Source organism: Pseudomaricurvus sp. ABR4_320, from assembly GCF_056159445.1.
This window is the reverse complement of the sequence record NZ_JBSWVF010000003.1, coordinates 230,687-461,372: the sequence shown is the minus strand read 5'-3', so window position 1 is coordinate 461,372 and position 230,686 is coordinate 230,687. Positions and strand designations below refer to the sequence as shown.

Genomic DNA, 230,686 nt, shown 5'->3' with positions numbered 1-230,686 from the left:
CGACCGGGGACAAACGTATTGATGACCTTATCTGCCATCAATGCACTGCCAGTGCGAGCACCGGCAATTGAAATGTTCAGGCTGCGAAGAAATGGATTGCGTTTCATGGTTTTGGAAAATCGTGCCATTCTATGTCTCTGCCTCGTTGAGGGGCATCATACGCGCTTGCGTACAACGCCCCAACTGCTTTGCAGTAGATACGCAGCCGGGGCTTAAAAGATGACTTCACATTTTGGTTGAGTGAAAAACTAACCTTCTTTCGGAATGTGTTTTTCCGTTTGCCGCGAGATCTCTTTTTCGCGGGCCTCGGCAGCTTTTAGCAGGCCTTTTGTTAGTCGATTTTTAGCCTGACGAATCGATGGCGCGAGTTTCCCTTCTTTTAGGTAGCGATGAATCATTTCCTGGGAGCGTATCTTGGCGTTGATTTTCATCGGACGCAGCGCATTGCTTTGAGCTTTGTCCAGCTGTCTCGCTTTGATGTTGTCACACCATTGAATCTCCAGGATGTCACGAATCATACGCTGATGATCCGGATCTAAAATCGGCACGGATACTTCGACGCGATAGTCCAGGTTTCGGGTCATCAGATCTGCGGATGAGAGGTAATAGCGAGGTTCGCCAGCGTTATGAAATGCGTAGACCCTTGGGTGTTCCAGAAAACGGTCGATAATGCTGATCGCTTCGATATTTTCCGAGCGACCTTTAACGCCTGGGATTAGCGACATCATGCCCCGGCAGATAATTCTAACTCTGACGCCGGCACTGGAGGCGTCGTAGAGCGCCTGCACAATTTTTTGATCGACCAGATTATTACACTTGATAAAGATCTCTGCGGGCAGACCGCGATTGGCATTATGGATTTCATTACGAATCAAGCGCGTGAGCCCAGGCCGATTTGTCAGTGGGCTGACCAACAGATGGTTGTAGCTGTGGCGGCGATACGTGTAGGAAATAAAATCAAAGACTTTGTAGACGTCTTCACCGATTTCCTGGTCATAAGTCAGCAAGCTGAAATCCGTGTAGATCTCTGCGGTTTTCTCGTTGAAGTTTCCTGTGCCCACATGGCTGTAGTATCGCAGGCGTCCTTTCTCCATACGGCTGATATGGATCAGTTTCGCGTGCACTTTCAGGCCAGGTACACCGAAAATGACGTTGACGCCGCCGTCGGTTAACTGATTTGCCCAGCCAATATTGGCTGCTTCGTCAAAGCGGGCTTGAAGCTCTACGACGACCGTGACGGCTTTGTTGTTGCGTCGTGCTGACAGCAGGGCGTCAACAACACGAGAGTTTTTGGCCGCGCGATAGAGGCAGATTTTTATCTCGGTGACCGCGGGATCAATCGCGGCTGTTTTCAGAAGATCTATAACGGTCGAGAAGGAGTGATAGGGATAGTAGAGCAGTATGTCCCTCTCCTGGATGACTTCAAACAGGTTTTGGTGCGCGGAGGAAAATGGCTGCGGTAATTTTGCTAGGGGTTTGTTCTCAAGATAAGCCGGGCCGATACTGGGGAAGGACATAAAATCCTTGGCGTTATGATAGCGCCCTCCAGGCATTAAACTGTCGTATTTGGTGAGCTTCAACCGTTTGATTAAAAGATCGAGCAAATCCTGCGGCATTTCGCTGTCGTAGAGAAAGCGCTCTGGCTCGCCAGATTGGCGCTTTTTAATGGAGTGAGCCACTTTATCAATCAAACTTTGATTAATGCCCTCACCCAGTTCCAGTTCGGCGTCTCGAGTCAGTTTAAAAACGTAGCCTTCCGCCGCTTTGATGGGAATGACGCCGCGAAAAACCAAGGGTATGTTGGCAATGATGATGTCTTCAAGCACGGTGAAAACACGGCCGGTCTTGCCTTTGAGTTGCGGGATCTCGACAAAACGATCCAGACGACTGGATGGAATTTCAACCAGCCCATAGCGCACGGCGTCGTCCAGGTCGACCATTTTGATCGCTAGGTAGATCTTTCCGTCGGCGACGGCAGGGAAGTTCTTCGCGGAATCGAGCAGAACGGGATCCAGCTCCGGCAAAATATGGCGGTTGAAGATCTCGTTGGCGACGCGCAGCTGTTTCTCGTCGAACTGGCGGTCTGTAATCAGATAGATTTTGCGTTTACGCAGTGCTTCCAGTATCTGTAAATGAATCTCATCAAACTGGATTTGTAAATCGCGGGAGATCTCCTGAATCTCTTGCAGCAGGTCATTATAGGCTTCTTTTTCTGCCGGCGAAGAGGAAAACGCCGCCAGACGGCTTACGTCGGCAACGCGTACTCGGTAGAACTCATCGAGATTGTTGGAAAAGATGCCCAGGTATCTCAGTCGTTGAATTGGGGGAACCTGGGGGTTACCGGCCTCTTGTAAAACGCGCTCGTTAAAGGAAAGCCAGCTGAGTTCTTTAGCGATCAAAGGGGTATTTTTCTTACTCATTACGTACAGTTGTGACAGATTTATGAAAAAACGCCGGGTAGCATAGCGTTCTAAAGTTACGGTTTTCCTTCTGCGCCGTTGTCGCGCAGAAGTTGCTGCCTAATTGTGTCAATGGCATCGACCAGCAGCGTCGCTGAAAGGGCGCTGCCGTTATGTATCAGATTGAATGGTTTCACCTCGAAAGAAGGATCTGGGAAGGTGGCCGACGGCGCCCGTTCGCGGTGTTGGCGAATGGCCCCTCAGCCTGGAGAAACCGAGAATTCATGGCACTGAATATACCCAATGCCAGCCACTATTGATACACTAGCCGACGGTTTTCGTTGCGTCGAACAGCGGGTTTGTTGAAAGCCTCTGGATTATCAGGGAGTCTCTGATAGACGCAGCATAACGGAAGGCGGACTTTTCTATCCGATAGCCGGTTATCCCACAGAAGAGAAACGGTTTTGACTGATCAACAGCCCTCGCCGGTGTTCGCGGCACTCGATCTCGGCTCGAACAGCTTTCACCTTTTGGTTGCTCGTTGTCAGGACGGCAAATTAGAAGTTATCGACCGCCACAAAGAAATGGTTCGGTTGGCATCAGGGCTTAATGACGATGGCACCTTGTCGGAAGACGCGGCGAATCGTGCATTGCGAAGCCTCGAAAGATTCGCAGAGCGATTGCGCTCGACTCCCAATGCCCATGTCCACATCGTGGGGACCAACACCCTTCGGGCGGCTTCTCGAACCGATAACTTTCTGCACGAAGCTGAGCAGATACTCGGCAATCCGATTAACATCATTAGCGGGATCGAAGAGGCGCGACTGATCTACCGGGGTGTGGTTCACGATTTGGCGCCAACCGATCATCAACGGTTGGTGGTTGATATCGGCGGAGGTTCCACCGAGCTGATCATCGGTAATTTAAAGCCGCGCCTGCTGGAAAGCCTCTATATGGGGTGTGTGAGCTATACGAAGCGATTTTTCGAAAACGGTGTTGTCAGCGCCAAGAATTACCGCAAGGCTCTGCTGTCGGCGAGAGATGAAGTACAAACGGTTGCCGAAGATTTTCATGTCGGTCATTGGTCCGAGGCCGTCGGCACTTCGGGTAGTATCCGTGCCATTCTCTCGATGCTTGAAGCTATGGGCATCAGCCCCGAGCATACGATTTCGCTTGCGGGTCTTGAAACCCTGGCGTCGAAGATCGTTCAATTTCCCCATGTCGATAAAATTGATCTGCCTGGTTTAAGCGATGATCGGCGTCCAGTCATCATTGGTGGGCTTGCCGTTTTGCATGGTGCGTTTATTGAGCTCGGCATTGAGCAGATGCAGGTTTCCAGTTATGCCCTGCGCGAGGGTATTGTTTTAGATTTGGCTGGCTTGCTTGAGGACAAGGATATTCGCATTGATACTGTCAATCGTATGATGGAACAGTATCGTGTCGATGTGGAGCACGCGAACCGGGTCGAAGAGCTGGCCATGAGCTTGCTGGCACAGGTACGTGACGACTTTGGTGTTGATTATTTTCGCGCGCGTAAAGCATTGCAGTGGGCTGCTTGTTTGCACGAAGTCGGTCTGTCGGTCTCTCATGCTAGTTACAATAAGCACAGTGCCTATTTATTGGAGCACAGCGAGATGCCGGGGTTTTCCCGCCAGGAGCAAAAGCTGTTGAGCTTTTTGGTTCTGAATCATCGTCGGAAGTTGCGTCCGATGAACACGTCTTATGGTTTTGTGCCCGATTGGCGTTTGGTGCAGATCCTAAGGCTTTCCTGTCTGTTGTGTCGGCGTCGCATTGATGATGCTCTTCCGCCAGAGTTGTCCATAAGTTTTGGAGAGGGCATCTGTCAGGTGAGTTTTGATGGCGAATGGTTGAACCAACACCCTCTGACATTTGAATCCCTTCTCGAAGAACAGAGCTATCAGGCTAATCAGAATCTACAATTGGATGTGGTCAGTCGCTAGTTGCTTGCGATTGGTCATTTCCTTATTTTCACTTACTTTTATTGTTCAGGAGCGTTTTAGTGCCGGAATTGGTTGAACTCCCGGAAAAGCATATTTTTCAGGCTTACGGGGTGCAGGTGTTAGACAATCGCCATCGTTTGGTAAGAAAACTCAAAAAAGCGTATACACCGTCGATACATGGGCACAAAACCTGGTCCAGCAGCTTCTTGCTGATGGATTATTTTCTACATAAGCAGATGCTGAAGCCGGAGTCGTCGGTGCTTGAGGTCGGTTGTGGTTGGGGACCAGCGTCAATATTCTGTGCAAAGCATCAGCAGTGTGATGTCACGGGATTGGATCGAGATGAAGAAGTCTTTCCTTTTCTCGAAGTTCAAGCGGCATTGAACGGCGTAGAAATCGCCAGTATGACCAACAGCTTCGAAAAGGTGACGAAAAAGCAGTTGGCAACTTTTGAGTTGGTCATGGCTGCCGACGTTTGTTTTTGGGACGAACTGACCGACATTCATTTCAAGCTGATTAAACGGGCTTTGAAGGCCGGTGTGAAAAATATTGTTTATGCCGACCCCGGTCGTGAACCCTTTTTCAACTTGGCGAAAAAATGCAAAGGGGAATTTTCAGCATCTTGTGTTGAATGGTATAGCAGTGAACCCGAATATTTCGAAGGTTATATTCTGCACATAAAAAACGATTAGGGCAGGGGGCAGTCTAGTCAATTTCGGTTAAATGCTGCATTGCTTTCTCAATAGTGGGAAAGTCGAAAATGAAGTTGTGTGACATTGCGGCATCCGGATAGACAAACTGTCCGTTTAGAAGAAGCTCTTCGGCCATTTGTCCAAAGAGCACTTTAAGTGCGACCGCCGGTGTTTTTAAAAAGGCTGGGCGATGTAAACTGTCCGCAAGGGTTTTGGAAAAAACGGCGTTGCTGACGGGGTTTGGTGCAACTGCGTTGACGGGGCCATTTAGCTTCGGGCTATCGACAACATACATCAGTAATCGCAACATATCTTCCAGGTGGATCCAGCTCATTCCCTGGCGACCGCTGCCCATTGGCCCACCTATCCCCATCCGAAAAATCGGTCGTAACTTGTCGAGTAAGCCGCCTGGGCCAAGTACGAGTCCAGTCCTCACAATCACTTTCCGCCGAGCCGCTCCCGTCATCGCATCTTCCCATGCTGCGCAGAGTTCTGCTGCATAGCCATCGCCCTGTGGGCAGCTTTCGTTGAGCATGGATCCCTCACCAAATTCCTTTCCGTCATAGTAACCGTAGTAGCCAACTGCCGAGCCGGTGATGATGAGTTCTGGTGGTTGAGGCATCTGGTTGATGTAGTGAGAGAGCTCTTTGGTAATCTCCACTCGACTGTTCCAGATCTTTTGACGCTGGGTTTCCGTCCAGCGCTTTTCCGCAATGGGCTCTCCGCAGAGATTAAGGATGTAGGAAACATCCATGGGGAATTTGGAGAGTGTGCTTATCCACTCGATGCGCTCTTCCGTTTGTTGGTCCGGGGTGCGTGTCAGCGCGGTTATGCGGTGACCTCGGTCGAGCAATCGCTGGCAAAAATGAGATCCAATAAATCCTGTGGCGCCGGTAACCAGCCAGTGCGGTTGCGTCATGATGTCGTTCTGTCCCTTGGATGAGAAAGCTCAGGCTTTGGGTCGTGCAGGTCGTTGGAAATGACCTCGTGGCATGAATACGGACCGTAAAGATGCTCGGATTTATCCTAAGACCAGTTAGTTTAAATTGGAATAGGAGGGAGAGCCTTTTAAAAAAGTTCGACATCGCTGGTGGCGTCTGCGACTTCTTTAGCCGTATCATCGGTCGAGCGTGACGTGAAGTCATTGAGCAGTCTTTGCTGTTTTTCTGCCAAATGCTCCAGCAGTTGGCATACTGTATCGAATGCTTCGCTGGCGTTGCTGCCTTGTTCAATAATTGAGTGGGTGGCGTGTATGGCGCCGTCAAGGGTATTGATCAGATAGCGTTCTTGATCCTCTTCCAGTGCCAGCTTGGGGATTTCTTTTTCCAATTCTTCGATGGTTGACCGCAATAGCAACAGAACCTGCCGTTGCGATTCTTTGAGTGTTTTGCCCACATCGTGGAGGGTGCCTTTAACGGCGTCAAAAGAATGGTTTAGGTTGTGGCCGTGGGCGACCAGGGCGTGCTCTGTAATCATGACCTTTATTTTGGCATCGGTCGCGCCAAGCATGGTAGGAAGGAAATCTTTCAGGCGACCATAGGCCTCGGAGTTATCCAGTGGCATGTTTTTGATTAGCAGTGCGACGCGCTCATAATTGATTTGTGTGCGACAGCCAAAATCATTGAAGCGTTTGCCGCTGTCAAAGAGAGTGAGCATCAGTTCTTTTTCGAGGGGGGAAACGGCCCCTTTGGAGGAATGAAAATCATCACCTTTGTAGGTGCGAAACATCAGCGTGCAGGAAAGGTTGAGTCCACTAGTAACATCGAGAAAACGATTGGCCGTTTCTTTCAGGTCGTTAATTTGATAGGTCGACTCTACAAATTGTATGGCCATGCCCAGCTCGCTAGAGCCTCTCATGGCTGCGAATGCGGTTTTCGATGCTGCTTCAGCGTCGATATTGAGCCGATCTTTATCCTGCAAATAATTCCATATCAGATTGAGTTTTACTTTGAGTTCTTCTTTTTCAAAGGGCTTAACAATGAAGTCATTGGCGCCGACTTCATAGCCCAGCATGCGCTCGCGTAGATTTCCGTGGGATGATAAAAAAAGTACCGGGATGTGCCTGGTCGATGGATTTTGCTTGATCTGATCGCAGACTTCATAACCGTTAATGCCAGGCATCTCGACATCTAGCAGTATGATGTCAGGTTTGCAGTCGGGAATTTTTGCGAGTCCCTCGGCACCATCGCAGGCAGTTTCGACGCGATAATCCTGGTCGAGTATTCGGCCAATCAGATTGCGAATAAATTTATCGTCATCGATTACCAGCAGTGTGCCAGCCACGAATAACCTCGCTCTTGAAGAATTCGATCAACCGTGCTTCACGTGTTTTGCAGATTCAAGTAGACGTGCATAGGGCTCAATAAAGATGCTGGAGAATTGGCACGATAATTTTCTTTCCGTTGTTTTTGTGAGAAAAGGTAGCGGCCATTCCCTTGTCGATCTTGAGTGTTTCCTCAATGCTGGTCGTGTTCTGCCCGAAGCGCTTATTGCTTAAGTGTAGAAGTCGTCGGATTCAAGGCAATGTTCCTATAAAAAAATACCCTCGAAATTAAAAAAAATTTGAGGGTATGTTTAATTAGACGCCAGGAGTTGTCTTGTAGAATTGTTGCCTGGTGATCGAACTGTTTTGAGTGGTCAATGAATCCAGTGGGCAAGTAGCAGCGTTAAGCCGTAGCCTGCACTGTAGGCTACCAGCAGAAGTGGAAAAAATTTTAAATAGGAAATAAACGTCATTTCCTGCATTTTGCTCATCGCAATAATTCCTGCTGCCGACCCGATGGAGAGCAATGATCCGCCCACGCCAACCGCGTAAGTTAAGCCCAGCCAGTTTGCTGTTGAGAGCTCAGGAGCAGCTTTTAGCAGGGCTGCTGTCAGGGGAACGTTGTCGAGCAACGCTGAGAAAGCGCCAGCGACATAGTTGGCGATTTGCGGATTAATTTCGGTGTACCAATGAGCAACGGTCGTTAAGACTCCGATTTGTTGCAGCATTCCAACCAGCAGTAGTATGCCGAGAAAAAACAGTAGAGTGTCGTATTCAATTTCACGTATGTATTCAAGTATTTGAGTCTGTTCTGCATCGGTAGACACGAGTCGTCCCAATAGGAACATCACGGAAAGCCCTGTTAAGAAGGTTAATACCGGAGGCACGCCAAACAAGACATTGAAAACCATGGTGCAAATAATGGTCGAGAAGAACGTGGCCGCGATCGCGATATCAACCCCGTAGATTTGGCGCTCGACTGTCTCTGTGTATACCTTATCCTTGAGGCCAAAGCTCAAGAGAAACGCCAATAGAGAAACGCTGACGGCAGAGGGAATCATTAACAATAATAGTTGCCCCATGCTGACATGACCCGCGAGAAAAATCATGAGGGTCGTCACGTCACCAGTAATAAGAGAAACGCCACCTGAATTGACGGCAAAAACCACCAGGGCAGACATTTTTAAATTGGTGGAAGGCGGAAGACGGAAAGATTGAATCAGGCCAAGGCTGACCAGTGTCGCCGTAACGTTGTCGCAAATGGACGATAGAATAAGAGCGAAGAGCGCCAGCATCCACATTAGGGACCGCTGCGACAAGCTTTCAGGAAACCAGCGCTGAACGACGACTTGAATCATCCCCTTGGCATTCAAGTAGGCAACAAACGTCATTGTCGACATCAGAAAAAGCCAGAGGGTAGCAATTTCCAAGAGGTTTTCATTCAGAGCATGCTGTACTGAGTGCTGCGCATCAGGGGTGTCTGCAGCAATAAATAATAGCAGCCAGGACAGGCAGCCAAGCAGTAATGTAGTTTTGGCTTTGTTTACGTGAATGACTTCTTCAAACACGATGCTCAGTAGAGCGAGGGCCGCGAGAAGCAGTAAAACGATATTCAACATGCCTGCGTTTCCATTTGTCGTTGTTTTCGTTCTCTGTCAGAGGCTGAAGCCTCTCCAGGGAATTATGAGGAGGTGCTGCAAGGCGACTTATTCGTCGTTATTGGGATGACGCCGGCGACGCGGACTTTGCCTGAAGCCAGTTTATCCGTCAATTTCGACAATGGTAGGAGGTGGCTGGGACTTCAGCAGGTCTCGGTGGGTTGGGATAGAGGGGTTTAGCCTTGGTTATAGAACATTTTGGCGAGTGCTTGTAAGCCTTTTCCTCGTCGGGCTGCTTTCCAGGCGACCAGGGTTTCGCTGGTTTCTGTTGTGGATCCTTCCAGCTCCCGAGTCACCATCAAACCTTCCTCCAGCAGCGAGCGAATGCGATGGGCGGGAAGATAACCGACACCCAAACCAGAGGCTTGAGCGGCGATTTTTTGCGCCATCGTCTGCACGTAAATTCGATGCCCGCTAGCGATTCGTCGGGTGGTTCGTGGTGCTGAGAACTTCGAGGTATCGCGGACGACAATCCAGGGTAGGTCGGTCACTTCAGTGATGGGAATCTCCTTGGGAAAGCGGGTGAGGGGGTGGTTGGCAGCCAGGGCGAAGACCATGGTTAGCTCACCAAAGGGCTCGGCGCGGATTCCTTGTTTGGGGGGCACGGGTGGACCTGCTCCAACCACCAAATCGACACGATCATCGGCAAGTGCTTCCCAGCTGCCTCCCAACACCTCTTCATAGATCTCCAATGACGTTTGTGGGTGTTGGTCAACGAATTTCTGCAGTACTGGAAAAATCTCGTCTTCCCCAACGATCGTATCGACGGCGATGCGCAGTTTGGGCTCCCAGCCGGTAGCGACTTCACGGGTGCGATCTGCCAGGCGCGCAGCCTCCAGGAGCAGCTCATTTCCTTCTGCGAGCAATAATTTCCCCGCGGGGGTTAAGAGGGATCGTCGGCCGCTGCGTTGGAAGAGGGCAACGCCGAGTTGCTCTTCCAGCTTTTGTACCGAATAAGAAAGGGCTGAAGGCACCTTCCCCAGGTGTTCCGCCGCGCTGGCGAAGCTTCCACGTCGGTCAATTTCAACCAGTATTTCTAAGGCTTCTAGGGTTATCGGATGCGATGCCATGGTGTTTATATCCCGCGTCGGATGGGGTTTCGCATTTTATTCAAATAATCTGAATAAATAAATCACGAATTGCCTATCAATTTCTCTGATCTTACTGAATTACACTTGCGTAACCGCTTAACGCTGAGGCTCACTTAAAATGAGCTCTAAAAAATTATTTTCTAATTTATTGAAGTTAAATATTAATTTTTCAAATCAATACGCAAGGAGTATAGGGTATGAGTGACGACAGACTGCTCGTAAGAGTTGATTCCTCCGCTCGAGGTAGTGAATCTGTTACCGAGCAACTCACCGGATATCTGTTCGACAAGTTGTCCGCAAAAGGTGAATTCACCAGTACTGTGAGCCACCATTTTGGCAAGCAGCCTCTCCCATTAATCACGGCTGATGTCCTGGTTGGAGTGCATGGATCTGCAGAGGATCCCAGTCCCGAAATTGCCCGTCAGCTGGAGTTGTCGGATCAGTTGATTGGTGAGTTGAAACAGGCGAAGGCGATTATTATTGGCGCGCCTGTATACAACTTCAATGTGCCGGTGACGTTGAAACAATACATCGACTACATCTGTCGCGCTCGCGTGACGTTTCGCTACACAGAAAATGGGCCTGTTGGCCTGACGGACATTGATGACGCTTATATTGTCGTCGCCTCTGGCGGTACGCCCATCGGTAGTGATTTTGACTTCGTCAGTGGATACGTCACGTTAATCATGAATTTTATTGGTGTGAAAAACGTTCATGTTATCAAAGCCGACGCGATGGACCCGGACGAAAAACTGGCAAGCGCGAAAGCACAAATTGATGCCTTGGTAAAGGCATAAACCAACGAGGCGGGTAAGACAATGGGACTTTTGCAAAATGGTAAATGGGTCGATCAGTGGTACGACACCAAAGACAGTGGCGGCTCATTTGAGCGTCAGGCGAGCGTCTTTCGTAACTGGCTGACGCCTGACGGTTCGCCCGGTTCGGATGGACAAAAAGGCTATCAGGCAGAGGCGGGGCGTTACCGGTTGCTGGTCTCGCTTGCCTGCCCTTGGGCGCATCGCACATTGATTGTCAGGGCGTTATTAGGTCTTGAAGAGCAGTTGCCAGTGACGATTGTTCGCCCCGAAATGTTGGATAACGGTTGGGAGCTGTCCGAGCCGCAGGTTTTTGCGGGGCAAGAGATAAGCTATCTCTACCAACTGTATTTGTTGGCGGACGACTCGTACGAAGGAAGGGTGACGGTTCCTGTTCTCTGGGATGAAAAAACCAACAGTATTGTCAGTAATGAATCTGCGGATATTATTCGAATGCTTGTTTCTGGTTTTGGTCAGTCAGCCGCACGATCGTTAGATTTATATCCAGAGTCCTTGCGCGGGGAGATCGATGTAATCAATCAACGCATTTACGATACGGTAAATAATGGTGTTTATAAGGCCGGCTTCGCTACTGCCCAGGACAAATACGAAGATGCAGTGGTTGCTCTGTTCGAGACGTTGGATTGGTTAGACGCTCGCCTTGAGCAACAAAGGTATTTGTGTGGTACGAAGTTTACTGAAGCCGACATTCGGCTCTTTACCACTCTGGTGAGGTTTGATGCGGTTTATCATGGACACTTCAAGTGTAATCTTCGTCCGTTGAGTAGTTATTCGAATATTTCTGCCTATGTGCGTGAGTTGTATCAGCTGCCGGGCGTCGCGGAAACTGTCAATATTGATCACATAAAGACGCATTATTATGTCAGTCATAAAACAATTAATCCGACCGAGATTGTTCCCCTGGGACCGCAGTTGCAATTCACGAAACCTCATGATCGTGATGCATTAATGGGTGAGACTTTTTAAGGCGCCGTTATGTCTACGTCTACTAGGAATTTTGTGAAAGCTCGAACGTTAGTGCAGGTTATTCCTGCTCAGGAAACCCGTGACGGCGATGGCGTTTTGATTTATCGAATTGCCGGGCGTCAGTTCAATGTGCGCTTGGACCCATTTTTATTGATTGATGAATTGCGGTCTGAACATGTCGATGATTACGGCGGAGGTTTTCCCAATCACCCTCACCGAGGTTTTGAAACCCTGACCTATATGTTGAAAGGGCAGTTGGAGCACGGTGATCATATGGGAAATTCTGGCGTCGTCAGTCCAGGCGGTGCTCAATGGATGACAGCGGGTAAAGGCATTATTCATTCGGAAATGCCTAGGCAGAAGGACGGAGAAATGCATGCGTTTCAGCTCTGGTTGAATTTGCCCGCAGAACAGAAAATGATTGCACCTGGATATCGCGACGTTGATGCTGAGTCGATGGGGCGATTTATTAGTCGTGGTGACGATGTTGATGTCACAGCGGTAGCAGGTAGCTGTCAGTTGGACTGCTTGGGTGAATCGACAGAAATCAGCGGGCCGGTGCAAACGGTAACTGACGCTACGATTTTGGATATCCGCTTGCAATCACAGGCAGAACTTCAGGTAACGCTCCCTGACGCTAACAATCTGCTGGTTTATGTGATGCATGGCGCGACCGATGAGTTGGTTGAGCAGCAGCTTGGCGTCTATGAAGGCCTGGGCGCAGTTACATTGAATGCCGCCAGCTCAGGAGCCAGAATTTTGTTGTTGTCTGGAAGGCCATTGCAAGAGCCTGTTGTGCAGTACGGTCCCTTTGTTATGAACACAATGGAGGAAATTCAGCAGGCGGTTAGAGAGTTTCAAGAGGGGCGCTTGGTTTCGTCGTCAAGTTCATCTTGAGGTGGTAAAGAAGTATTAAACCGAGAGATTTTTGGGTATAGAATATTTAGCATTGGCTTCGTTGATCTTGATTTTGGATCCTGGTTTGGTTTGATGATTCCAGCCTAACCGGAAGCCCATGATACATGCTAGAAAGTGGACTCTTCAGTCAGTCTGAATTCAGGTTTAGCTGTCATTATTTGTACCGCTGTTCTTCATTGTTTTATCCCCACGATTAAGCCGCGTTATTTCTCGCGGCTTTTTTTTGCCTGTTCGTTTGGCTTGCGATCCTATCGATTATTGTTACGACGTAAATTAATGCGTTAGCTGACATCTTTTTGTAGGTAGTTCTGCGTATAAGTTGCCAGTGACACAGATCTGAGCGTCTGGTGTTGCGAGTTCAGCAGCGCTCCTACGTTAACTGGGAGTTTCAATTATTTTTTAATGACGTCTCCCAGTACAATGATGAATTATTTCGCCGTCGGCACGCATCTATTTTCATTTCTATTGGTTTTTGCCACTTTGCTACCGCTGGCACACATCGATCATTGGGCAATTCGAGGTTTGGATTTTCCACGATTACAAATTGCCATCGGACTGTTTCTCGTCGCTTGTGCAGAGGCGTTGCTTTGGGGAATGGGAATTACGGATCACGGTTGGTGGCTAGTTCCAGTTCTGGCAGCGTTTGCCTGGCAGCTGCGTTGGATCATTGAGTATCTGCCATTGTTTCCCGTCGAGGTGTCTGCGCAAGAAGAAAGGCCTGGCTCGCAAACGATTAAAATCATGACGTCAAATGTGCTGATGGACAATAAAGAGTCGGACGCATTATTGTCCCTAGTTGATCAGTATCAACCCAATGTTTTGGTTACGCTGGAAACGAACGCATGGTGGCAGGAACGGTTGTCCGTGCTGCACGAAGCTTATCCATATCGGTTGGCTTGTCCGCTTGAAAATCTCTATGGCATGCATCTCTACTCGCAGTGGCCATTGCATGATGCGCAGATCAATTATTTGGTTGAAGACGACAAACCATCAATGTTCGCTTGGTTGGAAACGCCTGGCGGTGAACGGATTCGTTGTCATTTTCTCCATCCTGCACCTCCCAGTCCGACAGAAAATGAGGCGTCTACGGAGCGAGACGCCGAGTTGCTGGTTGTCGCCCGAGATCTGGCGGATAAGAAAGTGCCTATACTTGTGACAGGAGATTTGAATGATGTCGCCTGGTCTCGCACGACAAGGCATTTTCGCAAGATCAGTAGGCTGTTAGATCCTCGAATTGGGCGTGGTATGTTCAATACGTTTCACGTAGACTACTGGTTCCTGCGTTGGCCTCTTGACCATATATTTCACAGCAGGCATTTTCATTTCAAACGTATGATTCGATTGCCCGGGATCGGCTCGGATCACTTTCCCCTATACACTGAGTTGGCGTTTCATCCCTCTGCGGATTCTGCAGAAGCCCGTTTAGATGTTGATTCTAGCGACAAGGCTTGGGCGAAAGCGAAAACTCGAGAGGCGAAAGTGCATACAGATGACGTGCCCGGTTAATTGAAGAAATGGGATTTCGCGACGAGAGTGAATTCACTCAACCAAAACGCGACAAAAGGGGTTTTTATGCAGATAAAAGATGCTGTTGTTGCAATTACCGGAGGCGCTGGAGGCCTTGGGTTTGCCGCCGCAGAGCGCCTCGGTAGCCTAGGGGCTAAGATTGCACTGATTGACCTCAGTGAAGAGGGACTTCAGAAAGCTGCTGAAACCCTGAAAGCGGAGGGCATTGAGGTCGGTATTTATGCCGGCGATATTGCTAGCGAAGACGATGTGGTCGGAATCTTTGAAAAAATCGTCGACGATTTTGGCAGTTTGCAAGGGTTGATCAACAGCGCGGGGATTATCCGCGATGGCAGTCTTCTCAAAATTAGAGATGGCGATGTGGTAGACCGAATGTCTTTGGCGCAGTTTAACTCTGTAATTGCAGTCAATCTCACGGGCACTTTTCTCTGTGGGCGCGAAGCCGCAGCGCATATGGTGAAATCGGGGAAAGGCGGATGCATTGTTAATATCTCTAGCATTGCCGCTGCTGGGAACCGAGGCCAGAGTAACTATTCTGCGGCTAAAGCCGGGGTCGAAGCGCTCGCGGTTACCTGGTCTAAAGAATTGGCTCATCACGGAATTCGTACTGCCTGTGTCGCTCCTGGCTTTGTTGATACCGGCATGCTTGGGGATATGAAGCAGGAGGTTTTGGATAAATTTACCAAAACGATCCCTGTCGGGCGTCTCGCCAAACCCATTGAGATGGCAAAAACCATTGAATTTATCTTCGACAATGATTCTGTGAGTGGTCGTACCTTTGCGATTGATGGCGGGCTAAGGCTGTAATCGCGCCCTAATTCATGGCGGGTAACGCGGCTCTTGTCTATAACCTCTGTAAAGGTAATTAGACAGGGGCACTGCCAGCATGAGTATCGACATCAATCGGCTTCTTATGGAAGTCGAGCATGATCGCAAATCCATAAATCGTGAAATTCTCAATCCTGCGATCGATGTGCTTAGCATATCCGACTTGCGTCCGTTGATGCATCTGATTGCAAGAGCCCGCAGTGATTATCTTCAATATCTATTGTCCGTCTGTCATGACACTCCCGATGGAGTGCCCGACAGTGAGCAAGTTGCCGGTTTGAAGCAGCGTCGTCGCGTTTATGAGGAGTTAGTCAGCGCCTCACAAGCGCTTACGGGGGCGATTGAAAAAGGCTATTTGGATATCGCGGGTAAAGGCTGAAGTTAATCATCTGGCGTCCTGTCAGATCGAGCGGTTGGTCGGGATTGGGTTAATGACTGAGGCTTTTCTATTGGCTGAGGCTCCTCTAATAGCTGAGGCTCCTCTAATAGCTGAGGTGCCTCTTTATTGCGACTGTTGTTCAAGGTGGCGCTGATGGCTCTGGCGACTAAGGGGTGCTCACTGTTGGATGAGGTCTGCTCCAGCAGTCGGTGCAGTGTTTTTCGTTCTGTATCTGGATGAGTCCAGAGTTCCAGTTGATCTTCTTTGAGCAGAGCGGGCATGCGGCTGTGAATGGCGGCAAAGCCACTGTGGCTGGCTTTGGTAATGATGCTGCAAGATACCAGCTCTTCTTGCCACAAGTCCCAGAGCCCTGCAAAAAGCATAGGCCGTTGCTCGCAAAAGATTTCATAGGCTTGTTTTTCTGAAGCCCCTCGCTTTTGCCACTCAATAAATGACGTTGCCGGTATTACACAGCGCCGATAGCGGAAAGGCCCCCGGTAGGCGGGGCTCTTTTCGAGATTTTCACTGCGTGCATTGAACATCGCATAGCGTGTGTCTGGTCCGTCGGACCAAGAAGGTGTTAGCCACCAGCGCGCTTGTTTCATCTGTAAGCGGCCGTCGGCATAAATCAAAATGGGCACAGGTTCAGTTGGCGCGATATTGTATTGTGGCAGAGGGGGTAAAGGCAGGCCGAGGTCAAGGAAAAGCTGGTGTAGGCCAGGGTGATCAATCAGATTGTAGCGTCCGCACATGATCGCTGAGACTCCAAAGGCATTCTCGACCAATTTACTGTAGGGGCGATGAAATGTGGAGTAAAACGCGCATGTGCGGATGGGAAGGACCTCCCGCCAAATGGCAGGAGGTTAGAGCCAGAGTTATTCGATTTCTGACAGTAAGGCAGGATTGGTGACCAGGTTGCGAACACCGTGAGCATGATCTTCTTCAAACTCGTTGCCTTCGCACCACTTGCCAACCGTTTTAATGTTGACCTTTTTAACTTTCGGGCGAACTCCCCAGGTGACCTGGAAAGGTGATCCGGTCTCGTTGTAGCCAGGACCGGTTGTGGAGCCGTTGTATTCCACAACTTTACCCATGTGCTTTGGAATATTGAGCGCTTGGAAAAAACCATCCACTTGGCCGACGGCAGTAAGCTCTTGAAAATCGAGCGCTGAATCGTCGTTTACGAGGGTAAATACCGCCGCTTCTACCCGCAGTTGTGGGTTTTGAATGGAGTCGCCAAGGCAGGCATTTAAGGTTTTGCCTGGCTTGACGTGTTCGGTCGAATAGACGTAGTGCAGCTCTATGGTGTCTCCGGGTTTCAGGCTGCCGTGTTCGCTCGGGCAGACTTCTTTTTTGATTCCCGTGAGCTCGGCTTTGCTGAGCTTGCCTGAGTATTTGTAGCCACTCATATTTCCTAGGCCGTCGCCGTTGCCGGCATAGGTGCTAAATTCACCTCCCGCGTGCTCTGCGTTTTTGTGGAAGTGGATGTTACACAGGTTCATGTGTTCGAATTTCGGCGCTGCGCCAAAATAGATCCGATTGTCCCCGTCTTTCTTATCGATGTTTCTAGGCGATTGGGGACCAAAGCCCTTTCCATCCGTATTTTTAGCAAGATTTAGGCGCTGTTGGGCAAGCGCTTCATTGCTAATACTGGTTCCGTGATCTTGGTCCGCTGACGTACTTTTTGCTGAATCCGCCATGGAGAGTGGCGCGATAGAAGCTAAAAGTACCGCACATAAATACCTCATATGTGTACTCCGTACTACGCTGCAATAAAATAGATTTTGCTTGGGCCAGAAGCTCAAAAAGCGTTCTTTGGACAAAATAATTCGAAAATTTATCGTAAATATACGTTAAGTCAGCAAAAGGATGGTTTGGATTCAGGAAGAATTAATAATTGGCGGAACTGATAGGGCAGGTCGTCTAGGCTTTTCGCGGGTACGCGTGGTGTGTGCTTATTTCGTTATTTTGAAAAAACAAACTCTGGTTTTTGCAAAACAATCAGCAGCCAAAGATACCCAAGAGCAGGAAGGTGGAATCAATGCTGGCAAACAGGCCGGGCTCATTTCGTCGGATTTTAAAATTAAGGAGCGTCTCCCGCGCTGGGCGGGAGACGCCAATTTATTTAGTCAATTTCTGATAGCAGTGCAGGGTTGGTGATCAGATTGCGAACGCCGTGAGCGTGATCTTCTTCAAACTCGTTGCCTTCACACCATTTGCCCACGGTAGAGATGTTAACCTTGGCAACTTTCGGGCGTACTGACCAGGTGACCTGGAAGGGTGAACCCGATTCGTTATAGCCCGGACCAGTGGTTGAGCCGCTGTACTGAACAGGGCGCCCCATACGCTTAGGTATGTTGACCGCCTGGAAATAGCCTTTAACCTGACCCACTTTCGTCAAATCCTGAAAATCCAGTGCTTTCTCGTCGTTGACCAAAGCAAATACGGCGGCTTCTACGCGCAGCTGTGGGTTCTGAATGGAATCGCCAAGGCAGGCATTCAGTGTTGAACCGGGTTCCACTTTCTCTGTTGAATACACGTAGTGGACTTCGATGGTGTCTCCGGGTTGCAGACTACCATGATCGCTCGGGCAGATTTCTTTGTTAACGCGGGTCAATTCATTCTTTTTGAATTTACCTGAGTACTTGTATCCACTCATATAGCCATGGCCATCGCCATTGCCGGCGTACTTGGTGAATTGACCTCCAGCGTGCTCTGCATTTTTATGGAAATGAATGTTGCAGAGGTTCATGTATTTTGACTTTGGTGCATGTCCAAAATAAATCCGATTGTCGCCAGATTTTTCGTCGATGTTACGAGGTGACTGTGGGCCGAACCCTTTGCCCTCAGTGTTTTTCGCCAAATTATAGCGTTGTTGAGCAAGTTTCTCGTTGCTTACACTGGTTCCATGGTCATGATCTGACGCCGTGCTGTTGGCTGACTCTGCCACCGCAAGTGGTGTTATCGAAGCTAAAAGCAACGCACATAGAAGTTTCATCGATTGTCTCCGCAAAAAAAATCTAGTAAATCAGTTATTTTGGAACTAAGTGCATAGGGCCAATAAGAATGGGATGCGCTTAGAGCTGTGAATTTTAGATCAATTTGTTTTTATTTTTAAAGTTTTGAAAAGTGATTTTGTGATTCAGTTACAAATAATTAAAAAGTAGTGGAAGGAGGGGGGAGGTCAAGGTTTCCCGAAATATTGTGCGGTTTTGGCGGGCGATTGATTAAAAATATGCCGTTAATGGCAATTCTTCCAGTTTTAACGGCAAAAATTTATGAGAAAGTTTGTTGACTAAACACCAGTTTCTCGTGAACACCCATTTTTGCAGCATTCGGTAATGCTTCGACAGCGCGTAAGCGCGGTAGCAGACCACAATTGTTGGCTGTTTGAATGCTAAGTCCTGGGCGGGCATTCAGTTCCAGTAGCATTGGTCCAAGGGTGCGATCGAGTACGATATCGACACCCAAGTAGCCGAGACCCGACATCGGGTGACAGCTCGCCGCCAATTTAAGCAAGGTGTTCCAATCGGGAACGTGGATGTCACTCAATGCAAAACCGGTGTCTGGGTGATGGCTGATACTCTGATCAAATTGCACGGCGCCACTGGCTTTACCCGTAGCGATATTGATACCGACGCCGAGGGCGCCTTGATGCAAATTCGCTTTACCGTTTGATTCCGAGGTCGGAAGGCGAATCATAGCCATGACGGTAAATCCCTGGAACACAACAACACGAATGTCCGGGACGCCTTGGTAAGAAAAGTTAGCGAAAATTGGGTCTGGCTCGATGAGTGTTTCAATAAAAGCGACGTCTGGTTTGCCGCCAAGACTGTAGAGGCCACTCAGAATATTGGACGCGTGGGTCTCTACCAGGTTTTCTGCTACTGGAGTGCCGTTGAGCTTCTCAAACTTGCCATCCTCACCCAAGCGGAGCAGCAGGATACCTTTGCCGCCGCTACCTTTCGACGGTTTGACGGCGAAGCCAGGTAAGCCCTGAACCATTTTGCGCAGGCTTTGAATATCGTGCTGAGTTTCAATAACGCCAATCAGCTTTGGCGTCGTGACCTTGTGGGCAGCGGCCAGTCGCTTGGTCTTTAACTTGTCATCCACGTTGGGAAAGAGTTGGCGACGATTGTAGCGGCCGATGTAGTGGATGTTGCGGCGGTTAATGCCCAGCAATCCGAGGCGCGCGATTTCACGATAACGTGTGATCGGGTTGAACAGCATTCACGATTTCCCTAAAAACGGTGAAAACCGGCGCAATTCGAACAGGCGATAACCTGTGTAGTTCCCCATCAGTAAAACCAGCGCCATGATGATGAACTGCAAGCCGAGGAAGTTGAATGCCCAGTGGCGCACCAATTCATTCGACATCAGCAGATAGGCAAGAACCGCAACGGCGAGGCTGCCCCCACCTTGCACGAAAACATCTTTCGGGCCTTCTTCTTCCCACAGAATCGACATGCGTTCGATCGTCCAGGCGAGAATAATCATTGGGAAGAAGGTCACTTTCAAGCCTTCTGTCAGTCCTAGTTGATAGGCCAGTATGCTAAACAATGCGATGATCGCGATCACCGTGATAATGACCGCTGAAATCCTCGCAACCAACAACAGATTCAAATGGGTTAGGTAGGATCTCAACCACAGGCCGACCCCGACGATCAGGATAAAGCCGACCAATCCGGTGACCAGCGTCGTTTCCATAAAAGCCAGAGCGATCAACACCGGCATAAACGTTCCCGATGTTTTCACCCCAACCAATACTCGCAGAAAAACCACGACCAGGGCGCCGATTGGAATCAGCAGAATCGTTTTAAAGAGTGCTTGCTCTGCCAGAGGCAAAGCGCCGATCGAGAAGTTCAAGACATTGGCATCGCGATACTGATTAACCAACGAGGCCGATTCAACTCGCCGTATGATAGAGAAATCCACCGACGAATTACTGCCGCCATCAACTTGCAGAATTGGGCGGCCGCGGCTCTCCCATAGAAGGTTGTCTTCCGGCAGGCCTCTCTCTCCTGTTTGTGGATTAAACAGCTCGGATTCTTCGCCATCCCATACACGAATCAGAGGGCGCAAGGATTGGCGGCGACGGCCGTCTTCGAGATGCAGTGCTGACACCAATCGCGCGGGCACCTTGGCATGATTTAACAGCTGCACGGCAAGTTCGCCAGAGCCGATACCGGAATTCAGCAGCAGGCGCACATTCTGATCGGCGTCGGAGGCGTTAATCAACTTCAGGAGTTCATCGGTAAAGCTATAGTTGTCCGCCGAAAGGTCCCAGGCTTTGGAAATCACCTGGCGTGCAGCGGTCAGATTGGGTTCGCTCCAGATGCGCCCGGCCTGAGCGTCGGGAATGGGGGCTGGTTCTGGACTGACATGGTGTTTTTTTCGCACCAAAATTCGATAGTAGAGCCGCTGGTCTCCCGAAGCCTGGCGCTTGGTCCACTGGGCACGTGGCCAGCCGCTATCATCGGTGAGATTGAGGCCATATCCCGGCGAGGCAGCAATTTCGTCAATGACTTCAAATTCAGTTTGATTCAATGGGCGGCTGAGGGTGACCTGTATCGGTTCATCGCCGTTGGCCGTAAAACTGGTCGTCGCTTCAACATCCCAAAACACATCGGTTGCACCTGGCAGCAGGGGAATATTGTCCTGAGTGGTGCGGTAGGCGATGAGTAAAATACCTACCACAAACAGAGTTGTAATAATCAGGTAGAACGGCAGGCGCGATGTCATAGATCAATGGTTCCTGGAGCTGCATGGGGCGTAGCATCGTTAGCGGGTTGCAGCGCAGCTGGCGCTTCCGAGTAGGGAGGCGTTGAGGGTAACGGTTTGGGCGGATTGGCCTGTGTCTGTTTGGCTACTTGGGTTGCTGGCCGGCTCAACGGTTGATGATTCTGGCCGGGCAAGATAAAGCTCTGTTCTTTGCTGGGATCAAATTTGGGTTGCAGGAATTCTGCGCTGACATCAACAACGACAAGATCTTTCAAAAAATCTCTGCCGAGCAAAACCGGGTATCCCAGGTTGATTCCATTGGCCAGGGCGAACTCAGCCACTTGTTTCATGTCTCCCAGCTGCACGGGTAGCTTCACAATCGCCATTCGCTTGGGCTCATCAGACCCCAGGTAATTGACTTTGGCAAAGCGCTCGATCGGAACGTCGACGGTAAACCGCTCGGCAACCGCATCGTCGCTACCAGCGTCTTCACGGGCGGCTTTGGCCGTGGCTTCGGTCGGCAGAATTCTAAACCTTACCCAGCGCTTGCCATCTTTTTCGTAGACTTTCTGGTCGCTGGTCTGTAGAGCGGAAATTTCCAGACCGGTGTCGACGCGCGCCGTCAGGTTGTCCGTGAGGTTTTGCAGCCAGATCCACTCTAGTTGCCCGACTACCAGTTTATCCAGCAATTTTGCCGATGGGGCCGCCACAATTTTAGGCGCCGCTTCTGAGGCTTTAGGTGGATGCGCGATCGTGGCCAGATTGGCCGAACGTTCGTTCAGGGCTTGGACAGACATTTGTAAGCTGGCCAGTTGTTCCGTAATGGTAGCCAGCTGTTGAGACTGGTCCTCAAGTGTCACCGATGATGACGGAGTTTCAGTGGCTATTGCCGCCGTCGGTGTTTCGGTGTCCGGGGACCGCTGCAATTGCGAGCAGCCCAGCATGCCAAGAGTCGGCGCGAGAACACAGATGAATTTGAGGCTGGAAAAACGTTTTTTCGAGGTCTTCAGGCACATAGATTTCATAATTTTGTTGTGTTCCAGCAGCGACATCCAGGTCGCACTGGTGCTCTGCACTGAAGCGGTGAAGATCCATTGATCCATCCGCCGCTCGCAGGAGCGAGGATCGCCATGTTACACCAATCAATCGACAATTTCGTGTCGGTAATCGGTGGGAGCTGGGCCGAAAAGTGCGGTTGCGGATTATATCGAACCTGATTAGAAAAAGTTACTGGACAGCCGAATCCAGAAGTTGTGGTGGTCACTTTTCTGACGAGGTTCGTATCCTCGAAAGTTCGTCCAAGTCCGCAGAAGATAGATCGAGGTTATATGAATAAGTTTCTTGTCATTGGTGCCAACGGCAAAATCGGGCGCCAGCTGGTGGCTCTGAGTCATCGCCAAGGTTTGCCCGTTCGGGCGATGGTCAGGTCTGAATCGCAGGCCGAAGACCTGCAGCGGCGAGGTATTGATGCTGTTGTCGCCGATTTGGAGGGTGATTTCAGCTCGGCGGTAAGGGGCTGTGATCAGGTGATCTTTACAGCTGGATCGGGTGCGGCGACAGGGCCTGACAAGACCTTGCTGATCGATCTTTATGGTGCCATGAGAGCTGTAGATGTCGCACGGGAGCAGGGTGTGAGGCGATTTATTATGGTCAGTGCATTGCGTGCCGACGATCCTGAGCGAGCACCGGCGGCTCTGCGACCCTACCTCGCTGCCAAGATCGCTGCGGATCACTATCTTCGTACGTCGAGTTTGCCCTATCTAATTCTCCGACCGGGGTTGTTGACCGATGAGGAGCCCTCAGGGCGGATTTCTCTCGCCTACAGCAATCCCGATGAGGCGGTTACCGCTCGGGCGCACTGTGCGGAGATGTTGCTGAAGTTGGTGACTGAACCCGACATCGTGAATTTGGATATCTCTCTGATCGATGGCGACGAAACGTTTGAATCTGCTCTGATGGATCTTCGGCGCAAAATCTGAAGAGCGCGTTTCCCCGCCATTTTTTTCTGAATCGTTGGTGTGGACGACAAAAAGCGTTGTTTCGCCATACGGGTGTGTGAAAATAGGCTTCCGCCGTAAAGATTGGGCGCCGATGCAAATTCGAGCGCGATGTCCAAGCCTACGCTGCCCCGACTGGGCAACTCGACTGGATGCTGGCGTCATGTAGAATAGCGCCCCGATTTTTTTGATCCCGCAATTCACCAGTGATGTGACAATCATGATTTTCAAAGCCAACATCTTCGCGCAAAGCCCCTTCGTTATTGATCTCCTGCACTTGATTCTCTTGGTGCTGTTGATCGGGGTTACGGTACTTTGGTTGCAGGCTCGTAAGTCTGCGACAACCGATACCCGTTCGACCCAGCCTGCGCCTCCTGTGGAGGAGCCGGCACCTGCGGTTGCCACTCCCGTCGAGCCCGTCGTCGAGGAGCCACCGCAAGCGCCTGATACCTCCGCTCTCCAGCTGTTGACGCTACTGCAGCAAGACGCGCGATTTGTCGATTTTATTAACGAAGATCTCGCCGGTTTTGGTGATGCTGATATCGGAGCGGTAGCTCGCACCGTTCACGCTGGCAGTCGCAAGACGTTGCAGACCTACTTTGCCATGCAGCCCCTGCGCAGCGAATCTGAGGAGTCGCGGGTAACCGTTGAAGAAGGCTTTGATGCTGCGCGGGTTCGCCTGACGGGCAACTTGGTCGGACAGGCGCCGTTTTCTGGCACCTTGGTTCATCGCGGTTGGGAAGTCACGGAAGTGCGCCTGCCGAAGGTGACTGAGGGCCATGACAGTCATGTGATTGCCCCCGCAGAGGTGGAGCTGTAATGAACGATGACGTGAATTCAGAGCAAGGCGGGCGCTTTGCCGTTGGTATCGATTTGGGGACCACCAATTCCGTATTGTCCTACATCGATTTGGTCGCCAGCGAAGAAATTCCCGGAACACAGCCAGATATCAACGTTTTGCCGATTCCCCAGCTGACAGCGCCGGGCAGTCTGGAGAGCTTAAATCAGTTGCCGTCATTTATTTATATGGCGCACGAACAAGAGTTGAATCCAGATGAAATAACCTTGCCCTGGAGCTCTGAACCGCGCGCACTCGTCGGGGCGATTGCGCGTCAACTCGGCCAGAAAACACCATTGAGATTGGTGGCCAGTGCCAAGAGCTGGTTGTGCCACAGTGGCGTCGACCGGCAGCAGGCGTTTTTGCCGGTTGGCAGTCCAGAAGAGGTTGCCAAGACCAGTCCCTTCCAAGCTACCTGTGAATACCTCTGTCATTTGCGAGATACCTGGAATCACGCCTTTCCCGAGGATCCACTCGATCGCCAAACGGTCACCGTCACTATCCCTGCATCATTTGACCCTGTCGCAAGGGAATTGACTGCGGCAGCGGCTCGCGAAGCAGGGATTGCCAATCTGACATTACTTGAAGAGCCAATGTCAGCCGTTTACAGCTGGGTGCAGGCCAGTGGCGAAGACTGGCGCAAGCAAGTTAGCGTTGGCGATATGCTGCTGGTGGTGGACATTGGCGGTGGTACAACGGATTTGTCTCTGGTGAGCGTCGGAGAAGACGACGGCAGTTTGTCATTGGAGCGCGTGGCCGTAGGTGAGCATATTCTGCTCGGCGGTGACAATATGGATCTGGCCCTGGCGTATCGGATCAAAGCCAAGTTGGCTCAAGAAGGCAAGGAGCTTGCTGGTTGGCAGATTCAGGCGATCACGCAGGCGTGTCGCGATGCCAAAGAGGCGTTGCTGGCGGATACCGATGTCGATTCGGTTCCGATTGTAGTTCCCGGACGAGGTTCGTCGCTGCTCGGTGGCACCTTGCGCTCTGAATTGACCCGTGACGAAGTTGGCCAAACTTTGATCGAGGGCTTTTTTCCTGCGGTTGGTATCGATGCTTTGCCGCAGCAGTCCCGGCGCAGTGCCTTGACTCAGCGAGGGCTGCCCTACGCCCAGGATGCTGGCGTTACCCGACATCTCGCGGCGTTTTTAACCAGCCAGCAGTCCATTCAATCCGGCGGGGATTCCGTCGATGATGATCCCTTCGGTGGCGACCCCTTGGGAGGAATGTCAGAAGACGCCCCTCGTTTTATCCAGCCCACCGCCATTCTTCTCAACGGGGGTGTATTAAAAGCCCCGCACATTGCCGGACGTCTGGTTGAGGTTATCAATCAGTGGTTGACGACGTCCGGAGCACCCGAGGCGCGACAGCTTGCGGGTGCTGATCTCGATCTGGCCGTTGCCCGCGGCGCCAGTTATCTCAGCTGGGCAAAGCGAGGTCGTGGTGTGAGAATTCGCGGCGGTTTGGGGCACACCTATTATGTCGGTATAGAAAGCAGCATGCCGGCCGTGCCTGGTATGGCTCCGCCTCTGGAAGCCCTTTGTATCGCACCCTTCGGAATGGAAGAGGGGACGTCTGCGGAACAGGAGCGTGGCGAATTTGGGCTGCTGGTTGGCGAGCCAGCACACTTTCGTTTTTTCCGGTCCAGCACCCGCCATGATGATGCCGTTGGCAGTCGACTGGAGCAATGGCAGCCAGAAGAGCTGACCGAGCTACCGGAAATACAAGTGAATCTGCAAGCGGAAGGCTATAACCCTGGCGATCAAGTCATGGTGAGGCTGGCATCAAGAGTGACCGAAGTTGGCACCTTGGAGCTAGAGGCTGTGGATGTCAAAAACCTCGAGCGTCGCTGGCAAGTTGAGCTTAATGTGCGAGAGGCAGAGTAGCGGATTCGTTTATGCCTCAACACGCTGCTCGCCGATATCTGGTCGGCATTGACTTGGGCACCACACACACTGTGGTTGCCTACGCGGACACTCAGGCCGATGATCCAGGGGCTGCCATTGCGATATTCGACATTGAGCAATTGGTGGCCGCTGGTGAGGTGGCACGCCTACCGCTTTTACCCTCGTTTCGTTATCACCCCGCACCAGAAGAGTTGGCGACAGTAGACTGCCGACTTCCCTGGAGTGAGAGTGGCGCCTCTTTGGAAGGCGATCACGAACGTCTGATTGTTGGGGATTGGGCGCGAACTCTTGGCGCGAAATCTGAGGGGCGGCTCGTGGCTAGTGCAAAGAGCTGGTTGTCTCATGGTCAGGTGGATCGACGTGCAGGAATATTGCCGTGGGGCGCAGGAGAAGAGGTATCCAAGGTTTCTCCCTTGAATGCTAGTGCCAGCTACCTTGCTCATGTTCGTGCAGCCTGGAATCGCGAATTCCCTGATGACCTGCTGGAACGGCAGCAAATTGTCATTACGGTACCTGCGTCTTTCAATGAAGATGCCCGCGCACTGACTCTGGCGGCAGCTAAGCTTGCTGGGCTGCCTGATGTCCGTTTGCTGGAAGAGCCGCAAGCGGTGTGCTACGACTGGTATGCGCGCCAGGGCGATCAGGTTTCCGAAACCTTGGCTCAGACGCAATTACTGATGGTCTGTGATGTGGGGGGCGGTACCACAGATCTGAGTTTGATTCGTATTGATCGCGATGCCGCGGGGGCTCTGCAATTGAGTCGCATCGGTGTGGGCGATCATCTGATGCTCGGCGGAGATAATATCGATCTCGCTCTGGCGCGATTGGCAGAGCAGCGCTTGAATTTGGGGCAACCTCTCAAGAATGCTCAACTGTCTCAGCTGGTTCAGCAAGCCCGCCAGGCCAAAGAGCGTCTGCTGGCCGATGATGCCCCTGATTCCGCAACCGTAACCTTGGTGGGGGGGGGCAGTCGTCTGATTGGCGGCGCAAAACGCTGCGAATTACGGCAAGCAGATATCGATGAATTGGTTCTTGAGGGGTTTTTGCCCATAACGGATTTGTCGGCGATGCCACAAAAACGCCGGAGCGCTGTGGTTGATTTTGGATTGCCCTATGCCAGTGATGCGGCCATCAGTCGCCACTTGGCGGCTTTTCTGCAAGCTCATCAACCTGGGGCACGGGAAGCCCTGGGGACAGAAGGCGTCGCTCTACCCGATGCATTGTTACTCAACGGCGGTGTCTTTCGCAGTCCACGTTTATCGCAGCGGGTCACACAATTGCTGGGTAATTGGCGCGGCGATGATGCTTTGCAGTTGCTGGATAATCCCCATCCAGATCTCGCCGTGGCTCGTGGGGCTGTGGCGTATGGCGTGGCTCGCAGTGGTGGCCAGCCTCGTATTGGTGGTGGCTCCGCGCGAACCTACTTTCTCGCGATTGATGGTGAAGACGACAGTAAACAGGCGGTCTGCCTGTTGCCGCGAGGAACGGAAGAAGGCGTCGAGGTGGAACTGGCAGACAGGGAATTCCAGTTGATGCTGGATCAGCCAGTCCAGTTTTCGTTGTATACCAGCACTCAGGATCAACATTGGGAAGCGGGGGCGTTGGTTGCCGTCGACGACCAGTTCACGCTCTTACCTCCTCTGATCGCCGCCTTGCCGCCGGGAACACAGATTAGCTCGTCGGATAAACGGGTCAAGGTGGGGCTCGTCACCCAATTGACTGAAGTGGGAACCTTACAGTTGGATTGCCTAAGCCGACAGTCTGAGCTGGCAGGTCAGCGCTGGCAGGTAGAATTTGAGTTGCGGCGCAATCCACAACAGAATCTGACTTCTCACGTGGCTTTACCTCCAAAATGGGAGCAGGCAAAAGCTGAGGTCGAGTTGATCTTCGGTAGCAGTAAACAGAAGGTTGATCCCAAGCGAGTCAAAAGTCTGCGCAATGTTTTGGAAAAATTGTTGGGCAAACGTGCAGATTGGGATATCTCTCTGTTGCGGGCTCTGGCGGATGTTTTGCTTGAAGGCCGTGAGCGCCGTCACCGCAGCCAAGCACACGAGCGCGTCTGGTTGAATCTCGCGGGTTTTTGTTTGCGGCCTGGGTTTGGGGATCCTGCCGACGATTGGCGTATCGAGCAGGTCTGGCCCCTGTTCAATGCAGGCTTACACTATGATCGCGAAGTTCAGAGCTGGATAGATTGGTGGACGTTCTGGCGCCGCCTGTCCGGCGGTCTCACCGGTGATCGCCAGCAGCAGATCTATGCAGCCATTGCCGCTTATATCGATCCGGCCAATCTGCGCAGTCGCAAACTGCAAGCGGAAGTGAAAGTGCGATCTTACGAAGACATCGTTCGATTGGCCGGCACGCTTGAGCGTCTACCGGCCGAGGACAAAAAATCTCTCGGCGGCCATTTGCTAACACGCTTGGAAAAATCGTCGGAAACCCTGACCAGCTGGTGGGCCTTGGGGCGTATCGGTTCAAGGGTGCCGTTTTACGGAAGCGGTCACGCCATTGTCGATGCAGACACAGCCGCAAACTGGCTGCAGACGTTGATGCGCCGGAATTGGTCGAATTCGCGAGAGGTGGCATTTGCCGCAGTGATGATCGCCCGTTTGAGCAGTGATCGCAGCAGTAATATCGGCGATGCATTGCGTTCTGACATCTGCGAACGGTTACAGGTCATCAAAGCACCAGAAGGTTGGCTAACAATGTTACAGGATGTGCAGGCGCTTGATGAGCAATCCACCCGCCAGATATTCGGTGAGGCGTTGCCACAGGGTTTGCAGTTATTACAGTAATACGGATGCGTCGAGCGCGTTAGCGGGCGACGCATCTTTTGTTGCCTGCTGCCTGTATTGGCCTTGGGGCAGGTCATGCCTCTCGTCGACGCCTTATCGAATAGCGCCCTTTCCCGGAGCGCGCTCTTATCGACATTCTTCCCGCCGCCTTGAAAAATTGCTAAGCCCATAGTGAGGTCCGTATCATGCGATGCTGAATGAGGACGCTGTTAAGAACTGACCGAGACACATGGGAGATGCCGTTGCCTACCACTGACATTTCTGGAATTCCAGCTTTGGACGCGCTGGTTCGCGATATCGCAGAATCTATCGCTGCATTACCCGCCAATTTCAGTGTTCCGCCGAGAGTGCTGCTCGTAGGCGGGGCGGTAAGAGATCGTCTTTTGGGGTACAGCAGTAAGGACATCGATATCGAAGTTCACGGTGTTACCGAAGCTCAGTTACATCATCATCTTGAATTTCGTTATCCGGGCCAAGTGGTTGCCTGTGGCCGCAGTTTCCCCGTCTTTAAATTGGTTGGCGCAGAAGGTGCGGCGGCTGAAATTGATCTCTCACTTCCAAGAATTGAAGTCAGTACTGGGCCCGGGCATACAGATTTCGAAACCCGCGTCGTGCCAGATCTGGGCGTGATTGAGGCGGCCCGGCGACGCGACTTTACGGTGAATGCCATTATGCAGGACCCCCTCACTGGAGAGTTGGTGGATCCATTTTGCGGTTCTGCAGATCTGCAAAAAAAACTTTTGCGTGTCACTGACGAGCAACGCTTTCCTGAAGACCCGTTACGGGTATTGCGTGCTTGTCAATTTGCCGCCCGTTTTGAGCTCAGTTTAGAGTCTGAAAGTTCTGAATTGATGGCTCGGATGGTGGCTGCCGGAGACCTATCCAATCTGTCGCGGGAACGAATCACCGTCGAGTTAAACAAGTTGCTACTGTTGGCGCCGCAGCCGTCCGTCGGTCTGGTGCTGCTGCATGATTTGGGGATTGATGCCAGTCTGCTCCCAGAGCTGGAAGTGCTTGCTGCCTCAGACACCGGTGGTGACGCGCCCGGCTGGCAGTGGATGTCTTCTGCCGTGGATCGAGCAGCCAGTATCCTGCGCCAGCGATTCTTGCAGGCCGATTTAAATCGTCAGCAAATTTTGATGCTCAGTGCATTGTGTTACGGATGGGTTGTTCAGTCAGAGAATGACTGGCAGCAGCCTGTCCTCCGTTTTTTTAATCGGCTCTCTTTTGCTCAAGAGGTTCAGGCTGCCGTCGTAAAATTACTTTCGCGGCGATTAGTTTTGCTTGGTGATATTGATGCTGAAAATCAATCAGAACCCAGTGATGCTGTGTGTCTCAGGTTATTGCGGCGCGAGGCTCGGGCACTTCAACCTCTGCCCCTCAGCTACATGTTGAGTCATCTGGAAGCCTGCCCTGTTGTTACACAGGATGGACGGCATTCTGCAGATCTTGTTTCAAGACTCGAAAGCCTGCTGGCAGATAATCCCATAACTACAATGGATATAGAGCCCCTGTTAAGCGGGAAAGATCTCATTGCCTCTGGGGTCAAGCCTGGTCCTCAAATGGGGCGGTATCTAAAAGCTGTTGCCCAAATGCGTGATGAAGGAAAATTGGAAAACCGTCACGACGCAATTGAGTGGCTTCAGCGAGCAATACTTGAAACAAAATAGACATTATTGATGTTTATTGTTGCGCCAGAATCTTTGCGTTTTCTCGATTGCGCGACATTCATTTTTCACGCAGAGGCTAGGGCTATAAAAAGTCAGCTATGATTGTGATCATTTACAGTGCAGAAAGTTGTTTGCTTTGTAGACGATCTGCGTGAAATTGCTGGGGTTTAGTGCACGCAACATACAGTAAATGTAAATCTGGCGCTTCTTTCTTTACTTCCGTTCCTGTAAATTTTACCTTGCAGTATCCTGTCATTCGGTGAACAAGAATAATGGCCATGGAAACTAACACTTCCCGCTATTAGGACGTCTACCTCGAACGCTGCGTGCGGATGGCACCTGCATGCGGCGTTTATGAGTCGTCTGCTGTTTTCGTGATCTCTGCGGTAAAGCGATGGTATCCCATGTTGGCACTTGAACATTACATGGATGAGGTTCGACGACGCAGGCGCGAAGATCTGTCAGGACATACCGTAATTTTAAACTGGGGTTTGGCACTGCCGCTAAGCGGATGGAACATCTGATCATTGTTGGCGATGGTATCGCTGATCAAGACTCAGACGTTTTGAAAGTAATATCGCACAATCAAAGCGGTGCCCGTAAAAAAGATGGTGGGAGGGACACGTGAGTAGCAAGAAGGAAGAATTGGCTGACAACAGGAATCTGAAATTGGCGGCAGTGGACGGTGAGGTAAGTCGTGATAGCCTCGAAACCGTACGCGATATTCTATTTGGCTCGCAAATGCGAGAGTCGAATCGACGCGCCGATGACATGGAGAAAACCTTTCGTTCGGCGCTTGAGCAGTCACGAAAGGAGTTTACCCGCCAGCTAAGCCAGCTGGAATCAACCGTACAGTCTTTGGAAGCACGTTTGACTGAGTCGGCATCTGCGGAATCATCCCGCATCGACAGCCGGCTGCAAGCGGTCGACGAATCTATTGCTGCCATGGGGGCCAGTGAGAAACAGGCAAGAGACGACCTGTTCGACCTGATGACCAACGAAAAAGAAGCGTTGGAAGCCAGCGTGCGGCAATGGAACGAAGATCTTGCCAAGCAGCTTGACACCATTAACTATCAGCTGCAAAACAGTAAAACAGATCGCGTACAACTCGCCAGTTTGCTGGAACAAATGGCGGATTCGTTAAAAACTGCGCCTTCTCCTGAAAAAAATCTACAATAACAGCGAGATTGTCAGAAGTTTGCGTAGTAATCAGTTGCGAAAATGGTCAGTCCGGGCTGCCAGTGCCCGGCATTTGAAAAGTTGCCTTGATCCCTCAGGTTCGGGTATTAATGATGCTTCGAAAAGTGCAGAGTCAGTTTCCTGTCTCTGCTGCCGCTATTGGCCTGTCTGCTGCGTAAGCCCCCACCGCTGGGAGCTAAGGTATGGATAAGGATCTGGAAAATTTACGTCGCATCTTGTTAGGGGATGAATACGAAGAGTTGCTCAAGTTTCGTATTCGATTAAATGATGATGAGCTTTTTGCTCAACATGTCGCCCGAATTATTTCTGAGGCTCTGCAAAGCCGGGCAGAGAGTGACGATAGCCTGGCGATAGCACTCGCGCCCACAATTGACCAGGCGATTGCCGGCTCTATTGAAAGGGACCCGCATCGTCTGGCTCATGCGCTTTATCCCATTATGGGGCCTGCCATTCGAAAATCGATTGCGCAGACTCTGCAGCAAATGCTGGAGGGGTTTAATCGCGCACTGGAAAGCACGCTGTCGATACAGGCACTGCGTTGGCGCTATCAGGCCTGGCGAACGGGTAAGAGCTACAGCGAAGTCGTGCTTCTCAATACTCTGGATTTTCGCGTTGAGCAGGTTTTCCTGATCCACAGCGAAACCGGTCTACTGTTGCGACATCGAACGGCATTAAACGCACCCAATCGAGACCCGGAAATTGTCTCGGGGATGTTTTCTGCGATTCGCGACTGGATTAAAGACAGTTTCCACGACACGGAAACGGGCGAACTGCATACATTGACCCTGGGCGATCTTCATGTGCTTGTGCAAAGTGGGCCTCAGGCGCTGGTAGCTGTTGTAATTCGGGGGCGTGTGGCCCACGAACTGCGGGCTGACATGGATCTTTTGTTGGAAAAAATTCATGGAGAGCACGGTGATACCATGCGGGAGTGGCGGGGAGAAACCGAACCTTTCGCGGTATACGACGACGATCTTGGAGATCTGTTGCAGGTGTCTTTCCAGGAGTTGCCGAAGGCTAAGTCCTCGGGCAAACCCTGGCCGGCCATAATCGCCGGTGCACTGGTTTTTGTGGTCTTGCTGAGCGTGATGACCACCAGCTATTTTTCCAATATGCGCCGCGATGCAGTATTGCAGGCGTTGCGTGATGAGCCAGGTATCGTGGTCCTGCCTGCGGGTGAGGGGATGGGATATGATCTCAATTTACTGGTGGATCCTCTGGCGAGACCCTTGAATGAAATCGTCGACATCGACAGTATGGATGAGTTCTTTCAGTATCGAACCTATTCCTTTATTTCCAGTGAAGACGCGATTGTTACCTTGCGAGCAAAAAATCTACTGGAGCCAGATAGCGAAGTGGATTTGCAGGTGAAGGATGGGATTTTGCACCTCGATGGCCATGCCACGGCGGAGTGGGTTGAGTCATTTCTCAGTAAATGGCCCTCAATCAACGGTATAACCGGGGTTGATTCATCCAATCTCCAGCTCTACAGCAGTCAAAAGGAGAAGGTGGATGCACTTAAGAGCGCGATTGAAAAAACAGTGTTTCGCTTTAACCAAGGGCAAGTCCGTATAAGTAACAATGCGCCGGGACTGGAGACGTTGGCATATCAGATTCTGCAGTTGAATCGTTTGTCTCATCGGCAGTTTCAGCGACCGGTCACTATTGATATTGTCGGTTATACGGATGAGTCCGGTAGTTCGAGAGTCAATGAGCGCGTCGGGCTTGAGCGGGCGGAGTCTTTGCGACAGCTGTTGCTGACGCGCGGTGTTGAAGACGCGGATCTGCGCACATTCAGTGGTCAAACCTACGGTGGTGGTCGCGTGAGAGAACGTAAAACCCAGTTGTTTGTACAGTATCAATGAGCGGATATGACGTGAGTAAACGGGCCAGCTTGCAGAAAAAAATCTGTCTCGTGGGCGCCTTTTCTGCGGGCAAATCGAGTTTGATTCGCCGTTTCTCTCACAGTCTGTTCGATGAGCGCTATCTCACTACTGTGGGAGTGAGAATCAGTAAAAAAATGGTTGCAACAGAGCAGGACTCTGTCACCTTAATGATTTGGGATATCGCAGGCGAAGACGACTACGACAGTTTTAATATCTCGTTTATGCGTGGTGCTTCTGGGTACATATTGGTTGTGGATCTGTCCCGGCCCCGCACTTTGGAAGTCGCACTCGCTTTAGAGGAGCGTCTGCGCTATCAGTATGGTTCATTGCCAATCGCCGTTGCCGTTAATAAAACGGACCTCTGCTCAGATGACTCCTTACCTGAGGAGGGACGTCGCGCCCTAGAACGTATTGGGCCGGTATTTTATACCAGCGCTAAAACTGGCCAGAATGTTGAGACCTTGTTTATGTCGCTCGCTGAGCGAATGTGTAGTCACTCGAATCAACCATAGTCGTTATTTTTAACCGCTGTACAGGGATGTCGCATGCTTACAGTCTTTGATGAAAACCGATGTGTTTCAGGCCTCGGTGGCAGAGTCGCAAAATTATGACGTCCATACTAGAAGCTGTGAATACCCATCTTGGTAACGTTGTCCTGCAATACGATGGCGGTGGTGGATTTCAGGTTTTGAATTGCGCGCCGCCCTGGTTTCGCGACATCTTTGCACTCCACAGTGACACCTATTGCGCCAATTTGCAGGGACACTCACTGTTTCTGGACAATTTCTTTGTCGATGCCTTTGAAGCCTGGGAAGGGGCTTTGATTGATCCGGTGCTTTCCGGTCCATTCATTGAGGTTTTGGGCAGTGGTAAGGAAGTTGCGCTGGAGGCGACTGCGCTGACGGTTGAGCATCAGCGAATCTTGGTGTTGAGTCGCCTCGGGCAGAGTTACTGGGAAGCTGAACGGGTGTTGCAGCGCGCCAGAGAAAACCTTTTGCACCAAGAGCGGTTGGAGCAGGAGGTGCATCAGCGAGCCAGGGCCTTGCGAGAAGGGCAAACAGAGCTTGCTAGCCGATTAATTCACGCTGCCGGGGTTAGGGATGAAGAAACCGGTGGTCACATTCAGCGTATAGGGCTTTACTCGGCGGAAATGTCTTCAGCCATTGGTTGGGATGCGTATCGTATCGATGAGATCAAAGCCGCTGCTCCTATGCATGATATCGGCAAAATCGGTATTCCCGACAGCATATTAAAAAAGCCCGGACGCTTAACGCCGGAAGAATTCGAAGTCATGAAACGCCACGCCCAAATTGGCGCGGACATCCTCGAGGACAGCAACAACACCATGATTCAGTTGGCCGCAGATATTGCACGCTGTCATCATGAACGCTGGGATGGCCGAGGTTACCCCCGTCGCCTCGCTGGCGAGAAGATTCCGCTTGCCGCTCGTATTGTCTCCATTGTGGATGTTTACGATGCCCTGCTGCAGGATCGCATTTACAAACCACCACTGGAAGAGTCCGTCGCTCTGGGCATGATGGATAAGTTGGTCGGGCGTCAGTTTGATCCGGATCTCTACCAGATTTTTCGTGAGCGTCTCCCGATACTTCGCAGCATTCGAGAAGCCGTTCCTGATTAAGTGGTTTTCTTTGTGCTGTGATTTTTGTTCAACATTCCTCTCGGTTTCTCTCTGTCGTTTGCGCTTGCCTGGCGGTGTTGGTCCTGACTGGGTGTCAGGAAACCGCTGAGTCTCGGCTCGAAAACTACACCGGCAGACTTCTTAACAGTGTCGACGCACGACTCGAGAGCATGTCTCTCAAAGCCCCTGTAACCTATCCATCCCGCCGGGATCTGTTACAGCCTTTACAGGGAACGCAAATCAATCTATTGGATTTCTTACGGCTTAGTGACTGTGACTTACAAAGGCTGGTTGGTGAGCGCAACAGCGTGTTGGGTAAAGTCATGCCCATGTCGCAACGGCTGATCTACGAGCGGCAATTCGTTCAGTTGGGTGAGTTGTGTCTGGACTCTCTCTCTGAATCAGAGAGTCGGCAGGGGCTTGTCGAGGCGTTAAAGGTTGCAATCGTCGCCAAGCGCACGGATATGCCCAGCTTAGAATGGAACGCCACGGCTGCAGGTGAAGAGTTTCAACAACTGTTTTCTGAGGGAGCCTTACCCCTGTCGCTTGAGGAGGCGCGGGTGCCAACAACAGAGCTGTTCGCGGCATTACAGCAGTTGCATCAGGAAATAATACGGCCTCTACCGAATTCCGCGGCTCTGGAAAACCTGCTTGGTATCATCGGTAGTGCCAAGACTGGCGGGCAGCTCCTGCTAAGTGAGCGACTGTTAATACGGCGGCTCAATGAGTTGACTGCTGCCGTGTCAGCGCGACGGGCACGTCGCCCGCTGTGTTTTCAAGGGCGACCTTCACCTGAGGCCAAAATCGCTGAAACGGTGATGCTCAAATACTATATTGCTGAAATCCAGCCATACATCAGTGATGTTTTTCGGCAGAGTCGAGATCTCCGCACCTCTCTGCTGGAATTGTTGGAGCCCTATCACCCCTGGCCGGAGGCGTTTCAGGATTATTGGCAGGCGAATTGGTCTGAAGACAATGCCGAATCAACCTGGATGGCTTATCAAGATGCCGTCCAGTCTCACACTCAGATGTGGCGTGATCTGCTGGATGAGTGCGGTTTGGCACCGGGTGATACATCCCCGTAGTCGTTTATGAGCCAATTGAATAGCGGTAATTTTATCCATAAGTTTTCCTCTGGCGGCCAGACAATCACCTGAATTCTCAAGTACAATAGCGGCCGTTTGTTCAGTTGATCCGCACAAGTCACAGAGCTAAATCACGTTGCATTTGTACATGGGGTGTAGCGCGAAAATTCTTTAGTTTGTGTTGGGATCGGCCTCCATCAGGACAGAGGTGATGGGAGGTGTGCAGTTGTCGTTCTCTGGCTCTTGCTAGCGCCCTTTGTCACCTTTCCATGAGCCGCTATCGTCCTGGAATCCGCTGAATGTTGCCTGCGAATTCGCGCAAGGCATGCCGTTGTAAAATCGTGATCACCATGAAATGCAGAATATTGAATCGAGTCTTTGGCTATTTTGAAGGCCTGACCGACCCTTTCCCCCCGGAACATCCTCAGCAACCTCCGCAATCCCTGTTTGCATTCTGTCGTCATTATGTCCGCGGCATGGAGCCGTTTTTAATTTTGATGGCCATAGGCACTGCATTATTGGCCATCGGTGAAGCGTTGCTTTACGGCGTCCTCGGGCAGATCGTCGACTGGCTGGCAAACAGTAACCCAGAGCATTTTCTGGAAGAGGAGTGGCCCAAGCTTGTCGGCATGAGCGTTTTTGTGCTGGTGATTATTCCCATCGTCGTGATTTTCCATTCGCTACTGGTGCACCAGACGTTGATGCCAAATTTCCCGATGGCCGTGCGTTGGTTAGCCCATCGTTATCTGCTCGATCAAAGCTACAGTTTTTTCCAGAACGAATTCAGCGGTCGGATCGCCACTAAAGTCATGCAAACTGCGCTGGCCGTGCGCGAGTCAGTTATGAAAGTGCTGGATGTCATGCTGTTCGTGTGCGTGTATGTCGGCACGGTCTTGTTTTTGGTGGCAGATGCGGATTGGCGGCTTACCGCTCCAGTATTGATTTGGCTCTGCGCCTATGTTGGCATTTTGAAGTTGCTGTTGCCGCGTTTACGACGTACGTCCGAGCGCCAGGCGGATGCTCGTTCATTAATGACGGGCCGCATTGTCGACAGTTACACCAACATCATGACGTTAAAGCTCTTCTCACACAGTCAACGTGAAGCGGACTATGTACGCGAGGGGATGACGGAATTTATCAACACCGTTTATCCTCAGATGCGTCTGGTGACGCTGCTGAATATTTTGGTCTGGTCCATCAATATGCTGTTGGTGTTTGTGACCGGAGGGTTGGGCATTTTTCTTTGGATGCATGATGCTGTGTCGCCGGGCGCGATTGCCATCGCCATCAGTCTGGCGATTCGATTGACGGGCATGTCCCACTGGATTATGTGGGAAGTCAGTAATCTCTTTGAAAACTTGGGTACTGTCAGCGACGGAATCAGCACCATCAGTAAGCCCCAGGCCATTGTTGATCAGTCGAATGCCCCTGCCTTAAAAGTAGGGAAGGGTGCTATCGAGTTCGATCATGTCAATTTCTCGTATGGTAAAGGCGAAACCGTCTTTGACGGCTTGAATTTGAGTATTCGACCGGGGGAAAAGGTTGGCGTGGTTGGTCGCTCTGGCGCCGGGAAATCCACGCTCGTCAATCTGTTGCTCAGGTTCTACGATTTGCAGCAGGGGATCATCCGGATTGATCAGCAGGATGTGCGCTCAGTCAGCCAGGAATCGCTGCGTTCGGCCATCGCCATGGTGACTCAGGACACATCACTGTTACACCGGTCAGTGCGGGAAAACATTATGTTTGGCCGACCGGATGCGACCGAAGAAGAGATGATTGCCGCCGCTCGTCGGGCCAAAGCCCATGACTTTATTCTCGGGTTGAGCGATGTGCACGGTCGCCACGGTTACGACACCCACGTGGGTGAGCGCGGGGTAACCCTCTCTGGCGGTCAGCGACAGCGTATTGCTATCGCGCGGGTGCTTTTGAAAAACGCACCGATTCTTGTCTTGGATGAGGCGACCTCCGCCCTGGATTCTGAGGCGGAAATCAGTATTCAACAAAGTTTGAATGACTTGATGGAAGGCAAAACGGTTATAGCAATTGCTCATCGCCTCTCGACCATCGCCGCTATGGACCGGCTTATCGTGCTCGATCAGGGCAAGATTATTGAAGAGGGCAGCCATGACGAGTTGATTGCTAATGGCGGCCTCTATGCGCAGCTGTGGTCACACCAGTCCGGTGGCTTTCTCGGCGAGGACTAGCCGCGTCTCTAGGTTAGAGTACCGAATCGGGCTTCGCCCTCTTTGGTGAAGGTCGGCGTGCCGATGATCATCAATCGCATTTGATCGGCGCGCAAACCGGGCGCATAGCGCAGTTCAATTTCTCCCGCGAGCATTGGCGACAACGCTGACAGGTACTGTTGTGCAATCACCCCGTCTTCTGGCGCGCACAGCAGTATCAAACCGTGGCGATTCGACAGGAATTGAGGCCCCAGATCTATCGGCTTGAGCTGTTTATCTTCCAGCTGAGCGCCGGTATTGGTTTGCGTCAAAGCGCCGATCAGTTCACGACTGAACTGGGTTCTGGAGTCCGAGCCTGGTCGCGTCCAAACCAGCAATTCCGGTTGCAATTGTTGGTAGTTGACGCGCAGCTGGGTGAGTTGATTCAGCGTTTCTGAACGTCGGTAGCGGCTGATCGGTGCATAATCCTCCGTCAACTCGACACCTGTATCGGTTGGAATGCCAGACAGGGGCAGGGTCAATTCCATGCCGGCGTTATTGCTGGTGAGTACTGTAGGGATCTCTGTTTTCATCGGCTTGCGAGCGAAGCAAATGATCAAAACGGCGATCAAGATCAAAATCGGTGGTAGTGCCGCGGCGAGCCGTCGATTGGAACGGCTGCGGCCGCACGTCATTCTTGTGCTAGCGAAATTCATTGCCTGGATCTCTCTGATGCTTGCCAGGCTTCCTGCCGGTCGTGCCTCTCCATCTCATTGAATTTGTTTTGTCCCGATTCGTCTGAATTGCCGCCAATAACGGTGTATCGATAGCGCTTGTTTGTCGGGAGCTTGAATGCAACTTTGACCACGATTATGCGAAGAGTTCAGCGGCTGTCTATGAAATGCCAGTAACGCTTGGACGGGGAATTTAACGTTACTGATCACCGATATGCTGTCTCTCTGCCATATAGTCATCATAGTCAGGACAGAGGCGGCTGGATGCCTGTTGAAACAGGGGCGAGGTGATGATCATATCGGCACTGCTTTCATTACATGCCACGGGAATATTCCAAACCGCGGCGAGTCTTAGCAGGGCGCGTACGTCCGGATCGTGTGGCTGGGCTTCAAGGGGGTCCCAGAAAAAAATGAGCACATCGATTTTACCCTCCGTGATCAGCGCCCCGATTTGTTGATCACCACCCATTGGCCCACTGATAAGTTTGCGGATGGGTAAGCCGGTCGCTTCCACGATCACCTTGCCCGTCGTGCCCGTTGCGTAAAACGTGTGGGGCTGTAAGGCCTTCAGATGAGTTTGGCACCACTGAATCAGCGCCGGTTTCTTATGGTCATGTGCCACAAGGGCGACACTTTTCGTTGCGGGTACTTCGATCGATCGGTAATCCATAGCCAATATCTGTTCTGTTTTTTCGGTATTGTACCGCAATCGAACCCTTTGCGATGAATTTGTGTGCCGCCTTAAAAGGGGTTCTTTAGAAAGGTCATTGACAGTGGGTGTTCAGTGTGAAGAATTTGGTGACAGCGATGTCATTACCTGCGGAGGCTCCTTTGCTGTCGGGTAGGCAAAATCGTTCATTAAGCCCATTCATCAAGGATGTAAAAGAGAGAATAACGTGAAGCAAATACTCGGTTGTTTGGCATTGGTAGCAGGTCTTTCGGCGTGCTCCTCTGCTGTCGATAAAACACCACAGGCATCTGCCGAGCCTCAGGCCTCAACCGCAAGCGGGCAGGTCAGCGGTGTTCGTGAAGGCGACGTGGTTGCCTACAAAGGTATTCCCTATGCTGCGGCACCTGTAGGTGATCTACGCTGGCAACCGCCTGCGGAAGTAGCACCCTGGCAGGGTGTCCGAGCGGCGACGGGCTACGGTCCGGACTGCATGCAGAATCCGTTTCCGGGAGATGCCGCGCCTCTGGGGACGGCCAGCGCGGAAGATTGTCTCTATTTAAATGTTTGGACCCCGGCAGAAGCGGCCGCCAAGCGTCCGGTGATGGTATGGATTCACGGCGGTGGCTTTGTCAACGGCGGCGCGTCGCCTGCGGTTTACGATGGTTCCGCGTTTGCCCGCAGTGGCGTGGTGCTGGTGAGCTTCAACTACCGCCTGGGCCGTTTTGGCTTTTTCGCACATCCCGCTCTGTCGGAAGTGCAACAGGGGCAGGCGCTGGGTAATTATGGATTTATGGATCAGCTCGCCGCTCTGGAGTGGGTGAAGAAGAACATCGCCGCCTTCGGTGGAGATCCGGAAAACATCACGGTATTTGGTGAGTCTGCTGGCGGACGCTCCGTGAACACGCTCTTGGTGATGGATGAGTCGCTCACCGAAGGCTTATTTCACAAGGCGATCTCTGAGTCCGGCGGTGGGCGCAGCCGTGGCTGGAGTGATTCCTGGTTGAACCGGTCGGTCGCGCCAGCCGGTTATGACGGTGAAACCGCTGAAGATAAAGGGGTTGCCTTTGCCCAATCTGCGGGCATCGACAGTTCAGGGGCGGAGGCTCTCGAGCAGCTCCGTGCATTGCCAGCCGATGCCATAGTGAACGGGATGAATATGGCGGACACCCAGCCGGCAACTTACAGTGGGCCGATGATTGACGGGCAGCTGATAAAAGAGCCTATGGGAACGTCATTCCGTGAGGGGCGTTACCGTCACTTGCCGTATATGGTTGGCGCTAACACCCATGAATTTGACATGATGTCTCAGTTTAATCCGGAGGGAATGGCATCCAGCGCAAGGGAATTTATCCAGGCAACATCTGCAGATGACGCTACGATCGCCAGCGCCTTTGCACTACCGAATACCGAAGAAGAGCAGTTGCCATTGTTAGGCGGGCGCATTCTAAGCTCGGTTTTGTTTATTGAATCGGCGCGGTTTCTGGCTGACACACTGGCGGAGGATGGCACGCCCGTGTGGCTTTATCGCTTTGGCTATGTCGCCGATGCTCTGCGTCCGCAAACCGAGGAGGCCTATCATGCAACAGAGATTCCCTTTATCTTTGAAACTCTGGCAGACCGCTATGATGATGTCTCGTCTCGGGATACTAAGGTCGCGAGCGATATGCACGCCGCTTGGGTCGCTTTTGCCCGCTCAGGGAATCCAGCGGATGGAGGTATCGACTGGCCGGCGTACGTTGCTGGCTCTGACAAGTTGCTGTTCATCGGCGATGATGATCCTGCCTATATCCTCGATCCGTACCAGAAACGTCTGGATATGATCGAAGATTACTTGACGCGCTGATACGCTAACACCTTTTGTTGGCGAGTGTGTCGAACATCGCCAACAAAAGGTAAGTATTTTCGGTGAAAGGAACGGTTGCCCACCTAAAACGCGGTTTCGCGTCTCTGTTTGAATTCAAGGACGTTAAGCGTCCTGTCGCTCTCTACGGCGTATGTGCTTTTGCTATCGCGCTACCGATTCTTATCGGACAACTCACGGGTTATTCCGCCTACGGCTCCATCGCGTCAATGGGGGCCGTTGTCTGTCTGTACACCCCTTCTGCGACACTTTGGCGGCGAGCCAAGACTCTAGCGTTCGTCCTCCTGGGGTTGACCTTGGCGTTTGCTATAGGCTTAGCGGGGGATCGAGGATTGATAGAGAGCACTGTGTCGTTGATGTTAGTCGCCTTCATTGCAGTAGCCTGCTGTCAAAAAATTCGATTAGCACCACCGGGAAGTTTCTTTTTCATTTTAGCGTGCTGCCTCAGTAAAGCTGTACCCTATGATCCCTCTGAATTTTATTTACGAGTGGGGTTGGTTTTTGTTGGTGGTTTGTCTGCGGCCATTTTCCTGATGTTGTTTTCTTTTCTGATGTATTGGCGAGGAACGCTCTGGCAGGTGCCGTCGCCACCGGTAAGTGATGAACCTTGGACGACGCTTCTGTCACGGGCTGGGATTGTTGGCGTCGCTGTGGGTGGAGGCTATTGGTTTTCGTCCGTGATTGGCTTTGAAAATCCCTATTGGGTATCCATTACCTGTGCGGCCATCTTTCAGGGGCAAACGATGGAGGACTTTTGGGGGCGGACGATTCACCGCGCATTTGGCACAGCAGTGGGTATGGGGTTGGCCTGGCTGATTTTTTGGCCTGAACCTCCGGCGCTTGTGCTTGTGTTAATCCTGTTTTCGCTCAGTTGGACGATCGAAGTTCTGGTCGCAAAGAACTATGCCGTGGCCTGCTTTTTTATTACACCATTTACCATCATGCTGGCGTATTTCGCGAATACCAAAGCGCCGGCGATGTTGATCCAGGCGCGGATGATCGACGTCCTGATTGGCAGTGCCATCGCCCTATTGTTTGGCGCCCTGTTACTAAGACTAAAATTGATGCCCAGCCATCGCCATTGATGGCCGGTAAAAGGGTGTTGCGATCAGGTGTTGGTGGTGACAACTCGCACGGGGTCATCATTGCGGACGCCATCGGGCGGGTTGGTAATCACCTGCTCGCTGCCTGTGAGTCCATCGCGAATCTCTACCACCCGGCCCAGATCTCGTGCGATGATCACCGGTTTACGGGTGACGTGATTGTTCTCATTAACGGTAGCCACGCTGAGTCCAGACGCATCAAAAATGATGGCGCTGGCGGGAATGGTGTAGACGTTTTGCGGCTGAGGTAAATCCAAATTCACCATCGCATAGGCTCCAGGTAGTAGTTCCCCGGTTGGATTGTCGACAATTATTTGCATCAGCGTAGTGCCACTGCTTTCATCAACGGCCCCAGCGGAAGCGTAGACGGTCGCCTCATAGGTATCTTCCGGTCTCTCAGGAACGCTGACCTTAGCCGCGGTCCCGACCTTGATTTGCCCCATAAAATTTTGCGGTACCCGGACATAGACTCGAATTTTGCTGACATCGGCAACTTCAAACAATGCATCGCCACCATTGCTGCCTGCGCTGATGAGATCTCCCTCATCGGTGGCTCGATGAGTGACCACGCCTGAGAAAGGGGCCAGTATTCTGGCATATTTTTTCTGTACTTCCAGAAAGCTGACCTCCGCTTTTGCAGATTCTACGGTGGCGAGACTGGCCTGCCAGGCGCTGACGTTTTCCTCCGCTTCCTGCACGGAAACGGCTTTGGTTTTTGCCAGAGTTTGCCAGCGTTTTGCGGTAGATTCTGCGAGTGTGGCGTTGGCCTCGGCAACGTTAAGGTCGGCGCGAGCCTGCATGAGTTGTTGATCGATATCCGGAGTATCAATGACGGCGATCAGGTCGCCAGCATTCACGTGACTGCCAATATCGAAGTGCCACTGCGCCAGATACCCGTCAACTCGCGCATACAAAGGCGCCTGACGAAAGGCTTCCATACGGCCGGGCAACTGCAGATGTTGGGCGTTGTTTTGTTGAACCGGTTTGGTTACGGCGACGGTGGGTACGGCGACTTTGTCAGTAAAATCCTGCAGGTCGGCGGCGTCCTTGGCTCTAACGGTATAGCCGTAACCGGCGATAAGGGCGGCGGCGATGACAGTGACGAATCCGACGGATCGCATGCGTACGCCTTTGGGAGTCGCTTCAGGCATAAACCTCTCCTTCGGTTGGCGATTGAGACTCTGGCGTAGGCGCGGATTGTTGGTGGCCGCGATGACAGAGGCTGAATAAAACGGGAACGAAAAACAAGGTGGCAAAGGTAGCGAACATTAAGCCGCCAATAACGGCTCTGCCGAGGGGAGCGTTTTGCTCGCCGCCTTCACCCAGGCCCAGAGCCATGGGCAACATACCAATCATCATCGCCAGAGCGGTCATGATCACTGGCCGCAGGCGGGCAAAGCCGGCTTCGACCGCCGCCAGAATCGGATCTCCGTGTTGTGCCAGGGCTTCTCGGGCAAAGCTGATGACCAGTACGCTGTTAGCGGTCGCAACCCCCATGCACATAATGGCGCCGGTGAGTGCTGGAACACTAAAGGTGGTGCGCGTTGCAAACAGCATCCAGACAATGCCAGCGAGTGCCGCCGGCAACGCGGCGACAATGACAAATGGATCTCGCCAAGACTGAAAGTTGATCACAATCAGTAAGTAGACCAGTACGATGGCTCCCAACAGTCCAAAGAGTAAGCCCACAAACGCATCGTTCATGGTTTTAACCTGGCCGCCGAGATCGACACTGGAACCTTTTGGCAATGTCTCTGCGTGCGTATCGATGACCTTGCGTAAATCACTGGCGACGGCGCCCATATCTCTTCCCTGAACACTGGCGTAAATTTGGATAATGGGCTGAATATTGTATTCACTAACAACGCCCGGCGTATTGCTGCGACTGAAGCTGGCAACCCCGCCGAGAATCAGAGGATTCTCTGAGCCGCTGCCGTTGACTGGGATGCTTTTCAAATCTTCCAAAGAGTCAATGGCGTACTGAGGGGTTTGCATCACAATCGGATAGGACACCATATTTTGCGGATTTAGCCACCAGGTGGGTGCCACTTGCGACGACCCAGCCAGGTTAACCACCATGCTGTCGGTAACATCGCTTTGCGTGACATTCGTAAACATGGCCTGGCTGCGATCTACATTGACATTGATAGCGGGGGCGTTGAGTGTTTGTTGAATGCGCGCATCAGCAATGCCGGGAATCTTGCGAATCTCCGCCAGCAGGCTGTTCGCATATTCAAAGTTGGCCTGGGTGTCGTAACCCCGTATTTGTAAATCGATAGGGGAGGGGGCGCCGAAGTTAAGAATCTGGCTGACAATGTCTGCCGGCAAGAAGGAAAAGGTCATACCCGGAAAGCGCTCTGGAAGAATTTCTCTGAGCTTTTGTACGTACTCTTCTGTTGGTGCGTGACCTGGCGACAATGAAATTTGAATATCACCATCTTGGGTACCAATGGTGCCGTTGTTACTGTAAATGGTATTGATGCTGGAAATATAGGTTCCTATATTGTCCGCCAACGCTTCCAGATCGTCTGGTGGAATCACCTCACGAACAACCTTGGTAATTTCTGCGAAACGGGCGGCAGTTTCTTCGACCCGTGTACCGGCCGGTGCTCTCGCGTGCAGAATAATCTGGCCGCCGTCGACAGAGGGAAAGAAATTTCTGCCCACCTGAGGGACCAAGATAAACGACAGACCAATAAAGGCGATAAACCCAATCAGAAAGGGGCCGCGACTGACCATCACGTTTTCCAATGTGGCTCGGTAGCCGCCGCGCATGTTATTGAATCCGCGATTGAAGCGTTGCTGAAAACGTCCGAGTGGGCCTTTGGGTGAATCGCTGTGATGTACGCCGGCTCGCAGAAGATACTTGGCCAAGGTGGGGACCAAGGTAAACGACAATAGAAACGAAAAGATCATTGCCAAAATGACGGCTTCGGCAAGGGGAACAAACAAATATCTCGGTAATCCCTCGAGGAAGTACATAGGGACGAATACGATACAAATGCAAAGTAGAGAGGCGAATGCGGGGGTGATAATTTGTTGGGTGCCTTTGAAAATGGCCTCTTCAACGGGCAGTCCATTTTCCAGTTGCACTTCAATATTTTCGATGGTTACTGTAGCCAGGTCGACCAAAATTCCGACGGCGAGAGCAAGGCCTCCAAGGGTCATGATATTGAGTGTGTGCCCCATGGCCGACAGGCCAACAATGGCTCCGAGAATCGATAGTGGAATAGATGTGGCGACGATAAGTGTCGGGCGCCAGCTGCCAAGGAACAGCAGAATCATAAAGCTGGTTAATGCGGCGGCAATGCACCCCTCTACCATAACACCGTGAATGGCGCCGCCAACAAACACGGACTGGTCGCCAAGAACCTTGATATCAAGATTGTCAGGCAGTTGGTCGCGCACCTCTTCCACTCGACGCTTTACGCCAGAGATAACATCGAGTGTCGACGTACTTCCGGTTTTATAAACGCTCATCAATACCGAACGATTTCCGTCAACATGCACAATATTTTTCTGCACGGCGCTGCCATCGCGGACATTGGCAACATCTCGAATGTAAACCATGGCGCCATCGACCCGCTTAATGGGGAAGTTTCCGATCGCATCGATGGTCTGCGGTGAGTTGTTCAGCTTGATGGCGTATTCTAATTCGCCGATCTTCTGGGTACCTGCGGGGATGGTAAGGTTCTGTGCTGCCAGGGCATTAGCGACGTCCTGGCCGGTCAGTCCGCGCGCGCGCAGTTGATCCGGATCCAGGTCGATTTGAACCTGTCGGCTCTTGCCGCCAAATGGCCAGGGTATCGACGCGCCGGGCACGGTCACCAGTGCCGTACGCAAGCGATTCATCGCGAGATCGGCCAGTTGTTGTTCCGTCATGCCTTCGCCGGAAAGCGCCAACTGCATAACAGGAACAGATGCCGCGCTGTAGTTCAAAATCAATGGCGGTTGAGCCCCGTCAGGCATACGGCGAATAATCGTCTGGGCAATACTGGTGACCTGCGCGTTGGCAAGGTTGATATCGACACTGGGGTGAAAAAAGATTTTTACGATACCAAAACCGGTGTAGGAATTGGCCTCAATATGCTCAATATTATTCACCGTCGTGGTCAGCGTGCGTTCAAACGGGGTGGTTATTCGGCCCGCCATTTCATCTGGTGGTAAGCCGGTGTACTGCCAGGCAACCGCGATGATGGGGATGTCTACATCTGGGAAGATATCTGTGGGCGTGCGTAGGATCGACAACACACCAAGGATCAAGACAATCAGTGCGGCAACAATAAACGTATAGGGACGGTGCAGTGCGATTCTGACCAGGGACTGCATGGATACTCCAGCGGGGCAAAACGTCGTTTAAAATACCCCGACGACGGCGGGAAAGACAGGCGAACGCTGTTCATCGCACCTATGAATCCTTTTTATTAATCAGGGCTGTCGTTTTACCTTATCGGGTGAAAAGTCCTATGGGCAGTTAAGAATTGTTGTGTGCCACCTTCATGCACACTGCTGAAGAATTTCAAGTGAGGTTGGGCTATTTAAATGAATAGCTTGATTATCATTCGTATGTAATATATCGAAGGCTAACGGTCTGGGTGGAAAGGGACAGCCGCAGTAATAAGTCCAATTACCCAAGAATTTTGGCCAGATGCAGCATCCCTGCTGCATTGGTTTTACCTTCAGTGTGTTCGTTTATTTCAAGGGATCATCAACGAGTCGCTGGCAGAATATGCTCTCCGGTCGAATCCGTTGAAATGCAGAGCGAGCATACTGCCGCACCGGATTTTACTGGGGTGGCGATCATATCCGGACGCTCGTAATCCTGACCACAGGCATGGCAAGTCATCATTTCTCCGGAAGGGTTACCATGCTCATCGAACATAGGAGCCTCGATACCATCGTGATCACGACGCAAGTAGTAGCGACCTTTGGTGGCAATGGCCATTGCGGGTGTTGCTATAAATGCAATTACGACGGCGACAAGTGGGGAATAGGGCTGAATCCATTCGCCTAAAGCTCCAAAGAAAACCAAAATGGAAATGCCTGCCGATAACAGAACAGAGGTAAATCCCACAGGGTTGATGGCATACAGCATTCCGCGCCTATATTCCGGGACTTTCGGCGAGAGCTTCAGAACATACTTGTTGATCGCAATATCTGTGGCAACGGTGACAATCCAGGCAATACCACAATTTGCGTAAAAGCCAAGAATGCGATTGAGGAAGTCAAACATGTTGAGCTCCATCAGCAATAACGCGATGGCAAGGTTAAACAACACAAACACCATTCTGCCGGGATAATGTTTGGTGATTCGCGTATACGAATTGGTCCAGGCAAGAGAGCCGCAGTAAGCGTTGGTGACATTGATTTTGATCTGAGAAATAACCACAAGAATGACCGCGAGCGCCATTGCTAGCCAGCCCGGCATCATTTGTTCATAGACGCCTAGGAACTGGTGTACAGGTTCGCTGGCCAGCATAATTTCCTCAGGGGCTAATTTTGCAATGAGGTAGATCGCAATAAAAAGCCCGGTGATCTGCTTAATTGCGCCCAGTACCACCCAGCCTGGACCCGCACATATGACCGCTGTCCACCAGACCTTTTTATTCGCTTCGGTGCGCGGTGGCATAAACCTTAGATAATCAATCTGTTCTGCAATTTGAACGATCAATGCGAGGCACACGCCTGCGGCCAGCATCACATAACCAAAAGAAACGCCTTCGCCACCATGCTCCCCTTTGTAGGCAAGAAACGCGGAGACGGTTTCAGGCTGCGAAGCCACCAGATAGATCATCGGTAGCACCATCAGGACCAACCACAAAGGTGTTGTCCAGACCTGTAATTTGGCCAGGGCTTTCATCCCGTAAATCACCAGGGGAATGACCATCAAGGTCGAAATGGCATAACCCAGCCACAGGGGAATACCGAGTCCGATTTTCAAGCCCTGGGCCATAATCGACCCTTCCAGCGCAAAGAAGATAAAGGTAAAACTGGCGAAAATAATGTTCGTGAGAACCGAGCCGTAATAACCAAAGCCACTGCCGCGGGTAATCAGATCCAGGTCTTGATTGTAGCGAGCGGCGTAGTAGGCCAGTGGAAATCCGGTAGTGAAAATAAGCACGGCGGCGACGAGAATACCAAGTACCGCATTGCTGGTACCGAAAGAAATACCAATGGTTGCACCGATGGCGAAATCCGCAAGATAGGCGATGCCACCAAGTGCCGATGTGGCCACAACTGCGGGTGTCCAGCGGCGATAGTGGCGCGGCGCAAACCGCAATGTGTAGTCTTCAAGAGTTTCTGAGACGGCAGAGTTTTTAGTGGTGGAATCTGGTGCTAGGGTCGCGTCTATTGTATCTGGAGGGGTCATGATTTCCTCATTCTGGCAGGCGTTGAAGTAGGTTTACTTCCGAGGGGGTGGGTGCAAGTGTCCTGCCAAAGGCAGAGGAATCTGACGAGATGTTATTTTTCGTGACGAGTGTATGGTGAAAAAGGGGGATCTCTCCATGTGACAGAGTAAAAAAGACACAATAAATCCACACATGTAGGCCTGATGCCGCATCCCCCCGCTGCATACGGTTTGCCTCACCTTGTATTTCGCTATTTCAACGGAATAGAAAATTTCAGATCAGATCATTAAGGATCTATCCAAGCGTTAGCAATGATGCACTTTAAGCTGCGTAGATTGAGTGCAACGGAATAGATGATCTATCTTATGCGCACTGTTGTGGTGCGGTGCACAACGAATCAGGCGTTCACTTCTTCCGAATTTTTAAAGATTGGTGTTGTTATCCGTGTTTTAGGCCATTGCCACTGCAAAAATAAGCCAATCATTCAGAATGTGGGTGGCTGTCGCGACCCAGAGATTCTTCGTAATAATGTACGCCAGCAAGAGAATGATTCTGGCGGTACCGATGACCAAAAAACACTGAACAAGATTCCAGTCATAGGTTGGTAGGTGCATGGCGGAAAAAAGTAAGGCGGTGACAAAAGTCGCAATGACAATGGCGTGCTTTCGGCTCATGTGTAGGCGATGATGACAGAAACTCAGAACGCCAAGAAAAGGAATGATTGAAACCAGCTCTTCTCCGAACAATTGGATAATCGTACAAATTAAAAAGGTCAGTTGATCTGAGTTACTGAGGGAGGCCAACTGCTTGACCGCAGGATTGACATTGGCTTCAGCGAAGGTCATCAGCAGTAAAGCGATCAAGGTCGTAACAAAAAGGTTGGACAAAGCTACCACGATCACAATGGCAATATCCGATAACTGAGGTTTCCTGAAAAGTGCGCGCCACTGGTGTCCCCCGAATACCAGCATTGAGAAAAGCGGAATCGCCACAAAGAGAATCGCAGGTAGGAAACTGTCTAAAGAGCTATTAAAAATAGGAAACGACAGGCTCAAGCAGGCGAAGCCAACAAGTGTGCTCACCCACAAGATCCACCAGTTCACTGGAAGGTTAGTGGCCGTTAGATCGTGCTCTGTGTCGTCGGGTTCTGGATTGGACTGGGAAATGAGGCTACTGGCTTCGGCCTGATAGAGTGGGAAGTCCCCGGCCGTCGAGCGTTCAAAGAAAAAGGTATTTGAGTCGAGAGTAGCGCTCATGTGCCCTTCCTGAGGATGGCTAACGAATAGCGTGCAAATGGCTATTCCAGAGCAATGACTGTTCCAAAGCTTGCTACAGGCCGATACGTTAAACGCTAAATAAATGCAACATCTGAGATGGCATCAACAAATTGCTTGGTTGCCGCTTCGGTATCGATAGTGCCGATTTGCAGTAACGTCTGTAAACCTTCCAGCTTGGCGTCGCAGGCTTGGGCTTTTACAACTTTGGCAGAGATGTCCTGCGACTTGGACATATTGGTTGCGACCGTCGCCGCAATAGAGCAGAAGGTGGCCAAAAAACACAGTAGCTGCCAAATGGGCAGTGACGTATTCATAAATTGGCCGAACCACTCGGATAACGTTTGACCTCCAAGCGCAGGTGCGGCCGTCAGAGCGGCAGAGATCGCGCCGCAGATAATGGCAATGTTTGCGAGTTTGCGGTGGCGGGGTTCCATCTCATCCAGATATTGTGCCAGCTCTTGGCGTTTTTCATCAATTTTGGTTTGCAAAATGGAATCTGACGTCGGTTTATCCTGAACCATCGAACCTCCCATATAGCGATGTTTATTGTGTTTTTATACGGTATTCGGCGTAAGTACACCAGTAATGAGTTGGTCTACGATTGAGAGGATACAATACTTTGCAGATGAGTGATTATTGAAATGAACGAACGCCAGGAACTCTGGCGTGTATTTCTTTGAAATTAGAAAGGGCGTAAAGAGCCCATATCTCAGAAGGGCTTGTCACCGGCCATTGTCACTCGAAAGCCGGATCGGGTCTGTGGAAAATAATCCCAGACCGCAAAGTGTTGTGTGCAGCGATTATCCCAAATGGCAATGGAGTGGGGTTGCCACTGAAATCGCACTTGAAAATTAGGGTCTTTTACATGCTCATACAGCATCGCCAGTATGCCGTCACTCTCATTCTTCGATAGCCCCATGATTCGAGTCGTATAAGAGGCATTCACAAATATGGCTTTACGTCCGGTAACGGGATGAGTGCGCACGACAGGATGTGTATTGCAGGGGTAGGCTTTACCATAGTCACCGTAGATTGAGTGATAAACATGGTTGGCGTCGTGTTCCGCTACCAGACCTTCCAGATAGGTTTGTAGTGCGGGCGATAGAGACTCATACACGGCATACATTGAAGAAAATAACGTATCGCCACCAACCTCTGGCAATGTATGTAGATACAACATGGATCCCATTGGCGGCTCTTCATTGCAGCTGAGGTCCGAATGCCAGTTGTCACCTGCGATATATTTCGAGTCTTTGTCTGCATGAATCGCGACTATGTCTTTGTAGCCGTCGATACCTTTCGCGCCAGGGTGAATAATTAAGTCACTGAAAATCTGACCGGCTTCGCGATGTTGGTCGTGACTGATAGGTTGATCACGCAGAAAAATGACCTGGTACTGCATCAGCGCATCGTAGAGTTGCTTCTTCTCGTCTTCTGTCAAAGGCTTCGTCAGATCGACATTTCCAATCTCTGCACCGATATTATGGGTGAGAGGTTTGATCGTTATTTGGTTGCTGGCCATGGTGATACCTGTTGCAAATTTCAATGGAAGTTTACATCCCGTACGGATAACGCTGGTAGTTTGCGACACCGCTCTGTCGCACGTATGTCAGAGCTTTAGCGTATTCGGTAAGAAGGTCGAGAGAATGCTGCAATCTTTCTTGAATGTAACGGTCATCTTTTTCGTCGCTGGGCGTTACGGAATTTAGGCAGTGTTTCACGTTGCGAATGATCAGATGATCGGGTATCCAGCAAATGCGATTATTCTTCGCGCTACTAATGCGAAGTTCGGCAATCGGCAAGTGACCGCCGGATGTCACTGATACGCCGACGAGCAGTCCGGGCTTGTTTGCTGTCTCTTCTGTGCCGCAGTAGAGAAAGAAATTTTTCAACACACTTGGCGCCATACCGTGCCAGTCCGGTGTTATAACGATCAATGCATCACAGTCTCGTAATTGATCGCCAATAGGTTGCCATTGCTGTTGGTGCAGTCCATCGGGCTGTTTCCAAAAGCGGTCGTCAAACGGGACCAATTCCAGGCTCGCTAAATCGAAGAGCACCGTGCAGTGCTTCTGATTGTGCAAATGTTGCTGAATGGTTTTGCCAACCTTTAACGACTGAGATTGCTGTCGTTGGCTACCGCAGATAATGGCCAGGTTCATAAGACACTCAAAGAGAATAATCGGTGGCTCCAGGTCGCAGGGGCCATAGATGAAAAACATTAGAGAGTCAGCTTATGGGGCTGGCGAACAGTCTTCTTGTCGAATTACGCCCCATTTCTTGTTTTCGATTCGCGAATAATGTCGTATTTGGGCAACAAGTCCGGCGGCTATCGTCAAGAATCCGGGCGAGGGGGCTCGCTATAGTGTTGGTCGATGTTAACAACTTGACCCGCGTGATAAAGGCGAGATTATGAGTAAACCCCAATCAAACCCGATGCCAGCCATTTTTATCGGTCATGGCAGCCCTGGCAATGTGCTGGAAGACAATGCCGCAACGCAAATGTGGGAGCAGTTGGGGCTAGAGCTGAGCAAGCCGAAGGGCATTGTATGTGTCTCTGCGCATTGGTACACGGCCGGTACGGCGGTTACTGGGATGACGGCACCTAAGACGATCCACGATTTTGGGGGCTTTCCCAAGGTGATGTACGAGATGCAGTATCCTGCACCGGGTGATCCTCAGTTGGCGGCGAAGCTGGTCGATATGCTGGCGGAAGAGGGCGCACGCCTGGATGAGAGCTGGGGCTTTGATCACGGCAGCTGGGCTGTTTTGATCAAGATCTTTCCCGAGGCGGACATTCCCGTCGTTCAGCTCTCGATTGATCGTACCCGAGACAACGACTACCACTTTCGCATTGGGCAGAAGCTCGCAGCCTTGCGGGACGAGGGTTATCTGATTTTGGGCAGCGGTAATATTGTCCATAACCTGTCCGTGATGGATTGGGGCGCAAGGCGTACGACCTATCCATGGGCGCAACGGTTTGGTGACCATATTCGCAATTCGATCCGCAAAGATGCCCCCGAGGGGGTGATTCACTACCGGGAGTTTGGTTCAGATGCCGACCGTTCAGTCCCTGGGCCAGATCATTTCCTCCCGCTACTCTATGTGCTGGGTGCACGCCGGGCGGAGGATGAGGTCGAATTTCGTACTAATTTTGTGGAATACGGCTCTTTAGATATGACCTCGGTGATCTTTCGGCAGGGGGAATCAGCACAACTTTCGGGGCGTTAATTAACAAGAATGCACCCAGGCGTGGCGTTACTCTTCTTTCTAAAGGCCAATCTGAGCAGACCCTGCCAGATGACCGTGACTGCCATAGATAGGAGTAACATATGTCACTGCTGAAAACCGACGACCTGACAGAAGCCGACCGCCGGCAGCCGAGCGAATTCCATAGTCTGAAGGCCACAGTCGAAAACTGTCACTGGGGGTATTTTTCGGCGACCAAAGCGCCTGCGATCACGGTGAAGAGTGGTGACATTGTTCATGCGGAGGCGATTACTCATCACGCGGGCGATGCCCCAGATCTAATGATGGATGACGGGCTAAAAGCACTATGGGCGGGCATTCCTGAGGAAGACCGCAATCCAGGCGTCCATTTGATGACAGGGCCCATCTACGTCGAGGGGGCAGAGCCCGGAGATATGCTCGAGGTTCGCTATCTATCAATGCGTCCGCGCTTCTCTTACGGGTCCAATCTGGCGGCAAATTGGGGGCATTTGTACAAAGAGTTTGGCGAGAAAGAACGCGTTACTATTTACCGGCTCGATATGGCCAGTATGCAGGCTCGCGGTCACTATGCTTACGATTTTGACGGCAAGTACGAGACACCGGGAACCGTTACTCACTGCCCGGAATGCGATCGTCAAACCACATTGAACGGCGTGCGCGTGCCCGTACGTCCTCACTTGGGCACAGCAGGGGTAGCCCCGGATGTCAGTGGTCGCGTCAGTACCATTCCCCCCGGCAAGCATGGTGGTAATATCGATAACTGGCGCATTGGCGCGGGTGCCACCATGTATTATCCGGTGCAGGTTGCCGGGGGGCTTTTCTCCATCGGTGATCCGCACGTCTCCCAGGGGGATGGTGAAATCAGCGGTACGGCGATTGAAGCCTCTCTGGATGTCACCATGCAGATTATTCTGCGCAAGGATTTCGCCTTTCACTCACCCCTGTTGGAAACGCCAGACTACTTTATCGTGCATGGGTTTGATGAGGACCTCAATGCCGCCATGAAGAACGCCTCGTTGGAGATGCTGACGCTTCTCAATGAACACCGTGGGCTCAGTAAAGACGATGCCTATTCACTGATGAGTGTCAGTAGTGATTTTACAGTCACCCAGGTGGTTGATACGGTCCAGGGTGTGCATGCAAAAATCCCCCGCAGTGTTATGGATACTGGTGAACCTGACGACGCATAATCCGTTCCGATGTGGTTGATCGGCAGGGAGGAGAAGCGGTCACCGTTTTAGATGTAATAATGCGCTGTCACAACGCTCGTGATAGTGCCTGAGGAATAAAGATATGCCTAAGATCAGCGCAGGAAAACAAGCCCTTTTTATCTTGTTGACCTTTAGCTTGTGCTTCTTCGTGATCACGGCCGCGACCTTTACGTCGCTGGGTGTGGTTATTCCGTTTATGGTCGAAGAACTTAACTGGGACTGGACCACTGCCGGTGTCGGCTTTACGTTTATGGCGTTATCTTGCGGTCTCAGTGGTTACCTGCCATCGATTACCATCGAGCGTTGGGGCGTCGTGAAAACTCTGCTGCTCGGTTTATTGATGCTGGCCGTCGGCTTTTACATTTTGTTTACCACGACGACATCAATCACTTATTGCCTCGGATGTATTTTACTCGGCTCCGGTTATGTTTTTGTTGGTCCGATTCCCGGAACCTACATCATTACCCATTTTTTTGTGAAGCGAGCTGCTGCGTTTGGTTTTTACTATACCGTCGGTGGCTTGGGCGGCGTAGCAGGTCCTCTGATTGTCTGGTTTGCGGATGCCGGTTTTGGCAATTGGCGCTTCCATTGGGTCGTGACCTTCGTGATGATTTTCGTTTCCGTATTGTCGACCTTACTCGCTTTAGCGTTTACCGATGCTGAGCGGTTGAGAATACCTCCGACAGAAGAGGACGATAAAAAAAGTGCTGCCAGTGGTCGGGTGTATCAAACCACCGAGGTTTGGACTTATAAACAAGCGCTCTTATCACCTCAATACTGGATTATTTGTGCGGCCTACACGAGTGTTCTGTTGGTGGGAACAACCGTCAACAGTTTTTCAGTGTCACATCTGACACAAATGGGCGTTACCTTTGTTCTCGCAAGCGCACTTCTTTCCTCTGAAGCACTTTGTAATGCGTTTTCGCGGGTTATCGGCGGCGTTATCGCAGAATATTTTGATCCCAAATCCATGTTGCAAACCGCGTTACTGTTGTTGACGCTTGGAATGTTAGCGCTGAGCTTTGGCGGCTCCCTTTTCATACTGTTTGGTTACGCGCTGGCAATTGGATTTGGGTTTGGTATGACCTTGTTGACCACAACCGTTTTGTTGATTCGCTACTATGGTTCAGGTCCCTACCTCAAACTCTTTGCAACCATGAATATGTTCGCCACCGTGGCCGCTTCAGCGCCGTTTATTTGTGGTGCCTTGGGAGACCTGACAGGTTCATTTGTTACACCGTTTCTTTTAATTGGCGCCGCGCCGGCCATTGTGTTGGTGTTGGTTGTGTTTATGCGCCCGCCGCAACTCAACGCACGCGAAGGCGAATCAACTTTGGCTACGGTTGCTAAAGAAGAGGCAACAGTTACTGATAATGATGTCCAGATACACGCAGTGAGGGAAGTCTAACTATGAGTACTCCACACAAAAAAGAATTTGGTGTGTTTCTTCCGATTGCCAATGGTGGTTGGATTGTTTCAAAGAATACGCCGACACTCGACGGCTCTTATCAACAAAACAAGCAGGCTGCCGTTCTGGCAGATGAGATCGGCATGGATATGATTATGTCTATGGCGAAGTGGCGTGGCTATGGCGGCGAGACCAACCATTGGGGCAGCTCGATGGAATCAATGACCATGATGGCCGGCATTGCTGAAGCGACGAAACATGCGAAGATCATCGCCACGGTTCACACATCACTTATGAATCCTGGCGCTGTGGCCAAAATGGTGACGACTCTGGATCAAATCTCTGAAGGGCGTGCCGGGTTAAACATTGTTTCAGGTTCGTTTCGCGATGAACTCAATCAGATGGGCGCCTGGAATGACGAGATCAATCATGACGAGCGCTATGTTTATACTCAGGAATGGACAACGTTGGTTCATCGTCTTTGGTCTGAAGAGCATGTCGACTTTGATGGAAAGTACTTTCACTTTAAAGATTGTGTGTCAGAGCCTAAGCCGCCGAAAAAACCCTTTACCGTTTGTGCCGGGCAGTCTGAACGCGGGTTGCGCTTTTCTGTCCGCAATACAGATGCCTGTTTTGTCGGTGGCAAAGACGACGAAGAAACACTGAAAATCACGCGTATGGCCCGCGAGATTGCTGCGGAATATGATGAGCCAGTGCGCTGTTATTGTATGGCGACTTTGGTCATTGATGAGACGGATGAAAAAGCCCAGGCGAGTGCCGATTTGTATCGCGAAGGAAAGGATGCAGGTGCGGTTGAAGGCATGATGCGATCCTACGGCATTGACCCGGCGTTAAAAGATAATGCGATGGTCATCCGCGCTCAGGGTGCGTTTATGGCGCGGGAGATGGTGGGCTCCCCCGAGTCCGTGAAAAACCAGTTGATCGAAATGATCGACAACACGGAAATGGACGGTGTAATGATTAACTTTGACGACTACCAAAAAGGTTTGACTTATTTTGGTAACGACATACTGCCAGCACTTAGAGTCTACTATGAGTGAGTGGGAGTCGGCGATGGTAACAACGCCGGTACCGGCAGATTGGGTGGCATCGGGGCGGACAGCTCTTTGCGTCGTTGATGTGCAAGTCGATTTCGCCAGTCCGGACGGAGTGTTAGCGCAATACGATATCGATATGTCGGTTCTGGTTCCAACGTTGCAGAATATTAACCGTCTGCTGGTATCAGCCCGGGCGGCGGGTGTGCCGGTTATTTTTATCGCACTGAGAACTTCGGCAGAAACGGATTCCAGTGCCTGGAAATTATGGATGCAGCGTCAGGGGCGTGATCCAGAGGCCGAGAGCGCAATCTGTCGCGATGGTGAAGCGGGTTCCGACTTTTACTATTGCCTGCCTCAGCCTGAAGACCTTTGTATTGAAAAATCCCGTTACAGTGCCTTTTGGAATACGGAGCTGGACCGACAACTTCGCGAACACAATCTGGATACCCTGGTGGTGACGGGCCTAACGACGGAGTGCTGCGTTGAATCCACTGTCCGAGATGCTTTTCATCACGACTATCAAATAATTGTACCGGCAGATGCCTGCGCGGCTTATGAAACAGATATGCATCTTGCCAGCCTCAAAGCCATGTCGATGAACTGCGCCATTATCAGTGAGACGTCTGCCTTAACGGACGCTTGGGAGGTGTTATGAGCTCGGCGTTATATCCGGCAGATACCGAAACACCTTACACCGTTACTGAGGATGATCGTGAGCGGCTCCAGGCCGCCATCGACATTGACGAAATTACCGAGTTGGCATTGACCCTTGGCAATATTCGCAGCACCTCTGGTGAAGAGGCGGAAGCTGCGAACTTCGTACACAACTGGTTGCAGCAAGAAGGTTTTAAAACCCGCAAAGCGGGGGCTGTGCCACACCGGGAAAATATTGTCGGTGAGTACGGCGGTCGCGGGCTGGGGTCGAACTTACTGTTTACGGCGCACCTCGATACCGAAAGCCCAAGTGCCGATGACGATATTAACCGTCACAAGTACAGCGCGAAAAACCTGGCGAATCCAGAGTGGCATCATTGCTGGCTGGAAGAGGGTCAGTTTCACGGTTTTCCCATTAGTAATGACCGTGGGCCCATGAGCTGTTTCTTGATGGCAGCAAAGGCGCTTAAAAAGGCGAACATTGAGCTTGCTGGAAAGCTCTATCTGACGGCTTGTCCCGGTGAAATTGGACCTGAGCCTATGGAAGAGTGGCGCGGTGTGGATTTTATGGGTAAGGACATCGGCGCCCACTATCTGTTTCACCACGGTGGTATTGCTGCCGATTATGCGATTGCCGCCGAAGGCTGTGATTGGGGCGTCACTTGGCAGGGTAACGGATACGCCTTGTTTCGAATACAGATCATTGGCGAAGGTGTCTTTACGCCGATATATGATGCTCCAGAAAATCCTCTGGAGCACCCCAACCCCATTTACCAGCTGGGACGTGTGATCAATGCCTTGCACGAGTGGGGGCTGTCGTACGAGAAGGCCAATATCTATCAGGGAGCTGGCGGTACATCGATGCCTAAGGTGCAGCTCGATTCCATCAAGGCAGGCTCGCCCCTAACCTTCGGTGCAGGCACCGATGTCTGTTCTGTTTACGTTGAAGTTGGGCTAACCGCACAGCAAACGGCAAATCAGGCATATCATCAACTGAATGCGCTACTCCATCGTCTGGAACTGACAGACTTTGATTTGGAGCCGGTCGTGGTTCGACATGGGTTTGAAGCCGATTCCGGCCAGATTGCACCACTGGTGAAGTCTCTCTGTCAGGCAACGCAATCCGTTCGGGGAGAAGCCATCGAGCTGGCTCATCCGGCTTATTCAAGCATGTGGCGCGACCATAACGTGTTCAATATGCAACGTATTCCCGCTGTCACCACCGGTATGCCAAGGTGGCGACCGAAACCGCAGGATCTGGTCGACAGCGCGCTGATCTATGCTCTGACGGCTCTTTCGATTTGCGGGCGCGTGGCTTGAGTCCACGTTCCCTTCACAACATGATTTAAGAGGTTTTCTATGTCTGATACACCATCTTCCTCTGCTGATACTTTAGCGATTGAGCCATTAAAACCCGGATTTGGTGCGCGCATTTTTGATGTGGATTTACAGAGTGCAGACGAAGAGACTTTAGCGAAAGTGGTCGCTGCTTTTCATGCTCACGGGGCCATATTGTTGCGAAATCAGACCATGGAGCCAGATGATCTGATGCGGTTTATCTACGCCTTCGGAGAGCCGGAATTACACACGCAAAAGAAATTCTGCCTGCCGGGCTACCCTCACATCTTTAAAATTTCTAATATGCTGGATGAAAAGGGCGAGCCAATCGGTGCGCATAACGACGGTTTGGGCTGGCATACGGATTACTCCTACAAAGAAGAGCCGGTGATGTGCACGATGCTGTACGCAGTAACGGTGCCTGAAGAGGGCGGCGAAACCCTGCTGGCGGATCAGGTGAGTGCTTATAACGATCTTCCCGAAGAAGAAAAAGCCTTTTTAGATCCCTTGAAAATACACCACTCCCTGGTGCACTTTATTGAGAATCGGGATTTTAACAGCTACGAAATTACCGATGAAATTCGTAATGAAAATCCCGATGTGATTCATCCTCTGATCCGTGTTCACCCTGCCGATGGGCGCAAGGCATTGTGGGTCAGTACCGGAACTGTGAAACACATTCTTGGCATGGAGGACGGCGAAGCGTTCAAGTTGATTGATCGGCTGGTGGAATACACCACTCAGGACAAATACGTCTTTTCCCATAAGTGGCAGAAGGGCGATCTGCTGATGTGGGACAATCGTTGTACGCTGCATACAGGGACTCGTTACGATGATAAAAAATACCAGCGGATGGCCCATCGTCTATGGGTTAAGGGGGAAAAACCGATTTCCGTGACCGTGTAGTCTTGTCGGGATAGAGCGCCAAATAACACGCTTTAAACAGGCCCGCAGCGCGTCTTTCGTAACGCCTGCGGGTTTTTTATTTTCTAATGTATATAAATCTTTTCGTTTTCACGGTTGGCGGAAAATACGTCGCCAAACCAGAAATTGTACGCAATTGCACAATCATCGAAGGAAGGGCTGCTTTAGCATAACTCTTGAAACAATCGCTGCGAAACCGGTAGTTAGGTGCCCATACCATTGCCCGGTGTCATCACGATTGGCAGCTGTGCGAGTCTTTTTTTAGGAGTGTATATGAGTCAGTCATTTTTAAATGATGCTTTTTTTGATGAATTGAAATCATCGGTACTGTCAATCGATCACGCGGAGACACTCCCCCCGTTGTGTTACACCGACGCGTCATTTTTTGAATTTGAAAAAAGAGCGATCTTTGATCACGAATGGCTGTGTGTTGGTCGGGTAGATTGGATTCCAAATCCCGGAGACTACTACACCACAGAAATCATTGATGAGCCGATTGTCGTGGTCCATGATCGCGATGGCGAAATTCGTGCGATGTCTTCGGTGTGCCAGCATCGCGCGATGCTGGTCGCCGAAGGCAAAGGCAATACTCGTACATTTACCTGTCCTTACCATCACTGGATTTACAATCTGAAAGGCGAGTTGATAAACGCCCCAGCGATGGAAAAAACCTGTAATTTTCATAAAGAAGAGTCCAGTCTGCCGGTGTTTAAGGTCGAACTATGGCACGGCTTTATATTTATCAATTTCAGTGATGACGCCGCACCATTAACACCAAGACTTGCGGCCTTAGAGCCAGTTTTAGCAAATTACGATATTGAGAATGGCGAAGGACCTGCCCCCGATCGCAGTATCAAATACGACTTTAGCTGGAAGGTCATGTTTGAAAATAACAACGATGGCTATCACGCCAACAAACTGCACCAGGGTGAATTTCACGATTACATACCCAGTGATTTGGCGGTGTTTCCTGAGGAGCTTCCTGAAAACACGGCGGGATTCTTTCGTACCAATGGCACCTTGCACAAGGATGCCAGTTTCAATCCTACTCAAAAGGCGCTTATGCCGGTATTTCCAAAACTGACAGAAGAAGAGCGCAATCGCATGGCTTTTGCCAATTTGCCGCCGACGCTCTCACTGGTGTTAACCAGCGATGCTGTCATTTATTTGATTCTGCGAGCGGATGGGCCGGAAAGCCACAAGCTGGATCTTGGTGTCTTGTTTGCTAAGGGAGCTATGTCAGATCCCGAGTTCGACAGTAAAATGGAGCTGGTATTGGAGCGAGCGCTCGATATAAACGCTCAGGATGTCCACGTCGATGAGCTGGTTCAGATCGGGCTGAGATCACGTTTTGCCCGTCGGGGACGCTACTCTTGGCAGGAAGGTGCTCAGAGACAGTTTAACACCTGGCTGGTGCCTCGCTATCAATCCCACTGGGAAGCCATGAAAAACAATCGCGGATAAAGTGAGTAGTAAGGTGTTGCAGACGTTTAATGTGGTTGTACATGAGGTGTGGGAAGATGGTCGCGATGTGCGGTTGTTGGATCTGCGCAGTGACGATGGTGCCGAACTGCCAGCCTTTACCGCAGGGGCACACATTGATATCTATACGGATGGTGCAATCCGACAATACTCTTTGTGCAACAGCACCTCTGAGCGTCACCGGTATTTGGTTGCCGTCGCGCTCGATCCTGACAGTCGTGGTGGATCTCGCTTTCTGCATCAGCAGGTAAATTGCGGCGATATCCTTAAAGTGAGCCCACCACGTAACCATTTTGCCTTGAGTTGCGATGATTCGACCTCGGTACTCATTGCCGGTGGTATTGGAATCACGCCGCTACTGGCGATGATTCAAGCTCTGGAAATCGCACAGCGACCTTGGATACTGCACTATGCGGTTAAGTCTGAATGCGATGCCCCAGCTGGCGGGTTGCTGAATGAAATTGCGGCTCGTAGCCTGTTCGGAAAGGTCCATACCTACGCTTCGGTTGAGCATGGTGACAGGATGAGCCTACAGGCTATTCGTGATGCAGCGCCAGAACACAGTCATTTTTATTGCTGCGGCCCTTCACGCCTTTTGGATGACTTTGATCAGACCTTTCAAGATGTGGAATCCGGGCGCAGGCACAGTGAAAGATTTACGGCAGAAGATCTTCAGGTTGCCAAGGGAGGCTTTCAGCTGATTCTGGCGCGCACGGGATTGGAAGTGACGGTTCCTGAAGATAAAACCATATTGCAGGTCTTAAAAGAACACAAAATTAATGTGGCTTACGCCTGCGAAGAAGGGTTGTGCGGAAGTTGTGAGGTGGCGGTTCTCGATGGCGAACCGGATCATCGGGACGGCGTCTTGTCCGATGCGGAAAAACAGAGTAACCGTACAATGATGACGTGCTGTTCTGGCGCTAAATCAAAATCACTGACGCTGGATATTTAGTAATACAGATTTTGATTCGGAATAATCACGGAAAGAGATTAAGCGTCTCTCTCCGTTTTTTTCAGTTTACATGAACCGTTTGACAGTGCTGCCGACGGTAATTTCTCGGTGTTGTATCAAACTCACTGCGGAACACGCGGCTAAAGTGCCCTGCGTCGTTAAAGCCCCATCGAAAACAAATATCTGAAACGGACAGGTGTTGGTATTCCGGATGGCTTAGCTCAAAGCGGCAGCGCTCAAGTCTGCGCGAACGCACGTAGCTAACAAAGCTGGTGCCACTGGATTCAAACAGTTTTTGTATATAACGGGCCGACACTTTGTTTTTGAGCGCGACCAGGTTTAATGAAAGGTCTGGATCTGAAAGATTGGAGTCGATGAGTTGGCAGATTCGTTTGAACTGGTCAATCTTTGCCGTACTCCCAAAATCTAAAACACCACTTTGATGAATCAGGTTACTAATTAAAAATTCCGAAAGCGCTATTTCTACTGGACGCAGAGCTTCTGATTCGAGTTCATCAATATTGTCGCTCAAGGCGCGCAACATGCTGGCAAAAACGTTATTGAGCCCCGACTCACAAGGGAGATAGCCGACGCTGATCGTGTCCAGATTGATCAGTCGTTTATGAATGAGGCCATGAGGCACATTCATATATAGAATCTTAAAATCGGATTTGACCGACAAGGTCATATCCAGTCCTGTCGGCGCATAAATAATGGAGTTCTCTCGGGCGGGGTATTCCATCCCTTTGTATTTAAGTGAGAACTCGCCTTCTAGAAGTAGCGCCAGCCAAAATGAATAGGGTAGATCACTGCACTTGCCGGAGATCTCCATTGGGGAGCCGGTGAGAATAGAAAATTCAATACCCTGCGGGGTATTAATGCTGCTGACATTGCCTCTGAAGTCCTCGTCGCAGTCAGAGAAACTGCACTTGGGTAAACAGAGTCGACTGAGTGCATTTTGCCAGATAACGGAGCGTTCAATCTCCGGGCAGCTATCAGTAGATAATTTCCACGAACTCATACAGGCACCTCCCAACCGATCTTCAGGCTAACGGATAACCATTGAGCATAAAGCGTACCAAAGGTGTGGATATTATCGGCGCCCTCTACCGTGAACTCGGTACCGCTTGGAGAGCTTTCTGGTGATGCGGCCGGGGTTTATGACGAAATCTCCAGGCTTTCCTTGAAGCAAATCAATAGATGCTCATTTGACGATTAATAATGTAGCGCGATGAGAATATCGCACCAACGCTGACCACGAAATTCACAGTTTTCGTGGTGGCGCTCTATGGTAGGGCAAAAATACGGATATATGCCGGTTGCCTTGATGGTCAAGGATGTAATAGGCGTTCTTTTTTCTCGGTTATATGGCTGGCATTCTCTTGGCGCGCTAGCACGGCTCAATACGCTGATTCCACAAAACTCATACATATTTTATCAATTTTAACCCCGCCCTATGCAGTAGTATGAATTGGAAGCAAAGGTTTTTGTCGCTGTGTCATCGCACAAAACCCGCTTGCAGACAGGAAAAGAACCGTACAGGAGCCAATATCCCATACCGTGTTTTTACCGCGAGTATGTGACAGAATAATGCTAATAAACTGCTGTCGCTTCTGCACTTTTAAAAACAGATGTTATCGATAATTTCGATCGTTAGTGGTTGCCAAAACTGAGGTAAGACAATGCAGAACCTGCCGTTTAAGAGAAGACCGTTACAAGCTACCTTGTTGTCATTGTTGTGTACTTTGCCAAAAGTGTATGCGGCAGAGACTGCTTCAAAAATAGATCAAAGCACCTCGGGTAATGAGGGCGAATACTTAGAAACCATTACCGTAACTGTGGATCAGCGCCAGGTTAATCTGCAAAATGTTGCGGCGTCTGTTACCGCTGTTGGGTCTGAACTTATTAAGCAGGCAAACATTACGGATGCGACTGACCTTAATGGTTACGTGCCGGGTCTACAGATTAATAAAAGCGGCGGCTCCGAACGAATGGTTAGCATTCGCGGTGTTGGATCTCAAACACCGCAGAACTTCTTCAGTCAGCCAGGTGTTTCCTTCCACGTGGACGGCGCCTATATCACCAATAACATTGCGCTGAATATGGGTTTCTTGGATGTCGAGCATATTGAAGTCCTGCGTGGTCCTCAGGGCACCGCGTTTGGTGCGGCCTCGACCGGCGGCACATTGAATGTTGTCAGTAAAAAGCCGGTCGTTGGTGAATTCACCGGTGAGATTCAAGCGGGTATCGGCAGTTATGATTATCGTCAAGGGCAGGCTGCAGTAAACCTTCCCATCGGTGAGACGATGGCGATTCGCGCGGTTACCAACTCGACCAGTCACGATGGATACTCGAAATCCAATGGCATTGAAGGTGGTTACGATCTCGATGATGCCGACAATCAAAACTCAAGGGTTTCTTTTCTTTGGGAGCCGACGGAAGACCTTTCCGTTTTGTTGATGGGGCAGAGGTATAAAGATCATCACAATGCGGCCGCCTTGAAGGCGATTGATGATCCCAACAGTGACGATCGCGTTGTCTCGCAAGATTTTCCGGGTAAGTTCGACATGGATATGGATATTGCCACTGCGATTATTACTTGGGATTTGCCTTTTGCAACGTTGAAATCGACCAGTAGCTACCAGGATATGGATCACGCTCAGTCTTTTGATTCGGATCGCAGTACGGCGGAAGCGTTTGGCGGTTACGATCATGTTGCTATTTGGTCCACGACTGCTGAAACCTTTATGCAGGAGATCTCGCTTAGCTCCAATTCCGGCGGTTTCTTTGAGTGGGTTGCAGGTGCGTTTTATTTGCACAGTGACAGCGGTCAATACGTAAATGAATATAAAGGTACGGACATTAGCGATCCTACAGATGTGCTGCCGGAAAGCACTCCGGCTAGTGCTCTTCCTTTTAATATGTCCTACGCTGAGAACTCTTCGGTAGAACGAACATCTTGGGCACCATTTCTCCAAGGAACGCTAAATGTTTCGGATAATTTAAGTGTTATTGCTGGTGTTCGTTACAACGATGACAGTTTTGACAGCATGAGTTCTACGTATTTTGCCGAACCATCCCCCAATAGTTTTGGCGCAGAAGAAGTTACTGGAAAGTTGGGAATTAATTATCAATTAACCGATGATAATTTGATATACGGTGTTGTCTCTCGCGGTTATAAGGTTGGTGGTATAAACGCATCTTCAACTGATGCCATGGCCGCCAGTACTACGATACAGCCTGAAACTGTAACGACCTATGAGTTAGGTACAAAAAATCGCCTTCTTGATAGAGCGCTGACATTGAATGCGTCGTTGTTTTATTCCGAATATGAGGACATGCAATATATTCAGGAAGATCCGATTCCCTATTCTGGCGGCTTGGGAAATATTCCTGAAGCCAATATCTGGGGGCTGGAGCTAGAAGCGAATTACGCTCTGTTTGATGGCATGTTAGAGCTCGGTCTTAATGCAACATCGTTAGAAGGTGAATTCCCTAAAGATTATTATGCGCTGGATCGTCGTGATGCCGATGCCGCAGGCGCAGCGGCAATTGCCAGTGGCGCAGCACCCTATGAGTGGAGTTATGAGTGGTTTCTCGCCCGGGGTTCAGCAAATGTCAATGTGAATGGGAATACTCCGGCGAATCTACCCAGTTTAAGCGGGGGGTTAAATGCAACCTTGTTTAATGATCTTGGGGATCTTGGAACCGTAACTACGCGAGTGGAATACCTCTATAAAAGTGATTACGAAGCGAGAATCTTTAACTCTGCGGTCGATCACGTCGATGGCTACGATCAAATCAATTTGTTCCTGCAGTACGAGCCTTATGATGCCAACTGGCGCGTTTGGTTAACGGCAACCAACTTAATGGACGATGCAAATATCTCTGGCCGATTTGTTGATCCCTATGGGAGCGGCGTTGTCAGTGATGAGTATGTTGCACCTCGTCAGGTTATCGCTAATTTCAGTTTTGATTTTTAGTGTGACATCGGGCTGTCGTTAGTCTGCGCGAATAGACGCGCGATTAACGTCAGCTGCTTTTCTCTCAACTTTTCCCAAAATGTGTGCAGACGGAGCCGATAACGGTATTCCGTCGATGTGTGCACGCCCTAATGTAGCAAAAGGAAATAACATGACGAAACCCAATACACTGATATTTGTTGATATTTCAGCGGATGATCCGGCGGCGGCGGGTGAATTTTATGCCACCGTTTTCGGTTGGGAAAACGATCCCAGACCTTACGGCGAATATCATCGTATGGTTCCCGGCGGCAATATGTTCGACAGCGATGGCAACGAAACACCCATCGGCAATTTCCATATTGGAATCCATAAAGTGAGCAATGTACGCCCACATCCAGATGCAGACGGTGTTGAGCCAAGAGCCTTGTCAGAATCCGGTCGGAAACCGCGTGTCTGGATTCTGGTCAGTGACGAGGATACCACGGAAGCCATTTTGGCACGTGCGATCGAAAATGGCGCGAGCTTGCTTTGGAAAAATCATTTCTGGAAAGAGTTCAACGGCTTTAATGCGGCGTTTCAAGATCCATGGGGCAATGAAATTATTCTTTGGGAAAAGGGCGGTGCTAATCCGGTCGTTCCTGAGGGTTTCACTCAGGAGTAAACGCGGCGCGAAGAACTCTTCGCACGATACTCAGGAACAGAGCTTTCCATGCAGGATCAAGCAATCCATACCGATATACCAGTGGTACCTAAGCGAGCGCAGGCGGAGATTGTCTTCGCCTGTACCGTGGGAAATTTCGTATCCAACACGCCAGCGATCAGCGCAACCTTTAGTTTATTCCTGGTGCCCATCTCTGAGGAATTCGGCTGGCCGCGCGCGACTGTGTCCGGGGTGCTGGCGTTGATCGCGGTTGTAGCCGCGATCACTTATCCACTTGCCGGTCGTGTTTCCGATATGATCGGCTCACGTAAGGTCATCCTGACGGGGAATTTACTGTTTGCACCCGCCATCGCCGCTATTGCGCTGGCCAGTGGTGAAGTGTGGCAGTTTTACTTGTTGTTCGCACTGGTAGGTCTCGCGGGAACGATACCGAGCACCGCCGCATTACAGAAAGTCATCGGTGAATGGTTTGATGAAGGCCGTGGTTCCGCGATGGGGGTTTCGGCTGGCTTCGGCAATGGTCTCGGATCGGTTTTTATGCCGATTGTCGGTGGGATCTTGTTGATGCACGTGGGATGGCGCGGAGCTTATGTCGGGATTGGTGCGCTGGTTTTTCTGATCGGATTCCCGATCATGTATCTGTTTCTCAAAGATGCTCGCACGCAGAATAGGGAAAATGTTCGGAGCAGTGCCAGAGAATCTGAGCTTAGGGAGTCCGGCAGCGGGCACCTGCCAGGCCTGACGGTTCGCGAGGCACTGCACACATCGACTTTCTGGCTGGTGCTGGTGGCGGTGGCTGTGGGCGCCGGTTGCGTAACGGCGGTTTTTACCCATATCGTGCCAATGGTGATGGATCGTGGCTACAGCTTAACGATTGCCACGACGGTCATTTCTGTCTTCGCACTCGTGACAGCAGGGTGGCAGGTAGTCGCCGGGTTGTTGCTGGACAGGTTTCAATCACCCAAGATCGTTGCGCCAATGTTTTTGGCAGCGGTCGTCGGGTTGCTGTTGCTTGAGTATGGGCAGGGGACGCAGATGTTGATGCTCGGTGGTGTGATGTTGGGCATCGGCCTGGGTTCAGAATTTGGTTGCCTGCCTTATTTTCTGTCCCGCTATTTCGGACAGAAAGCCTTCGGAACGATGATTGGCATTTGCTATTCGGTCGTGCTGATCGCGCAAGGATTTACGCCTTTCTTTATGGCGCTGATGTACGACAGTACGGGCGGTTACAAAGAAGTGGTGACCCTTCTATCTACCGGTCTTTGCATCGGCGCAGCGCTTATAATGATCCTGCCAGCCTTTAAAGACCCTGCCCGAGATGAGCGTGGGTAATCGCGAACCTTGCGTCAGTTTTCATGCCGAAAGGCACAAAAGACTAGGACAACGTTTAAGAGGAGTGTGGACGCGCTCCGCTTACCGTCCTTGTCCACAGTTAACAGAGATGCAAAAAATGCGGTACTGGCGATCCAGGCCGCCTCAAAGGAGATGTTATGGCCAATTGGTTAATCAGTGGTGCGGCCAAGGGCCTTGGATTGCATTTGTCGAAAGCCCTTTTGTCGCGTGGCGACACGGTGGTCGGATTAATTCGAGGCGCGGATGATTGCGCTGAGTTTGAGGGGCTTGCGCCGGGTGCGAGTTTCGCGCTTCAGTACGATGTATCGAATACTGGCAGAGCGACACGCGTTGTGGCGACGGCGGAGCAATTGGTCGGCCCGCTCGATGTGTTAGTGAATAATGCGGGCTATGGCTATACGGGCGCAATCGAGGAAACCCCGATCGAGGATATGCGCGCATTGTTTGATGTTAACGTCTTCGGCGCAATTGCCCTGATTCAAGCGGTGTTGCCCTCTATGCGATCGCGCCGTGCGGGCATGATTATCAATGTGTCATCGGTCAGCGGGCTGGCGCCCTGGGCGGGATCGGCCATTTACGGTGCGTCCAAATTCGCCATGGAATGCATTGGTCGGACATTGCGTGATGAAGTGCGTCCGCTCGGAATTCGAGTGGTTAACGTCGCGCCTGGGGGGATGCGTACCCATTTTGGTGGTGGATCGCTCAAGGGGGCAGAGCCTTCGATCGACGACTATGCTGAGACGGCACACCTGGCACGCCCGACGCTTGAAGGTCACCAGGGTGAGGAGCCGAATGATCCCGTAAAGGTCGCCAATGAGATCATCGCGGTCACAGCTCTTGAAGAGCCGCCTGCCTTACTGTTGCTAGGTCCTGACGCCTACAAATACGCAACCTACCATTTTGCTGAATTGTCCAGCCAGATCGACACCTGGAAAGACGTCACCTTATCGACCAGCGCATAGATTCCGGCATAGTCCAATCACGTTTTCGAGTCGAAAACAGTCAGAAAGCCCGGAAGTGTTGTGGGTAGATTACGGTCCAAAACAGGCGCTGCGGCGCCATCAATCTGTTGTTAGAGAAAATACGTGAAGAAGTCAGTTTTGCACGGAGTGCTACAGACTAGAATTATTTCGAGTTTCTTTGTTGTCTTGGTGGCGGTCGGTTTGTTTCTTTCTGCATTCCCCCGCTCGCTATCCACAGGACAAGATGATCAATGGCGGTCTGGACTTGAACGTCTCAGTGAAACGCTTGAAAAGAGAGTTGAGCAGGGAAGCATTCCCGGTGCCGTGATCATGGCGTCTATTCAGGGCAAGCGGCATTTTAGTGATGTTTTAGGCTATCAGGATATTGCCTCGCAATCACCCATGACCGAAAAGACACTGTTTCGCCTCTATTCCATGTCGAAGCCTATTACCAGCGTCGCAATTATGATGCTTGCCGAGCAAGGCAAGTTACGATTGAGTGATCCGATCAGCCGGTACATTCCAGAGTTCTCTCAGACACGGGTATATGAGTCTGGGCCGCTAGAGGACATGAAAACATCAGTACCACACCGGCCTATCACGATCGAAGATCTACTGGCACACCGATCCGGAATAACTTACCACTTCATGGGGAGTACACCTGTCCATCAATATTATCGAAAATACGGCGTAAAGCGCAAAACGCCTGTGGGGTCTTTACCGAGCGATGGACCTGCTGCAGAATCTTTACCAGAGCTGGTGAGTCGAATTGCCAAGGCACCTCTCTTGTCTCAGCCTGGTGAGCAATTTCATTACAGCTATTCGACGACCGTTCTTGGCTATCTTGTAGAAATCGTTTCGGGGCTGTCGCTGCCGGCGTTTTTGAAGCAGGAAATCTTCGAGCCTCTAGGCATGGATGATACGGGGTTTTTCGTTAACGAGACGACGCGCAAGCGGCTGGCAACAATCTACCAATTAGCTGAACAGGGGCTGGAGGTTTTGGAGACAAACGATGATACCGAATACTCCGACAAGGACCGTTTGATCGACGGTGGTGGCGCCATGGTGGGGACGGCTGACGATTATCTGCGCTTCGCCACAATGCTGGCCAATCGTGGGGTATTGGACGGTGTGCGTATTCTATCCACTGCGAGCGTATACCGAATGCTCTATCCGGAAGTGACGGTGCAAGGCCTTGGGGACTTAAGCGGCTATGAATTTGGCCTTGGGTTCGCAATTGGCACTGCTGCCTCTGAGGCGGAGCACATCATGCCGGAAGGCATGTATGGATGGGCTGGGTCAGGTAATACACATTTTTGGATCGACCCAGAACGACAACAGGCGTATGTGGTTATGACTCAGGTAATGACGCCTCCGGGCGACGAAGCGCGTTTTGGCCTTCGTAGAGATTGTGTTCAAGCGCTTGCTGCTCTCGCCAAAGAGTAAGTTAAAAGAAATACATACAATATTTATTGCATTCAATGGGCTAGCCCTTAAAGCCGTGCCGTCTTTCTGACGGCGCATAGCAACACTGAAATTATGCAATTCCTTCCTGTACATCTCCTTGAATACAGAAACATGAAAGGCTGTTTGCCGACAAGTTACAGTCTGGTTTCTCTCCCGGATACCGCTGGTGGAGTTCATTCATTGGCGGCATAGCGACGGAGACAACTACGCAAAATAACGTAGTTAAAAAGGACATTTATCCAATATTTCTGCGTCCCTAAAGAGCAGATACTTAGGTGAGTAGCAAGTTCATCAAAAGGGATTTCTGGTGTCGATGCTGGAGATTCTTTCCTGGTAATCCAGAAGCCACCTAAGCACGCAGGATTAGAGGATCGGTTCAGTCATGGAAAAATCGAAGTACATCTCTCCCAATCGCCTTTTAATGGCTATAAAAATGGCCGCAATACCGTTTTCTGGCGGTTTGATTTCCGAAGCCATTTCTGCGCAGGAATTAGCTCAAGAATCTCACCGACAGCAAATGCTGGAAACGATCGAAGTTACTGCCACGAGGCGATCCGGATCCGTCCAGGACGTGCCAATCAATATCTCCGCGGTTTCAGAAGATCTGATGGAGCAGCAGGGTGTTGAAAAAATTGAAGATATTGCACGTTGGGTTCCCGGTCTAACGATCACCGATCAAGGTGGTAGGGATAATGCGCCGATTATCGTTCGAGGATTAAATACCAACAGTTCAGGTACCAGCTCAGATGGCGAGACTGTGGCAACCTACCTGGGTGAAATTCCCATATTAACCAATATGCGAATTTTAGATGTGGAGCGGGTAGAGGTCCTGATTGGCCCGCAAGGAACACTCTATGGCGCCGGCACGCTTGGAGGTGCCATCCGCTACATCCCAAAGAAAGTCGATCTCTACGAATATTCAGGAGAGATATCAGGAAATCTCTATGATCTCGCTGAAAGCAGTGGACAGGGGAAAGAGGTGGGCGCCGTTTTTAATGCGCCCATAATCGAAGACAAGCTGGGGGTTCGGTTCGCTGTCAACTACCTGGATGATCCCGGCTATGTCGATTACGACTATCTCGTCAGAGAGCCAGGTGTTTCACTGCCGGATCCAGATTGGGATGATGAAGACGCCGTGCGGGAAAATCTGTATTCCGTCGAGGACGGCAATGATCTACAACAAACGTCAGCTAAGCTTCAAGTGAGATGGACACCTTCGGAGCGATTCGATAGCACCCTGTCTTACTTCTATCAGAAAGACGAAGCCGGATCGCGTGGCTTTGTTCACTACAACTCTCTAGGGGCAGACAATCCCCTCGATGACCAGGTTGGAGAATACGACTCCGCGTCTCGCTATCTTGAACCAATGACGCGAGAAAACGAACTCTTCAGTTTAGAAATGTCGGCTGATTTAGGTTTCGCTGAGCTGGTGTCGGCGACCGGATTCTCCAAAATTGATCGTGATTACAGCAACGACGTTACCGACTTATTGATTCGACTGAATTTTGGATACGAAGAGTTTCCCGCGTTTTCGGGCTACACCGATATCGAAAACGAGGAGAAGAACCTGACGCAAGAGATCCGTTTGGTCTCGTCCAATGATGGACCAATATCCTGGATCGTTGGTGGCTACTACAGCAAAAATGAATATGATAGGACTTACACAGAACTGACCGAAGGGTTTGATGAGTTTGCCATCGATGTTTGGGGTGCTGGCGGATCCCTTCGGCCTGATAGTGTCGAATATACATCGATAAATGCAGATGAAATCGAAGAGAGTGCCCTCTTTGGTGAGCTGACCTACGAGATCACGGATCGATTGAATGTTACGTTGGGGGCGCGAAAATACAGTTATGAAGTAACAACAGAATCTGCCGTTGATCTTCCTCTCTATTACACCGTCTTCGAAGGTCGCGATCCGGATTCGATCCTCTTCGATCCGCAATTGGCAGAAGGCGACGATGACGGAACACTGTATAAGTTCAACGTCAGCTACAACTTCACGGAAAGTTTAATGGGCTACGCGACGATTAGTGACGGCTTTCGAATCGGTGGAGTGAATACTGTAGCGGCTTGCCCCGACAATATCGATCAAATCAGCACGCAAGTTATCTGCGCTCTGCCGAATGAGCAGGTATATGCCGCCGATAAAACCAATAATTATGAGCTTGGTTTAAAAAGCAGTTGGTTGGATGAAAAGCTCACATTGAACATGGCGATTTTCAATATTGATTGGGAAGACCCTCAAGTTGATGGCATTACTGAAAACGGCAGTGTTGGAATCACCGCAAATGCTGAAGGGGCTAACGCCAAAGGCTTTGAGTTGAGCAGTCGTATTCTCCTAACCGAAAATCTTACTCTCTATTCGACCTATTCCTACGCGAAGACAGAAATGACCGATGACGCATTTGGTATCTTCGGCAGTGATGGTGATACCGTTTACGATGGTGATCGTCTGCCCGGAGCTCCCGAGCATCAATTCTCTTTAGGGGTTAACTACTACACAAACCTTGGCAGTAAAGATCTTGAATTTAACTACGGTTTAACCGCTCAGAGTGACGTTTACAGCACCTTGGGATTGAAAAATTATGGTGAAGTACTGCCAGGCTATTCCTTAAGTAATCTTTCGGCCAAGTTGTCCGACGGTGCATGGGATGCCACTTTCTATATCGATAATCTATTCAATAAATATGCGTTTATCTCCTCCGTTCAAAACTGGGGTGATATCGATTTCGGTAATCGCGGAGATTTGCAAAGAAGCCACTCGCATTTTGTACTCACGCCAAGAACGATGGGATTGAAATTTTCCTATCGATTTGGAAATTGATCCTGGCTTCGGTGGTCAATTTTATACGGTGAAAACATGATCAAAAAAATACTTCAAGACCCGCTCTTTCTATTTCTTAGTGGTGGGCTGACCATTTTTACGCTTTACGGTTACGTTGCCCAGAATACCGCGACAACGATCTCAATGTCACCACAGAACCGGGAAGCGCAATTTGAAGAATTTGAAGCGCTCACGGGGCGGCCGGTGAGCGAGAAAGATGCCAGCAACATTGAACGATCGTTTGTCGAGGAGGAAATTCTATTTCGAGAGGCGCTGGATTCGGGCATGCACCTCACCAATCCTGAAGTGAGATCCGCATTGGTTGAAGATATGCGCTACAGGATATCTGGCATTTTACCAGAGCCGGATGAGGCCGCCATGGTCTCGTATTATCTAGAGAATATGGATCGTTACTACGTCGAGCAGTCCTACGATTTTCAGCATGTCTTTTTTAAAGACAAACCACAGAATGCTGACCCGCTGCTTGTCGAGCTTAGGCAGGGAAAAACAGTAACGGGGGATGAATTTTGGAGAGGCCTAACGCTACCAGATTACGGCGCAAGTATGATTCGGACGATGTTTGGTCAGGAATTCCTCAAGCAACTATCCAGTGTCGATGAAAATGTGTGGTTTGGACCCATTGAATCAAAGCTTGGCTGGCACTATGTGATTGTGACTGGCCAAAAGGAGCCAAGACCATTGAGTTTCGACGCCGTAAAAATGCAAGTCAAAAACGACTATTTGGCAGACGTGCTCTCAGATCGATCTCGCCAGTATATGGAAGAAATTGCCAATAAATACACGATTGAATGGGCGTTTAACGATGTTAAAAAAGATTAGCGCCTTATTGATCGTTGCATCTCTGTTTTTTTCCAGTATGTCTTCAGCGGATGTGTTTTCAACCGCATCCATTTTGGTTCAGCACACAGGAGAAAAAAGTCTTCGGGTAATCGGTCAGCTACCGCTTAAAGCGATCAAGGAAAAGGCGTATCAGTTAGACGCCGCGTGTGATGAGACACAAAGGCACACCAGTAGAATGGGGGATATTGCTCAGGTCACTTCAGAGATCGACTGTCAAATTCCGGTATCTGATGTAGAGCGCATTGTTGTTCCTTGGGCGGTCGCTGAGGCGAGGCTCGAAATATCAACAATGGATGGGCGGACGTTCAGATCGTTGAATGGTTCAGGCGACAGCTTGAGCATCCCTTTGACGACCGGCAGTCCTATAGTAATGTCCTATAGAGACGTCGTTATTAATTTTCTCTATCAAGGCGTTTTACATATCTGGTTTGGTTGGGACCATCTTATCTTCGTTCTGTGTATTTGCTTAATAGCCTCTAGAAAGCAAATCATCTGGCTTATCAGTGCGTTTACCATTGGTCATACCTTAACGCTTTCCCTGTCCTATTTGGATATCGTTTATCTGCCCATTGCTCCGGTAGAGGCATTGATCGCCTTTTCAATTGTGTTGTTAGCGCGTGAAGCGCTTCTAAAAGGTCGTGATAGCCATTCCTCTCACTCACGCACAAGTCTATTTGTCATCGCGATTTTCGGATTGGTGCATGGGCTTGGTTTCGCCAGCGCGCTTGGTGCCCTAGGCGTGCCTCAAGATAAAATTATTTCGTCGTTACTTTTCTTCAATCTTGGTGTTGAAATCGGGCAAATAATATCTGTTGCGTTTCTACTGGCTCTATTCAGCATGCTCAAGCGACTATCGGTAGACGGATACTTGCGATTTGTCGGCGCTTGTTTTTCCGGCTTGATAGGCTCTTTTTGGTTATTTGAAAGAATGTACGGCTTCTCAGGCTAAATCTGGTTTTCAGTTATATGAAGGGAATTCAATAAAGGGTAAGAATATGTTCAAGCGAGTACTAACAACCTTGGTTCTTTGCGCATTAAGCTCTAGCTACACTTATGCAGAGGACTCAGGTGGAGAGAAGCCATTGCCGAAGTGGTTTACCGATAAAATTGAGGGAAAGGTCTCCGAAGAAGATCTTGAAGTACTTAACACATCATTGGTTGAGTCTCTTCTCGGCACCCGAGAGAGGTTTTTCAATGCAATGATGAAAAAATCTGGGGATGAAATCGCCGATTATATTGAAGGAATGAATACGGTTCAGGAGCAGAAGAAATTCAACCCTGAGACCGACACGGCGGCAGTACCCTTGAATACAGAATCGGAAGGGTTTAATGCGTGGAAAGTCATGCGCCCCAAGAGCTTGAATCCTAAGCGCGAGCCTGGTCCATTTTCGCTTAGCCGTTACGCCTCTGACGGTCGAGGTCAACACGGTGTGCAAACCTTTGTCGGCGCTCCTCTGGCCATATACCCTGACGATTTAATCGCTGGCGATGTAGATGTTGCTATCGTCGGAGCGCCTCTGGATATGGGCTCTTACTATCGCGGACAGCGCTTTGGCCCGCAAGCGATTCGAACGGGGCGATATCGAGGTGGCGTTGATATGAATACCATGGTGGATCCCAATAAGGTTCTAAGTATTGTGGATTATGGTGATATTGCCATCGACAATATGAGTACGGAATTATCCATCGAGCATGTCCGTGAGCGAGTTAGAGAAATTGCCGAAACCGATACCATCCCCTTTATTGTTGGCGGTGATCACAGTTTGGAATATCCGGACGTCGCGGCGTTGGCCGACGTTCACGGCAAAGGTAGCTTTGGCGTGGTTCATTTTGATGCCCACTATGATGCTGGAAAGGGAAGTGTTCACTGGATGACCCACGGGCAACCTGTGTACCGGATCGTCAAGGAAGGTCACGTTAATCCCGAAAACTATATTCAAGTGGGTTTGAGGGGGCCATGGCCTGGTGCCGAGGGTTTTGAATGGATGCGTAATAACGGCATGCGCTATCACACCATGGCTGAAATAGATAAAAAAGGTTGGAGCAAAATCGTCGATTTAGCGTTAAGTGAAGCGAAAAGCGGACCGGAAAAATTGTATATTTCCTTCGATGTAGATGTTCTTGATCCGGCATTTGTCCCCGGAACGGGTACCCCGGTGCCCGGCGGATTGACCATGCGCGAGGCGATACCGTTGGTTAGGGGGCTGTGTGCCCAGAATGAGATTGTGGGTTTTGAATTGGTTGAATTGGATCCACTAATGGACCCAACCTATAGATCAGCACTCAATGCAGGGCATATCCTTCACGCTTGTCTTGTCGGTGTCGCTATGCGAAAAGAGGGAATCACTGATCCAAAATATCTCTCTGATTTAACAACCGAACATCGACAGCCTTACGCAGGGATTGAAGGCAGAGAGAATGGTAAGCGAGAGGAAGTAGATCCAGAGTACGCTCGTTAGAGTAAGATATTTGAATAATAAGTAAGTCCATTGACCCCAGCCAGACTGGGGTCGGGCCAAGGGCCGAGACCTATTGGCTATCATTGGTTGCCATTTTCTGGACGTTCATCATCAAGCCGAAGCCCTTATAGAGAGGTTTCGATAATGAGTGTTTCTAGCCGATTAATGATTTTTTTGAATTGAGATTCTTTGGCTAGATTGTAGAGCTCATCTAGCTCATTATTAGGCAACCGATTAATCTCTTTTATCTCATCAATTTTCTGCAAAAATCCGACCCGATAGCCGATTGTCGCTATGTACTTTAACGACTGTAATTGTGCCTCGGTGAGGATAGGTTTACTGGCGATGAGTGATGAGTCATCCGGTTCTGAAGGGATGCGTGTCCAGGTGATTCCCATCCATTTTTCAAGTTTATCGAGGACTTCCTCGATACTGAACGGCTTCACCAAATAGTCGTTATGGTGCATTCTGGATGTTGTCTTCACTTCCAGATCTCTAACGTTCGCGGAGGCAATAATAATCGGGATCTTATAGCCTCGTCGACGAATCTCTTCGGCAACCTGCCATCCGTTCGTGTTGGGCATTTTAAGGTCCAGTAGAACCAAATCAATCTGGTTTTGACTTAACAGGGAAAGGCCTGAGAATCCAGAGTCGGCAAGTAACACCGTAAATTTCAGCGGGTTTAAAATGTCGTAGCATAGCTTTCTTTGAAACTCATCATCATCAATGACGAGTATCGTTTTAGCTGGACCCTCGTAGCCGACGACGGTGGTATTTTCCGTGGATACGCCTTCCGAAATATCTTGTAAGGCAGGTAGCATGAGTTTTAGGTCAAACTGCGAACCTTTTCCTACTTCACTGGATAGCGTGATGTCACCACCCATTAGCACAGCCATGGCGCGAGATATGGTAAGCCCTAAACCTGTTCCCGAAATGTCACTGGTGCTTTCGTCATCGATCCTTTCAAACGGTAAAAAGATAGTGTCATAGTGTTGCTGGGGAATGCCTGGTCCCGTATCCTTTATCGAAAAGCAGCAGACTTCGCTGCGATAGCTCACTTCAAAAGTCACCTTTCCCTTATCGGTGAATTTTACCGCGTTAGAAAGTAAGTTGATCAATATTTGCCGTAATCGTTGCTTGTCTCCGTAGACGTAAACGGGAAGGTTTCTGGCGATAGACGTATTGAAACTAAGCCCTTTTGCGATCGACTGCTGATGGAACATTGAGATGAGCTGGTCGATAAGCTGCCGAATATGAATTTCGTCGCGCTGAAGCGACAGTCGACCGGCTTCGATTTTAGAAAATTCGAGGACATCTTCGATTAAGCCCGCGAGATGGTCACCATTCCTTTTCATCGTCAGCAGAGATTCTTTTGCTCTGGCTGGAACCTCTCTGTCTTGGCTAAGAAGTTGCGTATAGCCCAACAGAATATTTAACGGGGTTCGTAGTTCGTGGCTCAAGCCAGCGAGGTACTTACTTTTAGCAAGGCTGGCCGATTCTGCCGACTCCTTGGCGGCTTTGTACGCGAGATTCGTTTTCTCGTGTTCTTCGACTTCATTGGCCAGGGCGATGGTTTGTTCTTTGAGTTCTTCCAGAACCGATTGGTTTCTGTCTCTTGCCAGTGATAAAAGCCAACTAATAACGCTGATAATGATAAGGAAGAAGAAAAAGACCTTTATAAGAATAGGCGCGACAATTTCGCTGAGGGTAAGCTCATCAACATCCAGTTGCAGGTAGATTAATATTAATGTCGCTCCGCAAACAAGGGCAAGAATCGAAGTCACTACCAGTGTTTGTAACACCGGCGCCGAAACGATTGTTTTCGGCCGGTCTTTAAAAAAAGTTGTGAGGAAGAGACGAAATTGCTCAGAGAGAGTCGCGCCATCTCGGCATTGATCTCCACATCGTATCTCCAGGCTGCAGCAAAGGGAGCATATCGGATTGTTATAGGCCGGACAAAAGGTCATATCTTCCTGTTCAAATGTATTTTCGCAAATGACACATTGCTCGTTTTCACTTGATATTGCCGTGGCTGCCATATTGTTAACCAAATAAAACTGACCCTTTGTTAGCCTTGCTATGGTAGGTACCGCTATAAAGGGAATTAAAAGAGCGATATAGGAGCCCAGCGCCTTTATGGTTTCTCCAAATAGACCGGAATAGGCAACGAAACCGAAAAAGGATGCGGTAATCATCGATCCTAATCCGACCGGATTTATGTCATGGAGGCGTGAGCGTTTAAATTCAATTTGTCGGGGGCTTAGACCAATTGATTTGTTAATCAACAGGTCAGCGCAGACAGAACCTAGCCAGGAAAGCACCAAAACAGAATATACCTGCAGCATGCTTTCAATGGTTTTATAGATACCCATTTCCATTAAAAGAAGCGCAATCATGATGTTGAAAATCATCCACACCACGCGGCCGGGATGATTATGTGTGATTCTGCTAAAGAAATTAGACCATGCTAGTGAGCCAGCGTAGGCGTTGGCCACATTGATTTTTAGTTGGGAAATAATAATAAATATGGCAGCGACCAAAACACCCATCGTTTCATTGCGAAAGAGGTAGGCATAGGTGGCTTGATAAGCGTGGGCGGGATCACTCGCATACGCCCATTCAACACCTTGTTTGATGGCTATATACGCGAGAAAAGAGCCTAAAAACAGTTTGGCAGCGCCAAAGAATATCCAACCTGGCCCGGCAAGAATCATGGCGCACCACCACTTAAAGGGGGGCGCCTTTTTTTTGTCGGGACCGGCGGGTAGAAACCTGAGAAAATCGACCTGCTCTCCAATCTGCGCGACAAGCGACAGCAAGACTGCGGACGCAGAACCAAACAGAAGCAGATTGAAGCTTTGAGCGTCTTCGTTTCCTTTGCCAGGAAAAGCGATCCATTCCTGAATCTTGGAGTCGGGATGTGTGAAAACGTAGATTAGCGGCAGCAGTTGCAAGGCGAGCCATATCGGCTGTGTAACCAGTTGAAATTGACTGATATAGGTTATGCCATGGGTGGTCAGCGGTATAACAACTAACGCACTCAGCGCGTAACATATTTCAATGGGAATACCAAAGAGGAGCTCCAATGCCATGCTCATAATGGAGGCTTCAAGCGCAAAGAAGATAAAGGTGAAGGAGGCGTAGATGAGAGACGTAATGGTAGAGCCGATGTACCCGAACCCTGCCCCGCGTGTTAAAAGGTCCATATCCAACCCATAACGAGCGGCGTAATAGCCGATGGGAACGCCTAAGATCATGACAACAATGGTTAAAGCGAGTATCGCCCAGGCAGAATTAGCAAACCCGTAGTTGAGGGTTATTGCGCCACCAATCGCCTCTAATACTAAAAAGGATACAAATCCCAGAGCGGTATTTGCGATTCGAGAATAGGACCATTTTCGAGCTCGGTGAGGCGTAAACCGTAGAGCGAAATCCTCCATTAATTCGTTGTTAACGAATTTATTGTATTCTCTACGACTGTCGGAAATGCGAGTTTGACCTTTGCTGCCTTGCTTTTCGGAGATCTGCATAATGATGGATATGCTTGGTTGCTAAAAATAAACCTTTCGGATCTCCAAGGGTTTTCATAAAACGCTAATGTGGAGATGATGTTATATCGGCGATTAGGCGATCGAGATCTTTTACGATACTGGTGCTGCCGATAAAGGGCTCATAGGGTTTCCAGTGGCCGATATAATTGGTATGAATCGCGTCTCTTACTTGTAAATTGCTTGCTGTCGATACGGATGCTGTATTTTGAGAAATCGCAACGCAACTTTCTTCCCACGGTAGATTACAAAACTCTAGTAGGCGCTGAATATTTTCTCTGGGTCTCGTGACCAGGCTTTCGTAGCGTTGGATATAAAAGTTGCCTGTGGAATCAATCCTCTGCCAGTGTTGAATCCATTCAAGAAACGACCAGTATATGTCGAAGATATGTGGCATTGTCTGTGTGTACTGGTAGTTTTGGTTGTAGATATTAAACAGCTGGCGATAGTTGCTGGCACACAGATCCAGCGGATCCCTGAGGAGGCAAATTATTTTTGCTTGGGGAAATGCGTTTCGAATAGCGGGCAGTAAATAGAAGTTGAAGGGCAGCTTGTCTGTGAAGTATTCCGTGCTGCCCAGGTGCTCGACTCGACGGATATAGGCCTTTGCTAGGGCGTTCGGGTTAACTTCGTTCGCCGCCTCCAGGTCTTTGGCGTCAATAGCGCCATGCCTATTGATGCCCGATAGCTGGCGGACTGAGTCAATCATTGCCTCAAGCTCTCCCCCTGCGGTTACGCTGCTATGGGAGCCCATTATCCTTTCCACCAGAGTCGTACCGGATCTTGGAAGTCCGACAATAAAGATGGGAGCTGCTTCCGCAATGGGCGCTGTAGATTTTTCTGGCGGAGCGTATCCTTTTAACCGTTGAAACAGTTCTCTGTGTTGAGATGGTTGATATTGTTTTTCCTGAATTAGCGCTCTTTTCGCTATGTTTAGAGCGTCAAAAGCGCGCTGAAATTCTCCCTGTCTTTCGAGCAATCTTGAAAGCGCATGGCTGCAATGCTGGATTGCTTCAGTGGACAGGGAATGTGCTGATAAGGCTTCTTCCAGAAGTGAACGATGCCAGTCGATGGCGCTATCATGAATGATCTCTGAGAGAGAGTAATGCGCTGCGTAGTGATCTGGCTTGCGCTTAATGATGTCGATAAGGTGACTTCTGGCTTCATCTAGGTGACCACAAAACTTACAGCACACGGCAAGGTTGTACCGGTAGCTGCAGTCGTCTGAAAAAGACACCGCACGCCTGAAGTAAGTAAGCGCTTGTTTATGTAGTCCACTCTTTGATAGCGCGACACCCATCGTATCGGCTTGCAGTGGGGTTTTTATTCGGTCTGCCTGTAACAGATTCGATAGGCTGGATACGCCGCTAGTCTCGCCCTGTAGCGCATAAATTTTGCAAAGGCTGACGATGTATTTATCGCGCTTTTGCCGTTTTATGGCATGTTTGCACAGTTCGCGAGCCTTATCGAGCTGATTGATGGACAGATTCAGTAGAGCGAGTAAATGGAGTGCCTCTGAATCGCCGGGTGATTGATTGAGTCTTTGAACGCACAGGCGATGAGCCAACGAAATATTCCCGGTTTCAAATGCGCGTTCTGCGGAGGTAATCGATTCTGAATGCGACATTGAAACGAGTTTCCGCGTTAGATGGCCAGTTTAAAGAATTCGGAAGGCAATAGAAGCTGCTAAGGTTCGGTTATCAACCTCAAGCTTAAAGAAAACCTGCTCCAAATGCTTATTGACGGTGCGAACGCCTATGTCGAGAATCTGCGCGATCTCTTTATTTGTTTTGCCCATAGAGAGCCAGTACAAAACCTCAGATTCACGATTGGTGAGATCAAGCGCGTCTCTGAGCTTCTTTTCTCCTGAAATTCTAGGTTCCTGGAATACCAGCCGAAAAGTGCTTTCTCCATTGGTTCTCTTCGAAATCAGCGTTAACTCAAAATTGCCTTCTGGGGTGTTTACGGTACGTGTTGATTCCTCTGAAGGTGTAGACATGATGCCTTTTGCAGTCTCAATAACGATCCTGTAATTGCTGTCTGAGTCGCTGCATTCGCCTTTTAGAAGTGCATCCGTATGGCTGGTCGACCAGAGCAAGTCGCCATCCTCATTGATGGCAAACAAGTTCTGACCGATGGAATCAAGAGCTTGTCGAGCACTTGTCGTTATCTGAGCGTTGTTCGCATGGACCTTTATGCGAGCGATAAGCTCATCGGGGTTGACGGGTTTGGTGATGTAATCAACACCTCCGGCATTGAGACCTTTCAAAATACTTTCCGAATCTTTCAGGCCGGTCATAAAAATGATGGGAATATGTTTAAGGTTTGCGTCGCTTTTCAACTGCTTGCACGTCTCGAAGCCATCCAATTTAGGCATGATGGCGTCTAACAAGATAATATCGGGTTGAATTTTGTTGGCGATAGCGATTGCCTGTATGCCCTCTAATGCAACCAAGGTGCTGATTCCTTGGCTTTCCAAAATATCGTTTATCAGGCTTAGAGAATCTGAAGAATCATCAACAACCAAAACAGTGTACATAGGTTTTTTCTCAAAAAAGCGGGTGAGAACTCCCGGCTACTGGACTATTTCTAGCTTAAATATCAGTAAGCACATCTTTAAAAACGCGCCTTTCGAATCGCAATGGCATCAGTGCCTTACTCGCTTAGTCTCCTAATTCCATTTATATTCCTTCGCTGTGCATAGTCCTTCTTTACTAGATTCAATAATCACTCGTTTTAAAGGAGCCTTTTTTAAGAATGCCTTAAAAAATCTGTCTTAACTTTCAGTAAATTCGCTAAACAATAGCGCGATAGAAAATCCATTTCTAGTCTATCAGCAGAAATAATTACCTGGTCAAGTACGGACTACGCAATTTTCCCCCTTGTGAAATTCCACCTTCCCGGATTAAATTAATCGTAAATGGAATGAAAGAAGTTGAGGGAAGTGACATGCCGTTACCGGGTAGGTTCTCTGTTCTAATACCTTTGATTTTTAGCGTGATTGGAATGGCGCACCCAGTGGATGCAGACATCAAACCCGAGGTTGTTGGGAAGGTAGAAAGCATTGGTGACGGGCCTTTTTTGCTCGCGTCGGAATATGATAAATCCCACGTTATTTCGCCGGAAGGATTTCGTTATTTGGGAATGATTTCAGAGGCGACTCAACGTGTGATATCTAAGGACCATAAGCAGCTTTATACCACCCGAACTTTCTACGACCGTGGTCGAGAAGGTGCAAAACACGATACGGTACGAGTGTGGAATATCGATACACTGACACCGGATAGTGAAGTGGATATCGAAAACAAGGTGGCGATGTCTGGGCCTCAATCATCCTATATGGCAGCATCCAGCACCGATAAATGGTTGTTTATTCTCAATGCAACGCCTGCAGTATCTGTCACCGTTTTTGATACTCAAAAGGGTGCCCAGGTGGCAGAAATTCCCATACCTGGGTGTTGGGGAATCTATCCTATTGCTGATCAGGAAGATCGATTTACAACTCTGTGTGGTGATGGCCGCATGACCACCGTCACCTTAACGCCGGAGGGGAAGCTTCAGCAATCGGACCGTAGTGATAAAATTTTTGATGTCGATACGGATCCTCTGTTTATGCATGCAGAGAGAGACGGAAACACCCTTTATTTAATATCCTTTCATGGAAATCTCTACAGTATTGATGTCTCGGGTGATCAAGCTGTTCTGTTATCCAAACACAAGGTAGAAGATAAAGAAGATCCGGACATCTATAAGCCAAGCGGCTATCAGTTGATGAGCTTTATTCCGAACGAAAAGTCCCTATACATCTTGATGCAGGAAAAGCCCTGGGAAGGATCTCATGTTGAGCCAGCGAATGAGCTTTGGGTTTATGATGTGACCACCAACAAGCTGCGTTCTAGGAGTACAGTTCAAGACGCCTTGTCGATTATGTTTGTTCCCGGTGCCAAAAATGCCGTTTTTGTCGGCACAAAAGACAATGGGCTGATCAAATATGTGGCAGATGAGGCGTCTAATTATACTGTTCGCCGCGACAAGTCTATGAAAATGGATCGAATCACATCGTTATTGCTGGTTCAATAGAGAGGGGTAGGGGATGGCCATATTCGTTTCGATCACTAGCAGTATTGCGTTCGGCTTGGTCGCGTTGACATTGGCAAAGTCACTCATTCATAAGCTGGCGCAGTTTGGTGAATTTCAAACTGTGCTGGCAAGCTATCAAATTCTGCCAGTTAGAATGCTTGGTTTCTTTTCTCCTATGGTTGTCTTGGTTGAGCTATTGATACTAGTAGCATTTTTAACGCCATCGACGACGATTGCGGCAGGCTACGGGGCCTGTCTTCTCTTTTTGGCCTATGGTCTGGCCATCTCTTTAAATCTTCTTAAAGGGCGCAATGACATTGATTGCGGCTGTGGTGGTCGTGGACATGGCATAACCTGGATGCATGTTCTACGGGCGGGCGTATGCTCCATTTTGTCTCTGTATTCGACGCTGTCGCTTGGCGAGGTACAAAATCAGCTTCTGTATCCTTGGATCAGCATGTTTGGCATCTTGGTCCTGTGGTTGGTGATGATCATCTTCGACAATGTGCTAAACACGCATACCCATATCCGGCTGCTGATGGCATCAGAGCCTTAAAGGGATGTTGAATCTCTGACTATTGAATTCCGTTTTCGATGTAGGTTTTGCGCTGCGGAGGCAGAGTAGATCGAAAATTAGAAGGCTGAAAGGTAAAGCGGTCTTTCTGTTTTATTTAGAGGGGTAACTCAATGCTCATATTAACGGTCTTGGTTGTTATTTTATCTATAGTCGTCGCCGCGCTCTGCCTTGCCCTTTGGGCGTTATCCCGGCAGGTGGGCTTATTGTTCGAGAGAGTTCTTCCGTTGGGGGCACTGGTGACTGACAGTGGTCCAACCGTAGGAAGCTCAGCGCCAGAGTTTGATCTCAACTCGATCAGCTCGTCAGAGTATTTTCACATTGGTGGTGCTAAAACCAAATCCACGCTGTTGTTCTTCCTGTCGCCAAGCTGTCCCGTTTGCAAAAAACTGATTCCAATTCTTGGGAGTATCGAAAAGGCCGAGGCAAGTTGGTTGAGTATTGTTTTGGCCAGTGATGGCGATTTAGAACAACATCAACAGTTTTTAGCGAAATACAAATTGGACAGATACCCGTATCTCTTGTCGTCGGAATTAGGGATGTCTTTTCGGGTTAGTCGGCTTCCATTCGCGGTATTAATCGATGAATCCGGAAAAATTGCCTCGAAAGGGTTGGTAAACAACCGCGAGCAGATTGAAAGTCTTTTCAATGCGAAGGAACTGGATGTTCCTTCCGTACAGGTTTATCTCGACAACGCATAACCTTTTAATAACGGATTATTCATGAAAGATCTCTTGAAGACTGTCTCAGCAAAATTTGATGCCGTTGCAGAGGCGTCTATCCGTCGAAGCGCTTTTCGGACATCTCGGCGTGGCTTTGTCGCCAGGTTGGGGCAGGCTGTCGTCGGCACCGCGTTACTGCCCACCCTGCCTTATGATCGCTTTGGCGAAGCGCAAGCTGCGACATTAGATGATCAGCGTCAATCTGGAGATGAGGCGTTTGATCAGCCTGACCAGCAGTGTGACTACTGGCGATACTGCGCGCTGTCGGGGACGCTCTGTACGTGTTGCGGAGGTTCGACGAGTCAATGTCCTCCCGGTACTGAAATTTCGAAGGTATCTTGGGTTGGAACTTGCGAAAACCCTGACGATAATAAATCGTATCTGATCACTTACAATGATTGTTGCGGAAAAATGGCTTGTACTGGATGCCGCTGCTCCAATCATGAACGGGAGAGGCCGGGTTACCGACTTGGACTGCACAATGGTATTAACTGGTGTATGGCAAATAATAAAAATGCCTACCATTGTACGGTAGCCGCTGTGGTTGGCACCGCTTAACCGTTTGGCGATGAAAAATTCGATCCGTCAATGGCTTTTTTACTCGGTAATGGTCGGCGTAAGTCTGCAGGGCGTTGAGGCAAGCGAGAATTCGTCAATCAATAAGCTGTCCGCAGGGGCGCCAGTCGAGAGCAAGTATATGCTGTTTTGCGGTGGGTGCCATGGTGTCGACGGGAAAGGCGAGGTAGAAGCTGATGTGCCTCGGTTATCGCCGTTTGTCGGCAGTTTTTTGCACGACACTCAAGGTGCTTACTATTTGGTCAATGTCGGAGGTATGATGAGCGCTGGTATCAACGCTCAAGATGCCGCAGATATCACGAACTACATTCTACAAACGTTTGGCCGAGAGACTCTTCCTGATTCATTTTCACCTCTCTCTGCGGAAGATATCGCGATGTTGCGCTCGAGCCCACCGGATGATCTGGTCGCTCTGCGCAGGGATATTGCGGCTAGGCTTGCCGAAGACAATATTGCTATTCCAAGCCATTATCCTTGGAAGTAGATAAACGAGCCGCCGCCTTTGTGCAGCTCGTTCATATCCTTAGTCTCTGCCGATGTTGCGAGTCATAAACATTAAAACACCGAGGATGAGCAGTAGCAGAACAGTGCCTGACAATAACGCCGAATCCTCCAGTTTTAGCACGCGGTAAAGCAGGGTGTAGAGTAGGGTGAGCAGCAGGGTCACCAGTCCGGTTCGCGCAAAATGTCGAATGGCTGCGAAGCTATACAGGCTGATCATGACAATAATGATTGCGGCTGCAGCGACGTATGCCAGATAGAATCCAATATGTTCAGCAAGCGACAGTAGCGTCAGGTAAAAGAGCGACAGGGCCAGTCCGATTACTCCGTATTGGACTAGATGCAGGCGTCTCTTGATGCCGAGTTCAAAGATGAGAAATACGATATACGTCAAGATGAAAAATAGTGCACTGTACTTGATAGCACGCGTAATTTTTGAATAGAGCGAAATGGGTTCAAAGACGCTGACACCGGCGTAAAACTCATTTACATCGAATTCATTGGAGCCCAGTTGCCAGAGTTGCGGGTAGTTTCTTGCGAGATTCGGAATGGACCAAGTAGCGGTGAATCCTTTATCAGAAATGTCATGCTGATTTGGCAAAACGCTCCCTTGAAAGCTTGGGTGGGGCCAATCAGACGTCAATGTGACATTCGTGACCTTACCAAATGGTGCGAAAAAGAAACCCTGGCTTCCGTTGGCATTAATGTCGAATGAGAATGTGTAATCCGACCCGGCATTGTCTTTACTGAGGTCAATCGGCGCGTGGAAGCCGTTACTGATGGTGTTGACCACTTTCGTTCCCGGTTCGAAATCGATGGGTTCAAGTGTTTGATCGGCTTTCTGCCAGTTTAAACCAGAGACATGATTAATGGCCTGAGTGTCGGTGATGCCAAGGGATAGCCAGGCGCGATCCCAATGAATCTGGTCGATGTTTGTCGACAGTTTACTCAGGTCCGGGCGTTTGAATGAACCTGTAAGACTAATGTCAACGGTGTAAACCTGGGCGGTGTACAGACTGCGTTTGCGGGTTTCAGTAACCAGCTCGGCGTTGATGTTCAGATCTTCAGGCAGCACCACCGCTGTTCGTTGATACCGATTAACCTGATTTTCTTTTCGTTCAACGCCGTCTTTGTCGGTGACTGTTTTGACACTCACCACTTTTTCGGTATAGGGGACAAGAAGGGCTGGGCCAGACAGAGATTGCCTTTCTCCCCAGGTTTCAGAAATTTCCCCAATCACCGAGTCGTAGAGAAAGTTTCTCTCACGAACAACATCGCTCACCATGCTGGTTGGAATGTTCATCAATGCGACTAAGATGGCGATTAAAATAAATCGAAACAGCAGCGTTTGCGTAAACGCTTTTGCATTTAGTGAAGGTATGGCGTTTTCGCTGTCACCATCCTGGTTAGACAGGCGTACCAGTCCTACTTTCTGAGCGATAAATATGGCAAAGAATACGATACAGGCGAGTACCGCGATGACGATTAAAAGCCCCGCCAATGCAAACACCACATCCATTGAATTTTCCTTTAAATCCGTGAATACAGCGGCCTAGTTTACGATAAAAAGGCGTTTATACCGGGATCAAAAAGGCTGATGATAAGGTGAAATGTGGCGAAATTGTGTCAGATTTAATGCTGTTCGGTTAATTCATGGGGCGTAAAGCGCTGATGTGTCAGCGAAAATCAGATAGTCGCTGGCTTGACCGTTGACGAGGGTAAATATATTGGAGAAAGGAATTTGAAGTTGAGAATTGTCCTTTCGAGTGTAAGTTACTTTTCCGTGGCAAATTACTTTGTCTTCAAGCGACCAGGATTCAATGATCTCGTGAGACAGTCCGGAGATAGATTTAAAGAAGCCATCAAGATAATCGCGAATGGCAGCTTTACCCTGGACGATAGGTGCGTTGCCGAATCGAAATCGACACTCTTCAGTGATGAGTTCACAAAAGGTGTCTGTATCACTGTGATCGATGGCGTGAAACAGAGTGATTAAATCGAATGGTTTGGCCATGCTTGGCTCCTGTTGCGCTCGAGGTTGTAAGGAAGCCGCTGATATTTCATGGGTTAGGCCTGGTCTAGAGCGGTGCCCTTAAAAGTCGTGGAGGTAAGATAATGGGGCTGGCCCATTAAAGTAAAGGCCTAAGGTTCAATGAGTTTATGTTCAAAAGCCGATGGTTACTCGCTTTTCGTTGTGATCTAAGGCGGCGTGTTTGATGGCGTAAATATTACTGGATGCTGATTAGTAGAGCGTTGTCTCAGGGAAATCAGTATAAAAAGGGTGGCCGATTGTTCGGCCACCAAGAGGAAAATAGAGTATCGCTTTGATGGGGCGTTCTATCGACTGAGTCGTTCTACGTCCCCGACGTCTCTCGCATGCTGGTTGCGGCTGATCACATACATGCGGACATCTTCAATATCGTCTTCAGACAGTTCGCTGGCAAAGCTGATCATGCCGCGTTCAGAAAGAGCACCATCATGGACAACGGCTTTGAAGGCGCCTTGGTCGAGAGGAATTGCCGAATAGCGAAGATCCGGTAACACGCCCCCGCCGACGGCACCTGCGCCATGGCAATGTACACAGTAGCGATCATAGGTTGCGAAGCCTTTGGCAACTTGTTCCGGTTGGGGCGAAATCGCGCTGCTGTCGGGCAGGTGACGAAAGGCATCGGTCGGCTTGGGTAGACTCGCCTTTCCGTTGAGTTTAAACGTGAGTAAGCGGCTGCGATTGATCGGTTCACCGTCGGCAGAATCACGGGTAAGTGGACCTGTCATGTTCGGGTAGACCCCACCCCAGCCCGCGCTAACCGTGATGTATTGTTCGCCGTCTACGGTGTAGGTGACTGGCGGTGCAACGACGCCGGTCTGAGTGGGGTTCTGCCAGAGTTGTTCGCCACTGGCGGCATCGTAGGCAGCGAGAAAGCCCGTTGCTGTTCCCTGAAAAACAAGATTACCTGCGGTACTGAGAATGCCGCCATTCCAAACGCCAGGATACTGCACCCGCCAGGCTTCTTTGCCTGCGACTGGGTCCCACGCAAGCAGCATACCGTAGGTGGCGTCTTTCACTTGTGCTAACGCATCCGGATCATCGGGGAATGCAGCGACCGTGGTATCAACACCCATATTCACCGTGAGCTTTGAGGGCTTTTGCTGGTTATCGGCCATATAGGGATAGGCACTGATATGAGCCGGAATATAGACAAGACCCGTTTGTTGGCTGAATGACATGGGGTGCCAGTTATGGCCGCCCATCCACGACGGTGTGATTAAAGAGGGTTTGTCGTGTAGCCAGTATTTGGCGGAATCCAAAATTTCTGGGCGTCCGGTTTCCAGGTCAACATGGCTCGCCCAGTTGACCGGTACGTAAGGTTCTGCGGAAAGCAGTTCTCCGGTGCTGCGGTCCAAAACATAGAAGAAGCCGTTTTTTGGCGCCTGCATAAGAACTTTGCGGCGTTCGCCGTCGATCTCCAGCTCCGCCAGAATAATGTGCTGAGTCGCAGTGAAATCCCAGGCATCCATGGGCGTGGTTTGATAGTGCCAGCGATATGCGCCGGTATCAGCGTCGACGGCGACAATTGACGATAAGAACCAGTTGTCACCTTCGCCATTGGAACGTAGGTAAGGATTCCAAGGCGATCCGTTGCCAACACCGAAAAAAAGCAGATTTGATTCTGGATCAAAGGCCATGGAATCCCAAACGGTACCGCCGCCGCCCAGTTTCCACCACTCGCCATTCCAGGTTGCGGTTTGTGCTGCAACGGGTTCTGTTCCCGTTGGATCTCCCGGGCCGCCAGGCACAGTATAAAATCGCCAGACCAGTTCACCCGAGCCAGCGTCGTAGGCAGAGATGTATCCACGTACGCCGTATTCCGCCCCTCCGTTACCAATAAACACTTTGCCATTCGCGATACGAGGTGCACCGGTTATGCTGTATTGCTTGGATTTATCAAACGTTTGAGTGCTCCAGAGTTCGCTGCCATCGCTCGCGTCGAGGGCAATTAATCGACCATCGATGGTTCCCATATACAGTCGACCTTTATCATAAGCGAGGCCCCGGTTGATGGCGTCACAGCAGGCGCGGCCTGCGTTGGTTTTTGGAACCTGAGCATCGTATTCCCAGAGAACTTCGCCGGTAGCAGCATTCAGTGCATGAACGTGATTCCATGCGGATGAGGTATAAAGTCGGCCGTCAACAATGAGCGGCGTTGCTTCTTGAGCGCGTTGTTCTGGTAAATCGAAGTACCAAGCGAGAGAAAGCTGATCCACATTTTCTGCACTAATTTGGTTTAGCGGACTGTAGCGTTGCTCGCTGGTGGTGCGTCCGTGAAGATTCCAATCGCCGTCCATTGAGGATGCTTGAGCGACGGCGGAATCTATTTCTTTTTCATTTTTTGGCGGTGAGTCGGAACAGCTGGCGAGAAGGCTGGCAAGGCCCAATACAATAAGCTGAAACTTTAGTAAGCAAGTAATTTTCTTGCAGTTTTTTGTGATTTCTAAGGCTTCAGAGAGTTTCATTAATCGGTAATCCACGGTTGCTTCTGAACGATATTTGCACATCATCATGATAAATAATAGTTGATAATTCAATTAAGATTTATCATGGTGGTCTGGTTGTTGCAATACTCCAGCCAGACTTGAAAAAGCGTTTTTCTTCGATTGTAGAGGTAGTTCATATGGAAAAGAGCAAGACCAGGAAGCGTTTCTCGACGAAATTCTTACAGGATAAAAACGTGATTTATGCCGTAAGTCTTCCGGCGTTAATATCCTGCGGGAGTGTCTACGCCCAGTCATCCGAGCGGTCTGGTGTTGCTGCTATGATGGAAGAGGTAACCGTTACTGCTCGAAAAGTAGAGGAGGGGCTGCAGGAGGCTCCTCTCTCGGTTACTGCATTTACCGGAGAAGGGCTAGAGGCTCGAGGAATCGAAAATATTGCCGATGTCGGCGCGGTTACTCCTAATTTGAATTATCAAAACAATGCGGGCGCCGGAGGTTCTTCGTCGGTAGCGACGGTCTATATTCGCGGCGTTGGCCAGCGCGATTTCCTTGGGACCATTGATAATGGAGTCGGCTTCTATATCGATGACGTTTATATTGCTCGCACAGTTGGTGCCAACGTTGATTTGATCGACGTTGAACGAATCGAGATTTTGCGCGGTCCTCAAGGCACCTTGTTTGGTCGCAACAATGTCGGTGGGGCCATGGCGATTTACAGCAAGCGCCCCGCGGATGAGTTTGAAGCCTATGCAGATATTACCTACGGAACCGACAACCTGCAGCGCTATAAAGTCGCGGTTAGTGGTCCTTTGGCAGAAGGGTTAAAAGCGAATTTTTCTGCTGTAGACGCATCGCAAGATGGTTATGTGGATCGCCCTTATGGCGGTGATACAGGGGATGATAACCAAACCGCCATGCGTGGGGGTATTTTGTGGGATGGTAATGAAAAATTCGAAGTTCACCTGACCGCTGATTACAGTACCGAAGAGGAAAATGGCCCTGGCTTTGTCTTGGCCGATTCCGGTGCGGATCTTGCGAGCGGTTTCGGGGCTTTCTATAACAACGCGGTGCCTGGCGCTTGTCCTTATCCTGGCGGGCTGACTTCAACAGATCCATCCTGTTTTAACAACCAATGGACATCGAGCGATAGTAACTACGGGACCGCGCAGAATTTTTCAAACACCGATGTATGGAGCACGACGCTGCGCGCCAAGTGGTTCATCAATGACGACCTGACCTTAAAGTCGGTCTCTGCTTATCGTGATTTGGATGCGGAGTTTGCGCGAGACGCCGATAGCTCTCCGCTGTTGGTCACACATTTCTGGGATTCTTTTGAAACTGAGCAGTATTCTCAGGAGTTGCAGTTACAGGGCGCTTCTTTTGGCGGCTCTCTGGAGTGGATCGCAGGTCTTTATTACTTCAAGGAGGAAGGTAATAACATCAATATCCTGGATTTTGCTATCGCCAACTTCTTTAGTGATAACGACTTTTCGACGGAAAGCGAAGCAGTCTATTCTCAGGCGACCTGGCATGCGACTGACAAGTTGGATTTCACATTAGGTCTGCGTTACACGGATGAAGAGAAAACCTTCGACCCCGATCAATATGTGTTGTCCAGTAATATCGGTTATGCGCCGGGAGACTTGATTGTGCCTCCTGGGCTCTACAAAACGTCGGCAACCGAAACCACGCCGATGTTAAACGCGGCCTATCATCTCACCAGCGAATTGATGGTTTATGGAACTTACTCAGAAGGCTTCCGTTCTGGTGGGTTTGCGCAGCGAATTTTTCCGCCGCTGGGATATGTGCCTTCGTTTGAGCCAGAATATGTTGATTCTTATGAGGTAGGTTTCAAATACGACAGTGAATCTATGCCGCTGGTCGTTAATGTCGCCGCGTTTATGATGGATTATACGGATATCCAGGTGGCATCCCAAAGTGAAGGCTATGTTGGTCTCTTTGAGGACAATATCGGCAACGCTGAAATCTCCGGTTTTGAGTTGGAAGTAAAGTGGTCGCTGACCGATACCTTGTTTATGGAATTGGGTGCGGGCTATACCGATGCAAAGTACACGCGCATCGATATTCAACCACCTTTGGTTGCTGCAATTACCACGAACAGCGAGTTTGATCACGTCCCTGAATGGACAGCAAATCTCAGCCTCGCTCAGGATTTCTCTTTCAGTAATGGAAGTTTCATGACGGCGCGCTTTAGTGGCAATTACAACACCTCTTATTACAACGATGTTGCCAATACAGAGTCGATCAAAACGCCAGAAGTTAGTGTTTGGGATTTGACCTTGGGTTGGACATCGCCGGGTGATACTTACAATGTGGATCTTGGATTGAAAAACCTTACCGATGAAGAGTATGTCGTTTCCGGTTATGCAAGCAGTTCGATTGGGCTTCAGTCTCAGGTTTATGATCGTGGTCGCGAGTGGTACGCATCGGTTCGTTACAACTTCTAGGGACCTCTGATTAATTACCTGCGTTGCTAACGCTTTCGTTGAAAAAATACGCATCAGCGCCGATGGCTGCAAGCCGCTGTTGGCGTTGATTGAGATGTAAGAGAGATATTATGAAGCAATACTCACTGACCATTGCCGGTGAATCTGTTGATACCACAGAGAAATTAGAGGTAGTGAACCCGGCAAATGCTCAACCATTTGCCGCTTGTGGAAAGGCAGATGTTGCCCTTGCCGAAAAAGCCATCGTGGCAGCGGCTGATGCATTTCACGGTTGGCAGTCGATCCCCTTTGCTGAGCGGCAGGCATACTGTCATCAGTTGGGGCAGTTGTTGGACGATAATATCGAAGAGCTAATGGGATTGGTTGCTCTTGAAACGGGTAAGCCGCTGCAGGGGTTAAATGGTGTGGGAGCCGGCATGGAAGTTGGCGGTGCGGCCTTTTGGGCGCATTTTACGGCTGATTTAACCTTGCCGGTCGAAGTGTTGCAGGATGATGATGCTGCGCGTGTCGAATTGCGACGTAAACCTTTGGGGGTTGTCGCATCGATCACGCCCTGGAATTGGCCGTTGCTGATTGCGATATGGCACATTATGCCGGCGTTGTTGGCGGGTAATACCGTGGTGATTAAGCCGTCGCCTTATACGCCGATTGCCACGCTGCGCTTTGTTGAGTTGGCAAATCAGGTGCTTCCGGCTGGCGTGCTCAATTCGGTTACAGGCGATGGTGATGTTGGGTCTTTGTTGACCTCGCATCCATTGGTCGCGAAGGTGGTCTTTACGGGATCTACCAAAACCGGGCGCGCCATTATGTCTTCGGCGGCGTCTTCTTTGAAGCGTTTGACACTTGAGTTGGGTGGAAATGATGCGGGAATTGTTCTGCCCGATGCAGATATTGATCAACTTTTGCCTTCGCTGTTTGGTTGTTGTTTTCACAACAACGGTCAGACCTGTGCTGCACTAAAGCGTTTGTACGTTCACGAATCTCGCTATGAAAAAGTGTGTTCAGGATTGGCGGCGTTGGCACGAGACGTTGTGGTGGGCGATGGTTTGGAGTCGGGAACAGAATTGGGTCCCGTACAAAATGCGGTGCAGCTAAAGATTGTTGAGGATCTCGTTGCAGCTGCTGTTGCAGATGGTGGTGAAGTTCTTTGTGGTGGTCAGCGGCTCGATCGCAATGGCTATTTTTACCCGCCGACAATTGTTGCAGGTCTCACCAATGGTTCTCGCCTTGTAGATGAGGAGCCTTTTGGCCCTGTTCTGCCAGTTGTTAAATACACATCAATTGATCAGGTTATTGCGCTGGCTAACGCAAGCGATGCTGGGTTGGGTGGGTCGTTGTGGACATCCAATCCTGATTCGGCAGTACAGTTGGCTGAAAAGCTGCAATGCGGCACCGTGTGGATAAATGATCATGGTGCGGTACAGCCCAATATGCCGTTTGGTGGCGTTAAGCAGTCAGGGATGGGGGTTGAGTTTGGCCTTGAGGGCTTAAAGGAAATGACGTCCTGTCAGTCGGTGTGTATCCGCAAGGGAAATTCTTGACGGTTGAATGCCTCAGCCATTACTGGGAGGCATGTTTTCAAATAATTTTTCAAGTATTTCATTGAGTAGGTGAAGTTGACCGTCGGTCAGGTCTTCATAGATGCCTTCAAACATCGGACGCGTGGTTTCGAGAATGGTTTGAGTGGCTTCAACGCCTTCAGGAGTGATAGTGACAATGGTTACTCGTGCATCATCTTCCTGTTGGCTAATGTCGACCATGCCCTGGTCTTTAAGTTTGTAAACGGTGCGGGTAATCGTAGGTAGTCGACTAGCAGCGTGATGGGCGATCTCGGAGACGCTTTGTGGCCCCAATTCTTTTAGGACCGCTAATGTCCGCCAGGAGGTGATGGTCATGCCGATTTTTTTCAGTTGCACTTCCATGTTGTGGGTGTAGCGATTGGCCACGCGGGTGATCCAATAAAAGGGAAAATTGTTGGAGCGAAATGGTTTTGCGCTGGGACGATACTTATCGAGTGAATTGTTTTTTTCTCTGACCATATGACTTCTTTCCGGTGGGAGATTACGCATTTTACTGTTGCTGAAGGGAATATCTAACGGTTTCCGCCGGAAGTCCAGTAGAGATTGTGATAACGATAAAGGGTGGTCGATTTGTGATCGTTATTACTTGACTTTTCAAGTAATAAAATTGAATATGAATCTGTGCTCAGGAGGTGTTTATGGGGATGGAAGTTTGGACAGCACGCTGTTCATTAGGTGGCAGCGGAAAGACGGTGGGAATAAAAGATTCCATCGACATTGCAGGAATTCCTACAAGGTGCGGAAGTGCAGCCGTCGCTCCAATTGCTGCTGATCATCATGCAAATGTCGTTGAGCTTTTGTTGCATGCAGGTTTTTCAGTTGTAGGAAAAACAAACCTTCATGAACTCGCCTTTGGTATGACCGGCGTCAATGGATTTACCGGCACGCCGGTAAATCCAAAGTTTCCAGAGCTTATTGTCGGGGGATCTTCGAGCGGTTCAGCCGTCGCCGTGGCAGCAGGTGATGTCGATATTGCTATTGGCACGGATACAGGAGGCTCTGTGCGCCTACCCGCAGCTTGCTGTGGCATCTTCGGATTTAAGCCCAGTTTTGGGCGGGTGAGCCGCAAAGGTGTTTTACCGCAACAGTCTTCATTGGATTGCGTGGGCATATTCGCCCGCACAATGGAGGATCTCATCGCAGTGGCGAGCGTCATAGATCCCGACTACTCGAAGACACATGACGGTGCTGCCCTTGCAGCGACATCGATCGCATTTTACGGAAATAGTGTCGACCGCTGGATTCTAGATGATATTCATCACGCGCTTGACGCGATAGGTATGGCTCCGAAGTTAGTTGAATTAAATAGTTTTGACGCAGCTTATCAGGCAGGTATGACAATTATCTCTGCCGAGACTGCCAAGGCTTATGAAGATTTAATTGATAAATCCGCACTCGGTATGGATGTGCGCGATCGGTTAAAAAAAGGCCGCGATATCTCTTCGGTTGAGATTGATGCGGCAGAGCGTGTCCGTTGTGATTTTGGTGGAGAGCTCGATCATTTTTTTAAAAAATTCGATCTTTTGATGACGCCTGCTTTGGTTAGTCTGCCGCTGAGCCGACAAGCTGCCCTTGATGGTGCTCAAGATTTGAATTTAAGTCGTATGTTGCGCCCGTTTAATCTCAGCGGTCATCCCGCGCTTATCATTCCTGTGAAAAGTTCATCGGGAAAACCTGTAGGTTTACAGTTGGTTGCGGATCGGGGAAGGGATGCGTGGTTGTGCAATTTGGCCAAACAACTTGTTGAAAATAACAGTGAATATCTGGGAGTGCAAAATGTCCTTGCGTGAATTAGATAAATCCCTTTGGGGAGGCGAGGCAGAATTTGATCGTCTGCTGTTAGATATCCGGGAGCGTCGTCAGGAGTTCGAAAAACAACGTTACTTGTCCCAAGATATTGTGGAACGATTTCGTACGATGGGCGTTTATCGCGCCTTTGTTCCAAAAGCCTTTGGTGGTGATGAACGCTCTCCTGCGGAATTTTTGCAAATGGTTGAGGCTGTAGCCGCGGCGGATGGTTCTGCCGGATGGGTTGCCAGCTTTGGTATGAATCCCGCCTATCTTGGCGCATTGCCCGTCGAGACGATTGACAGAGTTTGGGCCAATGGCCCCGATGTCATTTTTGCGGGCGGTATTTTTCCGCCTAAGCGGGCGGTGCGCACTGATGAAGGCTTTCTTGTGAATGGTCGCTGGCAGTTTGGCAGCGGCTGCATGGGCGCGTCGTTGATTGGTGTTGGTATTCAGCCGGAAGTAAAAGGTGCGTTGCCGCGCATGGCTGTCTTGCCGAAAGATAAGGTAACCATTGACCAGGATAGCTGGGACGTGCACGGCATGACCGGTACAGGCAGTTTTGATCTCGTCGTGGATAATGTGATTGTTCCCGAAGAGTGGACGTTTATTCGGGGCTCATCCCCCAATTTGGATGGGCCTTTTTTCCTTTATCCCACCTTGTCATTTGCAGCACAGGTGTTGTCGGTGACGACGGCGGGAATCGCCAGAGAAGCCTTGGATCTCATCTACGCCATGAGTGGCAATCGAGTCTCTGTGACCGGTGCGCCAGACATTGGTGATCGGCAGTATGTGCAAAGTTCAGTCGCGAAGGCGGAGGCGAGACTGCAGTCTGCTCGAGCATTCTTTTATGACTCAACAGACGCCGCATGGGAGAGTATTCTCCGGCAGGGAGAGGTTCCGCCCCATCAGGTCAATATGTTGCGGCTTTCGACCAGTCATCTCACTCATGAGTGTGCCGAGGTGACTCGCATCGCTTATAAGCTGGCAGGTATGACCAGCGCCTACTATGGGCACCCACTTTCACGGTGTTTCCGCGATGTTCATCTCGCAACTCAGCATGCGTTTATGGGTGAAATTACCTTTCAAAACGCTGGTGCCATGTTATTCGGCAAACAGCCGCTTCCTGGATATCTCTAATATCGTTAAAGCTTAATTTACGGAGACAGCATTATGTCATCAACGTTACGAGTCTTGTTTTGTATCGGAATCAATCAAAATTTTATGGATGCTCCCGCTGAGGAGATGAAAGATGTGTGGCAGGCGTTCAGCGCCATGATGAAAGGGATTGATGAATTACCAGGAGTGACCGTGCTGGGAATTATGGATGACGATCGTATTCAGGTCGGCCCCTCTCCAACCGCGCCCTGGACCTGCTACATCATGGCGGATGTCCCCAACTACGAAACCGTTGTAGAAGCCTGTAATTTTTTCCGCACGATTCCCGTTGGTAGTGGTGAATATAAACTGTGGAAATATGCCCGTGTTGAAGCACGTATTGGACGCGAGCTACAGGTTCCTGAGTAAGCACTATGTCGACGGATGAACTGCAGGCGGTGTTAAAGCGATTGCAAGCTCTCGAAGATGGGCGGCAAGTCAGCGTGTGTATGCATACCTACATGCGACTGTGTGACGACCTCAACGAACAGACGAACCTGCAATCTTTGCTTGCGTTATTTACTGATGGTGCGATTTGGGAAGGCGTCGGTGAATACTATCGCAAGCGTCTAGGGCGTTACTGCGGTATCTCCGAGATCGAGGCAATGTTTGCTCGTTACACGCGCCCGCCAGCACACTTTAGCTTTAATTTACACATTCTCGGTAATGAAAAGATTGTCGTTAAAGGTGATCGTGCTGAAGGGGAGTGGGTTCTGGTGCAGCCGTCGGATTTTACCGAAGGTGGGTCGCATCTTAATGCAGCGTTAATCACTGCCGATTTTTGCAAAGAGCAGCAAGATTGGAAAATCAGTCATTTTAGAACAAGAAATTTATTTAGCCGAACGGTTGCTCGCCGTTGGCAAGAGGGAGAGGCGGTTCCCGTACCGTCTCAAGACCCGTGACAGGAGTAAATTATGAGTGATGTCATCGCACGATCCGGCAGCAGCGTAGGTGATCTTGTTCAGGAAGATCGAGTTCATAAGTCTCTGTACAGCGATCCGGAAATTTTCAACGAAGAGTTGGACAAGGTATTTAACAACACTTGGGTGTGGGTCGCTCATGAAAGTGAGGTTCCCGAAAAAGGCAGTTATAAAACCGCCATGATTGGTCGGCAGCCGGTCATCGTTGTGCGTGACCGTAAAAATACTATCCACGTACTGCAAAACCGTTGTCGCCATCGTGGTGCCACCGTCTGTGAAGGCAAGCGTGGAAAAACGAAAGCGTTTACCTGTCCCTATCACGGCTGGGGCTATGCGCTTGATGGTGAATTGCGAGCGCTGCCAAAACCTGAAGAGTATGACGGCATTCTGGATAAATCAGAATTCGGTCTGGAGCATCTGCGCCACGACAGTTATCAAGGGATGATTTTCGCAACCCTGCGAGACGACATTGAGCCGTTGTCCGATTTCCTGGGTGGTGCTAAAAAATGGATCGACCTGTTTATGAAGCAGGGCGGCGGCTATCCCGTCAAAGTACTTGGGGATCACCGCTTTCGTTTTCCCGGCAATTGGAAAATACAGCTAGAGAATACTACCGACGCTTATCACTTTCCGATCGTTCACAAATCCTTTATTTCATCCATTGATGAAGAAGCCCAGGACGTCTTTGATTTCTTAGATGGCGATGGCTTTGTCGAAGACCTTGGCAATGGACACAGCGTCATGGTGATGATTCCAGACCTGGTGGATCTGGAAGAGAATTTAGAGGCTCCGATTCCCGAGCGTTTCGCCGATCTGGCGCAGCAGCTGAGGGATGAAGGTCAGTCAGAGGATGCCGTACGCAAGCTCGTGCGCGCCGTTGGTGGTACTGGATTTAATCTGAATCTGTTTCCCAACGTGGCTTGTTCCATGGCCTTTTTTCGGGTGCTAACGCCGGTCACCGTAGATTCTACCGAAATTCATCACGTCGCCATTGGCGGTGATGGCGCGCCAGAGCGCTTTAATCAGCAGCGTTTACGCTTGCATGAACATTTCCAGGGGCCAATGGGTTTCGGGACTCCGGACGATGGCGAAGCCTGGGAACGTGTGCAAAAAGGCGCGATGGCGGGCACCGATGGGTGGATTATGGTCAATCGCGGAATGAGTAAATTAAGTACATCTGTCGATGGCAATGTAAAAGGTGCGGTGTGCTCCGAAACCGGTATGCGCGCCGCTTACCGTGAGTATTTGAAGTGCATGACAGAACAGGAGGTCTGCGAATGAGTCTGGTCGAGTTGACGGCGGAGGTCACCACCTTTCTTGCCATGGAAGCAGACATGCTGGATTTCAAGGAATATAACGCCTGGTTGGATCTGTGGGATCCCGAGGGAATCTATATCGTGCCCGTTGATCACGATGCCGACGATTTTTCAAAAGTGTTAAACGTTGCCTTCGATGACGCCGAAATGCGCAAAATGCGGGTACAGCGGTTGACCAGTGGAGAAGCGGTGTCGACCAGTTTGGTGCGTCCTACGGTGCGTACGCTGTCGCGAGTTCGTGTCCTAGACAGTGATGGTGATCAAATTCATGTGCGAGCAGCGTGTTGTTTGTTTGAAGACAATAAAAACGGTATTCGTCAGTTTCCTGTTAATTTGGAGTATCGCTTAAAGCGGCACGGCGCAAGTTTTCTGATACTTGAAAAAATCGCTCGGGTTATGAAGTCCGACCAGCATCTTACCACCATCAGTTATTTGTTCTAAGGAGCCGCCATGAACCGAGTCGCCGTTATTACTGGGGCAGCTAAAGGAATAGGTCTCACTCTCGCAGAGGCGCTTTTTCAGGCTGGGTATCGAGTACTTTTGACGGATGTTGACGCCGTTGCTCTTGGCGCCGCAGTGGATCACTTGGGCGGTGCCGATGAGAGATTGGCGACCTGCGTTCTTGACGTTCAGAAAAAGCAGGATTTTGTCGATGCGCTGCAACACTGTCTTCAGTCATTCGGCACTTGTCATGTGTTGATTAACAACGCAGCAATGACACCAACGACACCTTTGCTAGAAATATCTCCGGAAGAATTCAGTCAGGTGGTGGACGTTAATCTCCGGGGTACTTTTTTAGGTTGCCAGGTTTTTGGTGAGCATTTCGCAAAGGCGGGTTTTGGTCGAGTGATCAACATGGCGTCTCTTGCTGGGCAAATGGGGGGAACAGCATCTGGGGCTCACTACGCGTCGTCGAAAGCGGGAATCATCACATTGACGAAAATTTTCGCACGTCAGTTTGCCAGTGAGGGCGTGACTGTCAACGCGATTGCGCCGGGGCCGGTGGATGTCGACTCAATTACCGAAAAAGTCTCTGCGGAAAAGTTAAATCAGATTATTGAGACCATGATTCCGGTGAAAAAGCTCAGCGACCCACAGATGATTGCATCGATGGCGCTGTTGTTGGCCAGTGACGCCGCTGCGACCGTTACGGGGGCGACCTGGGACGTCAATGGCGGCATCTACATGCGCTAGGCGGAGAGGATTTATATGAACGAATTGACACACTTAACCGTAGAAGTTGCCGCGCGATCCGACATTGACGGGCGTATTGCCGTTTTGGATTTAGTGCCCTTGTCTGGTCAGACATTGCCGCCATTTACAGCCGGTGCACATATCGATGTTCATATTGATACTGATCTAATTCGCCAATATTCACTATGCAATGCGCCGTCAGATCGCAATCTCTATCGGCTCGCCGTGATGGAAGAGCCTGCTTCACGAGGAGGTTCACGGGCGATCTTTCACGATTTTCACATTGGAAAGCGCATTACCATCAGTGAGCCACGAAATCTCTTCGAGCTAAACCAATCATCTGGGCGGGTGGTTTTACTTGCCGCTGGAATAGGGATTACGCCGATCTATTCGATGGCACAGCAGTTGTTGGCTGAGCGGCTGGATTTTGAGCTTCACTACTGTTTGAAGGAACCCGGCACGGGTGCGTTTGAAGACGAGATTAAATCGTTGCTCGGCGAGCGTGCAAACTTTCATTACAGTCGTGTGGCTGGCGGCGGTCGTTTGGATTTGAAGCAGCAGTTGATGCCTATGGATCCGGAGCTGGCGCTCTATATTTGTGGGCCTGCAGGGTTTCTGGAATGGGCTAAAGAGACAGCGCTTGCTGCTGACTATCGCCCTGAACAGATTCACTACGAGTACTTTAATGTTGAGGTGGAATTGTCGGGCGGTGCCTTCGAAGTCTACTGCAGCGACAGCGATATAACGGTACAGGTGGGCGAAACAGACACCATTGCGGGCGCCTTAAAAGCCGTCGGTATCAAAGTAGCCGTGTCTTGCGAGGAGGGCGTCTGCGGCACCTGCATTACTGATGTTCTTGAAGGTGAACCAGAGCATCGTGATCACTTTCTATCGGAAGACGAAAAAGAAGATAACGACCAGATTGCCGTGTGCTGTTCTCGCGCCAAGAGTAAGCGTCTGGTTCTGGATATTTAACTCAGCTGTGGGATAACAAGATGCCGATCGTTCGTATTGAAATGATGGAGGGTCGCACTGGCGACCAGAAAGAAGCTCTGATTCGAGAGGTGGCCGTGGCGGTTATGCGTTCGATCTCAGCGCCAGAAGAAAACATTACGGTGACCATCCAAGAATTTCCAAAGCAGCACTGGGGTTTGGGTCGCCTGCCGGCCGATAAAGCAGGCCGCTGACAGTTGTTTAACCAGGAACAAGGGAAAAGATTATGACGGCAAGCGTGTTTGATGCTCGGGATTTTCGCCGTACTCTGGGGCAGTTTCCAACCGGTGTTACGGTTGTAACAACATTGACCGAAACCGGTGAGCCAGTCGGCGTTACGGCGAGCAGCTTTAACTCCGTTTCTGTGGATCCACCACTGATTCTTTGGAGCATCGATAAGCGCTCGTTCAGCTGTCCGATATTTTCCAAGGCGACCTATTTCGCGGTAAATGTTCTGTCACGCGATCAGTTGGATTTATCCAATAAGTTTGCGGGACGAGGCGAAGATAAGTTCAATGGGGTCGAATACCAATCTGGAGTCGGAGGCGCGCCCATTTTTGCTGACAGTGCCGCCCGCTTTGAATGTCGCACCTGGCAGGTCTACGAGGGTGGCGATCATCTGATTATCGTTGGGGAGGTTGAGCATTACTGGCGCAATGAGGGTAACTTACCGCTGGTCTTTGCTCGCGGTGGTTATGCCGTGTCGATGCAACACCCAGCGGGAATGTCCCGAGAGATACAATCTGATCGCAGTGAGTTTCTGTCCAGCTATTTGTTGTATCTGTTGCGCAGTGCTTATGCCTGCTATTCCTCCAAGCTCTATCCTCTATTATCGGAACACTATCAGGTGTCTCCCGAAGAATGGCGAACATTGACGTTAATGGCCGTTACACCGGAAATATCATTGGAAGTACTTGCCGACGATACTGCGCAGCCGCTGGCCGAATGTCAGGAAACCATCAGCTGGATGGTGTCCAAAGGGTGGGTAGAATTTGATCCAGCATCCACCCAGGTTGCAATCACGCCGCTAGGGAAGGAATTGTGCGGAAAACTGTTGGATTTGGCTGAGCAGCATGAGCAGGAAATTCTCAATCACATTCCCGTGAGTAATGCTCTTGAACTCAAAGGAAATCTGAAAGCCATCGTCGATGCTCTGGTGTAGCATTTAATCAACGTCTCAGGATGTGCCCATGTCTGCAGTTACAGGCGGTTCAACGCTTGATGGTAATGCCATTGCCCATGTCATCGACAGCAAACCGTTATCGATAAACCAGTGGGCTATTTTAACGGTGGCATTGCTGCTTAATATGCTTGATGGCTTTGATGTTGCTGCCATGGCCTTTGCCGCACACGGTCTTGGTGAGGAGTATGGTATTGCTCCCCAGGCGATGGGTTTACTGTTCAGCGCCGCTCTTGCGGGAATGATGCTCGGCGCAATGTTTCTCGCGCCCCTGGCGGATACCGTCGGGCGTCGCCCTCTATTGCTGAGTTGTGTGTTGGGGATAGGGATTAGCATGCTGGCGGTGACCCTGACCCAATCATTCGCGATACTGGTTTTACTGCGGTTTATCACCGGGTTGGGTGTTGGTGGCATGCTCGCGGGGCTGACGGCCTTGGCATCTGAATATACCCCTGCAAGGCTTCGCAGCTTGGCCATCGTGACCATGACAGCAGGCTACCCGCTCGGCGTCAGCATCGGTGGTTTGTTTGCCGCACCTTTGATTCCTGAGCAGGGCTGGAGAATTGTTTTTCAAATTGGTGGTCTTGCCACCTTGGCTATGGCAGTGGTGATGTTTTTTATGTTGCCAGAATCGTTGCAGTTTCTGGCGAACCGCGGCACAAAAGCTGCGAGACAGAAAATGACTAAGATAATGGCCAGCCTCAATATCCACGAACTGGCGGCCGTCAATATACAGCCCAGCACGACGGCGGCGCCTACCGGTGGTATTTCGCGCATAGGACGATTATTTGAAGCCGATCTCCGTTGGAAAACGTTGAATCTCTGGCTGACATTTTTTCTGTGTTTTGTCAGTCTCTATTTCCTATTGAGTTGGATTCCAAAACTGTTAGTGAATGCGGGTTTGTCCGAATCATCCGGCGTTCTTGCGTCAACGGCCTTCACCGGTGGAGGTACGCTGGGCATTATTATCCTTGGATGGCTCGCGACCTATTTTTCTTTATCGAAAGTGATCAGCTTCTTTCTTGTGCTTGCTGGGATCGGACTGGCGCTGTTCGCCTGGTTTGATGGGTTGTCCATCTTATTTTTCTCGCTCGCTATCATCGGCTTTTTTCATGCAGGTGGCTTTACCGGACTCTATGCGGTGGCAGCAAAAATGTATCCCGCCGAAGCTCGAGCGACAGGTATCGGATGGGCGATTGGTTTAGGCAGGTTTGGGGCGGTGGTCGGCCCCTACGTGGGTGGTGTGATGATTGCTGCGGGAATCAGCCTCGAAAATATTCTGCTGCTTTTTTCAATCCCTATGGTGGTAAGCGGCCTGTTAGCTTTGCCCTTGAAGATCCGGTAAATATTCACCGGATAGAGCGCAGTTATATTGATTTTTCTCAGGTCAAACCTGCGTTGCCAATGCTGTTGTTTTAAAAAAGCGATTTATAGCGGTGCGCGTCATTCAGAGGATCCCAGTTCTAACGTACGCGCCTCGATTTTATCCAGCAGTTTTAGAAAGGTGTCCTGCTCTCGCTCGGAGAGAGCTTCGCTGATTAGGTGCCCAGTATCCAGTCGTTTTTCAGCAATGCGATCGTGAACGCGCGCGCCTTCTTTTGTAATAAACAATTTGACGATGCGTTTATCAGAGGCCGATCTTTGTGTTCCCAGCAACTTTTGGTCGAGCAATGTTTTTACTGCCCGAGAGATGGTGGATGGATCAATTCGTGTTGTTTCTACCAGTTCTTTATGTGTCATGTCTCCGCAGGAGCCCATGGTCGAAATCACTCGCCACTCTCGCTCTCCGAGAGGATAACCAGAATCTTCCAACAGCTTGTGTAGATGATCGCCGACAGCGGCAATGTGTAAACCAGCCCGCATTAACCGAAATGGCAGGAAGGTTTGGAGATTCAACGGAAATTTAACGGGTTCGCTCAGTGTCTCGCTGTTTTCGTTTTGAGTATTCGTTGCTCTGAGATTTTTCTGTGGTCGTTTTGGGTGCATAAGTGGCCCCTCATCTGGTTTTAATCCCTAGAATACACTCAGTTTCTGCAAGAAAAAAAGCCACTCTTAAAAAAATAGTTTCAATTGCAACAAAGTTGTTGATTTGTAAAATGTGGCCGGTATATTCGTAACCTACCGTGTGTCCTTTTCAGCAGCAGGTCATTTATGAGTACTTCAGAATCCGATGTCGCCAATTTGGCAAGTCAGGCGACAACTGAGTCGGCTGTTAAGGCAAACTTATTTTCCATTTTTGGGCCTGGGGTGATGTTTGCCGTTGCGGCAATCGGTACGTCACACATTGTTCAATCCACACGTGCCGGTGCAGATTACGGTCTGTACATGTGGCTGATTATTGTTGGCGCCTGTGTGATTCGTTACCCGGCATTCCGGGCGGGTGCAGATTACGCCTCTATTAGCGGGCGCACGCTTATCGATAATTATTTTGATCAGGGAAAGTGGGCTGTCGCCATTTTTTTGCTCGACCTAATGGTCAATATGTTTTTGGCAACCGCGGCTGTGTCATTGGTGACTGGCGGTATTTTACGTCAGGCATTAGGTTTGTCGTTCAGTGATACCAGTGTTGGTGTTGCAGTGGTTCTCTTAGTGGCGGCGTTGTTGATGGTCGGTCGCTATCGTTTGGTTGAACGTATTTGCAAAATGATGCTGTTGCTTCTGTCCATTGTTGTCATTGTCGCAACGGTTATGTCGCTTCCAAAATTGCAGGTAACGGCCGCCGATCTTTGGCCAAGCTTAGCAGCCTTCGATCGCGATGGTATTTTTTTCACGGTGGCTTTAGCTGGATGGATGCCAACAGCATTAATTGCCGGTACGTTTCAATCATTGTGGGTGAAAGCACGTACCGATGTTGGTATGTCTATGTCTCCGTCGCAGGTGGCCGCAGATTTTAATATGGGCTATGGCATCACGCTGTTTCTCGCCCTATGTTTTCTGTTGTTGGGCAACAATATTGTTGGTGGCAATACCCAGATGGCACCGTCCTCAGGAGCCTTCTCTTTACAGTTAGTTGATGTGATCGCGTCATTCTTGGGTGCTTGGTCAGCGCCGCTCCTTATGTTCGCTATCAGTGCCATCATGCTATCAACAGTGATTGCTTTGATGGATGCCTGTCCTCGCGCCGTGGCGTTGGTTGTGAATCATAAATCCCGACAGCAGAGTTCAAAACCCGACGTGTTGGGATTGTCGGTGTATCGTAAATCTCTAGCTTTTCAAGGTGCGGTTGTCATTCTTTTGCTGTTATTTGTTGCCGGGTCTTTTCGTCAGCTTCTCGATTTTGCAACCACATTGGCGTTTTTGTTAGCGCCGCTGTTGGCGTTTATCAATCATCGCGCCTTGTATCACTCTGATATCGTCAAGGAGCAGCAGCCAGGTTTTGTGTTGCGCTGGTGGAGTCTGGCCGGGCTGTCATTGATGGCGATTTTCAGTGTGATGTATTTGTATATTCGTTTTTTCTATTAATCAGACAGTATTGGGTCGGAGAGACATAATGGAAGAGCATTCGTCGGTGATGCCAGAATTTATAGCGGCATTGCGCAGAGAGCTACCCGCAATCAATGCCCTTATTGATGAAGAGGTTGGCGACAGTTATTCCGTTGACACCAGCGGTGAGTATCCCTGTCGCCCGGCATTGTTGCTGCGCCCTGAGAATACAGAAGAGCTCTCCCGTGTGTTGGCTCTGTGTTCCCGCTTACAGCAACCCTTTGTGATTCAAGGGGGAATGACAGGTGTGTCTGGAGGGGCAACACCGAAACCTGGAGAGGTGGTCATTTCTCTCCTTAGAATGCGCGGCATCGAAGAGGTGGACGAGAATTCATTCACCATGACGGTGTGGGCCGGCACACCATTGGAAGAAGTACAAGGTGCCGCAGCAGCGGTCGGGCTGCAGTTTCCATTAGATATCGGTGCCAGAGGCAGCTGTACTATGGGAGGTATTGCGGCGACCAATGCCGGTGGCAATCAAGTCATTCGCTATGGCGTCGCCCGGAATTTGATTCTCGGATTAGAGGTGGTTTTAGCGGATGGTACTATCCTCAGTTCTCTAACAAAGCTCCTGAAGAACAATACGGGTTATGATCTTAAGCAGTTGTTTATCGGCTCTGAAGGAACGCTCGGGGTTATTACACGGTTGGTCGTAAGGTTGCAGCCGCAATGTGAAACCCATACAGCATTTTGTGCATTGCACTCCTTTGATGATGTCTTGAGATTCTTTCGCTTGGCAAATCGGCGACTGTCCGGAGCGATCAGTGCTTTTGAGGTTATGTGGTCAGACTATATGAATACGGTTCTGGCAACGGCGGAGGATTTAACCTCGCCATTTTCAGAGGAATACCCTTTTTATGTGTTACTCGAGATGGACGCGGATAGGCCAGAGGGTGCAGCAGCCTGGTTTGAAGAATGTCTGGGACAGGCGCTCGAAGAAGAGCTCATCTTCGACGCGGTAATCGCCAAAAGTATATCAGAGCGCGAAAAAATCTGGCGCGTACGTGAAGGCATCGGTGAGGTCGTACCGCATTTGGGCCCGGCTGTTCACTGTGATGTGGCCGTTAGTGCATCGGCATTGGAGGCGTATGTCGAGGATGTAGAGACGCGTATTCACCGGGATTTTCCCGCCAGTAAGGTGCTGATGTTTGGCCACTTGGGTGATGGCAATCTGCATATTACGGTGAGTGCTGCCTCAGAATCTGAAAAGTCTGCCCTCTATGACGTGATCTTTTCCGCGGCATCCCGGCACGGCGGGATGGTGTCGGGTGAGCATGGCCTGGGCGCACTGAAAACGTCTTATCTCAGCTATACGCGCTCACCGGAAGAGGTGGCCTGGATGAGTCATTTGAAAAAATTGTTTGATCCGCAGGGATGTTTGAACCCCGGAAGGGTGATCGGCTAGGAAATCTCTGAATACTTACCTGCGTTGCCATCGCAGCGTTAAAGATGACCTCAAAATGCTCAGTTACTTCAAGTAAGTTCCGCTTTTTCGGTCATTTTTGCCTTGCGCTGACGGCCTCGCCAACAGCACTCAGAGCTTTCCAAGTGCCGGTAGATATCAATTAATACCAACTCAGAATTTTAAAGGTAATTGCTATGACTGCATTGACCAGTGCCGATTTGATGGTCGAGAGTTTGATCGCCCAAGGAGTCGATACCATCTTTGGGATCCCCGGCGCGCAGACCTATCATCTGTTTGATTCGCTGTATCGCTATCGGGATAAAATTCGTCTCGTGGTCGCTCGCCACGAACAGGCAGCGGGTTATATGGCGTATGGCTACGCGCGCTCAACAGGGAAAATCGGCGTCTTCTGTGTTGTGCCTGGTCCCGGCGTTCTCAATGCCACCGCAGCCCTATGTACGGCTCACAACGCTCGAGTGCTCTGCCTGACCGGGCAAATCCCCAGCCAGCACATCGGTATTGGTCACGGCATGCTGCACGAGTTATCTGATCAGCTGGGCATTCTGCGGCGCCTGTCTAAATGGGCGGAACGCATCGATACGCCGGAAGACGTTCCCTGGGTGATGAATACTGCGTTTAAGAAATTGCGCGAAGGGCGCGCAGGTCCGGTGTCTATTGAAGTCCCTCTGGATGTGCTGGGAATGCCTTCGCAAAACGGGTTGGTGGCCTCAAATCAAGAGTCGTATAACCATCCGCTCTCGTCAGCGGCAATCGCCAATGCCGTTGAGAGAATTGCAGCAGCGGATAAGCCCATGATTATGGTGGGAAGTGGTGCCATCGACGCTGCGGTAGAAATTCGTCAGCTCGCCGAGCGGTTACAGTGTCCTGTCGCTTCTTTTCGAGGTGGGCGTGGTATTGTGCCCGACGATTCGCCCTATGGATTTACCTGTGCAGAGGGTTATGAGTTATTCGACGAATGTGACCTGTTGATCGGTATCGGCACCCGGTTAGAGTTACCAATGTTTCGATGGCAGCAGGGGCGGCCGGACAAACCGTTGATTCGCATTGATATTGATCCCCGCCAGCACTCCCGCCTGTTGGCGGATGTTGCCATCCAGGCCGATGCCAAACAGGCGATGCAGGCGATACTTGGTGCTTTGTCGAATTCCTTGCCGGAGCGTGGCAATACGGTTCCTCTGCGGTTGGTGAAAGCTAAGCGGGATACCGCGGCAGCCATTCAGAAGGTTCAGCCACAGATGGGCTATCTTGAATCTCTGCGCGACTGTTTACCGCGAGATTCAATTCTGGTGGAAGAGATTTCTCAGATGGGCTTTGCCTCCTGGTTTGGTTTTCCTGTGTATGGTCCGCGCCAGCTGATTTCCTGTGGCTTCCAGGGGAATCTTGGCCATGGTTTGCAAACCGCATTAGGCACCAAGGTCGCCAATCCAGATAAGGTGGTCGTGTCCATCGTCGGCGATGGTGGTTTGATGTTTGGCATTCAGGAATTGGCGACGGCGGCGCAGTTTAACATCCGCGTTATCGTGGTATTGTTCAACAACAACTGCTTTGGAAATGTGCGTCGGGATCAACAGCAAATGTTTGATGAGCGGGTCTACGGATCTGAGCTGGAAAATCCTGATTTTGTTGCGGTCGCCAAAGGCTTCGGTATTGAAACCCTGAAAGTTGGAGCGGGGCTCAGCTTTACCTCTGCTCTGACGCAAGCGCTTGAGATCAGTCAGAAAGCGCCGGTATTTATCGAGGTGCCAGTGGCAACCGGCAGTGAAGTCTCTGCCTGGGAGTTTTTACAGCCTGCTGGTTATGGTAAATAGCGTTATCGCAACGCCTGAACCCCGGCCAATATAAAACGCATCATTTGTTCCGTCAGTTGATCTGCCTGCATCTGACGGACGTCCTGAACGTGGCCGGGGACTTTCTCATTGATCACAAGCATCATCAGGCAGGGACCGATAAGTTGTACAATCAACAATGACAGGCGGGTGTCGTTATTTTTGAACCCCGTCAACTCCGCCAGAATATGCTTTACGATGGCGACCTTGGGTAACAGCTCGCCATCAATCATGCCTTGAATATCGCCACTGGGGGCCACGATTTCCCGCGCCAGCAAGCGAATATTCCAGCCTCTCTCAGCGACCACCAAATTAGCGATAAAGCCGAGTAGTTGCTGCAACTTTTCCTCAGCGGTCAGCTCGCTGCGATCCAATGTTTGTAAATAATCGATGCTTACCAGGCGTCGGTGCGCTTCCACCAGCACGGCGTTGTAGAGTCCGGCGCGATTGCCAAAATGGTAGTTGATCGAAGCCAGGTCAACAGCAGCCATTTCCGCAACGCGTTTATTGGTTATTGCTGATACGCCAAGATCGGCGAAGAGCTGCCCGGCGACCTCCAGAATACGCATCCGGGTCTGATCTCCATCCGATCGGGTGGTGGGTTTTGTTGGCGGTGAGGTTGGCGTCATAATTTGCGCTCGATCATGTTTAGGGCATTCTTTGCTAGACAGATTAAATGAGTTTTAGTTTAAATGGAATTTAATCTAGGCGGTGTGTTCATAGCAATATGATGCCACCATTGGCTGAGGATCCCATGAAGAAGCCTGTCGTCGTTATTCTACTCATTGCCGTCGCATTGATGGCCTTTTTTGTCTATCAGCATCGTCAACAGAATCAGGACGATAGCTCGGTCACTCTGTTTGGTAATGTCGATATTCGGCAGGTCTCTCTGGCCTTTGATGGCAGTGGGCGGGTGTTGAGCGTCAATGCCGAGGAGGGCGACAAGGTCGCCAAAGGTCAGGTGTTGGCGCAACTGGATACGCGACTGCTGGAGTTGCAAGCGGATCAGGTTCGCGGCCAGTTGGCGGCAGCCAAGCAGGCGTTGCTCAAATTGCAAAACGGTGCGCGTCCCGAAGAGATCGCGCAGGCACGCAGTCAGCTGGCTGCCGCTAAAGCTTCGGCTGAGCAAGCTCAGAAAGATTACCAGCGTACGGAAGGCGTGTTTAAGGTGTCCAAAGGCAGTGTCAGTGAGTCTGATGTTGATCGGGCTAAGAGCGCTTTGGATGTCGCCGTCGCCGAACAACAAGAATCACAACACGCATTGGACCTACTGCTGGCGGGTGCGAGAGAGGAGGATATTGCCAGTGCCAAAGCTGAGGTTCAGATTGCAGAGGCGAATCTGGCTTTACTGCAAATTCAGATTGAGCGAGGCACGCTCACGGCGCCGACCGATGCCCAGATTCGCTCACGTTTGCTCGAACCCGGTGACATGGCGACCTCGGCAACTCCGGTATTCACGCTGGCATTAATCGATCCCAAATGGGTTCGGGTTTACCTCAGTGAAACCCAGCTCAGCCGTGTGAAAGAGGGCATGCAGGCGAGCATTACCAGTGACAGCTATCCAGACTCACCGATCACGGGCCGAGTCAGATATATCTCTTCCGTTGCCGAATTTACCCCCAAGGCGATACAAACCGAGGAGTTGCGGTCGAGCTTGGTGTACGAGGTGCGAATTTACGTGGACGATCCCGACGATCATCTCCGCTTGGGGCAGCCGGTAACCGTCTCTCTTGATCTCGCCCAGCCTCAGCCAGTGAGTGAGGCCCATGGATCGACTCGTTGAGGCTTCAGCACTCAGTAAAACATTTCCGGATGCTTCCGGAGAGGTTTTTGCCGCCGTGGACGACTTGTCGATCACCGTTCGTAGCGGAGAGCTGACCGCGCTTGTCGGGCCAGATGGTGCCGGCAAGACAACTCTGATGCGGATGTTGGCGGGGCTGCTCAGGCCCACAAAGGGTAGTCTGACCGTACTGGGCATTGATGTCACCAAAGACCCTCAGTCGGTGCAGGATCGCATTAGCTATATGCCCCAGCGATTTGGCCTGTACGAAGATCTCAGTGTGCTGGAAAATCTCACTCTCTACGCCGATCTGCACAATGTTGCGACGAGCATACGACAGCAGCGTTTCGACTCTCTGCTGTCGTTAACTGATCTGCACAGGTTTGTTGCTAGACCTGCGGGTAAGCTCTCCGGTGGGATGAAGCAAAAATTGGGGCTTGCCTGTACCTTGGTGCGATCCCCAGACCTCTTGCTGCTGGATGAACCCAGTGTTGGTGTCGATCCGCTGTCCCGGCGGGAGCTTTGGAAAATCATCGGTCAACTGCGAGAAACAGAAGCGCTCAGTGTAATTGTCAGTACGTCCTATATGGATGAGGCGGAGCGTTGTCAGCAGATTTATATACTGCATCAAGGGCGTTCGCTTGGTCAGGGCAGTGCCGAAGACATCTGTCACCATGCCGATGGGCTAACTTACGGGATTTCGCTGTCTTCCCATGAGCCCGCCAGAGTCACTCAGGCCCGCTTGCTGGATGCACGAGACAAGGTTATCGATGCGGTTCCCGCTGGCAGTGGTGTGCGGTTTAGTGTCTTTCCCGAGACCTCTCCCGAACAGATGCAGCAGCTTTGCCAGAGCGGGGATATCACACCGCGGCCAGCACAATTTGAAGATGCGTTTATGCGGATGTTACGGGAGAAAGACAGCGACAACAGTCGAGATCTCGCCTCCGTGACCAACGCCGACGATTTGGTCTCGATTGGGGGTTCACAATCTGGTCAGCAGGCTGGCGATGTGATCCGCGTGCAGGAATTGGTGCGAACCTTTGGGGATTTTACGGCGGTCGCCAGTACCAGTTTTAGTGTTCGCCGTGGTGAAATTTTTGGTTTGCTGGGCCCCAATGGCGCTGGCAAGACCACCACCTTTCGAATGTTGTGTGGTCTCTTGCCAGCGTCCGGTGGCAGCCTCGAGGTGGCCGGTGTCAATCTGCGTACTGCCCGTGCCGAAGCCAGATCACGGATTGGTTATGTCGCGCAAAAATTCTCGCTGTACGGCAATCTGACGGTGCGGGAAAACCTGACCTTTTTCGGCGGAGCCTATGGGCTTAGGGGCAAGCGATTGCGCCAACGAATTGATGCGGTGCTGGCTCAATTTCAATTGCAAGCGGGCGCCAACAGCGGGCAGCTTCCGGCGGGTTACAAGCAGCGCTTGGCCATGGCCGCCGGCCTTATTCATGAGCCGGATATCTTATTTCTCGACGAACCGACCAGCGGCATTGATCCTCAGGCACGACGAGCATTTTGGCGAACCATTACCGCGTTGGCGCAGGCGGGGGTCACCATCATCATTACAACCCATTTTATGGAAGAGGCGGAATACTGCGATCGCATCGCTATTCAGGATGCCGGTAAACTGCTGGCGCTGGGCACGCCGCAGGCGGTGCGCTCGCTCGCCGGGCTTTCCCATGATGTGTCTATGAACACGGCATTTATTGCCATTGTCGAACAGAGTCGCGCGCAACGTCAGTCTGCTGACGGTTCGCCAGAGTCACGTGTCGCTGGAGCAGCCTCATGAGAGCATCGGTATCCATGGGCGCATTTCAGCGACGGCTATGGGCATTGACCAAAAAAGAATCCCGACAGCTGTGGCGAGACAAGAGCAATCTGGCCGTGGGTATTCTATTGCCAATCATCCTGATTCTGCTGTTTGGCTATGGTATTTCCTTCGACGTAAAAAATACCCGAATTGCTGTTGTGGTTGAAGATCACGCACCGATCGTTGCCGATGTACTCGCTGGTTTAGAGGGAAGCCGTTACCTGGAGCCTGTGCGTGTTAACCATCTGCAAGAGGCTGAGCGACTGATACGCGCGAGCGAGGTAAAAGCGATACTGGTGGTGCCCACAGATTTCTCCCGTCAGCTGCAAGCCGGGCAGGCGGAAGTGGAATTGCTTACCGACGGCATAGATACCACCACGGCCAACAGCGTGCAGAGTTATGTATCGGGCGCGCTGGCGACCTATGGGGAGCTGTACCGAGAGCGACAGGGTACTAAGTCTACCGACGCGGGTGTTACTGTGCTGTCACGTATCTGGTACAACGAGGCCGCCAACAGTCACTGGTTTGTCGTGCCGGGATTGGTGGTGATGGTGGTCACCCTGATTGGTGCCTTTTTAACGGCCCTGTTGATCGCCCGTGAATGGGAGCGCGGCACGCTCGAGTCGCTATTTATCACTCCAGTACGACCGATGGAGATCATTTTTGCAAAGCTGATTCCCTACGCGGCGATCGGTGTTTTTGATGTGGTGATGTGTCTACTGGCGGCTCGTTATTTGTTTGAAGTGCCAATCCGTGGGTCTGTTGGTTTAATCATGATCGCATCGCTGTTGTACCTATGGGTATCACTGCTGATTGGGCTGGTAATTTCCGCCAAAACTCGCAATCAGTTTCTAGCCAGTCAGATGTCGTTGTTGATCAGTTTTCTTCCGGCACTCATGTTGTCGGGGTTTGTTTTCGATCTCAACAATGTCCCGTGGATTGTGCAGGTAATCAGTCAGTTGTTACCGGCAACCCACTTTGTCAGTCTCTTGAAGACCCTGTTTCTGGCCGGTAATGACTGGACACTGTTCTGGCAGGTATGTGGCACACTCGCCGTGTACATCTTGGTGTTGACGGTCGTCGCCTGGCGGTTATTACCGAAATCACTGGAACAGAATTGAGGGAAGGTTGAGGGAAAATGCTGATCTATCTTCAACAAATTTTGGTGCTGGTACGCAAAGAGCTGCTGGCGCTGTTAAAAGACCCTTCAAGCCGGGTGGTTCTGATTGCGCCGGTGCTGGCGCAATCCCTGTTGTTCGGATACGCGGCGACCTATGACCTAAACCACATTGATTATGCCGTTTTGGATCAAAGCCACAGCGAGCTGTCTGCGAAACTGTTGCAGCGCCTCGATGGCAGTGGCGTGTTTGAGCGCACGGCGACACTCTCTAATGCCCGCCAACTACCCCAAGCGGTTGATCGATTGGGGGCTATGCTGGTGTTGAGTATTCCGGCAGATTTTGCCGATAGGTTGGCAGCGGGTGATGCGGCGCCGGTTCAGGTTATTCTCGATGGTCGAAATTCCGCCACGGCTGGCAGTGCTCTGTCGCACATATCCCGTGTGATCACCCAATTTAATCAACAGGAAGGACTGAATACTGCCGCTGTTCAGATCACCCACAGAGCATGGTACAACCCCAATGTTGAATCACGCTGGAGCATGATGACGGCGATGGTCGCCACCTTGAGTATGATTCAAACCTTATTGCTGGCTGCATTGTCAGTCGCAAGAGAGCGGGAGCAGGGCACGTTTGATCAACTCTTGGTGACGCCTCTGTCGCCCTTGCAGATTTTAACCGGCAAGGCATTGCCTTCTATTTTCATTGGGCTCTGCCAATCGTCAGTGATTTTATTGATCAGCGTATTCTGGTTTGGCATACCGGTACAGGGCAGTCTTTGGCTAATGTATCTGGGATTGCTGGCGTTCACCGGGGCAGGCGTCGGTTTGGGGCTCGCAATTTCCGCCTTGTCTCTAACGATGCAGCAGGCGATGCTCTACACCTTCTTGTTAATCATGCCGTTAATGCTGCTGTCTGGCTTAATTACCCCAATCGATAACATGCCTGAGTTTTTGCAGCAGATTACCTGGGCGAATCCGCTTCGTTTTGGTATCGATTTGGTGCGTCGGGTGTATCTGGAGGGAGCTGTATTTGCCGATGTCGCTCACGACTTTATTCCGTTGCTTGGGATGATGACGTTAACCTTGCCGCTCGCCGGATGGATGTTTCGGCATCGCCTATCATAGTCGGTCGTTAAGGCGGTACTGAAATTATTCAAACTCCATGCAGCGTTTCAAGTCGCTATCTAGAGAGAACCAATCCGCTTTTTGAGCGAGCCAGATATGCGCTGTTTCTTCGGCGTTAATGGGTGTATCCAATGAGCCGAGACGGAGAATAATATGTTTGGTGTTCTCTCGTTTGGCATACACCTGTGTACCACAGTCTCTGCAAAAATATCGTGACTTTCCAGGTGAGGATTCAAAGCGATTCAAGTTCTCGAAGCCATAAAGATGAAAGTCTTTATCCGACACTGCCGCAACGCTAGAAAACGCAGCGCCGTGGGCTTTGCGACAAGTTTGGCAATGGCAGTGAACAATATCGCCAATATTTCCGTCGATCTGATAGGTGACCCTGCCGCAGAGACAGCTTCCTTGATACATAAAATTTCTCTTGCAGTTTGTCGATTTTTCAGTTGAGTGGTCGCGTTAAAAACAAACTCAATTTGGCCATTCATCACGCATAAGCTACCTTATTTAGCCGGTTTTTACTTTGCAGATCATGCTTCGAAATCAAAGGTCAACTGTTTGCAAGTACAAAATTAGTGATCTATTTGCATTACCAACTGATCTTTAAATCATACTGTTCTTTCATCGCAAGTAGTGCTTCAGTGTTACCTTTGGCGTCATCCAACGCATTGTGGGTATGTGCGGTTTTACGAAGGTGTTTAAAGTTGGTAAACATGCTCTTTTCCAGGCCTTTGTATAGGGAGCCGAGATTGGATGAGCTAAAGCCAAAGGGATTATAGCCGGTAAAATGATGAAAGTACCAATTGATAAACTGCCAATCGAAACCATTGTTGTCAGAGACGAACATCGGTCTTCCTTTGGTTTCCTGTGCGATCTAATCACCAAAGCGTGACATGACGGTTGCGGGATCTTCGAACGTTAGGGTCTTTTCCCGAGTAAAACCACTGACAGACAGAGCTGAATCCTGGTAACGATCAGAAATTGGCCGCATCTCCCCGTAAAACGTTTTATTCAATGCCGGTGTAACAACGACAGCTCCCAGGCTAATCATGGAATAGTCTCCGGGAATCGGCCCGTCGGCTTCTATATCAACGCTTATCCAGCTCATTTTTCGCTCTTTGATGTTTTATCAATCTGTTTTACTTCGCGGATCACGTGCCGGGGATCCACTTATCGATGGGTGGCGTTGTTTTATACTTATCAATGTTGTCTGTATTCCAAAGGTCGGAAAACTTTAACGCGCGTGGACATTGGCTGTAAGATTCATCCACGGTCAACAATAGCGCCTGCAGTACCCTGGCTTTCTCATCCGGTCTAAAAACGTCAAGGCTCAGGGTTTCAAACTGCGGGTCACCTTTTCTTATAACATCGACACGTCCGTTAACCCGTACCGTCGCATCAACGCCAGGAATAAAAAAACACAGGCCAACGTGCGGATTGGTTTCAATGTTTTCGTAGGATTGAAAAAGGTGATTGCCTGCAACATCGGGAATCAGCAGTCGTGATTCCGATAAGACTTTTATAAACCCTGGAAGACCGCCCTTGGGGGATGCATCACAGTTACCCTTGTGGTCGCTGCTGGACATAACCAGAAACGGTGAGTGGCGGATAAAGTCTTGTACCCACGCCACCATAGTGGGGCGTACCTTGCTAGCGGCCCTGTCGCTAGGTTCTCCGAACAGTTGCTGGCTCTGATTCATCTCTATGATCCCTCGGGAAAGGCCTGCTCGGGATCATAGGAGATTTGATCTGGTGGCGCAAAAGCTTCAGGGCACTCCAAAAATCAGAGATTTTTAGAGATGCCCAAATGCCTATTGGCACTAGGATTAGGTTAATGAAACGACGACCTTGCCAAAAGCCCCAGAGTTTAACCGTTCAAAGGCAGATTCGACCTCGTCGAAAGGGAAGACGGTATCAATCACCGGCCGAAGATCATGGTTGCTCATAAAGGTGGTGACCACCTCGTGATCTGCTTGAGATCCTACCATAATTGCGCTGATTTTCAGTGCTGAAAAGATTAATGGGACGGCTTGAATTTGGCCGCCAAAGCCATCGAGCGCGCCGATCATTGCCAAATGTCCATTGAGCCCGAGACTGGCGACAGACTGTTCCAGTGTTCCGGCGCCGCCGAGTTCAAGAACCTGGGCCACACCGGCGCCATGAGTGAGTTCGCGAACGGTCTCTGACCTCTGAGGTGTCGTTTTGTAATTTATCGTGGCTTTGGCGCCCAGTGACTTAGCGCGCTCCATTTTCACATCACTGGAGGAGAGCACTATGGGGTTGGCTCCGGCTGCAGCGGCGATTTGTATGCCGAATAATGCGACGCCTCCAGTACCAATAATGAGAACATCGTCACCTGCTTGTAACTGACCTTGTGTCATCAGTCCATTCCAAGCAGTTGTCGCAGCACAGGGCATACAAGCGCCTTCGGCATAACTCCAATCATCTGGCAGCTTAACCAGTCCCTGTTCTGAGAGAATCGCATACTCGGAGAGAACACCTGGCCCTCCGCCACCCAGTGCCGACATGGCGCCACTGAGGTTTAGACGACCGTCGCGCCAGTTTTGAAAGAACGCAGACATAACTCGGTCGCCAACTCGCCATTCTTGAACGTCTGCGCCGACGGCGACGACTTCTCCTGCCGCATCTGAAAAGGGAATAAAGGCATCAGCAGAAACGGGATAAGACAGATCACGGATCGAGGCGTCGCGGCGATTGAGTGAGACCGCGTGAACTTTTACCAGAACTTCACCCGGTCCGGGTTCTGGGCGAGCGCCCGTTTTAAGTATGAGAGAAAATTGGCTTGGCGTGCGTTCATAGTGATAGAAGCGATTGCTCATGGAGGCATCTTCCAGTGTGTTGGCTGAGTGGGTTGCTGTTGCTACGGTGGTGAGAAGCTCGCGGGCGAATTGACCAGGCTGTCTTTCCGGGACGGCTAAAAAGCCAGGTCCAAGGGTGCACACTTGAATATCGGGGAAATCCCCCTTAAAGGCGTCGAGAAAACCCATCAGGCTGAGAGGGTCATCACTGGCTTGCGCGATGGTTACTGGGCATTTAACGCCACGGAAAACAGAAGCAAAATCCTGCTCGAATATGGCATCAAATGCCTGATTGCGCCCTGCAGCAGAGGCTAAAGCGCCGAGGGTTTCCTGCTGTACCAGCTGAGCATCGTAGTCCGGATAAAGCCTCTTCATTAAATCCCAGGTGTCTAACAGATGTGATCCGCCGACATCAATTGAGGGCGCATTGCCAATGTCATCTCGAATTTCTTGCCGTTTGGCTTGGTCAGCATAGAGAACGCCGGAAAGTGTCAAACTGAGAATTCGCTCTGGAGCCAACGCGGCCATTTCTGCGGCGAAATGCGTTCCTGTGTGGTGGGCGGCCAAATGACATTCGTCGATAGTCAAGGCATCGAGTGCGGCCAATAACCACTTCGCATAGTCAGTGGTGGAAGGGGATCCGGCAGGTAGAAAAGACTGTCCGAAACCTGGAGTATCTAACGCGATGGCTCTGTGTTTTCCTGAAAGGTAACTCAATACGCCATTAAAAGACGCGGAGCAGACGCGGAGCAGACGGGGGTGCGATGGAGAAGCACGATGGGGGCTCCGGGGCCTTCCACCGCACGGTAGTGTATTTGCCCTGCGGGGGTATCCGCATAAGCTTTTAAAGGAATCTCTCTCATGGATGTTTTGACAAGGTTTTTATGGAGCAAGAACCTTAGACAAATATGAAGCGCCAAGCGTTGATAATTATCATGAGTGGCGAACGCTTATCTATGCGTGAATGCCCTTGCCCAGGTGGGCAAATGCCTCGTTTTGTGCGCGCGGTTAAGCGGAAAGATATTTATCGATAATAAATGAGGTCATCGTAGAGGTTGCCGCCAATCTGACAGGCTTCTGGCTCAATCTGGTGTAAGACAAAGCCGCACCGTTCCAGCAGCGTTGAAGAGGCGGTATTACCATCGGTTACGACAGCTTTATATCTGAAGCCTGGGTAGTGCTCATCAAACCATGCAAGAAGGGCAATCACTGATTCTTTGGCAATCCCTCTCCCCTGAAAAGGCGGATGAAGCATAAAGCCAATTTCAGCAATTTGCGCCTCTGTGCGTAGGCTGACGACACCGGCGGGGTTGCCGCTTTCCAAAATAATAAAGGTCAGCCACTGATCATCACCGGGTTTCCAGGGGGTGAGCTGAGCGTCGAATCGCTCTTTAAGCGCTGACTCAGTTGGGGGATCAAAACAAAGAGCGATAACGTCCGGGTTTAGGGAAAGACCACGATAAAACGCCCAGTCTGATGATTCCGGTGGGAGTAGAAGGAGTCTCTGGGATTTGATCATTCGCATCTTGGTCAACTTGCTTTAAAAATCCATGCTATCAGCTTTCGGTATAGGCGAGAGACTTTATTGATAGGCTGGTCGATATTCTCGCCAGTCGATCAGTTCTTCGTCCAGATCGCGTAGTTCACCCCAGAGGTTTGTAAGCTCCAATCTTCGCCCGGTGTCCAATCATTTTCGCCGATTTTCATGGCGACCTGTTCATCGATTATCGCCGCGTAGAGTCCGGTTTCCGCTTTTTCAATCGCAACGCTGGATGTTGACGAAATGCCGAGGGAAACACGAAGATCGGTAAGGTTTTTTATTTCATTGTAATTTCCCCATTCAAAAATGTGGGGCCAATACAATGTGGGTATGCCAGGGTGGGTAAGAATGTAGGCATAGCCTTGCATGATTTTATCGCAGGGTGTCGGCCAATGTTGCTGACCGGAATCGCAGGTTTCGCTGGGGCCAGTGTCGTGGTTGTCGACAAAGGTCACCATTTTTTGTGGCCACCAACCAATGCCTCCCGCGGGCGTTCCGTTGTTGTTTAAAACGGAGTAGTCGTTTTCGCTGAGGGCATGGTTTAATAATCCCTTTGTGGTGAAATCGAAGGCTCCGCAAACATCGCCAGTGCCATTAATGTAATCCATCAGTTCCTGTCGGTGGGCGTCGACATCGTTTAAGTCCAGCCCATTCCACAGCTCGCCTACGCAAAAGTCTGTGTCGGCGGCTTGAGCATACATCCCCGCATAATAGGGATCATAGCCTTTCGCGTAGTCGTATCGAATACCGGAAAAGCCGATATCGTTAAACAAGAAGTCTCTCATCCATGCGATAAGATCCTTCTGCACGATACTGTTGGTGTGGTCGAGGTCGCGTCCGGATTCATAGCCTTCTCCGGTATCTGCGTTTCCTTCTCCCTGGCCCCACTCATCGTCGCTGGTGGTTGCCCAAGCGCCCCAGGTCGGATTGGTAAAATCTCCCCAATCGGTAGTGCCAACGCGGTGGTTGATAACAATGTCTGCGACGGCGTTGATTCCTTCTGCCTGTAACGTGGCAACTGCCGTTCGTAAACTGCTCTCGGTGCCGTAATAGGAAAATAGGTTATAGAGCTCTCGGGGTAAGTAGCCATTGTCTGATGTGGAATCACTCACTGGCGGAAACCAGACGTGACTTACGGATAGGCTCTTGATTAATACACTGTTGCTGCCGATCTGGCTGTACCAGCCCTGGTCGTTATTTTTAGAACCCCAGTGAAACCCTTGCAATAAGATGGCGTTAGATGATTTCGCCTGCTCAAGTTTTTCAGTTTCAGTTTGAGTTTCTGGCTCTGGAATAGGTTCGGGAACAGCAACTGGCTCTGGGGTATTTGTCGGTTCGCTTTCAGAGGAAGGTTCTGTGGCTGTGGTGGGCGTTTCTGTACCTTCCGCTTCAGAATCATCCACGGATATTGGCACGACCGTCGAGGCGTTTCCTGAAGCGGGCTCTGAAAATTCGTTGGGTTCTTTACTCGAATCGTCCTGACAGGCTGTTAAAAAAGTCACAGCAGCGAATATGACAATACATTCAAAAGGTGTTTTCATACTTTTTTCTAAGAATTAAAATTGTCTAAAAATCAACAGGTTAATCCGATGGTGTTAGTAGAAAGCCGACCTTCTTCGGTGTGTGCTCCCTCACAAATTTAGGGTGGATGCCATCGTCTATCAATCGAGAATTCTTGACGATGTTTTTCGGTGTACTTCTCGTCAGTGGTGATTGTTATCCATTCAATCCTTGGCTGATCACAATGACATGCACGTAATTTGGAACTCGTGCTCTGTGCAGAATCCCTTTTGCTACGACATATTGGTGACCCTCAACAAGGTGGACTGAGCGGTCTTCGAAGTCGATGTACATATCCCCAGAAAGAACAATAAACGCTTCGTCTGTATCTTCATGACGGTGAAAGTTGGCCTCAAAGTTTGCCATGTGCCGTTGATAGATTTGGTTGCCGTTAATCTCACCAGAGAGGGTAGAGCGCCAGTCAGAGTTCATTGTCAGATGCTAGACGTTGACCTTGTACTTTAGATCTTTCGCTTCATCACCGGTCATACCTCGAAATCCCCACTGGTAAGGCTGTTGTTCTTTAATGGTAATCTCAACATCAATCGGTGAAATATCCAGTTGTTGTTCTATCTCTTTAAAGAGCCGTTTAATCAGCGCTTTTTGGGTATCCGGTTGGCGGCCTGCCATCATGTTGATCTCAATCACGGTGTAAGCGTCGCTACGACCTACTGGGTAATAGAAATCGTCTTTGGCCAGGGGAATAAACCGATGGGCGCGCTTGTCTTCGGGTAGGCCCAGTTCTTCTGTCATACAGAATTGAATAACGTCTGATAGCTTAGCTTTAATTGGGTTAAGTTGTTCTTTGATGCCGTAGATAACAATCATTATTTGTCCTCCAATAGCGAGTCCTTGTCGTTACTCAGGTTTTAAACATTGCATTGGCAGAGTTTATTTAACGGTTGGCTGTATAGACATCCGGCTCCCAGATTTCCATCATATTTTCTGGCGTTGCGATCTGAGTAAAGCCAAGTTTTTGATAGAGGCTGTGGGCGTCTCTCGTTGCCAATACGAAACGCCTGAGTCCCTGTAGGTCAGGATGCTGTAGAATCGTCTTAATCAACCACTGACCAATACCTTGGCCACTATGGGCTTCAAGGATAAAAACATCCGCAAGATAGGCGAAAGTGGCTTTATCTGTGGTGACGCGGGCGAATCCAATTTGGTGAGCCTGGTCATCGTATACGCCAAAGCAAAGAGAATTTTTTATGGATTTTTCGACTGTTGCGAGGGGTATTCCCTTTGCCCAATAAGATTGGGAAAGATAGGTATGAATCAGCGGGAGATCCAACCGGTTTTTGTCAGTGTTAATGGTGTAGCCGTCCATGGGGAAAAGTTGCCTCTGTTGGAAACCCTCTCAGGGTTCCTGTCGGTTTGTCAGTCTCCGTTGTAACGCAGTGCCTGCAGCAATAGCGTGAACGCTTCGGAGTGCTGGCGTCGATTCGGGTAGTAAAGGTACATGCCTTCAAAGGGGGGCGTCCAGTCGGATAGAATCTCGACCAAAGCTCCGCTGGTGAGATACGGCCTCAGGTTTTCTTCCAGCGTAAAAGCGATACCAAAGCCATCCAGGCAAGCCTGAATAGACAGTTCGCTGTCATCAAATGCGCATTGGCCGTTAACCCGAACGGTCATTTCCTGGCCATCCTTTTCGAATTCCCAGGCATAGAAGCCGCCATAGGTTGGCAGGCGAATGTTTATGCACTGGTGATTGGCCAAATCTTTCGGAGTTTGTGGTGTGCCGTTAGCGGCGAGGTAATCTGGACTGGCGACGGCCAACATGCGCAGGCGACCTGTTAATGGCATTGCGATCATATCTTTGGCCAGACTCTCTCCCAGGCGAACGCCCAGATCAAAACGTTCGGCAACAATATCGGAAAGCCGGTTGTCAGCAGAAATTTCTATATGAATGTCGGGATATTCCCGCAGAAATGTCTTTAATTTGGGCCACAAATGATGAATCACACCTTGTTTGGGAGCATTGATGCGGATCGTCCCCGAAGGCTTCCCTTGTAGCTCACCCAGAATAGAGGTCAATTCTGACTGCATTTCCTCCAGGCGGGGTGCGAGAGACGCAAGGATCTTCTCGCCCGCTTCTGTCGGGGCCACACTGCGACTGCTGCGGGACAGCAGCCGAATCTGCAGTCGTTCCTCCAAGCGTCGAATGGAATGGCTGAGGGCTGATTGTGTGATGCCAATTTGCGACGCCGCCCGGGTAAAGCTGCCTTCTCTGGCGATAATCATCAGCGCCATAAGATCGCTCAGGTTTTCTCTTAGCATATTTTGCTCCGGGCGGGCGTTGGAGTTGGGTCACATTCACGGTCTATTACCACTAATTATAAATGGATGTTTTGGATCTATTAAATATATTCATGGCATTGTTCAATTAGAAGGGGTTAATAGAGACCGCCTTGGCTTGCTAATCTGGTGTCATTGATGGGGTCCTCTGATGGTTAGGCGCCTCTTTCACGCAGGTTAAGATTTTAGGAGTCAATGATGAAAAAACGTCAGCTAGGTAAGTCTGGGCTTGAAGTCTCTGAATTGGGTTACGGTTGTATGGGGCTAAGTTATGGCTATGGCCCGGCAACAAGCCGAACAGACGCGATTAACCTTATCCGCGCTGCAGTTGATCTTGGCGTGACCTTCTTTGACACGGCGGAAACCTACGGTCCCTTTGTCAACGAAGAGGTGGTTGGTGAAGCTCTGGCACCTGTGCGCGATCAGGTGGTCATCGCCACCAAGTTTGGGTTTAAGAATGGCAATGTGGCTGAAGGCTTGGATAGCAGCCCGGCGCGCATTCGCGTGGCAGTAGAAGGGTGCCTGCAGCGGTTACGGACCGATTACATCGATTTGTTATATCAACATCGGGTTGACCCCAATGTGCCGGTGGAAGAGGTCGCAGGAGAGGTCAAACGCTTGATCGAAGAAGGCAAGGTCAAGCATTTTGGCTTGTCGGAAGCGGGTCCCGAGACTATGCGCCGTGCCCACGGCGTGCAGCCTGTGACAGCTCTTCAAAGTGAGTATTCACTTTGGTGGCGGGAGCCGGAAGCAGAGGTCTTTCCGCTGTTAGAGGAGCTGGGTATCGGTTTTGTACCTTTTAGCCCTTTGGGCAAAGGATTTCTGACGGGTGCGATAAATCAGGATACCGAGTTCGACAGCAGCGATTTTCGCAATACAGTACCTCGCTTCAGCAGTGATTCTAGGGCAGCTAATCAAGCCTTGGTGGGGCTGCTAAAGGATATCGCGGGAACGAAAGGTGTTACTCCCGCGCAATTGGCGTTGGCATGGGTTCAAGTTCAGGCCCCTTGGATAGTACCAATTCCCGGCACCACCAAAATCCACCGTCTGAAAGAAAACCTAGGTGCTGCAGAGGTCGTGCTGACCGACACGGAATTACAGCAGATTGATGTGATCCTGGCGCAAGTGCCAGTACAGGGAGAGCGCTATTCTCAGGCGGCGCAAAGTATGGTTAATCGGTAGGTCAATAGGGGCTAAGTTAAGGTAGATTGGCCGAGTAATCGGCACGAAAGCGTGTACAGAGTTGATCAGGACCGGACGATTTTCTCAAAACTGATTTCGCTAAATTAATCGCCGCTCTGTAAATTGAAGTCATGATCATCGTTAAGTGATGAGTTTAAAGTGGCTAGAGGTTAAAGGTTTTGCATTTTCATTTGTTTTCAATCGCGACTTTCTTTTCGCTTGCGGTGAGTTTTTTTATCGTAAGCAGTCAAGCCCGAGCGACAGTCATCTGTTCCTGGGATAAATCGGATCGGAAGGATGCGGACAAGACTGCTATCGTGTACGTCACCAGAACAGGTAATACGAAAACAGTCGCTCGAATAATAAAACAGCAAGTTGGTGGTGATCTCATAGAGTTGCGATTAGAAGAACCCTATCCAGAAAATTATCAGGGTCACGTCGATCAAGTCAGTAGAGAAAATAAAGAGGATTATCTGCCGCGTTTGGCCAATGATCTAAGCGTGTTCTCTCTATACGATCGAATTTTTCTGGGCTACCCAACCTGGAATATGACGTTACCGCCTCCTGTGAAGACTTTTTTGACTGAGGTGGATCTGCAAGGCAAGTCTTTGATCCCATTTAATACCAATGCTGGGTTTGGTACAGGTGATAGTTTGCGAGTAATCTCCAAACTTTGTCGACAATGTGAAGTACACCAAAGCCTAGTACTGGAAGGAGGTTATGAGCGTGAAGGAATATTTTTCGCGATAAAAGGACGCCGTTTGACGGAGACTAAGAAAGTTGTTTCCGCCTGGCTAGATCGTTTGGGATATCTAAAAGTGTCAAAAGTCGTCGGTTAAAGCAACTCAAATAGTTAAAAAGAAGGTTACAGATCAGCTGGTCCTTTTTCTTATTCCTTTCTTTAGAGTAAATTGCATTGAAAGCGCGGTGTAACACACGCACGCCAATCATCCATACAGGCTTAATGCCGCATTCTTACTGCACACAGATCGCGACACCCTCTTTATTGGTTCCAATCGGTGAGCTCTTCGATTTTTCTTTCGGAGCCTGAGTAGAAGTCAGTCTATCCATTTGTATGAGTTGCAGCTGCAAATTTTATATTGTACAAATGTTCTAAATAAAGATCGCCTCTAGCAATAGGTGGCACGCTTCCCGTCATATACCAGAGGCTCGTCGGTTTCTTTCCGTAATAGAGGCCTGAGTTGTGGTCTTATTGCGCCAATAGTCAGATGTTCAAAAACAATAATCGATAAGGTGATGAACTATGAGTGATATTCCAAAGTGGGATCTGGATGTAGACGTCGTTGTTCTCGGCTCAGGCGGGGCGGCGTTAACTGCCGCCATTGCGGCTCGTGATTTTGGAGCCAAAGACGTCGTGATATTGGAAAAATCCGGCATGGTCGGAGGAACCACGGCCATGTCTGGCGGTATGCTCTGGGTTCCAAACAATCACTATCAGGTCGAGGCGGGTATTGAAGATTCGGATGAGGAGATCGTCTCTTATCTGGATGCTTTGGCGCCGGAAGCGTTAGACCCGGAAACCCTTGGCGCGTTTATGGAAGGTGGCCCGGAGATGATTCGTTATCTTGCCGACAAAACGCCAGTTCGCTTTCATGTCTTTGCCGATTTCCCCGATTATCAGCCCTATGTCCCCGGCGCCAAGGCGGACGGTGGGCGCTCCCTTGATAATGAGGCCTTTTCTTTTGCTGAGTTGGGCAAGTGGGCCGGACGGGTAAATCCAACGAAAATGGCCTATCCCGTTCGCGGCAGTTTGATGGAAGCGATCAACGGATCACTCGATGACGAGACTCTGGCAAAACGTGAGGAGCTGGATTATCGGGGGTTGGGTCAAGCGCTGATTGGTGCATTATTCAAAGCGGTTTTAGATCGTGATATCCCCGTCGAATTTGAAAAGCGCGCTCGCAAGTTGGTCAAAGATGGCGACAGAGTGATCGGCGTTATTGCTGAAGATGCGGATGGTCGTGATTTCTGTGTTCGGGCTCAACGGGGCGTGGTTATCGCCACCGGCGGGTTCGAATGGAATGAGAAACTGGTGAAAACATTTCTGCGCGGTCCGCTTACCGGTCCCGTCAGCGTGCCTGAAAATGAAGGCGATGGTCTGTTAATGGCCATAGACGCGGGTGCTCAGTTGGGCAATATGCAGCACGCTTTCTGGCAGCAGAGTGTCTTGGAATTCAAACCTCAACATCGTGATGCCAAACCAAATTATCTGTTAGGGTCGGACGAACGCGCCCGTCCCGGAGCCATTCTGGTCAATCGCGAAGGCAAACGGTTTGTGAACGAAGCTGCGAATTACAACGCGATGGGCAAGGCGCTCCACGCCTTTGATGCCGGCACTCATACATACGCAAATCTGCCCTATTGGCTGATCATCGATCAGCGTTATAAAGACAAATACCCGACCTTTAATTCGATGCCTGGTGGCGACATACCATCCTTTATGATCCAGGCCGATACTCTGGATGCACTCGCAGAAAAGGCGGGAATCGATGCGGCGGGCTTGGTTGCAACCGTTGAACATTTTAACGGGATGGTTCGCAACGGGTGTGATGAAGATTTTCATCGGGGCGAAAACACCTACGACAATTTCTATATGTGGGGTGATACCGAATTCGAAGCGCCTTATCGCACCCTGGGTGTGATTGATCAGGGACCCTACTATGCGGTGAAAATGGAATCTGGTGCGTTGGGAACCGCTGGCGGGCCGAAGACCGATGGCAATGCTCAGGTGTTGAATTGGGCGGGGGATCCGATACCGGGACTTTACGCAGCGGGCAATGTGATGGCGGCAGTCTTAAGTGAAGCCTACGGCGGTGCCGGTGGTACTTTGGGGCCGGGCATGACGTTCGGGTATCTCGCTGGGCGCCACCTGGGAGGTGGGGCCGAGGATTGATTACGCTGGTGTCTTTTTTCCGAGACTGCCCACGATCGCCATCAGTAGACTGGCGATCGCTGCGGCAAACATGATCCACGCCATCGCGCGTGGATCGCCATTATCGGTTATGGCCAGTAGAAACGAGGAAAGTATGCCGCTGCCGTATTGCAGAGCGCCGATCAGCGCCGCTGCCGAACCGGCGATCTTTGGTACAAGATCCAAGGCCGCGGTTGTGGCGCAGGCGGCAATCACGCCGTTGGTTGAGAAGAAAACAAAAACCAACAGCGCAACTGTCAAGAGAGTCACATCAGCGCTTTGTGCGAACATAAGCAAAAACACAGCTGCGAGAAAGGCGATGCCTGTTGTGACCACCAACAGTGTTTCCAGTGACACGCGCTTCACCAAAAGGCGGTTTAGATAACTGACGCCCATGACACCCACAATGTTCACGGCGAACAGCCAGCCATAGTGTTGTGGTGCGACGGAGAAATGCTCGATATACACCTTGGGCGAGCCGACAATAAATCCGTAAGCGCCAACATAATAGCTGGTGACACACAGAGTAAACGCCATAAATTGGCGGTTCGTCAGCAGTGCGGCGTAATGTTTGAACGCGCCAGACAGGGGCGAGGTCACTCGCAGCACCTGGGGTAGAGTCTCCGGTAAAAAGCGAAGGCTATACAGCATAAAAACGCCAATGACAGCGAGCATCCAGAAAATGCTGTGCCAACTGCTGAACAGCAGCAGTTGGCCGCCGAGCAGAGGTCCAATAATCGGCGCCGCCGCCATCACCATAATCAGCGTTGACATCATATGGGCGGCTTCTGTCCGCTCGAATCTGTCTCTGACCATTGCGCGGGCAATCATCGGTCCGGTGCAAGCGCCAAACGCCTGAATCACGCGCCAGAAAATCATATGGCTCAATGTTTGTGACAGGGCGCAGCCGATGGAGCCGATGATAAATAGGATCAGCCCAATTTGAAGCGGGCGTTTGCGACCAATGCGATCACTGATCGGTCCCCATACCAATTGCGCGAGCATAAACCCCACCAGAAAACTGGTGATGGTCAGCTCAATGCTACCTTTGAGGTCCGCTTCCATTTTCGGCATGGCTGGCAGATAGACATCAATCGATAGTGACGTAAATGCCATCAGGGCTGCGAGAATGGCAATGAAGCTCCAGTTCGATGTGCCGAGATTTTTTTGTGTATAGGTCAGTTCGGTGTTCATGATTACGCGTTGGTCATAGCCCTGTGGCATCGGCTTTTGTTGGAAGCGACATTATCTGACGCTCTTTCAATGTTGCTTTACAGAGTAAGGGCAGTTTGATTCATAAAAATAGCGATGATTTGATTGTACATATGAGCGCCATTAATGCGGTGCCGGCATCATTGGTTTGAGAGTTCGCCGTACCAGTAAGAAGCGGTAACCCCGCCATCCATCAGGAAATCACTGCCAGTAATAAATGTACCTTCTGGCCCCATAATCAGGGCTGCGAGTGGTGCAGAATTTCAAGTTCGAGCCGTCGACAGATGCAGCCGAAACTGCGCGCGTTCATCGATCTTATTAAGAATGAATTTCGATGATGCCGTTTTATAAATTAATCTTCGTTTAATCATTAGCGTCATTCATAGGTCTATTCGTAAAACAACGGTTACGACCTCATTCTGGCGCTGCTACTCTGGTGACAGCGCTGACGATGAATACTTGTATCGTCACCCATTCTTTTGATCAGCGCCCCTTCTGTTCCTCGTCTCAATGCCTCTGTCAGCAAGGAGCCACCAATGGTTAAAGTTAATGTAAATGGTCAAGTGCGCGACATAGACGCGCCGGCGGATACGCCGTTGCTCTATGTATTGCGTAACGAACTTGATGTTATGAGCCCACAATTTGGGTGTGGTATGGCCCAGTGTGGCGCTTGCTCGGTGTTGCTGGATGGCGAAGAAATTCGGTCGTGTATTACACCAGTGGCGGTCTGTGCAGATCGAGAGGTCACAACACTAGAAGGGCTGCCAGCACGCTGGCAGAAAGAGGCGGCTCAACCCGAATCTGCAGAAGGTGAGAGCCTGCATCCGGTACAGCAGGCATGGATTGATGAGCAGGTGCCTCAGTGTGGCATCTGTCAGAGTGGCATGATGATCAAAACGGTTGAGTTGTTGGAGGTCAATCCAACCCCGACCGACGATGAAATTAAAGCGGCCCTAACGACGTCTGGACCCTCGGCGCATTTGTGTCGGTGTGGCAGTTACGCGGCAATCCTCGATGGCGTACGTCAAGCGTCAAAATTGATGACGTCTAAGGAGGGGTAAGATGGCAGATCAACACACTAAAGCGCTGTCTATTCACGGTGCGCGTTTGAGTCGACGCGGGTTTTTGGTTGGCAGTGGCGCGCTGTTTGTCAGTCTCGCCGCGCTGCCAGGGGCTCAGGCTCTAGCGGCTGGAAGTTCTACGGCGAAGCAATTGGATGCCTCCGCTGCTACCGCCTGGATCGAAATTCACGCTGATAATTCTGTGGTTATTCGCACGGGCAAATGTGATTTTGGGCAGGGGTCTGTGTTTACCGCCTATCCACAAATTGTTGCCGATGAGTTGGGCGTCTCATTTTCGGCGATCACACAGGTGGTCGCTGGCGATACGGATCGCACACCGGACGGTGGCGGTACTTTTGGCTTGTTGCGAACCAATGTTCTCAATTTGCGCAAAGTCGCAGCTTACACGCGGGAAGCGATTCTGGCGATGGCAGCTGAGTCCTGGTCGCTTCCCCGTGAGCAATTGAGTGTCAAAAACGGCATTGTGACAGCAGGCGATCGATCGCAGAGTTACGGTGAATTAATCGCAGGGAAGACACTGGATTTAACCATTCCCGTCAGTGGTGAATTGACCAGTTTCCGAGGTTTAGTGGTTGACGGCGAGCCACCTTTGAAGTCTGTCAAAGAGTACCAGGTTGTCGGTCAGTCGTTACCGAACCCGATAATTACCGAAAAAGTCGCCGCTCGCGCCACCTGGGTGGGCAATGTCAAATTGCCGAATATGCTACACGCCAGAGTCGTACTGCCGCCGACCTTGGGGTCGACATTAAAAGCCGTCGGCAGTATCGATGCCGAACAGTATCCAACGGCTCAGGTTGTTCGGGTTGGTAATCTACTGGCGGTTGTGGCTGACTCCGAATGGGAGGCGATTCAGGCGTCGCGAGTATTGGCGACCACGACCCAATGGAGCGATTGGAAAGGGTTGCCCGGTAGTGATCAGCTGTTTGAATATTTACGCACAAAGGCCAATTGGGATGTGGTGCCTGCCAACGCGGGTCAAAGCAATCACGGTGAGGTTTCTGCGAGTATCGATGCTTCTGAACGTGTGCTGTCAGTAAGTTGTGAGCTGCCTTATCAAAAACACGTGCCGATCGGCCCGAGTTTGACGTTGGCGGATGTTCAGTCTGACGGTGCGGTCACCATTCACACCCATTCCCAGAACCCTCAGTTTCTCCGACATCAGCTGGCGTTGATGTTAGGCGTTCCAACAGACAAGGTTGTGGTTCGCACTTATCCAGGACCCGGTCATTATGGGCGGTCCAACGGTGGTACCGCAGGATCGGAATGCCAGGCGGTTCTCCTGTCTCGAGCAGTGGGCCGCCCCGTGCGCTTACAGTGGATGCGGCCGGATGATTTGCAGTGGTCGACCCAATCTTCAGCGGGCTATGCGGATATCCGCATTGCGCTCGATGATCAGGGGAAAATCAGTGCCTATCAAGCCGACCATTTCGGCCCCCCAATGCAGGACGACCGATTGCTTGGCGCAATGTTGGCCGGATTGCCGACAATCAAAGGTCCCGTACCGGACAACGACTCTCCCGTACAGGGCATGGGTGGCCGTATCGCTGATGGTTGGATGTACGGGCAGGTGCCCAATGTTTTAGAAACAGCGCACAGTACCTGGCAGGTTGGTCAACAGGAATCTCCGTTAGATACAGGGCTTAGAGATCACAGTATGCGAACGCCGGTACAGTTTCAGCAGAACTTCCCCCGCGAGGTGGCCATCAGCGAGGCCGCATCACTTGCGGGTGTTGATGCGCTGCAGTTTCGTATTGATAACGCCAGTGATCGCCGCTTAATCAGAATTTTGGAAATCCTGCGGCGTGAATCCAACTGGGAAAGCCGTCCCTCGCCACGACCTGATGCCAGCGCAACAGGCAGTCAACCGCTGAAGGGACAGGGCGTTTCAATCATGTACCGTGGCAATGGTTACTGGGCCTGTGCCTGCCAAGTGACTGTCGTTCCTGAATCCGGTGAAGTCACGGTTGATGAGCTGATCACGGTTGTTGATACCGGGGTGGTGGTCAATCCCAAGCAGCACGAGCGTCAGGTGCAGGCGGGATCTCTGATGGGGGTTAGTCAGGCGCTGTTCGAAGAAGTGACTTTTGACGAAGGTGCAGTGACGATTGCGGATTGGATTTCCTATCCCATTTTGAAAATGGAAGATATGCCCAACGTCAAAGTGGTGTTGGCGCCAGATCCTGAAACCGATGTTTACGGTCAGGGATCTGAAGGTGCCAATGCCATTGCACCATCGGCAATAGCATCGGCGGTATTCGACGCGACGGGTAAACCGATCCGTCGACTGCCTATCAAGCCTGACTATGTGAAAGCAGCCCTTACGGTGTAAGAGCTGCAAACCGGTTAGACCCTCTGTTCGTCGTGAGTGTTGACGTACGCATAGGGGGTCACACCAAAGGCGCGTTTAAACGCGGCGATAAAATTGCTCGGGTGATTGTACCCGGCGCCGAAAGCCGCTTCGGTCAGACTGACGTCATCGCAGAGCATCGCTGATCTGGCTAACTCCAGACGCCGTCTCCGCAAGTATTCAATGACGGTGGTGCCCGTCTCTGCTTTAAAGCGACGCTGCAACGTGCTGATACTCATCCCCAGAGTGCGAGAAATGGTATCCAGATCGCATACGCCCTGAACCAGCTGACGCTCGATCTCCCGCTGCAACTTACCGACGATATACCGTGTTGGCGCCTCTAACTGAGCATCCGAGATGGTCGGCTGATTGGTGCAGGCTTCCACCATTAATCTCACTAGATGCGTGGCTGTCGTATCCATTGCTAATTGGCAGGACCGACCCTGGCCATGGGTCAGCGCCATTAATCTCTGTACGGTGCGGCGAATTTTACGATCACCTTTCCAGTGCCGCACATATGGCGTACATTCAAAAAATGATTGCATCATTTGACCATCGGTTGGGGTGGCGCATCTTTGTCGCAACCAATCATGACTGACGAATAACGACAGTTTGTTGACGGGATTGTCTGATTTGAAATACCGAGTAAAGGTTTGAGGCTCTGTCACAGCGAGGGTCTGGCAGGTAAGTTCGCCTCCGGAATCTGCTGCTAGAGAGTATTCTTGGCCCGCCAATGCAAAGCGCAGTGAGCCGGCAAACATAAACGTAAAACAGATTTGATGGTCCACTGACCCCACTATGAATGCATCCTGTCGTTCCACTACGTCCACACGATGCATCTGTAATCCTCCGGCTAAATTTCCATTTGATAGCCGGCCTTGCATCATGCGAACGTTAGGGTCTGCAATAATTTGGCGCTCTATTCCGGGGGGGGGATCAATTTTCAAAATATCTTCAACGGAGACATCGCTAGTATTTGCGATATCGCTTCCCTGCTTTTCGCTTTCTCTACTGTGTGATTGTCCCGGCCGGTCGGCGGGTACATTTTGCCGATTTCTCATAGTCATTTGACGACCTCTCAGACTGCTATGACGGGGGTACCACTGTATCATAGACGAGAATCATTCGTGCATAGAATATACGTATCATTCTAATGCGAAATGTGCATAAATTAGCGCGATTTTGTTTTTTCTTCTTTCACAATTCCTCCGAGAAATATTAGGAGTTGATGATCTAGCTCAATATTTATTGCTTTGTTTTATGAGAGATCGTTACAGCTATTGGTGTGACTGATTTTTTCTCAATGTTTTTGGAATTCGCAGACAGGGAGTTCGCTGCGGTCGCAGGGATGCGAAATATGCACTTCGAGTTTTCAATGGAAGATTTTCTCGAAGTGCAAATGTCTTACCAAGCTACAAAGGCAAGACTTCAAACGTCGTTACGTAATTCCCCTGACGAATCGTTGCTGGCGCACGGCCTTTATCATCTTCATAGTCTGCTTCAAGCCAGTACATACCAGGTTCATTCAGTGTTACTGAGAAGCGGCCGTCTTCATCGGTGGTGATTTCCAGAGATTTTTCCGTATCGCGATAACGCTCGCCTTCGCGGACGATAACAACGCTTGCCCCGACTGCGGGTTTGCCGTCAATCATCAACTGGTAATTGAGTGCCTCACCGGTGTAGAGATCATTTGGGTGCGTTTCCCCCATAAGTTCTAACCCTTCGCCAGTAGCCTGTAAAAGGTTGTCTGTGGGGGCTCCGGCGGTGACAAAAACGTTGACCCGGCGAGCAACATCGATCACCTTGAGATCATCAGCATCTTTGGGGACGACTTTTTCAAAGTCTTCTTTGGTACCAATTTCGCCGCGTCCCGGCCAGCGCTGACGCTCACCCTCGGCGTCTGTCCAGGATGCCATCAATGAGCGACTGCTGTTATAAATTTTGTAAGTGCCTGTCTTGTTAAGCTGTAGATCAAATACGCTGCGGTAGGCGAGCTTGTGCGCATTTTCCATAGGCACCTCATCGCCATTCGGTGCCATTATGGAAAGTCGGTCAAGAGGCATCGCAACGTGATCAGGGAAAAAAATACCGTTGGCGATGGCACCATCAAAACTGATCCACTCGCCAGTTTTGGCAACGGTTGTGGTGGTTGGTTTTACCCAGAAACGGTGCGCCGATGCATAGGGGGCGGTTAAGGTGGCGGCCAGCAAACTGGCAACGACAAAAGGTTTCATTTTCATTAACGGGACTCCATGGTTAAAGTGATTTCTCCGAGCTCGTGTTCTCCCGCTTGACGCAGGTTGGTCTCTTTTTCCAGCGGTAGAGTGATAGGCAGGGTGACGACTTCACGGCCACCCAATTCACGAGCCGCCTCAACATTGATTTGATAGTTGCCGGGGGCGAGAGGTTCGAGAAATGAGGCTAGACTGACAGTGTGCTGTCCTGGACGTCGGGTGGCGCCAGAGACGCCATCAATCGACAGTTCCTGACTGCGACCGGCGCGTCGCCACCACAGGCGCATGTCCTTCAACCATTTCTTACCTTCGTCGTCCTCGAGTTTTTCCGCATACCAAACCGCGATGTTGGCAAGTGCCTTGCCTTTTTCGTCTGCGAGCCAGACGGCAACGTAAGGCGCGTGATACTCGGCCACGTTCAGTCGTGGAATGGTGATGTCCAGACTCGCGGCGTTTTCGTCGGCATGGGCATGAGCGGGAAGCATGATAAAGAAAACAGGTATCAAGAAACCGGCCAGGATCAGTGGCCAGGTAATGCCTCGGCTTTTACTGTAGCGTTTCAGAAGCAGCAGGCCGGTGATGCTAAAGATCAGTGACGCGACGGCAAACAGGTCTAGAAAAAGTGACCAGGCCGGTCCGGTATTGCGTCCTTTGTGCAGGTCGTTCATATAGGCGATAACTCCTCGGTGCGTGGATTCTTGATAAAACTCTCCGGTTTCCAGATCGACACTAAACCAGCGATCTCCCCCGGGGCGGGGCATGGCAACGTATAACTCCATATCGCTCCACTGAGGGGTAACGCCGTTGGGCAAGGTGTCGCCGGTGGTGTCGGCATACCAATGGGAAAACTCTGTGGTTAGCCGCTGCCGATTGAGGTCGGGTAATATTTCGTCCGGCACTTGGGCATCCATTTCCTCAATACTCGGTGAGCTTTCAATGCTGGCGGCGTGATTGAGGGTGATGCCGGTTAAAGAGAACAGCAGCATGCCGATGAGGCAGATGGCAGAACTGACCCAGTGCCAGTTGCGCAAATTCCAGAAGCGTCGTTTAAACGGTAGCGCCATAAATCGTTGTATCCTGAAATATCAATGACTTACCCTATGGGGTAGAAAGAGTTGAGATCCGTGAGGCGTTCGAGAGAATGAGGCGCAGAGGTAGGCAGCGGCTTATCCATCAGCGCTGGTTCACATTGGCAGAATGCTACCGGGCGTAGATTACACGGACCTTAACGAGAATGTTTATCATTTATGCTAAGGTCAGGGGCGACGGATTGCAACGAAAGCGGGTGACTTACGGCGAAAATTTACAGTTCTTCAGTGCCTGTGCTTAATCTGGTTATGAGTGTATCGGACTTGCGACAATCAGCTGGGGCGGCAGCAATGTTCACGCCCCGATGGCCCCAGAATCAAATGAGTAAAGGAGCGACCTTTGAACAGATTTCTTGATGTCAGCGCGGAAGTGGCACAGGCGCTGGTCGACGGTCGGCCGGTCGTCGCCCTGGAAAGTACGATCATTTCCCACGGCATGCCCTGGCCGCGTAATGCCGAAACCGCTCGGCGGGTGGAGGCGGCGGTTAGAGATCGGGGAGCCATTCCGGCGACCATCGCGGTTGTCGATGGGCGATTAAAAGCGGGGATTTCTAATGACGAGATCGATGTGTTGGCGCGCACTGGTCAAGCGGTCATCAAGTGTTCCCGGCGGGATCTGCCCTGGGTGATCAGCCAGAAGCAAATGGGCGCGACCACCGTCGCGGCGACGATGATTATTGCGGCTATGGCAGGGATTCGGGTGTTTGCAACCGGCGGGATCGGCAGGGTCCACCGTGGTGCCGCGACCAGTTTTGATATCTCCGCCGACCTGCAGGAGCTGGCCAAAACCAGTGTTGCCGTAGTCTGCGCTGGCGCAAAATCTATCCTTGACCTGAAATTGACGCGGGAGTATCTCGAAACTTGCGGCGTTCCCGTACTGGGTTATCAAACCGATCGGCTGCCGGCATTTTACAGTCGGGATAGTGACGAAAGTGTCGATTACCGCTTTGATTCCAGCGCAGACATTGCGACCTTTTTGTCCGCAAAGTGGGATTGCGACTTAGAGGGTGGGGTGGTCGTTGCCAATCCAGTGCCTGAAGACTATGCAATGCCTGCGGCAGAAATTGAACGGGTGATTGCTAATGCACTGGAAGAGGCGACGAAGTGCCAGATTACCGGCAAGGCCATTACCCCGTTTCTGTTGGAAAAAATTTCGCAGATGACCGGTCAATCAAGTCTTGATACCAATATTCAACTGGTGCTGAATAACGCTCGGCTGGGGGCGGAAATTGCTGCGCATGTAGCGTCTTCTAGCGCACCTGATCATTCTTCAAGACCGTGATGAGGAAGGATCAATATTTCTTAGCTTTGTTGTAGATTCTTTGTCTGCTGGCGTGTAGACAAACATCGATAATTCTGGATTGTTCGATACGCTGAAAGAATTGTAAGAAAGAGAGAGGCGCCCAATCTTAGGCTTGTTCAAAATTTTTATGCCCGAGCCAAAGTCTATGACTTCTTGAGAAGCCCATAGTTTTTTGAAATCCTCACTTTGTGTGGAAAGTTCGCTTACCAGTGCAAGAACATGCTCTTTTTCTCCTAGCCTGGCGACATCTGCTCGGAATGCGCTAACCAGTAGCCTAGCCGTCGATTGCCAATCCTTATTGTGGCGTTTCGATTCTTTCCGAACAAAAAACAATTTGAGGATGTTTCTCTTTTGAATAGAGAGTTTTGAATAATCTGTAAAAATTTTGCAAGCTGGAATATTCCATCCCAAAATATCCCACGTCAAATTTCTTATCAGAGCGGGATTGGGGGATAAAGAATCTAATACATATTGCAAGTCATGGGAAATGTTATCCCTGCTGGCGTAGTTTGTTTGTGGCGAATGCCCAAGTGTTGTTAAAAAGAGGTACTCTGTTTCATCACTGCTCAACAGCAGCGCTTTTGCAATTCGATCCAAAACTTCTTTAGATGGAAGTCCGCTACGACCCTGTTCTAACCATGTATACCAGGTCGGACTTATATTTGCTCTTTGCGCCACCTCTTCACGTCTTAAGCCAGGCGTTCTACGTCTTAGGTTTGAATACCCAAAGGTCTCAGGTGAAAGGCTTTCACGCTTTTTTTTGAGAAACTTGCCCAAGTGTAGCGCCGTTTCTTGCATGGCAGTTATCCTATTAGTGTTTATACCATGATAATTTCACTACTTCAGTTCAGCAACCATCAAATTACAATTCTAAAAACTCGATTTGGAGGTGCAACTATGAAGCAGGTGTTTATAACTGGAGCAACTGGATTTGTCGGTCAAGCCATATGTCGAGAACTGCTCGACATGGGATACCGGGTTATTGGCTTGGCTCGCAGAGAGGCGGCGGCCGATAAGTTGCGAGATATGGGTATTAACGCGGTTGTTGGTGATGTAAAAAAGCCTCTTTCATTAGCGGAGTCTATCGATGCTTCTGATGCGGTTATACACACGGCGTTTAATCATGATTTCTCTACGTTTTTAAAAAATTGCGAAAGTGACCACCAAACCATTTTACATCTGGGGGAGATGCTTATAGGTACTGCTAAGCCACTGATTATCACTTCTGGAGCCTTCTATACGGGTAATGAAAAAAATACGCTTGATGATGTTAGTACCATAAGCCGAATTCACAACCCAAGAGCCGCTTCAGATGAGGCCGCTCTTCTGTGCGCAAAGAAAGGCGTGAACGCAATGGTTGTTGGTTTGACTCAAGTTCACAATCGACATAAGTTTGGATTGATTTCACACTTAATTGATATTGCGAAAGAAAAAGAAAAAGTGTGCTTTGTAAGTGACGGTGAAAATAAATGGGCTGGGGTTCACTTATCTGATGTCGCTAGCCTATTTAGATTGGTTATGGAAAAAGGCCAGTGTGGTATGAAATATATGGCTTCGGCAGATGAAGCTGTCCCCTTTAAAACCATCGCTTCTGTGGTCGGCCAAAAACTCAATTTGCCTGTAGCGTCAATTTCAGAAGAAGAGGGGAAGGTCTACTTTGGCCACTTTTTTGAATTGGCACGTAGTGATCTTAGCGTTTCGTCTATTGTTTCTCGTACTGAGCTGAATTGGACTCCAACAGGTCCAACATTATTCGAAGACTTGCTCGAAACGGGCTTGGCTGGTTGATCTCAAAAGAGATCTTCTGGTGCGATTTATGGCGCTTCAAGGTTGTTATTGGCATCATCGAATAAAGCGGATCAGGACGATTGTGTTGGCTGCAATTGCAGTTTTACCCACAATCGATAGGCTCGACGTGCGATGCCACTGACAAAACTGTGTCGAAACACCAGAGATCGATAGTAGGGAATGGATTCGGGCCAAAGCCGATCGACAAGATCGTTGCGGTAAGAACAGGAGTCCGCCAGTGTGAACTTACGGTTCAGTATATCTTCGATTGTTAAAATTTCGAGAACTGCACCTGGGTAGATCTTACGGTATTCGTCCCGATAGGATGTTTTCACTTCGTAGACATGGTTTTGGGTTTTAAATCGAATGGCCATGGCAGCAGCCTGCTGGTTATCAAACAAGCCGTGAAACTCGATTTTTCCCAGGGGGCTGCCCAGGCGAATGGCGTCCGTGAAATAGCAGCGACGTGCATCAGATGCCGCAATCGGATTGCCATCCTCGGCCTTCCAGCTGTTGTTTTCCACGTCAATATAGCGTTGCAGCCATTGATTTTCATCATCGTCGGGCGCGCTTTCTCGAAAGACCAGGCCTTCTTTCTGTAGCGCGCGATTGACGATGCGCCGGTTTTCATTGCGGGCCTTGCGGGGTAAATGTGACTGCCACGACTCAAAGGTGGTTTCCGACGAAATAATTTTTCGCTCTTGCCGTAGTTTGTGCAGACGGTACTTGTGTCCCAGTGGAAAGCCCGGTGGTGAATGGTGTGGTGACGTTATCGACAGCGCGCCCAGTTTTTTCATGGTCTTCCGCAGCAAAGCCAGTACGGGCAGCTGTCCCACTCGCAAAATGTCCGTAAGATGGCAGTCTTTATAGTTCCAGATTGACAGAAATTTAGCGGATGGTAGAGGTTGGATGACATGCACAGGAAAAAGTGCGACCAATCGCTGGCCAAAGTAAATAGTAACCACAACAATGCGCCGGTCGTCGCGAAGGTGTTTCAGCGCCGGGATTAAACTCCAGCGCTCGTAGAATGGATTTGGAGTTACTGAGTGGTCAGCAAGATACTCCCACGCCTGACGGTCGATCTTCCAGGCGTGGTCATGACGATAGAGCCGTATGTCGTAGGCTTCGAGCGGGCGTTTCATGGTCAAATCGTCGCCTTACGAATACCCGTCACGTCGTCCTTTGCGGGCTTGATACGTCTGACGACTTTGCGCAACAGTTTTAGTGCGATCACATACAGAGTGGTTGCTGACAAACGATAGACAAACACTTTTTGGCTGGCTTGCAGTTTGTCAGCCCAGGGCACAATATAACTGGCATATCCTGCCAGATAATCACCGCTGGTGTAGCGACCACAATGGAAATATTCCAATAACAGGCAAGTGCTAACCATGCCTGGGGAATACTTGGCAAAGCTTTCATCAAAGGTGCCGTGGGAGAAGTACACCTTGCTGCCTTCCAGATAGGCGATTTCGATGGATACGGGTTTATCTCCGCAGAAAAGCACACCAAACACCAGCGCATTGCGGTGGGCGAGGTCAGAAAAAAGATCCCGGTAGAAGGCGAGCGTTTTCTCATTTTTACCGATGCCGACTTTGCCCGCCTTCCAGCCGCGGGATTCAATATCGACGTACGCCGCTAACCAGGTTTCCCAATCGGTGCCATCTGAAATCACCTGAAAGCGAAAGTCATCGCCCAGGTCTTTCTGCATCTTGTTGACTTTTTTTCGCATCTTACGATGGGAGGACCAACGTTCTTCCCAGTCGGCTCGCAGATTCACCAAAGGAGATTTACGGTCTGGGCGAATTTGAAAGAAGTAACCGGGGCGAGTCATAACATCGTTAAGTGGCTGAATGCCCGTCATGCCTTCAGGAATTTCCATCAAATGGATCTGGTGCCAGTCGCGTCGTTGCTGCTTCAGAAACTGCGCAAAAGCCTGCCAGGCGTGTTCTTCCGTATCTTCTCGCAGTAGCGGGTAGGGCTTGTCGATTTCCCATTGCGCAGCATAGGCCAGCACTCGGTATTTAAAACCGTAAAGCGAATAGATAGAGATCTGCATCGGGAATATCGCCTGTAAAACACCCTTTTGGTAGCCGGCAACAATGTAGAGCTCGATATCCGGTTGGCTGAAATGCGACAGCGACCGATAAATAAAGTCAAATCCGTTGTAAGTCGATGCGTAGGCCGCATGCTGATGCAGTTCATTCCACGCATCTTCAAGAGCCTTCACCGATTCCAGGGTGGTGTGCTTCTCAAATGTCCAGCCGTTCATGGATGTTGCTCTCTGATCGTCACCAAATGATCTGCCATTTCCCAGATTGCTTTTTTGTGGGTGGCGAAGATCATGGTCAGGTTAGGAATTTTCTGTAATTGCAGTAAGATGTCGCGTTCGGTTGGGTCGTCCAGCTCGTTGGTGGCTTCGTCCATAAATAAAATGTTAGGGTTTCGATACAGTGCCCTGGCAATGCCAATACGCTGCCGTTCGCCACTGCTGAGGTTGTGGCCACCTTCACCAATGGGTGTGTCAAAACCCTGGCTTAATTTCTTGTTGATGAGTTTTTCAAGTCCTGCGAGACGGGCGGCTTCCGTCAGCCTGGTCGAATCAATCTGTTCTTCTGCCAGGGCGATATTGGCGGCAACACTGGCGTTAAGCAGTTGCACTTGCTGAGGTATATAAGCAATGCGCTCTAGCCATTGGTCGTGTTTAAGTTTACTTAGCGGAATATCATCCAGTGTCCAGCGGCCCTCGTCCGGTTCGAGCAGTCCCATTAGAATATCCAGCAGGGTGGATTTTCCGGAGCCGGAGGGGCCGGTAATACACGTCAGTTTATTGGCCGGGATACGGGCATTCAGATGGCGAAAAGTGGCTTCGTTTGAATCCGGATAGGTAAAACCGAGGTTTTCTATCGTCAGTTCCCGCTTAAACACCAGATCCTGCTGTTCAGAGAGGTTTGTCTCTGTTGAGTTGGCCTTCTCTGAACTTTCTTTCAGCTCCTGAACGAATTTATCCACGACGCTGGCGCCATAGCGGAAGGTCTCGACACCGCTCAATAACGATTTAATGACGGGCATTAACCGATAAGCCGCGAAGGCATAAAAGGCGATGATGGTAATGCTCTCCGAAGGAGTTTGCGATTGGCTGCTAAAATAAATAGCAACCACCACCATCAGCACGAAGGTGAGCACTTCTAGCAATTGCGCGGGCACAAAGGTGAGGATTTCAAAGCGCTGGGTCAGTCGCATGACATTCCGTGCGGGGGCTCGAAATCCTTCGAGGAACCAGCGCTCACTGGCAGTGAGTCGGCTCTCTTTGTGCATCATCAGTGCTTGCTGTAAGCCGCTGAACATGCCGGCTTCCGCCTCCGCGTGACGTGACCCGAGAGATTCAATTTCTTTCGCCGTGACAAAGTGCAAAACCAAATAGCCGCCGCCAAGAATAAGTACCGTCAGTAGTGTGGCGACAGGATTGATCATCAACATGAGCGCGGAAACACAGATAATCACCAGCAGATCGGCTATCAAGCCAACCGTCGCCATCAGCGTATCGATCACCACTCGCTCAATTTCCGAAAGAATGGTGGTGCTCATATCACTGACTTTCTGGCGATTAAATTCGAGTATGCCTTTACTGAGATAGCGCCCCAGCATTTGTGTCGAAAGCCGATACTGGTGACGACAGAAAACGTTTAGTGATAGCCAGTAATCGAGAATGCTAATGGCGTTGCTCAGAATTAGAATAAAAAGCGCCAATAGCCCGGTTGCCAAAATCAAGTTATCACTGAGGCTGGTGGGGAGCAGTGGTTGCAAATAGTCGAAGTAGCGACTGTTCGTGGCGGTTTCCGGATCCGCCAACAAAGAAATAAAGGGCATGATGGACGCAACCCCTAAGGCCTGGAATAAACCATCCAGTGCGGAAACCGCAATCACCAGTAATAACTGAGTTGGCGGCAGGCCATGTAAAAGTGTTCGGAGTCGATTCATGTCAGACTTACTGCACTAAAACGTCTATGTACGCTGACTTAGACGAGGATAAAACATTCGATATGTTTAAATTGCTGTAAATTCTTGGCGAAATTGAGTTGGTGGATAGGAAGAATAGTGAGCGGATTTGCATATTCTAAAAATGCCCCATACTCGCTATTTTTCTTCCGCCTAAATCCGGTCAAGGTAGTTGAAGTCTAGAACAAAAAACGTGAGCCAAAAGGCCATTACTGTCGCTTCGCTACGGGGATGAAAGGAAAGTGTGCGCCACGTTTGCTTTTGTATGAGATCAACGTCTAAACCTTCTAACCGAGTCGAATTGTGAGCGCAGGCAGAAAGCTCTGTTGGAGGGAAATTGCAAAAGAGAGGGGGTGCGGTTGCAGTCTTCGCCCGTATTAATGAGGGCTTGTGCGACAGACAGAGAACCGATTTCAGGTTCCCTGTCTGTCAATTTTAATGAGTGTTAAAGCGTTACGGCAATGACAAGTTTTCAGCTAAAAATTGATCTAGCTTTCGAAAAAATGCATGACGATTTTCCTGTACGGACAGAAAGTGATCTCCGTCGGCTAGCTCCAAATACTCAACGGATTTCTTATGGTCTTGTAGCTCTTTCACCATGCGGCGACTTTGCTCAACATCGACGACTCGATCCATCTCGCCATGGGCGATAAAGAGCGGAATCTGAATGTTTTCCACCTGATAATAGGGCGAGCGGCTTTTTAAATCCGCGGACTTTGAGCCAATCTGCTGTTTGACAAACTTGCTGGACACATAGTCATGGCTTTCGTCCACAAGCTGTTTCAGGTTACTAACACCCGCGAACGACACGGCGCACTTAAAGAGGTCAGGGGTTTTCGTCGCTGCCATCAACGCCGCATAGCCACCATAGCTGCCACCGATAATGCACATGCGATCCTTCTGCGCGATGCCTTCGCTCACCAGCCAGTGCGCGGCGTCGGTTAAATCATCCTGCATTTGTAAGCCCCAACCCTGCATCTGCGCTTCGGCAAAGGCTCGGCCATAGCCAGAAGAGCCGCGGAAATTCGGTCGCAGAACAGCATAGCCACGACTGGTTAAGTAGGCGGTCCAGTAATCGAATCCGCCGTATTCACGAGCGTGGGGGCCACCGTGAGGGAAAACCAAAGTTGGGACTGGGCCTTCTGTATCGCGCGGCAGGCTCAAATAGGCTTCAATCTCGACTCCGTCGCGGGTTTTGTAAGTGATCAGTTCGTGCTGAACCAGTGGCTGTGACTGAAGCTCCGGATAGGTTCTACCAATGACGCGAAGCTTGCCGAGTTTCTTGTCGCCTAAATAGTAGGTGCCTGGCACATCGTCATTTTCGCTGTAGAGCAGATACACATTCTCGTCACGACTAAAATCCACCAGGGTGTTGCTCATCTTTGGAAACGTCACCTCGACGACCTTTTGCAAGTCTGCCTGATCCGATTTCCAATACTGGTAACCTTTTTCAAAGCCGATGTGGTAAAGGCCAACCACATCCTGACTTTTGGGGGAGCGAATCAGGTAGCCTTCGACATCTCGCTCCGGGTCGGCGAAGACCAGTGTTTTTTCCTGACTGGTCAGATCCATTTTAAACAGCGCTTTTTTGTCGTCCTGGTAAGCGATATAGAAAAGAACGTTTGGGTCCGCCCCAAAGCCCAGGGGAGTAATGTCCGGATCTTCAAAGGCGTTGTATTTAAAGATGGGTTCCCACTTATCTTTCTTGCCCAAACCTTTGTGATAAATCGCCGCATCGCCTCGGTTATAGCTCAGTGCCTGGCCAATGCGAACCCGCCCCTGTTGGTCGGTGATCCAGTCGCGAATCGACAGCCGCTCTTTCTCTACCCGAGACTTGCGTCCGTTGTGGATGTTGACCTTATAAACCGATGGCATGTTCGCGCTTTCTGCATCCAGAGCCATCAAAATATGGTCCGGCTCATTGGGTAAGGTGTGAATCACCGTATCCTGAATTTGGGAGAGGTGCTCCCTGCCACCGAAGGTCGCCCGTGGTTTGACCAGCAGTTTTAGTTCTTCACTGCCATCTGCCTTAATGGAATACAAGCGGGTCTCTGTCGTGTCAGTCCCATGGCGTTTGGCGGCATAGCGAACGCTGACCAGTAGATAGTCGTTGTTTGCCCACTTCAGCCAGTTGACCCTGGCCTGGGTATTCTCCAGCCTCAGCAGATAATTTGCCTTGTTGGTTTGCAAGTTCATGGTCGCCAGCATGCTTAATTCCGGATCCAGCGAATTAATTACGTAGGCCATTTGATCCCCGGCTGGCGACAAATCCGGCATTTGTAAGCTCGGCAAGCGACTAAAATGCTCCACCGGTGGCGGGTTCGCCAGGCTGTATGGGGATAGTGTGGCAAGTAGGCAGGCACTGGCCAGCAGCGAACGAGACCGACGAGGCAGAGGGATATTTTTGACGTTCATAAAAGACAATCGAATTGCGAGTGAATCGGGAAAGGGCTAAGGCGTCGAATCGCTAGTGTGATTCGCGGAAAGGAAAATCGCCGAATCGTAAAGCGTATTGAGGCACTTCTTTAAGAAGAGTAGCAGAACCTCTCAAGAGAGCCGTGGGATGGCTCACAAATTGATAGGAGTGATTATATAAGTACTGACTGAATTTATAAAAAAGACGGCTTTGACTTTGGAGCTTGATGATTAGAGCGGATGATCAATGTTTGGTTAATGTCGCTCTACTCTCAGCCATGGTTTCAATGAATGGGCTAGCTATATCTTTAGTCTTTCTTATTGCTTGGAGGTGAAATCATACCGATATATTGATCTAGTGAATATTTCTAATAACTTTTGCAGATATCCAATAATATTTTGGCGTGAATAAAATCTTTTTATTTGTTGCTTAAGGCGTCGAGGCTTGGTTTTTGGCGCGATCTACTTCTTTATAGGGGGAGGTGGAGTTCGAATCTCTGGCAGTTATGCAAAAAAAATTTTTTAGTATCTTCTGATTTATCATGGCCGTAGGCTGCCATGTAAGCCAGTATGGTGTTATATTTTATTTCGAAAATTTAAATCTGCTACATTCATATCTCGCTAAAACACTAAGTGATTTCAGTGACGTTTTCTCATGGTATTTTTTAATGGACCATATTTGGAGATTAAATTTCTATAAGCAATACAGCGTCTTGGTGTATAAATAAAAATTTGATATGACATTCAGATAAGGAACGTTGGATGTGTCTATACCATTTGTAAATACGTTGGCTGCCATTTCTGCTGACAGTTCAAATCGTCGAAATTATGGGCTTATTGCAGCTTTGTTTATTATGGCTGTGTGGCTTGTTTGGCTTTTTACCGTTCCTGTTGCCCTCTACAGTACAAGTGAAAATGCGCGGATTGAAGTACGCGCAAATATATTGCCGATCTATTCCCCAATAAACGGTCGCGTTGAATCGATTTACGCAAGCCTGGGCGAGTCTGTCGTTAAAGGGCAGTTGTTAGTTGAGCTCGATTCAGAAGATTTTAAAATTCAACTTGAGCAAGCGCTGGCAGAATTGGCAGCAATAGAAAATGAACACAGAAGTCTGTGGGATGAAATACGTGCGATAGAGATTGGCAAAGAGTTCGAATATGAACAGGGGCAAGCTGAATACCTTACAGCAACTGCACGATTGTCTGAACTCCAAGTTGAAGCGGAGCATGCAAAAGATAATTTATACAGGTTAGATAATCTTTACGGCCGAGGTGGTGTTTCTGAAATTGAATTGCGAGATGCGAAGTCAAATTTCAAACGCTTAGAAGCTGCCATTAAAGCCCAAAACAGTCATATCGTATACGTTGAAAAGTCTAACGAAGATAACAAAAATGATCGAGATATTCGAATTCAGCGTTTAAAAACAGAGCTGGCGGATATCGATCGTAATAGATCATTCGTCGCGGCACGTGTGCGGCGATCTAAACATGCGATATCGCAGAGTAAGATACTGGCGCCAACCACGGGCGTCATTGGCGAAGTAGATGATTTGTTTCCGGGAATGTACCTGAATGAGGGCGATAGATTAGGGGCATTTGTTCCGAAAGGGCCCTACGAAGTTGAGGCTAATTTTTCGTCTGAAGAGGCGATGGGAAAAATATTCATCGGACAAGAGGGGCGCCTAACGTTTTCCGGATTCCCGTTGACGCAGTATCGAAGTGCTAGTGTGAAAGTAAAAAAAATCGCCAAGGATTTAAGAAATGGTGTTGTACAAGTCCGTTTGGATATAGACGTAAAAAACGTATCAAGCATTCCTCTTCAGCATGGAATGCCTGTTATGGTGGAAGTGAAGTTGGAAGAGGTCTCGCCATTTGAACTCCTTATGCGGATAGCCGGGAAGCTGATAGAAAAATAGTCTATGTAGTGAAAGTTATAAGGATTTAAATGCGATATTTAATCCCGGAAGTGATTCAGACATCGGGTATGGACTGCGGTCCTGCTGCATTGAAAAGTATAATGGATGGTTTAGGCGTGCCCGTTAATTACGGCCGCTTAAGAGAAGCTTGCCACACAGATGTAGACGGCACATCAATCAATACTATAGAGGCTCTTGCGAAAGATCTGGGTATGATTGCGGAGCAAATCATGATCCCTGTTGATCATGTCTTTTTGAAGTCTGCGAATGTTCTGCCCGCAATTGCTGTAGTCCAACTGCCAAATCGTTCCACTCACTTCGTCGTTCTATGGCGAAGACAGGGGCAATTTATCCAAATTATGGATCCTGCCGTCGGAAGAAGTTGGATTCATATCGATAACTTACGAGAACGTCTCTATGCCCATAAAATGGCAGTGCCTGCAGCTGCTTGGCGAGGGTGGGCCGGATCATCAGACTTTACCGATCCTTTGAGGGAGCGGATGCGGCAAATGAAAATTCAATCCTCTGCTGCTGAATCTCTGATCGCCGCTGCCAGTGTTGATAATGGTTGGCAGGCGATTGCCGCGCTGGATGCAGCGACGCGGACCACGATGGCGTTAGCAAAAGCACGGGGTGTCTCGAAAGGCAAAGACGCTGAAAATCTACTGAAGGCGCTTTTTGAGGAAAACCTCAGTCATCGAAAAGCCGTTGCGGCACAGGATTGGAGCGTAGAAGCCGTAGATCCGGACTCAAGTGATTCTGCACTACAAATGACCGGGGCTGTCGTTGTTAAAGTTCGAGTTCCCGATGATGGCGAGCCGGTTGTGGCCCCTACCAGTGATGATGATCTCCAGCGGGTACTTAATGAGCCTGAGACGAGAGCTTACGCAGGATTATTTAGATCGCTTAAACAGCTAGGGCTATTAACACCAATCGTTTTAATTGTAGCAATTATAAGTTCCGCAATTTTTGTCATGGTTGAAGCGTTGTTGCTACGTGGTCTGATGGAGATAAGCCAAGAGTTACATTTAACCGGCCAAAGGATTGGTGGAATTGCGGCGCTATTGATTTTTATCCTGGTTACCGCATTGCTGTGTTTTTTTCTTAAATCCATCGTCTTGCGCGCAGGTCGTTCAATAGAAATGCTTATAAGGGTAGCCTTTCTAGAAAAAATTCCAAAGCTTAATGATCGGTATTTTCAAAGTCGGCTCATATCTGACATGGCAGAGCGCGCTCAAAGTTTGCACTCTCTCAGTCAGTTTTCTCTGCTATTCGAAAACGTTGTCGGCTTGTTCTTTCGGTTGCTGTTTACCTTTTTAGGCATCATATGGTTGGATAGTAGTTCAGCGCCGCTTGCGCTAACCATAACGCTCTCATCTGTAATTTTACCGCTGTTTTTCTGCTTTTTCTTATATGATCGCGATATGAAAGTAAGGACCCATGAGGGGGCGCTGGGTAGGTTTTATTTGGACGCCTTGCTGGGCTGTCTGGCGATAAAATCCCACTCTGCGCAGCGACCCATGGCGACTGAGCACGAAGGGCTTACAGTGAGTTGGGCACAAGCTGCTGCAGGTTTCCACAAGTTTTCTATCCTGGGGGAAGGTGTGCAGCTGCTTGTGGGCTTTGGCTTGTCTGCCTGGTTAGTGATGAATCATGTTCATCAGTCTGCGGGGGCCGGTTCGGTGCTGTTGTTGGCATACTGGACTTTGAGTCTGCCTACGTTGGGTCAACAACTTGCGGCCTCATTGCGGCAAGTACCTGAGATACGGAGCCGCACGTTAAGAGTATTAGAGCCGCTTTCCGCGCCGGAGATTCAGTCCCCGATATCCGAAGATCATTCTAATGACCGTGCTCCTGGGGCTGGCGTAGACATTTCATTCACCGATATTTCAGTCAAAGCATCCGGCGTAACGATACTAAACGACATAAATTTAGCGATTAAGGCTGGTGAGCATGTAGCGATCATTGGACCCTCAGGCTCAGGAAAATCAACTTTGGTCGGAATGCTTTTAGGGTGGTTCAAGCCGCATCAAGGGCAGCTCTCTGTAGATGGAGTGCCCCATAGTGACGCTAACGTTGCACGAATTCGTCGACATTTAACTTGGGTCGATCCCACGGTACAGGTATGGAACCAGTCGTTTTATTCCAACATTTGCTATGGAACTACAGACAGTGATCGTGCGAATGGTATGAGTTATGCCCTCGAAAAAACAGATCTGCAAGATCTTATTGGCGAATTGCCTGAAGGCATGCAGACGCCTTTGGGAGAAGGGGGGCGACTACTCTCTGGAGGAGAAGGCCAGAGAGTTAGATTGGCCAGAGCGCTTTTAAGAGAGGATTCAAGGCTGGTTATTTTGGATGAGGCGTTTCGCGGATTACAACGTTCCAGTAGAGAAGCAATGTTGGGTTGTTTTAGGCAGAAATTTGAGAGCGCGACCTTACTGCATGTCACCCATGATATCGCGGAAGCGTTACAGTTTGATCGAGTCATTATTGTTGAAAATGGTTGTATATCGGAGCAAGGAACGCCACAAAGTTTACTGGCGGTAGAAAATTCACGGCTTTCTCATTTTTACGCTGCTGATACAAAGTTACAAAGTGATTTGTGGCATGCCGATCGATGGCAGAACTACATGCTCAGAGATGGCAGATTACGAACACCCTCTGATTTAAACACTGATGTTTGTTGAATTACCTCGATTGGCTTGGAAAGAGTCACAATTGCATGAAGCCTTATCTGCATTGGTCGAGCAGGGGGGGTATGCTGGTCCAACACAGCGGCCGAAATCGTGGACAAGTTGCGCTTCTCTCGATCGAATTGAAGACGTTTCAAGCGACTATGGATTTGACGCGCTAAGGCTGACTGCAGAATACACGGGTATTAAAGATGCCTTAAGAGGGCTGGCGCCAGGTTTAGTTGCAATAAACGATAATAGTGAATGCTTGCTGTTGGTAATTATCGGAGCGAATAGTAAGAAGGTTAGGCTCATAACGCCTTCTGCGGAAGTGTTGAGCATCTCTATCCAATATTTGGCGTCTGCCCTTCGAGCACCTCTAGAGCAAGAAATTGCTGACTCCGTTGCGGAAACGGTAGCGATGGCGAAGATTAAACCGAAGCGCCGTAAACGCGTTGTTCAAGGATTGTATGACCAAGCCCTGGCGACCAAAGCGATCGGTGGTTTATGGCATCTGCGTCCGCAACCCGGTGCCTGTTTATGGGCGCATATGCGCCATGGCCGTTTGTTCACGCCATTGGTATTGTCCATAGCGAGCTATATCACGTTCTACATATTTTGGTTGTTATCCTGGTCTATTTTAGGTGCTGGCGCCATTGACGGTAAGGTTGACCAGGGATGGATGGCCGCATGGGGCTTGTGTCTAGTGACGACGGTACCGTTGATGCTGTTGCATATGCACTATCGCGCGTCTTTCACGATTGGCCTGGGTTGCATATTGAAACGGTATTTGCTTACCGGTGCGATGTATATCAATACAGACGCCATTAAAAAACAGGGCGTTGGGCAGCTGCTTGGGCGTGTCATTGAATCGAATGAATTTGAAACTCTTGCCCTTAGCGGTGGTGTGCAAGCTGCACTAGCACTCGTTGAAATCGTCATTGCAGCCATCGTGATACTGACGGGTGTTGATGGCGTTATGTTGTTTTTGGCGTTAGCAATTTGGATGTTTATTAGCATCTTGCTTATCGCCATTCTATGCGGTCGCATAGATCGGTGGGCGAAAGAACGAATTCAGATTACCAACAGTCTAGTTGAAAGTATGGTGGGGCATCGCACTCGCCTAGCTCAGGAAAATCCTGCGTATCGCCATGATGATGAAGACAAAGACCTCTTGGGCTATTTGAAGTGTGCGAAAGAAAAAGATGCTATTGCTGTATGGATATCTCTTTTACCCTACGGCTGGCTGTTTTTAGCGCTGGGGATTATTTCTGCGGGAATTTTAAAAGACGAGCCGACCACTTATGGTCTGGCAATAGGTATTGGCGCAACAATCTTGGTATATCGTTCGTTGACCAGTCTGGCGCAGGGTGCGCCTGATATCGCACGGGCAATTGCCGCGTGGCGCAAAATAAAACCGCTGGTGGCTGCAGCCGTCGATGCTAAGCATTCACCAGCCCAAGTGGATTTTGCCGAAAATGGCAAGGTGGATCTTGCGGTAAAAAATATTCGTTTCAGCTATCCGGATCGACAGCGGACAGTTTTAGAAGATTGTAATTTCACCTGTCATGAGCAGAGTCGTATTTTACTCCAGGGAGCATCTGGCAGTGGTAAATCGACGTTAGCGATGATTTTAACAGGCTCGGTTAGACCAAGTAGTGGTGTCCTGCTATTGAGTGGAATGGACGTCGCGTCTTTGGGGCTTCCGTTATGGCGAAAGAAAGTCGTTGTTGCACCGCAGTTTCAAGAAAATCACATCTTTATGGGGCCGTTTTGTTTTAACTTACTAATGGGGAGAGAGTGGCCACCCGGTGAGGACGCCATAAGAGACGCCTTTTACGTCTGCCAAGCTTTGGGGCTTGGCGATTTACTCTCACGAATGCCCGGTGGAATGATGCAGTTAGTCGGTGATACTGGATGGCAACTGTCTCACGGAGAAAAAAGCCGGGTTTTTATTGCAAGGACGCTGCTACAAAGTGCTGATTTGACCATTTTGGATGAAAGTATCGCCGCGTTGGATCCTGAAAACGCCAAGCTGGCGCTAACCTGTGTCAGAGAAAATGCAAAAGCACTGATGGTAATTGCGCACCCGTAATATGATGAAAGTGCATTTAGAATTTAATGCCAAAATGAGAGAGAAATAATGGCGCGAATAACATTATTTGAGCTTGGAAAATATCGGTTAAGTTATTAGTCTGAAATTTCAGTTTTAACAGAGTATGTCCAAAATCGATTGGATATATTTAGCTTTTTTGCATAGCAACACGCTGTCGCTCCTTATATATGTGGACTGTGTTTTATCAAACTCCACTTAAAACTAGTGTTCTAAAATTTAGTGTTTTGAGTATTTGGCGTTAACGCATTATTTTAAAGGGAACGTAATATGAAAGTAGAAACTGATATTAAATCTGGGCCTATCATAATTATTGTTAAGGTATAAAGCCTGACAAGAAATATTTATACCATTTTACTTTTTATATTTCGGAGAATGGAATGAAAGTAGAAACTGATATTAAATCTGGACCATATTTGATTATCGTGCCACTAAAGACTACGACATAGCTTTAACGTTGTTTAGAGTGTTGTAGCTCTATTTTAAATTGATAAGTTTGTTTGGAAAACTTTAGGAGAAATAGTATGAAGGTTGAAACAGATATCAAGGCTGGGCCTTTTCTGATCATCATGCCTCAATGAGAGTTTTAGTCTTTGGGAGTTTTTAAAATTCACGTTTATCAAATTTAGTTGGAGATGTGAAAAATATTAGGAGCAATGAAATGCAAGATGAAACAGATATCAAGGTCGGTCCTTATATAATCATCATTAGACGCTAGACGCTAGACGCTAGACGCTAGACGCTAGACGCTAGACGCTAGACGCTAGACGCTAGACGCTAGACGCTAGACGCTACGTAATAGCTGTGTGATGGTTGGCGTGTTATTGCTCGATTTTGAATTGATGAGTTTGTTTGGAAAACTTTAGGAGAAATAGTATGAAGGTTGAAAGTGATATTAAAGCTGGACCTTATATGATCATCATTAGGCAGTAGATAGATTTTCTTACTGCTGTTATTCATGCCTATTTATATTTTGGAGAAGTGTTATGAAAGTAGAAGCCGACATCAAGGCCGGACCGCATCTGATAATCATGCCACAAAAGACTACCTCATAGCTTTGGCAGTTTTGAGAGGCGTGTAACTAGATTTTGAATTGATAAATTTATTGGAATAGTTATAGGAGAGGTAATATGAAAGTAGAAACTGATATTAAAGCTGGGCCTTTCATAATCATTGTTAAGGTATAAAGCCTGACAAGAAATATTTATACCATTTTACTTTTTTATATTTCGGAGAATGGAATGAACGTGAAGACGGATATCAAATCTGGACCATATATGATTATCATGCCACAAAAGGCTACATCATAGCTTTAACGTTGTTTAGAGTATTGTAGCTCGATTTTGAATAGACAAATATATTTTCTAAATTTTAGGAGAAGCAGTATGAAGGTTGAAAGTGACATCAAAGCTGGGCCGTTTATGATTATTATTAGACAGTAGATAGATTTTCTTATTGCTGTTATTCATACCTATTTATATTTTGGGGAAGTGTTATGAAAGTAGAAACCGACATCAAGGCCGGACCACATATGATTATCGTGCCACTAAAGACGACGTCATAGCTTTGGCGGTTTTGAGAGTGTTGTAATTTGATTTTGAAATAGATATTTTTAATTGGAAAATTTAAGGAGATGCGATATGAGGGTTGAAAGTGATATCAAAGCTGGCCCTCGGATGATTATCATTCATTATTAATCAGCGCTTATCTCTTGGTTGAGAAAGGCGCTGACTCTACCTGTTGATCTGCCAGTTTCACTAGCAGAAACTGTGAGTTGCAATAAATAGCTAAAAATCAATAATAATTAAATGTGGGTCGAGTATTTTTCCGTCCATATGAATATCATATTTATAAGGTATGTTGGTATATCTTTTCCTTTTTAGTTTTCTTTTTAGCTTTTTAGAAATTATTCCGTTAATCCTTTTAGTACCTCTGCAATTAATCGATTTTTTCAGGAGTGGCGTTTTCAGAGGAAATTCAACTTTGAAATCATGTGATCCTACCCATGTAATATTTTGTCCGCAGTAGAGCTCGACAGTTTCAGGTTCAACAATGATATCGCCATTGTCATTAAGTGATATATTTATAACAATATCTTCCATTTGGTATTCCTATAGTGATTTACGGGTTTGGGTTGATGTTTTATACCGACTCAATATTTCTCATTTTTTCTTTAATATTTGGGCTAACACTTTTTAAAAAATTAATTGTTACTTGTTAGATGCTAAATTCCTTTCACGTTATATATTTTTAATGGATAAAATGGACGCTTTTAGAAAGTATATGTGTGATTTACCAGCTAGTTTCAGAGGTTTTCAGAGGTGACGAATACATTTGATATGTCAGGGTCAGCTTTTGCTAGTTTTTCTGAATACCCTGCTTCAATCAATTTCTTTAATGCTAATTTTGCTGATTCTGGTTTTCCCAGTAGTGATTGTAAGCGAGTGTTTGCATACATAACATCTATATTTTCTGGGGCTAATAAAATTGCTTTATTCATATTTATTTGTGCCTTTTCTATCTTCCCTGTGAAAAAATATCCTAGAGCTAGATACTGATATATTTGAGCATCCTGCTCATTGAGCTCTAGACCTTTTAGTGCAAGCTTTATAGTTTTTTCATAACTTTTTTTTGCTGCGTCCTGCTGATTTAGTTGTCGTAAGGCATCTCCAAAATTAATAAATAACCTGTAATCATCCGGTGCTAATTTTATTGCTTGCGAAAACATCTTTGAAGCTTTTTTGTAATTTTTAGAAAAATAATACATTGTTCCCGCATTAGAAAAGCCCCAACTACTTTGCATATAAGTAAGGGTTTTTTCAAATGATTCTGCAGCACTGGCATAATTACCTTGGTAAAGGTAGGCTGCACCTAAATTGCTATATGCAATATTATTTTCTGGGGTGATTTTAAGGATTTCTTTGCAAGTGGTGATCGCATTATCGAATTGGCCATTAGATAAATAAAGCGAGGCTAGTGCTTGTCTGGCTCTCCAGCTATTTGGGTTATCCTTGATTATTTTTAGTAGCTTTAGCTCTGCTTTATCTATTAAATTTTGTGAAATTAATATTCGTGCTATTTCAAGTTTCGAAGTTATGTTCTCAGGCTTTAAACGTAATGCTTGCTCGAATTGCATCAGTGCATCTGAGTACAAGCCTTTGTGTCGATAAAGTGTGCCTAGGGATATATATACTTCGGATATTGTATCGTCCTGAGTTTGTGCGCGTTTACAATAGTTCTCTGAGCGTGTAGCCCAGTCTAATTGTCGTGTTAAATAAAATTTATGTTGATAAGCCCGGCAAAGACCCGCATTCGCCAGCGCAAATTCCCGATCATGAATCAGCGCTTTTGAGAAATTCTGGATCGCATTGTCGAGGGAGTTATGGGAATCCGATTGTTGTAACCCCTCCATCCCCTTCAGATAGTAGCTATATGCCGTTAAGTCGCTGGTTACCCGTGGCGTAGTCGGGCGCAGCACGGGAATTCGAAATTCTTTTTCCAGTTGTGTTGCAATATCGGCGACCAGTTGGTCTTGCAGTATAAAAATATCGTCGTAAACGCCATCGAGCACGCCGCCGATAATTTGGGTTTGGCTTTTGCGGCGAATCAATTGCCAGGCAATGCGGATGTTGTCACCAATTTTTTGCACGCTGCCTTGCAGTCGCACGGGGCCGCGTACCCCTTCGTCTGGGTCGACCACATACAGGTTTCGAACATCGGCCAACTGGGCGCGCAGCGTGTCGGTGATGCCTCCGCTGAAGTAGTCTGGCTCACCATTCTCATTGGTAACATTGCGGAATTGGGCAATTTCCAGATAGTTGGCATCGTAGCCGGGGACCAGCAGACGGGGAATAAAGTAGACGCACGCCGCCAGCATCAGAAAGCCCAGGGTCGCTACCGCATAGCGGTATTTGAGAACGAAATCCTGGGTGTGGCGGTTCCAGTAGTGGGCGCGTGTCTTGAGGGATATTTTGTCAGGGTGCAGCAGCCAGGCGCGGATCTTTTTGCGGTTGATGTTTTTCAGTCGCTGTACGCCGAGGCGCAAGCTCGGAATTTGCAGGTTGTCTCGAACCGCCTCATAGACAGGTTCCGAAACGCAGATGCTGCCAGCGACAGCGAGCGGTTCCAAACGCGCGGCGATATTGACGTCGTCGCCAAAGACGGCGCCATCTCTAAGGGTGACATCCCCCAGGTGAATGCCCACTCGAGCCTGCAGTTGTGGCAGGTCGCTGTCGCGCATTTGATTGTAGGTTTTTAGGCCCCGCTGAATGGCAAGACCGGCGTGTACAGCGGCATTGGCGGAGGGAAAGCGTGCAAAGATGGCATCGCCGATAAATTCAACGACTGTACCCTGTTGTTCTTTGATACGGGAAATCAAAATGCGGCGATAATCGCCAAGCATAGCGATGCACTGGGACTCGTTTTCACCCATCAATTGGGAATAGCCAACGATGTCGGTAAACATCAGTGCCATTTGGCAGCGATGCACGTCTTCGGCGGCGGGTTCCGCGTGACTTCCTTGCATTGCCTCCTCCAGGTGCCACACTGCTGTCGTCCCGCGTCGTGAGGTCGCTATGTGTCAGTGAACGTTGGGCCGGTGAATCACTGAGTCATCGTCATAGCCGGTCGCTCCCAATAGCCAGCAGTGCCATTTGTTGGGACACATTAGAGCCCTTGCAGGACGCATTTGTAAACCTTCTCAGGGTATATTTTAGGGCAAGATCGGAGAATGTCGCGACAAATGGAGGGGGGACGCTCGGAGGTGGTCGCGAGCGTCAAGGTAGAAGAGGGCGAGCCGACGTTACGAATTTAATAAGGCATTGAATTGCTTGAGCCATTCTGGATGGGCGGGCCATGCAGGGGCGGTGACAAACTGGCCGTCGGTAATGGCTGCATCTACCGATATCTCGGCATACTCCGCGTTTGCCAGTTTCACCTCTGGCGCACAGGCCGGGTAGGCGGAGATCTTGCGACCTTCGATGACATTCGCCGCTGCCAGGAGTTGTGCGCCATGACAGACTGCTGCAATGGGCTTGCCGCTTTGGGCGAAGGCTTGTACCAATGTGATTACTTGGTTGTTCAACCGCAGATATTCCGGAGCGCGTCCGCCGGGAATCAACAGGGCGTCATAATCGCTTTCACTGGCGCCTGAAAAATCTTTATTGAGGGCGAAGAGATGGCCGGGTTTTTCGGTATAGGTTTGATCGCCTTCAAAGTCATGAATGGCGGTTTTGACGGTGTCGCCACTGGTTTTATCCGGGCACACGGCATCCACTTGGTGCCCCATGGCTTGTAGGGCCTGGAAGGGCACCATCAATTCGTAATCTTCAACAAAGTCTCCAGCAATAATCAGTATCTTGGCCATTGGTCATCTCCTGAATTGAATGTGTGTTGGCGAGAGGTGGCTTATATTCACTCTCGAGCGTGTAAATTTCGGTTCAAAATACTCCTGAGGTATAAGCTCGATACATCATAAGAATCTGCCCATATTGATGCGTGTCATCACGGCTCTTAGCCTTTCTCTGCAGGGCTTGTTTTACAACCCAAAAGATATTGGTAAAAACCGGTTTGGCACCTTGTACGTTTACCGTAAGTAATGTTGTCACCCGTGTCAGGTGTGTTTGAGTTCCCAATAAACTCGGGAGTATGATCGTTTGTACGTCAGAGGATGCCGATGAGTTTCCGGCGGCTCTGATGATCCGGCTCACAGGAGAAAACCATGACAACAAACGATTTTATGCGGCGCTGTTGGCCGTTTTTAATGGCCGCTCAATGTGTTGGGGGAGCCGCTGCCGTGCAGGCTGAAGGAGCCGATGTTACAGCGTTGGAGAACACCCGCTGGCAACTGGAGTCCTTCACGCCGGGTTCTCAGACGGATGCGGCCACGGCGGAATCCTCAGACGCTGCCATTTCCATGTCTCTTTATGACAACGGCACGGCGACACTAAAAATTGGTTGTAACCAAGCCAAAGGTGAATGGCAGGCGGAAGACGGTCGTTTCCGGTTTGATGCTCTGGTTTCCGGCAGCGACGATTGTGGTGCTGAACCGATGGAAGCCGATTTTGTGAAGCGAGCAGAGAGGATCGACAGCTTCTCGATCAATGATGGCAAGTTGGTGCTGTCGTTGATGAACGATCGGGGGCAATATCAGTGGCGACCACTGTCCGCGCCGGCTCCGCTCGCTAAAATTGAAAATACGCTGGAGCCTCAGCAGGAGCCCGAGCGCCCGGCTGCGATTCCTCAATCCCTGGTGTCTGCACCTCCGTCAGCCAGTGATGGTGGGCCGAGAGTGTGGCAGGTCATGGGGCGTACGGAGTTTCTGGCCATTCGTGAGCAGGCCAGTGCCGAAGCGGAGACCCTGGCTGAGGTGAATCCCGGCAGTGTGCTGGATAATCTCGGTTGTGAGCAGGCAGAAAAGCGAGTTTGGTGTCGAGTGAAATCTCTGGATTCCGGCATTGAGGGATTTGTGCCGGTTTATTCGCTGATGGCGGTGCAGTCAAGCGATGGCAAAGTCATTACCGGCCCGGCTAATGCTCCGGAACGTTTAGCCGCGGGCCGAATTGATGCCAAGGGGAAATTGCCCTGTGCTCAGGGACTCTCTCAGCCGATGGTGCATTGCAGTTTTGCGGTGGCGCGCGCAGGGGGAGGTGATACCAGTGTGGTGATTCAAACCGGTGATGATCAACGTCGTGTTGTGCACTTTCGCCTAGGGCAGCCGGTTGCGGTAAGCGGTAAAGATGGCGAGCGAACTTTTGCGGTGTTGCGGTTGGGTGAGTTTAATACGCTTCAGGTCGATGACGAGCGCTACCAGATACCCGACACGGTGGTATGGGGCGGTTAGGTTAAGCAATCGCATCCTATGAACTGAATTAACGGCAGGCATTGACCTGCCGTTTTTTTTCAAGCCTACTCAGCCTTTTCGACCTTGCGACTGTGCAAGGTGTTGTTGGGGGCCTTTCCACGCATGACTTTCGAACTCTGGCTGGCGTTTCTTGTCGCCTCTGTCCTGATATCCGTTTCACCTGGCGCTGGCGCCGTTAACACTATGAGCAACGGTTTGCGCTTCGGCGTTAAAAACACGCTGCCGGCGATTTTGGGGTTGCAGCTTGGTTACGGTGCTCAAATCATCATGGTCGGGGTTGGACTGGGGGCGTTATTGGCGTCTTCTGCGCTGGCGTTCGAAATCGTTAAATGGGTTGGGGTGGGTTATCTGGTATGGCTGGGCTACAGGAAGTGGACGCAGCCGCCACTGTCGTTTGATGATAGTGGATCAAACCTTCAGTCCAGGTCCCGACAGTTTTGGCAGGCCGCGTTCGTCAATCTCACCAATCCCAAAGCGACGGTGTTTTTGTTGGCGCTCTTCCCGCAGTTTATTAACACTCAGGCGGAAACCCATATGACCCAGTACCTGGTTATGGGAATCACCTTAATTGTCGTCGATATTTTTGTGATGATTGGGTACGCCAGCCTCGCGTCTCAGTTGTCGCGCTTTATGAAGAGTGAGCGTCATCAACGTCTGCAAAACCGCATCTTCGGCGGCATGTTTGTCGCAGCCGCAACCTTGATGGCAAGTTATCGTAACGCGTGAGTACGAGGCTTAGGTGCTCCGTTGACGCCGACAATGTTCGGTGTATCTCGCCAGCGCCCTTAAAAGGGTTAATTGACGAGACTCTGAATCGGCGCAGGAATGCGGCCGCCGAGTCGCACAAATCGATTGTCTTGATTGCCCAGGTTAACCGCCATTACGGGACCTTCACCCAATAACCCGCCATAGACCACATGATCACCTGCCTGCTTTCCTGGAGCGGGAATCAGTCGTGCGGCCGTGGTTTTTTTATTGATGACGCCGATGGCCATTTCATCGGCAATGATGGCGGATATCATTTCGGCAGAGGTATCGCCGGGTAGAGCAACCATATCCAGTCCGACCGAACAAACCGCCGTCATGGCTTCCAGTTTTTCGAGAACCAGGGTGCCTTCTACTGCCGAGCGGGCAATGGTCAGGTCTTCACAAACGGGAATAAACGCGCCACTTAATCCGCCCACATGAGAGCTGGCAAAGGCGCCGCCTTTTTTCACGGCATCGTTCAGCATGGCGAGGAATGCGGTACTGCCCGGTGCGCCGATGGCTGGCAGGCCAACCGCTTCAAAGATTTCGCCAACACTGTCGTTGGCATTGGGGGTGGGGGCCAGAGACAGATCGACAATGCCAAAGGGCAATCCAAGAATTTCAGCGACTTCGCGGCCGACGAGTTCGCCGGCTCGAGTGAGGCGCGCGGCGGTTTGTTTGATGACATCGGCAGCGCGGCTGAGGTCGACGTTTTCCTCTTCGGCGAAGGCGCGTTCCAGGGCGGCTTTGACGACGCCGGGGCCGCTGACGCCGACGCTGACAACGGCATCGGCTTCACCAATACCTAAATAAGCGCCGGCCATAAAGGGAACATCCTGAGGAATGTTGGCAAAGACTACCAATTTGGCTGCGGCCAGACCATCGTCGGCAGCGGTCATTTCCGCGGCCTCTTTGATTTTAGTGCCCATCAATTTGATCGCGTCCATATTCAAGCCAGCTCGGGTGCTGGCGACATTGACGGAGGCGCAGACGCGCTGACTTTCGGTAAGCGCTTGGGGCAGCGAATCGATGAGCGCGCGATCGCCACTGCTGATGCCTTTTTCGACCAGAGCACTGAAACCACCGATAAAGTCGATACCAAGTTCGTTGGCGGCTTTGTCGAGTATCAGTGCGATTTCGACCATCTGATCCCGGTTGAAAGGGGCGGCGACGACGCCAATCGGGCTGATGGAAATCCGCTTGTTGGCGACTTCGATACCGTAGCGGCGCTCAATGCGTTTACAGGTGGTGACGAGATCACCAGCGGTGCGCATGATCTTGTGAAAGACTTTGCGTTTGAATTTTTCAATATCATCGCTGACACAACTGGTGAGATTAATCCCCACGGTAACCGTACGTAAGTCGAGGTTTTCTTCCCGCACCATTTGCAGGGTAGAGACAATTTCTTTTAGATTTGTCATGAATATTTCCGCGGTAAGAGGTGGCGATCAGGTCAGAATATTGCTGACAGAATCAAAGATTTTGCGATGTTGCAGATTGATTTCGAGTTCCAGCTTGTTGGCACTGGTTTGCAGATCCGTCCGTAAATCGTTCATCACTGTGGCTTTGGGGATGTCGATTTCGAACACCATCAGGCTGTCGAGTGGCCGGTCGCCGCCGGTAAAAGATGCGTGCAGGTTGGTGATGTTGATGCCGTGGCGAAACAGGCAGTCTGAAACTTCGGCGATCATGCCCAAGCGGTCTGGTCCGATCACTGTGACGATATAAGGCTGAACCGGTGGCGGCTGCTGGTGCCATGAGCTGGATTCACCGGTCCAAGGATAGACGCCTATAAACAGTTTTTGTGCGGCTCCGGTTTCTTGCAGTGCTGATTGCAGCGCGGTACAGTCGGCGGAGGTAGGCATGTCGACCTGTAGCAGTGCTCCGAAGACCTGGTCCAGCAGGGTCTGGCTCAGGTTTTCGATATTGCCCTGATGCTCGAAAATAACTTTGGATACACTGGACAATATACCGGGTTGATCACTGCCCAGCACTGAAATTAGAACTTTACTCATGGTCAATTTCCGCAGTCAAAGCGGCATTGTAGCGTCAGCGCTTTGCTAGTGTCTTGTCGCATTGAGGCGAAATCGGATATGAGGTGGGTATTGTTGTGTTGGAGTGTCACTATTTTTCCAAATAGCAATATCCGGATGTTTGGTGTTAGATGCATGATCAAGACGAGTACAAAGCCGTTTTGGTCTGGAGCCTCCCTCAATTTTGATGTTCATATATAGTGCATACACTATTAAGTGCGCCCTCCAAAGGTGCAGCTAGATTATTTTTTTGCACTTTGTCAATTATTTTTAACGTCAAAACAAAAAAATATTTTCATATAAAAATAGATGAGTTAGTCTGATTTTGTTCGCTATATGCATTGATAGATTGCGGTGTTGCGTACCTCGCATACGGTTAGTTCTATCAACGGGTTTAATGGCTTTTTAATCTCATAAATAGCGTATACACTTTATGCATTATTTCGAATCGCCGGCGATAGTTTGGTGGAATCACAATCGCAAGGAGTAGTTACGGCGTATTTTCAACTCAATAAAGGCCTTATCTCGGCAAGATCTGCATTACTATTTATTGCAATCCACGTTGTAGCTCAAAATGTGCATGCTGAAGAGCAAGAAGAAAGCCCCAGCGAGGGTAGTACAATTAGCCGCAAAGTTTTATTGGAGGAAATAATAGTCACAGCTACTCAAAAGGAAGCCGCTAGTTTCTTATGTTTTTAAGTTGTGTTTTAGAAGTTCCCCAACGTTGTAAATTTGCACTTTAAGTACTCTTTAGGGTGCCGTGCGGATAGCTATTTGCCGTTCAATTTTTGATGGATAGATTATGTTTCAGAATGTTGTAACTAATGATTCCAATCAGGTCTCTGATGAGAGCAAAGCTTTGTACTCAAGAATTATGTGGCGACTATTACCACTTCTTAGTCTTGGGTACTTTGTCGCTTATTTGGACAGGGTTAATGTAGGTTTCGCCAAGGTGACCATGCTTTCCGAAGTTGGTATGAGTCAGTTCTCCTTCGGCCTTGGGGCAGGCCTTTTTTTTATCGGTTACGTTCTTTTTGAGGCTCCCAGTAATTTGATATTGGAGAAGATCGGGGCTAGAGCATGGTTAGCGCGTATCATGATTAGTTGGGGTATCCTTTCTTCATTATGTATGTTCGTTAACCAGCCTTGGCATTTCTATGTATTACGTTTTCTTATAGGTGTGGCTGAGGCAGGATTTCTTCCTGGAGTGCTGTATTATTTGAGTCTTTGGTTTCCCAGCCACCGGCGCGGCAGGATCTATAGTCTTTTTCTGCTTGGCCTGCCTTTGGCTGGGATTTTTGGAGGCCCAATTTCAGGATTTATTCTCGATTATTTTAACGATTATATGGGGCTTTCAGGCTGGCGATGGTTGTTTCTAATAGAGGGTATTCCCGCCGTGATTCTCGGCGGCGTGCTCATCGCCTATCTTCCAAGTTCACCTCAGCGAGCAAAGTGGCTTTCAACTGAAGAGAAGTCTTATATCCTTGCGGCGTTATCAGAGGATGATAATGGAGGCCATGGGTCTTTTCTGGCGGGTGTTAAGAACCTGAAAGTGTGGCTACTGGGGCTGATTGATTTTGGGATTCTTCTGACGACATATGCCTTGGCATTCTGGCTACCAACACTATTAATGAATGCGGGAATAGAGAACGCCGTTAATATTGGTTTCTACACGGCAATACCGAGTATTGGCGCTCTGATTGGTATGGTGGCTCTAGGTTATTCATCCGATTATTATAGGGAACGGAGGTGGCATTTGATGGGGCCATTTACGGTTGGCATCGTGGCTATCCTTCTCATTCCTTTGTTCGATAATAATGTAACTGGTTTAATTATTTGTGCTACGGTTGCTTCAACTTTTATCATTGGCGCGGTACCGGTTTTTTTCAGCTTGCCCGCAACTTTTTTAAGTGGACCTGCAGCCGCAGCAGGGTTCGCCATTGCCTGTTCGGTAGCAAATATCGCGGGGCTCTTGTCGAACACCATGATGGGAATTTCTTTGGATGTTACTGGTAGTGCTGCGACAGCTATGGTGCCATTTGCATTCTTTATCGCACTGGCAATACTTATTGTAAAGTCGCTACCGGCTGAGCTCGTGAATCGGTGACGAGTTTTTATGGCGTTTGCTATCTTGATGTTAGCTAACCACCTGCCCCCTAAATTAAGAGTTATTTAGCCTCCTTTTTGGGGGGCTTTTCCACCACGCTTTAGTCTAACAGGTTTTTATTGAGTTGAGTAATTTCTCGTAAAATCCTGTCAGATGTAAAAGGTATTTGTGTCAGTCTCACACCTACCGCATCAAAAATTGCGTTGGCGACAGCCGGTGCGCATGGGAGTGACGCAGACTCTCCAACCCCCAGCGGCGGTTCAGTCGGTCGATTAATTAATTCAATGGTTATATTCGGAATCTCCGGAAATTTTATGATAGGGTATCCCCCCCAATCTAGACTTGACGAACGACTCATTTCGAAATTTACTGATTCTTTTAGCGTTCTACTCAGCGTCTGTATTATGTTGCCATGTACCTGATGTTTGACACCGTCTGGATTAATCATCAGCCCGGCATCTTGAGCAACGTAGATGTGTTCTATATTGAGAGAACCGGTTGTCGAGTCGACTGTGAGATCGACGACCCAAGCAGCCATAGCTGCCCCAAAGCCCGGAAATCGACTGTGCACGTACTCCGCTATTGCGATTCCTCTCCCTCGCAAAATACCTTCAGCTGTCTCTTTTTTCCTTCGTCTTTTTGAGCTATCCCACTTTGTCACTTCTGCTAATCTTGCTAGCAACGCTTTCATGCGGTCGTTCTTCAGGTGGCGCAACCTGTATTCAAGAGGATCGATGCCTGCTAGGAAGGCAAGCTCGTCGATCATGGACTCATGGGCAAAAGTATTCGGTAGTGCGGAAACGCCTCTAAGCCAAGACGATCGAACAATGGGGGCGCAGTCATCACAGGCGATGTCCATATTTTGATACTCATACGGCGGTATCGCTGTTCGGTCTCCCATCTCAAAGACACGGTTAGACGCGTCTAATTTCCCTGTCAGAATTGAGGCGAGTAAGGGTGCGTCATTTGAAGGGTATCTTGTTGTAAATTGGTAGCCCAGTAGTCCATTGTTTTTACCCAGCGCTGCAGTTACCGTCATAATTTGTCCAGTGCCTTTTGGCTCCCAGCCACTCTCTTGCTGCCGGCTTAGTTGAACTCTGACGGGGGCGCCAACAGACTTTGAAAGGAGTGCCGCATCCCCGCAAACATCGTCGGCGCAATTTCTACCATAGCAGCCTGAGGCTTCCATTCGAATGATCTCGATATTTTCTTCTGAAATCTCCAGTAAGTTCGAGAGATCGGTGCGAAGCTTATGTGGGTTTTGGGTTCCGCTCCACACCGTTACCCTACCGTTCGGGTTGTAATCGACAACGCTACAGGATGGTCCGATTGAACCATGAAGTTGGTATGGCCAAAGGTAGGATCTTTTGATGGTGTGTTTAGCATCCTTTAGCGCTTTTTCGAGATCGCCTGCTACCTTAAGCTCTCTTTTTGTGGCCGGTATTTCCTCCAAGCACGGTTTGAGATCTTTCAGATTGGTATTATCGGACTCGGTTTTCCACTCTATTTTTAATTGTTTTGCGGCTTTGACGGCGTCTTCTTCCCGCTCGGCTACAACGCCCACAAAGTCATGTTCTACAAGGATATCAACGAAGCCATTGAGATGGCGGATTGACTCAGGGTGAACCCGCATCAAGGAATTCCCAACAAAAGATCCGCTGTCTTTACCGGTATAGGGAGGTCGAATAACTCTCCCATGGAGCATTTTAGGAATGCGTACATCATGCACATAAACGGGCAGTCCGCGAGCCTTTGCAACTAGATCAACTCTCGACGTTGATTTTCCGACGACGGTATAGGCAGCGGGATTTTTGCATTTCGAATTTTCGTCAAGATCGAGATCAATGCGACGGCCGCCCAAGAGTTGTCCATAGGTGATCATGGGCTCTCCGGGCACACGAAACCTACCTTCTTCAATAGTCAGCTTCCCTGGTTCGCAGCAAAAGTGGCGTTGAGCAAGTTCAGTCAGCTTCTGCATTGCTTGAGCAGCAGCTTGTCGTAGTGGTTTGGCGGAAATTTGTATCGTTGCGCTGGCGATGGTTGGGCCCTGGTTAGGCACGTCATTGGGATCACCCAAAATCATCGTGAGCTGGTCGGGGGCTACATTAAGTTCCTCAGCGACGATCTGCCGAAGGGAGGTCCGAATACCTGTGCCCAAATCAACATGTCCATTAAAGGCCAATATTTGATTGTCTTGCAAAATGGCAATAAATAACTCCGGAAGCTCTGGCACGAAAGTCGTTTCGTTACCAGGCTGTCCTGGAGCGGGTGGAGGTGTCGCTTGCGGCGTTCGTTTAACAGTCAGAATACCAGACATATTGGCCAGTTCTGCTCGCGTCGGCACCGACTTACCATATAATGTCATGACGATCCTCAATCTATAAAATTGGTAGTGGGTACGCTATTAATATGCTCATAATCGCCTTATAATATTGCAGATTCGTAGTGTCTGCACTTTTCCTGTGCTGTAAAATTGGATTTTCGGACCTCAAAGATGGATAAACAGAAAGCGATGTCGGGTGTATCGAAATCTTCTCGACCGACTAAGGCGAAGGACTATGTTGTCACTGATCAGGTCGGTCACCTGATTCGAAAAGTGCATCAACGCCACACTGCGCTTTTCCAACACTATAGTTGCGACAAACATCTTACCCCTCAGCAGTTTGCCACGCTTTGTATCTTGCAGGATTATGGCCCTAGCTCTCTAACTGATCTGGTCAATCTTACTGCGATCGATCAGGCAACTATTCGTGGTGTTGTCAGCAGGTTAAAAAAACGAGAGCTTATATTTCTGGATTCTGATTCAAAGGACCAGAGAAAAGTTATCGTTAACGTGACCGAGCAAGGCCGTCAGCTGATATCGGACATGATTCCTTGCGCAAAAGTCATTACAGAAAAAACCTTGGAAAAGCTCAACGAACCAGAGCGCATTGCTTTGAAGGTTTTGTTAAACAAAATGGTCTAACGCCGTTGGGGCGAAAAAAGGCACCTCTCAATACTCATAGATCTGTCTCGCCACTGTTCCTCAGGTAATTTTCGTAGTCTTTTAGTGATACTACATCGCCATACTTGCCATTAATATCAAATAGGTTAGCGTCGTGAGGCGCCTGGTGCCGATCACCAACACAGTCTCGAATTACAATGACACGATAACCATGCTGTACACCATCTACAGCAGTGGCTCGAATACACCCACTGGTTGAACATCCGGTTAAAACAATGGTATCGACGCCCTGGCTGACGAGCGTACTCGAAAGACTTGTTCCAAAGAATGCGCTAGCATATTGTTTGCTAACGGTGATTTCTTGCTTTTCGGGAGCAACTTCTACGCAGAATTCTGCTAGGGGGTTGTCCGATGTCATTGCCTTCATAACCGGCGCCTTTTTGAGCCACATTCCACCATCGATGAAAGCGTCTGATTGATAAAGGATATTGGTATGGATAATCAGTTGGTCCGCTTTTCGGGCAAGTTTAAGTGCTTGGGCTGCCTTCGGGATTGCTGCAACGACGCCGGGTGCAAATAGAGGCGAGCCTTCTGTCACATAGCCTTTGAGGAAATCGATAGAAAGCAGGGCTGCCTTTTGTCCAAACCCTATGGATGTATCCCACACGCCCTGATAATTTTCTTTTAGCCCGCTATTCGTATTCGCCATTTTCTTTTCCTCAATATATTCCAGACAGCAGTGCACCCGCGCCGGGAGAAACTGCTTCCAGGTCTAGAGCCTTAAGCATCTGGTAGGTTGTTGCCGCGGCTGCCGTGACCACGGGCTTTTTTGTCAATGCTTCGACGTAGGAAATTGCACTTAAAGAGGGCATTTGAACGCAAGCAGAAAGGACGATGACATCCGCATCTTCATAATTCATCGATGAAACAATGCCCGGGAGCTTATCAGTATCATGACGGGCAACGTCAAGATTGTCAGGTATCTCGAGCGCTCTGTAGTCGACAACCTCGAAACCCTCACTAGCGATGTAATCCACGACCATATCTGTGAGGGGCTTCATGTAGGGAGCCACTAACGCTATTTTTTTAGCGTTCATGATTTGCAATGCTTGAACCAAGGCGCCAGCGCTGGTGACGACCGGTGTATTGAGACCTTGATCTTTCGCTCTTTGTGTCAGTCGAGCTTCAGACTCCCGATGATAGCCGACACCCATCGACATAATGGCGACTAGGCAGGCATAGCCCATGACGTCAACCTGTGCGTCACTCAACTCCACTGCACAGCGATCTGATTCTTTATCCATCGCTTCGAGCTGCTCTTTACTGACCGTCTTCATTCGCATGCGGCTGGAGTGAAAGGTAAATTTTTCAGGGCGAATTGCCTGGCGAGCGGTGAACATGGCGGGTATTTCCGTTTCCATGGTCAGATTGGAACTAGGCACAATTTGTCCAATTCTATAAAGAGTATTCATCGGTTCTTCCCGTGTTCGCAAATTTTTAGCGCGTTCGTTATAGGCGTGCGTTTAGAAAGCTCGTTAGGCTAGCGAAGAAGCCATCTAGGTCGTCCCAAGGAATCATGTGTCCAGCCGCTTCGACTCGCTTGATGTCGAGATCTTTGATCTTTTCTCCAAACTCTCTCTCATCCTTTTCGAGAATTACGCCACCTTTTCCTGCGACGACGAGGAGCGTTGGTATCGTCAGGCCGGGTAGGTCCTTGTGAATATCATCTTCATGAAAGCCGTTAAAGGCAGTGACAATGGCGGGGGTATAACACGTGTGTAACCATTCAGCGCGAAGCTGAAGCTGCTCGTCGGTCCAGGTCGGGCAGTACTCTCTCATACGACTCACATCGCAACCTTGCAGGGCATCCTTGATCGAGTCTACATACCATGGCAGCTTGCTCGGGTATTCTCTTCGGCCTGGTCCAGAGACTGGCGGGTCAACGAGCACAAGGCGCTCTAATCCGTCAATACCACGGGCGGCAGCTCTGATACCGAACCTGGCCCCCATGGAATGCCCAAGCAAAATAAAGTCTTGCAGGTTTAGCTGTTCAGAGAACGCAATGATGTCGTCGGCACAGGTATCTATGTCATAACTCAAATCCGGTCCTGAGGAGCTGAGTCCTCTTCCGCGTACATCGAGAACATAGGTGTCGAATACCTTACCCAGTCTTTCGGCAACAAAGCCCCAGGTGATTGCCGGGCTGGTGATACCGGGAACGAGGATGAGAGGTTGACCGGTTCCGCCGTACCTTAGAAAGTGCTGTCGGATACCGTTGGCTTTGATATTTGCGCCGTAAAGGTAGGTAGAGTTCATGCGGCCGTCTCGCTCTTCAGCTCCTGCCGAAAGACGTCATGACCGTAGACCCAGGCGGGGTCTTCTTGTGTTCTTAGAAACGTGTTCGCATTTGAAACTGCCTGAACTTTTGTTGCTCGTCCTTTGCGATTGTTTTCATAGAGCTTAAACGCTGTGTCGTAATTGCTCAGGCCGGTCTCTTGAAGGCACCTGGCAAGCATGGCGGCATCCTCAATGGCCATACCAGCACCTTGCGCCATATGAGGCTTCATGGGGTGGCAAGCGTCTCCCAATAACACAAGTCTACCCCGGCTCCAGAGGGGGAGAGGGTTGCGATTATTGAGAGGCCACTTGGTGATTTCTAATGTGCTCTCAATCAGCGCTTGGACAGTCGAATGATATCCCTCAAACGTATGGAACATTTCTTCTTTACTGCAATCGATAAAAGATCCTTCAAATTCTAGCGTTTCTTGCGGGACTCCCGTGACAAAATAATACTCGTCTTTTTTGCCTGTGGTGTAGTAAACCATCATGTGTCGGTCATCACTCCACCATTTCACGCAATCCTCAAAATCCAATTTATATTTCTCAAGGGCTTTACCGTCGATGATCGCTCGATGGGCAACCCATCCGGAATAACTCGGTGCTTCTTCACCTAGAAGTGCTTCGCGTATTCTTGAATTAATCCCATCGGCACCAACGACAATATCGGCTTCCGCTGTGGAGCCGTCCGCAAAGGTCAAATGAACTTCGCTGCCGGAGTCAGATACATCGGTGAGCCGCTTACCGTAATGAACGCTTCCTGATTGAAGTGATTTGATTTGAACGGCATGCATATCGCCACGGTGGATCGTAATGTAAGGCGCTCCATATTCTTTGAGTGCATATTTTCCAAGGGGAATTCGGGAGAGGTAATCTCCAGTTTCGCCATCCCGGCTGAGCCAGAAATCAGGGTGGCAACCCATAGCGCTGAGTTGATCGGCAATACCTATGTGTTCAAAAATCTTCATCACATTAGGGCCAACATGAATCCCTGCGCCTAGGCGTGTAAATTCATGCGCTTGTTCGTAGACGTTTACGTCGTATCCAGCCCGTTGAAGCAGTGCCGCCGCTGCTGCACCACCGAGACCCGCACCCACGACTGCGATGCGCTTGCCAAGGTTGCTCATAGTTTCCCCCACGATAATTCGGTTGCGTCTGGTATGTCAATTCCCATATTTAAATAGTGTATACGCTATATGATTTGTAAGTAAAGCAGAATGTTTCGTCGTATAAATAAGTAAGAAATATACTTCCATAAAAAATTAGCATTGCATTAAAAGTGTATACGCTTATTATGGGCGAAGTCGCTTGCTCTCACATTAGCGCGGTAATAGGTGTCGAATTTAATCTACAGAAAGGTGAGTCGAGAGGAATTTATGCCGGTTAGAAATTCAGAATTAACCCAAATGTTTGAGCGGGTCTTAGCGCTCTCTAATGTTGATTCATCACAGAGCGTCGCGATTCTTAAAAGCCACTATTCTGATCCAAGAACGGTGCATTCTGCTATGGACGCTGCGCTAAGATTGGGCGCTAAGGTGTTTGCTGTTGAGCTTCCATCATTTAATCATCCACTTGCGATGGGTAATGATTTGACGGCCTACTGTGGAGATACGGCATTAACCGGTAATCTAGCTGCGCAACGAGCACTTGAATGCGCCGACCTGATTGTGGATACCATGATGTTGCTTCATTCTCCAGAGCAAGAGCAGATACTTGCATCCGGTACTCGTATTTTGCTTGCCGTTGAGCCTCCCGAAGTTCTTGCAAGAATGCTTCCTACCGAGGAGGACAGGCTGCGGGTGGAGGCGGCAAGTAAATTGCTCGAGTCTGCCAAATTGATGCGCGTGACGTCCAAGGCGGGATCCGACTTCACGGCTGCTCTTGGGGAATATCCTTGTGTGATGGAGTATGGTTTCGCCGACAAGCCTGGCCGTTGGGATCATTGGCCAAGCGGCTTTCTTTTTAGCTGGCCCAATGAAGGAACGGCAGAAGGAACGCTGGTTATCGACCAGGGCGATATTCTTCTTCCTTTCAAGCGGTATGCGAGGGATAGAATCACTTTGGAAATTGAAGCGGGATTTATTACTGGCATTATCGGCGGTTTTGAAGCGGAATACCTACGAGAGTATATGGCTTACTTCCACGACCACGAGGTTTATGGTATCTCACATATTGGCTGGGGTCTGCAGCCTAGAGCGCAGTGGACTGCGATGGGGCTTTACGATAAAAACGACGGTATGTGTATGGATGCTCGCGCATTTTATGGTAATTTTTTGTTTTCGACCGGACCCAATACAGAAGTTGGCGGTAGTCGAAAGACGCCATGTCATATGGACATACCTCTGCGGCGATGCAGCGTCTTTTTAGATGACAATGCTGTCGTTATTGACGGTGACGTTGTTGCCCCTGAATCTTCAATTGTGACCCGATAGGTCTTATCGGCCATCAGGAATGCTGTGAATAAGTCAATTTCTCTTTTCATCAACGATCATGCCGTAGAGCTACAGTTAGCACCTGAAACACCCCTTCTGTATATATTGAGAAATGACTTGGGCCTTAATGGACCCAAATATGGCTGTGGTCTCGGCCAATGTGGTGCTTGTTCTGTTCTGGTTGACGGTCTGGTTGCACGGTCTTGCGTCTTGCCTTTAGGGCGAGTCGAGAACCGGCATATCACGACGCTTGAAGGTTTGAGTGCTGATGGCGAGTTGAGCTATGTACAAGAAGCGTTCGTTGAAGAGCAGGCGGCCCAATGTGGATATTGTCTGAATGGAATGATCATTGGCACAACCGGATTGCTGACTAAAAATTCCGCACCGAGCGATGACGAAATCAAGGAGGCGCTGAAGTTTAATCTTTGTCGCTGCGGGGCGCATCAAGAAATTCTCTGTGCTGTACGTAAAGCAGCTCAAAGAAAATTGGCGGAAGAAAGTGATTCGTAATTTCTTAGAGGTCGACCAAGCTTCGATACAATCGCTGGAGTTAGATGGTCTTCTTTATGCCATTGTCATTAGGCCTCCAGAATTCTTGTTAAAAGATGAGTATTTTACTTCGGATGCGCTCTCTGCAGTTTCTCTAAATAGCGAAGGGGCTCAGCTAGTCGTCGAGGGAAATTTTGTTGCCGTCGCGGCGCCATCCTATGATGCCGCGAGAGCTGCAGCTCAACAGGTTGAGATTTCCTGGATTTCAGAGAGAGAGCCTCAAGGGTTACCACTCTCTGGAGCCGCTACGAACACGATCAGTGATTCCTGTAAGGATTCTCCAGATTTCTTTGAGCGAGAATACAGCAAGCCCAATCGGTGGAGTTGGGGCGTCCGTCCGCAATGGACAGTTGCGCGAAAACGTACTCATAAATGGACTATTTGGGCAAATACAGGAACAGAGAACATTCTTTCGCGCGACCTGTCGGATCTGCTCGATTGTGCGATAGCGGATCTGGAGATTTGTGGTGGGTCAAACAAAAGTTTTGGCCGGACTTGCGTCGATGATGCTGCAGCAGATGCGGCTTTCATTTCGTCAAAGTTGGAAAGGCCCGTCGCGGTGTTGCTCGATGATCAGTATGACGAGGTTGCGCAGCGTCTCGGGTATTCACACCAAGTTAGAATATCCAGCACTCATGATCCTGCGGATAGTGTGAAGGACCAGTTGCTCAGCGCCTGGAGCGGGGCTCCTGTGCTGGCCTTGCTGCTTACCAATTCTTCCGGGTTTACTAAGGCTCATCAGTCGCGACAGCACTGGCCCTATCAAATTGCTCACACAGAAGTGTCCGATCTCTCCAAGGAAACCCCGGTTTATTGGGATTCTTTAGCTGCGGTTCAACACGACGTATTTGCTAGAGAGTCCTTTCTTGATGAGTTGGCGGATTCCGGGGCAGCATGTCCGATACAGTTCAGGCTCGCTCGAATGACCGATCAACGCGGGCGTGACCTTCTCGAATCCTGCGCACAACAAGCCAGCTGGCAGTTTTCACCTTCCCGTCCTGTCTCAATTAAGCAACAAGACCTAGTGTCGGGAAGAGGGGTGGCCTATACCAGTACCGCATCGTCCACGCTCGGTAATGAAGCAACTCGCGCGGCGTGGATTGTCGACGTCGACGTAAATACGACGACAGGTGATGTGAATCTAACGCGAGCCGTCATTGGCCAAGACGCCGGCCCTATGCGCGAGCCGCGTTTTATCCAAAACGATTTAACGCAAGAGCTTATTCAAAGCGCGGGTTCGTTACTGCTCGGAAGCATGGACTATGATCAGTGGGGGAACGTTGATTCTTGCTTTGATGGTGAATGCCACGAGCTTGTTTCAACGAGCGATTCGCAACAACTTTCAGCACCGCCTGGTGCTCAAGTGCAACAGACATGTTCCAAAGGTCTAGTATCAGAGCCTCTCTCGATGGCCCCAGGTCTCCTCAATCCGGCCGTTGCCGCTATTGCAAATGCTATCTACAACGCAACAGGCGTTAGGTTTCGTTCTCCTCCTTTTTCTTCGCATCGCTTACGGCACGAGCTTTCTCGCGATATAGCAGGGCAAGCTCGCAAAGTAAAAGAAAAGAATACTCAGCGGGGGAGGATATTGGGAGTCGGCGTCGCGATAGTCGGGGCAGCTGCACTGTACCTACCTTGGCAATCGGCCATCTCACCAGTATCCAGACCGGCGAGCAACTTGTATTCCGATCAAACCATTGAACGTGGCCGCTTAGTGGCTGAAGCAGGAGATTGTGCTGTCTGCCACACTGTCACTAACGGTAACCGGAATTCTGGCGGAAGACCTTTTGAAACACCTTTTGGTACCGTTTACAGCACGAACCTAACGCCTGATGAAGCCAATGGGATAGGGCGGTGGTCGTTTGCTGCCTTTGATAGAGCTATGCGGCAGGGGGTAAGTCGGGATGGTCGTCATCTGTATCCGGTTTTCCCATATACCGCTTTTGCAAAAATATCCCATGCTGATATGCAGGCACTTTACGCGTATTTGATGGCTCAAGATCCAGTAGATTCTAGTCCTTCTGAGAACGACATGCGCTTTCCCATGAACTATCGAGGACTGCTTGCTGGATGGAAGGCGCTCAATCATAGCGATGCTCTATTTAAGCCAGATGCCTCTCAATCGGCACTGTGGAATCGCGGCGCTTACCTTGCAGAAGGGTTGGGGCACTGCAGTGCCTGTCACACACCTCGTAATCTGTTGGGCGCAGAGAAACAGGGGGTATGGCGTTATTCAGGAGCGATGGTTGATGGATGGGAGGCGCCTGCATTAAACCAGCTCTCCAGATCACCGATACCCTGGACAGAGGACGACCTATTTGTCTATCTGAGTGAAGGGCAGTCTGAGCGGCATGGCGTTGCCGGCGGACCTATGATGCCCGTCGTTGCAGGATTGGCCGAACTTCCGGAGTCGGATGTTCGCGCGATAGCTCACTATGTGGCTTCCTTGAGTAATTCGACCCTGCCTAGATCTGAATCTAGGCAGGGCGAGAATACTGGCCGCCAGACGGCAGCATCCGATCTGATTTCTGAGGGTGAGGCGATCTTTGAGTCAGGATGCAGTTCCTGTCATGGGGGAGGGGAGACCAGCATGTTTACCGCGTCGGTAACATCATTGGAAAGAAATACCAATGTTTTTAGTGCCACTGCGGACAACGTTATACAAACCATACTCTATGGTGTTCAGGACGATACGTTTAGGCTTTCATCGCTGGGTGTCATGCCAGGGTTTGCAGAAAGCTTGTCTGACGCTCAGATTGAAAAATTAGTCCATTTTATCCGGTATAGATACGCGCCTAACTTGCCTGCCTGGAGTGCCGTTAGAGAAACGATTGCCCGTCAGAGGCAGCACACTGTCAGTTATTAATTTATGCAGATGGTTGGCGACCTCGAGCTTCCCATCAGTACCTAGTTTAATGAGTGTTTAGGGGTGCACCAATAAAAGTCGCTTGCAACACGCTGGTGCGAATAAATAGCGCATACACTACATGTTGATTTTAATATTATAAGTAAATTGATGATATATATATATTATTTATTCTTGGCGTGTTTTTTGTTTGGTGTTTAATTAGTGTGTACAGGGTAAAATTTAAATGTGCTACCAGTCGAAGGGGTGAAGAGTGAACAAAGATCAGCTCGCAGATTTTAACAGGAAGGAAACGGTTAACGTTTTGGAAAAAGGCTTGATGCAAGGTCGCGTAACCCGACGATCTTTTATCAGCGCTGCCCTTGCGGCAGGTTTTAGCGTAGCGACAGCCAACTCCATGGCCGCGTTTGCTGAAAAAGCTCGCGATCAACAGGCATTAAATAGGAAAAATCTTAAAACTAAATACGACTTTATCGTCTGTGGCGCCGGCTCCGCCGGTTGTGTTGTTGCTCGTCGTCTCGCTGAAAACCCAGAAGTCAATGTACTGCTTCTGGAAGCGGGTGGTACGGATCAAATACCGGAAGTTCTGGATGGAACGATTTGGTTTAAGAACCCAGGCACGGAGAGAGTCTGGCAATTTAAAGCTCAGCCCACACCAACTTTGAACGGCAGAACGCCGGATCTTCCTATGGGTAAAATATTGGGTGGAGGATCCAGTGTGAATGGCCTGGTCTGGGCGAGGGGCCACAAAAACGATTGGAATGATTGGGCTTCATTTACCAAGAATGACGCTTGGGGCTATGAATCGGTTCTGGACATCTATCGCCGAATCGAGGACTGGCAGGGACCTGATAGTCATTTGAGAGGTAAAGGCGGCAATGTAATCGTTGATTTACCTCGTGGAGATATCAATCCCGTGTGTACCGCGATGATTGATGCGGCGAGAGATTTCGGCATGCCAACGCCCGTTGATCTTAATGGAGAGATTCAAGAAGGCATTGGCGGCGCAGGTCTGCCGAATTTAATCATGAAGGATGGTCGTCGATGCTCAATGTCGCAGGCCTATGTGAACCCTTACCTGGATCGACCCAATCTGACGGTTCTTCTGGGGGCGGAAGTAAATAAGCTGAAAATATCGAACGGACAGGCAAGGGGAGTAGAATTCGAATACAACGGGGAAAAAAAATACATCGAAGCAGATATGGAAATTATATTGTCGGCGGGTTCAATAAATACGCCCAAGATAATGATGTTGTCAGGTGTTGGTCCCGAAGCTGAGTTAGCAAAGCATGGGATCAAGATTCAACACAAATTAGAAGGCGTGGGCCAGAATTTCCAGGATCACATCCTTCTAGGTGGATGTATGTACGAATCTCCTGAGCCGGTCATCGGTTTAAATAATTCTGCTGAGTTCACTTATTTTTGGAAGAGCGACTCCTCCGTTAAAACGCCGGATATTCAACCCTTCCTGGAAGAATTTCCATTGTCCAGCGAAATTACACGGAAGCAGTTTAACATTCCTGAGCACGCCTGGACATTTGCTGCGGCTATTGTGAAACCAACGAGTCGTGGCCATGTGACCATCGCAGATAACAATCCACGATCGTCGACCCTTATTTATCCAAACTTCCTGTCCACAGAAACCGATATCAAAGCGCTGGAAAGATCAATTGAGATTTGCCGGGAGCTCGCCGATTCAGACCACATTAAACCTTTCAGAAAGAGGGAGGTTATGCCTGGCAATTTGAAAGGAGAGGATCTCGTTAACTTTATGAGAAATGCAGCCGGTACCTACTGGCACCAGGTTGGAACTTGCAAAATGGGCGTTGATGATATGTCTGTGGCAGACGGAAATCTAAACGTGTACGGCGTAGATAAGCTGCGTATCGCGGACGGTTCTGTAATGCCTGAGACGGTATCAGGAAACACAATGGCAGCCTGTGTCGTGATTGGTGAGCGATGCGCTGAAGAAATTAAAAAGCAATACAGCCTTTGAGTAGCGGTATAGGAATAACGAGAATGCAAAAAGATTATTATGCAAATTATCTCTCGCAGAAAAGTATTGATTTCCTCTGCCGAGAACACCAGCTTTTTATTAACAACGAATGGGCCGAGTCTGCATCCAATAAATCTATTGAAGTATGCGATCCTGCGACTGGTAGTTATCTAACGAGCATCGCTGTAGCCGAGCAAGAAGACGTCGATGCTGCCGTTTTAGCAGCGAAAAATGCGCTGTCAGGAGACTGGGCGTTGCTCAGTCCTATCGAGCGCGGAAAATTGATTTCAAAGCTTGCTTTTAAGATTGAAGAGTTATCTGATGAGTTGGCAGAAATTGAGGCCGTTGATTGCGGCAAATCTTTATCTCACGCTAAATATGTAGACCTCGATCTCACTGCCAAAACCTATCACTACATGGCGGGATGGGCGAGTAAGATTGCCGGCGAATCTGTATCGATTTCTGGCGGCACCCAGCAACACACCTATACCCGTAGGGAGCCAGTCGGAGTCGTTGCTCAAATCATACCTTGGAATTTTCCTTTGGTGCTTTTAGCGTACAAACTAGCTCCTAGCCTGGCTGCCGGGTGTACAACAGTGATTAAGCCAGCAGAAAATGCGTCTCTGAGTATCTTACGTTTAGCGGAAATCGCAAAAGACGTAGGATTTCCGGCAGGTGTCATTAATGTCGTGACAGGCTACGGACATGAAACCGGAAGCTGTTTGGTGAAACACAAAGATATTTCAAAAATCGCTTTTACGGGATCCACCAATGTGGGTAAGAGTATCGTGAAAGCATCCGCGGATGATTTGAAACGGGTTACGCTCGAGCTAGGAGGCAAGGCTCCAATGGTAGTGTTTTCAGATGCGGATCTGAACAAAACGATTCCGGGTCTGGCCATGGGTGCTTTTTTCCATCAAGGACAAGTTTGTACAGCGGGGGCTCGATTATACGTTCACGACTCTATTCACGATCGTGTTGTGGAAGGTTTGAAAGAATATGCTGAGAATCTCAATGTCGGCCACGGTATCGATCCAGAAGTATCTTTTGGACCACTTATTTCGCAAGCTCAACTCGATCAGGTATCAAATTTTGTTGATCGGGGCGTGGCCGCCGGAGCGCGCCTCGTTTGCGGAGGCCTGAAAATGGATCGTCCAGGGTTTTATTTCTCGCCAACGATTCTAACCGATACTCACAACAACATGGAGGTTGTAAGGGAAGAAATATTCGGACCAGTGCTCTGTGTCATCAAGTTTTCCGATGAAGACGACTTAGCCTCTTTAGCATCTCAGATCAACGACAATCAATACGGTTTGGCTGCGAGTATTTGGACAGAAAATTTGAGTCGTGCTCATAAAATGGCTGCCCATATTGAGTCTGGCAGTGTTTGGGTCAACGCACACCACGCTTTTGATCCAGCCTTACCTTTTGGTGGATTTAAGAACTCCGGCCTCGGAAGGGAGCAGGGATCGGAAGCGATCAGAACATTTACTGAAGTGAAATCGGTTTGTATTAATCTCTAAGTTAGGAAGGAAGTATTCTGATGTTTAAAATGGATTCAAACCTGAAGAAGTTGTTATCACTGGCTCCTCTTGTATCTCTTTCATTTACCGCTGGAGCAGCGGAAATCGCCACAGATTTCGGAGATTATCAGCCCGCGCCCGCTGGAGTAGATCTATTCCTTCTTTATGCACAGGCGACTCAATTTGATAGTTATTATGTGGATGGTGAAAAAGTCGATGGCGATTTCGATATGGAGACAAATATTGGGCTGCTGAGGTGGGTTCACTTCATCGAGCTCGGTGGCTATATAATAGATCCCCAAATTGTTGTCCCATTTGGTGAGGTCAGCTTGAACAAAGATTTTGGCGCTTTGGAAAAGTCATCCTCCAGCGGGATAGGTGACCCCTTAATTGGCGGGACAATTTGGCTTTACAACGACACAACCACGAAACGCTCGTTTGGTTTAACGGCCTTTATGAGTTTACCTATGGGTGAATACGACGGGGATCAAGGCGCTATCAATATTGGCTACAACCGTTGGAAAACGATTTTCCAAGCAGCTTACGAAACGCCAATAACTGATAATATCTCTCTTTCATTACTGGGTGAATATAATATTTATGGTAGGAATGACGATTTCTATGGTGAAGAGCAAACTAAAGACGATTCGTACGGGTTGCAAACCCATTTAGCCTACCTGTTTTCCAGTACTACAAACGTTTCTGTATCGTATTACCATGATTTTGGTGGAGAAACTTCTGTAAATGGCGTGGATCAACGCGACGAGATGGACAACAGCCGATGGTTGCTGTCCGGTTCAACTTTCATAACGCCATCAATACAATTGAAACTTCAATACGGGAAGGCGCTGGATGTTGAAAATGGAGCTTATGAGGATACTCGTTTTCAATTCCGAGTTACCAAGGTATTTTAATCTACAGTTTGGTCTAGTCTACAGTAGGGTATGCAACTCCAGTCACTTTTATTTGTAGTGGCTGGAGTTTTTCACGACTAACTGCGGATAGATTATCCAATCTCATTTCTCCCTGACGTTTTGCTATTCTGGGCTCTCATCGGAAAAATAGCATGCATTTTCCGCTATAGATAAGAGAAGGGCATATATTAAGGTGTAGTTTTATTGTCTTTAATGGGGTTTGGGGCGTGATTGGCCTCATAAGTTCGAGTAATAATGTGATCGCTTGAGGTCTTTTAGGACTTCTTTACATTTTTACTGTGAGTGGGCGGGGCGCGAAACCGTTACTGGTTGATTGTCATGTGTTGGAAAGGGACTTAACGGGATCTTGGGCAGCGAGATTTACTTGAGTCCCGGGGCTGTTTATGCTTCCTTTAAAACCAATATCCAATGCCAATTCCGGTTCTTGCCAATAATTGTGGTTCGACGCTCCTATTCATGATCACTACGCTCATCCAGTCTTCTCCCGTTCGTGTTTTGCTTCTGCTGCTCTCATTTTCTACTGTGTTTCTTGCCGGTTGCGGGAGCGGTGAATCCCGGGTGGAGCAGGGCAATCGACTGGGCGAGTTCCACTCAGGTAACGGTACGGAGCCTCAGACCCTGGATCCACAGATCAGTACCGGGGTGCCTGAAAATAATATCATCATGGGATTGTTTGAGGGGCTGGTCAGTAAGGATCCTCGTGAGCTGACGCCCGTTCCCGGGATCGCGGACCGTTGGGAAATCAGCGACGACAAACTCACCTATCGCTTTCATCTGCGTGACGACGCCAAATGGTCCGATGGCAAACCAATGACTGCCGAAGACTATCGCTGGTCCTGGAAGCGGGCTCTCGATCCTAAAATGGGTAACGAATACGCCTATATGCTGTTCTCCATTAAGAATGCCGAGCCTTTTGGGACCGGCAAGCTGGACGACTTCGACCAGGTTGGGGTTCGCGTTATTGACGACCAGACCCTGGAAGTGACCCTGGAAAATCCGACGCCCTATTTTTTACAGTTACTCGATCACCATGCCTATTACGCGGTTCCCAAACATATCATTCTACAACATGGCGCCATGACCGATCGTTACACGGATTGGACGCGTCCCGGTATCATGGTATCCAACGGTCCGTTTCGATTGGCAGAATGGAAGTTATATCACTACGTCAAATTGGAAAAAAACCCCCTCTATTGGGATGCAGACAGCGTCAGTCTGAATGCCATTTATTTTTATCCGATCGAAAATTATTCCACTGAAGAGCGTATGTTTCGGGTGGGACAGTTACACAAGACTGAAGAAGTACCGCTGGATAAAATTCCGGAGTACAGGGCGCATCATCCGGATCTGTTAAAGAATAATCCCTACCTGGGAACCTACTATTATCAATTTAACGTCACCCGTAAACCCTTTGACGATGTACGGGTAAGGCGGGCTCTGGCGTTAGCCATCGATCGGGAATCGGTGGTGAATTCGGTGATGTACGGTGCGGTGGATCCCGGTTATACCATGACGCCGCCGGGCGTTGCTGGCTATGAGCCGCCCGTATTATTGAAATTTGATCCCGAGGAAGCCAAGCGCTTACTGGCTGAAGCGGGCTATCCCAATGGCAAGGGTTTTCCTGCCGTTGAACTGTTATACAACTCTAATGAATCCCATCGCAAAATTGCCGTTGCTGTGCAGCAGATGTGGAAAACCAACCTCAATATCGACATCACACTGACCAACCAGGAATGGAAAGTGTATCTCGACAGTCGCAACCGGCTCCAGTATGACATCGCCCGTGCCGGTTGGATTGGTGATGTGGTCGATCCGATGAATTTCCTCGACCTTGGCTTATCGACCAACGGGAATAATCGCTCGGGTTATGATCGACCGGAATACGATAATTATATTTTACGTATCATCCCTGGAAGTGACACTCCGGCTGAACGCAATCAACATTTTTATGAGGCGGAAACCATGTTGATGAGCGACATGCCGTTTGTGCCTATCTACACCTATAAAACCAAATACTTGCTTAATCCCAGTGTGAACAATCTGTACAGCAATTATCTGAATCAATACTTCTGGAAATACGTCAGCCTCGGTGACAACTAAATGCTCCGCTTTTTTTTAATTCGGCTGTTGCAGGCCATTCCCGTTGTTCTGGTGGTGATCACCGTGACTTTTTTTCTGGTGCGTTTTGCGCCGGGCGGACCTTTTGACGGTGAAAAGCAAGTCGAGCCAACTGTGCGCAAGGCGCTTGAGGCCCAGTACAATCTCGATCAGCCGCTGTTTATGCAATATGTTTCCTACCTCGGGGATCTGGTACAGGGCGACCTGGGGCCATCGTTCAAGTACCCCGGGCGCAGTGTTAACGAGCTGATTGGTGCGGGACTGCCGGTGACCGCTGAACTGGGATTTTATGCCATTCTGGTGGCCTTAGTGCTGGGGGGGACGGCCGGCGTAATCGCCGCTTTACGACCGAACACTGCCCAAGATTATATCCCCATGTCGACAGCAATGATCGGCATTTGCATGCCTACCTTTCTGTTAGGGCCGCTGTTGATGCTGGTGTTCGGTATTTGGCTGGAATGGGTTCCGGTCTCCGGCTGGGGAGATTTACCGGGGGATAAAATTTTACCGAGTTTAACTTTGGGTGCCGCTTATGCAGCGTATGTCGCGCGATTAAGTCGTGGTGGCATGTTGGAGGTGTTATCCCAGGATTATATTCGCACCGCGAGAGCCAAAGGGCTGCCGGAGTATGTGGTGGTATTAAAGCACGGCCTGCGTGGTGGTCTGTTACCGGTGGTGTCCTATTTGGGTCCTGCGTTTGCCGGTATTCTGTCGGGATCTTTTGTTATTGAAACGGTGTTTCAAATTCAGGGCTTGGGTCGACTTTATGTGCAGGCTGCATTTAATCGGGACTACACATTGATTTTGGGCACAACGGTATTTTTGGCAACGTTAATCGTATTGTTTAATTTGTTGTCGGATGTGTTGGCGGCTTATTTAAATCCACGCTTGCGCACGGAGGTAGGTGGCAAATGACAACCGACACAAGCTCGATTGATAGCTACGAAGCCGGAACCTCACTCTGGGCCGATGCTTGGGCTCGGTTAAAACGCAATAAATTAGCCATTTTTGGATTGTCAGTATTGGTGGTGGCCGGCATTCTCTGTCTGCTCACCCCATGGATCGCTCCCTACCATTACGAGCATCAGAATCTTGCCTTAGGGGCGACGCCGCCATCGGCAGCACACTGGTTTGGTACAGACACTCTTGGGCGGGATTTATTTACCCGCGTGCTTTACGGTGGTCGCATTTCCCTGATGGTCGGCTTGATTGCCACCTCGGTTGCGTTGGTGATCGGCGTTACCTATGGTGCGGTGGCCGGTTATGCGGGAGGGCGTGTCGATACCATTATGATGCGCTTGGTGGATATCGTTTATGCTCTGCCGTTTATGATCTTTATCGTGCTCTTGATGGTGGTCTTTGGTCGCTCCCTGTTCCTGTTGTTTTTAGCCATCGGTGCCGTTGAGTGGTTAACCATGGCGCGTATCGTTCGCGGCCAGGTGCAAACCTTAAAACAGTTGGAGTTTGTTGAGGCAGCAGAATCGATTGGTTTATCCAAGTGGACCATTATCTGGCGACATATCATTCCCAATGCCCTGGGGCCGGTTATAGTCTACACCACATTGACGATTCCCAATGTCATGTTGCTGGAAGCGTTTTTGAGCTTCCTGGGCCTTGGTATTCAGCCACCGCAGTCCTCCTGGGGGGTTCTGATTTCTCTCGGTGTGGAGAGTATGGAAGAGTATCCCTGGTTGTTGATCTTCCCCGGTTTGGCCCTTTCAATGGTGCTGTTTTCTCTGAACTTTCTGGGCGATGGTCTGCGCGATGCTCTGGATGTTCGAGCCTCTAAGGATTGATGGGAGCTGATCATGTCTTTGTTGAATGTCGAAAATTTAGCGGTCAGTTTTCATACCCGTAATGGCGTTACGCAAGCGGTCGAGAAGGTCAGTTTTACGGTAGCGACGGGCGAGACACTCGCCATTGTCGGCGAATCCGGTTCCGGAAAATCCGTCAGTTGCTATTCCATTCTGGGCCTGATCCCCATGCCGCCGGGGCGCATTGACAGTGGACGGGCAGAGTTTTTAGGTAAGGATCTGCTGACCGCCAGCGAAGCGGAAATTCGGCAGATTCGGGGCAATGATATTGCCATGATTTTTCAGGATCCGATGACGTGTCTGAATCCTTATCTCAGTGTCGGTGAACAGTTGATCGAGCCGTTGATCTTTCACAAAAAGATCTCTCGTAAAGAAGCTCGCACGAGAGCGATCGATCTGTTGCGCGAGGTCGGCATTCGCAATCCCGAAACCAGTTTCCATGCTTGGCCTCACGAATTTTCCGGGGGGATGCGTCAGCGGGTAATGATCGCCATGGCGTTGATTGCCGAGCCCAAGTTGTTGATTGCTGATGAGCCGACCACGGCTCTGGACGTGACCATTCAAAAGCAGATTCTGGTCTTGATCAACGAACTGCAAAAGACCCGGGACATCGGCATTATTTTTATCAGCCACGACCTGGCGGTGGTAAAAGACCTGGCGGATAAGGTCATCGTGATGCAGCAGGGACGTATTGTGGAAACGGGGCCAACCCGTGACGTCTTTGATAATCCTAAGGATGACTATACCAAAAAGCTGTTGGCGGCGATTCCCCACGGACCTAAAGAAAATCCACAGCCGCAACTGGATAGAAAACCGCTGTTGAACGTCGATAACCTGTCCATTGATTTTACGGTCAAGGACGGTAAGTTTCGCGCGGTCGATAAGGTGAGTTTTGATCTTTTCGGTGGGGAGATTCTTGGGCTGGTTGGCGAGTCCGGATCCGGTAAATCCACGATTGGTCGCGCCATTTTAAAGCTGGTTGATACCAGTGAAGGTCGAATCACCTTTGATGGCAAGGACATTCAAGGTCTATCCCAGCGGGAATTTGTTCCCTATCGGCGTCGCATGCAAATGATCTTTCAAGATCCTTATGCGTCGTTGAATCCGCGCATGACCATTTACGATACATTGGCCGAGCCGATGAAGCACCATGGCATTGCCAAGGGGGCGGAATTAAACAAAGCCGTTTTGCAGCTGATGGATGACGTGGGTCTGGCCAGAGCCTTTGTGCGGAAGTATCCCCACGAATTTTCCGGTGGGCAGCGGCAGCGTATTGCCATAGGTCGAGCGGTGGCGACCAAGCCGGAGTTTATCGTCGCTGATGAGCCTGTGTCGGCGTTGGATGTAACGATTCAAAAGCAGATTTTGGAAATGCTGGCGTTTCTCGTGGAAAAGAATTCACTGAGTATGCTGTTTATTTCCCACGATCTCAGCGTCGTGCGCAAGCTTTGCGATCGCGTGATTGTTTTAAAACACGGCGAGTTGATGGAGGCAGGGGAGGTTGAAGCGGTCTGGCAAAATCCGACGTCTGAATACACTCGTATGTTGCTGAGCGCTGCGCCGTTGGCAGACTAGTGATCAGTGCTGATTTGAGGTGCTTTCAGTGAGAGAGGAGGGTGTTGCCGGCGGGTAAGATGACACGTCCGTGTGTCGTTAAAGGCTCCAGCCATCCGGAGCCCTCAATTCGGATGTCGCTTACATCAACATGCAGATGGTGTAGACATTTTCTTCGTTGTAAGGCGTGGTCAGTGCAGCATTCGCTGGCGCAGTATTACTTCCAGCCGTTCCCTGGGTCGCTCTGAACTGACCGGCATCGGGTTTGCCATCATCCAGTTGCAAGTCCATAGAGTTGGCGGCTTGTCCAGGTACGTCGGTCATACAAACTTTGGGGCCGGCCAATCCGCCACCCATGGTTTGATTGGTTATTCCCAAAAGACCACCGAAAGCGCTGCGTGGCAGAGCTTCACGACCCTGTTTGCTGGGATCGCCGGTAATAAAACCCGCGGCGCGCAGATGTTGCCAGAAGTTGTCGTTTTCATTGCCCCCTGTGAAGGTCTGAGCACGGCTTACGTTCAGCGTACCATTCGGGTTGGCCGACGCTTGGGTAATATCCGCCCAGGAATTGCCTCGGGCTTGAAGGTCGGCTAGTGGGCCGTCATCTCCAGGCAGCGCGCGATAGCGATCGCGATAGGAATGGTAGGCGGCAATGGTGCCGTTGAGTTCGCTGACCGCACTGCGTACGCGAGCGTTGTCGATCAATGAGGTGCCTGCGAGTACGCCACCCAGCAACAAGCCGATAATGACCAGGACAATGGAAATTTCGACCAGGGTAAAACCGGCCTGTTTGTTCGTAATCTGTATTTTCATAAAAGTCGCCACTGAGTTACTGCGTTTTTCAAAAGTATAGACAAAACTGTGATCTTGGCTGCCAGCGACTGGCTCTATATCACTTCGGCGTCTGCGGGGTTTCCTTTAGGGGATCTCTGATAAATTCCCTGCGTTGCCATGGCCGCCTCGCCGACATTCGTCAGAGCTGTTTTTTTTACCCATCAATTGCTGTTGAGCTGCCCGCTTTGGGCTAACTGATAGAGCAGAGTGGTTGGCGCGATCCAGCGCAATTGATCGTCAAATTCGCTGCCAGTGCCTTCGCTGGTTATTCTGTCTACAAAATTTGTGTCTGCGTCCTGGTTTTCCAGCTGATCTGGGGAAGTTGTTGCCAGGGCACCATCCTCGCCGTCTATGATGATCATTGCCGGAATGTTTTCGGCGACAATGTTGGCTGCCGTGCAGGCGGCGGTCTGACAGACACGCAGATTTGCAGGCGGGGTGTCGCTATCGATGGCTTTGGCGTACGCCCAGTTATCCACGTTGGTGATTTGGTAACGAACGGGATTATTCCAGGCGTCCAATAGGCGGCTGTTATTGTCATAAGCGCCATTCAAGCCCAGTCGCCGCGCGGGAACAAAGCCGCTATTGGTGCTGCAATCGTTGCCTCCCGCACGGGACTCATCGCCGTTGGATGTGGTGGTTGCCGGGCAGGGTAGGTAGCCATTTACCGAGGCAAATCCCAGCAGTGCAGTCTCTATTTCTCGTAATTGCAGGTCATTTTGTTTGCGGTAGCGCAGTTCCTGCTGTTTGGACAAGGGGCCGAGGATACTGCCGAGCAGCAACCCTAAAATCACCATGACCACCGCCATTTCTACCAGAGAAAAGCCGGTTTCGCGTATTCGCTTATAACCCATTACAAAAAGATCCTTATCACTCAAAACTCCGGGGCGATAATTCGGTCGTTTATGGTTGTTCCCGCCTTGTTGCGCAGCTCAAACTGATCGTTGGACAGGGCATTGTCCTCTTCATAATAGTCACTGAGTTGTGAGGAGGGGCGATTTTGCCCCGCGAGCGGAGCGCCAGGCGCCATGACGACTCGTCGGGCGTTTAGGTTTTTGTCTCCGTTAATGGTGAGGCAAGTGCCACTGGTGCAGAACTGGTAGTAGAGTTGTCGGTCCCAGTGTTGCTCTACCCAGCTTGCCAAGCTGGGCGCGTTGGCGCAGGTGGGCTGAGGACTGGATACTGGCAGCCCGCCCTGAGTCAGATTGTTTTGGCTGTTGGCGGGTGTACTGCCAAATGGGCTGGCCCAAGGATAGCTGCCACAGCGGGTACGCCAATCCTCCAGCCAATGATCAACCTCCGGCAGCAACACTTGTTGTTCCATCAGGGGCCAAAAATCGTTGGGCGCAATGCCGAGCAGAATATCGTTAGCGTCGCTGCTGTTGCTGCGTGCATAGGTGTCTTGGTTGGCGTCACCGTTAATGTCTTCCAGCCAACGATTGGCGTTGCCTGAGGAGCGATCCTGGCCGTTGATGTCGTATCCGGCTGCTACTACAACAGCGACCATCGGCATACCGTCCAAGGTGAGAGACGGTTGCAAATCACTGTTGCGTTGGAGTGAGGATAACGCGGTATGCGCCGGATCTACGGCGTACCAAAAGCGCACGCCAGAACTGTCGTACTGATCCGTGAGACTGAGCGTTCGCCAGGGCAGCCAACCGCGACGATTTTGACAGCCTCCGGCTGTGCCGTCGGCAAGTCCATCCGGGGGAAAATCACTATCGGGGCAAGGCAGTGTGCCTGGCGGTTGCTGTGCTAGCGCATAGCCGATCAGTGCTTCTTTGATTAGCGCCAGGCGCCGGGCATCCAGCTGCTGATTTTGACCGCGTAGCTGATTGAGCGACAGAGCTGTTATTGCCACAACGGTCATCGTCGCAGCGAGCATTGTCAGAATAACAAGCAGTGCGATGCCTTGCTGTGGGCGATGACCAATCATTGTGAGTCTGTATCGGCAGATGTCGCTTCAGGCGGAGTGATTGCGTCTTCGGTGGACGCCGGTGTTTTTGTTTGATTGGCAGCAGGTGCCTGATAGGCCTCCTGAATTTTGCCCTGGGTCTCCAGCCATACCTGCCCGGGTTTTAATTCGATACTGGCATCTTCCAGGTACAAGCGAGCGCTTTGCGTGCGTTTATCCGGACGACCGTATCTCACTGGAGCGCCATTCGGACTGAGTTGACTGCGGCCATTGATCCAGACTTGGTAGCTGCCATCGGCACGCATGATAAAGCCGGAAAATTCCAGCCTGCTGTCATCTTGCTGGGCTTCTCCCATTTTGCTTTCGCCGCTTTCACCAAGCTTGGTGTGTGAGAGTGTCCGGCGCTCGGCATAGCTGTAGAATAACCTGCCCAGAGTGGGGGGATTGGTTTCGACCGTGGCACTGTCGGCGAGGCATTGATTGCCGCTGGCCGCGAGTATCACCGACCATGACAAAGAAATCAGAATATGGGGTTTTAGCGTTATCATCGACTGGCAAAGCTCCCCGCGCCCACGTCTTCAACCGTGTACCAACGCAGATCACAATTTCCGACGAGCAGCTTCCGTACCGGAGGTAACTCAGAAACCTCACGATTTAAATCGCAGTTTTCCACATTGAAAAGGCCATTTGCTCGATCACTCAATTGCCGCAAAACGGTAATGAATTCACCTTCGTGGTTGAGCCGGAAAGACACTTGCATCGGCGTCTCTAGGATTTTGAGTTGCCCGTTGTAAAACACGCTACTGGTTTCATCGGCAAGTCGGCTTTCTTTGAGTTGAAATTTGAGTTCCGGCAAATTGAGTTCTTTAGAAAGCCGTCGCAAGGTTTCAATCCATTGCAATCGATCCGGTTCTCCGAGAATGTGCCTGTCTTTCAATCGATAATAGATCGGAAGCTGCTCATCCAACAGGTGAGATGCCTGGTCTCCTCGACGATTTGTCCGCTTTTGTTGGTCTAACAGGTTTGAGCGCATTGCCAGTTGTGACGATTCTGAAAAATGGAATACGCCGCTGGCAACGGCAGCAAGAAAGCAGATAAATAGGAATGCCAACGCAGGAATGTGTTTTCGCCACTGCAATGATCTGAAGATATGTTTCATGGTTGCGCGTCCGCGAGCTGATCGTCAGTATCGGAAGTCGACGGTGTTTTGAGGAGCAGCACCAGTTCAAATCGATCTTTCTGAATGTCTGAGCGATTGTCTTCAATCAGTCCCTGGCGATCTTCAAAGCGTCTTGGCTGACGCACATCGACGGGTATCTGGCGCAGCCCGGTCGCCTCTACCAAAGGGAGCTGGTTTAGGTGTAGTGTCAGTTCCTGAATAAGAGCGACTGTCTCGCGGTAATTGCGTTTATCGCTAAAAAGAAAACCCCGAATGACCAGCGACGGTGTCAACGATGGTTGCGTATCCTCTTCGTAGTATTCTTCTTCCTCTTCGTAGTATTCGTCTTCGGATCGAATAACTGGATTAAGTCCTATTTCAGAGATTTCATTGCGCAGGGTTCGCAAGTCATCGCCGCTCAGTTTTTTAAAATTGATGGATGACAGCCACAGATCGCGGAATTCTCCCCTTGCCAGGATACGCGATATGGGAACGAGATAGACTTCCGGAGAGAGGGTTGTTTCCGTTCGAATTTTCGCGGCCAACTGGTTGGCCTCGAGCATTAGGTCGGCCTTCTCGAGCTGAGTTTCAATCGGCTCGTAGTGTTCACTGTAAAAGGCTGAAAGCAAGCCTTCCTGGCGGTCGGCGTCCTGGTATTGGCGGCGCAGTTCCGCAGCGTGCAGCAGTAGGCCGCCCGCCAACGTCAGACAGCAGAGTCCCGCCAGCAGTGCCGCCTGACTCATGTGGCCGTCTATTCGGGCGCGCAGGTACAAGCGTCGCTGCTGTTCCGTGCCGTAGTGACCTTTGTGATCCGCTTTGAATAACGCCAGGTAGCTAAACAGTGTGCTGGCGTCCATATCTGTATGCGGAACTTTAGCCGACAGCCCGTATCCGGCAAACAACCATTCCAGAGCGATGCAGTTGTATGATTGCCGCTTGCGGGTGCGACTGATGCGAACCGCGTCGTCCTGCAGGGCTTTGGGCACCAGGCAGACAACTTCCAGATCTTCATTAAAGTCGATGATGCGGCGATTGCTGAGGAAGCGCCTCACTTGCTCATCGTCTTCGGTAAGGTAGTCACCGCCTTCGCTGTCGAAATGATCTTGGCCTGTCAGTGGCTTCACCAAGCGCGATAGGAAGACTTCACCATGGTCAAAATAGGTTTCGCGAATGGATACCGAAGTCTCGGGTGCTTGTTGTTGACGCGTCAGCAGCAGCAAATTATTTCCACAGTTGAGCTGAGGTAACAGATGTCGACTGAGGACGGGTAGGGAGTAGATGCGGCGGATGACGGTTTTTTCATTGCTGAGACGCATCAGCCACTCTGACAGTCGCCCCATTGAGGAGAGCGCCGTCATGAGTATTTCATCTTTTTGTTCGGTTTTTCCCTGAGCAGGTTTGGATTTGGACTTAGGTTTTGAGATCCGCTTGCTGTAGACAAAGTCATTGTCCGGATGCAGTCGCTTCACCGTTCGGGCAATGATGGTCTGTCGATCTTTTATTCCGACGTGGGGAATGCTCTCCCGGCGTATATCCTCTTCCAGCAGGTCGACGATAATATCCATGGGCATGGTGCGCGCATTCTTGAGGTACGCCACGAGTGCTGATTCGCCTTCCTCTGTGGCGGCGAACGTCAGGCGTCCGAGCAGTTGCTTGTCCTGCCATTCGTGCAAGCTGAACGAGGTGTCGGTGATCGAAAGTGTGCGCTGCATCATGCGCCGATACTCCCCACCGCCTGCCAGACGGGCCCCAAAACTGAGAACATAATCCAGCCCAGCAGTAATCCCATCGTCACGGTTAATAGGGGATTGATTGCCGGTTCGATTTTATCGATTCGTTCCTGGGCTTCGCGGTTAAAGAAATAACTGACATTGAGCAGCGACTCATCCAGTTTACCGGTTTGTTCGCCCACCTTGACCATGCGGATAACCAAGGGGGGAAAGAGCTTGGATAATTCGAAGCTTTCGCTAATGGTTTTGCCTTCCTCAATGCGCCCTCTAACATCGTTTACTGCCTGCGCCAAAAGGGTGTTGCCCACCAGGGCTTGGCAGATATCAAGCGAGCGCAATACGGTGATGCCAGAGGCATAGAGGAGCGCCATATAGCTGGTGAGTCGTGCGAGCTTTATTTTAAAAATAATGTCGCCGATGAGTGGCAGTCGCAGTTTGGCTCCATCGACCAGCAGTCGAATTTTACGGCTGCGTCTGGCGGCAATTTTGATGGCGGAAATGATAACAAACGGCAGGCACAGCAATATCCACCAAAAGCGAATCACAAAGTCTGAGGTGGCGATTAAAGCCGTGGTATAGGCGGGAATTTCCGTTCCCATTTGCGCGACAAAAGGCAGAATTTTGGGCACCAGATATATCATCAAAAACGCGGCGACCGCGAGGACTACGACACCAACAATGGCAGGATAGGTGATGATTTTTACGGTTGCGGCGACCAGCTCGTCCGTCCAGCGCAGGGTTTTGCCCATGTCGGCAAGAATTTTTGGCAGTTCTCCAGATTCTTCACCAATTTCAATCAGAGCAATAAAGACCGAGTCGAAATCGTTGGGAAATTCAGCCAGTGCCGCAGAAAAGGTTTTGCCGCCTTCAATAGATTCAACGATGTTGTTCATCACATCGCGGAAATAGCCTGGCGGTGCCATATCGCGCAGGTCTCGCAGCCCATCGAGAAGCGGTACGCCAGAGCGTGTCAGCTGCTCCAGTTGAAACACCATGTTGATGAGTTCGGGCCGCTTCAATCGCCGCCGCAGCCAACGCGTGCCTCTGGCCTTGATGGGCCTACAGCTGATCAGCTCCTGTTGCTGCCGTGACAGTCGCAGCTCGATATCCATTTCATTGTTGGCCTGCATGCGACCGCGCACGATATGGCCGTTGGCATCGACTGCCCGATAGGCGAACTGACTCACGATTGCAGTCTCACGGTCAGGTCGACGACGCGGCTCAGTTCCTCCAGTGTGGTCTTACCCGCCAGAACCTGGCGCACACCGTCGTCTGCCATGGTGCGGAATCCCTGTTGTTTTAGCAGTGCTCGCATTTCGTGAAGTGGCGCACGTCGAGCGATCAGTTCGTCGAGCTCATCGTTGATCCGCAGAATTTCCAGAATAGAGCTACGCCCACGATAGCCGGCGCCGCCGCAGTGATCACAGCCAACGGCTGTGTAGAGGGTGACAGGCTCGGAGATTCCGAGAATCGTCTCTTCAAAACTTTCGCTGCGCCTTGGCTGACGGCAGTGGCCGCAGAGCTGTCGAATCAGTCGTTGGCCGATTATGCCGATGATATTACCGGCCAAAATCTCAGATTTGACACCGATATCGAGGAGACGAGGAATCGCGCCAAGGGCGGAGTTGGTGTGCAGCGTGGTATACACCTGGTGGCCGGTCATGGCTGCGCGGAAGGCCATTTCTGCCGTGGCTTCATCTCTGACCTCGCCCACCAGAATAACGTCAGGATCCTGCCGCATCAGTGAGCGGATACCGCTGGCGAAATCCATTTTGGCGGCTTCGTTGATGGACGTCTGACGAATCAGATCCATTGGATATTCAACCGGGTCTTCCAGCGTCATGATATTAATTTCCACAGATTTGCGGAAATTCAGCATCGAATAGAGTGTGGTGGTTTTACCACTACCGGTCGGACCGGTGACAAGAATAATACCTTCCGGGCGACTCATCATGAGTTTTAGTGAGTGCAAAGCATCGTCTTCCAGATCAAGCTTTTCTAAAGGTACGATACCTTTGGCTCGATCCAGTACCCGCAGAACAATATTCTCACCGTAAGTTGTCGGCTGCACGGAAACCCGAAAATCAATGGTATGACCGCTGACTCTCAGTGAGATTCGTCCATCCTGTGGGGAGCGGGTTTCGGCGATATTGAGGTCCGCCATCACCTTAACGCGTACGGCGATGGCGGACCAATAATCCCTGTGGAGGACTCGAATCTGGCGCAACACACCATCGATACGATAGCGCAGTCTTAAAAAACCTTGCTCGGGTTCGAAATGAATGTCCGAGGCTTCCCGTTTTACGGCGTCGGTGAGAATGGCGTCCACCAGTCGCACCAGGGGTTGGCTGTACTCGTCGGTTTCGGTGTTTATGGTGCGGTAGTCGACTTCACCGGTTTCGATTTCACGCAGAATTCCATCAACAGACAATTCATAGCCGTAAAACTGATCGATGGCTGTACGAATTTCACCTTCGGTGGCGAGGACCGGCTCCAGAGCGATACGGTTGTTGAGTGACGCGCGTATCCGGTCTAGAACATGGACGTTGTCTGGGTCTGTTGTCGCTAGGCGCAAGATCAGTTCGCGAGCGTCAAAGCTGATGGGTAAAACGTTAAAGCGTGTTGCCGTGTCTTTGTCGATCAATGCAACGGCATCGGGATCCGGAGTTTCTTTCGACAGATCGATACTTTGCTTGCCCAAGGATTCCCCAAGGGCGTCGCGCATGACCGATTCAGTAACAAACCCCAGATTGATCAGGCATTGGCCGAGAGGATTGCCGCTCTTTTTTTGCTCGGTAATGGCAATGGTCAGCTGATCGGGGGTGATGATACCCCCGTCAATCAGCCGGTCGCCGAGGCGCATCCGTGCTGTCATGGCTGCTCCCCAGCCTGCAGCTGTTGCAGGCGGCGAGATAAATCCGCAGGGGTAAAGCTACTGGCGCTGGTCGGTGCTAATGCCAGTGCCCGCTGGTAATAGCTCGCAGCGGCCTGAGGCTGGTTCATATGATCCAGGGCAACGGCCAGGTTGAAGGCATAGTCTGCTTGCGAGCTATCCGCCTGGAAGGCTGCAAAATACGCTTCCTGGGCGGCGGCCCACTGTCCTTGTTTGGCGTAGACACCGCCTTTCATAAAGTGCAGATGGGCGGCTTCTGGATGGTCTTGTTGTAATGTCTGAATCGAAGAGAGCAGTGAGCTGTCGTTTGTCTGCTGTGCGACGGAGAGAATGCCGGCGCGGGCGTATTCGTCGCGCGGATCGGCGGCAAGACGACGTTGGTAATACCTCAGCGCGCTGGCATTGTCGCCGCGACGTGCAGCGACTGCTGCAGCACCCAGCAGGGCATCGCGAGAGCGGTCATCCAATGCCAAAGCTTCTCGATACCAGCGTTCCGCCGAGTCGATATCACCTTGTTGATATGCCTGGTAGCCTGATTGGATTGCCGCAGAGAGCGGTGTAATTTGCGGAGCTTCGCGACGCAAGATCGTTGTTGTTCTACCGGAGCTCTGAACGTCTGCTGTGGACTGGCGTGGGGCTGTTGTGGGCTCTGCGGTTTGAACTGGAGGAGTAGCAACTGGCGTTGCCTCTGCTTGTGCTAGGGCTGGCGACTCTGCTTTTGGCGTGGATGTGCTGGGAACGGGTGTGCTCGATGCCGCCGTTGGCGCGGTGCTAGTCTCCGCGAAAACAGGTTTTGAAATTGTGTCGGCTGAAGTTGGAACGATCTCTTGCAGTTGCTCACTGAGTACCGGCATGTCGGCGGGCTCGGTCAGTCCGATTGTTGGGTCAACAGCTGGCTGGTTGGCGCGATTGTTTAAAAGCAGTAGATAGTAGGTGGTCAGCAGAGCGATGATCGCCAGCGCCAAAATACAAAAAAATATGCCTTTATTCAGTCCTTCTTTGCGGGCAGCGTTATCGCTAGCTTGAAGGAGGGTTGTTACCGCAGCGGCTGCTTCCGGATGTTTCTCTTCCGGCTGTTCCACCATAGCGAGTGGTTTTTCTGGTGGTGTTAACGGTTCGTCGGTGACTTCCTCTTGGGAAGAAGGGGGGGCTTCGTTGTGTTCTCGGCGCATCGAGTCGTGAGCGCCATGTGTGTGCTCTTCGGCAGCCAGTGGTTGAGGTGTGTTAGGACTGGCGTCAAGTGAAAAGTCATTGCCATTCTCAGCAGGTGCTGTATTTTCAGCGTCGCTCTCTTCTGGCATTTCCCGAAAGTCGGCTTCTGTCCACTTAGGGTGCCACTCGGCGGGCTCAATAAGAGAGGTCCGCTCGGCTTGTTGGGGTAACGACGCCGGCTCAGACTCTTCTTCGCTGCTGGATACGGCCATGAGTTCTGGCTCCAGCGCTAAAAAGCTCGCTTCCTGTGCCTCTACAAGCGTATCTTCTGTTGGCAGATCTGCAGGGGCGGGCTCTGATTCACGATGGAAGGGGTCGTGTTTTTCTGACTCTTCCAGGTTCTGGAGATCCATATCCAATAATTCTGGATCGGGTGAGGGCAGTGGAGGTGTCTCTGTTGCCTCGTTATCGTGGCTGAGATCAAACTCGTCGGCGATCGCATTGAGTTCGTTTGTATCGATGGCTGGCAGTGTCGGCGGTGGTGACGCTGTTTCAATAAGTTCCAGCGAATCATCACTTTGCAAATCCAGGCGCGAGTCGACCTGTTCGTCAGTTTGACCTGCCGTCTGTTTTTTTTCCGCGGCGTTTTTCAGCGCATCCAACAGCAAACTCATGGGCGCAAATTCCGCAGCGTATCCGGCAGGTAGTCACGATAGTCTTTCAGATCGCCATCGAGACTGGCGTGATTGATAACGATGGGTTTGATGAACACTACCAGTTCTGTTTTTTCACTCAGATCATCTTCGTAACGAAACAGAGGTCCAAGTAGAGGCAGGCGTCCCAATAGGGGAATGCCCTGTTGGTTGTTGTTAATTTCATCCTGCATGAGACCACCCATGACAGCGATGTCGCCACTGTTGACGCGAAGTACAGATTCCACTTCGCGTACCTGAATCACGGGGATTTCGCTGACCACATTCACTTGCGCCAGCGCTGGACTGGGATCGCGGGCGTAATCGATAACCCGGGAAATTGTCGGTCTCAGATTGAGAGTGACCGTTTGATCTTTGCTGATGTAGGGCGTGACACTCATGACGAAACCCACGGGGACGGTGTTGATTTCCGTTTCGTAGGTGGCGAACAGGGTGCTGTTGCCGTTGTTGTCGGTAACTCCGTCTTCAATGGTGACGTCGATGGTGAAATACACGAGGTTGTCGACGACTTTCAGCATGGCTGTCTGGTTGTTCAGTGCCATTACTTTTGGGCTGGACATAATGCTGACGTCGCCAAAGGTTTCCAGAGCGCTTAGCGTTGTCTGCAGTAGATTTCCTGCGAGATCTGCGTCGGTATAAGACAGAGCAAAGGTCGGCGTGTCATTCAGAGAGATATCTGTGACGGTCTGGCCCGCACCGACACCGCTGCCACCATTATTGTTAATGACAGACCAGTCGATCCCGGCTTGATAGCGATTTTTCAAACGGACTTCGGCAATGGTCGCTTCAATTAAAACCTGGCGCTGACTGCTTTGACTGATTTCGTTTATGAAAGCCTGAATTTCCCTGTGCTGTTGATGGGTCGCCCGCACCAGCACCACGCCAGTTTCACGATTCACAACAATGTTGTCGGATTTGCCCGGGCTGGAATCGCCGGAATTCTCCTGAAGAATGGCGGCGATATTGGTTTCTAACGCTGTCCACAAGTCGAATTCTGAAGTGTTTTCCAGAGAGGTGCCGGAGCTATTGCCGCCGCTGCTGGACTCACCCTCGGATCCCGTTGAGCCAATTTCCGTCGAGACACTGACTAGACCTTTGCTGGTGCGACTCATGTTGAGGTAGTCGATGCGATAGTGGCGTGGAATGGGGAGATCTTTTTTGACTCGCAATACCTGGTTTTTAACTTCGTAGGTCAATCCCGCCATTTCGGCAATTCGTTCGAGAATGGCGGGCAGCGGTTGTTCCACCGCGTTGAGCGTCACCTTGCCGCTGACGTCTTCGTCAATATCCAGATTGAGTTCGGCATCGCGGGAGAGTGAAAACAGAAGTTCCTTGACCGGCACGTCGTGTACGACAACCGTGTGCGTGGGTTCGGTTCGGGCGGGTTCCGGTATAGGGAGCGCGGGGCCAGACGTCACGGCGGCGGGAATGTCTTGCTCGCGAGCATGACTTTCCGCCTTTAAATGACCATCGGATACGTGTTGATCCGGTTGCAGATTCTCGCAGGCGCTCAGCAAAACGACCGGCAGGAGCGGTGCATATCTCAATTTCACAGACGGGCTCCCGTAGCCGTGGGTGTCGCTCGCCAGAAGCGGAAGCCTGCTGGCGGTGTAAATTGACTGTCGCGGGCGGCGCCACGGATGTCGCCACTTTTGAGGGTATGGCGACCCTGGCTGAACGCGCGCAGCAAAGCTTTGTCCGCAAGGATATTGACGCGCCGCACTAGCCCCTGAGAATAACGATTGATCAGGCGAATGGTGCGGGGCGTGAACAATTCAGGGCCGGTATATCCGGCTGCGCGTAAACGGTGATCCAGATAGGTTCGGATATCTGCTTTGGCCAAAGGGGATAGATAGAAGGCCTGGGTGATGCGCTCACGCAATTGGCGAATCGATACATTGGCGAGGTTGTCATCCAACTCTGGTTGTCCGAACAGGACGATTTGCATGAGCTTTTCTTCTTCGGTTTCCAGGTTGCTCAGCAGTCGAATTTCTTCCAGAGTCTCTAACGGCATGCCCTGGGCTTCTTCAATAAGTACGACGACCTGGCGACCTCTGGCGTGTCTTTCCAAGAGAATTTTTTGCAGTCTGGCGACGATGGTGAGTTTGTCTTCGGTACTGGTGACGGTCACGCCTAGCTCGCGTGCGATGGCGTGCAGCGAGTGCTCTGGTGATAGTCCGGGGTGGGCGAGATAGACCCAGTCCACGGGCAGGTTTCCTGCTTGAGGAAGCATGCGACAGATCATGGTTTTTCCGGTGCCAACTTCGCCCACGACTTTGATAATGCCTTCGCCCTGAGCGATGGCATAGCGTAGGGCTTCCAGAATTGCGCCGCGATCACAGCCTTGGAAGAAGAAGCGTGGATCGGGTGTAATTCGGAAGGGTGGTCGATTTAACCCAAAAAATTCGTGGTACATACTCGCAACGCCATTGTTATGTTGGGCGCCCTCAATGTGGTGTTTACTGGTGTTGGTCAGAAAACCGGCAAATTCTCCAATGAGTATAGGAAGGAAGTGGCGACACTGCATAAATTGACAGAATTTGGCTGTCACGAGGTCCTGGTTATTGATAGGGCACATTGGTGAGCGTGAAATGAGTGAATACAGCGACAGTTTGATAGACGTTTTTCTACCGCTGGGCGATGTTCGAACCCGGAGAATGTTCGGTGGCTATGGTCTCTTTCTGGATGACCTGATGTTTGGGTTGGTGTCGGATGATCTTCTGTACTTGAAGGTGGACGAACGCTCTCGGCAAGACTTTATCGAGCTGGGGCTGGAGCCATTTTGTTATCCGCGTCAGGGCAAACGTGTCGCGTTATCCTTTTATCAGGCGCCAGAAGACATTTTTGACGACCAGGATGCTGCAGTGTCGTGGGGACAAAAGGCATTGGCAGCAGCCTTGCGTTCCCGAACGAAGAGGTAGGCCATGGCTGAAATTGGTAGGGGGTGTTTCACCTTTCAATACCGCTAATATCTGAGTGCTTATGACAGAATGGTATTTCGCCAAAGACGATAAGAATCATGGAGCACAGAACGATGATCACACCGCAACTGCAATTCGTTTTTGAGGCGGGCGGCAAATTGGCCCCACCGTTAACGATTGGCCCAACCTATGAGGGGCAGAGGCGTATCATCCCGATATTGGATGGGCATTTCGAAGGGCCGGACATTCGCGGCAAATTTGTCTCAACAGGTGCCGCTGACTGGCAGTACACACGCACCGACGGCGTCACTCAGGCTGAGGCGACCTACGCCATTGAGACCGATGACGGTGTGCTGATCCAGGTCGACAACTTTGGTCTTCGCCATGGCCCTGAGGATGTCATTGCAAAATTGGCTCAGGGCGACGATGTTGATCCAGCTCTGTATTATTTTCGCACCAACCCACGCTTCAAAGCGCCAGAAGGCAAATATGATTGGTTGAATCGTTATATTTTTGTTGCAGCTGGCGCCCGCTATGCCCAGGGGATTCGGCTCTGGTTTTATAAGGTCTTATAAAAAAGGAGGCAAGTCGTTGCTGGTGGTCTGCGGATAGCGCTGGTACTCTCTGCCCATTGAAATCCGATGGATAGCGGAACACAAGGCCATGACAACAGACACTTTCAAGGAATCGAAAATACCGGTCAATTTGATTACGGGATTTCTCGGTGCGGGCAAGACTACCGCGATACGGCATCTGCTGCGTCACAAGCCTGCAGACCAGCATTGGGCAGTGCTTGTTAATGAGATGGGCGAGGTGGGTATTGATGGCCCGCTGTTTGAGCAGGATGGTATCGCTGTTAAACAGGTCGCTGGCGGCTGCATGTGTTGTGTCAGTGATCTGCCGTCGAAGGTGGCTTTGAACGAGCTGATTCGACGCCAGCGTCCCGATCGAATCTTGATCGAGCCCAGCGGCATTGCCCGACCTCGTACCATTTTAAATACGTACGGCAGTGTCGAGTATAAATCGCTGCTGCAACTGCAGGCCACTGTCTGTCTGGTTGATCCCTGGAGCATTACCCGTCCGGAAATTCTGGAGTTGCCGACGTTTACCGAGCAGATCGAATTGGCGGATGTCCTGTTGGTCAGTAAGGCCGATGTGGCTTCAGAGGAGGAGTTGGCCGCCTTCTATCGCTTTGTCGAGCGCCTGGGGGAAAAGGCTCTGGTGACGGCGATTGCTGATGGCGCCATTGATCCTGCATGGTTGTCGCTGACACGGCAGCCGTCTGGGGGTGTGGCTCATCATCATCATCACGAACACCACCACCATCATCATGCTGAGGATACTGGTGAGGTTACAGAACCTCTGGTTGCCGATGCGGAAGGCGTGATTCGCCGTGAAAATGAAAATGCTGAAGCCTTTGGCTGTGGTTGGCTGTTTCCCAAAAATTGGGTGTTTACATTTACCGGTTTGGAATCACTGCTGATGGAGCTTGAGGTGCCTCGTATTAAGGGCATTGTGCAAACCAATGATGGTTGGTACACGGTTAACCGGATGCGTGAACACTCGCGTTGGGACAGCGCTCAGGCGCCGGATGATGGGGTCAGCGCCGTTGAAATGATCGCGCTGTCTGCCACCGATTGGAAATTGATTGACGCGCAGCTGAGAGAGTTGGCCCGTAAAAATACAGAAGAAGGAGAGGTAAATTGAGTTCACCACTGGTTACCACAGAGTGGCTTGCCGCGCATCTGCACGATGACGACCTACTGTTGCTGGATGCAAGTGTTGAAAACGTTATTGGACGCGAGCCACTGAAATACGACTCGCTACTGACGATCCCGGGCAGTTTGAAGCTGGATCTGGAAACGGAGTTTTGCGATCTCAGCAGTGAGCAGGTACACGCGTTTCCTCGTCCAGAGCAGGTGGCTGTGGCTTGTCAGCGTTTGGGTATTTCTTCCCGCTCGCGCCTGGTTCTCTTCGACAATCAGGGCATTTACTCCGCTCCAAGGGCGTGGTGGATCTTACGGGCGTTTGGTTTTACGCAGGTTTTTGTTCTCGATGGCGGTTTGCCGCGCTGGCTCGCAGAGCAGCGGCCTGTAGTGACAGAGCACTCACATCCTGAATCTTCTGCGGATGCTCTTCATTGTCAGTTGCAAGCGGAAGCTGTTTATCTGCTGCCGGATGTTTTATCTGCCCTGGATGATGGGGCAACGAAAATTTTTGATGCACGCTCCGCGGGGCGTTTTGCGGGCACGGCCCCAGAACCAAGACCCGGCTTGCGCAGCGGCCACATTCCCGGCTCTTGCAGTTTGCCTTTCGCAGACCTTCTAGACGGTGACGGTTACAAATCCAAAGACGAATTAAAGGCCATCTTTGAGCAGTTGGGGGCAGAAGTTACTGATCGACTGGTTTTCTCCTGCGGCTCGGGTGTTACCGCCTGCATATTGATGCTGGGCGCGGCAGTTTGTGATTATCCTTTGTTGAGTCTCTACGACGGTTCCTGGGCAGAATGGGGCGCGCGTCCTGATGTGCCCGTCGAGAAAGGATAAGTGCCTTGCCTGACACCAGCGCTCGCAACCAACTATTAGGGCGGGTTGCAGAACTGCGTCCTGGCGCCGTTAATGCGGATGTGCTCTTGGTACTGGATGACGGTACTCGACTTTCGGCAAACATCACCAATGCGGCGCTTCAGCAACTCGGGTTGATATCGGGAGATAAGGCATGGGCGCTGATTGATGCCAGCCATATTATGATCGCGCCGGGCAGAGAGGCTGCCGTCAGTGTCAGCAATCGACTGGCCGCAGTCATCAAGGGTATTCAGGCGGGCGCGGTTCGTGACCAGGTGACGTTATCGCTGGCGTGTGGCGGGTCTTTGGTGGTCGGTGTAACGAGGGGATGCCTACAATCTTTAGGTCTCGCAGAAGGCGCCGACTGCTGTGCGTTGTTCAGCGCCTCATCCGTTGTATTAATGTCGTTCTGATACGGGTTTCGTGAGCTGACGTGTCAGCTTACCTGGGTAATCCAATCCTGCAGATTGTAGAAGTTACTGATGCGCGCGATTTTACCGTCTTTAACTTCAAAAAATGCGCCGGCAGGTAATGTGTAGGTTTGGCCCTTGGCCTCAGGAAGTCCGCTGTCGGTAGCGACATATTCTCCGTGTACTGTAAATTCGGCCGCTGCTCGGCTGCCATCACCATTAACCATTATGGCGATGTCCGAAAGTTGTTCTTTGTAGTGGTGGTTCATTCGCGACATAAAATCTGCAAATGCTGACTGGCCAATTTCTCTCTCGCCCTGGTTGATGTCGTGAATAACATCATCCGTGAGCAATTTCAAAAAGTCCTGCATATCCCCACGATTAAACGCGGCATAGTAATTTTCGAGTAAGGCCTCTGTCTCTTTTTGCATCTTTTGTCTCTTATTCTTTGTTGAAGTTACTGAATATTATGCGCTTCATTTCAGCTTGGTGACAGTGCGAGGAGAGAGGGCGACAATTTTTTCGCTTCTAGTTGCTACCGGTGGCACTATGGGGTAGTCTTAAATGACCGGTGGCATCGAAAATTTTGTCACGTGGAGAGGCGAGGCTGCCGGACACACATCCAAAATAATTAATAATTCGGGGTGTCAATGGAATCTTATAAACCAACTCAATCTGTTCTCAATCGCAGTATCCTGATGGCGAACTTGGCGCTTGCCGGTGTGTCCTTACCCGCGAGCGCACAGGAAGATGAAACGTCTTCGCCCGCCATGTTGGAAGAAATTAATGTAACTGGATATCGGCGCTCGTTAGAAGCTGCCCGCGAACTTAAACGCGGAATGGCCCATCAAACCGACAGCATAGTGGCAGAAGATATTGGCAAGATGCCAGATCTGAATCTCGCAGAGTCCTTGCAGAGAGTGCCCGGCGTTGCGATTACCCGTGAAGGTGGGGAGGGGCGCAATATTACGGTGCGCGGGCTGGGGCCAGGCTTTACCCGAACAACATTGAACGGTATGGAAGTGCCCGCCAGTACAGGTGGGTTGGATTCTTCGGGCGGCGTAAATCGTGGGCGAGATTTTGACTTTAACGTTTTTGGTGCCGAGCTGTTTAATCGGATCACCATCAATAAAAGTTCTGTTGCTCATATAGAAGAAGGTGGGCTCGCGTCAACCGTAGAGCTTTATTCCCGTAAGCCCTTTGATCAGCCGGGTCGAACCGTGAGTTTAAGCGCACAGGGTTCTTTGAATTACGATGCCGATGAGTTGGATCCCCGTATGTCGGCGCTGTTTAGTCAAACCTTTGCTGACGATACCTTTGGTGTTCTTGCAGCGGTTACCTATTCTGAGCGAACCGTACATCAGGAAGGTTTTGGCACGGTGCGATGGACATCGCCATTTGATAATGGGGGGCGTTCCTGGGTTGGAACCGATGCTGATGTCGTGATCAATGGCACGCCGAATCCCTCTGCGAATTATCCCGGTGAGGCCATTGATGGGGCGCAGCAGTTGGATTATATGTGGCATCCCCGCCTACCAAGAATGGATTCTTTCAATCGTGAGCAAGATCGTACTGGGTACACCTTGTCCTTACAGTGGCGACCGCAAGAGCGCATGGAGTTAGGGTTCGATCTGGTCGGTTCCAAATTGGAAGCCGATGTGACTTCCTACAATTATTTTGCTCAATTTCGAAATCTTCAGGACAGTATTTCACCCACGGAAGTCACGCTGGATCCTTCGGGACGCCGTATTACTGCCGCGACCTTTGATAACGTTCAGCCGCGTTCGGAAAGTCGGGGACAGTTCAGTGAAACCGACTTTCTGCAGACGGTTATCAACGGGCGTTACGATCTTACTGATTCCGTCACGCTTAAAGCCATGTACGGTCGCGCAGAGTCAGATCATCATGAAGAGCAGTATCGATTCAACCTGACCGCGCTGGAAGGTTATCCCTTCAGCTACTCTTTTGAAGATGACAGTAACATGGCGGCGATGAGTTACGGTTTCGACATTCTCGATACGGCTAACTATGAATTTACCGGGCCTGTGTTCAGGCTTGATGAAGTCAATCGGGAAAATGACACCTTTCGCCTGGATTTAGAGGCCATGGGGGATAATTCAGTTGTTCGCACTGGCGTGATTTGGAATCGACGTACTGTAGATTCCAAGTTAGGTGATCCTGTCGGTATTGCGGATACCGCTTCCATCGCTGTTACCGAGGAAAATACACGTCGTCTGAGTCAGGTGGTTGATAATTACGGAGATATTGTCGATTCGCCTTCGGGATTTCCCACGGACTGGCTGGTTGCAGATTTCGGAACGGCAATTGATCAGTTTAACGCGGGTTCTTTTGAAATTAATCTCGAAGATCCGGCAACGTTTGATATTGAAGAAAAAACGTTGGGTGCCTACGTGGAGGCAGAAGTTGAGACTGAACTTCTCGGAAAACCCTTCACTGTCAACGCCGGGCTGCGCGTTGTGAAAACCAAATTGAGTTCGGAGGGAGTGGCGCCCGATGGTTTGGGCGGATATGTGGCCACGCAATTTTCTCAAGATTACACCGAGTATCTGCCGTCGTTAAATATGGTCTGGGAGACGATGGAAAATGTTCTCTTACGACTGAGTATGGGACGCAATATTTCCCGTCCGGGACTTGGCGGTCTCGCCGGCTCTGTCAGTGTGACGCCAATTAATGGGAATGTCAGTGTGGGCAATCCGGATCTGGAGCCGGTGCGCGCCAACTCTATAGATGCCGGTGTCGAATGGTATTTTGCCGATGAGTCTTTGCTCAGTCTGACCTTTTTTCATAAAGACATTGAGAGCTTTATTACGGGTGAGACGATACAGAATCAACCGCTGCCGGATGACGTCTATGCCATCGTTGCCGCACGGCCTGAGTATGATCCGACCAGTCCACTTTACGATCCCAGTGTCATCTCTCCAGACAGTACCGATTGGAATATCACCACGAGTGTTAACGGTGAGGGTGCCGATTTGGATGGCTATGAAATTGGTTATCAGCACGCGTTGGATTTTATCTTTCCGGGAATTGGTGTATTTGCCAATTACACCCATGTGGAATCGGAAGCTGAGTTTGGCAACGGGGTTGTCGGGTCGCTCGAAGGGTTGTCAGAAAACAGTTACAACGCTGGCGTTTATTACGAAAACGATTTGTTCGGTGCACGTGTCGTGGTTAATGATCGGGACGATTATGTTACGGATCAAACGGGTTCCAATGGTAACGCCTCACACGCGACGACAGGTCCCACACGAGTCGATCTGTCAGCATTCTGGAATGTTACTGAATCTTTGAAGGCGACCTTGGAAGTGATCAATCTGACCAATGAAGAAGAGCGCCTTTATACCACAGGTCCATTGGGTGATATGAATTTGGTGCGGGAATATAACGCGACGGGTACGGAAATTCTTTTTGGTCTTCGTGCCAACTTTTAGTCGTTGAGATTTTGACGTGAGTGGAGGCGCGTCTGTCCTTTAGATCAGCAGTACAATATTTTTTTTATCGCTATTGAGTCTCTCTGAACATCGCAATGATTGGTTTCTGACATGAAAGAACTGAGCGAGTACAGCTCTGACGTTGCCAGTATTAATCAGAGGTTCCTAGGTTTTTAGAGAGGCTTTTTGTTTCTTATGAGAGGGATGTTTTACGTTGTATGGATGGTTTAAGAGTTTTACCTTGGTTGCTGTTGTTGTGTGTCGGCGCGGTTTGCGCTTCTCCAGAGTCTTCAAACAATTCAGAGAAATCGCCTTTGACGCTTTGGTATAAGAAACCTGCGGCGTCTTGGGAAGAGGCCTTGCCGATCGGAAATGGACGGCTGGGTGCGATGGTATTTGGTGGCACTGACGAAGAAGTCATTCAGATTAACGAAGATACTTTTTGGGCGGGAAGCCCCTATAACAATTTTAATCCGAAAGCCCAACAGGCTCTGCCGGAAATGCGTCGTCTTTTGGATAACGGTGATGCATCCGAGGCGGCGGAATTAGCAAAGACGGATTTCGCCAGTCAGAAGGGTAATGGCATGCCCTATCAGAGCGCTGGTGAATTGACCTTGCGCTTCCCCGGTCACGAGAAGGCGCAGGACTATTACCGGGATCTTAATCTCGATACGGCGGTGGCAAGCACTCGTTATCGTGTCGGTGACGTCATTTATCAAAGGCAGGTATTCAGTTCGTTTGACGATCAGGTGATTGCGTTACAGATCACCGCGAGTGAGCCTGGCGCGTTAAATTTTACAGCGGCGCTAACGCACCCTGATGGGATGCAGACCCGCGTAGATGGTAAAGCAGCAAGCTTGCGTTTGACGGGCACTGGCCGCAGCCATGAGGGCATAGAAGGCCGGGTGCGATTGGCCGATCGTGTCGATATTCTTATTGACGATGGCCGGGTGAGCGAAGAAGGCCAGTCTTTGAGCGTCGAAGGTGCCAGTCGAGCGACGATTCTGATTGCCGCCGCGACCAACTTTGTGACCTATCAAGATATTTCTGGCGATGCCCAAGCGCGAGTCGATGCTTTTATGAAAGACGCGCGCGCGCAATTCGATGGCGCATCGGAAGCCTTTGCCAGGTTGCGCGATGTGAACAGCAAGCGCCATCAAGAGCAGTTTCGTCGGGTGTCTTTTAGCTTGCCTGCGGCAGAGGGCGCGCCAAAGGACTATGCCGCGATGACAACCCGTGAGCGTATCGCGGGTTTTGCCGATAACTATGACAATGCCTTCGTTCCACTCTATTTTCAGTTTGGCCGCTATTTGTTGATTGCCTCTTCTCAACCAGGTACGCAGCCGGCGAATTTACAAGGTATTTGGAACGATAAATCGGTACCTGCCTGGGACAGCAAATACACGCTCAATATCAATGCGGAAATGAACTATTGGCCGAGTGACGTCACGAATCTCAGTGAGTTGAACGAGCCTCTGATGTCCATGATAAAAGAGCTGTCTGTTACAGGAAAAGAGACGGCAGAGAAGATGTATGGCATGGATGGTTTTGTGGTGCATCACAACACCGATATCTGGCGGATGACAGGCGGTGTTGATCGCGATTGGGCGCCCTGGCCCATGGGCGCCGCTTGGTTGTTGCAGCATGCGTGGGAAAAATATCTCTTCTCCGGGGATCGGCACATTGTCGAAGAGTTCTATCCGATTTTAAAATCGGCCTGTGACTTCTATGTGGATTATTTGATCCCTCAGAAAGATACCGGGTGGTTAATTGCCTCCCCGTCGATCTCTCCGGAAAATGCGCCTAAAGCCAGAGGTAAAATGGTTTCTCCGGGGGTGGCGATGGATGGCCAGCTGTTGTTTGATCTGTTTTCCCACACGCTCGTCTTTTCGCAAATCTTGGGGGAAGACGAAGACCGTCGAAGCGAGTGGCAGGGGGTGATCGATCAATTACCGCCACCTCAAATTGGTCGCTATTATCAAATTCAGGAGTGGTTACAGGACTGGGATGACCCTCAGGATCATCATCGCCACCTGTCTCATCTTTACGCCTTGCACCCCAGTAATCAGATTTCTCCCTGGACGACACCGGAATTGTTTAAGGCGGCTCGGGTTACGATGGAGCAGCGGGGTGATCCATCGACCGGTTGGTCGATGAACTGGAAGATCAATCTCTGGGCGCGGCTATTGGATGGCGATAGAGCGCTACGTTTGATGCGAGAGCAAATTTCTCCTGCCTACTCAGATCAACCGATGGATGAACACAGCGGTGGAACCTACCCCAATATGTTTGATGCTCATCCGCCCTTTCAGATAGACGGTAACTTCGGCTTTACGGCCGGTGTGGCTGAAATGCTGGCCCAGAGCCACGATGGTGCGGTTCATCTGTTGCCCGCGTTGCCGCAAGAGTGGCCTGATGGTGAGGTGACCGGTTTGGTGATGCGCGGCGGATTTGTGGTTGATATGCGCTGGAAGCAGGGGCGAGTGGTGGAACTGTCGGTAATGTCGCGGTTGGGGGGGAATCTTCGCCTGCGCAGTTACGATCCGCTACCTGCCGCTCACGGCTTCAAAACCCGGTCGGCAAAAGGTGAAAATAGCAATGCATTCTATGCTCGACCACAGGTGAAATCCGTGCAGATCAACACTTACAAGAAGATTCCTGGCATGGTTGCGCCCAGCGTCTACGAAATTGATGTTGCGACAACGGCGGGTGAGCGGTATCAATGGAGAGCTGCGGAGGTTATGCAGTAAAGGCATTGGTAGTGCAAATGCTCTACAATAGGCAGAGTATTCCCTCCAGAGTTACCTGCTATGACCTTGCCGTTACCGGAGATTGAACCTCTCCATCAGATTCTTCCCGATGAACCGCTTTTGATGATGGGGGCGGGGCCTGTCCCTATCCCCGACTCTGTGTCGGCGGCCAATGGCATCGTCATAAATCATCTGGGCGAGACCATGGCGCGAGTGGTTGATCAGGTTAAACGTATGGGGCGCTACATTTTTCAGACCGAGTCACCCTGGCTGTTGGGTGTCGCGGGACCTGGGTCTGCCGCGATGGAAATGGCGGTGGTGAACCTCGTTTCTCCCGGTGACAGAGTGCTGTCTATTTGCAATGGGTTTTTCTCTTCTCGATTGGCGGAGATGTCGCGCCGTGTCGGTGGTGATGTCGAGATCCTTACCATTCCGGATGGACGCAGTGCTCAGCCGGAAGAGTTGTTGGAGGCCATCCAACGCTTGCGCCCGCGTGTGCTGACCATGGTCCAAGGTGAAACCTCAAATACCACCTACAATGATCAATTGCCGGAAATCGCTCGTATCGCCGCCGAGAATGACTGTCTGGTGATTGTGGATGCGGTTTGCACCCTCAGCACCATGCCTCTGAATATGGATGAATGGCAGGTAGATGCGGTGATTACCGGGGGGCAAAAGGGATTGAGCTGTATACCCGGTGTCTCGCTGGTGGCCTTTTCAGAAAAAGCTTGGGCACAGATCCAATCGCGGCAGCAGCCGGTTGCCCACTGGACGTTGGATGCGAAGCTGGCAACGAATTTCTGGCATAAAGCCTCCTACCATTACACGGCGCCGGTCTCTGGTTTGTTGGCATTGCATGAGGCCATGCGGCTGGTGTGTGATGAAACTCTGGAACGCCGTTTTGATCGCCATCGCAGCTGTTCTCAGGCATTGCAGAAAGCAATCGAATCTCTTGGTCTGCAATTACACGTGCAGGGATCTGCACGTTTGAATTCGGTTGTCGGCATTCGTTTACCCAATGGCTTGAGTGCGGCCGAAGTCTGTGGGCATATCTCCAGTCATTATCGAGTGGAAATCGCCGGATCCTTTGGTCCGCCCATCGTTCGTATTGGGCAGATGGGCGAACAGTGCCGAGCTTACAATCTGTTTCGTGGCTTGCATGCGCTGGGATCGACGTTTCGAGATCTCGGTGTTTCCGTTAGCGTTCCTGAAGCGATGGCGGAACTGGAAAATCAGCTGCAAAAAAGCAAAAAATCGACCCTGTAGCGACCAATTACTGTTAAGAGCAATTCTTAAAACAGTGGATTCGGGATTCTGGCAAGGGAGGGCTAAGCGAGCGCAACCCTGACGTTGCCAGAATTCATAACGTGTATTTTTCGCGATGTCCTTACATCATTTGTCTGGGTGCCAGCCTCGAAGTATCTTTTCCGGGGTGTACTTGCTGGCTTCGTCGGCATCCAGTTGGTGGGACCAGGAGACGCGCTTGCTATTTTTTGCACCTGCACCAGTGTTGTGGTACTCGCCGTAAAATACGCTGGCTTCATTGGCGGGATCTCGCCAGTTATCCCATCCCTCGGGTTTTATATGAGCGCCCAGTTCACTGTTCATAAATACCGTGCGCGCGTATTTTCGCCAGGGGCGCCCCAGATAAACCTGTGTGATATCTTTGGCTGCGGTAAGTTTGCAGTGTTGAAAGACAAACCCAAAGGCCTCGGTTTCAGGCGTTGATGCTGCCGTCACGTAGGCGTTTCCGAGCGAGTGTATCTCGCAATGATCGAAAAAGGCTGTACCACCACCAAAGATAAAATCAATGGTGCCTTCGATGTAACAGTCTTTAAACCAAGAGCGGTGACCTTCGCCTGCGACATAAAGTGTGTCTTGATGGCCTTTCAGCGACACATTTTTAAAATAGGCACGATCCGCTTCCACGTGTAGCGCAACCGCTTGACCGACGGGGCCGGCGGAGTTGATGATGGTCAGGTTTTCTGCCCGAAAATCATTGCCACGTACACGCATGGTATAAGTGTGAAACGTGCTGTTTCTGCCGAGATCTACGCTGTCGAAGTGATCTCCGTAGGTAATAACGGTGCCGTCGCGGCTTTCGCCAATCAGCGAAATATTCGGATTCCAGTCGTAGACATCGACTTTTTCATGATAAGTGCCGTTGCGTACATCAATACGAATGGTTTCATAGGGAAAGGTCTTGCTTGCGTAGATGGCTTCTTGAATGGTTTTAAAGTCACCGCTGCCGTCTTGGGCGACGACAAAGTGGGTGGGGTAGTTCTGACCGAAGGCGAGAAACGAAGCCAACATCAGCCCCGTCAGTGTGAGTAGTTTCATAGCCGATTATCTCTGTTAATTCATTGGGCTTGACTACGCATAATCGTTTTTTGTGGCTATGATAGCCGCTGCGCCAGCGTAATGCGAACTTATATCGCCTTGCGCTTGAAAGTACGTTGATTGATTGTAAGTGTGTCGTGAAAACAATGAAGATTATTTGGTTTTGGAAATCGTTCAACGCCCTGACAGGGGCTGAAATGCATGAGCTTCTGGCGTTGCGCCAACAGGTTTTTTCGGTTGAGCAAAATTGTATTTATGTCGATCCCGATGAATTCGATAAAGAGTCAATACACCTTTTAGGCAAAAATGACAGTGGGCTGCTGGTGGCCTATGCAAGACTCGTCCTGCCTGAAACCAAGTATCCCGAGCCCTCCATTGGAAGAGTGCTGAATCGAGCGGAAGTTAGAGGGCTGGGTGTTGGTAAGGCGCTGATGACGGAAGCCATTCGCTACAGTCTTCGAGAGTTTCCCGGTCAGGATATTAAAATAATGGCGCAGGCGTACCTGGAGCGCTTTTACAGTGAGCTTGGCTTTAAAACCATTAGCGAACCTTTTTTGGAAGATGGAATAGAGCATATTAATATGTTGTTTACTGCACCTTCGAAAGCGTCGTAACGGATTATTTAAGCGTTCACTCTGAGTCAAGGGGAATATAATCTCAGTCAAACGCGTCTAATCGACCTCGTTGGTGGTGATTGGTCAGGTGAGTTTATGATAATAAAAATAACGTCGAATACAGTGAGTCTCTTTTTCGTTGTGGTGGCATTGATGAATTCCCCCGCGATGGCAGCTGGCAATCCACAGAGTGAGGTTGCCCCTCAATCAGAAGGTGAGGTCTTGGATGAAAGCTTTTATCAGGCCAAGCCCAAAATCCAACTCTACAGTGCGTATGCTGAATTCAAGATGGGAAATTATTCTGCTGCGCGCACTATGTGGGAAGCCATCAACGGCCAGGGGCACAGTGAAGCTGCGTTCAATTTAGGAATTCTTTACGAGCAGGGGCTGGGCGTCGAAGCTGATCCTGCGAAGGCGACCCATCACTATCTGAACGCCGCTCGCTTGGGCAGTCGTGCGGCAGCCTATCAAATCGGTTTGATGCATGATCGACAGCCCGAGTTAGTCTCCGCTCGTGAAGCCGCTCTCTGGTTAACCGCTGCCGCCATGGATGGTGATAGGGATGCCGCAGACGAGCTTTCACAGTTTTCAGCAGAGGATGCCAGCCCGGCACTGACAGCGGTGTGGCAATTGTTAAAACGGGGAGATCTTCAACAAGCTCTGGCTAAACTTCAAAGCGCGTCGACGACGGACTCTGTTGCCGCATCTCAATTAGCCTGGCTCTATCAGACGGGGCTGGGTGTCAACGTAGATACAAAACTGGCGCAGATAACTTTTCTTGAGGCGGCTCAACAGGGTGACGCCGTCGCTCAACACGCCCTCGGCATTTTATTCAGCAATGATGACACTAGGCTGACATCAGCGACAGAACCTCGGCAGTGGCTGGAATCCGCCGCAGGTCAGGGTTACCCGCCCGCAATACGGGATCTTGCGACACATCAATAAAGTTGATTCCGTCATTTGTTCTTCGTTTTCGCTTGGTTAATATAGAGCGTGAGAAGGACGTCATAATTATCCAAGGAGTTTGGGGTGCTGAGAATTTTTCCGATTTTATTCGTGCTGGCGCTGAGTGCCTGTTCCGATAAACCTGCGCCTGAAAGCCAGCCGCCCGAAGTCTTTGTGATTACCGCTGAAGAAGGCAGTTATCGGCCTCAGCGAAGCTTTAATGCCCGTATTGCTTCGAGAACCGATGTCGATATTGTCGCGCAGGTGAGTGGGCGCTTAATCGCTGTACACTTTCGGGAAGGTGACCTTGTTGAGTCGGGGGAGCCTCTGTTTGATATCGATCCGGCGCCTTTCAAAGCTGCGTTAAATCAAGCTCAAGCGGGATTGTCCCAGGCCAAGGCCAGCCAAACCAATGCACAAAAGAACTTTGCTCGCGCCGGTGAGCTGATCAAACAGGGATTTATCTCTCAGAAAGAATATGATGACCTGGAATCCAGTGCTCTTGCTGCTGACGCCGAGGTAGAAGCTGCCAAAGCACAACTGGAGCGGGCCAGAGTCGATCTGGATTACGCCAGTATTGTGGCGCCTAGCGCTGGAAGAGTAGGCCGTTCGGCGCCTGCGGTTGGAGACATCGTCGGTCCGGATTCTGGGCCGCTGACCACCTTGGTGGGACTAAACGACATGGAAGCCGTGTTTCAGGTGCCCGAAGCGACCATTATAGCCTTGCGAAACAACCCGGATTTCTCCGACGACGATATTGACGTTCATCTACAGTTGCCAGACGGTAATCGCTATCCCGAAGGTGGCAAAATTTCTTACATATCAAATCGCGTAGACGCTAGCAGTGGGACCGTTGAGGTGCGAGCCTCTATTGCCAATCCGAGAGATATTTTGCGGCCAGGTATGTATGTGCAGGCTAAGCTGCAATTGGCGTATGACTTGACGGGCTTGATGTTGCCGCAAGCGGCCATTCAGGTCGATCAGCGGGGCACTTATGTGCTTGTGGTCACCAATGACAGTATGGTGACGCGCAAGAATCTCACGACGGGTGAGCGCTTTGGCGAAGAGGTACAAGTTGTCTCAGGATTGGACGCTGGCGCTCAGGTTATTATTCGCGGGATTCAAAAGGCGCGGCCAGGTCAACAGGTGAAAACCTTGCCCTATACCACAGTAGAGGACGATAGCCCTCCGGCAGAGGATGGTGACCAGGGGGTGGAGACGACCGGCCAGGAGGGCTGATTATGATAAGCGCGCATTTTATCAATCGCCCTAAATTTGCCATGGTGATCGCTCTGGTCATCTTGCTTGCCGGTGGTATATCTCTCAATCTTCTGCCCGTTTCGGAATATCCGGAGGTCGCCCCTCCGCAGGTAAAAATCAGTGCTCGCTGGCCGGGCGCTTCTGCCACGGTGATGGAAGAATCCGTCGGGCAGGTGATTGAAGATGCTGTCAACGGTGTTGAAGGCATGGCTTACATGTCTTCAAATTCTGCCAATGATGGCAGCTATTCACTGACAATTACCTTTGGCATCGGTGACGATCCGGATATGTCGTTGGTACGAGTGCAAAATCGCGTAAAACTCGCAGAACCCTCTCTTCCGGCTGAGGTTCGAGCACAGGGATTAACCATCGATAAAATCTCTCCGGACATTCTTTTTACGGTGAGTTTTTATTCTCCCGATGAAAGCCTGGATGAATTGTTTATTGCGAACTACGCGCTCATCAATGTAATTACGCGGATCAAGCGACAGCCCGGTGTTTCTGATGCGGCGCTATTCAGTACCGCCGACTATTCCATGCGCTTGTGGTTGAATCCGCCGGAAATGAATGCGTTGGGAATCACCACCGACGATATTACAGCGGCACTACAAGAGCAGAATGTACAAGTCCCCGCCGGAAAGATTGGTGCGCCGCCTTATTCTGGGAATCTGAGCACCGAATATACGTTGCAGGTAAAGGGTCGGTTAAAGTCGGCGGCGGAATTTGAAAACGTGATTTTACGAGCGACAGATTCTGGAGCCATCGTGCACCTTGGTGATGTTGCGCGGATAGAGCTGGGGCAGCTGGATTATAAAATCAGCGGCAACTATCGAGACAAGCCCGCCACGGTGATGGCGGTCTATCAATTGCCTGGTGCCAATGCGCTGGAAACGGCCACTGGCGTTAAAGCCGAATTGCAGCGCCTCTCTCAAGATTTCCCCATGGGTATGGAATACGAAATAGGCTATGACACCACTCGCTATGTGACAGTAGCGATCAAGCAGGTGGTCATCTCCCTGATTCAAGCCGTGGGTTTGGTCATTCTGATTACCTTTATTTTTCTCGGCGACTGGCGTCCAACACTGGTGCCGACCGTGGCCATTCCTGTATCTCTTATCGGCACTTTCGCGGTTATGTTGCTGGCCGACATGACCATAAACACGGTGACATTATTTGGTCTTCTATTGGCGATTGGAATCGTCGTCGATGATGCTATTCTGGTGGTTGAAAATACGGATCGGCATTTGCGCGAGGATCCGAACATCGACAGTCGTCAGGCGGTTCGTCTGACTATGGAAGAAGTCAGTGGACCGATTGTCGCAACGACGCTCGTCCTGTTGGCGGTGTTTGTCCCTGTTGCTCTGTTGCCTGGCATTACGGGTGTGATGTATAACCAGTTCGCTGTCACGATTTGTGTGGCCGTGGTTATTTCATCAATCTGTGCTCTATCCCTTAGCCCCGCGGTGGCTGGTTTGGTGTTGCGTCGTACGGAAAAAGACGCACGTTGGTTTCAGATCTTTAATCGGGGCTTCACAGGGGTCACTCATCGTTACAGTCAATTGGTGGGGTTTCTGTTGCCCCGGCGTGGGCTGGTGCTCATCTTCTTTGCATTCATTTTGGTGGCATTGTACTTCGGCACCCGCTGGCTGCCTGGGGGATTTGTGCCGGTCGAAGATAAAGGCGTGTTACTGATCAACGTACAGTTGCCTGATGCGGCGTCGATCACTCGCACTCAGGCTGTGATGAGTAAATTGCAGACTTTGGTTGAAAAGGATCCTGCTATCGAGTCAGCCACCTTCCTGTCGGGGTATTCGATTTTAGCCGGGGCGGCACAAAGTAACAGTGGTGCTGGCTTTATCGTTCTCAAGCACTGGCAGGACAGGCCCGATATGAAAGACCTCTCTCTGGCCGTGTCACAACGATTGAATCGCACTGCTTTTTTGGCAATTCCCGAAGCGCTGGTGCAATCCTTTCCGCCGCCCTCTATTCCTGGGATGGGTCTGGTGGGCGGCTTGGAAATGGCGCTGGAAGATACTCAGGGGCGCAGCCACGAGGAGTTAGCGGGAGCATTGCAGACACTGAGTGCCGCTGCCAACGAATCCCCCCTGATTGTCGATGCCTATTCCACCTTTCGAGCCAATGTGCCTCAGTATTTGGTGGATATCGATAAAACCAAAGCCAAAACACTGGGTGTTTCGCTAACCAATATCTATGCAACCTTGCAGGCGCAATTGGGTTCGTCGTACGTCAATGACTTTTCATTGTACGGACAAACCTATCGGGTGATGATGCAAAGTCAGCCGCAATTCCGGCAGGCGTTGGGCGATATCAGTCAGCTATACGTACGTTCCGCAACCAATCAGATGGTGCCTTTAGATACTCTGGTTCGTGTTGAGCCGATTCTCGGTGCGGATGTGGCGAGTCGCTATAACTTATTCCGGGCTGCCATTCTGCGAGCCAGTGCCGCGCAAGGGGTTGCCAGCGGTGATGCCATGGCTGAAATGGAGCGCATTGCCGCCGAGGTTTTGCCCGATGGCTTTCAAATTGAATGGACGGGAATGAGCTATCAAGAACAGCAGGCTGGCAATCAGGCCGTCATTGCGTTTGCTCTGGCGCTGATCTTTATCTACCTGTTTTTGGTTGCGCAATACGAAAGCTGGTCGATTCCTCTGGCGATTATTATGGTGGTCCCCTTTGCTATAACGGGGGCGATATTTGGTTTGTTAATGATTGGAAAATTAGGAATTCCCCAGTTGGGGGCGCTGGATCTGTTTGCTCAAGTGGGCTTGGTATTGTTGATTGGCTTGGCGGCAAAAAATGCCATTCTTATTGTTGAGTTTGCTCGAGAGCGGCGTGAGGTTGGTGGCTTGGATATTAACGATGCTGCCGCAGAAGCCGGGCGCTTGCGATTCCGTGCTGTGTGCATGACGGCGCTTTCGTTTGTGCTTGGCATTCTTCCTCTGGTGTTGGCATCTGGCGCGGGCATGTTCAGTCAGATGTCATTAGGCCATACCGTGCTCTGGGGGATGCTGGCAGCGCTCCTGATCGGAACGCCTCTGATTCCAGCATTTTTCTCAATCATTCAGTCGACGAGAGAGTCTTTAAAACGGCGAGTTTGAATCGCGTATATCACCTGTCACTGATTCAAGGGCGTCAAGTATCGCTTCGGGTGTTGCTGGTGCCCGCAATTGCGGGCTACGGCCATCTCCGGCAGCCGCGATCGCATCCCGAATCGCAAAAAATACTGAGAAGGGAAGTAGCAGGGGGGGCTCCCCAACGGCTTTCGAGCGCAAGACGGTATCTTTCACATTTGGGTTGTCGTACAGGCGGGTGATGAACTTTTCCGGGCAGTCACTGGTTCCGGGAATTTTATAGGTGGAAGGCGCGTGGGTGGTTAACTTGCCCTGTTCATTCCAGCAGAGTTCTTCTGTGGTCAGCCAGCCCATACCCTGGATAAACGCGCCCTCAATCTGACCGATGTCGATGGCCGGATTGATGCTTTTGCCAGCCTCGTGAAGTAGATCGGCCTGTAGCAATTGCCATTCGCCCGTTAAGGTGTCGATTTGCACTTCTGCAACGGCGGCGCCGTAAGCGAAGTAATAAAAGGGGCTGCCTGTTAGGGTCGCGTTATCCCAACTGAGATCTGGCGTTTTATAGAAGCCGTCCGACCAGAGTTGAATTCTTTCCTGATAGGCTTTCATAACCAGCTCTGTAAACGGCAGGCTCTGATCGTCGAGGTAAACCTGGTCATTCTGGAAGACAACGTCATCCGGCGAGCCATTTAAAAGTTTGCCTGCTAATTTGGCAAGACGCTGTCGAATTTGAATGGCTGCGTCTGCGGCTGCCTTGCCGTTTAAGTCAGATCCGGTGGATGCAGCGGTTGCCGAAGTATTGGCGACTTTACTGGTGTCGGCCGCGGTGGATCTCACCCGATCAAATGAGATACCCAATTCATGGGCGACCACTTGTGCGACTTTGGTATTTAACCCCTGGCCCATTTCCGTACCGCCATGGTTAACCAAAACGGATCCATCGGTGTAAATATGGACCAAGGCGCCCGCCTGATTAAAGTGTTTGACGTTAAACGATATTCCAAATTTACAGGGTGTGAGGTAGATGCCCTTTTTCAGAATAGGGCTCTGAGCGTTGAATGTCTGAATTGATTGACGACGCTGACGATAGTTGCTTTCTGCGACCAGTTGCTCAACCAGCTCGTGAATGACATTGTCTTCGACGGTTTGGCCATAGGGGGTAGTGTTGCGGTCGCCCGTACCGTAGAAATTTCTCTGGCGAATATCGAGCGGATCAGCGCCCAGCTGGCGGGCAATGTCATCAAGGGCATATTCCATGACCAGGGCGCCTTGAGGTCCACCGAAGCCGCGAAACGCCGTGTTACTTTGGGTGTTGGTCTTGCCGCTGTAAGCGCTGATTTCGACATCGCTAAGATAGTAGGCATTGTCGACATGGCAGACCGCACGGGTTGCAACTGGGCCAGAGAGATCCGCCGAAAAGCCCGCTCTGGTCATCATCTCAATATTGGCTGCTTCAATGCGGCCGTGTTGATCGAAAGCAATATCGTAATCGTACGAGAAGCAATGACGCTTGCCAGTGATCATCATGTCGTCGTCGCGATCGGGGCGAAGTTTGACGGGGCGCTTGAGTTTCCACGCTGCCAGTGCAGCAACCGCGCAAAAGAGTGCTGACTGTGATTCTTTACCGCCGAAGCCACCTCCCATGCGACGCATTTCCACGGTCACTTGATGGGCTTGCAGGTTCAGCAGATGGCAGACCACCTGTTGCATCTCTGTGGGATGCTGAGTGGAGCTGTATACAAAGAAGCCATTGTCTTCTTTCGGCAGCACATAGGCGATCTGTCCTTCCAGATAGAACTGCTCCTGGCCTTTAACATCGAGACTGCCCTGAATTCTCTGGTAAGCCTTGCTGAGTTTTTCCCTGGGAGATCCGCGGCTGAGTTTTAACGGCGGCAGCACATAGGATTCAGCCGCGCGAGCCGCTCTGGGCGAGAGTATTGCGGGCAATAGTGCATAGTCGATCTGTGCCTTGCGAGCGGCGTGTCGAGCAATGTCACGGGTTTCGGCGATCACCGCGAATAGCGGCTGGCCGAGATAAAGAACTTCGCCATTTGCCAAGACAGGGTCGTCATGGATGATCGGACCACAGTCGTTGGTGCCGGGTATGTCGTCGGCCGTCAGAACGGCCACTACGCCAGGTGTCGCTCTAACGGCGGATAGATCCATGTGTTTAATCGTTGCGTGCGCCTCTTCAGATAGGCCCAGCGCAGCGTGCAGAGTACCTTGCAGCTCGGGGATATCATCGATATAGGTCGCTTCGCCTGCGACATGCAGATGGGCAGATTCGTGGGCGAGCGGCTTATGAGCAGCGGATGTCGGTTGACTCATGGTGTGGCTCCCTCCGCGAACTGGTTATAGGCGCGGGTACTTGATGTTGGCAGTGGGCTGTCGGGTCGAGTTTCGAGCCAAAAGCGACGCAGCAGGTTGCGAGCGACTTTGCGCCGGTAGTCGGAACTCGCTCGCATGTCGGACATGGGTGAGTAATCCCCGTCCAAAGCCTGCATAGCCTTCATGAGCGTTGTTTCTGTCCAGGGTTGTCCCGACAGTGCCGCCTCGCAATCGTAGGCTCGACGACTGGTGGCAGCCATACCGCCAAAGGCAATGCGTGCGCCGCTAATCCTATCGCCGTCAAGAGTGAGTGCGAAAGCGCCGCAAACGGCGGAGATATCCGAGTCAAACCGTTTACACACCTTCCATGTTCTGAAGACTTGTTGGGAGGCTGGTGTGGGAATCTGAATGTCGAGCAGAATTTCACTGTCGCTTCTTACCTGTTCCATATACCCGGTGTACAAATCCTCCAGAGGGAGCACTCGCTGTACCTGAGTGCTGGCAAGGGTAACCTGTGCGCCCACGGCAATAAGCCAGGGCGCGGAATCACCAATCGGAGAGCCATTGGCGAGATTGCCACCCAAGGTCCCGGCGTTGCGAATCGGTAGTGACGCAAAACGTTCCCACAGCTCTTGAATTTGCGGGTAGATTTCTGCGAGCGCTTGATAGGCGTCGGTTAGGGAAACCGCAGCGCCAATGGTGATACTCGTTTGCTGTCGCTCAATTCTTTTAAGTGCCTCGACCTTACCTGTGTAAATGATGGTTGGCAGGTCACGCAGTTGCTTGTTTACCCACAGACCCACGTCTGTGCCACCGGCAAGCAAGGTGCTGTCGGGATGGTCTCGGCGTAGTTCAAGCAGCTGGTTGAGCTGCGTCGGTGCATAGTAACTTCCCTTTGCTGTCGAGCTGGCAAGGGGATCTGACTGGCTGAGGTCGTCGAGTCTGGAGAGTGCTGCCGTGCGATCTAGTGTCTGTGGGGCCGGTTCGAACATTTGGACACCGGCATCGAGAATAGGGCGATAGCCGGTGCAACGACAGAGGTTGCCAGACAAGTGGGTTACCAACTCCTGGCGATTGGGTGCTTCACTCGTTGCCTGTTTGTCTTCGTAGTAGTTCCAAAGCGACATGATAAAACCCGGTGTACAGAAACCGCATTGGGAACCATGACAATCAACCATCGCTTGTTGTACAGGGTGAAGCTCGCCAGTCTGCTGTTTTAGATATTCAACGGTATACAGCAGCTTTCCGTGCAGCGTTGGTAGAAATTGTATGCAAGCATTCACACTGCGTAATTGCAGTTGGTTGTCGTTACGCTCACCAATAACGACGGTGCAGGCACCGCAGTCGCCCTCGGCGCAGCCTTCTTTGGTGCCCGTCAGGTGTTGATCTTCGCGTAACCATGCCAACAGTGATTGGGTGGGTACAAAGTCTTTCAGCTCGATCCGTTGGTCATTGAGATAAAAACGCAACAGCTGTGTCGATTCCGGCATGATTTTATGATCCTTTGGTGTTGAGCTACTGGTTACGGATTTCGGTCGTCGTTTTCCCAAACCGGATCAAGATCATCTTCCTGGATCAAAGGATAGCGAGTCGCCAGTAGCAACAATATGGTTAAAATCAGGTAGCCCCAGACAATTTCATTGTGGAAGCTAAACCAGTGCAGACTGCTGTCGTGAATGATGCCAAATCCGGTCAGCAAGGTGGCGGCAGCAGTGATCATGGCTGCATTGACGATTTTTTTGTCCACCAGAAAAACCGCAAACGCTCCCCACAACATCCCGCTGATAATCGCCCCGTTAGACAGTGCTGATTGCCCGATAACATGAGCGCCCTGGGTTTGCATTGCGCCGACAAAGGCTTCGTCCAGCAGGCCGGGGACCTTGTCCAGTCCCATATCGTTGAGGGCCCCTAGAACCGAGCCCCATTTGGTGACAATGATTGCGGAGACATGGGGCAGAAACGCCACGGCCACGGCAATGTGGTGGCGAGGCGCCACAGAGCGAAACGCCGTAGCGATGATCGATATGCCGACGAACACGAGAAACGGCGCAACGGCAGCCTCGGGAATCAAGTCTCCGAGAAAGGCGACCAGACCAAACAGTGCGCCGATAAAAAACACCAGGCCCACACCCAGTGCATAACCGGTTCCTGCTTTCATGCGCTTGTAGGCCGGGTGGCCGATGTAAACCGTGGTAGGGAACGGCGAGCCAAAGAGGGCACCGATCATGGTTCCGCAGCCGTCGGTGACCTGGCAGATACCGACGGGATAGCGGTCACCAACGGTTTCAGCAGACTCAACATTGTTCATGGTTTCAATGAAGTTGTAGATCTGTACTGGAATTAAAACCGCTAGAATTTCCGGGTGCTCGATAATGTATTGAATACCCGTCCAGAGATCTCCAAACCAGGGTAGTGGTGGGTAGAAGCCAAAACCTTCGACCGAAAATTTGGCATCGCCCATTGCCAGTGCCAGCAGGGTGCCGGCAATCAGTGCCATCAGTCCGGCGGGAAAGTTAAAAGGCAGGCGATAGCGTCCCACCATGCCCCAGAGGACAAAGGCGAGTGCCGTAAAGCCAACAACAGGGTGCTCATATATTCGTGCGAGAGCCACGGTTGCAATAAACACCAAGGCGATGCCCGCCAGCGTGCCCAGCATTCCGGCGCGGGGCATCACCCGCTTTAGCCAGGGGCCGATGATTGCTCCGCAGGCTTCAATCAAGCCGCCAATCACTCCGGCGGCAATGCCCACTTGCCAGGCCAATATGGCATCGTTGGTAGTCCAATAAATTGGCCCTATCACCCCAAACAAATACACGAACATAACCGGTGTACTGATGCCGTAGGGAAGCGCGGTGACATCGCTGCGGCCTTCTTTCTGTGCGAGCTTTTGGGCCATGCGCACGTAGACGGCGACACCGAGAAGAATGGCGATTGCTGCGCCGGGTAAGATCCGCCCGAAAACCACTTCGTCGGGCATGCCAATGACGAAACGACATATTGCTGAAATGATCAGCAGGTTGGCCAGGTTATCGGCGAACAGGGCCCAAAAAGCGCTGAGATCATTCCGAGAAAAAAGCGGGTATTGCATGGTGGGCGGGTAACTCCTGTCATCTTCTGGTGCAGCGGAAGCTGGCGTGCACTCGAAAGCACCGCCAAATTAGCCAAAACTCAAGACTTAACCATTTGGTCAAGTATTTTTCCGGTTAGAGCAAATATCAATCCAAGACGGAGGTTGTCATAAAAGTTAATCCTCCTGGCGTTAGATTGATCATGTTGCAATGATATTATCCTTATCTGTCCGGCTAAGGATATTTTCGCAAGGAGAGTGGCCCAATGAATTTTCCCGTTATCGGTCGCCTGTTACTCGGTGGCTTAATGTATTCGACGCTAGCTCAGGCAGATACTGCAAGTCAGGATCTTGCGTCAATAATCCCGGCTTCTGAGCGCAGCGTAAAGCGCGCCTGGAAGTCATTCAGTGACTGTGCCACAAAAGATCCGGAGAGTGCCATCGGGCGCTATAAAGCGACCGTCGAAGAGGCCGCGGCTTTTGTGGTGGCTGAGCCGAGACCAGATACGCGCGAGTTGCTCGCAGACTTTACTCGGCAGTTGATTGTTCATGTGAGTGAAAATGCGAATAAATCTTGCCGCTCACTCGCCGACCTCTGGGGCAAGAGTGATCCATTTATTAGAAAGATGCCCGAGTTGGGACTCGGATTGTCAGAGGCGGATATTGACGCTGCAAAACGGCTTGATGAGCTCGGTAAACCTTACTGGAAAGAAAAGCCGGAGCTGGATACCAGAGAAAGAGTTTTGGCTATGTGGGATAGTTACGACCCAATTGAAGATTCGATTCCGCAATTGTATTTAACGCGGCTTAGTGCTTGGGTTCCGGCCGTCGAAGCGGCCTGGGAGCAGTTGAATGACGAAGAAAGATACCTGGCCACGCAAGCCACGTTTAGTAAGCTAGTGCCGGATCCGTCGGGTGTAACACTAATCGTGGGGCACGGGGAAATTGCCGATTGGGTCGGTGGCTTACATTTTAATAGTGATCTCGATGACGTGTCTGTCTACAGTTCGGTGATTGCAGTCATTGAAACGGGCTTTTTCGGAGGCCATTACTACATACAACAACAGAACACCGGACAAATGGCCGCCGAAACAATGAGGCTAATTGGTACCTCTATAACCAACTATGACTTTCTGTTCAATATGATGGATATAAACGCACAGAACTTTCAAAACTGGTGAGGTTCAGAGCAGGATTTTTAAATTACTACCTCAATCAAGCTCAATTAAATTGCGCTTGATTGATATAGTGGCCGTCTTTCAGTTCTGAAAATATATGTGGCACCAGTGGATGCTCGACAGGCTCCTGGCTAATGTCGGGGAACAGATTTCTCTCTGCGGCATAGGTGTTGTGAACCTGACCGTCCACCAATATGTGATACCAGGGCTGATCTTTCGGGGGCTGGGTTTTGGCATGCCCTTGATACCAGTCTTCGCTTCCCATATAAATGGGATCAATATCGACGATTACGCCGCGATAGCCGAAGAGTCGATGCACAATTATGTCGCCGATTCCGTAACGAGATTCTTTGATATCGAGTTTCAACATTCCTGATTACCTTAATGGTTGTGCATCCAATTGAAATTTAGGTCTTATACGTCAGAATTTAATATTGGGCCCTCAAACGCAACTTCAATACACCTTACCCATTTTGAATATTAAGAATTGTTTGCCTTAAACAAACGTGAATCGGTTTCCTCGGGGAGTTGTTTTCACACGAATGTTTTTCCCCAATAGATCAAAGTGGAGCCATTTTTCGTTGCAGTCGGATGTTGTCAGCGGTTGCGCAGCTACGAATCTTCGTTGTGAGCCGTCCCTGCCAATAATAGTAATAATTGGGGGGCGACGCTTTGAAAACAGTATCGTGTATGTTTCTATCCTTCCCTCTGTATTGGGCGATGATAAACCGGGCGGAGCCGGTCTACGGTCGATGTCGTTCTGAGCGTCAGAACTGTCCGTAAGACGAAACTTTGTCGGGCGACACGAGTATATGCCCGCTGAGTATTTCGATAGGACGCCGCCATTTGCGCCAACGTAGCCAAATTGATCCGTTTCTTTTCTCAGTATTCTGGCCATCTGGGCAATGGCGTGCATTGAATAGTTGTTGCCTGCGCCGCCAAAAAACGGCAAACCTCCGGTAATGGAGAGCGGTCGAGACCCGTCTGACGGCAAATCAAACGCGTCCGTAAGATTAAAAACGGCGATGGGATAGCAGCTGTAAAGATCAAAAAAACCAAGATTTTTAATCGTGATCTGTGCGGATTTCAGCGCGAGCTGCGTCGCTAAAATGGCTGCCGGCGAAGTGCCAAGGTCCTGTCGTTCTAAAATATTGCGCTCGCACAGATCACTGTAACCATGCAAATAGACCCATTTTTCCTGTGGGATACCCAGCTTGCGAGCGTAATCTTCTGATGTGATAACCACGGCCGCCCCTTGATTCACTTGATCTCTGGCAATTAAACGTCGGGGGTAGGGATCCGCGATTAGGCGATTGTCGCTGTCGATTTTTGCCAGCTGGCTTAGGGTCCAGGTTTTATGGGACATCGCGTGGGCATTTTTCGATGCGATCTGAGAAAACGGCGCGAACAGTTTCGCCATACTCTGTCGGTAATCTTCCGGGGACAAGCCCAACCTAGCCCGGCGCGCGTTTTCGCAAAGACCATAGGCGGGTGGCGTTGCGAGAACATAATGACGCCATAGTTCGCGAGTTATGACGCCGCCAAATTCTGCGCCACGGTCTTCGAATGTTCCGTCAGGGTGATCCGACCAATCTCGGGATTCGCCTTGTTGTTGCAGCCAGCGCAGGGTGGATATGGCCTCGGCGCCAACCAGCAGACAGAGGCCTGAATCACCACGACTTACTCGCTCAAAACTGTCGTTGACCAGCTGTTGCGGACTCTGCCCGCCACCAACCGCGAGGATCGGGTGTTTGGGATTAATGCCCAGTGCGTTGGCGATGGAAAGGGGGAAAGCCGATGAGTGTCCGAAGGCACCGCGCAACCAGGGCGATAGGTCATCAAAGGTACGAATCGCCGCCAAGGTATCGACGTGATCGAACTGGGTGTCGGCTATACCGGCATCGTATAAGGCGCTGCGAGCGGCGCAAGTGGCAAGTTCGACCGGAGAACGAGCTTTATAGTCCGAATCATCAATGCGTTCGCTGACCTCTCCAACACCGACCAAAATGGGGTTTTTAAAAGCCATGGTCGCCTCTCCGTTTTCAAGTAAGCCTATACGCTAGATAGAGAGCTGTCACGAAGGTTTGAGGAACATTGGATTGAAAAGGGCCGGACCCGGGGGAGGGAACCGGCCAGGGAAGAATCCATAGATCTGGATTCAAGGTAGGAAGTCGAGGTTCACGGCTCGCGTGTGTTCTTCGCAAGCCGTGATAAATAGCAATGAAGCAGTGTTAAATTGTTTGGTCAATACCGCTGCTAGGCGACCTAAACGTCGTTTGATATTTGGGGGAATAACAATCGTTTAAATCTACGCCGCCTGAGCGATTTGTATTTTCAGCGGATAACTAGGCCGCCTGTTCGTGATGATAAATAGCTTTGAAAATATCACCAAAATGAGGTTGTTTCTCGATGCGGATTGGTAGCTTTAATTTTCTGACAATATCACTGGCAGAAATAATTCCGCGAATTTTATGGGTGTCATGATCGATCACCAGACAGTGTTGTTGACCACTGCTTTCCAGCGCGTTGATCACATCGCGAATGGAGGCTTTGTTGAGCTCTTCAAATGAAAATGCTTTTAACGCGTTGCGAGGACGCATAAAGTCTTTCACAGACAACAATTCACGTTCGTGGCCCGCGCTTTGCTTTTGCATAATCGCCTGAGCGTTCAAGTCATCAAGGCTGACGACGCCGATAAAATGGTTGTTCGTATCGACAACAAATTTTAATTTTACGTGGCTGGTCAGCATGGCTTGTTCAGCATCTACCGCCGACGCACTGCTGCGAATGGTTTGTGGGTTGTTAGATGCAAAATCGGTGAAGACTTCCATCGCACTGCTTTCTTCAATGACCCGGCGAATGTTTTCGGGATGCTGAAGTTCATCGTTAGGGTGTGCGCTGTACAGATTTAACTTTTTCATAATGACGATTCCAAAATTCCATTTCCGCGGACAAAAGAGTGGCTCTATTGCCGAAGAACAAAGATCAGTAGTCGTGGTATCAACCACAGTTTTTAGTCAAAGAGACGAAAGACTGCTAGGTGCAGTCGTGCTGATCACGCGAGGAAAGGAGGAGCTCTGGAATCGTAAGAGCGGGAAAGCTGGCGAGGGACGCCCGTAGTATCGGTGTAAACAAACTCTGTGCTTTCAATTTCGCCGACTTGAAGCTCGGGAGCAACGAGACATGCATCCGTTTGATTGTCTTCAACGGTAGCAGGATCTGTCTGTGCTTGATCGACAAATTCAGGAAAGCTTAGATGAAGAGGGCCGATCTCTCCGGTGGCTGATGCGAATGAGCTGCTCAGTGCAACGAATAATGCCGCCAGCGAGAAGAAGACAGGAAAGCTCAAACGCACCAACCAAAGACTGCTGGCGGTGCAGCGTCCTTTGACAAGTTGGTTGATGGAGAGAGCGTTCATGACTGATAAAACCGTTACTTCAAAAAACTATGATGGTGTGTCAGCTAATAATCGAACAACTGAGCACACCTTGTAAATGCTTTAGATGAAAAAATTTGTTAATCGTTCCCATCAAAAAAATTGATCGAAGGGAAAAGGCGAGTCGCTGTAGTTTGTCTCGTCATCCCATAAGATCGCGTACACCTAAGAATACAAAAAGCAAAATAGAGACCATAATAAGCACATTAAATGTAATGCTATTGCGCAGGTCGTTTGGCAAAAATCGATTGTTCAAATACAGCAGTGTCGCCGCCAGAAATGGCATAAAAAAGGCGCCGGCAACTGAGTAGAGAATCACCAGCCATACGGGCTTGCCTAGGAAGAGTAGCAGCAGCGGTGGAATGGCGATAAAAAACAGAAAGCCACGATACATCGGAGAGTTGGTATCGACCGGCGATGTCACGGCGGGGTCTTCTTGTCCATGTCGAAAATGGACGTTCGCGAAGTCGGCAAACAGATAGGGGACACCCTGCCAAACCCCAAGCATTGAACTGAAAACAGCACCCCAGAACCCAGCCAGAAACAACCACCGAAAGCCGGATCCAAGGTCTGTACCCAATTGATCGGCAAGAGCAAGAATGATCGCCGTACCCTCTGTCATCTGGGGCTGGGCTCTTGCGGCAAGCACCATTATGGCCATGCCAAACAGTCCCGTCAGGGCGTAGGCTAGCGTCAAGTCCCAGCGGGCGGTGCTCAGTAAAGATTGGTCTTGCCAGCCCCGTTCACGCATCCAGTAGCCATAACAGAGAACGGTGACACTGCCGCCGATACCGCCGATGACTCCTAGAACGAGGGCCAATCCTCCCTCCGGAACTTGAGGGATAACGAGAGGCTTGAGCAGCGGAATATTGGATAAATCCGTTAGTAACATGGCGCTGACAACGGTCAGAAACATCAGGCCGATGAGGCACTTCATGGCGTTTTCAAACAATTGATAGCGTCCCCGCAGTACCAGCAGTAACGCAACGGCAGAGTGGATGGCTGCCCAAACATTGACGGAGAGCTGGGGCAGCAAGGCGTGAGCTGCGAGTCCGCAAGCAGCCATTAGCGCCGCTCCGACCAGTACTGCCCACAAGCATAAAAACGCAAGAAAATACCAATTAATCCAACGTGGGAGGTGCGCGCTCCAACCGGCAATTAGAGTGGTGCCTGTAGCAAGTTGCCAGCGTACCAAACCTTCGTTCAATACCCACTTCAATGAGGCGCCAATCAACACGGCCCATAAAATGGTCGTGCCAAATTTTGCTCCGGCTACTGTTGCTGCAACCAGGTCGCCGGCTCCGAGACCCGTCGCTGCGACAACCAGTCCTGGTCCGAGCATACTCAAACGCTGAATGAATTTGGGCATGGGGCATTTCCTTATTGGTATTGTTTTGAAACGTTTGCCTCAGTTAAACCGAATTCGACTGCATTGTTAAGGACATTTCATAAAATTCCTTCTGGAAAGCCGTCGTTGAGCAAGCGTTCTACAAGGCTGGCCCGAGATTTGATAACCCCCGCTACAAAGAATGAATAATTGATCGCCAGTTCCGCAGTTTGCGGTGGTGTATCGACGATTTCTCGTGGTTGGTCAGAGAGGCAATTCCCTTGGTTTTTACGTATCGCCGTGATACTTGGTGTGTCGCGTTCCTGCGTCGAGCAGTGAATCGTTTATCCGTTTTAAGTCGCAATAGCGTTTCGATATCTGGAAAAAAACGCCGTCAAAATGTAAATGTTACAAGCGATGATGTTGCTGGAGCAGGTTTGCGATTCGCGTTGGCCTGGGGGCTGCTTGTCAGTATTTTGCTGGTATGCGGTGGTTGTGCCACCAGCCCCCAAAAGGGCGCTCCAGACAAAGCACCTTCTGATGCGGAGACATTGCCAGAGTCGGTAAATGTCTTGCCTGCGGATGAAGCGACGGTTGTTGCCTATCCCGAAACCGAATTTCACGACCCTCTTATGGGATTTAATCGGGCGATGTTTACGTTTAACGATGTCAGCTATCGCTATGTCATGATCCCTGTCGCCAAAGCCTACAATTACACGCCTCAGGGATTTCGTACGGGTGTGGATCATTTTTTTGCGAATTTGAAATCACCAAAATCCATCGTTAACCACCTGTTGCAAGCCGAAGGAAAGCGCGCCGGTGTTACAACGCTGCGGTTTCTCGCCAATACCACGATTGGGCTACTCGGCATTTTTGATCCCGCGGACGCTTGGTTTGGTCTCGAGGCGGACACCACCGGTTTCAATGACACACTAGAACGCTGGGGCGTCGGTCGTGGCCCCTTTCTTGTGTTGCCGTTTTTAGGGCCTGCAGATTTGCGCAGTACTGGAGGCTTGGTTGGCGATTTCGCATTAAATCCGGTGCGTTATATCACCGAACAGCCTGCGACGACCCTGGTAGTCAGCGCTGACGCTGAGCAGGAATTCGCACCTCAGGCAGAGCGCTACGACACTTTGCATAAGAAAACGAAAGATCCTTACATCTTCTTCCGCAACATGTATTTGCAGGGCCAGTTAAGGGATGAGCAGTACAAAACCATCGCAAATACCAGTGATCGAAGTCGCCGTGTTCAAGAAGATGAGCAGCCGCCTGAAACCGATAAAGATCAAGACAAGAGCAAGGCGCCCTAGGTATGTTGAATCGGATTTTTGCGCGACCGGGGCTTATTCTCCTGTTGTTTTTCGGGCTGGTGGTGTTTTTTGGCTACCAGGCTCAGAAGTTTGAAATTAACGCATCTGCGGATACGTTAATTTCTGAGGATAACGAGCAGTACATTCGCAGTCGGCAGGTGAGCGATCGCTTTGCTCCGGAGGAGTTCGTACTGATTGCCTTCCGGCCAAAGGATGGCAATGTGTTTTCGTCTGAAAGTTTGGATACGATTCGCAAACTTACTCAGCGTGTTGAAGAGATTCCTCGAGTGGCCTCCATTCGTTCGATACTGAACGTTCCGCTGCTTTCAAAAGCTGACGCCCTCAGCGCCGATCTTGATCCATCCGCTTTCACCCAAGAGAAGCTGCAACTCAGTGAGTCAGAATTGGCGGCAACCTTTCGAGGCCATCCGATTTACGAAGGTCTGATTATAGACCCGGAGCAGCGTACCACCGGCCTGCAAATTCTGTTTAAGCCGAATGCTGAGCTGGCTAAAATCCAGGCAGACATCCTGTCGATAGAGGAAAAAAGTCTGGATGGCGAGCTGTCCAAGACGGATCGTGAGGATGTTAAGGCTCTCAAACAGAAAGCCGCTCCACTGGAAATATCCTTACAGGAAACCCGTAATCACGAAATTGAAACCTTGCGTTCCATAATTGATGGCTATCAGGGCTCGGGTGATCTGTATCTCGGTGGTGTACATGTGCTCGGGTACCAGCTGATCGAGATCATCCAAAACGATTTGTTAGTCTTTGGCGGCATCATTGCGGTGGTGATTTGCGCGATGATTCTGTTGTTGTTCCGCAGACCTCAGTGGTTGTTGATCACCATGACGTGTTGTGGTGCTAGCTTAGTGATGACGGTGGGCTTGTTTGGCTTACTCGGCCTGCAGGCGACCGTGATTTCATCCAACTTTATCGCGTTGCAATTGATCCTAACGCTGGCGGTGGTGATTCATCTGTTGGTGCAATATCGGCAGGATGCGGAAACTTATCCGGATCTCTCACAGAAGGATCTGGTTTTGCGGTCGCTGCGTGAGAAAATCGCGCCCTGTTTCTTTGCGGGTTTGACCACA

187 protein-coding genes (2 of these 187 cut by a window edge) are annotated in these 230,686 nt (G+C 50.2%); 105 read left to right on the top strand and 82 right to left on the bottom strand.

The window, feature by feature from the left end; all coding sequences use genetic code 11:
* Both ACXAFR_RS08195 and ppk1 read right to left on the bottom strand, forming a co-directional pair.
* Window positions 1-128, bottom strand: partial view of an AarF/UbiB family protein gene (locus ACXAFR_RS08195; RefSeq protein ID WP_475175329.1) — the 5' portion only. The gene continues 1,216 nt to the left of window position 1, outside the view; 128 of the gene's 1,344 nt are visible here — the first part of the coding sequence; the start codon lies at window positions 126-128; its stop codon lies beyond the left edge, outside the window.
* A gap of 120 nt (window positions 129-248) precedes the next feature.
* Window positions 249-2,420, bottom strand: coding sequence for a polyphosphate kinase 1 (ppk1, locus tag ACXAFR_RS08190; RefSeq protein ID WP_475175325.1), 2,172 nt, complete (start codon window positions 2,418-2,420; stop codon window positions 249-251).
* A 443-nt stretch (window positions 2,421-2,863) separates the two neighbouring features.
* Here ppk1 and ACXAFR_RS08185 point away from each other — a divergent pair, with 443 nt between their 5' ends.
* Window positions 2,864-4,360: a Ppx/GppA phosphatase family protein gene (locus ACXAFR_RS08185; RefSeq protein ID WP_475175321.1), complete on the top strand. Its 1,497-nt coding sequence runs from the start codon at window positions 2,864-2,866 to the stop codon at window positions 4,358-4,360.
* A 59-nt stretch (window positions 4,361-4,419) separates the two neighbouring features.
* Window positions 4,420-5,052 carry a class I SAM-dependent methyltransferase gene (locus tag ACXAFR_RS08180; RefSeq protein ID WP_475175315.1) on the top strand — a complete coding sequence of 211 codons (633 nt, stop codon included), beginning with the start codon at window positions 4,420-4,422 and terminating at the stop codon, window positions 5,050-5,052.
* 13 nt (window positions 5,053-5,065) lie between these two features.
* Here the strand turns inward: ACXAFR_RS08180 and ACXAFR_RS08175 are convergent, their stop codons facing one another.
* The 4 genes from ACXAFR_RS08175 to ACXAFR_RS08160 all read right to left on the bottom strand — a co-directional run bounded on the left by ACXAFR_RS08175 (window position 5,066) and on the right by ACXAFR_RS08160 (window position 10,043).
* On the bottom strand, window positions 5,066-5,971 hold the full coding sequence (locus ACXAFR_RS08175; protein WP_475175310.1) for a TIGR01777 family oxidoreductase: 906 nt from the start codon (window positions 5,969-5,971) through the stop codon (window positions 5,066-5,068).
* A 149-nt stretch (window positions 5,972-6,120) separates the two neighbouring features.
* Window positions 6,121-7,335 (bottom strand): response regulator, encoded by a 1,215-nt coding sequence (locus ACXAFR_RS08170; RefSeq protein ID WP_475175307.1) that lies wholly within the window; start codon window positions 7,333-7,335, stop codon window positions 6,121-6,123.
* 354 nt (window positions 7,336-7,689) lie between these two features.
* Window positions 7,690-8,934 (bottom strand): sodium:proton antiporter NhaD, encoded by a 1,245-nt coding sequence (gene nhaD, locus ACXAFR_RS08165; protein ID WP_475175304.1) that lies wholly within the window; start codon window positions 8,932-8,934, stop codon window positions 7,690-7,692.
* 215 nt (window positions 8,935-9,149) lie between these two features.
* Window positions 9,150-10,043, bottom strand: a complete 894-nt coding sequence (locus tag ACXAFR_RS08160; RefSeq protein ID WP_475175298.1) for a LysR substrate-binding domain-containing protein — start codon at window positions 10,041-10,043, stop codon at window positions 9,150-9,152.
* 218 nt (window positions 10,044-10,261) lie between these two features.
* Between ACXAFR_RS08160 and ACXAFR_RS08155 the strand changes: the two genes are divergently transcribed.
* The 6 genes from ACXAFR_RS08155 to ACXAFR_RS08130 all read left to right on the top strand — a co-directional run bounded on the left by ACXAFR_RS08155 (window position 10,262) and on the right by ACXAFR_RS08130 (window position 15,518).
* Window positions 10,262-10,861, top strand: a complete 600-nt coding sequence (locus ACXAFR_RS08155) for an FMN-dependent NADH-azoreductase (RefSeq protein WP_475175294.1) — start codon at window positions 10,262-10,264, stop codon at window positions 10,859-10,861.
* Between the two features lie 21 nt (window positions 10,862-10,882).
* On the top strand, window positions 10,883-11,866 hold the full coding sequence (locus ACXAFR_RS08150; protein WP_475175292.1) for a glutathione S-transferase family protein: 984 nt from the start codon (window positions 10,883-10,885) through the stop codon (window positions 11,864-11,866).
* 33 nt (window positions 11,867-11,899) lie between these two features.
* Window positions 11,900-12,763, top strand: a complete 864-nt coding sequence (locus ACXAFR_RS08145) for a pirin family protein (protein WP_475175290.1) — start codon at window positions 11,900-11,902, stop codon at window positions 12,761-12,763.
* 441 nt (window positions 12,764-13,204) lie between these two features.
* Entirely contained in the window at window positions 13,205-14,290 is a 1,086-nt protein-coding gene (locus ACXAFR_RS08140; protein WP_475175287.1) for an endonuclease/exonuclease/phosphatase family protein, read from the top strand.
* A 66-nt stretch (window positions 14,291-14,356) separates the two neighbouring features.
* Window positions 14,357-15,118, top strand: coding sequence for an SDR family NAD(P)-dependent oxidoreductase (locus ACXAFR_RS08135; protein WP_475175283.1), 762 nt, complete (start codon window positions 14,357-14,359; stop codon window positions 15,116-15,118).
* 79 nt (window positions 15,119-15,197) lie between these two features.
* A complete protein-coding gene (locus ACXAFR_RS08130; protein ID WP_475175277.1) occupies window positions 15,198-15,518 on the top strand; it encodes a hypothetical protein in 321 nt (106 codons plus the stop codon).
* Between the two features lie 2 nt (window positions 15,519-15,520).
* Here ACXAFR_RS08130 and ACXAFR_RS08125 read toward each other — a convergent pair whose 3' ends face one another.
* Both ACXAFR_RS08125 and ACXAFR_RS08120 read right to left on the bottom strand, forming a co-directional pair.
* Entirely contained in the window at window positions 15,521-16,270 is a 750-nt protein-coding gene (locus ACXAFR_RS08125) for an SOS response-associated peptidase (protein ID WP_475175270.1), read from the bottom strand.
* 123 nt (window positions 16,271-16,393) lie between these two features.
* Complete coding sequence (locus ACXAFR_RS08120) at window positions 16,394-17,266, bottom strand: delta-class carbonic anhydrase (RefSeq protein WP_475175265.1); 873 nt, start codon at window positions 17,264-17,266, stop codon at window positions 16,394-16,396.
* A gap of 121 nt (window positions 17,267-17,387) precedes the next feature.
* Between ACXAFR_RS08120 and ACXAFR_RS08115 the strand changes: the two genes are divergently transcribed.
* Complete coding sequence (locus ACXAFR_RS08115; protein ID WP_475175262.1) at window positions 17,388-17,678, top strand: hypothetical protein; 291 nt, start codon at window positions 17,388-17,390, stop codon at window positions 17,676-17,678.
* Here the strand turns inward: ACXAFR_RS08115 and ACXAFR_RS08110 are convergent.
* The 4 genes from ACXAFR_RS08110 to ACXAFR_RS08095 form a co-directional block, all read right to left on the bottom strand.
* A complete protein-coding gene (locus ACXAFR_RS08110) occupies window positions 17,644-18,516 on the bottom strand; it encodes a delta-class carbonic anhydrase (RefSeq protein ID WP_475175260.1) in 873 nt (290 codons plus the stop codon). The two genes, ACXAFR_RS08115 and ACXAFR_RS08110, sit on opposite strands and share 35 nt — an antisense overlap.
* A 278-nt stretch (window positions 18,517-18,794) precedes the next feature.
* Window positions 18,795-19,748: an alpha-L-glutamate ligase-like protein gene (locus ACXAFR_RS08105; RefSeq protein ID WP_475175257.1), complete on the bottom strand. Its 954-nt coding sequence runs from the start codon at window positions 19,746-19,748 to the stop codon at window positions 18,795-18,797.
* A complete protein-coding gene (locus ACXAFR_RS08100; protein WP_475175254.1) occupies window positions 19,749-21,260 on the bottom strand; it encodes an inactive transglutaminase family protein in 1,512 nt (503 codons plus the stop codon). It lies immediately after the preceding gene.
* Window positions 21,257-22,342: an ATP-dependent zinc protease family protein gene (locus tag ACXAFR_RS08095; RefSeq protein WP_475175249.1), complete on the bottom strand. Its 1,086-nt coding sequence runs from the start codon at window positions 22,340-22,342 to the stop codon at window positions 21,257-21,259. The genes ACXAFR_RS08100 and ACXAFR_RS08095 overlap by 4 nt, the downstream gene beginning before the upstream one ends.
* A gap of 225 nt (window positions 22,343-22,567) precedes the next feature.
* Here ACXAFR_RS08095 and ACXAFR_RS08090 point away from each other — a divergent pair, with 225 nt between their 5' ends.
* From ACXAFR_RS08090 to ACXAFR_RS08040, 11 genes are all read left to right on the top strand, one after another.
* Window positions 22,568-23,218 carry an SDR family oxidoreductase gene (locus ACXAFR_RS08090; RefSeq protein ID WP_475175246.1) on the top strand — a complete coding sequence of 217 codons (651 nt, stop codon included), beginning with the start codon at window positions 22,568-22,570 and terminating at the stop codon, window positions 23,216-23,218.
* A 238-nt stretch (window positions 23,219-23,456) separates the two neighbouring features.
* Window positions 23,457-24,056, top strand: coding sequence for a DUF2760 domain-containing protein (locus tag ACXAFR_RS08085; RefSeq protein ID WP_475175243.1), 600 nt, complete (start codon window positions 23,457-23,459; stop codon window positions 24,054-24,056).
* Complete coding sequence (locus tag ACXAFR_RS08080) at window positions 24,056-25,960, top strand: Hsp70 family protein (RefSeq protein WP_475175237.1); 1,905 nt, start codon at window positions 24,056-24,058, stop codon at window positions 25,958-25,960. The genes ACXAFR_RS08085 and ACXAFR_RS08080 overlap by 1 nt, the downstream gene beginning before the upstream one ends.
* A gap of 11 nt (window positions 25,961-25,971) precedes the next feature.
* Complete coding sequence (locus tag ACXAFR_RS08075) at window positions 25,972-28,773, top strand: Hsp70 family protein (protein ID WP_475175232.1); 2,802 nt, start codon at window positions 25,972-25,974, stop codon at window positions 28,771-28,773.
* A gap of 242 nt (window positions 28,774-29,015) precedes the next feature.
* A complete protein-coding gene (locus tag ACXAFR_RS08070; protein WP_475175225.1) occupies window positions 29,016-30,443 on the top strand; it encodes a tRNA nucleotidyltransferase/poly(A) polymerase-related protein in 1,428 nt (475 codons plus the stop codon).
* A gap of 624 nt (window positions 30,444-31,067) precedes the next feature.
* The gene (locus tag ACXAFR_RS08065; protein ID WP_475175220.1) at window positions 31,068-31,622 is read left to right on the top strand and encodes a hypothetical protein; all 555 of its coding nucleotides are present in this window, start codon (window positions 31,068-31,070) and stop codon (window positions 31,620-31,622) included.
* 203 nt (window positions 31,623-31,825) lie between these two features.
* The gene (locus ACXAFR_RS08060; protein WP_475175217.1) at window positions 31,826-33,508 is read left to right on the top strand and encodes a hypothetical protein; all 1,683 of its coding nucleotides are present in this window, start codon (window positions 31,826-31,828) and stop codon (window positions 33,506-33,508) included.
* Between the two features lie 11 nt (window positions 33,509-33,519).
* On the top strand, window positions 33,520-34,041 hold the full coding sequence (locus ACXAFR_RS08055) for a Rab family GTPase (protein WP_475175213.1): 522 nt from the start codon (window positions 33,520-33,522) through the stop codon (window positions 34,039-34,041).
* Window positions 34,042-34,136: 95 nt separating this feature from the next.
* The gene (locus tag ACXAFR_RS08050; protein WP_475175211.1) at window positions 34,137-35,168 is read left to right on the top strand and encodes an HD-GYP domain-containing protein; all 1,032 of its coding nucleotides are present in this window, start codon (window positions 34,137-34,139) and stop codon (window positions 35,166-35,168) included.
* Between the two features lie 17 nt (window positions 35,169-35,185).
* Window positions 35,186-36,253 (top strand): DUF3080 family protein, encoded by a 1,068-nt coding sequence (locus ACXAFR_RS08045; protein WP_475175210.1) that lies wholly within the window; start codon window positions 35,186-35,188, stop codon window positions 36,251-36,253.
* A gap of 350 nt (window positions 36,254-36,603) precedes the next feature.
* A complete protein-coding gene (locus tag ACXAFR_RS08040; RefSeq protein WP_475175206.1) occupies window positions 36,604-38,457 on the top strand; it encodes an ABC transporter ATP-binding protein in 1,854 nt (617 codons plus the stop codon).
* Window positions 38,458-38,465: 8 nt separating this feature from the next.
* On the opposite strand, the gene ACXAFR_RS08035 is transcribed toward ACXAFR_RS08040, so the two are convergent.
* Both ACXAFR_RS08035 and ACXAFR_RS08030 read right to left on the bottom strand, forming a co-directional pair.
* Entirely contained in the window at window positions 38,466-39,131 is a 666-nt protein-coding gene (locus ACXAFR_RS08035; protein ID WP_475175204.1) for a hypothetical protein, read from the bottom strand.
* A 217-nt stretch (window positions 39,132-39,348) separates the two neighbouring features.
* Entirely contained in the window at window positions 39,349-39,819 is a 471-nt protein-coding gene (locus ACXAFR_RS08030) for a methylglyoxal synthase (protein ID WP_475175201.1), read from the bottom strand.
* Window positions 39,820-40,045: 226 nt separating this feature from the next.
* On the opposite strand from ACXAFR_RS08030, the gene ACXAFR_RS08025 reads away from it, so the two are divergent.
* Together ACXAFR_RS08025 and ACXAFR_RS08020 are read left to right on the top strand one after the other, a co-directional pair.
* A complete protein-coding gene (locus tag ACXAFR_RS08025) occupies window positions 40,046-41,662 on the top strand; it encodes a carboxylesterase/lipase family protein (protein WP_475175198.1) in 1,617 nt (538 codons plus the stop codon).
* Window positions 41,663-41,724: 62 nt separating this feature from the next.
* The gene (locus ACXAFR_RS08020; RefSeq protein ID WP_475175195.1) at window positions 41,725-42,765 is read left to right on the top strand and encodes an FUSC family protein; all 1,041 of its coding nucleotides are present in this window, start codon (window positions 41,725-41,727) and stop codon (window positions 42,763-42,765) included.
* A 23-nt stretch (window positions 42,766-42,788) separates the two neighbouring features.
* Here the strand turns inward: ACXAFR_RS08020 and ACXAFR_RS08015 are convergent, their stop codons facing one another.
* The 7 genes from ACXAFR_RS08015 to ACXAFR_RS07985 form a co-directional block, all read right to left on the bottom strand.
* On the bottom strand, window positions 42,789-43,934 hold the full coding sequence (locus tag ACXAFR_RS08015) for an efflux RND transporter periplasmic adaptor subunit (RefSeq protein WP_475175192.1): 1,146 nt from the start codon (window positions 43,932-43,934) through the stop codon (window positions 42,789-42,791).
* Window positions 43,927-47,112, bottom strand: coding sequence for an efflux RND transporter permease subunit (locus ACXAFR_RS08010; protein ID WP_475175186.1), 3,186 nt, complete (start codon window positions 47,110-47,112; stop codon window positions 43,927-43,929). The genes ACXAFR_RS08015 and ACXAFR_RS08010 overlap by 8 nt, the downstream gene beginning before the upstream one ends.
* Window positions 47,113-47,491: 379 nt before the next feature.
* The gene (locus tag ACXAFR_RS08005; RefSeq protein WP_475175178.1) at window positions 47,492-49,153 is read right to left on the bottom strand and encodes a purine-cytosine permease family protein; all 1,662 of its coding nucleotides are present in this window, start codon (window positions 49,151-49,153) and stop codon (window positions 47,492-47,494) included.
* 429 nt (window positions 49,154-49,582) lie between these two features.
* Window positions 49,583-50,389, bottom strand: coding sequence for a CPBP family intramembrane glutamic endopeptidase (locus tag ACXAFR_RS08000; protein WP_475175170.1), 807 nt, complete (start codon window positions 50,387-50,389; stop codon window positions 49,583-49,585).
* 95 nt (window positions 50,390-50,484) lie between these two features.
* Window positions 50,485-50,931, bottom strand: a complete 447-nt coding sequence (locus ACXAFR_RS07995) for a hypothetical protein (protein ID WP_475175165.1) — start codon at window positions 50,929-50,931, stop codon at window positions 50,485-50,487.
* 188 nt (window positions 50,932-51,119) lie between these two features.
* Window positions 51,120-51,956, bottom strand: coding sequence for a TauD/TfdA dioxygenase family protein (locus ACXAFR_RS07990; RefSeq protein ID WP_475175157.1), 837 nt, complete (start codon window positions 51,954-51,956; stop codon window positions 51,120-51,122).
* Window positions 51,957-51,963: 7 nt separating this feature from the next.
* Window positions 51,964-52,632, bottom strand: coding sequence for an NADPH-dependent FMN reductase (locus ACXAFR_RS07985; RefSeq protein WP_475175150.1), 669 nt, complete (start codon window positions 52,630-52,632; stop codon window positions 51,964-51,966).
* A gap of 190 nt (window positions 52,633-52,822) precedes the next feature.
* Between ACXAFR_RS07985 and ygiD the strand changes: the two genes are divergently transcribed.
* From ygiD to ACXAFR_RS07940, 9 genes are all read left to right on the top strand, one after another.
* On the top strand, window positions 52,823-53,641 hold the full coding sequence (ygiD, locus tag ACXAFR_RS07980) for a 4,5-DOPA-extradiol-dioxygenase (protein WP_475175147.1): 819 nt from the start codon (window positions 52,823-52,825) through the stop codon (window positions 53,639-53,641).
* A 101-nt stretch (window positions 53,642-53,742) separates the two neighbouring features.
* Window positions 53,743-54,831 carry an acetamidase/formamidase family protein gene (locus tag ACXAFR_RS07975; protein ID WP_475175140.1) on the top strand — a complete coding sequence of 363 codons (1,089 nt, stop codon included), beginning with the start codon at window positions 53,743-53,745 and terminating at the stop codon, window positions 54,829-54,831.
* A 103-nt stretch (window positions 54,832-54,934) separates the two neighbouring features.
* Entirely contained in the window at window positions 54,935-56,260 is a 1,326-nt protein-coding gene (locus ACXAFR_RS07970) for an MFS transporter (protein WP_475175137.1), read from the top strand.
* 2 nt (window positions 56,261-56,262) lie between these two features.
* Window positions 56,263-57,321: an LLM class flavin-dependent oxidoreductase gene (locus ACXAFR_RS07965; protein ID WP_475175132.1), complete on the top strand. Its 1,059-nt coding sequence runs from the start codon at window positions 56,263-56,265 to the stop codon at window positions 57,319-57,321.
* Window positions 57,314-57,973 carry a cysteine hydrolase family protein gene (locus ACXAFR_RS07960; protein ID WP_475175127.1) on the top strand — a complete coding sequence of 220 codons (660 nt, stop codon included), beginning with the start codon at window positions 57,314-57,316 and terminating at the stop codon, window positions 57,971-57,973. Before ACXAFR_RS07965 ends, ACXAFR_RS07960 begins: the two co-directional genes overlap by 8 nt.
* Window positions 57,970-59,292 (top strand): zinc-binding metallopeptidase family protein, encoded by a 1,323-nt coding sequence (locus ACXAFR_RS07955; protein ID WP_475175124.1) that lies wholly within the window; start codon window positions 57,970-57,972, stop codon window positions 59,290-59,292. Before ACXAFR_RS07960 ends, ACXAFR_RS07955 begins: the two co-directional genes overlap by 4 nt.
* Before the next feature lie 39 nt (window positions 59,293-59,331).
* Entirely contained in the window at window positions 59,332-60,216 is an 885-nt protein-coding gene (locus ACXAFR_RS07950; RefSeq protein WP_475175121.1) for a TauD/TfdA dioxygenase family protein, read from the top strand.
* Between the two features lie 291 nt (window positions 60,217-60,507).
* On the top strand, window positions 60,508-61,698 hold the full coding sequence (locus tag ACXAFR_RS07945; protein ID WP_475175118.1) for an aromatic ring-hydroxylating oxygenase subunit alpha: 1,191 nt from the start codon (window positions 60,508-60,510) through the stop codon (window positions 61,696-61,698).
* A 1-nt stretch (window position 61,699) separates the two neighbouring features.
* A complete protein-coding gene (locus ACXAFR_RS07940) occupies window positions 61,700-62,668 on the top strand; it encodes a PDR/VanB family oxidoreductase (RefSeq protein ID WP_475175110.1) in 969 nt (322 codons plus the stop codon).
* A 61-nt stretch (window positions 62,669-62,729) separates the two neighbouring features.
* On the opposite strand, the gene ACXAFR_RS07935 is transcribed toward ACXAFR_RS07940, so the two are convergent.
* Complete coding sequence (locus ACXAFR_RS07935) at window positions 62,730-63,689, bottom strand: helix-turn-helix domain-containing protein (protein ID WP_475175104.1); 960 nt, start codon at window positions 63,687-63,689, stop codon at window positions 62,730-62,732.
* Window positions 63,690-64,350: 661 nt separating this feature from the next.
* Between ACXAFR_RS07935 and ACXAFR_RS07930 the strand changes: the two genes are divergently transcribed.
* The 9 genes from ACXAFR_RS07930 to ACXAFR_RS07890 all read left to right on the top strand — a co-directional run bounded on the left by ACXAFR_RS07930 (window position 64,351) and on the right by ACXAFR_RS07890 (window position 77,223).
* Entirely contained in the window at window positions 64,351-66,651 is a 2,301-nt protein-coding gene (locus ACXAFR_RS07930) for a TonB-dependent receptor (RefSeq protein ID WP_475175098.1), read from the top strand.
* Between the two features lie 151 nt (window positions 66,652-66,802).
* Entirely contained in the window at window positions 66,803-67,294 is a 492-nt protein-coding gene (locus tag ACXAFR_RS07925; protein ID WP_475175091.1) for a VOC family protein, read from the top strand.
* Window positions 67,295-67,342: 48 nt separating this feature from the next.
* Window positions 67,343-68,626: an MFS transporter gene (locus ACXAFR_RS07920; RefSeq protein WP_475175084.1), complete on the top strand. Its 1,284-nt coding sequence runs from the start codon at window positions 67,343-67,345 to the stop codon at window positions 68,624-68,626.
* A 158-nt stretch (window positions 68,627-68,784) separates the two neighbouring features.
* Window positions 68,785-69,609, top strand: coding sequence for an oxidoreductase (locus ACXAFR_RS07915; protein WP_475175077.1), 825 nt, complete (start codon window positions 68,785-68,787; stop codon window positions 69,607-69,609).
* A gap of 123 nt (window positions 69,610-69,732) precedes the next feature.
* A complete protein-coding gene (locus ACXAFR_RS07910; RefSeq protein WP_475175070.1) occupies window positions 69,733-71,055 on the top strand; it encodes a serine hydrolase domain-containing protein in 1,323 nt (440 codons plus the stop codon).
* Window positions 71,056-71,458: 403 nt separating this feature from the next.
* The gene (locus tag ACXAFR_RS07905) at window positions 71,459-73,903 is read left to right on the top strand and encodes a TonB-dependent receptor (protein ID WP_475175065.1); all 2,445 of its coding nucleotides are present in this window, start codon (window positions 71,459-71,461) and stop codon (window positions 73,901-73,903) included.
* Window positions 73,904-73,939: 36 nt separating this feature from the next.
* Window positions 73,940-74,743, top strand: a complete 804-nt coding sequence (locus ACXAFR_RS07900; RefSeq protein ID WP_475175060.1) for a peptidyl-prolyl cis-trans isomerase — start codon at window positions 73,940-73,942, stop codon at window positions 74,741-74,743.
* Window positions 74,744-74,939: 196 nt separating this feature from the next.
* Window positions 74,940-75,713 carry a HupE/UreJ family protein gene (locus ACXAFR_RS07895; RefSeq protein ID WP_475175057.1) on the top strand — a complete coding sequence of 258 codons (774 nt, stop codon included), beginning with the start codon at window positions 74,940-74,942 and terminating at the stop codon, window positions 75,711-75,713.
* Window positions 75,714-75,759: 46 nt separating this feature from the next.
* Window positions 75,760-77,223, top strand: a complete 1,464-nt coding sequence (locus tag ACXAFR_RS07890) for an agmatinase family protein (protein WP_475175052.1) — start codon at window positions 75,760-75,762, stop codon at window positions 77,221-77,223.
* Window positions 77,224-77,348: 125 nt separating this feature from the next.
* Here the strand turns inward: ACXAFR_RS07890 and ACXAFR_RS07885 are convergent, their stop codons facing one another.
* From ACXAFR_RS07885 to ACXAFR_RS07875, 3 genes are all read right to left on the bottom strand, one after another.
* Entirely contained in the window at window positions 77,349-80,429 is a 3,081-nt protein-coding gene (locus ACXAFR_RS07885) for a hybrid sensor histidine kinase/response regulator (protein ID WP_475175048.1), read from the bottom strand.
* Between the two features lie 388 nt (window positions 80,430-80,817).
* Window positions 80,818-82,398 carry a tetratricopeptide repeat-containing sulfotransferase family protein gene (locus ACXAFR_RS07880; protein ID WP_475175044.1) on the bottom strand — a complete coding sequence of 527 codons (1,581 nt, stop codon included), beginning with the start codon at window positions 82,396-82,398 and terminating at the stop codon, window positions 80,818-80,820.
* Window positions 82,399-82,428: 30 nt separating this feature from the next.
* The gene (locus ACXAFR_RS07875) at window positions 82,429-83,310 is read right to left on the bottom strand and encodes a response regulator (protein ID WP_475175040.1); all 882 of its coding nucleotides are present in this window, start codon (window positions 83,308-83,310) and stop codon (window positions 82,429-82,431) included.
* A 386-nt stretch (window positions 83,311-83,696) separates the two neighbouring features.
* Here ACXAFR_RS07875 and ACXAFR_RS07870 point away from each other — a divergent pair, with 386 nt between their 5' ends.
* The 5 genes from ACXAFR_RS07870 to ACXAFR_RS07850 all read left to right on the top strand — a co-directional run bounded on the left by ACXAFR_RS07870 (window position 83,697) and on the right by ACXAFR_RS07850 (window position 87,207).
* Complete coding sequence (locus ACXAFR_RS07870) at window positions 83,697-84,851, top strand: amine dehydrogenase large subunit (RefSeq protein WP_475175036.1); 1,155 nt, start codon at window positions 83,697-83,699, stop codon at window positions 84,849-84,851.
* A gap of 13 nt (window positions 84,852-84,864) precedes the next feature.
* Window positions 84,865-85,407 (top strand): MauE/DoxX family redox-associated membrane protein, encoded by a 543-nt coding sequence (locus ACXAFR_RS07865; protein WP_475175032.1) that lies wholly within the window; start codon window positions 84,865-84,867, stop codon window positions 85,405-85,407.
* Between the two features lie 131 nt (window positions 85,408-85,538).
* Window positions 85,539-86,126, top strand: a complete 588-nt coding sequence (locus ACXAFR_RS07860) for a redoxin family protein (protein ID WP_475175028.1) — start codon at window positions 85,539-85,541, stop codon at window positions 86,124-86,126.
* Between the two features lie 21 nt (window positions 86,127-86,147).
* Window positions 86,148-86,705 carry a methylamine dehydrogenase light chain gene (locus tag ACXAFR_RS07855; protein WP_475175024.1) on the top strand — a complete coding sequence of 186 codons (558 nt, stop codon included), beginning with the start codon at window positions 86,148-86,150 and terminating at the stop codon, window positions 86,703-86,705.
* 10 nt (window positions 86,706-86,715) lie between these two features.
* Complete coding sequence (locus tag ACXAFR_RS07850) at window positions 86,716-87,207, top strand: c-type cytochrome (protein WP_475175019.1); 492 nt, start codon at window positions 86,716-86,718, stop codon at window positions 87,205-87,207.
* Between the two features lie 39 nt (window positions 87,208-87,246).
* Here the strand turns inward: ACXAFR_RS07850 and creD are convergent, their stop codons facing one another.
* The 3 genes from creD to ACXAFR_RS07835 all read right to left on the bottom strand — a co-directional run bounded on the left by creD (window position 87,247) and on the right by ACXAFR_RS07835 (window position 91,739).
* Window positions 87,247-88,743: a cell envelope integrity protein CreD gene (gene creD / locus ACXAFR_RS07845; RefSeq protein ID WP_475175014.1), complete on the bottom strand. Its 1,497-nt coding sequence runs from the start codon at window positions 88,741-88,743 to the stop codon at window positions 87,247-87,249.
* 132 nt (window positions 88,744-88,875) lie between these two features.
* Entirely contained in the window at window positions 88,876-89,238 is a 363-nt protein-coding gene (locus ACXAFR_RS07840) for a nuclear transport factor 2 family protein (protein ID WP_475175009.1), read from the bottom strand.
* Window positions 89,239-89,561: 323 nt separating this feature from the next.
* Window positions 89,562-91,739 carry a PQQ-dependent dehydrogenase, methanol/ethanol family gene (locus ACXAFR_RS07835; protein WP_475175005.1) on the bottom strand — a complete coding sequence of 726 codons (2,178 nt, stop codon included), beginning with the start codon at window positions 91,737-91,739 and terminating at the stop codon, window positions 89,562-89,564.
* A gap of 215 nt (window positions 91,740-91,954) precedes the next feature.
* On the opposite strand from ACXAFR_RS07835, the gene ACXAFR_RS07830 reads away from it, so the two are divergent.
* A complete protein-coding gene (locus ACXAFR_RS07830; protein WP_475175003.1) occupies window positions 91,955-94,186 on the top strand; it encodes a TonB-dependent receptor in 2,232 nt (743 codons plus the stop codon).
* 110 nt (window positions 94,187-94,296) lie between these two features.
* A complete protein-coding gene (locus ACXAFR_RS07825; RefSeq protein ID WP_475175000.1) occupies window positions 94,297-95,727 on the top strand; it encodes an aldehyde dehydrogenase family protein in 1,431 nt (476 codons plus the stop codon).
* 12 nt (window positions 95,728-95,739) lie between these two features.
* Here the strand turns inward: ACXAFR_RS07825 and ACXAFR_RS07820 are convergent, their stop codons facing one another.
* On the bottom strand, window positions 95,740-96,225 hold the full coding sequence (locus ACXAFR_RS07820; RefSeq protein ID WP_475174998.1) for a MarR family winged helix-turn-helix transcriptional regulator: 486 nt from the start codon (window positions 96,223-96,225) through the stop codon (window positions 95,740-95,742).
* 179 nt (window positions 96,226-96,404) lie between these two features.
* Here ACXAFR_RS07820 and ACXAFR_RS07815 point away from each other — a divergent pair, with 179 nt between their 5' ends.
* The 11 genes from ACXAFR_RS07815 to ACXAFR_RS07765 are packed head-to-tail and all read left to right on the top strand — an operon-like array spanning window position 96,405 to window position 105,660.
* Window positions 96,405-97,556: an amidase gene (locus ACXAFR_RS07815; RefSeq protein ID WP_475174991.1), complete on the top strand. Its 1,152-nt coding sequence runs from the start codon at window positions 96,405-96,407 to the stop codon at window positions 97,554-97,556.
* Complete coding sequence (locus ACXAFR_RS07810; protein WP_475174988.1) at window positions 97,543-98,694, top strand: acyl-CoA dehydrogenase family protein; 1,152 nt, start codon at window positions 97,543-97,545, stop codon at window positions 98,692-98,694. Before ACXAFR_RS07815 ends, ACXAFR_RS07810 begins: the two co-directional genes overlap by 14 nt.
* A gap of 33 nt (window positions 98,695-98,727) precedes the next feature.
* Window positions 98,728-99,081 (top strand): IacB protein, encoded by a 354-nt coding sequence (locus ACXAFR_RS07805; protein ID WP_475174986.1) that lies wholly within the window; start codon window positions 98,728-98,730, stop codon window positions 99,079-99,081.
* A 5-nt stretch (window positions 99,082-99,086) separates the two neighbouring features.
* Window positions 99,087-99,614: a nuclear transport factor 2 family protein gene (locus ACXAFR_RS07800; RefSeq protein ID WP_475174983.1), complete on the top strand. Its 528-nt coding sequence runs from the start codon at window positions 99,087-99,089 to the stop codon at window positions 99,612-99,614.
* Between the two features lie 12 nt (window positions 99,615-99,626).
* Window positions 99,627-100,913 carry an aromatic ring-hydroxylating oxygenase subunit alpha gene (locus ACXAFR_RS07795; protein ID WP_475174980.1) on the top strand — a complete coding sequence of 429 codons (1,287 nt, stop codon included), beginning with the start codon at window positions 99,627-99,629 and terminating at the stop codon, window positions 100,911-100,913.
* Complete coding sequence (locus ACXAFR_RS07790; protein WP_475174974.1) at window positions 100,910-101,389, top strand: aromatic-ring-hydroxylating dioxygenase subunit beta; 480 nt, start codon at window positions 100,910-100,912, stop codon at window positions 101,387-101,389. The genes ACXAFR_RS07795 and ACXAFR_RS07790 overlap by 4 nt, the downstream gene beginning before the upstream one ends.
* A gap of 9 nt (window positions 101,390-101,398) precedes the next feature.
* Window positions 101,399-102,142, top strand: a complete 744-nt coding sequence (locus tag ACXAFR_RS07785) for an SDR family NAD(P)-dependent oxidoreductase (RefSeq protein ID WP_475174969.1) — start codon at window positions 101,399-101,401, stop codon at window positions 102,140-102,142.
* A 15-nt stretch (window positions 102,143-102,157) separates the two neighbouring features.
* Window positions 102,158-103,117: a PDR/VanB family oxidoreductase gene (locus tag ACXAFR_RS07780; RefSeq protein ID WP_475174961.1), complete on the top strand. Its 960-nt coding sequence runs from the start codon at window positions 102,158-102,160 to the stop codon at window positions 103,115-103,117.
* Between the two features lie 20 nt (window positions 103,118-103,137).
* Window positions 103,138-103,329 (top strand): 2-hydroxymuconate tautomerase, encoded by a 192-nt coding sequence (locus ACXAFR_RS07775; RefSeq protein ID WP_475174958.1) that lies wholly within the window; start codon window positions 103,138-103,140, stop codon window positions 103,327-103,329.
* A gap of 32 nt (window positions 103,330-103,361) precedes the next feature.
* Window positions 103,362-104,297, top strand: a complete 936-nt coding sequence (locus ACXAFR_RS07770) for a flavin reductase (RefSeq protein WP_475174955.1) — start codon at window positions 103,362-103,364, stop codon at window positions 104,295-104,297.
* Between the two features lie 28 nt (window positions 104,298-104,325).
* Window positions 104,326-105,660: an MFS transporter gene (locus ACXAFR_RS07765; protein ID WP_475174952.1), complete on the top strand. Its 1,335-nt coding sequence runs from the start codon at window positions 104,326-104,328 to the stop codon at window positions 105,658-105,660.
* Window positions 105,661-105,758: 98 nt separating this feature from the next.
* On the opposite strand, the gene ACXAFR_RS07760 is transcribed toward ACXAFR_RS07765, so the two are convergent.
* Window positions 105,759-106,301, bottom strand: coding sequence for a MarR family winged helix-turn-helix transcriptional regulator (locus tag ACXAFR_RS07760; protein ID WP_475174948.1), 543 nt, complete (start codon window positions 106,299-106,301; stop codon window positions 105,759-105,761).
* Window positions 106,302-106,466: 165 nt separating this feature from the next.
* Between ACXAFR_RS07760 and ACXAFR_RS07755 the strand changes: the two genes are divergently transcribed.
* The 3 genes from ACXAFR_RS07755 to ACXAFR_RS07745 all read left to right on the top strand — a co-directional run bounded on the left by ACXAFR_RS07755 (window position 106,467) and on the right by ACXAFR_RS07745 (window position 111,032).
* Complete coding sequence (locus tag ACXAFR_RS07755) at window positions 106,467-107,777, top strand: hypothetical protein (protein WP_475174945.1); 1,311 nt, start codon at window positions 106,467-106,469, stop codon at window positions 107,775-107,777.
* A 28-nt stretch (window positions 107,778-107,805) separates the two neighbouring features.
* Window positions 107,806-109,203 carry an FAD-binding oxidoreductase gene (locus ACXAFR_RS07750; RefSeq protein WP_475174941.1) on the top strand — a complete coding sequence of 466 codons (1,398 nt, stop codon included), beginning with the start codon at window positions 107,806-107,808 and terminating at the stop codon, window positions 109,201-109,203.
* A gap of 194 nt (window positions 109,204-109,397) precedes the next feature.
* On the top strand, window positions 109,398-111,032 hold the full coding sequence (locus tag ACXAFR_RS07745) for a thiamine pyrophosphate-dependent enzyme (RefSeq protein ID WP_475174939.1): 1,635 nt from the start codon (window positions 109,398-109,400) through the stop codon (window positions 111,030-111,032).
* A gap of 2 nt (window positions 111,033-111,034) precedes the next feature.
* Here the strand turns inward: ACXAFR_RS07745 and ACXAFR_RS07740 are convergent, their stop codons facing one another.
* The gene (locus ACXAFR_RS07740) at window positions 111,035-111,619 is read right to left on the bottom strand and encodes a TetR/AcrR family transcriptional regulator (RefSeq protein ID WP_475174936.1); all 585 of its coding nucleotides are present in this window, start codon (window positions 111,617-111,619) and stop codon (window positions 111,035-111,037) included.
* 185 nt (window positions 111,620-111,804) lie between these two features.
* On the opposite strand from ACXAFR_RS07740, the gene ACXAFR_RS07735 reads away from it, so the two are divergent.
* The 4 genes from ACXAFR_RS07735 to ACXAFR_RS07720 are packed head-to-tail and all read left to right on the top strand — an operon-like array spanning window position 111,805 to window position 116,885.
* Window positions 111,805-112,833 (top strand): HlyD family secretion protein, encoded by a 1,029-nt coding sequence (locus tag ACXAFR_RS07735; protein WP_475174933.1) that lies wholly within the window; start codon window positions 111,805-111,807, stop codon window positions 112,831-112,833.
* A complete protein-coding gene (locus ACXAFR_RS07730) occupies window positions 112,817-114,619 on the top strand; it encodes an ATP-binding cassette domain-containing protein (protein ID WP_475174929.1) in 1,803 nt (600 codons plus the stop codon). The genes ACXAFR_RS07735 and ACXAFR_RS07730 overlap by 17 nt, the downstream gene beginning before the upstream one ends.
* On the top strand, window positions 114,616-115,761 hold the full coding sequence (locus ACXAFR_RS07725) for an ABC transporter permease (protein WP_475174926.1): 1,146 nt from the start codon (window positions 114,616-114,618) through the stop codon (window positions 115,759-115,761). Before ACXAFR_RS07730 ends, ACXAFR_RS07725 begins: the two co-directional genes overlap by 4 nt.
* A 17-nt stretch (window positions 115,762-115,778) precedes the next feature.
* On the top strand, window positions 115,779-116,885 hold the full coding sequence (locus ACXAFR_RS07720; RefSeq protein ID WP_475174923.1) for an ABC transporter permease: 1,107 nt from the start codon (window positions 115,779-115,781) through the stop codon (window positions 116,883-116,885).
* 24 nt (window positions 116,886-116,909) lie between these two features.
* Here the strand turns inward: ACXAFR_RS07720 and ACXAFR_RS07715 are convergent, their stop codons facing one another.
* The 11 genes from ACXAFR_RS07715 to ACXAFR_RS07665 form a co-directional block, all read right to left on the bottom strand.
* On the bottom strand, window positions 116,910-117,299 hold the full coding sequence (locus ACXAFR_RS07715) for a GFA family protein (RefSeq protein WP_475174920.1): 390 nt from the start codon (window positions 117,297-117,299) through the stop codon (window positions 116,910-116,912).
* 175 nt (window positions 117,300-117,474) lie between these two features.
* A complete protein-coding gene (locus ACXAFR_RS07710) occupies window positions 117,475-117,732 on the bottom strand; it encodes a hypothetical protein (RefSeq protein WP_475174914.1) in 258 nt (85 codons plus the stop codon).
* A gap of 27 nt (window positions 117,733-117,759) precedes the next feature.
* Window positions 117,760-117,993 carry a hypothetical protein gene (locus ACXAFR_RS07705; RefSeq protein ID WP_475174910.1) on the bottom strand — a complete coding sequence of 78 codons (234 nt, stop codon included), beginning with the start codon at window positions 117,991-117,993 and terminating at the stop codon, window positions 117,760-117,762.
* A 43-nt stretch (window positions 117,994-118,036) separates the two neighbouring features.
* Window positions 118,037-118,585 carry a pyridoxamine 5'-phosphate oxidase family protein gene (locus ACXAFR_RS07700; protein WP_475174905.1) on the bottom strand — a complete coding sequence of 183 codons (549 nt, stop codon included), beginning with the start codon at window positions 118,583-118,585 and terminating at the stop codon, window positions 118,037-118,039.
* A gap of 126 nt (window positions 118,586-118,711) precedes the next feature.
* Window positions 118,712-120,457 (bottom strand): alpha/beta fold hydrolase, encoded by a 1,746-nt coding sequence (locus ACXAFR_RS07695; RefSeq protein WP_475175839.1) that lies wholly within the window; start codon window positions 120,455-120,457, stop codon window positions 118,712-118,714.
* A 271-nt stretch (window positions 120,458-120,728) separates the two neighbouring features.
* Complete coding sequence (locus ACXAFR_RS07690) at window positions 120,729-121,223, bottom strand: GNAT family N-acetyltransferase (RefSeq protein ID WP_475174902.1); 495 nt, start codon at window positions 121,221-121,223, stop codon at window positions 120,729-120,731.
* A 98-nt stretch (window positions 121,224-121,321) separates the two neighbouring features.
* Window positions 121,322-122,785, bottom strand: a complete 1,464-nt coding sequence (locus ACXAFR_RS07685) for an alpha-amylase C-terminal beta-sheet domain-containing protein (RefSeq protein WP_475174898.1) — start codon at window positions 122,783-122,785, stop codon at window positions 121,322-121,324.
* A gap of 175 nt (window positions 122,786-122,960) precedes the next feature.
* Window positions 122,961-123,236 (bottom strand): cupin domain-containing protein, encoded by a 276-nt coding sequence (locus ACXAFR_RS07680; protein ID WP_475174895.1) that lies wholly within the window; start codon window positions 123,234-123,236, stop codon window positions 122,961-122,963.
* Between the two features lie 9 nt (window positions 123,237-123,245).
* Window positions 123,246-123,632 carry a tautomerase family protein gene (locus ACXAFR_RS07675; protein WP_475174890.1) on the bottom strand — a complete coding sequence of 129 codons (387 nt, stop codon included), beginning with the start codon at window positions 123,630-123,632 and terminating at the stop codon, window positions 123,246-123,248.
* 67 nt (window positions 123,633-123,699) lie between these two features.
* The gene (locus tag ACXAFR_RS07670) at window positions 123,700-124,131 is read right to left on the bottom strand and encodes a GNAT family N-acetyltransferase (RefSeq protein WP_475174887.1); all 432 of its coding nucleotides are present in this window, start codon (window positions 124,129-124,131) and stop codon (window positions 123,700-123,702) included.
* Window positions 124,132-124,181: 50 nt separating this feature from the next.
* Window positions 124,182-125,081: a LysR family transcriptional regulator gene (locus tag ACXAFR_RS07665; RefSeq protein ID WP_475174884.1), complete on the bottom strand. Its 900-nt coding sequence runs from the start codon at window positions 125,079-125,081 to the stop codon at window positions 124,182-124,184.
* 213 nt (window positions 125,082-125,294) lie between these two features.
* Here ACXAFR_RS07665 and ACXAFR_RS07660 point away from each other — a divergent pair, with 213 nt between their 5' ends.
* The 3 genes from ACXAFR_RS07660 to ACXAFR_RS07650 all read left to right on the top strand — a co-directional run bounded on the left by ACXAFR_RS07660 (window position 125,295) and on the right by ACXAFR_RS07650 (window position 129,195).
* Window positions 125,295-126,281, top strand: a complete 987-nt coding sequence (locus ACXAFR_RS07660) for an aldo/keto reductase (RefSeq protein WP_475174881.1) — start codon at window positions 125,295-125,297, stop codon at window positions 126,279-126,281.
* A 179-nt stretch (window positions 126,282-126,460) separates the two neighbouring features.
* Window positions 126,461-127,120: a flavodoxin gene (locus tag ACXAFR_RS07655; protein ID WP_475174877.1), complete on the top strand. Its 660-nt coding sequence runs from the start codon at window positions 126,461-126,463 to the stop codon at window positions 127,118-127,120.
* A 425-nt stretch (window positions 127,121-127,545) separates the two neighbouring features.
* On the top strand, window positions 127,546-129,195 hold the full coding sequence (locus ACXAFR_RS07650; RefSeq protein WP_475174875.1) for an FAD-binding protein: 1,650 nt from the start codon (window positions 127,546-127,548) through the stop codon (window positions 129,193-129,195).
* Here the strand turns inward: ACXAFR_RS07650 and ACXAFR_RS07645 are convergent, their stop codons facing one another.
* Window positions 129,196-130,407, bottom strand: a complete 1,212-nt coding sequence (locus tag ACXAFR_RS07645; RefSeq protein ID WP_475174872.1) for a multidrug effflux MFS transporter — start codon at window positions 130,405-130,407, stop codon at window positions 129,196-129,198.
* 554 nt (window positions 130,408-130,961) lie between these two features.
* Between ACXAFR_RS07645 and ACXAFR_RS07640 the strand changes: the two genes are divergently transcribed.
* On the top strand, window positions 130,962-131,486 hold the full coding sequence (locus tag ACXAFR_RS07640) for a (2Fe-2S)-binding protein (protein ID WP_475174869.1): 525 nt from the start codon (window positions 130,962-130,964) through the stop codon (window positions 131,484-131,486).
* 1 nt (window position 131,487) lies between these two features.
* Window positions 131,488-133,836, top strand: a complete 2,349-nt coding sequence (locus ACXAFR_RS07635) for a xanthine dehydrogenase family protein molybdopterin-binding subunit (RefSeq protein WP_475174863.1) — start codon at window positions 131,488-131,490, stop codon at window positions 133,834-133,836.
* A 14-nt stretch (window positions 133,837-133,850) separates the two neighbouring features.
* Here ACXAFR_RS07635 and ACXAFR_RS07630 read toward each other — a convergent pair whose 3' ends face one another.
* From ACXAFR_RS07630 to ACXAFR_RS07620, 3 genes are all read right to left on the bottom strand, one after another.
* Window positions 133,851-134,921, bottom strand: coding sequence for a helix-turn-helix domain-containing protein (locus ACXAFR_RS07630; protein WP_475174861.1), 1,071 nt, complete (start codon window positions 134,919-134,921; stop codon window positions 133,851-133,853).
* A gap of 345 nt (window positions 134,922-135,266) precedes the next feature.
* Window positions 135,267-136,094, bottom strand: coding sequence for a DUF4198 domain-containing protein (locus ACXAFR_RS07625; RefSeq protein ID WP_475174857.1), 828 nt, complete (start codon window positions 136,092-136,094; stop codon window positions 135,267-135,269).
* Window positions 136,094-137,152 carry a PepSY-associated TM helix domain-containing protein gene (locus ACXAFR_RS07620; RefSeq protein WP_475174854.1) on the bottom strand — a complete coding sequence of 353 codons (1,059 nt, stop codon included), beginning with the start codon at window positions 137,150-137,152 and terminating at the stop codon, window positions 136,094-136,096. The genes ACXAFR_RS07625 and ACXAFR_RS07620 overlap by 1 nt, the downstream gene beginning before the upstream one ends.
* 364 nt (window positions 137,153-137,516) lie before the next feature.
* Between ACXAFR_RS07620 and ACXAFR_RS07615 the strand changes: the two genes are divergently transcribed.
* Window positions 137,517-138,458, top strand: coding sequence for a pseudouridine-5'-phosphate glycosidase (locus ACXAFR_RS07615; RefSeq protein ID WP_475174850.1), 942 nt, complete (start codon window positions 137,517-137,519; stop codon window positions 138,456-138,458).
* Here the strand turns inward: ACXAFR_RS07615 and ACXAFR_RS07610 are convergent.
* Window positions 138,447-139,277: a helix-turn-helix transcriptional regulator gene (locus tag ACXAFR_RS07610; RefSeq protein WP_475174846.1), complete on the bottom strand. Its 831-nt coding sequence runs from the start codon at window positions 139,275-139,277 to the stop codon at window positions 138,447-138,449. The genes ACXAFR_RS07615 and ACXAFR_RS07610 overlap by 12 nt on opposite strands.
* 99 nt (window positions 139,278-139,376) lie before the next feature.
* Here ACXAFR_RS07610 and ACXAFR_RS07605 point away from each other — a divergent pair, with 99 nt between their 5' ends.
* Window positions 139,377-140,267, top strand: coding sequence for an SDR family oxidoreductase (locus ACXAFR_RS07605; RefSeq protein ID WP_475174842.1), 891 nt, complete (start codon window positions 139,377-139,379; stop codon window positions 140,265-140,267).
* Between the two features lie 71 nt (window positions 140,268-140,338).
* On the opposite strand, the gene ACXAFR_RS07600 is transcribed toward ACXAFR_RS07605, so the two are convergent.
* The 4 genes from ACXAFR_RS07600 to ACXAFR_RS07585 all read right to left on the bottom strand — a co-directional run bounded on the left by ACXAFR_RS07600 (window position 140,339) and on the right by ACXAFR_RS07585 (window position 146,681).
* Window positions 140,339-141,409 (bottom strand): GNAT family N-acetyltransferase, encoded by a 1,071-nt coding sequence (locus ACXAFR_RS07600; RefSeq protein WP_475174839.1) that lies wholly within the window; start codon window positions 141,407-141,409, stop codon window positions 140,339-140,341.
* A gap of 2 nt (window positions 141,410-141,411) precedes the next feature.
* Window positions 141,412-142,539, bottom strand: a complete 1,128-nt coding sequence (locus ACXAFR_RS07595; RefSeq protein ID WP_475174836.1) for a GNAT family N-acetyltransferase — start codon at window positions 142,537-142,539, stop codon at window positions 141,412-141,414.
* Window positions 142,536-144,248 (bottom strand): ATP-binding cassette domain-containing protein, encoded by a 1,713-nt coding sequence (locus ACXAFR_RS07590; RefSeq protein WP_475174833.1) that lies wholly within the window; start codon window positions 144,246-144,248, stop codon window positions 142,536-142,538. The genes ACXAFR_RS07595 and ACXAFR_RS07590 overlap by 4 nt, the downstream gene beginning before the upstream one ends.
* A 471-nt stretch (window positions 144,249-144,719) precedes the next feature.
* Entirely contained in the window at window positions 144,720-146,681 is a 1,962-nt protein-coding gene (locus tag ACXAFR_RS07585) for an alpha/beta hydrolase family protein (protein ID WP_475174829.1), read from the bottom strand.
* 764 nt (window positions 146,682-147,445) lie between these two features.
* On the opposite strand from ACXAFR_RS07585, the gene ACXAFR_RS07580 reads away from it, so the two are divergent.
* From ACXAFR_RS07580 to ACXAFR_RS07570, 3 genes are read left to right on the top strand one after another with little or no spacing between them, the layout of a single operon-like run.
* Window positions 147,446-148,597 carry an HlyD family secretion protein gene (locus ACXAFR_RS07580; RefSeq protein WP_475174824.1) on the top strand — a complete coding sequence of 384 codons (1,152 nt, stop codon included), beginning with the start codon at window positions 147,446-147,448 and terminating at the stop codon, window positions 148,595-148,597.
* Between the two features lie 29 nt (window positions 148,598-148,626).
* Window positions 148,627-151,287, top strand: a complete 2,661-nt coding sequence (locus ACXAFR_RS07575; protein WP_475174819.1) for an ATP-binding cassette domain-containing protein — start codon at window positions 148,627-148,629, stop codon at window positions 151,285-151,287.
* Entirely contained in the window at window positions 151,277-153,367 is a 2,091-nt protein-coding gene (locus tag ACXAFR_RS07570) for an ATP-binding cassette domain-containing protein (RefSeq protein WP_475174816.1), read from the top strand. Before ACXAFR_RS07575 ends, ACXAFR_RS07570 begins: the two co-directional genes overlap by 11 nt.
* Window positions 153,368-155,172: 1,805 nt before the next feature.
* On the opposite strand, the gene ACXAFR_RS07565 is transcribed toward ACXAFR_RS07570, so the two are convergent.
* From ACXAFR_RS07565 to ACXAFR_RS07555, 3 genes are all read right to left on the bottom strand, one after another.
* A complete protein-coding gene (locus tag ACXAFR_RS07565) occupies window positions 155,173-155,487 on the bottom strand; it encodes a hypothetical protein (RefSeq protein WP_475174813.1) in 315 nt (104 codons plus the stop codon).
* Between the two features lie 203 nt (window positions 155,488-155,690).
* Complete coding sequence (locus ACXAFR_RS07560) at window positions 155,691-157,910, bottom strand: tetratricopeptide repeat protein (RefSeq protein ID WP_475174810.1); 2,220 nt, start codon at window positions 157,908-157,910, stop codon at window positions 155,691-155,693.
* 276 nt (window positions 157,911-158,186) lie between these two features.
* Window positions 158,187-158,750: a DJ-1/PfpI family protein gene (locus ACXAFR_RS07555; RefSeq protein WP_475174807.1), complete on the bottom strand. Its 564-nt coding sequence runs from the start codon at window positions 158,748-158,750 to the stop codon at window positions 158,187-158,189.
* A gap of 354 nt (window positions 158,751-159,104) precedes the next feature.
* On the opposite strand from ACXAFR_RS07555, the gene ACXAFR_RS07550 reads away from it, so the two are divergent.
* Both ACXAFR_RS07550 and rhtB read left to right on the top strand, forming a co-directional pair.
* Window positions 159,105-160,226, top strand: a complete 1,122-nt coding sequence (locus ACXAFR_RS07550; RefSeq protein WP_475174803.1) for an META domain-containing protein — start codon at window positions 159,105-159,107, stop codon at window positions 160,224-160,226.
* 123 nt (window positions 160,227-160,349) lie between these two features.
* Window positions 160,350-160,973, top strand: coding sequence for a homoserine/homoserine lactone efflux protein (gene rhtB, locus ACXAFR_RS07545; protein WP_475174800.1), 624 nt, complete (start codon window positions 160,350-160,352; stop codon window positions 160,971-160,973).
* A gap of 68 nt (window positions 160,974-161,041) precedes the next feature.
* Here rhtB and ACXAFR_RS07540 read toward each other — a convergent pair whose 3' ends face one another.
* Together ACXAFR_RS07540 and ACXAFR_RS07535 are read right to left on the bottom strand one after the other, a co-directional pair.
* A complete protein-coding gene (locus tag ACXAFR_RS07540) occupies window positions 161,042-162,415 on the bottom strand; it encodes a DUF711 family protein (protein ID WP_475174797.1) in 1,374 nt (457 codons plus the stop codon).
* 27 nt (window positions 162,416-162,442) lie between these two features.
* Window positions 162,443-163,009 carry a glycine cleavage system transcriptional repressor gene (locus tag ACXAFR_RS07535; protein ID WP_475174792.1) on the bottom strand — a complete coding sequence of 189 codons (567 nt, stop codon included), beginning with the start codon at window positions 163,007-163,009 and terminating at the stop codon, window positions 162,443-162,445.
* A 483-nt stretch (window positions 163,010-163,492) separates the two neighbouring features.
* On the opposite strand from ACXAFR_RS07535, the gene ACXAFR_RS07530 reads away from it, so the two are divergent.
* Together ACXAFR_RS07530 and ACXAFR_RS07525 are read left to right on the top strand one after the other, a co-directional pair.
* Window positions 163,493-163,726, top strand: coding sequence for a hypothetical protein (locus tag ACXAFR_RS07530; RefSeq protein ID WP_475174789.1), 234 nt, complete (start codon window positions 163,493-163,495; stop codon window positions 163,724-163,726).
* Between the two features lie 103 nt (window positions 163,727-163,829).
* Window positions 163,830-165,134 carry an MFS transporter gene (locus ACXAFR_RS07525; RefSeq protein ID WP_475174785.1) on the top strand — a complete coding sequence of 435 codons (1,305 nt, stop codon included), beginning with the start codon at window positions 163,830-163,832 and terminating at the stop codon, window positions 165,132-165,134.
* 100 nt (window positions 165,135-165,234) lie between these two features.
* Here ACXAFR_RS07525 and ACXAFR_RS07520 read toward each other — a convergent pair whose 3' ends face one another.
* Window positions 165,235-167,499: a xanthine dehydrogenase family protein molybdopterin-binding subunit gene (locus ACXAFR_RS07520; RefSeq protein WP_475174779.1), complete on the bottom strand. Its 2,265-nt coding sequence runs from the start codon at window positions 167,497-167,499 to the stop codon at window positions 165,235-165,237.
* 129 nt (window positions 167,500-167,628) lie between these two features.
* Between ACXAFR_RS07520 and ACXAFR_RS07515 the strand changes: the two genes are divergently transcribed.
* A complete protein-coding gene (locus ACXAFR_RS07515) occupies window positions 167,629-168,099 on the top strand; it encodes a MarR family winged helix-turn-helix transcriptional regulator (protein ID WP_475174774.1) in 471 nt (156 codons plus the stop codon).
* Between the two features lie 34 nt (window positions 168,100-168,133).
* On the opposite strand, the gene ACXAFR_RS07510 is transcribed toward ACXAFR_RS07515, so the two are convergent.
* The 4 genes from ACXAFR_RS07510 to ACXAFR_RS07495 all read right to left on the bottom strand — a co-directional run bounded on the left by ACXAFR_RS07510 (window position 168,134) and on the right by ACXAFR_RS07495 (window position 171,542).
* Complete coding sequence (locus ACXAFR_RS07510; RefSeq protein WP_475174769.1) at window positions 168,134-168,787, bottom strand: isochorismatase family protein; 654 nt, start codon at window positions 168,785-168,787, stop codon at window positions 168,134-168,136.
* Between the two features lie 10 nt (window positions 168,788-168,797).
* Window positions 168,798-169,520: a maleate cis-trans isomerase family protein gene (locus ACXAFR_RS07505; protein WP_475174763.1), complete on the bottom strand. Its 723-nt coding sequence runs from the start codon at window positions 169,518-169,520 to the stop codon at window positions 168,798-168,800.
* 67 nt (window positions 169,521-169,587) lie between these two features.
* On the bottom strand, window positions 169,588-170,394 hold the full coding sequence (locus ACXAFR_RS07500) for an alpha/beta fold hydrolase (RefSeq protein WP_475174757.1): 807 nt from the start codon (window positions 170,392-170,394) through the stop codon (window positions 169,588-169,590).
* Window positions 170,391-171,542, bottom strand: coding sequence for an FAD-dependent monooxygenase (locus tag ACXAFR_RS07495; RefSeq protein WP_475174753.1), 1,152 nt, complete (start codon window positions 171,540-171,542; stop codon window positions 170,391-170,393). The genes ACXAFR_RS07500 and ACXAFR_RS07495 overlap by 4 nt, the downstream gene beginning before the upstream one ends.
* Window positions 171,543-171,791: 249 nt before the next feature.
* Here ACXAFR_RS07495 and ACXAFR_RS07490 point away from each other — a divergent pair, with 249 nt between their 5' ends.
* The 10 genes from ACXAFR_RS07490 to ACXAFR_RS07445 all read left to right on the top strand — a co-directional run bounded on the left by ACXAFR_RS07490 (window position 171,792) and on the right by ACXAFR_RS07445 (window position 186,223).
* Entirely contained in the window at window positions 171,792-172,847 is a 1,056-nt protein-coding gene (locus ACXAFR_RS07490) for a 2,5-dihydroxypyridine 5,6-dioxygenase (protein WP_475174751.1), read from the top strand.
* A 24-nt stretch (window positions 172,848-172,871) separates the two neighbouring features.
* Window positions 172,872-173,357 (top strand): (2Fe-2S)-binding protein, encoded by a 486-nt coding sequence (locus ACXAFR_RS07485; RefSeq protein ID WP_475174747.1) that lies wholly within the window; start codon window positions 172,872-172,874, stop codon window positions 173,355-173,357.
* Window positions 173,305-176,262, top strand: coding sequence for a c-type cytochrome (locus tag ACXAFR_RS07480; protein WP_475174744.1), 2,958 nt, complete (start codon window positions 173,305-173,307; stop codon window positions 176,260-176,262). Before ACXAFR_RS07485 ends, ACXAFR_RS07480 begins: the two co-directional genes overlap by 53 nt.
* Before the next feature lie 253 nt (window positions 176,263-176,515).
* On the top strand, window positions 176,516-178,258 hold the full coding sequence (locus ACXAFR_RS07475) for a GMC family oxidoreductase (protein ID WP_475174742.1): 1,743 nt from the start codon (window positions 176,516-176,518) through the stop codon (window positions 178,256-178,258).
* 23 nt (window positions 178,259-178,281) lie between these two features.
* A complete protein-coding gene (locus ACXAFR_RS07470) occupies window positions 178,282-179,781 on the top strand; it encodes an aldehyde dehydrogenase family protein (RefSeq protein WP_475174738.1) in 1,500 nt (499 codons plus the stop codon).
* 20 nt (window positions 179,782-179,801) lie between these two features.
* Complete coding sequence (locus ACXAFR_RS07465) at window positions 179,802-180,695, top strand: transporter (protein ID WP_475174736.1); 894 nt, start codon at window positions 179,802-179,804, stop codon at window positions 180,693-180,695.
* 477 nt (window positions 180,696-181,172) lie between these two features.
* Window positions 181,173-182,816 (top strand): peptide ABC transporter substrate-binding protein, encoded by a 1,644-nt coding sequence (locus ACXAFR_RS07460; protein ID WP_475174733.1) that lies wholly within the window; start codon window positions 181,173-181,175, stop codon window positions 182,814-182,816.
* Window positions 182,817-183,749 (top strand): ABC transporter permease, encoded by a 933-nt coding sequence (locus tag ACXAFR_RS07455; protein WP_475174730.1) that lies wholly within the window; start codon window positions 182,817-182,819, stop codon window positions 183,747-183,749.
* On the top strand, window positions 183,746-184,630 hold the full coding sequence (locus ACXAFR_RS07450) for an ABC transporter permease (RefSeq protein WP_475174724.1): 885 nt from the start codon (window positions 183,746-183,748) through the stop codon (window positions 184,628-184,630). The genes ACXAFR_RS07455 and ACXAFR_RS07450 overlap by 4 nt, the downstream gene beginning before the upstream one ends.
* A gap of 12 nt (window positions 184,631-184,642) precedes the next feature.
* The gene (locus ACXAFR_RS07445; RefSeq protein WP_475174721.1) at window positions 184,643-186,223 is read left to right on the top strand and encodes an ABC transporter ATP-binding protein; all 1,581 of its coding nucleotides are present in this window, start codon (window positions 184,643-184,645) and stop codon (window positions 186,221-186,223) included.
* Window positions 186,224-186,343: 120 nt separating this feature from the next.
* Here ACXAFR_RS07445 and ACXAFR_RS07440 read toward each other — a convergent pair whose 3' ends face one another.
* The 11 genes from ACXAFR_RS07440 to ACXAFR_RS07390 all read right to left on the bottom strand — a co-directional run bounded on the left by ACXAFR_RS07440 (window position 186,344) and on the right by ACXAFR_RS07390 (window position 199,149).
* Window positions 186,344-187,015: a prepilin-type N-terminal cleavage/methylation domain-containing protein gene (locus tag ACXAFR_RS07440; protein ID WP_475174717.1), complete on the bottom strand. Its 672-nt coding sequence runs from the start codon at window positions 187,013-187,015 to the stop codon at window positions 186,344-186,346.
* Between the two features lie 182 nt (window positions 187,016-187,197).
* Entirely contained in the window at window positions 187,198-187,890 is a 693-nt protein-coding gene (locus tag ACXAFR_RS07435; RefSeq protein ID WP_475174712.1) for a type II secretion system protein, read from the bottom strand.
* 20 nt (window positions 187,891-187,910) lie between these two features.
* Window positions 187,911-188,972 (bottom strand): hypothetical protein, encoded by a 1,062-nt coding sequence (locus tag ACXAFR_RS07430; protein WP_475174709.1) that lies wholly within the window; start codon window positions 188,970-188,972, stop codon window positions 187,911-187,913.
* Complete coding sequence (locus ACXAFR_RS07425) at window positions 188,969-189,499, bottom strand: hypothetical protein (RefSeq protein ID WP_475174706.1); 531 nt, start codon at window positions 189,497-189,499, stop codon at window positions 188,969-188,971. Before ACXAFR_RS07425 ends, ACXAFR_RS07430 begins: the two co-directional genes overlap by 4 nt.
* Entirely contained in the window at window positions 189,496-190,110 is a 615-nt protein-coding gene (locus ACXAFR_RS07420) for a hypothetical protein (RefSeq protein WP_475174703.1), read from the bottom strand. The genes ACXAFR_RS07425 and ACXAFR_RS07420 overlap by 4 nt, the downstream gene beginning before the upstream one ends.
* Window positions 190,107-191,825: a hypothetical protein gene (locus ACXAFR_RS07415; RefSeq protein ID WP_475174698.1), complete on the bottom strand. Its 1,719-nt coding sequence runs from the start codon at window positions 191,823-191,825 to the stop codon at window positions 190,107-190,109. Before ACXAFR_RS07415 ends, ACXAFR_RS07420 begins: the two co-directional genes overlap by 4 nt.
* Window positions 191,822-193,027 carry a type II secretion system F family protein gene (locus ACXAFR_RS07410; RefSeq protein ID WP_475174696.1) on the bottom strand — a complete coding sequence of 402 codons (1,206 nt, stop codon included), beginning with the start codon at window positions 193,025-193,027 and terminating at the stop codon, window positions 191,822-191,824. Before ACXAFR_RS07410 ends, ACXAFR_RS07415 begins: the two co-directional genes overlap by 4 nt.
* On the bottom strand, window positions 193,024-194,715 hold the full coding sequence (locus ACXAFR_RS07405; RefSeq protein WP_475174693.1) for a GspE/PulE family protein: 1,692 nt from the start codon (window positions 194,713-194,715) through the stop codon (window positions 193,024-193,026). Before ACXAFR_RS07405 ends, ACXAFR_RS07410 begins: the two co-directional genes overlap by 4 nt.
* On the bottom strand, window positions 194,712-196,559 hold the full coding sequence (locus ACXAFR_RS07400; protein ID WP_475174688.1) for a tetratricopeptide repeat protein: 1,848 nt from the start codon (window positions 196,557-196,559) through the stop codon (window positions 194,712-194,714). The genes ACXAFR_RS07405 and ACXAFR_RS07400 overlap by 4 nt, the downstream gene beginning before the upstream one ends.
* A complete protein-coding gene (mshL, locus tag ACXAFR_RS07395; RefSeq protein ID WP_475174683.1) occupies window positions 196,556-198,151 on the bottom strand; it encodes a pilus (MSHA type) biogenesis protein MshL in 1,596 nt (531 codons plus the stop codon). Before mshL ends, ACXAFR_RS07400 begins: the two co-directional genes overlap by 4 nt.
* The gene (locus ACXAFR_RS07390) at window positions 198,148-199,149 is read right to left on the bottom strand and encodes an ExeA family protein (protein ID WP_475174676.1); all 1,002 of its coding nucleotides are present in this window, start codon (window positions 199,147-199,149) and stop codon (window positions 198,148-198,150) included. Before ACXAFR_RS07390 ends, mshL begins: the two co-directional genes overlap by 4 nt.
* Window positions 199,150-199,189: 40 nt before the next feature.
* Here ACXAFR_RS07390 and ACXAFR_RS07385 point away from each other — a divergent pair, with 40 nt between their 5' ends.
* The 5 genes from ACXAFR_RS07385 to ACXAFR_RS07365 all read left to right on the top strand — a co-directional run bounded on the left by ACXAFR_RS07385 (window position 199,190) and on the right by ACXAFR_RS07365 (window position 202,496).
* Window positions 199,190-199,519, top strand: coding sequence for a TfoX/Sxy family protein (locus tag ACXAFR_RS07385; protein ID WP_475174671.1), 330 nt, complete (start codon window positions 199,190-199,192; stop codon window positions 199,517-199,519).
* Window positions 199,520-199,632: 113 nt separating this feature from the next.
* A complete protein-coding gene (locus ACXAFR_RS07380; RefSeq protein ID WP_475174668.1) occupies window positions 199,633-200,094 on the top strand; it encodes a DUF3237 domain-containing protein in 462 nt (153 codons plus the stop codon).
* A gap of 88 nt (window positions 200,095-200,182) precedes the next feature.
* Window positions 200,183-201,226, top strand: coding sequence for a CobW family GTP-binding protein (locus tag ACXAFR_RS07375; protein WP_475174665.1), 1,044 nt, complete (start codon window positions 200,183-200,185; stop codon window positions 201,224-201,226).
* Window positions 201,223-202,065 (top strand): sulfurtransferase, encoded by an 843-nt coding sequence (locus ACXAFR_RS07370; protein WP_475174659.1) that lies wholly within the window; start codon window positions 201,223-201,225, stop codon window positions 202,063-202,065. Before ACXAFR_RS07375 ends, ACXAFR_RS07370 begins: the two co-directional genes overlap by 4 nt.
* A gap of 5 nt (window positions 202,066-202,070) precedes the next feature.
* Entirely contained in the window at window positions 202,071-202,496 is a 426-nt protein-coding gene (locus tag ACXAFR_RS07365) for a TOBE domain-containing protein (protein WP_475174656.1), read from the top strand.
* 23 nt (window positions 202,497-202,519) lie between these two features.
* Here ACXAFR_RS07365 and ACXAFR_RS07360 read toward each other — a convergent pair whose 3' ends face one another.
* Window positions 202,520-202,924: a ketosteroid isomerase-related protein gene (locus ACXAFR_RS07360; protein WP_475174651.1), complete on the bottom strand. Its 405-nt coding sequence runs from the start codon at window positions 202,922-202,924 to the stop codon at window positions 202,520-202,522.
* Between the two features lie 219 nt (window positions 202,925-203,143).
* Between ACXAFR_RS07360 and ACXAFR_RS07355 the strand changes: the two genes are divergently transcribed.
* From ACXAFR_RS07355 to ACXAFR_RS07345, 3 genes are all read left to right on the top strand, one after another.
* Window positions 203,144-205,945: a TonB-dependent receptor gene (locus ACXAFR_RS07355; protein WP_475174647.1), complete on the top strand. Its 2,802-nt coding sequence runs from the start codon at window positions 203,144-203,146 to the stop codon at window positions 205,943-205,945.
* 218 nt (window positions 205,946-206,163) lie between these two features.
* Entirely contained in the window at window positions 206,164-208,695 is a 2,532-nt protein-coding gene (locus tag ACXAFR_RS07350; RefSeq protein ID WP_475174643.1) for a glycoside hydrolase family 95 protein, read from the top strand.
* 60 nt (window positions 208,696-208,755) lie between these two features.
* Entirely contained in the window at window positions 208,756-209,961 is a 1,206-nt protein-coding gene (locus ACXAFR_RS07345) for a pyridoxal-phosphate-dependent aminotransferase family protein (protein WP_475174638.1), read from the top strand.
* Between the two features lie 126 nt (window positions 209,962-210,087).
* Here the strand turns inward: ACXAFR_RS07345 and ACXAFR_RS07340 are convergent, their stop codons facing one another.
* Window positions 210,088-211,035 carry a pectinesterase family protein gene (locus tag ACXAFR_RS07340; RefSeq protein WP_475174636.1) on the bottom strand — a complete coding sequence of 316 codons (948 nt, stop codon included), beginning with the start codon at window positions 211,033-211,035 and terminating at the stop codon, window positions 210,088-210,090.
* A 146-nt stretch (window positions 211,036-211,181) separates the two neighbouring features.
* Here ACXAFR_RS07340 and ACXAFR_RS07335 point away from each other — a divergent pair, with 146 nt between their 5' ends.
* The 4 genes from ACXAFR_RS07335 (at window position 211,182) to ACXAFR_RS07320 (ending at window position 216,973) form a co-directional block, all read left to right on the top strand.
* Window positions 211,182-211,649, top strand: coding sequence for a GNAT family N-acetyltransferase (locus ACXAFR_RS07335; RefSeq protein WP_475174633.1), 468 nt, complete (start codon window positions 211,182-211,184; stop codon window positions 211,647-211,649).
* 96 nt (window positions 211,650-211,745) lie between these two features.
* Entirely contained in the window at window positions 211,746-212,594 is an 849-nt protein-coding gene (locus ACXAFR_RS07330) for a tetratricopeptide repeat protein (RefSeq protein ID WP_475174630.1), read from the top strand.
* Between the two features lie 84 nt (window positions 212,595-212,678).
* Entirely contained in the window at window positions 212,679-213,833 is a 1,155-nt protein-coding gene (locus ACXAFR_RS07325) for an efflux RND transporter periplasmic adaptor subunit (RefSeq protein WP_475174628.1), read from the top strand.
* A 2-nt stretch (window positions 213,834-213,835) separates the two neighbouring features.
* Window positions 213,836-216,973, top strand: coding sequence for an efflux RND transporter permease subunit (locus ACXAFR_RS07320; protein ID WP_475174624.1), 3,138 nt, complete (start codon window positions 213,836-213,838; stop codon window positions 216,971-216,973).
* Here the strand turns inward: ACXAFR_RS07320 and xdhB are convergent.
* Genes xdhB through ACXAFR_RS07305 form a run of 3 tightly spaced genes read right to left on the bottom strand, consistent with a single transcriptional unit; the run spans window position 216,956 to window position 222,362 of the window.
* Window positions 216,956-219,274, bottom strand: coding sequence for a xanthine dehydrogenase molybdopterin binding subunit (gene xdhB, locus ACXAFR_RS07315; RefSeq protein WP_475174622.1), 2,319 nt, complete (start codon window positions 219,272-219,274; stop codon window positions 216,956-216,958). The genes ACXAFR_RS07320 and xdhB overlap by 18 nt on opposite strands.
* Window positions 219,271-220,764 (bottom strand): xanthine dehydrogenase small subunit, encoded by a 1,494-nt coding sequence (gene xdhA / locus ACXAFR_RS07310; RefSeq protein WP_475174618.1) that lies wholly within the window; start codon window positions 220,762-220,764, stop codon window positions 219,271-219,273. Before xdhA ends, xdhB begins: the two co-directional genes overlap by 4 nt.
* 32 nt (window positions 220,765-220,796) lie before the next feature.
* Entirely contained in the window at window positions 220,797-222,362 is a 1,566-nt protein-coding gene (locus ACXAFR_RS07305; RefSeq protein ID WP_475174611.1) for a permease family protein, read from the bottom strand.
* Between the two features lie 245 nt (window positions 222,363-222,607).
* On the opposite strand from ACXAFR_RS07305, the gene ACXAFR_RS07300 reads away from it, so the two are divergent.
* Window positions 222,608-223,522 (top strand): hypothetical protein, encoded by a 915-nt coding sequence (locus tag ACXAFR_RS07300; protein ID WP_475174603.1) that lies wholly within the window; start codon window positions 222,608-222,610, stop codon window positions 223,520-223,522.
* Window positions 223,523-223,562: 40 nt separating this feature from the next.
* On the opposite strand, the gene hspQ is transcribed toward ACXAFR_RS07300, so the two are convergent.
* The 5 genes from hspQ to ACXAFR_RS07275 form a co-directional block, all read right to left on the bottom strand.
* Entirely contained in the window at window positions 223,563-223,889 is a 327-nt protein-coding gene (gene hspQ / locus ACXAFR_RS07295) for a heat shock protein HspQ (RefSeq protein WP_475174598.1), read from the bottom strand.
* A gap of 126 nt (window positions 223,890-224,015) precedes the next feature.
* Window positions 224,016-225,545 carry a hypothetical protein gene (locus ACXAFR_RS07290; protein ID WP_475174594.1) on the bottom strand — a complete coding sequence of 510 codons (1,530 nt, stop codon included), beginning with the start codon at window positions 225,543-225,545 and terminating at the stop codon, window positions 224,016-224,018.
* A 319-nt stretch (window positions 225,546-225,864) separates the two neighbouring features.
* Window positions 225,865-226,440, bottom strand: coding sequence for a CBS domain-containing protein (locus tag ACXAFR_RS07285; protein ID WP_475174591.1), 576 nt, complete (start codon window positions 226,438-226,440; stop codon window positions 225,865-225,867).
* A gap of 134 nt (window positions 226,441-226,574) precedes the next feature.
* Complete coding sequence (locus ACXAFR_RS07280; protein WP_475174589.1) at window positions 226,575-226,937, bottom strand: hypothetical protein; 363 nt, start codon at window positions 226,935-226,937, stop codon at window positions 226,575-226,577.
* A gap of 160 nt (window positions 226,938-227,097) precedes the next feature.
* Window positions 227,098-228,324 (bottom strand): Nramp family divalent metal transporter, encoded by a 1,227-nt coding sequence (locus ACXAFR_RS07275; RefSeq protein WP_475174587.1) that lies wholly within the window; start codon window positions 228,322-228,324, stop codon window positions 227,098-227,100.
* Between the two features lie 395 nt (window positions 228,325-228,719).
* On the opposite strand from ACXAFR_RS07275, the gene ACXAFR_RS07270 reads away from it, so the two are divergent.
* Window positions 228,720-229,592 carry an MlaA family lipoprotein gene (locus ACXAFR_RS07270; RefSeq protein ID WP_475174584.1) on the top strand — a complete coding sequence of 291 codons (873 nt, stop codon included), beginning with the start codon at window positions 228,720-228,722 and terminating at the stop codon, window positions 229,590-229,592.
* Between the two features lie 2 nt (window positions 229,593-229,594).
* Window positions 229,595-230,686: the beginning of an efflux RND transporter permease subunit gene (locus ACXAFR_RS07265; RefSeq protein WP_475174580.1), read on the top strand. It continues 1,326 nt past the right edge of the window; the window shows 1,092 of its 2,418 coding nt (coding positions 1-1,092); its start codon is at window positions 229,595-229,597; the stop codon falls past the right edge of the window.

Coding starts and splice junctions, on each gene's coding strand:
- ppk1 (WP_475175325.1), bottom strand. CDS start 2,420: ATGAGTAAGAAAAATACCCCTTTGATCGCTAAAGAACTCAGCTGGCTT.
- ACXAFR_RS08175 (WP_475175310.1), bottom strand. CDS start 5,971: ATGACGCAACCGCACTGGCTGGTTACCGGCGCCACAGGATTTATTGGA.
- nhaD (WP_475175304.1), bottom strand. CDS start 8,934: ATGTTGAATATCGTTTTACTGCTTCTCGCGGCCCTCGCTCTACTGAGC.
- ACXAFR_RS08160 (WP_475175298.1), bottom strand. CDS start 10,043: ATGGCATCGCATCCGATAACCCTAGAAGCCTTAGAAATACTGGTTGAA.
- ACXAFR_RS08155 (WP_475175294.1), top strand. CDS start 10,262: ATGAGTGACGACAGACTGCTCGTAAGAGTTGATTCCTCCGCTCGAGGT.
- ACXAFR_RS08150 (WP_475175292.1), top strand. CDS start 10,883: ATGGGACTTTTGCAAAATGGTAAATGGGTCGATCAGTGGTACGACACC.
- ACXAFR_RS08140 (WP_475175287.1), top strand. CDS start 13,205: ATGATGAATTATTTCGCCGTCGGCACGCATCTATTTTCATTTCTATTG.
- ACXAFR_RS08135 (WP_475175283.1), top strand. CDS start 14,357: ATGCAGATAAAAGATGCTGTTGTTGCAATTACCGGAGGCGCTGGAGGC.
- ACXAFR_RS08130 (WP_475175277.1), top strand. CDS start 15,198: ATGAGTATCGACATCAATCGGCTTCTTATGGAAGTCGAGCATGATCGC.
- ACXAFR_RS08125 (WP_475175270.1), bottom strand. CDS start 16,270: ATGTGCGGACGCTACAATCTGATTGATCACCCTGGCCTACACCAGCTT.
- ACXAFR_RS08120 (WP_475175265.1), bottom strand. CDS start 17,266: ATGAGGTATTTATGTGCGGTACTTTTAGCTTCTATCGCGCCACTCTCC.
- ACXAFR_RS08115 (WP_475175262.1), top strand. CDS start 17,388: ATGGTTTGGATTCAGGAAGAATTAATAATTGGCGGAACTGATAGGGCA.
- ACXAFR_RS08110 (WP_475175260.1), bottom strand. CDS start 18,516: ATGAAACTTCTATGTGCGTTGCTTTTAGCTTCGATAACACCACTTGCG.
- ACXAFR_RS08105 (WP_475175257.1), bottom strand. CDS start 19,748: ATGCTGTTCAACCCGATCACACGTTATCGTGAAATCGCGCGCCTCGGA.
- ACXAFR_RS08100 (WP_475175254.1), bottom strand. CDS start 21,260: ATGACATCGCGCCTGCCGTTCTACCTGATTATTACAACTCTGTTTGTG.
- ACXAFR_RS08095 (WP_475175249.1), bottom strand. CDS start 22,342: ATGGATCAATGGATCTTCACCGCTTCAGTGCAGAGCACCAGTGCGACC.
- ACXAFR_RS08090 (WP_475175246.1), top strand. CDS start 22,568: ATGAATAAGTTTCTTGTCATTGGTGCCAACGGCAAAATCGGGCGCCAG.
- ACXAFR_RS08085 (WP_475175243.1), top strand. CDS start 23,457: ATGATTTTCAAAGCCAACATCTTCGCGCAAAGCCCCTTCGTTATTGAT.
- ACXAFR_RS08080 (WP_475175237.1), top strand. CDS start 24,056: ATGAACGATGACGTGAATTCAGAGCAAGGCGGGCGCTTTGCCGTTGGT.
- ACXAFR_RS08075 (WP_475175232.1), top strand. CDS start 25,972: ATGCCTCAACACGCTGCTCGCCGATATCTGGTCGGCATTGACTTGGGC.
- ACXAFR_RS08060 (WP_475175217.1), top strand. CDS start 31,826: ATGGATAAGGATCTGGAAAATTTACGTCGCATCTTGTTAGGGGATGAA.
- ACXAFR_RS08050 (WP_475175211.1), top strand. CDS start 34,137: ATGACGTCCATACTAGAAGCTGTGAATACCCATCTTGGTAACGTTGTC.
- ACXAFR_RS08040 (WP_475175206.1), top strand. CDS start 36,604: ATGAAATGCAGAATATTGAATCGAGTCTTTGGCTATTTTGAAGGCCTG.
- ACXAFR_RS08035 (WP_475175204.1), bottom strand. CDS start 39,131: ATGAATTTCGCTAGCACAAGAATGACGTGCGGCCGCAGCCGTTCCAAT.
- ACXAFR_RS08030 (WP_475175201.1), bottom strand. CDS start 39,819: ATGGATTACCGATCGATCGAAGTACCCGCAACGAAAAGTGTCGCCCTT.
- ACXAFR_RS08015 (WP_475175192.1), bottom strand. CDS start 43,934: ATGCCTGAAGCGACTCCCAAAGGCGTACGCATGCGATCCGTCGGATTC.
- ACXAFR_RS08010 (WP_475175186.1), bottom strand. CDS start 47,112: ATGCAGTCCCTGGTCAGAATCGCACTGCACCGTCCCTATACGTTTATT.
- ACXAFR_RS08005 (WP_475175178.1), bottom strand. CDS start 49,153: ATGACCCCTCCAGATACAATAGACGCGACCCTAGCACCAGATTCCACC.
- ACXAFR_RS08000 (WP_475175170.1), bottom strand. CDS start 50,389: ATGAGCGCTACTCTCGACTCAAATACCTTTTTCTTTGAACGCTCGACG.
- ACXAFR_RS07995 (WP_475175165.1), bottom strand. CDS start 50,931: ATGGTTCAGGATAAACCGACGTCAGATTCCATTTTGCAAACCAAAATT.
- ACXAFR_RS07985 (WP_475175150.1), bottom strand. CDS start 52,632: ATGTTTTTCATCTATGGCCCCTGCGACCTGGAGCCACCGATTATTCTC.
- ygiD (WP_475175147.1), top strand. CDS start 52,823: ATGAGTAAACCCCAATCAAACCCGATGCCAGCCATTTTTATCGGTCAT.
- ACXAFR_RS07975 (WP_475175140.1), top strand. CDS start 53,743: ATGTCACTGCTGAAAACCGACGACCTGACAGAAGCCGACCGCCGGCAG.
- ACXAFR_RS07970 (WP_475175137.1), top strand. CDS start 54,935: ATGCCTAAGATCAGCGCAGGAAAACAAGCCCTTTTTATCTTGTTGACC.
- ACXAFR_RS07965 (WP_475175132.1), top strand. CDS start 56,263: ATGAGTACTCCACACAAAAAAGAATTTGGTGTGTTTCTTCCGATTGCC.
- ACXAFR_RS07960 (WP_475175127.1), top strand. CDS start 57,314: ATGAGTGAGTGGGAGTCGGCGATGGTAACAACGCCGGTACCGGCAGAT.
- ACXAFR_RS07955 (WP_475175124.1), top strand. CDS start 57,970: ATGAGCTCGGCGTTATATCCGGCAGATACCGAAACACCTTACACCGTT.
- ACXAFR_RS07950 (WP_475175121.1), top strand. CDS start 59,332: ATGTCTGATACACCATCTTCCTCTGCTGATACTTTAGCGATTGAGCCA.
- ACXAFR_RS07945 (WP_475175118.1), top strand. CDS start 60,508: ATGAGTCAGTCATTTTTAAATGATGCTTTTTTTGATGAATTGAAATCA.
- ACXAFR_RS07935 (WP_475175104.1), bottom strand. CDS start 63,689: ATGAGTTCGTGGAAATTATCTACTGATAGCTGCCCGGAGATTGAACGC.
- ACXAFR_RS07930 (WP_475175098.1), top strand. CDS start 64,351: ATGCAGAACCTGCCGTTTAAGAGAAGACCGTTACAAGCTACCTTGTTG.
- ACXAFR_RS07925 (WP_475175091.1), top strand. CDS start 66,803: ATGACGAAACCCAATACACTGATATTTGTTGATATTTCAGCGGATGAT.
- ACXAFR_RS07920 (WP_475175084.1), top strand. CDS start 67,343: ATGCAGGATCAAGCAATCCATACCGATATACCAGTGGTACCTAAGCGA.
- ACXAFR_RS07915 (WP_475175077.1), top strand. CDS start 68,785: ATGGCCAATTGGTTAATCAGTGGTGCGGCCAAGGGCCTTGGATTGCAT.
- ACXAFR_RS07905 (WP_475175065.1), top strand. CDS start 71,459: ATGGAAAAATCGAAGTACATCTCTCCCAATCGCCTTTTAATGGCTATA.
- ACXAFR_RS07900 (WP_475175060.1), top strand. CDS start 73,940: ATGATCAAAAAAATACTTCAAGACCCGCTCTTTCTATTTCTTAGTGGT.
- ACXAFR_RS07895 (WP_475175057.1), top strand. CDS start 74,940: ATGGGGGATATTGCTCAGGTCACTTCAGAGATCGACTGTCAAATTCCG.
- ACXAFR_RS07890 (WP_475175052.1), top strand. CDS start 75,760: ATGTTCAAGCGAGTACTAACAACCTTGGTTCTTTGCGCATTAAGCTCT.
- ACXAFR_RS07885 (WP_475175048.1), bottom strand. CDS start 80,429: ATGGACCTTTTAACACGCGGGGCAGGGTTCGGGTACATCGGCTCTACC.
- ACXAFR_RS07880 (WP_475175044.1), bottom strand. CDS start 82,398: ATGTCGCATTCAGAATCGATTACCTCCGCAGAACGCGCATTTGAAACC.
- ACXAFR_RS07875 (WP_475175040.1), bottom strand. CDS start 83,310: ATGTACACTGTTTTGGTTGTTGATGATTCTTCAGATTCTCTAAGCCTG.
- ACXAFR_RS07870 (WP_475175036.1), top strand. CDS start 83,697: ATGAAAGAAGTTGAGGGAAGTGACATGCCGTTACCGGGTAGGTTCTCT.
- ACXAFR_RS07865 (WP_475175032.1), top strand. CDS start 84,865: ATGGCCATATTCGTTTCGATCACTAGCAGTATTGCGTTCGGCTTGGTC.
- ACXAFR_RS07860 (WP_475175028.1), top strand. CDS start 85,539: ATGCTCATATTAACGGTCTTGGTTGTTATTTTATCTATAGTCGTCGCC.
- ACXAFR_RS07855 (WP_475175024.1), top strand. CDS start 86,148: ATGAAAGATCTCTTGAAGACTGTCTCAGCAAAATTTGATGCCGTTGCA.
- ACXAFR_RS07850 (WP_475175019.1), top strand. CDS start 86,716: ATGAAAAATTCGATCCGTCAATGGCTTTTTTACTCGGTAATGGTCGGC.
- creD (WP_475175014.1), bottom strand. CDS start 88,743: ATGGATGTGGTGTTTGCATTGGCGGGGCTTTTAATCGTCATCGCGGTA.
- ACXAFR_RS07840 (WP_475175009.1), bottom strand. CDS start 89,238: ATGGCCAAACCATTCGATTTAATCACTCTGTTTCACGCCATCGATCAC.
- ACXAFR_RS07835 (WP_475175005.1), bottom strand. CDS start 91,739: ATGAAACTCTCTGAAGCCTTAGAAATCACAAAAAACTGCAAGAAAATT.
- ACXAFR_RS07825 (WP_475175000.1), top strand. CDS start 94,297: ATGAAGCAATACTCACTGACCATTGCCGGTGAATCTGTTGATACCACA.
- ACXAFR_RS07820 (WP_475174998.1), bottom strand. CDS start 96,225: ATGGTCAGAGAAAAAAACAATTCACTCGATAAGTATCGTCCCAGCGCA.
- ACXAFR_RS07815 (WP_475174991.1), top strand. CDS start 96,405: ATGGGGATGGAAGTTTGGACAGCACGCTGTTCATTAGGTGGCAGCGGA.
- ACXAFR_RS07810 (WP_475174988.1), top strand. CDS start 97,543: ATGTCCTTGCGTGAATTAGATAAATCCCTTTGGGGAGGCGAGGCAGAA.
- ACXAFR_RS07805 (WP_475174986.1), top strand. CDS start 98,728: ATGTCATCAACGTTACGAGTCTTGTTTTGTATCGGAATCAATCAAAAT.
- ACXAFR_RS07800 (WP_475174983.1), top strand. CDS start 99,087: ATGTCGACGGATGAACTGCAGGCGGTGTTAAAGCGATTGCAAGCTCTC.
- ACXAFR_RS07795 (WP_475174980.1), top strand. CDS start 99,627: ATGAGTGATGTCATCGCACGATCCGGCAGCAGCGTAGGTGATCTTGTT.
- ACXAFR_RS07790 (WP_475174974.1), top strand. CDS start 100,910: ATGAGTCTGGTCGAGTTGACGGCGGAGGTCACCACCTTTCTTGCCATG.
- ACXAFR_RS07785 (WP_475174969.1), top strand. CDS start 101,399: ATGAACCGAGTCGCCGTTATTACTGGGGCAGCTAAAGGAATAGGTCTC.
- ACXAFR_RS07780 (WP_475174961.1), top strand. CDS start 102,158: ATGAACGAATTGACACACTTAACCGTAGAAGTTGCCGCGCGATCCGAC.
- ACXAFR_RS07775 (WP_475174958.1), top strand. CDS start 103,138: ATGCCGATCGTTCGTATTGAAATGATGGAGGGTCGCACTGGCGACCAG.
- ACXAFR_RS07770 (WP_475174955.1), top strand. CDS start 103,362: ATGACGGCAAGCGTGTTTGATGCTCGGGATTTTCGCCGTACTCTGGGG.
- ACXAFR_RS07765 (WP_475174952.1), top strand. CDS start 104,326: ATGTCTGCAGTTACAGGCGGTTCAACGCTTGATGGTAATGCCATTGCC.
- ACXAFR_RS07760 (WP_475174948.1), bottom strand. CDS start 106,301: ATGCACCCAAAACGACCACAGAAAAATCTCAGAGCAACGAATACTCAA.
- ACXAFR_RS07755 (WP_475174945.1), top strand. CDS start 106,467: ATGAGTACTTCAGAATCCGATGTCGCCAATTTGGCAAGTCAGGCGACA.
- ACXAFR_RS07750 (WP_475174941.1), top strand. CDS start 107,806: ATGGAAGAGCATTCGTCGGTGATGCCAGAATTTATAGCGGCATTGCGC.
- ACXAFR_RS07745 (WP_475174939.1), top strand. CDS start 109,398: ATGACTGCATTGACCAGTGCCGATTTGATGGTCGAGAGTTTGATCGCC.
- ACXAFR_RS07740 (WP_475174936.1), bottom strand. CDS start 111,619: ATGCGTATTCTGGAGGTCGCCGGGCAGCTCTTCGCCGATCTTGGCGTA.
- ACXAFR_RS07735 (WP_475174933.1), top strand. CDS start 111,805: ATGAAGAAGCCTGTCGTCGTTATTCTACTCATTGCCGTCGCATTGATG.
- ACXAFR_RS07730 (WP_475174929.1), top strand. CDS start 112,817: ATGGATCGACTCGTTGAGGCTTCAGCACTCAGTAAAACATTTCCGGAT.
- ACXAFR_RS07725 (WP_475174926.1), top strand. CDS start 114,616: ATGAGAGCATCGGTATCCATGGGCGCATTTCAGCGACGGCTATGGGCA.
- ACXAFR_RS07720 (WP_475174923.1), top strand. CDS start 115,779: ATGCTGATCTATCTTCAACAAATTTTGGTGCTGGTACGCAAAGAGCTG.
- ACXAFR_RS07715 (WP_475174920.1), bottom strand. CDS start 117,299: ATGTATCAAGGAAGCTGTCTCTGCGGCAGGGTCACCTATCAGATCGAC.
- ACXAFR_RS07710 (WP_475174914.1), bottom strand. CDS start 117,732: ATGTTCGTCTCTGACAACAATGGTTTCGATTGGCAGTTTATCAATTGG.
- ACXAFR_RS07705 (WP_475174910.1), bottom strand. CDS start 117,993: ATGAGCTGGATAAGCGTTGATATAGAAGCCGACGGGCCGATTCCCGGA.
- ACXAFR_RS07700 (WP_475174905.1), bottom strand. CDS start 118,585: ATGAATCAGAGCCAGCAACTGTTCGGAGAACCTAGCGACAGGGCCGCT.
- ACXAFR_RS07690 (WP_475174902.1), bottom strand. CDS start 121,223: ATGATCAAATCCCAGAGACTCCTTCTACTCCCACCGGAATCATCAGAC.
- ACXAFR_RS07685 (WP_475174898.1), bottom strand. CDS start 122,785: ATGAAAACACCTTTTGAATGTATTGTCATATTCGCTGCTGTGACTTTT.
- ACXAFR_RS07680 (WP_475174895.1), bottom strand. CDS start 123,236: ATGAACTCTGACTGGCGCTCTACCCTCTCTGGTGAGATTAACGGCAAC.
- ACXAFR_RS07675 (WP_475174890.1), bottom strand. CDS start 123,632: ATGATTGTTATCTACGGCATCAAAGAACAACTTAACCCAATTAAAGCT.
- ACXAFR_RS07670 (WP_475174887.1), bottom strand. CDS start 124,131: ATGGACGGCTACACCATTAACACTGACAAAAACCGGTTGGATCTCCCG.
- ACXAFR_RS07665 (WP_475174884.1), bottom strand. CDS start 125,081: ATGCTAAGAGAAAACCTGAGCGATCTTATGGCGCTGATGATTATCGCC.
- ACXAFR_RS07660 (WP_475174881.1), top strand. CDS start 125,295: ATGATGAAAAAACGTCAGCTAGGTAAGTCTGGGCTTGAAGTCTCTGAA.
- ACXAFR_RS07650 (WP_475174875.1), top strand. CDS start 127,546: ATGAGTGATATTCCAAAGTGGGATCTGGATGTAGACGTCGTTGTTCTC.
- ACXAFR_RS07645 (WP_475174872.1), bottom strand. CDS start 130,407: ATGAACACCGAACTGACCTATACACAAAAAAATCTCGGCACATCGAAC.
- ACXAFR_RS07640 (WP_475174869.1), top strand. CDS start 130,962: ATGGTTAAAGTTAATGTAAATGGTCAAGTGCGCGACATAGACGCGCCG.
- ACXAFR_RS07635 (WP_475174863.1), top strand. CDS start 131,488: ATGGCAGATCAACACACTAAAGCGCTGTCTATTCACGGTGCGCGTTTG.
- ACXAFR_RS07630 (WP_475174861.1), bottom strand. CDS start 134,921: ATGACTATGAGAAATCGGCAAAATGTACCCGCCGACCGGCCGGGACAA.
- ACXAFR_RS07625 (WP_475174857.1), bottom strand. CDS start 136,094: ATGAAAATGAAACCTTTTGTCGTTGCCAGTTTGCTGGCCGCCACCTTA.
- ACXAFR_RS07620 (WP_475174854.1), bottom strand. CDS start 137,152: ATGGCGCTACCGTTTAAACGACGCTTCTGGAATTTGCGCAACTGGCAC.
- ACXAFR_RS07610 (WP_475174846.1), bottom strand. CDS start 139,277: ATGCAAGAAACGGCGCTACACTTGGGCAAGTTTCTCAAAAAAAAGCGT.
- ACXAFR_RS07605 (WP_475174842.1), top strand. CDS start 139,377: ATGAAGCAGGTGTTTATAACTGGAGCAACTGGATTTGTCGGTCAAGCC.
- ACXAFR_RS07600 (WP_475174839.1), bottom strand. CDS start 141,409: ATGAAACGCCCGCTCGAAGCCTACGACATACGGCTCTATCGTCATGAC.
- ACXAFR_RS07595 (WP_475174836.1), bottom strand. CDS start 142,539: ATGAACGGCTGGACATTTGAGAAGCACACCACCCTGGAATCGGTGAAG.
- ACXAFR_RS07590 (WP_475174833.1), bottom strand. CDS start 144,248: ATGAATCGACTCCGAACACTTTTACATGGCCTGCCGCCAACTCAGTTA.
- ACXAFR_RS07585 (WP_475174829.1), bottom strand. CDS start 146,681: ATGAACGTCAAAAATATCCCTCTGCCTCGTCGGTCTCGTTCGCTGCTG.
- ACXAFR_RS07575 (WP_475174819.1), top strand. CDS start 148,627: ATGCGATATTTAATCCCGGAAGTGATTCAGACATCGGGTATGGACTGC.
- ACXAFR_RS07570 (WP_475174816.1), top strand. CDS start 151,277: ATGTTTGTTGAATTACCTCGATTGGCTTGGAAAGAGTCACAATTGCAT.
- ACXAFR_RS07565 (WP_475174813.1), bottom strand. CDS start 155,487: ATGGAAGATATTGTTATAAATATATCACTTAATGACAATGGCGATATC.
- ACXAFR_RS07560 (WP_475174810.1), bottom strand. CDS start 157,910: ATGCAAGGAAGTCACGCGGAACCCGCCGCCGAAGACGTGCATCGCTGC.
- ACXAFR_RS07555 (WP_475174807.1), bottom strand. CDS start 158,750: ATGGCCAAGATACTGATTATTGCTGGAGACTTTGTTGAAGATTACGAA.
- ACXAFR_RS07550 (WP_475174803.1), top strand. CDS start 159,105: ATGACAACAAACGATTTTATGCGGCGCTGTTGGCCGTTTTTAATGGCC.
- rhtB (WP_475174800.1), top strand. CDS start 160,350: ATGACTTTCGAACTCTGGCTGGCGTTTCTTGTCGCCTCTGTCCTGATA.
- ACXAFR_RS07540 (WP_475174797.1), bottom strand. CDS start 162,415: ATGACAAATCTAAAAGAAATTGTCTCTACCCTGCAAATGGTGCGGGAA.
- ACXAFR_RS07535 (WP_475174792.1), bottom strand. CDS start 163,009: ATGAGTAAAGTTCTAATTTCAGTGCTGGGCAGTGATCAACCCGGTATA.
- ACXAFR_RS07525 (WP_475174785.1), top strand. CDS start 163,830: ATGTTTCAGAATGTTGTAACTAATGATTCCAATCAGGTCTCTGATGAG.
- ACXAFR_RS07520 (WP_475174779.1), bottom strand. CDS start 167,499: ATGACATTATATGGTAAGTCGGTGCCGACGCGAGCAGAACTGGCCAAT.
- ACXAFR_RS07515 (WP_475174774.1), top strand. CDS start 167,629: ATGGATAAACAGAAAGCGATGTCGGGTGTATCGAAATCTTCTCGACCG.
- ACXAFR_RS07510 (WP_475174769.1), bottom strand. CDS start 168,787: ATGGCGAATACGAATAGCGGGCTAAAAGAAAATTATCAGGGCGTGTGG.
- ACXAFR_RS07500 (WP_475174757.1), bottom strand. CDS start 170,394: ATGAACTCTACCTACCTTTACGGCGCAAATATCAAAGCCAACGGTATC.
- ACXAFR_RS07495 (WP_475174753.1), bottom strand. CDS start 171,542: ATGAGCAACCTTGGCAAGCGCATCGCAGTCGTGGGTGCGGGTCTCGGT.
- ACXAFR_RS07490 (WP_475174751.1), top strand. CDS start 171,792: ATGCCGGTTAGAAATTCAGAATTAACCCAAATGTTTGAGCGGGTCTTA.
- ACXAFR_RS07470 (WP_475174738.1), top strand. CDS start 178,282: ATGCAAAAAGATTATTATGCAAATTATCTCTCGCAGAAAAGTATTGAT.
- ACXAFR_RS07465 (WP_475174736.1), top strand. CDS start 179,802: ATGTTTAAAATGGATTCAAACCTGAAGAAGTTGTTATCACTGGCTCCT.
- ACXAFR_RS07460 (WP_475174733.1), top strand. CDS start 181,173: ATGATCACTACGCTCATCCAGTCTTCTCCCGTTCGTGTTTTGCTTCTG.
- ACXAFR_RS07455 (WP_475174730.1), top strand. CDS start 182,817: ATGCTCCGCTTTTTTTTAATTCGGCTGTTGCAGGCCATTCCCGTTGTT.
- ACXAFR_RS07450 (WP_475174724.1), top strand. CDS start 183,746: ATGACAACCGACACAAGCTCGATTGATAGCTACGAAGCCGGAACCTCA.
- ACXAFR_RS07445 (WP_475174721.1), top strand. CDS start 184,643: ATGTCTTTGTTGAATGTCGAAAATTTAGCGGTCAGTTTTCATACCCGT.
- ACXAFR_RS07440 (WP_475174717.1), bottom strand. CDS start 187,015: ATGAAAATACAGATTACGAACAAACAGGCCGGTTTTACCCTGGTCGAA.
- ACXAFR_RS07435 (WP_475174712.1), bottom strand. CDS start 187,890: ATGGGTTATAAGCGAATACGCGAAACCGGCTTTTCTCTGGTAGAAATG.
- ACXAFR_RS07430 (WP_475174709.1), bottom strand. CDS start 188,972: ATGATTGGTCATCGCCCACAGCAAGGCATCGCACTGCTTGTTATTCTG.
- ACXAFR_RS07425 (WP_475174706.1), bottom strand. CDS start 189,499: ATGATAACGCTAAAACCCCATATTCTGATTTCTTTGTCATGGTCGGTG.
- ACXAFR_RS07420 (WP_475174703.1), bottom strand. CDS start 190,110: ATGAAACATATCTTCAGATCATTGCAGTGGCGAAAACACATTCCTGCG.
- ACXAFR_RS07415 (WP_475174698.1), bottom strand. CDS start 191,825: ATGATGCAGCGCACACTTTCGATCACCGACACCTCGTTCAGCTTGCAC.
- ACXAFR_RS07405 (WP_475174693.1), bottom strand. CDS start 194,715: ATGACAGCACGGATGCGCCTCGGCGACCGGCTGATTGACGGGGGTATC.
- ACXAFR_RS07400 (WP_475174688.1), bottom strand. CDS start 196,559: ATGAGTTTGCTGTTGGATGCGCTGAAAAACGCCGCGGAAAAAAAACAG.
- ACXAFR_RS07385 (WP_475174671.1), top strand. CDS start 199,190: ATGAGTGAATACAGCGACAGTTTGATAGACGTTTTTCTACCGCTGGGC.
- ACXAFR_RS07380 (WP_475174668.1), top strand. CDS start 199,633: ATGATCACACCGCAACTGCAATTCGTTTTTGAGGCGGGCGGCAAATTG.
- ACXAFR_RS07375 (WP_475174665.1), top strand. CDS start 200,183: ATGACAACAGACACTTTCAAGGAATCGAAAATACCGGTCAATTTGATT.
- ACXAFR_RS07360 (WP_475174651.1), bottom strand. CDS start 202,924: ATGCAAAAAGAGACAGAGGCCTTACTCGAAAATTACTATGCCGCGTTT.
- ACXAFR_RS07355 (WP_475174647.1), top strand. CDS start 203,144: ATGGAATCTTATAAACCAACTCAATCTGTTCTCAATCGCAGTATCCTG.
- ACXAFR_RS07350 (WP_475174643.1), top strand. CDS start 206,164: ATGGATGGTTTAAGAGTTTTACCTTGGTTGCTGTTGTTGTGTGTCGGC.
- ACXAFR_RS07345 (WP_475174638.1), top strand. CDS start 208,756: ATGACCTTGCCGTTACCGGAGATTGAACCTCTCCATCAGATTCTTCCC.
- ACXAFR_RS07340 (WP_475174636.1), bottom strand. CDS start 211,035: ATGAAACTACTCACACTGACGGGGCTGATGTTGGCTTCGTTTCTCGCC.
- ACXAFR_RS07335 (WP_475174633.1), top strand. CDS start 211,182: ATGAAGATTATTTGGTTTTGGAAATCGTTCAACGCCCTGACAGGGGCT.
- ACXAFR_RS07330 (WP_475174630.1), top strand. CDS start 211,746: ATGATAATAAAAATAACGTCGAATACAGTGAGTCTCTTTTTCGTTGTG.
- ACXAFR_RS07320 (WP_475174624.1), top strand. CDS start 213,836: ATGATAAGCGCGCATTTTATCAATCGCCCTAAATTTGCCATGGTGATC.
- xdhB (WP_475174622.1), bottom strand. CDS start 219,274: ATGAGTCAACCGACATCCGCTGCTCATAAGCCGCTCGCCCACGAATCT.
- xdhA (WP_475174618.1), bottom strand. CDS start 220,764: ATGCCGGAATCGACACAGCTGTTGCGTTTTTATCTCAATGACCAACGG.
- ACXAFR_RS07305 (WP_475174611.1), bottom strand. CDS start 222,362: ATGCAATACCCGCTTTTTTCTCGGAATGATCTCAGCGCTTTTTGGGCC.
- ACXAFR_RS07300 (WP_475174603.1), top strand. CDS start 222,608: ATGAATTTTCCCGTTATCGGTCGCCTGTTACTCGGTGGCTTAATGTAT.
- hspQ (WP_475174598.1), bottom strand. CDS start 223,889: ATGTTGAAACTCGATATCAAAGAATCTCGTTACGGAATCGGCGACATA.
- ACXAFR_RS07290 (WP_475174594.1), bottom strand. CDS start 225,545: ATGGCTTTTAAAAACCCCATTTTGGTCGGTGTTGGAGAGGTCAGCGAA.
- ACXAFR_RS07285 (WP_475174591.1), bottom strand. CDS start 226,440: ATGAAAAAGTTAAATCTGTACAGCGCACACCCTAACGATGAACTTCAG.
- ACXAFR_RS07280 (WP_475174589.1), bottom strand. CDS start 226,937: ATGAACGCTCTCTCCATCAACCAACTTGTCAAAGGACGCTGCACCGCC.
- ACXAFR_RS07275 (WP_475174587.1), bottom strand. CDS start 228,324: ATGCCCAAATTCATTCAGCGTTTGAGTATGCTCGGACCAGGACTGGTT.